Here is a 230,686-nt window from a genome sequence, read left to right as displayed (position 1 = left end):
ATAAGTTCAAAACCCCAGAACTCACATTGCTCTCAATAGCCAGTTCCGTGTTTTGTATGTTAATTTCTAACTGGTCCTGTTGTATTTTGGCGGTCTGCTTATTGATATTGTTGCGGAACTGATTGAAAATAGGCAACGATATATTGACTCCCACATTATAATTATTGGCCGGATCAAGGTCCGTACTCCCTACACCCCATTGATTAAAGTTTTGATTGTAATTGCCCTGCAGGGCCACTGTTGGAACTAAACGTCCGAACGAGTTCAACCGAAAATTGCGCTCAACCGCCTTTAAGTTATGGTCCAAGGATACCAATTCCGGGGAATTGTTTTTAGCCTCATCGATCAAAAAAGCAACAAATGGATCTTTCAACAAAGGGTTATCCAATATTTCTGAGAGCTGTGTATAATTGTACTCTGCGAAAACCCCTTTACCCAATTCGGCATCTTCTACTTCCAACTCAAAATCTATTGGGTTGTTCAACAATTGATTAATACTTATATAAGCCTGACCCAATTGGTTCACTGCTTCTATCATAGTTTGTGTATTCTGCGCCATTTGGCTTTGAAAACGCAACATGTCCGATTTACCGGATTGGCCAGCTTCATAATTCTGCTTGGCAATTTTTAGATTCTCCTTGGTCAATTGTAGATTCTGATTCTGAATCTTTACATTTACCTTGCTCACCAAAGCGTTGAAATACAAATTGGAGGCTTCCAATACGGCATCGAGCTGAGCTGCACTAAAATTAGCTTCCTGCGCTTTTTGAAGATTCTTTTGAACGGTAATATTCGCATTGGCGGCCTCCGAATAGATGGTTTGCGTCAATTGTATATTTCCATCCGTGGAGAATTCCGGGGAAAGTGGTGCAAAAGCCACACTTTCATCTACATTGGTAAATGATGCATTGGCGGTAATATCCGGATAATAATTGCTCCTTGCTGTTTTTACATCCTGCTGGCTCAGTTCTACGTCCTTTTGTTGGGATTGTAGGGATAGGTTTCGTTCAAAATTCTCATTGAGGATATCCAGTAACGAATATGTTTTTTGGGACAAGGGGTTTTGGAACTCCCCCACAAAATCGGTTTGTGCTATAAGGCTATATCGAATCGGTATTCCCAGTTTTTGCATCGTATTAAAGTTTGCGGTCAACCGCTGCTCAAAATCGATGAAGACGTTCTGCTCGGATAAAGGGTTTCCATTTACATAAGCCTCAATGGTCAAGGCAATGCGCCTAAAGAACTGATTTATATTATCATCGCTATTATTGGTGCCCATAAGGCCAAGTTCCACATCCCTGGGACCGGTTCCGGTAAATGAAGGAATACCCTTTTCTATCAATACGTCACTAAGCATTTTTATTTGCTCATCCAGAAGAAAAAATCCTCCAGCCAAATAAAGTGCATCCAGATTGTCCATTTTGGAAACAATATCTTCCACACTCGTAAAGGGAATAATGGTATAATCGGTTCCGCTTCCTTCTAAAATATCGCCAACGGTCTCATCCAAGGGCAATACAGAAGCTATTCCTGCCTCTATAGCGAAACCTACATGGGTAAAATCCGTTAATTCCTTTAGGGTTTTTAAATCTTCTTCAAAAGACTGAACGCCCATCAGATAAGTCAAATTTTCAATCCCTGAGGTATTGTTTTTCAAATTGATGGTTGTCATATCCGCATCAACGGAACCAAAAAGGATGGTAGGTTTGGCATGACTTGTCTGACCTTGAATTACAATATTGATTGCCGACCCAAAGGCAATGATGATATCTACCTCACTATTCAGTAAACTCTGGTAATTCTTACGGGCGAGTTCTACATCGTAATTGTGCACCAATTGGTATTCCATCGGAAAGACAATATCCGCATCCTCGCCTACAACGGCGCCCACTTCATTCTTTAATCGTTGCAATAATACTTCGGTCTCAGAAGTACTTACATCTACCAGCATTCCTATAGTATAGGTTTTCTTAGTCTGGGACCAGCAGCAAAAGCCGATCAAAAACAAAATAAAAACCAAATGTTTTCCCATAATCTCAATGCTTTAACCGTACAAAAGTAGGGTTGATATTATTTTAATTTCAGCTTCTTTATCAGTTTCTCCACCGTAAGCCCCTGTACAACGATTGAGAAAATGACCACAATATAGGTCACTACCAGGAAGAGATCTCGTTCCATGGCATCCGTTAAACCCAAGGCCAAGGCTATGGAAATGGCACCCCTAAGTCCTCCCCATGTCATGATCAAGTTGGTATTTGGTACAAAATCCAGTTTTTTTGCGAACAGTTGAACCGGTAAAATAAGGGATAGATAGCGACAGATCAACCCTATGGGGATAACCAAAAGTCCTGCTATGATATATTTCGTTTCCAAATCCAGTACCAGAATCTCCATCCCAATAAGGACAAACAATATGGTATTGAGCAAAATGTCGATAAGCTCCCAAAACTTGTCCACATATTCCTCCGTTAACTCGGACATGGCCGATTCCCTGGTCTTATCACCTCCAATGATCAGACCGGCCACTACCATGGCCAAAGGAGCGGAAACATGGAGATATTGTGCCAATACCGTCCCGGTCATAACGGCGGCCAGGGTAAGGATTACCTCAATATTGTAATCATCTATACTTCGCATAAGCCTGTAGGTAAGCCAACCGAACAAGGCACCTAGGAGGAGCCCACCAAAAACCTCAACAACAAACAGTTCCAGGACCTCATTTATGGAAAAACCGTTCCCCGAACCACTTGCCAGTCCAAAAATTGTCAAGAAAATAACTACGCCTACCCCATCATTGAATAAAGATTCCCCAACTATCTTGATTTCCAGTTTTTTAGGGGCTCCGGCTTTTTTTAAGATACCGAGTACCGCAATAGGGTCCGTTGGGGAAATCAACGCCCCAAACAACAGACAATAAATGAATTTCACCGGGAGGTCTATGGCCATGAGTACAAAATAGACCGATCCACCGATCAAAAAGGTAGATACCAATACCCCGAAGGTGGCGAAGGCCAATACGGGCCAACGTTGTTCCTTTAGTTTTTGTAAATCGGTATGCAAAGCTCCGGCGAACAGTAAGAAACTTAGCATAATATCAAGCAATACGGTCTTAAAGTCGATATGGGTTATGATAAAACGCTCGGCATTGAGCAGGGTATCATCTACATAGCTTAGCAAAAAAATGATGATGGTAAAGAAAATTGTAATAACGGTAAGCCCAATAGTGTTAGGCAATTTTACAAAGCGAACATTGATATAGCCAAAGAGGGCGGACATGAATACCAGGACGCTTGTAATCACAAAATAATCCATTCAAAAAAGGAATATTGGGTTGCGCGTAAAAATATGTTAAATTTATCAAAAGAAAGGTGCGTAAACGTAAAAAAAATAGGGCCTGCGAAGGTTAGCAAATGTTAACACCAATAGTTTTGAAATACTTTGTGCCTAATCAGGGGATTACCGACCTTGTTTCACCGGATTGATGAGCGGCCGGTAAAAATGGCCGCATACCATACCAAGCTAAAATACAATATGAAAAATAAGCTTAAAATTGAATAAAGTGCGTTTATGATCAGGATTAATCTAGTTGCATTCATTTTACTAATATCCTTTGCATCAATCGCCCAGCAAAAAATTGCACTGGAAAATAAGGTCACCGAAAGCATCCTAAATAGTAGTACAGGAATTGTTTTGGTCAAAACTTCCGAATCTGTTTTTGGAATAGGACCTGAAAAACGGGCGGTTATTTGGGAAAACAAGGCCATTGGAAAGTTGGATTTTGACCGATATACCGAAATTCCCTTTACCCCTTATGTGTTTTTTGAGGACAAACCCCTGATCAACTCCAAAATTCTGTCCAAAGCCTTGAATTTAAAAGGTACCTCTCGGGCCATCGTGGATGTAACCAATGGCAAAATCGTTTTCAATTCCCGCGAACAAGGCTTCCAAGCTGTTTTCAATACATTGCCATTGCTAGAGCAGGGAGCAGTTTTGGTAGATGGTAAAACCGAAGAGGGATTCGGGATCGGCCTGTTCGATTTCAAGACAGGGAAGAAAATATGGAAGACCCAAGTGGTCAGTGATTTTTTTACACGCACTAAAGGTGCGCTCTTAAACGAGGAGAAAGTCCTTTTAGATGCCAATCAGGATATTTTTTGGTTAAGGAATCGTCAGCTCCTAAAAATTGATTCCAAAACCGGCCAAATTACTTATGACAAAAAAGGTGTCACCAGTATTTTGCTTAATGAAAAAGGAAACCGGCTCTATATCTCCTCCAATAACATCAATAGCAAAAGGCTTAACCAGGAAACGGTAATTTACGCCCTAAATCCCATAAACATGGATAGCCTATGGTCGGGCCCACCTGTACGGATTGTTGGAAACGTCATAGAAAAGAACTTGGACGGGAATCAATTGGTCGTGATTACCTCCAAGGGATTTGACATCGTGAACACGCAAAACGGCAAGAAAAAATGGGATAAGTCGGACCCCTTGCCCCTGATCAAAAAAATCGTCCCGACTAAAAACGGTTATTTGGTGGTACAGGAAAACCTGTTGACGCGAGTCGATAATCTTGGCCGCAAGGCGTGGGACGAACCCATAAAAATAACATATACCGATACGGAAAATCCCGTACATATTTTTGATTATGATACCTCTGCGCTTTTTATCACACCCTCGCGTGCGAACAGAATCGAAATCGAATCCGGAAGAAAAATATGGGAAGAGGACCTCGCCCTATTCGATGCGGATTTTATCAATAGAAATTTAAAGCTGGAAATTCCCTTTCATCGCGTATGGTCCAATCCAAAAAACGGGCAGTTTCCGGTGTATAGTGAAAACAACTTCTATCTTTTTAACAACAAGGATAGGAAAGCGCCACAATCTCTACAGAGTTTTGATTTTGGAAGGGAATTTCCAAAACTAAAAATTAGGTCAAAAGCCTATTTCTTATATCTAGGCAATCAGTTTTACCTTTTCGATTTTTCGGGGAAACTCGTCTACAAAAAAGAATACCCTTCCGTGAAATCCGGTTCTTTTGTGCGTAGATCCTTTCGCGACTCCTTTTACTGGCTTAAAAGAGGTCTACAAATTACATCGGCCACATTGCTCTTTGCCCCTACCCAAGCGAATAGGGCATTTAGAAGTACCATTGTGTCCAATGATTTAGGTGTCTTGGGCAGGGGTGCCTCGGGTATTTATGGAACCTATCGTTCCTATACCCAAGGAATTGATGGCCTGACCGATTTTGACTTGGACTTGGATTCCAACTTGGAATACGTATTCAAAAGAATTCGGAAAAGCAGGAATAACAATGATGCCATGATCATCACGATTCCGGACAACGATGAAATACGGATAATCAACTTTCAAATCGATACCGGAAAAGAAGAGCTTATAAAGAAAATAGATGGAGGACGGGGTACTTTTATCATTGACGAAATCGAAAGGATGTTATACTTTTTTGAGGGTAAGGAAGTTTCGATTGAAAAACTATAGCTCATCGAAAGTTCCTAAAATCCCAGGTTTTGAATTTTCAAGGCAAAATGCAATAGCGGTACCCTTTAAATAGTTTCGGGCCTGTCTTTATTGGAATACTATTCTAGTTTCCTTTGCTCTTCAAGATCAATGGCATGGTATAGGGCGGTAAAGGCTGCCCCTATCCACATATAGGCAATAAAGGCACCTACAAAGAAACAAATGATACCTCCTATGAAAATGGGAATCGCCAAAAGGCCCATACCAAAAATCCTCCAGCCATGTCCCTTGGTCATTTCCCAGCTCTTTTCCACAGCGGCAATGGGTTCCATGTTTTTGTCCATGACCAAAAGCGATACAAAAGCAAGTCTACAAGCCAAAATAATCCCAGGTATTATAAAGAAAACAAACCCTATCCCTATAATTGCAAACTTCAACAAATGCGCCAAAATAATATTGAAGTAGTTGTTTTTAAATCCCTGGAACAAGACTTCAATTTCCATTTTCTCGTTCCGGATACCCTGTAAATACAGTAAATCACCTCCATAGTTGATAACGGGAAACAGTAGGAAGAAATAGGCCGTTGCAAAAATTTGTAACATAACCGTGATTGGTGTGATATCCGTCTCGGAATCATGGGCGACCGAAACGGGACTTTCAAACAAGGCTACAACCAAGGTCACTAAAAAGAAATATAAAAAATAGCGCCAAAGTTGTTGCCAAGCGTATCCATAACTTCCAAAAGTTGTTGCCTCGGGAACTCTTCCTTCATATACTCTTTCCATAATATAGGTACTTAAGTTTTGTATAAAAGTAAGGGGATTGCGGAACTATTACTTCCAACTTTGGTAGTGTTTTTGAAATCACTACTAAGGTATTTATCCATTTCAATGACATTTATATAATTTTAAAGGTAAAAGGAGGTTTTGTTGAGTTTCGTATATATTCTGGTATTCTTATTTTGCCTAGCTGTTGCTATGGCAAGTATTTGGATATCCCATCAATCTATCCAAACCTACAATACCAATTTCCACCGAAACTATTTCTATTACCTTATTACCTTTTATGCCTTCGCTTTTTACGGAATCTGGGCGCAAATTTTGATGCGGACACTGCTTTCCTTTATGGACACGGATATGGGTATAATCATAATGGTAGCCAATTTTTTACCGTTATTAGGCATACCTTTTTTATGTATATCATGGATAATGCTGGTGAGAATGGGATATTCCTTGGTTGAGATACCGATCAATAAGAGGGTGTCCTATTTTCATGCTATTTTTTTTGTGGGCCTTATACCATTGGCTTGGGGACTGTATATACTTTTTTTCCAAAACGATTGGCTAATGGGCAGACAATTGGCCCATGCGGAAATCGGATTGATACTGTTCGTGGAACTGGCATCTTTAACCCTACTATCGGGGGTTGTGCTACACTACTCCAAAAAATACAAAGCCGCAAAACGCAAAGTATTTAAGCTCTTCATCCTCTTAATGGCCCTGGCTTTTTTTATTCGAGGGGCCTTAGTACTATTTCTGTTTTCCGATATATGGTGGGTTGCACCTATTATACTGTTTTATTTTTTATCCAACTTCATTCCATTGTTGTACCTGAAGCTCAATTCCGATGTCGTTTTTATCCCGGTATACGCAGGAATCCCAAATACTGAAAAAAAGGAAATGCTCTTTAAGGAGTATCGAATAACCAAACGGGAAAGAGAAATCGTGGATGCAATTTGTGAAGGAAAGACCAACCAACAAATTGCCGATGAACTTTTTATAAGTCTTCAGACCGTTAAGGACCATACCCATAGGATCTATTCTAAAATCGGTATCAATAGCAGGATGAAACTGGTACAGTTGCTCAGTAAAAATACGTTTTAATCTGCGGTGTAATTTTGGAATTGATATTGAAGTATTACTTGAATTGCTTCCCTAAATGTAACCTAACAACAAGGTTCGTACTTTAATTACAAAATTATTTCCAAGGGTACTTGACTCTTACCTTACGTCATAGTCTACTTTTGCCCCAATGATTCATAAATAAGACCAAAAATGAAACGATACAGTGTCAGCGAACTTTCCAAACTTTCCGGTGTAACCATCAGAACATTACATCATTATGACAAGATCGGGCTCCTAAGGCCTGCGGACCGAAGCGAAGTTGGCTACCGATATTATGGAGAGGGCGAGTTACTGCGTCTACAGCAGATTCTGTTCTATAAGGAGCTTGGTTTTTCCTTAAAGGAAATCAAAACTGTTCTAAATGACCCGGACTTTGATTTGGTTACAGCGTTAGAGGGTCACAGGGAATTGTTGAAGAAAAGAAGGAGCCGTATCGCTACACTCCTAAATACCATTGATAACACAATAGCATATTTAATTAACGATAAAACAACTATGGAACCTAAAAGACTTTATGAAGGACTTCCCAAGGAAATGGGCACCACTGTACGACAAGAAGCTATCGAAAAATATGGCGAGGAGGCCATTATTAAATCGGAACAGGAACTATTGCAATTGGACAAGGCAGACTATGTGGCGCTTAAGGAGAAGTTGGAAAAGATAACCCTCAAACTCTTTAAATTAAGAAAAGAAGAGCCAAAAAGTACCGAAGTCCAATGGCTAATCAAGCACCATTATGATATTATCAGAAAATTTTGGGGCACAGAAGCATTGGAAGACAAGCAGGCCAGTACTTATTCTGGGCTAGGCCAAACGTACGTAGATGACGAGCGGTTTACGGTCATCGACGGCAAACCACAACCGGAATTTGCCCAGTTCCTACAATTGGCCATGACACATTTCGCCGAACGTTACTTGAAATAATCAATCAAAAACAATAGTCATGATCATATTTTTATCGAGGATTTTACTTGTCATTGTCTTGAACAATATTCTTTTGCTCCCCGAACCCTTTACAATGGAAAATAGCTCCAAAAACTCGGAAACAAAAGAATCCACAATTCCGAAGGGAAAGTGGCACTGTGGCACATACGCTTCCAAAGTTAAAGGTAGGCTATTTATCCATAAGGCGAAATCGAACATTGGTAAGCGGCCTTATTATAAAAAGAGTATATACCATAGAGGACAATAGGCCATTAGAAAGGCCCTTTTTACGGATATCCGATTGAGCCGGGCATTTTCAGATTTCCATGCGCATCTCGTACTGATCTATAGTATTCACCAATCCGATCGAATTTAACTGCTCAAGTTTATCCGTCAATCCCAGGTCAACATTGTTGATTTTAACAGTACTTGAAATCTGACGAATCCCGGAAAACAATCGGTTCCAGGCATCTTCATTTTCATTTAACACATCAAATTGTACCAGATAGCCTGTATCCGGATGTATTATAAAGAAGGACTCCGGAGATGTATTGGTCATGACCTGAAAAAACTTGTACTTGCTCCTGAGTATGGATTCCTTTTGATTGTCCCATGAATAAAAATCCTGATTGGGTAAATTCGCCCAATCCACTTTTCCCAAATCGACTTCTTTTAAAGCCACTACCTCCCTTTTTTCGGGATTGATCGTGCCCTTGAAACATGCATAGGTTCGGCAGGTTTTAAATCCGATGCCGGTATAGGCCCGAATGGCTCTTTCATTTTTGGTAATTACCTCCAACGCACAATGGGTTACTCCAATGCGCCGTAAGTCGTTCAGGGCATATTCATAAATGGATTGTACTATTTTTTTACCCCTATAATCTGGGATTACCCCGGTACCTGTATTAAAGGCCATGAGTTTTCCATCCCTATGGTCAATGGCGTGTATCACAAACCCGACCAATGTCTCTCCATCGAACATGCCATAGGAAAAGTTAAAATCGACCTTGGCCGTTTTCCAACGTTCCATGTAGTAGTTGCCATTGGTAGGAACGGTTACAAAATAGTTTTGGAAGGCGAGCAAAAAACTTTCCAATACAAGGTCAAAATCCGTATTTCCCAAGCTTTTAACTATCATACTGACTAAAGGCCTCCTTAGAAGGTATCCCTTTATAATAAGGCATAGCCCAAATAGAATTGAAACGCATTATTTCGAAGACTATTTATTTTGCCCACACCCAGATTATAACGCAATCCAAGGTTTAGATTATCCGTAACATTGAAGGATAGTTCAAAATTTCCGGAAAGGCTAAGGTTATCAATGGGTTCATTTTGGTTGAAAATAATTCCGTCAATGACCAAAAACCTGTTTTCGTTAGAAATCAATAAGCCTAACTGGGGGCCAATCAGGAAATCCAATTTCTTGAGCAATCTTGTCTTAAACAGCACAGGGAAAATTAAATATTGATCCCTTACCTTTTCGTTCAATTCCACCGTTCCGATCCGAGTACCACTTCCATCCCCAATTCCATAGGACTCCATATGTATGTTTTGTACGGAATACAGTACTTCCATTTTTAAACCAATACGACGATTAAATGTAAAATCCGTAAAAACCCCGAAATCCGGACCAAATTGGTAATTGAACTCCATACTCTCCAAATCCACCATCTTGGGCATGGTATAATTTGTACCGATTTTTAGTCCAAATGCAACTTTGAACTCCCTTTGGCCCATCAAAGCTTGGCAGCCTGGGATGAAAAATAGGAGTATTAGTATATATTTCTTCACTAGGTGATGTTTAATTGATCAAAGGATTGGGGACGAAGATACTAACATAGCATCGGAATAAAATGCCGGTTCATATTATTTTAAACGCTCCAGAGCTCCTTTTCGTTTGTAGATATTTTTATAGTCCCATTGGATTTCACGGGCCTTTGCCAGCCATCTTTTCATATCATCTTCAAGGATTTGGTCAACCGCGGTATATAAAATCGAGGCATCCTTGAATTTACCTGTGCCCTGTTTCAAGGCTTCTTCCCCAAAACTTGCCCCACTCCAGAACATCAAGCGAATTCCCGCCTTCAATTTGCTGTAGCCTACTATGGGATTACCCTCCAAAAACCAAACAGGATGCCTATGCCAAATTTTATGCTGCGCTTCGGGTAGGAATTCGTTGATCATCACGGCCAAAGTAACACATATTTCTCGTTCCCCGAACGCTTGATTCTCGTTAAATACCTTAATATCCTGATTCATTTCTTGCGTAATTTTAATTTAGGCGAAAAATTTTCCTCGCTTCTCCAGGGCATCAAATCCTAGGGCTAAGATAGTGGATTTCTGGTGCTCAAAAACGCCGTTTTGGCGACAAGATTCACGGTAAAACTTCTCCCTCTTATTTTGGGTTTTGACCTAAGTTCCAACCTAGTTAAAACCTTTGTAAACCTTTGATTTTTATAGATTTTATCCGATATGCTGATTTGTAGATTATTATCTCTTTTACTATTCTTGAAATCCGCAATTCTGGCCAGATTCGAAACTCGGATCAGCTCTGACCTTGAAATTCAAAAAACAGGTTTCCATTGTTTAAAAGTGCCTATTTTAAGGATAACTACAAACAAAAAAATTAATACGCCAGACAACATATCTGTCATATTTATCGTTGTAGCTATCGTCTAACACATAAAATCCCCCGAATTGTGAAAGCAAAAAATCAAAACAAAAAATATCGAATATTTACTATATTCTTATTTCTGGGTATATCGTTAACCGCTTTTGCCCAAACTGATCCTACGGTCACGGCCACGGCCCCATCCGCTAATGCTCTTAACGCGGATAGTACGACCGATATCAGCCTTACTTTTAGCGAAACTATGGATGCGGCCACCTTCACGGCGGACCATGTAAAAATGTCCGGCAGTTATGGTGAGCCCTTTGGCTTCCCTGCCCTTAGATCAAATACGAATACAGCGGTCTTTGACCCTGATCGGGATTTCTTCCCCGGAGAAATAATTACTGTCACCTTGACCGCGGATGTGGCAAGCAGTATGGGAGCTCCTCTGGCGAGCCCTTTCACCTACCGTTTTACCGCCGGTGTAAGTCCTAATAGCCCTGGAGAGTTCCCCAATGGGCGAAACATCATTGGCGAGACGGTACGTTCCACATCGTCAGGCGATGTAACCGCAGTCGATTTAGATGGCGACGGGGACTTGGATGTACTCTCCGCTTCTAGTGATGACAGCCGTATTGTTTGGCATGCGAACGACGGGAACGGGAACTTCGGTAGCCGTCAGGTAATCGGGGGGAATTCCCCGAAAAGTTTGATTACCGGCGATTTAGACAACGATGGGGACCTGGACATACTTTCAATGTCCGGTTTTGGAGGCGTTGTACACGCACACCTAAACAACGGGAGTGAGAACTTTACGTTATCCGCTGGCATTACAACAGAAGTTAAAGATATAGCATCCGGTGATATGGATGGCGATGGGGACCTGGACCTGCTCACGGCATCGGGCAACGAGATTTTTATATACCCATATGAGGGAATTTCATATATCAGTGCCCCCCCTGTTCCGGTTATTTTCCGGACCAAACGTACCATTACATCAGCAGTGGTCGGGGCCAGTGGAGTGGCCGTTGCCGATCTGGACGGCGATGGGGACCTGGACGTGCTCTCCTCTTCCGCCGACGACAATAAAATTGCCTGGTACCCCAATGATGGGTTCGGGAACTTCGGTGGCCAACAGATTGTTACCCAGGCGGCAACCGGGGCCCAGAATGTACTTACCGCCGATATGGATGGCGATGGGGACTTGGACGTAATCTCCACCGATGACACTAAAACCGCCTGGTACCCCAATGATGGAAATGGCAACTTCGGTAATCAAATACTTTTGACTGAAGATGATATTCGGGATGTGGCCGTCGCCGATCTGGACGGCGATAGGGACCTGGATGTGCTCTCGGCTTCAGGCGATGAAAACAGGATTGCATGGTATCAGAATGACGGAAATGGGAATTTTGGAAGTCAGCTCACCATTAACCTGGAAAGTATTAATTCCGCTATTGCCGTGGCCGCCGGTGATCTGGATGGTGATGGGGATTTGGATGTACTCTCTGCCCATTCCAGTAACAGCCGTATTGCCTGGCATGAAAATGCAGGGTCAACGCCCTTAGCAGCAAACTGTGCCCCCCCTTTCACCCTACAAATGGATTCTGATGGTTCGGCCAGTATCACCGTGGACGATATTGATGACGGTTCCTTGGGCTTTACTAGCATGGAAATTGATATCTCCGATTTTGATTGTTCCGACCTGGGCGAAAATACCGTGACACTTACGGTGACCAATGCCTCGGGCGACACAGAGACGTGTACGACCACCGTTACTATAGAGGACTCAATAGCCCCGGTTGCCGATAGGGCTACCCTGCCAGAAATAGTTAGCGGATGCGGGACATCGGTCATAGAAGTGCCCACCGCGACCGATAATTGTACAGGAATCGTTACCGCCTCCACGAACGATCCGTTAGAATACAGCGAACAGGGAACCTATACGATTACGTGGATTTATGACGACGGCAACGGAAATACAAGCACACAGGAACAGACCCTCATCGTGGATGATCCTGAGACCCCTGTGCCCGATATGGCCGTTCTTCCAGAAGTAAGGGGCGAATGTGGGGCAACGGTCACAGAGGTGCCTACCGCGGTGGACAACTGTTCGGGGACCGTTACGGCCACCACGGACGATCCGTTGAGCTATCCCGAGCAGGGGACCTATACCATCACCTGGACTTATGATGATGGTAACGGGAACACGAGCACACAGGAACAGACCATTATCGTGGAGAATTCCATCGCCTCCGCAACGCCGGATGTGGCTTCGCTCCCGGAGGTAAGAGGCGAATGCAGTGCGACCATCACCTCGGCACCCACCGCCACCGCTGATTGTGGAGGAACGATTATAGCCACTACCAACGATCCGTTGGAATATAGCGAACAGGGAACTTTTATCGTGACCTGGACCTACGATATCGGCAACGGAAATACAAGTACACAGACACAGAACGTTATCGTGGAGAACCCTGTCACCTCTGTGACACCGAATATGGATGTCCTACCGGAGGTAAGGGGTGAATGCAGTGTAACGGTTTCCCAGGTGCCCACCGCAACCTCTGACTGTGGGGGAACCGTTACCGCCACGACTAACGATCCCTTGACCTATGAGGAACAGGGGACCTATACCCTAATCTGGACCTACGACCTAGGCAATGGGAATACCAGTACACAACAGCAAACTGTCATCGTAGAGGACCTCGTCCCTCCCCTAGCGATTGCCCAAGATATTACCGTTGGGCTAGATGAAAACGGACAGGCAACTATCAATGCAGAGGACATCAACAATGGGAGTACGGATAATTGTGGTATTGAAGACCTCGCCTTGGATGTGAGCATTTTTGATTGTCCCGAACTGGGCGATACCACCGTGGAACTGACCGTCACCGATGTGAACGGTAATAGCGATACGGCTACCGCCACGGTCACCTTTACCGCCCCGGATAGCGACTCGGATGGCGTTGCCGATACCTGTAATCCCGCGCTAGCGCTGGTTCCCGTTCCCGCAATCTCCCCCAACGGGGACAATGCCAATGATACCTGGGTAATAGAGAACATCACCAGCCATCCGGAGGCGTTGATCAAGGTATTCAACAGGAACGGCCGGGAGGTATTCAGTACCCAAAATTACCAGAACGATTGGGGAGGCACCGAAGGAACCGGGAGTAACCTACTCCCAGTCGGGTCTTACTACTATATCATTCATCTACGACAACCCGTGAATCGGGACCTAACCGGATGGCTATACCTAAATTATTGATTTATTACGATTCCCCAATAATCCAAAAAAACAATCATGAAAAAAACATATATTTCAGTTATTCCATTCCTATTTTTGATAATGGGCGTCTTCTCGGTAAGTGCACAACAAGAACCCCTGTATACATTGTACAGGTACAACACCAACTTTTTTAACCCCGCAGCCTTCGGGCTTAACGACAGGATAGAGTTCAGATCCAACTTTAGGAACCAGTTCTCGGGTATAGAACAAGCACCAGAGACTTTGGGTCTCTACCTTGGGCTCCCACTTAACGAGCGTATCGGTATAGGGGCCACCCTTATCTCGGACAAGGTGTTCATAGAAAGCACCACCTCCGTGTTTGCCAGTTTCGCCTATGGGGTGCAGCTTGATCGGTGGACTTGGCTTCATTTTGGGGTACAGGCGGGAGGCACCTCTGTCAATATCGATTTTAACAGCCTAGATCAGGCCATGGACCCCGTATTTGCACAGAACGTGGACGACTTTAATCCAAACGTAGGTGCTGGGATATATCTGAAGGGCATGGATTATTATGTATCCCTTTCCTCCCCAAAGCTGCTGGCCTCGGATCGCATCGATGATGATAGCGGGGTACTTACAGTGGCCCGGAGCCGTCCACAGTTTTATCTGAGCGGGGGCTACCACTTTGCACTAAGCGATAATATCGTATTTACACCGTCCACCTTGTTGCGCTTTTCCAACGAGGAAACCATTGCCGACATAACGGCTGCCTTCAAAATCTTGGATACTTTGGAGGTGGGAGCCAACTACAGGATAGATAGGGCATTTGGAGGGCTGCTGTACCTAACCGTCCAAGAATGGTTGGAAGTAGGCTACGCCTATGAGACCAATTCCGGCGCCATAAACACCTCTGAGGAAGGGACACATGAGATTGGTTTTACCCTAAAATTTTAATTCGGATAAGGAACAGTGGTTGAAATCTGTTGGGTTAATAGTCTCAACTTTCCGTATCCGACATGAAAGCCCTAGACCGTGTAGGTGTCTAGGGCTCTTCTTTTTATTTAGGTCATTTTGCAAACTTGCCGCAGTATTACCATAGAAAATAGTCTTTATACAAATTATACAAAATTTCCTACAGTTTATATAAATTCAATTTACAAATTGACTGAATGATTTTAAATTACATCCAGATTATCCGTACGGAAAAAAGGAAGTATAACTTTAAATTTAAGTATTATGCCAGTAACATTTGTTAGAAAAACGGTCAATTTTGGAACGAGAAATCCTCGTGGCAACGAAAATCAAATCAACTTTTTTACAGAACATACGTTTGGTAGAAGAATTACTAAAGCTGAAACTGTACTCAACGGCTTTAGGCTAAGGTTCACGAATAGTGACCACCATCTAGAAACCCTGCAGATGGATACGGATGCCATTATCGATGATGTAAACCGTGGCACGGTTACGGCTAGAATTCAGGTAATGTTGGCGGATAAAAATGCGGATGACCCCTTTAACGGATGGGCCACGGTTATCATTTTTGTGGAGTATGAATAGTATTAAGGACCAAAGACATCGATTTTCGGTGTCCACCTGAATCAGCGCCTTGTGCCAAGCCCCAAACGCTATCGCCGTTTTGGGGCTTTTCAATCTGGCCAAATCCTTGGATTTCTTTTTCAAATCATGTATTGACGATTTTTTTCTGCAATGACTATTCAAGAGTCATAGCACGTATTGTGCAATGTTTACAATTGGTTAGAAAAATGTTTTAAAATCTATAAGGAGTCCATTTTTCCTATTCAATTAAATACTTTTGCTGAAAGGAAACGAAATCAAGGATTTCTTGAACAAATCAGCACTGACCTAATTATAGGTATACGATATAAAAAGTTATAGGCATACTATGGAAGATAACCACAAAGACTATACCCGCAGGCATTTCATAAGACAATCGACCCTTACTTCATTGGCGTTGATGGCATTGGTCCATTGTACAAATAGAAAAAAGAAGGATGAGGGAATTCAAAATAGTGAAACGGGCACATTGGATTTAAAAATCGACCCAAACGAATATCTTGATCTCCCAGATGGATTTTCGTATAGGATTATCTCAACATCTTGCGAAAAAATGTCCGACGGTCTGTTGGTACCTGGAAGGCCGGATGGAATGGGAGCGTTTCTTAATGAGGCGGGGAAAATCGTTATTATCCGAAACCACGAGAACAGCCCTACTCCACTGGAAAACAGTCCGTTTGGTGCAGCCAACGAATTGTTGTCCAATGTAAATCTAGACAAACTCTACGATTCCGGAGGAGGAACCAATCCGGGTCTGGGAGGTACAACGACCATGATTTATGACGAGGACTCGAAAGTGGTTGAGGACCAGTTCATGAGTTTGGCCGGCACCTACAGGAACTGTGCAGGCGGGGTATCGCCCTGGGGAAGTTGGATCACTTGCGAGGAAGACGTCACCAAAGCGAACGGAGACCAAATACGGAAAGACCACGGTTATGTATTTGAGGTACCTATGGCTTCCAAAGGAATGGTGACACCAACGCCTATTAAGGCAATGGGGCGTTTTAACCATGAGGCCGTGGCGGTCGATCCCTATTCTTATTGTATTTATCTTACCGAGGATAGGCACGATGGCCTTTTCTACCGATTTATCCCCAAGGAAAAGGAAAATCTCCTGGCGGGTGGCTTGTTACAGGCTTTGGCCGTACGTAACAAGAACAGTCTGGATACCAGAAATTGGGAAACTCCCACCTTACCCAAAAACGAGTCTATGGAAGTATTCTGGATAGATTTGGAAGATGTGGATTCACCGGAGGACGATTTGAGATATCAGGGATTTGATGCCGGAGCGGCCCGTTTTGCAAGAGGTGAGGGAATATGGATGGGAAATGGGGAACTCTTTTTTGCCTGCACCAATGGAGGACCCAAAAATTTTGGACAGGTCTTTAGGTACAGATTGTCTCCAAAAGAAGGAACAGAGGACGAGAAGAATGAGCCGGCCACTTTGGAACTTTATGCGGAGTCCAACGATAAGACTGTATTACACATGTGTGATAACCTTACTATTGCTCCTTGGGGAGACGTTCTTTTGTGCGAGGATAACGGTGAATTGAATCATATTAGGGGTATCGACAAAGATGGAAGTATCTACACTTTGGCTTGTAATAGGAGCTCAACATCGGAACTCACCGGGCTCGTCTTTTCACCTTCGGGAAAAACCCTATTTGTAAACGTACAGGAGAATGGTGAAACAGTAGCCATTACCGGCCCATGGGAAAGGTTTGGCGTGCCAAAAGTTTAGCCGCTCACTTTTAGAAAAAGAAGTCTCGTAGATGAGTAACGTACAAATTGCTTTTTTTTGATTTAGCTTTACCAAACGGAGGAAAGGGTACTTAAAAAATTTCTAGCTACTCTTGTTAAATTCTAAATCTGAAGAAAAAGTGGAAAAAATAAAAATAGGTATTATCAATGTATCGGATCGTGCCAGCCGAGGGGAGTACGAAGATTTACCGGGTCAGGAAGTCAAACGGCTACTGAAATTGTGGCTATCGAGTCCATGGGAAGCGGAGTATGCCGTAATTCCCGATGAACAGCACTTGCTTGAAAAGGAGATGATCACCATGGCCGATGATAAGGCTTGTTGTCTAATCGTAACAACAGGAGGCACGGGACCTGCTGTACGGGACGTAACCCCGGAAGCAACCGTTGCCGTCTGCGAAAAACTACTTCCTGGATTTGGGGAGCAGATGCGACAGGTGAGCCTGCAGTACGTCCCTACTGCCATTCTCTCCCGTCAAACCGCTGGAATCCGAGGGAATACATTGATTGTGAATCTACCGGGAAAACCCAAATCTATTCGAGAATGTCTGGAGGCCGTATTTCCGGCTATCCCCTACTGTATTGATCTTATTGAGGGGCCCTATATGGAAACCAATCAAAACACAATGAAGGTATTTCGACCAAAGCAAGGTTAGAGAAGTTAATAGTCAAGTAAGCCCCACTCCTGTGAGGCTTTCTTTGCGGACGAAGAGGGGGTTTCCTGCTCTGGTCTTTTAGGCCATCAATACCATCTTCCCTGTATCTCTTGAACCATTTCCCCAAAGTAGGTCTTGAGATTCCATATTTCAAGCAGACCCTGCCAGCATCTCCACAATCTTCAAAAAGCCTGACCCATTTTAATTGTTCCTTTTGCTCTAAATCCATTGAGCAATTTATTGAAACTATGTATGCGAATCACAAAGTTTTTAATTGAACCATACCCAACAAGCCATTTTGGTGCCATTTATGTAATTCCGAGCAAGATTCTAATCGGTTAAAAAGGCGGAGATGTGACCGGCCAACTCCTTAGAATGGGTCATCCATATTTCGTGCCCGGCATTTTCCAGATGATGGTGAACTGCATCCGGGAATGCCTCCAATAACTTTTTGTTTGTACAATGTTGCAACGGCATGGTCCTTCCTGAAGTGAAAACCATAATCGGCATTTTCAAATCCTTAACCGATTGGAAGGGAGGTGATTTGAATCCATTACTTGATGTCACCAAAGCTTTTATTTCTCTCAAATTAGCTTTCAGCATGTCTAAAACTTCCTGAGGTACTTGGTCTTGTATATCCTCCCCGGCAAAGAACTCAAACAATTCTTTCATTACCAATGTGGTGTCGTTGGTCTTAAAGGCCCGCCGGGTCTCGCTAATCAATTTTTTTTGAAAATCCTCATAATTGGTTTCGCATTCGGATGATGTTTTCAACCAATCAACCAGGGCAGGTTCCGATAAAATCAGACTTTTGGTGAGTTCGGGATAGGTCAAAGCAAAATCTATGGCAATCAACCCGCCATAACTATGTCCAACCAAGTGTACCGGTGTTCCTAATTTTTGAACTAAAACCCTTAAATCCTCTCTTTCGGTTTCAACATTAATGTCTCCTGCAATTTTGTTATTGTTTGGGAAGTTATACCTTCTGCTATATGTAACCACTTTGAACCTGTCACGGAGAAATTCCACTTGGGGCAAAAATACCCTGAAATCCTCTTGTGCCCCATGAATAAACAGTATGGTTTTTCCCTCCCCTTTAGAGTAATAGTGCATCAATCCGTTGTGAATATCGACCCGGTTTAATGTCTGAGCCTTTGAAAACGAACAATAAAGGCATAGCATTGTCAATAATAACGTTCTCATAATACTTCGGATTGACTCTCTTGAACAAGCTGAGGATGACTGTTAATCATCTACGCTACTTGTTTAATACAAATAATTTATCAATTTGTTTCTCTAGACAAAAGGTCCTAAAAAACAGCAAGTATTGAAATCATTTCGGAAATTCAGCATAATCTTTTAAAATGTTGGTTTTCTAGAACTACTTAGAAATGACCATAAGAGCCCTGCTCTATCGCATATTTTCAAATAGGTCTTTCTTATTTTCAGGAGCATAAGTTTCGGGCTTTGTTTTTACACTTATCTAAGCTAGTTGTCCTCTGCCCAGGGATCATAGGATCCAAAATTCCATACATGACCCTCCCTGTCCCTACAACTGTAGCCGCGTCCGCCATAGTCCTCATCCCGGATATCCATAACTATTTCAGCCCCCTCTGCTACGGCATTTTTATAGTGCAGGTCAATTTCTTCTACTACAATGTAAGGTGCCTGGGTATTCAGTCCATTGAGGTCCTCAGGGGTACCGAACATTTTACCGTATTCATCATCGTTTACAGATCCCAACATTATCATCGCATTTCCAAAACTCAATTGAGCATGAACAATGGTGTCGTTTTCCCCTGGTAATACGAAATGTTTTTTAAATCCGAAAGCTTTACATAACCATTCCATAGCTTCCAAGGCCTTTTTGTAACGCATTGTTGGAATAATAACAGATCCTACTTGTTCCATTTTATTTCAATTTATTTATTTTTTTCATTGTAAAAACTTCGGTTTTCACTACATCACCTTTACGCAATTTTAAAAGAATCTCCATCTCGTTTTCTGACTTACGTTTGAAAATCAAACCTTTTAATTCAATTATTTTCCCATTGTACCGGACCATTTCAAAAGTGACGAAATCTTCTTTAGTCTCCCAACCAATCAAATCAGGTCTAAAGTGTTTCAATCGTATACCTGTTTCATCCAATAACAAGAACTCATAAAATGTTATATTTCCCATTGAATCAAGATGGCGGTACATGCCCATCATGGTTCCATCCGGAGAAGGCAAGGACCAGCTTTCTTCCGAGGTACCGCCAAATCCATTTCCAGACCAGTTTCCTGCTAACCAGGCATATTCTGGCACATTACTTTTGTCCCCTATTCCTTGTGAGGAGGCTTGGCTAAGAAATAGAAATATAGAAATAATGATTTGCAGCAGTACCATTGCTTTAAAATTTTGCATGTTTCTGTATTGTTTAGTTTTTCTGATGTTCTGCAAATGTCAATAAGTATTGATTATTATCAACAATCGAGAATTCTACTGCACCATAGAAAGTTTCTTCAAGTTCTTTGTAAACTTTTACCTCATCTTTAATTTTTTCATAGAAACCTTGTATGTTATTTATTTTAATATACAAGAGCAGCGAGCTTCCTTTTTCTTTTCTTATTATAGGCAGCTGGTCCCCCAAACTTTCGAAAGTTTGAAACATGACTGTAACCTTTCCACATGTCATCAAAACAAATTCAGGTTTTTCCGTATTCGGGTTTTTCATCTGGATTTGGAAACCCATTTTTTCGTAGCATGATATGGTTTCTTGGATGTCATTGACAAAAATGTTGGGGGCTATGCTTTCCATATTGCACGAGGTTGATTTCAATTCACTGTTTTGTGAAAAACCTGAGAAGGTTACAAAATACTGGTGAAATTATATGGGTAAGTTTATTATTTATGTTCATTATTAGCCAAAAACCTTTGATGTGAACTCAATAAATTTAACTGCACCATTAACGATCAGGTATGGCATTACGCCTTGATATCCTTCTGGAATTTTATTATCTATTTTTTAAGTTTAACAATTAGAACAAAAATATTCTAACCGACTTTCAAAAAATTGGAAAAATCCGACATTATTGATTACGCCATTTTGTTACGTCAGAATTGCCGGAAAAATAATCTTTGGGAAGATGCCCGGAAAATTCTTTGAAATCATGGACAAAGTGTGACTGGTCATAATATCCGGCATCAAGGGCAATTACTGTTAGCGATTTTTCAACATCTTGGTATTTGGAAAGAACAGATTGGAAGCGAACTATTCTCGAAAATAATTTGGGAGTAAACCCTGAAAACTTAAGAAACTGCCGTTCAAACTGCCTTTCGGAAATGAAACAATCTTTTGCCAGTTGCCTGACTTTAGTCCGTCCCCTGTTTTCTATGATGGCATTGATACAACTGAAGACAGGTAATTGCTCTTTATGATAATGGGAAAGTTTAGTTTCAATGAAATCTTCGATAATTTTTTTCCTCCGGAAGTTGTCGGAAGCAGTAGCTATTTTTTCTTCTAATTCATCGCCTTCAGCTTTCAAAAGAATATTTAGGTGAGGCATGTAATTGCTGATTTCCTTTGTTGGGATTCCAAAGAGAAGCGGAATTGCCTGAGGGTAAAGACTGACTCCAAAAATACCAAACCCTTGGCTTATTTGAAATTTTCGTGTTATTCGTGTCTGTCCATGAATACCCGCCGTAAATGACTTTTCCTTTTTGCCACTGTCATGAAGTTCATCAAACTGTCCTCTAAAATGAAATAAAAGCTCGGGACAAACGTCTGCCATCGAATAATGCGTATACGGTTGGTCACTCTCAAGAGTCCAAAATGACTTTACAAAGGTTGTGAGTTGTCTAGAAGGTTTAAATGTTTGGAATTTCATGATTTTTTCAGCTTGCCTACAACTTGTCCATATGGATGTAAAATGCATTGATATGTCCCAAAATAGGAATAAAACCGATGATTGAAGTCCTTTTTATATTAAATATCAAAATCATCGAAGAGGTAAAGGAATCAAATTAATAAGAGTTCAGGTTAAATGGCTATGAAACCGCCTTCGTTGCAAGCCATTTTGGAAAATAACATAAATACCGATTTGTGCTAAAATGTGTTTTCACATTATCGAGCAGAGGAAGAGGGATTTTTTACCAATATCCCACACTATCCGCACCTGACAATAAAACTCAAATTGCGGTGCAATTTCTATCTTTTGTTTTTGTCCGCTTATGAAAATCCTTTCAACGCTACCAAAAACAAAAGCTCGATTTAACGAAAATCGAGCTTTGCCCTAAGCGGAGGAAGAGGGATTCGAACCCCCGGAGGTGTGACCCTCAACAGTTTTCAAGACTGCCGCATTCGACCACTCTGCCATTCCTCCAAAATCGATTTGAGCTTTTTCCGGCCCCAACCTGATTTAAACTAGTTATCTTTTTTCCAGCCTCTGCCAAAGTTTTGGTTTTAATCCACAAGGCAGGCCTGTCCGCCAAAGCTTTTGCGTAGGCGGGTGCAAATATAAAAACCTTTTTTCGTTCTTTAAAGGTTTGTTCCTTTATTATTTAAATCCCTATCCAGATTTTGACCTGTCATATAATCAGCCCGCACAATCAGAAAATCCAGAATTTTAGGCAACCAAAACAGGCTAGGTGTATCTCTAATTCAACTCATGCCCAAATCCGTCAAAAGCGGTTCATTTTTGTATCTTTAAATTTCCTGGGCATCCGAATTTTAATCAATAACCTAGAAATCGTGGAATTAATAGGCCACAAAGAAACGACCATTGCCGTACTGCCTTTTCGATTTTTGGGAGATATCCAAGACATGAGCCCCATTATTAATGGGCTCACCGAAGATCTTATTATCAATTTTTCGAAATTCATAGGTCTTTCGGTGATTTCCCAATATTCCACACAACTTATAGCAGATGCCACTGATATAGGGGCCATATCGCGTTTAGGGGCGGATTATATCATTACCGGTACTTTTAGGCCTTTGGGCGATGAATTCCGAATTGGTGTACAACTGATCAGAACACGGGATAATAAAGTGATTTTTGCTGGAAACCATGATGAGACCTTGGAGTCAATTTTAAGTACCCAGGATGCCATAACCCAACAAATGGTAAGTGTACTGCAACGACAGATAGACCATGACCTGCTTTCCTACTCGTACAAGAAATCTTCCGTCGATTTGGCCGCGTATGAAAATTGGCTTTTGGGAAAACATCTCCTGAAAAAAGGTACCGTTGAAAGCGATGATGCCGCCCGCAAGCACTTTGAGGCTGCGTTGCGCATAGACCCAGGTTTTGCCAGGGCCTACTCCGGAATTTCCTTATCCTATTTTAATGAATGGAGCTGCCAACTCTGGGATCGTTGGGAAGTAAGTCAGAAAGGAGCGCATGAATTTGCACTAAAGGCCATAGAACTGGATGAGAACGATTACATTTCACTTACCGTCCTAGGAAGGACTTATTTGTATTTGGGGGATTATGACAAATCCGAACTTTTTCTAAGGAAATCCCTTAGAATGAACCCCAACGATGCCGATAATCTGATCCAAATTGCTTTTTATTTGGTCTACTTGGGCCATACCAATGAGGGTGAACAATTATACCTTAGGGCCAAGACCTTGAATCCACTACATCCGGAGATATATTTCCCCTATGGCTCTTTTATTTATTTTGAATTGGGCGATTTTAAAAAGTCCGTAGCCTTAGGCGAAAAAGTAAAGGACGCTTCAGTTTGGACCGATTTTTCGGCCTATATGGCAGCCGCATATTATCACCTTGGCGAATGGGATAAAATGCACCACTATTGGCAAAAATATCTGGTGCTCTTTATCAAAAATATCAATAGTGGAAAACAGGCCACGGACAAGGAGGCCCTGGACTGGCAAATAACGGTTAATCCATATAAGGGAAAGTCTCATTTGGAACCGTTCTGGAGGTTTATGGACAAAAACACTTCCATTCCACGAGAGTCCCGATCCCCGGAACAAATTACTACTGGAAGTTTTGTACATAACGGAGAGCTGTGGAATCTTGAATATGCAAACCAGTCCATTATTCTTAAGGATGCCAAGGGACTTCACGATATCGCAAAGCTATTACAAGAGCCTGAAAGACAAATCCATTGCACCGAATTAATGGGTACCCTTTTGGATAGTACGGGTAGTACTACATTGGATAAGAAATCAATTGAGGCATATAAAGAAAGAATCCTCGAGCTACAATCGCAGATGGGAGAAGCGGAAGATGTCGGGAACAATGAGTCGTATATTGAAATCCGCGAGGAATATGAATCTCTATTGGCCCATTTTTCCAAAGCCATGGGTACAGGGGGAAAGGCACGAAAAATAGGATCTTCCCTAGAAAAGGCTAGGTCCGCCGTTACTTGGCGGATTCGCAGTACCATTAAAAAAATTGAAAAAGCCAATCCACAACTGGGGAAACATCTCTCAAATTCCATAAAGACAGGAACATTTTGTAGCTACGTCCCGGAATCTGCCCATAGTTGGTCCATTTAAGCCACTTACACTCAAAACTTACATTGTAAGGTAAAAACTTTTGCCTTATACCATGTAACCCTATTAAAAACAAACAAATGGAAACTATTTTAAAAAACATGCCCACCCCATGGGAAATCCTTATTGATCCCATTTCACTTATTGTGTTGGGTATGTACGGTGCATTAATGCTTTGGGAAGCTATTTTTCCGGCCAGAAAACTACCTCACATGAAGTATTGGAAGCTTAGGGGCCTAACCTCTTTTGCCATATTCTTCTACTTGTCCTCATACCTGCCTTTGATTTGGGACGCCTACTTGATCGAATACCAAGTTTTTGACCTGACCGCCCTTGGCACGGTTTGGGGCGCCTTCGTAGGTGTAATGATCTATGAATTTGGGCTTTATGTTTGGCATAGAGGTATGCACAAGAATTCCTTACTTTGGAAAATATTTCATCAAATGCACCACAGCGCAGAGCGAATGGATAGTTATGGCGCATTTTATTTTAGCCCAATGGATATGATCGGGTTTACCTTTTTGGGCAGTCTCTGCCTAGTGGTAATAGCCGGTTTTACCCCTGAGGCAACGACTTTGTTTATCTTGATTACTACTTTCTTGGGTATTTTTCAACATAGCAATATAAAGACCCCCACCTGGTTGGGGTATATTGTGCAAAGACCGGAAGCACATACCGTGCACCATGCCAAAGGGATACATGCTTATAACTATTCGGATATCCCCCTATTCGATATGCTCTTTGGCACCTTTAAAAATCCAAAGGACTATTCACATGAGACCGGGTTCTATCACGGTGCATCGGCAAAAGTTTGGGATATGGTACGATTTAAGGATGTCAATAAAACCCGTTAGACAACCTATGGGGCTGCTAGCAAGTAAAAAAATCCAGTTGCAAATAGCGCTTTGCATCTGGATTTTAACTTCTTCTTGTACTAAGGATAGCGCTATGACAACTCCAGAAATACCGGAACCTGGAGAGGATATTGTATTTCTTCCATTGGTAATCCATGTGGTCCATTCCGGCGAACCGCTAGGCACGGGTCCCAACCTTTCCTTGGAACGTATTGTTAGACAGATAGAAATACTTAACGAAGATTTCAGAAGAAAGGAAGGATCCAGGGGTCACAACAACGATCCAGACGGGGGAGATACAAAAATTGAATTTGTTTTGGCCAAACAGACCCCGGAAGGTAAACCTACAAACGGTGTAAATAGAATCGATACCACGCAAATCAAAACTCGCGAATTAGGATACAATCAAACCCATTATGCACAATACGCCTATTGGAACCCAAGCCAATATATCAACATTTGGACTACCCCATTACCCGAATCCACGGAATGTATGGTTTTAGGGAATGCCACAGGGCCAAAGACCGACCTTCCGGGAACTGAACATTTAGCGTTGCCCGGCCCTAACGATGCCGAGGGCATCTTGGTCAATTGGATTCATTTTGGGGAGTCTAATATCGATTGCCATGCCAGATATGGACGTACCTTGACCCATGAAATGGGTCACTACCTGGGACTATTGCACACCTGGGGCGCCAAGGATTGTGCTTTGAACGACTATTGTGATGATACCCCGGCAGTGGATCGGGAAGTCTTTGGTCGTGAAGCATTCAAAGGTTGTAATGGGGAAACCGTAATGATAGGAAACTATATGAACTATACGCACGATGACGTAATGAATATATTTACCCATGATCAAATTGCAAGAATGCACTATGTCCTTAAGAATCATACTGGTCGTAACGCCCTAACTCGGAGCATTGCACTAAAGAATCCATAAGAAAAGAAAAATACGTAATCATGTCCTATTCAAAATCGAATCATCAACAGAACAAACTATGGTAAATCATTTTCAGCTCAATGATACGATGTTCGAAATTAGTTTTGAAAAAGGGGAGCTACCTCCTACCCTTTTTACCCATGAGGCACATCTAAGGTTGGCGTGGATGTACATAAAAAAATATGGGGAGAAAGAAGCGGCAGAGAAAATCGGTTGTGAAATAGAACAATTTGACAAGTTGCATGGTGGTGGCGATACCTTTCATAAAACGATTACCATTGCCTCGATAAAAGTAGTTGGTCATTTTATAGGTAAATCAGAATCAAGGGATTTCAAATCTTTTATTCAGGAATTCCCCAAGCTAAAAACGGCATTCAAAGAACTTTTAAATCGCCATTACAGCATCAAAATTTTGACATCCCAAAAAGCCAAAGCCCAATTTTTGCAACCGGACCTTCTCCCCTTCCCATAAATGAACCCCTAAAAGGATTTTGTATAAATTGCATCCCATGCAGCATCCTTTGGTGAGCATATTGATTCCATTTAAAAACACGGCCTGCTTTCTTTCCGAATGCCTAGATTCAATTTTGAAGCAGCACTATACACAATGGGAGGTTTTGGCCGTAGACGACCATTCTACGGATGACAGTCGGCAAGTAGTAAATGCATATGTACAAAAGGATTCGCGGTTCAAGGTCCTTCAGAACAAGGGCAAAGGTATCATTGAAGCCTTGCGAACGGCCTATACCGAAAGTCATGGCGCATTGATAACCCGAATGGATTCCGATGATGTTATGTGCCCTAATAAACTTCAGGTATTTGTACAATCTCTGGTCAATAGCGGAAAAGGACACCTGGCGGTCGGACAGGTACGCTATTTTTCAGATAGAGGTATCAGCGATGGTTACGAACGTTATGAAAAATGGCTTAATGGCCTTACCTTAAAAGGCAGCAATTACTCCGAAATCTATAAGGAATGTGTAATACCCTCTCCCTGTTGGATGGTGTATCGCGAAGATTTGGATGCCTGTGGCGCCTTTGAACCGAACCGATATCCGGAGGATTATGATCTTACCTTCCGGTTTTATGAAAAAGGGCTGAAGTGTATTCCCTGTAATCAGGTTTTGCATTATTGGCGTGATTACGATAGCCGGACTTCCCGAACCAGTGAGCATTATGCCCAAAATTACTTTCTGGAAATCAAATTGCACTATTTTATAAAACTAGAGTATGATGCCGATCGCCCGTTGACCATATGGGGCGCAGGCCATAAAGGCAAGGAAATTGCCAAAGGTCTTTTAGGGCGAAAAGTCAATTTTTCTTGGCTTTGTGACAATCCCAAGAAAATAGGGAAAACGATCTACGGGCAGAAAATGTTACGTTATACGGCATTACAACATTTAAAAAACCCCCAAAGTATTGTTACGGTTGCCAATGAAGAAGCACAAAAAATGATCAGGGACTATTTTTTGGGTTTAGGTCAAAAAAGTGGGTCCGATTACTTCTTCTTCTGTTAGGAATTCCCTCAATCGAAAGAACGCATACGATTCTCCTAGTGGAGCAGTTTCATCATAGAAATACAGATTTAAATAAAACTTAAACTTTGATTTTTAAACCTTGGATTCATTATATTTGCCAAATCAAATTAAGGAATGCAGTTTAAGTTTCCAGAACTCCTTTGGGCCCTATTTTTACTACTGATTCCAATTTTCATCCACCTTCTTCAGCTACGCAGGTTTAAAAAAACACCTTTTACCAATGTAAAACTTTTGCGCCGGGTAGTAGCCAAATCCCGTAAAAGTAGGACGCTGAAAAAATGGTTGTTGCTCCTTACCCGACTATTGCTTTTCATTGCTTTGATTTTGGCCTTTGCACAACCCTTTTTCGCAAAAAAGACCGCATTCCTAAAAAAGGAAATCGTCATTTATTTGGACGATTCCTTTAGTATGCAGGCCAAAAAGGATGGAAATTCCCTATTGAACAATGCCGTACAAGAATTGATTAAATCGATCCCGGAAGAGTATAGCATTACACTTTTTACCAATGAAAAGGTCTTTGAGAACGCAACAATATCTGCCATCCAAAATGATTTATTGACCAGTACCTATTCGCCAAAACAGCTTCAGTTGGATGAAATTTTCCTAAAGGCCGGGGCTTTTTTCCAACCCGGTGGGGAAACCGTCCAGAACACCATTCTTATTTCGGATTTTCAACAAAGAATGGCATCGTCCAGTCTAGATTCCCTCGGCAATACCACAACATCCTGGATACAAACGTTGCCGGACAATGTAAAGAATGTATCCTTGGATTCGATATATGTGGCAAATGAGGGTTCCGAGAATCTGGAGCTAGTGGCAACACTTACCGCGGATAAGGAAACCAAGGATATTCCCGTTTCCTTCTTTAACAAAGGTGAGCTTGTGGCAAAAACAGCTGCGCTATTCGATGACAATGGCCAGGCCACAGTAAACTTTACCATAGGCAACAATGAGATTATAGAAGGAAAGTTGGAAATTGTGGATTCCGGTCTTATCTATGACAACCAGCTCTTCTTCAACATCGATAAAAAAGAAAAAATAAAAGTTCTGGCCATTGGTCCCGGGGACAGCCAGTTTTTGGAACGTATTTATACGGATGATGAGTTTGCTTTTACATCCGCTACTTTGAGGACCTTGGATTATAGTATTTTGGAAGCACAAAATTTGATCGTCCTCAATGAAATAACAGAAATCCCGTCTGCACTATCCACAGGTTTACGAGCGTTTACCGATAACGGCGGATGGTTGACCGTAATCCCGGCCCCTGACATGGACTTGGATTCCTACAACCTGTTGTCCATGGGTTACTTCTCTACCAATTATGGCCAGAAAATCAATTTGCCCCGGAACATTACCACAATTTCTTTTTCCCATCCATTATACCGAAATGTATTTGAAAAGGATGCCACCAATTTTCAATACCCAAAAGTAAGTTCATTCTATAAAATTAATACGTTAGGTCCACACATTCTGAGCTTTGAGGACAATACGCCATTTTTATTTGGCAGAGGCGGCGCTTTCTTCTTCGCCGCATCCATCGCTTCCGAAAACTCCAACTTTAGGAATTCTCCCCTAATTGTGCCCACACTCTATAATATGGGAAATAACAGCTTAAAACTGGCTGAACTCTATATGCGCATGGACGAGCAGATACAGGTAGATATCCCCTTGGTCCTACAAAAAGATGAAATCTTAAAAGTTTCCAAGAGCAACTACGAGTTTATACCCCTACAAAGATCATCCGCCAACAAAGTCTCCATATTGTTTCAAGAAAACCCCAAAACAGACGGAATCTATCGAATCCATAAAAATGGTGAGACTATAAAGCATATTAGTTTTAACTATGGAAGGGTGGAAAGTGAACTGAATTATCTAGATTTGAAAGCCTTCGGCAAAAGTTCCGATACCTATTCCGTACGTTCTTTTTTCGATACAATGGAAAAAGACAACAGCGTAACAGAGCTTTGGAAATGGTTTGTTATTTTAGCAATGCTATTTTTATTGGTTGAAGTACTCATCCAAAAATACTTTCCATGAACATACTTTTAAAGTCCGTCAAAATACTGGATCCCAACAATGTAGGTCTTCATTCAAAAAAGAGGGATATCCTTATAAAAAATGGCAAAATTGAAAAAATAGCGGTTAGAATAGATGCTGGGAAAGGAGCTACGGTCATAAATAAAAAAAACCTGCATGTTTCCCCCGGTTGGTTTGATGGTGGGGTGAATTTTGGGGAGCCCGGATTTGAGGAAAGGGAAACCATAGACCATGGGCTTTCCGTTGCCGCGAAAAGCGGTTTTACCGACGTGGTCTTACATACGGGTACCAACCCTGTTCCCGATAGTAGTTCCGATATTGTATTCTTAAAAAATGCCGGTAAGGGAAGGGCCACTAATTTACATCCATTAGGGTCTTTGACCGCAAAAAGCGAAGGACGAAACTTGGCCGAGCTCTACGATATGAAAAATGCCGGTGCCAAAGGGTTTTATGATTTTAAGAAGCCTTTGATCAATGGTAATCTTCTTAAGATCGCACTCCAGTATGTTCAGGGTTTTGACGGATTGGTTTATTCTTTTCCGCTGGACCTTGAAATTGCGGGAAAAGGAGTTGTAAACGAGGGTGAGATATCCACTAAATTGGGGCTTAAGGGAATTCCTTCCCTTGCCGAGGAACTTCAGATCGTTCGAGATCTTTTTATATTGGAATACACAGGGGGAAAATTACATATCCCGACCATATCCACCGCCAATGCCGTAAAACTCATATCAGATGCAAAAAGAAAGGGCTTGAATGTGAGTTGCAGTACTGCCATTCACAATCTTTGGTATACCGATGCTACATTGGGGGATTTTGATTCCAACTATAAGACCATCCCGCCACTTCGAACTTCTAAAGATGTTAAAGCGCTTGTCAAAGGGGTCAAGGACGGCATCATAGATTTTGTTATCACCGATCATATGCCAACAAACATAGAGCTGAAAAAAGTGGAATTTGATCATGCCGCTTATGGTACCATTGGTCTGGAAAGTGCTTTTGGAGCCTTAAACACCCTTTTTGGGGCCGAGGTCACGGTTGATATATTGACCCGTGGACGGAAGCATTATGCCTTGGAAAGTCATGAAATAAAAGAAGGGGCAATAGCTTCCATCTCTTTGTTCGATCCGGACGAAACTTACGTTTTTGGCAAGGAACATATCTATTCTACTTCCAAAAACAGTATTTTTTTGAACAGGGAATTAAAGGGCAAGGTATACGGAATTATCAACAATGGCCAATTGATTTTTTGATTACCTTTAATCGACTAAATCACCAACCTTAATTTTCAAAAAATGGGTCAGCAAACAAAAGAAGATGGAAGGACAATAGCCATAATTGCCTACATCACCATAATCGGATTGATTATCGCCTTTATTATGAACAATTCCAAAAATCATCCCTTTGCCAAGTTTCATATCGGGCAATCATTTCGAATTGCGGTTTTGGGAATTGCCAACTCTGCCCTCGGTGCTATATTACCTTCTTCATTGTCCATTGTGTCCACTATTATCGGATTGGGCGTATTGGTCCTTTGGATACTTGGACTCATCAACGCCATTAATTTAAAGGAGGAGCCCGTTCCCATTATTGGTAAAATAGGATAGCCCAATTTCTTTTCCTTGAATTGAATGTATCATTGAATCTTACTTATTACCACGAACATATTAAGAGGTGAAAGAAAAGAATGAAGGAAAGACCACGGCCATCGTGGCCTATTTGACCATGGTAGGTGCCTTGATCGCCATAACCATGAATATAGAACCCAAGAATAGCTTTGCAAGGTTTCATACAAGGCAAGCATTTGGTCTCCATTTGTGCTTTTTGGGTTTTGCCCTTTTCCTAAGTGTTTGGTTCAACCCTTATGCTTGGTATGGGCTCTATATCTCCTATCTTGCGCTCTGGTTTTACGGATTTTTGGGCGCCTTAAAAGGAGAGGAAAAAACGATACCGATCTTTGGTCTTTATTTTCAAAAATGGTTTACTTTTATTCCCTAGATGACTACCGCCCCCTTATCACTGGAACATCTCATTAGGCCCTCTTCTGTAACGGAGGGTAAGCCGCCAGTACTTTTTATGTTCCATGGCTATGGAAGCAACGAAGAAGATTTGTTTTCCTTTGCATCGGAACTTCCCCAAGAGTTCTGTGTTATCTCTGCCAGGGCTCCGTATACCCTACAACCTTTTGGTTTTGCCTGGTATGCCATTAATTTTGATGCCGAACAGGGTAAATGGAGCGATGACGACCAAGCTAGGGCTTCTCGTGAAAAAATCCTGTATTTCATTGAGGAAGCCTGTAAAACGTATCGTCTGGATACGGACAACGTAAGTTTATTGGGATTTAGTCAAGGTACCATCCTCAGTTATGCGGTAGCCCTATCCTATCCGGAACGAATAAAAAATGTGGTTGCACTCAGCGGATATATCAACGAAAGGATTTTGGCCGAGGCCTATGAAGAAAAGAAATTCGACCATTTGAAAATCTATGCCTCCCATGGGCAGGTGGATCAGGTAATTCCGCCGGAATGGGCCCAAAAAGTGCCTGATTTTTTAAAAAAACTTGGGGTGGAACATGTTTACGAGGAATTTCCGGTGGGGCACGGGGTGTCTCCCCAGAATTTTCATTCATTCCGGAAATGGGTGAATGATAAAATCTAAAAGGTGCTTGAGTATAGCAAGTGATTGGACAGCGTAAAGTCTACACCCAGATCATCCTTTAGTTCATATTCCAGTATTATTTCTCCCCAATGTTTCCCATCTGTAAACTCGGCCAAAATCCAACGGTGGTTCAAGACATTGATTTTGTTTATTTTAAAATCACCCTCCATTCCTTCATAGGGTATTAGTGGGTTATCGCCTTTTCTTTCATTGGTTTCCAATAATTTATCCGCAATATAGCGTTCAGGGTTTTCAAGATTTAAATGGTCATAGTACTCCAAGGCGTAATCGTTGTTCTCCAAAGAGAAATGCTGTACATCCAAAACTTTAATATTCAATTTTTGAACGGAATCTTGGAGCCGGGCCATTCCTGCATTTAGCCTTTCAATTTGGGCGTCCTTTGTTTTCTGCATATTTCCGCTGCTTACAAAAAGATATAGACCGATCAAAGCTGTAAAAACAAACAAATAGAGAAAGATTTTATTTTTCATCTTTGGAATTAAAGGTTTATGACCAGATTGTCATAGGCCAAAAGTACACCTTTTGGCAATTTTTTTTCCACATCTTCATGAAAACCCAATAAATGGCTAATATGGGTAAGGTAGGTTCTTGGGGCACCTACCTCTTCCGAAAAGGCGATTGCTTCCCTGAGGTTAAAATGGGAATGATGGGGTTCTTCCCTAAGGGCGTTGACCACTAAAACTTGGGAACCCTTTATTTTTTCCAGTTCTTCCTTTGCAATTGTCTTAACATCCGTTAAGTAGGTAAAATCATTTATACGATACCCCAATACGGGCAATCGATTGTGCTGGGCCTCAATGGGCATTACCCTAGTATCCCCAATTTTAAAGGGCTTATCCTTTTCAACAAGATTTACTTCGACGGCCGGAGCTCCGGGGTACCTATTGGCATCGGCAAAAATATAATCAAATCGTTGCCGCAAGGAAGAAATGACACGTTCATGGGCATAAATAGGGATATCTCCCTGTCGAAAGAAAAAAGGCCGTATATCATCTATTCCGGCCGTATGGTCAGCGTGCTCATGGGTAAAAAGAATACCGTCCAACCTGGAAACCTCATGGGCAAGCATCTGTTGCCTAAAATCAGGGCCGCAGTCTATGACAAAATTATAACCGTTCCAAGACAAAAGTACAGAGACACGCAATCTTTTGTCCTTGTAATCCTTACTGAGACACACAGGATGGTTACTCCCGATTACCGGGATTCCCTGTGATGTTCCCGTACCCAAAAATGTGATTCTCAACCCTTGGTCTATTTATTTCAAATTTATAACTTATTTATTTATTAGATTACCCATTCTTTTTAACTTTGTTTATAGCAAACCGCATGAAATGGCTTCAGTTCTAAAAAGGGACACCGCATTTGAAAATATTCCTTCCATAAAGGCAAAGACCCTAAGAATTAATTTGAATCCGGATATTTACGGAACCTTTGCCGAAATAGGTGCTGGCCAGGAGACGGCACGTCATTTCTTTCGATCCGGTGGTGCCTCGGGTACCATTGCTAAGGCAATGAGTGCTTATGACAAGGATTTTAGCGATGCCATTTATGGGGTTGAGGAAGATGGCAGGTATGTTACCCAAGCCAGACTCAAAAGGATGCTCTCGCATGAAATGCGGCTTATGGAAGAACGGATCAGTCGTGACACACATCCGGAACGTTTGTTTTTTTCATATGCCAACACCGTAGCAACGATAGATTTTTCAAAACGCTACAAAGGCCATGGCTGGGTGGGAATTCGATTTCAATTGGATGCACATCAAAAGGAATTTGACGAAATAATCCTGCATATACGATTTAAACAAAATGAGGCACGCTTACAACAAGAGACCTTAGGTATTGTTGGTGTGAACCTTATCTATGGTGCATTCTATAAGTATCACAAACCAAGGAAACTTCTAAAATACTTGTATGACCACATAGATAAGGATACCATTGAAATTGATATGGTAAACTTTTCGGGTCCCAATTTCAAGGATGTAGACAATAGATTGATGAGTTTGCAGCTCATTCGCAATGATATGACCGATGCCGTCATGTTCGGTCCGGATGGCAACAACCTTCTTCCCGCTACCATCCTTTACAAAAAGAACATTTTGGCATTGAGGGGAAGTTTTAGGCCCGTTACCAAGGTGAATATGGATATGTTCGAGAAATCTTATGATATTTTCGTCAGAGATCCGGCCGTGGATATTGATAAGGCCATTGTCATATTCGAGATTACACTTTCCAACCTTAAGGCGTCCGGGGAGATAGATGAACAGGATTTTATGGATCGGGCGGAATTACTTTGTTCCTTGGGACATACGGTAATGATATCCAAATTTCAGGAATATTATCGTTTGGTGGAGTATTTAAATAACTACACCAAGGAACATATCGGCTTAACGATGGGTGTAAATAACCTGGTGGATATTTTTGATGAAAAGTATTATAGGCATCTAAGCGGTGGTATTCTGGAAGCTTTTGGAAAGCTATTCTTTAAGGAACTACAGGTATATCTGTATCCTATGAAGAATGCGGAGACCGGCCAAATCATGACTAGCAACAACATTAAGGTACACCCCCGAATGAAAGAATTGTACAAATTCTTTAAGTACAATGGAAAAGTTATGGATATTATTGATTATGACCCGGAAATCATGCATATCTTCTCAAGGGACGTCCTTAAAAAGCTAATCAACAACGAAGATGGTTGGGAGGACATGCTTCCGGAAGGAATCGCCGAGACCATTAAGGAGAAAAATTTGTTTACCCGAAAAATGGTAATTCAAAAGGAAGAGGCCAAAACGTAACTCCAAAGCCATTTATATTACAAACCCTTTTCAGAAAAGGAATACGAATCTTTTTCTTTCTCCCAATCTTATGTCCATAAAGGGAACATAGGCGATTTTTTATACTGATAATGACTCATACCCGCTAGGATATGATCTAGCATTTTAATGGTTTGAACAATGTGGGGTCCTTTGTTGAGCATTACACATTCTGCCCTTTGGGACATGGCCGCGTCGGTAATTTCCGGTCTTGAGGGAATGCCTTTTTTTGCAAGATTCTCCAAAACCTGTGTGGCCCATATAACTGGGATATGGGAGGCCATACATAAGGAGAGGATTTCTTCCTGGATCATGGCCATATTTTCCCAACCACATTCCACGGCCAAATCGCCCCGTGCAATCATTACCCCAATAGGATAAACCTGCATAGCCGTCAAAAGTATTTCGGTGAGATTGTCGAAACCCGATTTGGTCTCTATTTTTAGAATTATACCCAATTGGTCTCCCTCAGGTAATTTACCAAGTTCCTCAATAAGTTCCTGAACGTCATCTTTTCGGTTTACAAAGGACAGATTTACCACATCGGCATGTTTGGCAATAAACGGGAGGTTATTTTTATCGATTTCAGTAAGCCCGCTGATCTTAAGATCGGTATCCGGAAAGTTTATGCCTTTATCCTCTCGCAAAATACTACCGGTTGTCTTGGCATAGGTAATTAAAATATCCATTGTTGATAATGAAAGACCGATTATTTCCCCTGTTATCTTACCATCATCAAATAAAACCCGCTCCCCTATCCTTACATGTTCAAAAACCGCATCCGAAGTACATGAAACCCTGGCCTTTTTGGTACTTTCCAATTTTTGCTCCCTGTTCCCTTTCTTCTCCAGTATAACGGTGTCCCCGCGCTTGAGTGCCAGAAAGCGGTCCGATGATGAGCGAACCTCCTTTATGGTTGCAGCATACATCTTAGCCTCCTTGTAAACTGAGACTTCCATACCTCTTTTTAGATAACAGGTCTTATGGGCATATACCTCCACCCCATTCTCAAAAATGGCACGGACAATAAATTTTCGATGCTTCCCTCTAGCATCAAAAAATTTGATAGTATCCCCGGTTTCAAGACGTTCTATCCAATCCTGGGGTAGTTGCAAACAATTTTGTGTGCTTTTGGGAACCGTCAAGAAATCCGATACCAAGGAAATCCGTAAAGGGCTTGAAACCTTGCCATTCCTGTCCTTTGAGGGTTTGTATTTCACTATATCGGATCCATTGTAAATAGTTCCTGTCCTAATTTTTGGACCTCCCAAATCCATACAAACCTTACTGGACTTCGAAGAATTTCGACTGGCAAGTCTTATGTTTTTGATAATCTTTTCCCAAACTTCAGGTACGTCGTGGGCACAGTTCACCCGGGCCATGTCCATTCCTGATTGTACCATTTCCTGGACCAAATCCATATTTTGAGCAGTTTCCGTAGGTTGGGTCACCATGATACGTACCGGTCTTTTCTTGGGTTTTTCCCCTAGGAGGGCGTCAGTATTCAAAGGCAACAACCCATTACCCTGTTCAATGCTGAGAAACGCATCTTTGACCGTAATTTTCCTAGGCTCCAAAAAGCTCTTTAGAACACTTTTGGTAACATTGAGGCTTGCCAATAAGTGGGCCTCTGATTTACCAAGCCTGGACAAACCCAATTGGGATAGTCCGTTTTGCAAATCCTTAATGTCAAACCTACGAAATGCCCTGTAATGCAAAAGATTAATAGCGCTCTTTTCAAATTTGGGGTGTACTTTGGAAAGCTGATCGGCATACTTTTTTTCCAATTGCTTTGTAGCCTCTATAATGCGTTCTAAAAGCGTAATCATTTCCGGTATTCCTTCCTTGTTCATCATTGGCAAACCAACTTGCTGAGGGTAAAAACTTATAATGGGAAAAGTAAAGGAAAAACCTAAACCAGAAAACTAAATAACATGTTTTTTTGGTTAATATTTCCGAGGTCTGAGCTTTGTGGTGCGGGCCATAAAAAAGCCCTTTTTAAGGGCTTTTCTGTTTGTGAAGATTAGCCGTCCAGCAGCTGGGCGGCATGATCCTTGGTCCTTACCTTGTCAATGACCCTGGAAACACTTCCTTCTTCGTTGATTACAAAAGTTTTACGATGTATACCATCAAACTCGCGCCCCATAAACTTTTTAGGACCCCAAACACCAAAGGTATTGATTACGGTATGATCCTCATCCGCTAACAAAGGGAAAGGGAAATCAAATTTTTTCTTGAAATTGGATTGTTTCTTTTGTGAATCCTCACTTACCCCCAAAAGCTCATAGCCTTGTGCCTGCAATTCCGCATAGTTATCCCGTAAATTACAGGCCTCGGCGGTGCAGCCCGGTGTATTGGCCCTTGGGTAGAAAAAAACAATCAATTTTTTTCCTTTGTAATCGGATAAATTAATAGTATTGCCATCTTGATCTTTAGCGTTGAATGCGGGTACCTTATCCCCTACTTGTAATGTGTTCATCGAAATAATTATGTATTTATGTTTAAATATTTTTAAACAAAGTTAAACAAAAAATGACGAAAACGGAAAAAGTAAATTTTGCCATAAACACACTGAACCGACTATATCCAACAATACCTGTTCCCTTGGAGCACAAAGATCCCTATACCTTATTGATTGCGGTTTTGTTGTCCGCTCAAAGTACGGATGTCCGGGTAAATCAAATTACCCCTTTGTTGTTCGAAAGGGCTGATAACCCTTATGACATGGTAAAATTAACCGTGGAGGAAATCCGCGGGGTTATAAAGCCCGTAGGGCTTTCACCCATGAAATCCAAGGGAATCCATGGACTCTCCAAAATTCTAATCGAAAAATATCGAGGACAGGTTCCAAGAGATATTGCGCTTTTGGAAGAACTTCCTTCAGTAGGGCATAAAACGGCAAGTGTAGTGGTATCCCAGGCTTTTGGAATACCTGCTTTTCCGGTAGACACACACATTCACAGACTTATGTATCGATGGGGGTTTTCCAATGGAAAAAATGTAGTGCAAACAGAAAAGGACGCTAAGAGGTTATTTCCCAAGGAATTGTGGAACAATTTGCACTTGCAGATAATTTGGTATGGTCGTGACTACTCCCCTGCTCGGGGTTGGGACCTAGAAAAAGACGTCATTACCAGAACAGTTGGACGAAAAAAGGTTTTGGACGAATACTATAAAACCAAAAAAGCCCGCAAATAGCAGGCCTTTATCTAGTTTAGAATGCTTTCGAACGTCAGTTCCTTGTGTTTTACTACGTGCAGGGCCTTGGAATAGTCAAGTAAAAACTTTACTGTACTGGCACAGGCCTTTACAATGCGATAGTCTTTTTCGTGTTTAGAGTAGATTTTTTCCATATTAGATGTATTGTTATCATAAATAACGCAACTAAAATGGAAATATTGTTTATGCAGTCTTAAGTCTATTGATTTGTTAAAACAATATTGTGCTTGTCTATAATTTTCCGGAGATTTATCAAGGCATAGCGCATTCTTCCCAACGCTGTATTGATGCTTACTCCCGTGTTTTCCGATATTTCCTTAAAACTCATATCCTTATATATTCGCATAACCAAAACTTCCTTTTGATCATCTGGCAATTCCTCGATAAGGTGCCTTAGATCCGAGGTGATTTGGTCCTGTATAATTTGCTTTTCGGCATTGAGTTTGCTGTCCCCTATTACGGAAAAAATGTTGAAATCATCACTTCCTTCGAACATGGGCATTCTTTTATTCTTCCTAAAGTGATCGATGATAAGGTTATGCGCTATACGCATTACCCAAGGTAGAAATTTGCCCTCCTCACTATAGGTGCCTTTTTTAAGGGTCTTGATTACTTTAATAAAAGTGTCCTGAAAAATATCCTCGGTGATATCCCGGTCCAATACTTTAGAATAAATAAAACTAGTAACCCTCTGGTTGTGGCGGTTAATCAATATCTCCAAAGACTTCTCGTCTCCACTGATGTAGTCTCTTACTAGTACTGAATCCTCTATTTGTACTTCCATGAAAGATTGTTTTTTGGTTAAGATTAGGGGCTTACGAGTAGTAAGCTTTTAGGTTGTTAGAATAGTTTTTGAGTATTGTTCAACTCTTGTTTTTTAATTATGACCTAAAACTAGATAAATCGGTCAGAGCTGAAAAAACTATGTTGTCAAACACTCTCTTTTTGATGTGAAATCGCACTTTTTTAGTTTTGGCCACAATAAAACCAAATATTCACAGTTGCGCTATAGAAACAGACTGGTGCTAACTATATACGTTTTCAAAGGGGACTCTAAATGAATTGGGCGGTTTAGGGAATAACACCAAAAGAAAAACCCCCAAGGCCAAAAATACCTTGGGGGTTTTTCATTGTTGTTTACTTTACTTAGTTCATATTACTTTCGAAAGACATTCCTTTCGCTTTTGTAATTTTTAACGATTTGGAATAATTCAGTAAAAATTCCACCGTTTCTGGTTTGGCTTTGACAAGTTTACACTTGTCGCGGTTTTTTGTGTAAAGTTTTTCCATATTATTTTTCCGTTTGTTTCAATTGAAGAACGAAACGGAAATAAATATAGTCAATACGCTCGACCTATGGCCTATTAATTCGTTAAAACAATGTTATTCTGGTCTATTAGCTTTCTAAGGTTGATAAGCGCATAGCGCATGCGGCCCAAAGCGGTATTAATACTTACCCCCGTATTTTCGGATATTTCCTTAAAACTCATATCCCTATAAATGCGCATCAGCAAAACTTCTTTCTGCTCATTGGGAAGTTCTTCGATAAGTAAGGTTAGATCACTATCTATCTGATCTTTGATAATCTGCCTTTCTATATTGAGCTTTTCATCTCCGATTACTGAGAAAATGTTAAAAGTATCCGCTCCTTCAAACATGGGCAACCTCCTGTTTTTTCTGAAGTGGTCTATGATGAGGTTATGTGATATGCGCATTACCCAAGGTAAAAATTTACCCTCTTCATTGTACGCACCTCTTTTCAAAGTTCTTATCACCTTCATAAAGGTATCCTGAAAAATATCCTCTGTTACTTCCCTATCGTTTACCTTGGAGTATATAAAACTACTGATGCGTTGGTTATAACGTTCAATTAACGTGGCCAGAGACCTTTCGTCTCCGTCTATGTATCTTTTAATGAGTAGGGAGTCTTCAACTTGATGTTCCATAACGACTACTTTTATTAGTTAAAATTAGCGACCTATATGGGGAAAAGGCCTTGTGGGTTTTTGCTCTAATTCTAAAAAAGTAGTGTTGTTACAATAGGCGTTTTAACATTTTGTTGAGTTCAAATATAGAAAAAATTAAGTGACTGAAAAAAAAATGTGCGGCCGCGCATACAATTTTTGATGCAACTTATACAATATTGTGGATTGCAAAATGCATATCTTATCTTTATAGCCCTAAAAATAAATATGGCGACTCTTTTAGATATCAACCCAAAGGAAAACATCATTATCAAAGGTGCCAAGTTGCACAATTTGAAGAATATAGACGTAGTAATCCCCAGAAATAAGTTGGTTGTAATTACAGGCCTTTCAGGTTCGGGAAAATCCAGTTTGGCTTTTGATACGCTATATGCTGAAGGGCAACGCAGATATGTGGAAAGCCTTTCCTCCTATGCGCGTCAGTTTTTAGGGAAATTGGACAAACCAAAAGTAGATTATATAAAGGGAATAGCTCCCGCCATTGCCATAGAACAAAAGGTGAACTCTACCAACCCCAGGTCAACCGTAGGTACTACTACCGAGATTTACGATTATCTAAAATTGCTCTATGCCCGCATCGGCAAGACCATATCCCCAATTTCGGGAAGACAGGTTAAAAAAGATACGGTTACGGATGTAATACAACATGTGAAAAGTTATGACGAAGGAGAAAAGCTATTGTTATTGGCTCCAGTAAAGATTAAACCTGAAAGAGATCCTATAAAATCCCTGCAACTTTTTTCCAAGCAAGGGTACGCCCGTATACAACATAAGGGAGAGGTTTTACGTATAGACAATGCGCCTAGCGATATTGGAAGGGAATTCCATTTGGTAGTGGATCGCATTATCACAAAAGATGATGAGGATTTCTACAATCGATTGGCCAATGCGGTGGATACGGCATTCTTTGAAGGAAAGGGCGAGTGTATCATCCAGGAGCTCCCTTCAGGAAAACAAGTGAAGTTCAGCAATTCCTTTGAATTGGATGGGATGCAGTTTCTGGAGCCTAATGTACACCTGTTCAGTTTTAATAACCCTTATGGAGCCTGTCCAAAATGTGAAGGGTACGGTGATGTTATAGGTATAGATGAGGATTTGGTGGTTCCCAACACTTCTTTGTCCGTTTATGAAAATGCAATCTTCCCTTGGCGTGGAGAGAGTATGGGATGGTATAGAGATCAATTGGTGAATACGGCCTATAAATTCGATTTTCCGATACATAAACCTTGGTTTCAGCTATCCGAAGTACAAAAACAATTGGTCTGGGACGGGAATGAATATTTTACGGGACTGAGCAAATTCTTTGAGCAACTTGAAGAGAAAAGCTATAAAATCCAGAACAGGGTAATGCTTTCGCGTTATCGGGGGAAGACCAAATGCAATAGCTGTAAAGGAAGACGATTGCGCAAGGAGACCGATTATGTAAAGGTGGATGGAAAATCAATCTCGGACCTGGTAGAATTGTCCATAGAAAAATTGGTGGTGTTCTTCAAGGAATTGGAATTGTCGGAACATGATCAAAAAATCGCTTCCCGCTTATTAAAGGAAATCAATACGCGCCTGGGTTTTCTGAAAAAGGTAGGTTTAAGTTACCTTACCCTTAACCGTAAATCAAATACCCTTTCCGGAGGTGAAAGCCAACGTATTAACCTGGCAACCTCGCTCGGGAGTAGTTTAGTAGGGTCCATGTATATTTTGGACGAACCAAGTATTGGCCTACATCCCAAGGACACGGAGAATTTAATCGAAGTACTAAAATCTCTGCGCGATTTGGGCAATACGGTAATCGTGGTAGAACATGATGAGGACATTATGAAGGCTGCGGACGAAGTAATCGACATCGGTCCGGAAGCAGGAACCCATGGCGGTGAAGTGGTTGCCTATGGCCCTCTAAATACAATACTAAAATCACAATCGCTTACCGCAAGCTATCTGAACGGTTCACAGGAAATAGCAATACCCAAGGAACGAAGGACCTCAAAGAACTTTATAGACATTACAGGAGCACGGGAAAATAACCTGAAAAACATTGATGTTTCCTTTCCCTTAAATATGCTCACCGTGGTTACCGGCGTCTCCGGGAGTGGCAAAAGCACCTTGGTTAAAAAACTGCTATACCCCATTGTTCTAAAAAAAGTGGGCGGTTATGGAGAAAAAGCAGGACAGCACACATCGGTTGATGGGAAGTACCAAAACATTAAACATGTAGAATTTGTTGACCAGAATCCCATTGGGCGCTCGTCTCGCTCAAACCCGGTCACCTACATTAAGGCCTACGACGATATACGTTCTCTTTTCGCTGTACAAAGATTGAGCAAGATTCGCGGATATCAGGCCAAGCACTTTTCCTTTAATGTCGATGGGGGTCGCTGCGAAAAATGTAAGGGCGAAGGAGAAATTACAGTAGAAATGCAGTTTATGGCCGACGTGCATTTGGAGTGTGATGCCTGCGGCGGCAAGCGGTTCAAAAAAGAAGTGTTGGAGGTAAAATTTAATGGCGCATCCATTAGCGATGTCCTTGATATGACCATAGACGATGCCATTGCTTTTTTTGAGCATGGAAAACAACAAAAAATTGTTGCCAAATTGAGGCCTTTGCAGGATGTAGGTCTAGGCTATGTAACCTTGGGGCAGTCCTCTTCCACGCTTTCCGGAGGAGAGGCACAACGAATTAAGCTTGCCTCTTTTTTGGTGAAAGGTACCACGAAGGACAAAGCTTTGTTCATTTTTGACGAGCCCACCACGGGCCTCCACTTCCATGATATTAAGAAACTCTTGAAATCTTTTGACGCCCTATTAGATCGTGGTCATTCCATAGTGGTCATCGAACACAATATTGAACTCATAAAATGTGCCGATTATATCATTGACCTTGGGCCCGAGGGTGGGGAAAACGGTGGGAACCTTATGGTCCAGGGAACACCAGAAAAGGTAATACAAAACCAAAAATCCCATACCGCCAGGTATTTACGGGAGAAATTATGACGTAGAGGCCACGGAAGTCTTTTGAATTGTCAAAGTTTACATTTTTAGTAGTACCTCTTCGGAAATGAATTGAACATCTCTCCCCATTGCATCAATGACTATTAACTCACAATTCCCCCTCTTAAAGGCTTAAGAATTCCTTTCATTAGTTCCGATTTCCAGCTCATAAAAAATTGCACTTACAGTGTTGGAAACCCAAACATGAAGTTAATAACTAAGTTTTATGAATTTGTTATGATTTGATTTAAGTAATTCAAAATCAAATAGTTATACTCTTTTGAAATATTTTGGCACGCTGTTTGATTCCTCATAATCGGAATGCAAATAGTTGCTTCCAGAACCTGCCTGTCGGGAGACGGGTTTAAAAATCGCTTATTATGAAACAGTTAGTACTCTTATTTACAGCCCTAGTCTTGGGAACCACGGGTACCCAAGCTGTAAGCACGGAAAATAGCACTGCAATCAGCAGCGCCTATCGATTCAATAACTCCTTCATCTTTGTAGAGGACGGTATTACATTTTCAGTGTATCCCGATGGCGAATTTGATTTTTATATAGACAACCGAGCCAATTTTGGCGCCAATGTCAACATTGGTCGTACCAATTTTACCTTCAACTCGGGATTCGATTATAATCCTTTTGTTCAGTATGATGATTATGGTGCGGTGATACAAGTTGAGAACGTACCCGTCTTTTATGACCACTTTGGGCGCGTGGCACAAATCGGTGGCATTTTTATAAACTACCGAAATGGGTTTGTATCCCGATTAGGCGGCATGAACGTTTTTTACAATAATGGCGTATATGCCTATCATACCGGTTTTATTAATGTATTTAACAGACGCTATATCTTTAGGCCCTTCCACAGGTTTTTTGTGCGGCCTGCATTAGGATTCTGTTTGGTGTACAATAGACCCTATCGAAGGTTTTACAACCCTATCCGATATACTTGGTACAGACCATACCGATACAATACGCGTAGGGCCTTTGCCAGAATTGGAAGGGAACACAGGTTCAACCGGGTCCGTAGGGAACGTGCCCGAATTTATAGAAATGACCGAAGGGTGGCCGTACGCCAGAATACAAGGAGAGCAGAAGCTATTCGTACGGACAGGGGTGTCGCCCGAAGGAACAACAACGTGGCGCGTACCAATCGTACTGTAACCCAAAGAGGTAATGTTTCCAGGAGCAATGCTCGGAGGACCGAAGCCGTTAGGACAGAAAGGAACGTTACTAGGAGGAATAATACCCTAGCACGTACCAATCAAAGAGGTAACATTACCCGTAATGACAGCCGAACGGTACGCAGGGATGCTGCCATACGTTCCAACAATACGCGGGGAACTGCAGTAGATCGATCTCGAAAAATAGAGAACCTTAACATCCGTAAAGCAGATGCACGGCCCGAAAGACAAAAAACGGTTACGCAGCGTTCTACTACGGTACGCAATCCCAAAAGGAGCGCAGTGACCAAAAGAACGGTAACGCGTAGTACCAAAACCTATAAAAGCCCACAAAGGGCAACAACTAATAGGTCGGTACGCAAAGCGGCGCCGACACGAAATAGAAGCAACAACGTTGCTTCGGGTGGGAACTCAAGAAAAACAGTAAGTAAAGCTACTTCCAGAAGTACAAGAAGTAATGGAGCTCGATCACAATCCAGAAGTTCCAGAAGATATTAAAAATAGTTTTTAGGTTGGTTAGTTGTTTAGCTCCGTAGTTGGATTCGTCCGCTACGGGGTTTTTTAATTTGGTCCATTGCAGAATCCCATGGAACCTTATTAAACAAAAAGTAGTGTGCCCCACCCATACCGAAATAAACCGTACTATCCAATATATGATTATAATTTCGGAGGAGTCTTTCCCAGAATTTTGGAAATCAAGTTAAAAACGTCTTCGGATAGTTTGAACCAATAGAGCCCTACCGTATAAATGGCCGTTATCAGTACACCCTTGAGTACAATGTTTATGATGGGATGAAAGGAAAACTGCACATAATAAAAGACCAAGCCCATGAAAAGCAAAAACACCAACACCTTAAGGGTTTCCCGGGTAAAAGGTAGCATATTGAATTTTAATCTTACATAAAAAAGTTTAATAGTGTTGTAGAGACAAATGGCCAAAAAAGTTCCAAATGCAGCTCCTTCGATACCATAGGTCGGGATGAGCCAAAGATTGAATACTATTATCGAAAGGGCAAGTAATACTCCCATAGCCAATAGCGAGCGATAGTATTCGGAGTTGTAAAGAATTGAATTGTTATTTCCCAAAACCGAATCGTAGACTTTGGCCAACCCAACAAAAAAGACAATTATAAAGCCATTTCGGTATTCTTCGGGAAGCAATAGGTACAAGTCGTTCAGGTTAAGTATAATTAGCAAAAACAATAATCCCGAAATGATAAATAACGTTAAAGAGCTTTTTTGATAAAGGCTTTTTAGTCCTGCTCTATCATTTTTTGTTAGCAATTCAGCGGTAATCGGATAGGTAATCTGATGCATAGATCGGGAAGGTACGATTATGGTCGTTGCAATATAGACGGCCACTCCATAATACGCCACATTTTCAATCTGAACAAATTGGTTGATCATAAACTTATCAATTTCCAGAATGATTATGGCCGCAGATCCACCTAATATAATAAGGGTACTGTAGTAAAGGATACTTTTGGTATTTGATGGAAAGTTAAAAGACAGTTTAGGCATCCGCAACCGATAGGCATACACCTTCATAAGAATTGCCCGAAGCATATAAAGTGCCACCAGCGCCTTCAAAAAAACAGGTACTGAAATGAATTCAAAATGGACCATGACTAAAAGCACCATAACGACAATCCGATTGAATACCTCTTTCATAAAATTGCCAAAAACCGATTTCATCTGTACTTTGGCCCAAGCATAGAATATTTCAAAATACGCCATCGCCATTCCAATCAAAAAGATATACCATACGTATTCCCGGACCATAGGATTTTCCCTTGATAAAAAACTACCAATGACATCATAGGCCAAGAAGGAAATGACGGCAAGAGGAAGTATCAGTAATAAGGGTAAAAGCAACATTAGGCTCAGGAAACCATCAGAGTTGCGGCGGTCTGCAAACGTACTGTAAAATTTAACCAGGGTATTGGGTACACCAAAGGCCAATAGAGGCATTAAGATGGCAGAGGTAGAGAGAATTACCGTTACTAGACCGTAGTATTCATCGGTTAAAAACCGGGTGTATAAGAAAAGAGTATTCATGGCAGCAATACCAAAACCTACATAGGTAATTACGGTGTTGCTCAATGACTGTCTTAATACTATACCCATTAGAGATATTCGGCCAGTTGTTTGGTCAAGGCCTTACGGCTGTATTTTTCAATACCTTTTGACGCTAAATTTAGTTCTCCTTTCCTATATAGGGCAAACCATTCTAAAAGTACATTTTTCAGTCGGGAATAATCTTGGTAAAGTAACACTTTGCCCGTATTTGTCCCAGAAATGATCGTGCTTGCATCCCAACCCTCGGGACCAATAGCCAAAATAGGACGCCTAGCCGCCATGTATTCAAATAATTTTCCTGGAATAATCCCTTTGGTCTCTTCGGAATCTATTTCTACCAAAAGTAAAATCTGCGTTTCTCTCTGTCTTTGAAGCGCTTGGTCATGGGGTACATAGCCCCTAAGATGAATATAAGGGGTCAGTTCATGCTCATGAAGGCTATCCAAAACATCCTCACTTACTACGCCTACGAATTCCAATTGCAACTCCTTTCTAAAAATTTCGTCTTCCCTCGCCATTTCCGATACTACCTTCCATAGATTCTCGGGGTTCCGACCCGTAAGCAAAGATCCAATATGGGAAATGGTAAATTTCCCATCCAAATTGGCACCTCCCGAATAGCTGGAATCAAAACCATTGGTTATCAACTCTATGGGCTTCTTTGTTTTGGCTTTAAACTCCTTCCGCGTAGTATCACTTGTGGTCAACAACAAATCGGCTGTATTAAGCACCGAACGTTCCAAAGCCCTATGCTTTCGTTGGGAAGATACTGTAAGTCTGAGCTTTTTATGATACCCAATGGAGGTCCAAGGATCTCTAAAATCGGTAATCCATTTCACCTGGTGCTTCCGCTTTAACCGCTGCCCGATTAAATGAACACTATGCGGAGGGCCTGTTGTTATGACCGACTTTATGTCTTCCTTTTCCAGTAATTGAGATAGGTAAAGCACCGAGGGTTTCACCCAATATTTCCTGGCATCCGGAATAAAAAAATTACCCCGGACCCATAACATAGCTTTTTCCAGAGCGGATTGATTTTTGGTTCTAATAATGCCCGAACTGATACGTTTGGTTTTTTTTGAGGAAAGGATTTCCGCAAAACGATAAGGTTCAAAAATAGGTTTTCTATGCACAATAACCCCTTCGGGAACTTCATCCAATAAGGAATTGTCCTTAATAGGATAGTGTGGGTTCTCGGGTGCAAAGACAATAGGGTCTATTCCAAAATCGGGTAGGTATTTTACAAATTTCAACCATCGTTGTACTCCAGGCCCACCAGCTGGCGGCCAATAGTAGGTGATGATAAGCACCTTTTTCATTGGGTGGTTATATTTTCCTTCTTTCGGGAGCTCCAAAAGGTAAATCCTAGTCCACCTAGAATTACCAATCCCAGGAGGATAGAACTTGCTAGGGTAATTTGACTTCCCACAGCAACTATTTCCGGTTCAAACTTGAACTCAATGGTATGCTCCCCTTCCGGAAGCATCAGCGCCCTTAAAACATAGTTAACCCTAAAATGCTTTTTGCGTTTTCCATCTACATAGGCATTCCAACCCCAGGGATAATACATTTCCGAAAAAACAGCGGCCCCTGACCTGGAGTTTTTGGATTTATAGGTTAAATGATTGGGCTCGTAATCCGTCAAAGTAATGGAAGCAGTTGAATCTACAATAAAATTAAAGCGGTTAACATTGGGGAATTTGGCAGAGTTGACAACAGCCCTTCTTTTTGTATCCAAGCTGTCCAAAGCTAGAATTTCAGCATTGGAATGCTCTACGGGCAACAATTTTTCAACAAACCATGCGTTGCCATGGGCATCAGGATTCAATACCGGGTAACTCCTACCCTCTTCATCTTGTTGAACAACATATTTAATGTTCAACATATTAAGAATCCCTATGTTTCCCTGAGCTATATGAAAGTAGAACAAATCCTCCATACCAGCAGGTTTGGCCGCATGATAACCGGATATGGTTTTATGAAAATAAGAGGTACGCGCACCCTCAAAACCCTGGGTTTGGTCAAATACCCGGAAATAGGTCGTATCCTTAAGAATTTCCATATCTGCCGGAGTTTCCTGAAATGGCCGCGTCATGCGCCTTTTGGCAACAAAATTTTCTGCGTTAACATATCTGAGGTTTACACCGACTAAATCGGATACCAAGAATAGCCCAAGTAGAATAACCATAATGTTTTGCTTGACTTTTTCTTTCAGAAATAGCCAAATGGTCAAAGCAGCCAAAAACACATAGATAAGGGAGCGCAAAAGGTCACTGGTGTATACAGCTTTTCTGTCGGACTGGATAAGATCTAACATTTCTTCCCCATAATATCGTTTTAAGGTGTCATCATGATAACCAGAAAAATCAAACATTCCCTTTACCAGAAACAACAGGATACCAAACCCGAAAACAATAAAAAATGAAGTCCTTAAGGCTTTTATCTTATCAGCCTTTGAAATTGTATCCTTAAAAATTGCCTGTAGGGCCAAAATTGCCAAAATCGGGGCACAGAGTTCCAAAATTACTTGAATGGAAGATACCGCCCGAAATTTGTCATAAAGCGGAAAATAGTCGATCATAAAATCGGTCAAAAAACTAAGGTTCTTTCCCCAAGAAAGGAATAAAGACAGTAAGGTAGCTCCCAAAAGCCACCATTTTGACTTTCCTTTAACCAAAATGAGACCTAGAACGAAAAGAAAAAAGACAATGGCCCCAATATAGGCAGGGCCTGAGGTACCTGGTTGATTGCCCCAATATAACGCTATTCCACTGGAGAAGGCAAGGGCCTGGCCACGTGGAATTCCCTGATCTATCAGAAAACCATAGGTCTTGGAATCTTCTCCTAGATTTTCTTGGGATGAGCCTCCGAAAAGGCGGGGTACAAATAAATTCATGGATTCCGAAATTCCATAACTCCAACGGGTAATATATTCCTTATCCAAGCCATCTAGATTCTCCTTAGGATTGCCTTGATAGTCCACGGTCAATTCAGATTTTCCGCGGGTGCTCCAATCGGCGTATTCCTTGGTAGCCATTAGACTGGTTGCATTGGCCGCAATACCTAAGACTACTGCCATGACCAAAATTCCGACGGAAACAAAAAAGTGTTTTACCTGCTTCTTTTTTATGGCATAAACAAGATATACGAGGCCCAATATCAGAATCAACAACATACCGTAGTATGTCATTTGATAATGGTTTGCCACAACCTCCAAGGCCATGGCAATAGCAGTAAGCACAAAGCCCCAAAGGTACTTTTTTCGAAAGGTCAATACGATTCCTCCCAAAAGTATAGGTAAGTATCCCATGGCATGGGCCTTGGCATTATGCCCCACTCCGAGAATAATGATTAAATAGGTAGAGAAACCAAAGGCCAAAGCTCCCAAAATAGCAAGACGATACTCTACTTTTAAACAAGATAGCAGTATATAAAATCCTATAAAGTATAGAAAAAGATAATCCGCCGGACGCGGCAAAAAGCGAATTAATCTATCCAGTTTCTTTACGTAATCGTGTGGATAGTACGCACCCAATTGATAGGTGGGCATCCCCCCAAAGGCACTGTTGGTCCAATAGGGCTCCTCCCCTGTTCGTTTTCTGAAATCATTCTGTTCCTTGGCCATACCCGTAAACTGAATGATATCCGATTGTTCTATGACCTTTCCTTGTAGAACCGGATGAAAATACGTCAAGGCAACTACAACAAAAAAAACGGTGACAAAAAAATGGGTAAAAAGAGCTTTAAGCGAGTTCTTCATTGGTCAATGCGAAAGTTGATCAAGGCAAGATAATCAATCAATTTCCTCAAAGTCAATATATTCCCCTACTTTTTTGGAGGAGTTGAATTTTTTGGAAGGTTTCTTGTCAATGATAACATCCCCAATAGATTCATCTTGCTGCCCGTTCTGTCTTGCAAACTCGTCAAACCTTTCCTTAAAATGGGCTTCTGTTTTCTTAGCGGCATAGCTAAAAAGCCTTGGAGCAAACATTCTGAAGAGCATCTTTACAAGATAGTAAATCAGCAGAAGTATTAAGATTGCTTTTAAAAACCCCATATTATTTTAATTGCGTTATATCAAAAGTACAATTCTAACGTTGTATTATCAGGGCAAAAGTGCTAAAATAATGATAAAACCATTAAACGATATGCCCATTTAGACCATTAATCAGCAGTTCAAAGATGAAGCAACTCGTTTATTTGATTGTATTTAGCTTTTCAATTTCTTCATTTTCGCAGTATACCGATGTCATAAACTCCAACAGGCCGGGACTTTCCGTAAGCGCCTATGCCGTAGGAAAAAATGTGGTTCAAGCTGAGATGGGTGTCTTTTTCGAACAACGGGACCATACCCTACTGAATACCCAATCCAATATCTGGGGAACCGACATTGCCTTACGATATGGACTTTTGTTCGAAGAATTGGAACTGCATTGGGAAGGTACCTTTCAAAACCAGAACATTACATTCGTAAACTTTGGAATCGAAGAATCACGCACCAATTTTGGCATGAATCGTTTAGGCCTCAAATTTTTGATCTATGATCGTTATAAGGCTCCGGAACGTAACAAGCCCAATTTGTACAGCTGGCGCGCCAACAATCTATTTCAGTTAAAAAATCTTATTCCCTCGGTTTCGGTTTATGCCGGTGCCAATTTTGTCCTAGGGGACAATCCATTCTTCGTGGGAGACCCCACAGTATCACCCCGTGTTATGGTAGCAACACAAAGCAGGCTTACCCCAAGGTTTGTATTGATTTCCAATATCGCCTACGATCGGATAGGTACCGACTTTCCGGAGTGGAGTTATTTGGTTTCGCTATCCCATGCTTTTAGAAACCCGAAATGGAGTGTTTTTGTAGAGAATCAAGGTATCGATAGCGACCGATATTCCGATATTCTTTTACGAAGTGGTGTGGCCCATTTGTTCAGCGAAAATTTACAGGCGGATATCAATCTTGGGGCCAGCTTTAAAAACAACCCTTCCCGAATATTTGTGACCATGGGAGCATCCTACCGGTTCGATTTTCATAAGGATACCTTTAAACCGATTGACGAACAAAAAGCTGGAGAAAATGGAGGTCCAATTCAAAAGAACTCCATGAAGAAAAAGGAACGTGAGGAAAGGAAGAAACTAAAAAGGCAGAAAAATGGACTCGGCGCAGAGGACGTTGATCTCGGACCTTCCAAAAAGCAACTGCGGAAATTAAGAAAGGAACAGAAAAGGAAAAAACAGGGATAGGGGTATTCTATGGTTTTATCCTTTTGGAAGTAGTTCTAATCCATCATTGACAATTTACAGGGCAAGGATTTTATTCCCTAGTTAAATATCCCTAATATTGACCCTACAAAAACAACCGTATGGTCACCCTCAAAGAGGTCTTATCCAAATCCGACCTTAAGAACTTTGTAAAGTTTCCCTTTTCCTTGTACAGGAATTCCCCCTATTGGGTGCCGCCTATCATCAAAGAAGAATTGGAAACTTTTGACAAGACCAAAAATCCCGCATTTGAAACTTCCGAGAGTTGGCTTTTTTTAGCTTATAAAAATGAGGAAATCGTAGGACGTGTGGCCGCCATTATTAACTGGATGGAGGTCAACGAAAAAAAAATCAAGAAAATCCGTTTCGGTTGGTTTGACTTTATCGATGATATAGAAGTTTCAGAGGCGCTGTTGAACAAAGTGAAGGAGATAGGCGCTGAAAAGGCATTGGAGCATATGGAAGGGCCTATGGGTTTTTCTAATTTGGACAAGGTTGGGGTGTTGACCGAAGGGTTTGACCATATTGGATCTATGGTCACATGGTACAATTATCCTTACTATAAAGAGCATTATGAAAATTTGGGGTTTGTTAAGGAGAAGGAATATATGGAAAACAAATTTCCCATCAGCAACGCAAATCCTGAAATTTTCACCAAATTGAACGAACTGGTAAAGCGTAGATATGGTCTTAAGGAAGTTAATTTCTCAAAAACAAAGGATATTCTTCCCATGATAGATCGGATGTTCGATCTGTTCAACGACACATATGCCAAGCTCTCTTCCTTTATACCAGTCACGGAGATTCAAAAATCTTATTTTAAAAAGAAATACATCGGTTTTGTGGATCCCGAGTACATTAAATTCATTGTGGACAAAAATAACAACCTCATCGCCTTTGCCATTGTTATGCCCATATTTTCGAAAGCGTTGCAAAAGGCTAAGGGTAAGTTAATACCTTTTGGAATATTTCATCTTTTAAACGCCAAAAGGAACAGTAAGGATGTATTGTTTTACCTGATAGGCATACATCCCGAATATCAAAATAAAGGGGTTACGGCCATTATTTTCAATGAATACTACAAAACCTTTATGGAAAAGGACATCGAGATGTGCTATCGCACCCCGGAGCTGGAGGAAAATATAGCCATTCGCCAAATGTGGAAACACTTTAACCCGACTATCTACAAGCGCAGAAGAACCTATCGCAAGAATTTATAATACAATCTTGAAGACAAACCCCCTTAACTATAATAAAGGTTTGGCAAGACCTACTGAAAAATCAAGTTTATTCCCCCATTGCTGCCGCCACGGCGGCGGATAATTTCTTATACACACCTTTCTGAAGTCGTTCCCGAATGGCGGAAAAAGCATCAAGGGTTTCCTCAATGTCCTCCATAGTGTGGGTAGCTGTCGGAATCATTCTTAATAAAATCAATCCTTTAGGTATTACAGGGTAAACCACTATAGAACAGAATATTCGATGATTTTCTCGAAGGTCTTTTACCAATGCCATCGCCTCAGGAATACTTCCGTTTAAATAAACCGGTGTTACACAGGTATTGGTGTTACCTATATCAAAACCCCTGTTCTTAAGTCCGTTTTGCAATGCATTTACATTTTCCCACAACTTGGCCTTAAGTTTAGGTTGGGTCCGTAACATTTCTAACCGCTTAAGAGCCCCCTTCACATAAATCATAGGTAGGGACTTGGCGAACATTTGGGACCGCAAATTGTATTTGAGATAGTCTATAATTTCCTTATCTGCCGCCAAAAACGCACCAATACCCGCCATAGACTTGGCAAAAGTGGCAAAATATACGTCAATATCGTCCTGAACCCCCTGCTCTTCCCCTGCACCTGCACCGGTAGCTCCCAAAGTTCCAAAGCCATGGGCATCATCCACCAACAACCTGAATTTAAATTTTTGCTTCAGGGCAACTATTTCCTTTAATTTACCTTGTTCTCCCCGCATACCAAAAACACCCTCGGAAATAACGAGAATGCCTCCTCCGGTCTGTTCGGCCATCTTGGTCGCCCTCTCCAAATTCTTTTCTAGGCTATCAACATCATTATGTTTAAACGTAAATCGTTTCCCCATATGCAGACGCACCCCATCAATGATACAGGCGTGTGAATCCACGTCATATACTATAATATCGTCTTTGGAGACCAAAGCATCGATCGCGGACATAATACCTTGGTAGCCAAAATTCAATAAATACGCAGATTCTTTATCTACAAAATCGGCCAGCTCCCGCTCCAACTGTTCATGGTAATCCGTGTGGCCGCTCATCATGCGAGCCCCCATTGGGTAGGCCGCACCATGTTCCATGGCCGCCTCACCATCAATCTTTTTAATCTCAGGTAAGTTCGCCAGACCTAGGTAATCATTAATACTCCAAGTAATGACTTCCTTTCCTTGAAACTTCATTCGGTTGGAGATAGGGCCTTCCAATTTAGGGAATACAAAATAGCCTTCAGCCTGTGAGGCCCATTTTCCCAGAGGGCCCTTATTTTCGATTATTCTATCAAATAAGTCTCTCATGTAGCTTGGGTTGATTTTAACTGCAAAAATATGGATTTTTACCTTGGATTCATAAATTTTTGACCTGTAAACAAAAAAGCAATACCGTATGGGCATTGCCTTTTAATTACCATTATTAGAACAATACGATTATTTTATAAATTGGATTTCCTGTGTTTCCTCAACCGTATTGCTATCAAAGAAGCCTTGATCTTCCATCCACTTATCCGAATATATCTTACTCATATAGCGTGATCCGTGATCTGGGAAAATCATCACTACATTACTGTTCTTATCAAAGATATCCTTTGTACTCAATTGTTTTATGGCCTGCATTACGGCGCCACTGGTATAACCTACGAACAGGCCTTCAGTCCTGGAAATCTCCCGTGCGGTATGTGCACTTTGTTCATCGGTAACCTTAATGAACTCATCAATGGCTTCAAAATCGGTAGCCGCGGGAATGAGGTTCTTTCCCAAACCTTCAATTCTATAGGGATAGATTTCCTTGGAATCAAATTCGCCCGTTTCATGATATTTTTTTAATACCGAACCATAGGCATCCACTCCTATAATTCGGATAGCGGGATTCTGTTCCTTTAAAAACCGGGCTGCGCCTGAAATTGTTCCCCCTGTACCACTACAGGCGACCAAGTGCGTTATTTTGCCATTAGTCTGTTTCCAAATTTCTGGTCCGGTAGTATTGTAATGGGCATCTATATTCAGTTCATTGAAATATTGATTTATATAGATGGAACCCTTGGTCTCCTCGTGTAATCTTTTGGCCACCTGGTAGTAAGATCTTGGATCATCCGCACTTACATGTGCCGGACAAACATAAACCTTGGCACCCATGGCCCGAAGCATATCGATCTTATCCTTTGAGGATTTGGAGGTTACCGCAAGAATACATTCATATCCTTTGATAATGCTTACCATAGCCAAACTAAAACCTGTATTTCCCGAAGTGGTTTCGATTATAGTGCTACCCTCGGAAAGAATTCCTCTTTTCTCCGCTTCCTCTATGATATAGGCAGCCACGCGATCTTTTGAAGAATGGCCAGGATTGAAAGCTTCGACCTTGGCATAGAAATTTCCCTTGAGATTGGAGGTTATTCTATCTAATTTTATAAGTGGGGTATTTCCTATGAGTTCCAGGACATTGTTGCAAGCATTAATCTCATGTTCCATAAAGGCGGTATAAATTTTTGAATCAAATGAACCATTGAAAAGTCCCTAAAATTCTTGGGCAAAATTACATTTTTTTTTGAATTATTAAATTTTCCCTTCCAAATCCAATAGAAAGGCATATTCCTTAGCGGTTTCCTTCAATGCCTCAAAGCGGCCCGAAGCCCCTCCGTGACCTGCTTCCATATTAATATTGAACAACAAAAGATTATCGTCCGTCTTGAGTTCACGAAGCTTCGCTACCCATTTGGCGGGTTCAAAGTATTGTACCTGAGAATCATGAAGTCCTGTTGTCACCAACATATTGGGATATGCCATTGCCTTAACATTATCATAGGGGGAATAGGATTTCATATAGTCGTAGTACTCCTTTTCATTCGGATTACCCCATTCATCGTACTCTCCGGTGGTAAGGGGTATGGAATCATCGAACATAGTGGTGATTACATCCACAAAAGGGACTTGCGCAATAATGCCATTATAGAGTTCCGGGGCCATATTGGCCACTGCCCCCATAAGTAGTCCTCCTGCCGATCCGCCCATTGCATACAAATGGTCGGGCGATGTATATCCCTTCTCAACCAAATAGCGGGAACAATCTATAAAATCCGTGAAGGTGTTCTTCTTCTTTAAGAGTTTGCCATCCTCGTACCAAGGCCGGCCCAAATACTCCCCTCCACGGATATGGGCCAGCGCAAATACAAAGCCACGATCTAATAAGCTTAAACGCACTGTTGAAAAATTGGGGTCCAGGGTAACGCCATAGGAACCGTAGGCATATTGCAAAATGGGAGTGTTCCGGCTTAATGGAGTGTCCTTATGGTACACAATGGACATTGGGATCCTTGCGCCGTCCTTGGCATCGGCCCATATTCGTTTTTCCAAATAATTCTCCTTCTTGAATAGGCCTCCAAGGACCTCCTGCTCCTTTTTGACTTCCTTTCCCTTGGTCTTCATGTCAAAATCAATTACTGAACTTGGAGTGGTCATGGAGTTATACCCATATCGCAAAGTATCCGTATCGAATTCTGGATTTCTACTAACGTAGGCCGTGTAGGTTTCACTATCAAAAGGAAGATAATACATATCCGAATTGTCCCATCGCGTAATTTTGATCCGATTTAGTCCATTTTCACGCTCAGAAAGCACATAGTAATCCTGGAATATCTCAATATCCTCCAAAAGGACGTCCTCCCTATGTGGAATGAACTCTTCCCATTTTTCTGAAGACGTGTCTTTTTCACTGGCCTTCATCAATTTAAAGTTAGTTGCCCTATCCTTATTGGTCAACACGTAAAAGGCATCTTCGTAATGGACTATTGAGTATTCCAATCCTCTTTCCCGTGGAGAAAAAATCTTGAATTCACCATCCGGTTCGTCGGCCCTGAGCGTTCTAAATTCCGAGGTTAACGTGCTATAGGATCCAATTACTATATATTTTTTGGATTTTGTCTTATATACATAGGTGCCAAAGGTCTCGTCCTGCTCACGAAAAACCTCTATATCCATAGAGGACGCCGTTCCTAATTTATGCTTCAGAATGCTATCGGCCCGCAAGGTAACGGTATCTTTCTTTACATAGAAAAGCGTTTGGTTATCATCTGCCCAAACGGATCCACCAGTGGTATTATCAATCTTATCACCGTATATTTCCCCGGTCTCCAAATTTTTGATTCTTAGGGTGTACTGTCTTCTAGAAACCGTATCCACCCCAAAGGCCGCCATTTTATTGTCCGGGCTAATGCTGATTCCTCCTATGTTGAAATAGTCCAGACCCTCGGCCATTTCATTGCCATTGAACATAATCTCTTCCTGGGCGTCCAAGGAACCTTTAAATCTACTATAAATAGGGTATTCCTTTCCTGTCTCATAGCGGGTGACGTACCAATAACCATTGCGCTTGTATGGCACCGAAGAATCATCTTCCTTAATCCGTGACTTCATTTCCTTGAACAACTTTTCTTGAAAATCCGCAGTATGTTGCGTTAATCCGGAATAGTACGCGTTTTCTTGTTCTAAATGGGCTATTACCTCCTTATTGTCCCTTTCGTTGAGCCAATAATAATCATCTACCCTAACTTCACCATGTGCCACCAATTCCTTAGGTATTTTTTTGGCTACTGGAGCTGTTATGTCCGTCATATTTTTATTTTGCTGTGTACAGGAAAAGGCAAAAGTAATATATCCCAAAAAAACTATTGAGCGTTCCGCTTTGCTAAACATGTAAATACAGTTATTTCGCACAATTTAGTAATTTTGAAGCTAACTAATTCTAATTACATTGATATGTTCGGAGATATGATGGGCATGATGGGAAAACTCAAGGAAACCCAAAGAAAAGTGGAGGAAACCAAAAAACGCCTGGATACGGTAACACTGGATGAAAAGACTTCGGATGGGTTGCTAGCCGTTACCATCACGGCTAACCGCAAAATTAAAGAGATTCGGGTTGATAGTACGCTATTGATGGACAGGGAAAAGTTGGAAGATTATCTTGTTACAACGTTGAATAAGGCTATTGAAAGCGCAACACAAGTCAATGAAACCGAACTGGCCGCCGTGGCTAAGGAAGGTATGCCCAATATTCCAGGAATGGATCGCTTCTTCAAATGACCTGATTCCGGCCAAATGCGAAACTGATAGAGAAACCTTGCTTTTTTTAAGTGATTCTTTTGTGGTCTTTCAAATACAAAAGATGTAACTTTAGGAAAAGCTAGAGAATGATTGCAATTGAGAAAAACAATGGCAAGGGATACCGATTCATAGTAAAGTCAGAAAGCGGGCAGACTCTTTTGAGCAGTGTCCCATTTTCAAATAGATCAGAGGTCCGGAAGTCCTTGAAAACACTTGGGAACGCCAGAAACAAGCCCATTGGTTTTGAAAGAAAAACGGACCATGAGGGCAAGTTTCTCTTTAACTTAAAGGACAATGCGGGAAGTCTTATCGGACATAGTTCGCTTTATACTTCCGAGGCCGGAATGGAAAACGGCATAAAAAATTTGAAAAATAGAATACACAAATTGTCCGATTTGGGCGAACTATAGCACTTCCAAAGTGGATAGGAAAACATTATGCATCTCGTCAGTATAATTCAGATGGGTTACAATCCTCAATTTTCCTTGGCCCATACCGATAATATACACATTTCTATCCTCCAATTTTCGAACAAACATTTCTGAGGACATTACCTCTTCATTGATTTCAAAAATGACGATATTGGTCTCTATGGGCTCAACTTTTTTAATATAGGGCAATCCTTGCAGGACTTCTCCGATTTCCCTGGCCTTGTCATGATCTTCCACTAGTCTTTGGAGATGATGATCTAGGGCGTAGCTACCGGCTGCCGCCAAATATCCGGCTTGTCGCATTCCTCCACCCAATATTTTGCGAATCCTAAGGGCCCTATCGATTTTTTCTTCGCTCCCGACAAGGACCGAGCCGACCGGGCAGCCCAAACCTTTGCTGAAGCATATGCTAATTGTATCAAAAAGGCCACCGTAATCTTCTGGGAGCTCTTCTTTTGCAACCAACGCATTCCATAGTCGTGCACCATCCAAGTGGTATCCTAAATTGTATTTCTCACACACTTTTTTTATTCGCTGTAATTCCCGGAAATCCCAACAGGCACCTCCTCCTTTATTAGTGGTATTTTCAATACAGACCAGGGAGGTAAATGGACTGTGATAGAAATCGGGAGGATTTACGGCTGCCTCTACTTGTGCAGCAGTCATCATTCCACGCATACCATCCACAAGCTTGCATGAGACCCCGCTATTGAAACTTGCTCCTCCCCCTTCATAGTTGTAGACATGGGCATATTTATCACAAATGAGTTGATCCCCAGGATTGGTATGCAGCTTTATGGCGGTTTGGTTGGTCATTGAGCCTGATGGGAAAAATAGGGCCGCCTCCTTGCCAAAAAGATTCGCTACTTTGGCTTCCAGGGCATTAACCGATGGGTCTTCCTTAAAGACATCGTCTCCGACCTCCGCGGTCATCATGGCTTCTAACATCCCAGGCGTGGGTTTAGTTACCGTATCACTGATAAGGTTTATTCTCAAAAGGATGTGCTTTTACAAAATTTTTGGTAAAACTCTCGTTCGAATATAAAACTTGTTTTCCAACTTTTTAGTGAAAACAGTCCATTCCTATAGGAGAGCCATCTGGTATTTTAGGAGCCGGATCCATTTTGAATTTGTCCGGGTGCTCATAGAAATTACGAATACGGCGTAACATTTCCAACGCATCGATCTGTTCCAGGGCCTTGCCAAAATTGGTCTCGTTTATACTTTTGATCTTATCATTGGCCAAAGCATTTACACCGGGGTGTACATTTTTGCTGGCGGCCAAATTCATCAAGTGATCCAGTACCTTAAAATTGATACTGTTTTGTACCTCGAACAAATAGGGATCTTTATGGACTCTTCCCAAGGTATTTACGATTACCATGTCCAATACCCTTTCAAGACCCAAGCTTTTCGGATCCAGCGCTTTTTGTTGTATCAAACGGGATGCCCGTTCCGGATGCAACAAAAAACCCAATGTCATATCGGCGGCGGTTTCGGCAGCGGATAACGGATCAAAAGAAATTCCGGTCTTTCCTTTAAGGGATTCCCTGGTTCGTGGATAGCCGAAAGCCCTCGGGGGAAACAAAGACAATTTTTCCTTGGGAACGGCGATTACGGATGCATTTAAGGTTTTTAACAAGACCACCAGGGCCTGTTGCTGTATAGCTGAATTTACCGTTTCAACTGCGGTTTGCCCATCGCCCTTTACCGCATAATTGTATTCCATTCCACCTACTACTTTGGCTACAGCTTCAGTTTGATAGCGATGAAAGAAATACAACGGAACAAATACGTCTTCCAAAACGGTATTTGGTTCGCCGGCACGGATATTATCCAGTGAAAAGTTGGAAATCGCCGTCTTCCTCACTTCAAGTACCCTATCCAATTCCTCGCTTACATTGGTTCCATTATCCCACAAATGCGCCAAGATATGGGAGCTCCCCGGCGGCCTCGCATCCTGGTCGGTAATGTAATGCAGGCCATCTTGGTTCGCTTTCTTCAAAATTTGGCCGAGTCCTTTTTTTTCATCGGTACCTTCCGGAAAATCCGTATAGGAGTAAGCAACCGTTACCTTGTCCCATTCCCCGATTCCCGTGGCGTAAGCATTCGAAAAATCAATTTCCTTTTTTTTGACCGAAAATTGGGGGTGAGGGTAATCCATTACTGAAGCCCTATCGTTGGTGCTAGCGGCAAAATTATGGGCAAACCCCAGCGTATGGCCAATTTCGTGTGCGGAAAGTTGTCGAATCCGGGCAAAGGCCAATTCCAACATAGGCTCATAGTTATCATCCCTTTCGGCAAAGGGTTTGTTCATCAAAGCCTGTGCTATTAAGAAATCCTGGCGGATACGCAAGCTGCCCAAACTTACGTGTCCTTTCATAATCTCCCCGGTACGCGGGTCTGTAATGCTACTTCCATAGCTCCACCCCCTAGTGGAACGATGTATCCATTGAATCACATTATAACGTACATCCAGAGGGTCTGCACCGTCAGGTAATATTTTCAATTGAAAGGCATCTTTATATCCAATGGCCTCAAATGCCTCGTTCCACCACATTCCACCTTCCAACAAGGCGGAACGGACCGGTTCCGGAGTACCATTGTCCAAATAATATATTATGGGCTCAACGGCCTCACTAACTTTTAAGGAAGGGTCTTTTTTACGTAACCGATGTCGGGTAATGAAACGTTTTAAGATAGGTTCCTGGATTGGAGTGGCATAATCGTAATAGGAAAAAGGATAGGAACCACAACGGGGATCAAATTCCCGTTTTTGATATCCATCATCCGGCAATTCAATAAAGGAATGGTGTTGGGCTACGGTAACCAGAGAGGGATTCGGAGTAACTGACCTGATCCAATCGCCTTCGGAATCTCCTTCAAAAGTCAACATAACATCAAACTCCACATTTTTTGGAAAGGCCTTGGTACGGTCCAAATCCACCGCGCTTCTAGACTTATCCAACTTATAGGCTCCTTGTTCACTTTTTTTTAATCGTTGCGAAACTCCATGTGCATCGCGCATCAAAAAATCGGTAAGGTCAATAATGTAACCGCCATCGATTTCTTTTTCAATTTCAGCACCATAAAGCACCGATTTTGCAAAGGCTTGTCCAACGGATTGCCTTTCCTGGGTATTATCCGTAAGAGCTCGAAACTTAAGGTTGGGCTGTATCAAAAAAAGCTTGTTCCCGGTCTTTTTAAAATAAGCCACCTGTTCATTGCCCAGTTGTCCGCGGTCCAGTCCAATATCATTGCTACCAATGCCACTACTAAGGGAGTACACGTAGAGGAATTCCTTTTCCAAAGCATCAACCTCCAAATACACTTTTCCATGGGTTTCGTCATAGTAAAAGTCAAAGAACCCATCGAATTTTTTATAGTTTGTGTTCGTTTCGTCAAATTGGGCAATTAGGGGATGAACAAAACATATTGAAATACAAATAAAGAAAAGATACTTCATAGGATTGGGGTACTGCGTTGGACATCTAAAAATATGGAAAAAACCTCAAATTCGGATGCTCCTTTGTCATTCTAGCCTAAAAATAAAAATGACAGAAATCGCGCTTTATTTTTAAGCGTATATCTAAAAAACAATACTATTATTAGGGATTTCACATGGTAAGATCCGTCGAAAACCGCTATATTAAGGGAAAAGAAAACAGCATGGACAACCTCGAAAACCAGATTTTCGCATCGTACCAAAGAAACCCTGATCTGTTCGATGAAATATTCGATGAAAATGGTGTTGTTAAGGATGTCTACAAAACCTTGTTCAATCTATATGGAGGACATTCCATTCAAGATTACGTCCGTTTGAACGAGAAGGCCAAATCTTCATTCTTTAACCAGGGGATTACATTTCAAGTATATGGAGAAAAGGATGCCAAAGAGAAGATTTTTCCTTTTGACCTTTTTCCACGCATTATAGATACAGCGGAGTGGGACATTATAGAAAGAGGGTCTATACAACGAAGCAGGGCACTCAATCTATTTCTATGGGATATTTATCATGATAAAAAAATACTTAAGCAAGGTATCGTGCCATTGGAACTTGTGAGCTCATCCGATAACTATCTTCATCAAATGATGAACGTAAATCCGCCAGGCGGAATTTACAACCATATTTCCGGTACGGATGTCATAAAACATACCGATGGCAACTATTATGTATTGGAGGATAACATCAGATGTCCGTCCGGGGTGAGTTATGTTATCTGCAATAGAACTGCGCTTAAAAGAGCCCTTTTTGGTGTTTTTAATCACTATCAGACCCATACGGTCACCAACTATGCCGAAAATCTCTTGGATCTTCTGGAAACGGTAAAGCCTAAGGGCATCGACATCCCAAATACAGTGGTTATTACGCCTGGCATGTACAATTCCGCTTTCTATGAACATTCCTATTTGGCCAAGACTATGGGCGTAGAGCTCGTAGAAGGTCGCGATCTTTTCGTGGAAAACGATTTTGTCTACATGAAGACCATTCAAGGTCCGGAACGGGTAGACGTAATTTATCGTCGCATAGATGACCTATTTATTGATCCGTTGGAATTTCGTCCAGATTCGGCCCTAGGGGTCCCCGGTTTGTTCGCGGCCTACAAGAAAGGAAACGTAACGTTGGCCAACGCTCCCGGTACAGGTGTTGCCGATGACAAAGCGGTATATACATATATGCCCGAAATCATAAAGTATTACCTGGATGAGGAGCCTATTATTAAAAATGTGCACACGTACCACTGTAGTCGACCCGATGAACTAAAATATGTTCTGGAACATATTTCCGAGCTGGTGATAAAACCTGTTGATGAAGCTGGTGGCTACGGTATATCCATAGGGAACAGATTATCAAAGGAAGAAGTTGAGGAGGTAAAAAAACAAGTGGCCCAAAACCCAAGAAAATATGTGGCCCAACCTATTATGTCCCTTTCGGTACATCCTACCTATATTGATGAAAACGAATCATTTGAACAAAGACATATCGATTTAAGGACCTTTACCGTATTGGGCAAGGATCGGGAGTTTGTGCTTAAGGGAGGGCTCACCAGAGTGGCCCTCAAAAAAGGGAACTTAATCGTCAACTCCTCACAAGGTGGCGGTTCCAAGGATACTTGGGTCCTAAAAGATTGAGGGGCGGATTCTATGCGATTGGGATTTAAAAAGTAGAGCTATGAATTCATTCTATTAAGATCAAGGTAGGGTTATAGCACTAAAATCAAACCTAAAAAAATAAAACAAAAACCATATGCTAGCACGAGTAGCCAACAACCTCTTCTGGATGGGACGATATATTGAACGTTCCGAACATATGGCCAGATACCTCAATGTCAATTATTTTTCTTCTCTTGATGCGCCTAACCAGTTGTCCCAATCCCGTCAATTCGTATTACGTTCCATGTTGTTTATGGTCGGGGATGCCGAAGAAGATGAAAGCGTTGAGCTAAATGAGGATGAAGTGCTACAGAAAATTGCCCTGGACCATGAATGTGGATATTCCATAATTAACAATGTGAAATATGCCCGGGAAAATGCCAATAGCGCCCGTGATCTCATTTCTACGGAACTTTACGAGGCCATTAACAAATTCTATCATTTTATCCTTAACTATCCCGTGGATGTATTTGTAAAAAGGGGACTTTATGATTTCACCATAAACGTTACCGAAATGACCGCTATTTTACGGGGAAAAATAAGGGGTACCCTACTCCACGATGAGGTCTATGCTATCATTATGATGGGTATAAATATGGAGCGTGCCAACCAAATCATACGGATAATCAACGCAAAATATAACGATGCCCTCAAAGCGCAGGGGAGCTACGGCGACAAGTTTAGCCATAGTTTTGAATGGAGTACGCTATTAAAATGCGCAGAGTCCTATGATATGATGCGCAGGTTCTATAAAAAGACCCCAACCAGTATCACTACTTTGGAATTTCTGATATTGAACCCCAATTGTCCCAGGTCCATAATGAACAGTCTTAATCAAGTTTATAAGCACATTAGGGTGTTGGACCCAAGTAAAAAGTATAATAAAAATTCTACGGCCTTTTTGGTAGGGCGGGTACGTTCGGAGTATGAGTACAAATACATCGAAGAGATAGAAAGCAATATCAAGAATTTTATCGACACGCTGTTAAAGGAATTGATACAGATCAGTAAAAAAATGGAAAAGGAGTTTTTTAATTATTGACGTTTTTTCTTTGTTATATTTACTGTTCTCAACTTCCAATATGTACCAAGAGTATTCTATTAAGTATAGTGCAAAAAATCGGTATGAAACCTTAGTAAACGATGCGTATTGGCAATTTCTGATCATTCCAGAGGATAATAAAAGTCAACAGCTGGTATCTTGGGAATTCGCAAATTCACTCAATGATATCCACCAAACCTCCATCAATGGATTTGGTTTTAAAACTATTCGGGTGCATCCCGGCCAAAAATTCAATGAGATTTCGTTTGAGGCTTCTTTCACCGTGATTAAAAAGGAAGTCAATCCTTTTGATTTTTCCTTGCCACAGGACTCCACGGCCGATTGTGCAAAGTTGGACGATCTAAACTTTCAAATAGATTTTGAACCCTTTCTTAGAAAGACGAGGTTCACCAGCCTTTCAGAGTCCTATACCAATATCTTCCCCTTTGATAGGGACAAGACCATTTTTGAAAATATTCAGTCGCTTAACAAATGGATTTCCAAATATCTTTCCTTTCAACCTGGGGTCACTGATGTAAATACGCCCTTGGACACAATAATTAAGGAAAAACAGGGTGTTTGCCAAGATTTTACGCATTTGTTTTGCGCGTTGGCCCGGAAAAACAAAGTCCCTGCCAGGTATGTTTCGGGCTACCTTCATCAGGGTCATGGGTATTTTGGCGATTCCCAAATGCATGCCTGGGCCGAGGCTTACATCCCAGATGTAGGTTGGTTGGGCTTTGACCCTACAAATAATCTTCTGGCTAATACCAATCACGTCAAAGTCTGCCATGGTAAGGATTATACCGACTGTTCGCCTTTAAAAGGTGTGGTTTATGCCCCTGGGGAAAATACCACCATCCATTCCGTAAAGGTACTGTCAGAACAGCAACAGTAAACGATTTATACTACTAAGTTGCTTGTACAAAACGGAATTGTAGAACTATTTTTCTTGCATGGAAAGAACTGGACGAAACGATTGATTTTTGGCCCACTTCAAAAAAAGAAACCTATTTTTGTTGGAAATTGAAACCCATGATTACAACAGATCAATCCAAAGATCTTATTGAGCGCCTTGGTGCGCTAAGGAGGTATCTTTGACATCGATGCCAAACGTATAGAAATAGAGAACGAGGAAGAAAAGACGCTTGCCCCAAATTTTTGGGACAATCCTCAAGAGGCACAGGCCCATATGAAATTCATCCAATCCAAGAAACAGTGGGTGGACGATTATACCGAAGCTGAAACGCTAGTAGGGGATTTGGAGGTGCTATTGGAATTTATGGAGGCCGGGGAAGTTACCGAGACGGAAGTAGATACCCAGCACCAAAAGGCCCTAAATGCCTTGGAGAACTTGGAGTTTAAGAACATGCTTTCGGAAGAGGGCGACGAACTTACCGCAGTGCTTCAGATTACAGCCGGTGCCGGTGGGACCGAAAGCTGTGATTGGGCTTCCATGCTCATGCGTATGTACATGATGTGGAGTGAAAAGAGCGGCTACAAAGTTAGGGAACTGAACTACCAGGAAGGCGATGTGGCCGGTATAAAGACGGTTACCTTGGAAATAGAGGGCGATTTCGCGTTTGGTTGGCTAAAAGGAGAAAATGGCGTACATCGCCTAGTGCGTATCTCCCCGTTTGATAGCAATGCCAAACGCCACACCTCTTTTGCTTCGGTCTATGTATATCCCTTGGTGGACGACAGTATTGAAATAGAGGTGAATCCGGCCGATATCGAAATAACTACAGCACGCTCCAGCGGGGCGGGTGGGCAGAATGTCAACAAGGTTGAGACCAAGGTACAACTGGTCCACAAACCTACCGGAATTCAAATTTCCTGTTCAGACTCCCGAAGCCAGCACGACAACCGTGCCACTGCCTTAAAAATGTTGAAATCACAGTTATACGAAATTGAATTGCGCAAAAAAATGCAGGCGAGGCAGGAAATCGAGTCCTCCAAAATGAAAATAGAATGGGGGTCTCAAATCCGTAATTACGTTATGCATCCCTACAAGCTGGTAAAGGATGTACGTACCGGAGAGGAAACCGGAAATGTGGATGCGGTGATGGATGGGGAGCTGGATGCCTTCCTTAAGGCCTATCTTATGATGATGGGGCAAAAGGAAGAATAGAAGTTTAACAAGTGGTTGCCGCAATTATTAAGCGATTCTCACGATATCTACGGCGACTTTAAGTTTGCTTTGGCCGCTGCCATACACTACGCCTTTTAAGGGAGGTACATCATAGTAGTCCCTACCCCACCCCACAACAATATGTTGGTCTTTAGGTATCTGGTTATTGGTGGGGTCAAAATCGACCCAACCAAAGCCCGGGATAAAAATGGAAAACCAAGCGTGGGAGGCGTCGGCACCAACCAGTTTTTCTTCTCCAGGAGGCGGCAGCGTTTCAATATAACCGCTTATGTATTTGGCAGGTAGGCCTACAGATCTAATGCAGGCGATCGCAATTTGGGCAAAGTCTTGACAAACTCCCTTTTTCTGCTCCATTACCTCATGGATTGGGGTAGAAATACTGGTGAATCCAGGAACGAAATCAAAATCTGTATAAATCCGCTGCATCAACTCAAAGGCAGCGTCGAATACGGAACGATTGCCTTGAAAGGATTTCTGGGCGTATTCGCTGATGCCGGCATCCATTTTTTTGACAAAGATAGATTCCAGGATATATTGTTTAGCTTCCAATATCTCCAACTCCATGGATTGTAATGCAATCAAGGCTTCGTTCATAGTAATGGACTTACAAGCTCCCGAGAAAAAGCTATCCTGAAATTGGGCATAATCCCTTTTTATGTGGCTTTTAGTGGTTACCTTGAGTGATTTGTGTTCGGTCTGTAGGGAGAAACGGGTAATGAAATTCCCGAAAAAATCGATTCGTTCCGTTATTTCAGAGGGTTCCGGAGAAATTATAATATGGTAATCCAACAATTCTTGTCCCATGGCCTTCCGAGGTCTGAGCGTTGCGATATTATGGCCATAGCTCACCGGAGCGTCATAAGTGTATTCGGTGGTATGCGTCACGTTAAAGTGCATGTTCAAATAGGGAAGAATTGGGTAAATAGTTGATTTTGTCTATCGGTATGGTTAAAATAGGAACTGGTTATTGATTGTGAGGTCTGGTATAGAAGTTCTGAAAGTTGTCCCAATAAGGTTTCCAAGGCTTCCCGCGTAAAGTCTTCCTCCGTTCCTGTCTTCGCCAACGAGGTCGCTTCTGCCAGTCGTAGTTTGGAAAAAGCCTCAAAAACAAACTTTTGATAACTGTTTAAATGATTGTCATGTTTTGATTGTGGCAAACGTGCTATGTCCTTTTGGAGCCGATTCAACATATAGGCCAAGGAACGGGGGTATTCCAAATCCAATACAACAAGGTTCAGCACATTTTCCAATTGAATGTAAGATCGATAACTGTATCGATAGATATTTAAGCTCTCATGACTGATTAGCAGATATTCCAGAAGATCATATTCGGTATGGGCATCATACTTAATGGTCAAAAGGGAACGACATTTGGTAATGGTCAACATGCTTTGTTCCAGTTGCAGACCGATAAAATAGAGCAACAATCCCTGTTGGATCATGATACTTTCCTCAATGAGGCCCATAAACGCGATCAAACGGGTTATCAGTTTGTTAAGAACCCTAAGAATCCGGGTCATTGAAGGTTGTTCTTCCTCTTGAAATGATTTCCACAATTGTTGGATATCCTCAAAGACCCGCCACATATCCGCGGACCACAGGTTTCGTATGGAGTAATACGAATTGCTGAACATACCAATGGTATGTGCCAAACTGCCGACCTTTTTTGGGTCCTTGATAACAGAGAGCATTTCCTGATACGGATTTTCCATGGCCTGTGGGCCTTTTTTGGCCTTCTTCGCAAATCCCGGGTAAGTACCTGTTAAATGGGTAACGGCCCTTAACAAGGTCCGGAGTTTCTCGGAATCTGGTGTTTCGTTTCGGTTTTGCACCATCGACAATTGCCGCATGACCATACGAATAAAGCGGGCATTGATCAAAGTACGTCCTACATAACGTCCCGCCCAATATAGGTTTTCCGCAGTTAAACTGGGAAGGTCATCCAAACCGGAAACGGCATTGGTAGACCTTTTTTGCCAAGATCTTACCTTATCCTCATTAACCGGTCCATCCTCCAGTATCCAAAAGTCCTTACTAGTACCCCCACGGTGATTGGAAACCCTTATGGTCTTACGATCCGGGGCTACCCTTACCAATCCTCCGGGCATGACCTGGTAATCGGACCCGGATGCGATGCAGAAAGCCCGGGTAACCAAATTCCTGGGTTCCAAGGCATCCTTAACAAGATTGGGGGCCGTTGAAAAACTAATCCGTTCTTGTGCAACGAACCTATAGGGCCGCTGGATAATTTTTTGTTTTAAGTTATCCAGCTCTCCGGAATCCAAAAATTCCCCAAAATGAATGCTCTCCCTATTCGTGCGATCTATTCTTTTAATGACCAACCTGGATAGGTTTTCCAGTACATATTTTTTTTCTTTCTCCTGCCCGCACCACCAAGATGCAATTTGGGGCAATATCAAATCCTGACCCAAAAAGTATTGGGCAATGCTGGGCATAAAAGGAAGTAATCCCGGATTTTCCATTACGCCACTACCCACAGGGTTAATGACGGAAACATTCTTTCTCCGGACCACATCTAACAATCCGGCCACGCCCAAATGGGAATCCTCACGCAATTCCAAGGGATCGGAAAATGCATCATCCACCCTTCGGAGTACCACATCTATTTGTTTTAGGCCATTTAGGGATTTCATCCAAAGGAAACCGTCACGTACTACCAAATCATTACCCTGGACCAGAGGATAACCTAAAAATGAAGACAGATAGGCATGTTCAAAATAGGTCTCGTTATGCGAACCAGGCGTTAAGATCACAATATGGGGGTTCTCTTTTTTAATGGGAGAAGCCTCCACCAACATTCGATTTAGGTCCTGAAAGAATCCGGATAAACGGGTTACATTCATTTTGGCGTACATTTCCGGCAGGATTCGGCTCGTTGTGGAGCGATTCTCCAAAGTATACCCCATTCCCGAGGGAGCTTCGGTACGGTCATTGACCACCCATAGTCGTCCGTCCGTTCCACGCGCCAAATCCGCGGCGTAAACGGATAGGTATTTCTCCATAGTATACTCAATTCCCGAGCACTGTCGCAAAAACCCTCTATGACCGTAAATGATTTCAGGCGGAACTATCCCATTTTTAATCAACATACGGTCTCCGTAAATGTCCTTTAAGATCAAATCCAATAGCTCCGCCCTTTGTTTAAGGCCTTTTTCAACGGTTTCCCATTCATCTTTATGCAACAAAAAGGGAACAATATTCAAATTCCAAGGACGGTTCATCCCTTTAGGATCGTTGTAGACATTATAAGTGACTCCGTTTTCGGAAAGTAGCCAATCTATATCCTTTTGGCGACCGATCAATCCATCGACTCCTAGCCTGTCGAAACTATCGAGAAGTTTTTGCCAATATGGCTTAAGATTACCTTGCTGGGTATACATTTCATCATACCCATGAAAAGTGGTATATCTATTTAACCCGCTTGTTTTTGTCGTCGGCATTCGATTTATGGTTATTTCTTTCGTAGATCGGTGACATGGGGAAACTCCGGGTTTATAGGAATCTCCTTATAAACAAAAGTATTCGAACCGTCCTTAGGTTCCACAGTTCTACTTGAAAAATTAGTTGAAGCTACCGTTTCTGTCGGTAGGATTTCCCCCTGGGTATGACCAAAGTCCCAAAAACGATTAATTCTTCTGGACTCGGCCTCATAGCTGTTCACAGGATAGGTATCATATGAGCGTCCTCCGGGATGTGCTACAAAGTAGGTACACCCACCGATGGATTTCTTGTTCCACATGTCCACAACATCAAATACCAAAGGTGTATCTACTCCAATAGTCGGATGCAAGGCGGACCAAGGTTCCCAAGCTTTGTAACGTACTCCGGCCACATATTCCCCCTTAACCCCGGTAGGGCTCAATTCTACCTTCACCCCGTTACACGTAATATGATATCGTTCTTCCGTAAAGTTGCTGACCTTGATTTGGACCCGTTCCAAGGAAGAATCCACATAGCGTGCCGTTCCCCTACCGGACATTTCCTCACCAAGTACGTTCCAGGGTTCAATGGCCATACGCAATTCCAATTGCATAGAATCGATGTCTACCATACCATAAAGTGGAAAACGGAACTCAAAAAAAGGATCAAACCAATCCAATTGGAACGGATATCCCGCCTCATTGAGTTGAGAAACTACATCTTTGATATCCTCCCTAACGTAATGCTCCAACAAAAACTTATCGTGAAGTTCGGTACCCCAGCGCACCAAGTTATGCTTATACGGTTTCTTCCAGAACCAGGAAACCAGGGTACGCACCAGCAACATCTGCATTAAACTCATTTGGGCATGTGGCGGCATATCAAATGCCCGTAATTCCAAAATGCCCAGTCGGCCCGATGAAGAATCCGGGGAATACAATTTATCAATGCAAAATTCGGCGCGATGCGTGTTTCCGGTAACATCGGTCAACAAATGGCGGAATAGGCGATCGGTCAACCAAAAGGGAACTTCCTTGTCCTCCGGGATTTGGGAAAAGGCGATTTCCAATTCGTACAAATTTTCAAGACGGGTTTCATCCACCCGGGGAGCCTGACTGGTCGGACCAATGAAGGCTCCTGAAAACAAGTAGGAAAGACCGGGATGATGCTGCCAGAAGGTCAGTAAACTACGTAGCAACTGTGGGTTGCGCAATAATGGACTATCTGCTGGGGTAACCCCACCCAGGGTTACATGGTTTCCACCACCAGTACCGGTGTGTTTACCGTCTAGCATGAATTTTTCCGTACCCAGCCGTGATTTTTTGGCTTCGTTGTACAATTTTAAGGTATTCTCGGTTAGCTCTTGCCAGTTCCTGGCCGGGTGTATATTTACCTCGATTACCCCGGGATCTGGAGTAACCTTGAGCATTTCCAAACGATTGTCCCGAGGAGGTTCGTACCCCTCCATGACCACAGCAACTTCCAGTTCTTGGGCCGCAGCCTCTATACTGGCCACCAAATCCACAAAGGCCTCGGCAGTATCCAAAGGGGGAAGGAAGAGAAACAAATTGTCCTCACGGACTTCGGCACAAATTGCGGTACGTACATAAGGTTGTTTTTTTAGAGCCTTTGGAGCCGAGGTCATCCTTTCCTGAAGTGCAGCACCATAAGGTTTTAAAGCAGGTTTGGGTTCAAAGAGTTCTGGTTGGGCCGTTGGTTCGGAGGGTATTTCGGGGGTTTTGGGCAAGGAGTCCAATGGCAACCGTAATCCAATTGGGGAATTACCAGGTGTCAATAACAGATGCCTACTTCGGAATTCCCAAGGGTTTGTTATCCATTGACCGTCTTTTTCGGCCAGCGGGAAAACACAACCTACCTCTTTTCCTAGGCCCTGTTCCAGTACCTCACCTAATTTTCTTCGAAGGGCGGAATCCTTTTTGTCGTATTCTTTGGGGTCAATATCCACGGGCAACTTACGTTCTTCCCACAAAAAATAGAAGGCGTCCTCATAGGCGGGCAAGATAGAGTCATCAGGACACTTGAGGTAGCGTGCCAAAGTTTGAAGAAAAGTACGGGCAATGCCCTTGGGCAATGTATAGGAATTCGTAAACGAAGACAGCCATTTGGAGTCCTTCCAAATAGGTTCCCCATCCTTGCGCCAATGAACCCCGATTTGCCATCGAGGCAACGGTTCTCCCGGGTACCATTTGCCTTGGGCATGGTGAAGCATCCCTCCTTTTCCGAACGCGTCAAGTAATCTTCTAGAAAGTGAACTGGCCAATTTTCGCTTATGTTCACCATCGGCTTCCGTATTCCATTCCTCGGACTCCATATCATCCACGGACACGAAGGTAGGTTCGCCACCCATGGTAAGACGCACATCATTCTGCTGTAGTTCTTCTTCCACAACAAATCCCAAGTTATAAATAGCGTTCCATTGGTCTTCGGTATATGGCTTGGTAACGCGAGGCGATTCAAAAATTCGGGTCACGGAATTATCGAATTCAAATAGGGTCTCACAAGGTTCGGTAAATCCAGAAACAGGAGCGGCACTCTCAAAAGAGGGGGTACAGGCCAGGGGTATGTGCCCCTCTCCAGCCAACAGGCCGGACGTTGCATCGAGCCCAATCCATCCCGCCCCCGGTAAATAGACTTCGGCCCAGGCATGAAGATCGGTAAAATCGTCTTCAGGTCCGGATGGGCCATCGAGTGATTTTTCGTCTGCCTTCATTTGTACCAAGTACCCTGAAACAAAACGTGCCGCCAAACCTAAATGGCGTAAAATCTGTACCATGAGCCAGGCGAAATCTCTACAGGAGCCCAAATGATCGGCCAAAGTCCGCTCACAGGTTTGCACTCCGGGTTCCATACGAATGGTATAGTTCAGGGCGTTGTACAGATTGCGATTCAACTCTGTAAGAAAATCGATAGTACGACGTGGGGTACGATCTATATTGCCCAACCACTGTTGCAGTAAGGGACCATTCTCATTGATTTCCAAATACGGCAGCAATTCTTTTTTCAAGGCCTCTGAATACGTAAAAGGAAAATCCTCTACCGTATCTTCCACAAAAAAGTCAAAGGGATTTATGGTCTTCATATCAGCAATAATCTCCACTTCTACAGAAAGTTCATCCGTCTTTTCGGGGAAAACGATACGAGCCAGATAATTTCCAAAGGGATCCTGCTGCCAGTTAAAAAAATGTTCCTCAGGTTTTATTCGAATGGAATAGGCCTCTATGGGTGTCCTGCTATGGGGGGCAGGCCTTAACCGAAAGATATGTGGGGACAACTTCACCCTACGGTCATAGGTATATTTTGTTTTATGTGATATTGCAACTTTTAGGGCCATACGTTAGAAATTCATCATATTCTAAGATAGGGGCTAATTTGAAGAAATATGTGCAATTGCGTGACAATTACCTAACTTTTTATCCATTATAAATTAACAGTATCGTTTTTTGGGAAATTCACAATGAATCGCAATCATTGCCAAATCAGAATTTCCAGAATGTATCTGTAATTTGCCAAGGTAGGTCTTCAATGGGGATACGATATTTGGTATCTTTGCCTATTTAAATGCAAAGAAAAAGAAGTTAAACGCTTTTAGGCCATAGTGGAATTGCTCCTTATTGGGTTCTTGTTAAAGTGATAAATTGCCGAAGACTAAGGGAATACCTCCTAAAAAGCGCCAATAGATGTAAAATGAAACGAACATGAATTTTTTTATTCACAAACTACACAAGTTGGAATGATTAAAATATATCATAACTCAAGATGTCGTAAATCCCGCGAAGGATTTGAGCTCTTGGAAAAATCCGGTAAGGAATTTGAAGTTGTCAAATATTTGGAAGACGTACCGACAAAGGAAGAACTTCGCCATATATTAAGTTGTCTTTCCATTTCCCCAGAAAACCTTGTCCGTAAGAACGAGGCCATTTGGAAAGAAAAGTTTCGGGGTAGGTTGCTATCCGATGAGGACATCTTGGATGCCATGATCCAATATCCGAAGCTAATAGAACGCCCCATTGTAATTAATGGCAATAAGGCGGTGGTAGGCAGACCGGCGGAGCGTATCCAAGAGGTTTTGTAGGTACTCTTTTAGTTTAAAAATCAGGAATTTGGTATATTTATTGATTATTGGCATCCTAAGGTTCTTACCAGGAACTAGGAAACCTTGGACGTTAAAGACCTCTAAAACGGAACATCATGAAAATCAAACCGCGCTTTCTAGTTGTTTTTTTTGTGTTTTTGCTCGCCGGGGCGGAACTGCAGGCACAATATGGATATGGAAGGAGAAATGGATATGGCTACGGTTATGGAAGGGGCAGAAGTGCTATTCCCCAAGCGGATATTACACCAAAGGAACCTGAGCCTAAGACAGCCGAAGAAATAGTGGATGGCGAAATGCCAAAAATAGCCGAAACATTAGAGCTTAACGAATTTGAAACTGCTGTTTTGAGTTCGGTTCTTAAAAAATATCTTCAGAAACGTATGGAATTGCGAATTTTGGAGCTTCCTCCGGATAAAATGCGGGAGGGGATGTCCAAAATAACAGAGGACCAGGATGAAGAACTCAAAGCCGGGTTGCCTCTTGAGAAATATGAAGCCTTTGTTGAGCTTCAGAAGGAGGGCCTCCAAAAGGCGAAAAAGAAACAAAAAAAGAAGAAGAGGAAGGAGAAAAAATCCAAGGAATAGTTTGAGTTGTTTACAAAAATAAAAGAAGCCTAGACGGCTTCTTTTTTTATGCTTCCCTTTTGGCCCTCTTGGCCTCTCTTTTTTCCTTGAAGAGTTCTATCAGGTTACCTGTCAACCAATATGGAATAACAAAGACCAGTAGAAAAATCATCAACCAGAATCCTATCGTCAAAATGGTCAAAAAAGCTAAGAATCCCAAATATTGGTCAAATTCGAACATATCTCATATTTTAACAATACAAAGATAGTCTGAAAATTAGGAATATTGCAAATTGAAAACAAAAAAATATAACTCATGATATTCCGCTTTTTTTAAAGGGTCCCAATGGAAATAAAACCATGAACACGTACCTTTGTGATAAACTAAATCACTATAGAAATGAGCTTTAGAATAGAAAAAGACACTATGGGCGAAGTAAAGGTGCCTTCTGACAAATATTGGGGGGCACAAACGGAGCGTTCAAGAAATAATTTTAAAATAGGACCTTCCGGATCAATGCCCCTGGACATTGTATACGGTTTTGCTTATTTAAAAAAAGCGGCGGCCTATGCCAATCATGAGTTGGATGTTCTTTCCGAGGGAAAAAGGAATCTGATAGCCCAAGTATGTGATGAAATTTTGGAAGGTCAACATAATAATCAATTCCCATTGGTCATTTGGCAGACCGGTTCGGGCACTCAGAGTAATATGAATGTGAACGAGGTAATTGCCAACCGGGCACATGAAATAGCCGGAAAGACCATAGGCGAAGGCGAAAAGACCATTCAGCCCAACGATGACGTCAACAAGTCACAATCTTCCAATGATACATTTCCTACAGGGATGCACATCGCAGCTTACAAGAAAGTAGTTGAGACGACAATTCCCGGAGTAATCCAACTTAGGAATACACTGCACAAAAAAGCGCAGGAATTTGACAAAGTGGTAAAAATTGGCCGTACCCATTTAATGGATGCTACACCATTGACCTTGGGACAGGAGTTTTCCGGCTACGTCTCTCAATTGGACCATGGTCTCAAGGCCTTAAAAAATACATTGGACCATTTAAGCGAATTGGCTCTAGGTGGCACGGCAGTAGGCACGGGGCTTAATACCCCAAAAGGATATGATGTTTTGGTAGCCAAGTATATCGCCGAATTTACAGGGCTCCCCTTTAAGACAGCAGAAAACAAGTTTGAAGCATTAGCTTCGCATGATGCCATTGTAGAAAGTCATGGGGCATTGAAACAGTTGGCGGTTTCTTTAAACAAAATTGCCAATGATATTCGTATGATGGCTTCAGGACCGCGATCGGGTATCGGAGAAATCATCATACCCGCCAATGAACCGGGCAGTTCTATCATGCCAGGAAAGGTGAATCCAACCCAGTGTGAAGCCTTGACCATGGTCTGTGCACAAGTTATGGGCAACGATGTGGCCATATCGATTGGTGGAACACAAGGACATTATGAACTGAACGTATTTAAGCCGGTAATGGCGGCCAATATACTCCAATCTGCACAATTATTGGGAGATGCATGTGTGAGTTTTGATGTGAATTGTGCTTCGGGAATCGAGCCGAATTACGAAACTATCCAAACTCTTTTGAACAACTCCCTAATGCTGGTCACAGCCCTGAATACCAAAATAGGGTACTACAAAGCTGCAGAAATTGCCAATACCGCACATAAAAATGGAACTACCCTTAGGGAAGAGGCCATTAATCTGGGGTATGTTACCGGTGATGAATATGACGAATGGGTAAAACCAGAGGATATGGTGGGCAGCCTTAAATAGCCTTTATACTTATTAGCCCAAGTTTAATCCGTAGTTTATAAAATGTTTGGGTTGAATAAGCATTTACAAAAAAAGGGTCGACTCTTGAGAATCGACCCCTTTTTGTAGTAATGGATAGTGTATATATTATTTAAGTGTAAACTTGGAAGTTCCCAACAATTTCAATCGGTCGTCATACACGTTCACCATGTAGTTTCCTCCTTGAAAATCGCCTGCAGGTTTGTTGATATAATCACAAACGTCCAAGGACTTATTTTCGTAGTAAAAATTAGTTCCTTTGCTGTAGGTAACCGAAGCTCCGGAATCATTGGTCTTGGAAAAGCTTTCTCCTAAAACATTCCCCTGAGGATCCAATACTTCCAAAAAGAACTCCCTATCACCGGCCTCGGCAATTACGTTGTCCGCAACAGTAAAGCAAATTTTGAATTTGTCAGTTCTTTTGGCTCTAGAAGTAGAAACCAATTTTCCGTTGTTGCGCTCTTTTACGGCATCAACATTGAATTTGGACAAGTTCAATGCAGAACCTTTCTCAACGGCATCGGCCAATTGGGTGTTCTGTACAACTAAGGAGTCATTGAAAATTGTTTGCTTCTCCAATTCGTTATAAGTGCTATCCCTTTGCATGGCGATAAGGGTATTGGAACGTGTCAATGAATCCACTTGTTTCATCAATTGTTCCCTTTCCGCCTTTAACACACTAACTTGTCTTCTGTACCTTGACAATGAGGCAATATCCCCCTTCATAGATTTTACAGAATCGATATACTTGGCAATATTGTCCCGTGCCTCTACCAATTCCTCATTCGTAGCATTGCTCTCCAAAATGGCCTTGTCGTATTCTGATTTTAGGCTATTGAGATCCTCGACCACAAGTGCCTTTTCTTCGGTAAGTACGGTCTCCGTTTTCTTTTTATCCTGATAAAGACTAACGGTGTAGATGATGGTACCTAGAAGTACCACACCTAGCAAACCTGCTAATACCTTCAATCCGTTGTTACTTTTTGTTTCAGTCATAATGTTAAAATTAAAATAAGCTTGTTTAACCTTTTAAAGTGTTTGTTCGTATCAGTCTATATACGGTTCTTTTTTCCTTTTAGATTTTTTGATCTAAAAAAATTAAAAATCCCATTTCGCCAATCCTCACATATAGTAACTTTATGGTCCACAAATTACAGCTTCGCATGTCCATTAAAATTCTGCCATTTGAACCTAAATATGCTGTCCATTTTAGGGACTTGAACCTAGCCTGGCTTAAAAAATATTTTCAAGTGGAGGCAAAGGATGTAGTGTTGCTTGAAAATTGCCAGGAATCTATTCTCGATGTTGGCGGATTTATCTTTTTAGCGGAACACAATGGTAAAATTGTAGGTTGTTTTTCCTTTATCCCTTATGAAGAGAAAGTTTTTGAATTGGGAAAAATGGCCGTCGACCCCGACCATCAAGGTTTAAAAATCGGTCAAGAGTTGTTATCCTTTGCCATAGAGTTTGCGAAAGAAAACCATTGGAAAAGTATCGTATTGTATTCAAGTACCAAATTGGATACCGCCCTTCATATCTATCGGAAGTATGGCTTTGTAGAGGTAGAATTGGAAAAAGAGATTCCCTATGAACGAAGCGATATAAAAATGGAATTAACCTTCAATGCAAAAAATTGACTTCATGAAAAAATTGTTTTTTGGGCTTTTGGGCTGTTGTTTTACTTTTTTGGGCTGTAAGGAAAAAGCAAAGCCTTCACCTCACATAGACTCGGATCCTTTCCAAGCCATGGAAAAACAAGCTCCACCTTCTCCACATGGCGAACAGGGTTCCGAAATTAAGATTATCCCTATTTCCCATGCCACGGCCGTATTGGAATGGAACAATATTACCATTTATGTAGATCCCGTAGGCGGTGCGAAAGTCTTTGAGGGGCAAAAAAAACCGGATCTAATTCTGATTACGGATATTCATGGTGACCATCTTAGTGTGGAAACCTTACAAGAGTTGGATACCAAAAAAGCTAAAATAATGGTACCCCAAGCCGTAGCCGATGAAATCCCTGAAGAATTTACGCCCCAAATCGATGTTTTGAACAATGGGAATTCCAAGGAACGCTACGAAATACATGTGGAAGCCGTTCCGATGTACAACTTACGGGAAGAGGCCAAAATATTTCATAAAAAGGGTCGAGGCAATGGCTATGTTTTGAATATGGGCGGCCAACGACTCTATTTTTCCGGGGACACGGAGGATATCCCGGAAATGCGAAGCCTCAAAAATATTGATAAAGCCTTTATTTGCATGAACATGCCCTACACCATGACCGTGGAAAGTGCTGCTGATGCCGTTTTGGAATTCCGGCCAAAACAGGTATACCCCTATCATTATAGGGGAAATCCGGATGTTAGTGATGTTATAAAATTCAAGAAACTTGTCAACAAAGGGAATCCAGATATAAAAGTGGTGCAATTGGATTGGTATCCAGACGACGATTTTTGAGTGAGGGCAAAAATCAATTACCGTATCAACTTTTTGTACTTTATACGCTTGGGCATAATATCCGCGCCCAAACGTTTCTTTTTGTTCTCCTCATAATCGGAAAAGGAACCCTCAAAGAAATATACCTGGGAATTACCTTCAAAGGCCAGTATATGTGTACAGATACGATCCAGGAACCATCGGTCATGCGAAATAATAGCTGCACAACCCGCAAAGTTCTCCAGACCTTCCTCCAAAGCCCGTAAGGTATTTACGTCCAAATCGTTCGTGGGCTCGTCCAACAACAGCACATTGCCCTCTTCTTTTAAGGTCATAGCCAAATGGAGCCTGTTGCGCTCCCCACCGGATAACATGTTTACCTTTTTATTTTGCTCACTGCCCGAAAAATTAAAACGGCTCAGATAGGCGCGTGAATTCACCTGTCGTCCGCCCATCATGACCAATTCCTGTTCATCGCTAAAGTTTTGCCAAATGGTCTTCTCCGGGTCAATATTGGAATGGCTTTGGTCTACATAGGCGATTTTTGCCGTATCCCCTACTACGAATTCCCCGCCATCCGGGGTTTCCTCGCCCATTATCATCCTAAAGATGGTAGTTTTTCCGGCACCGTTTGGTCCAATAATCCCAACTATACCCGCTTGTGGTAGATTAAAATTTAAATTTTCATACAATAATTTGTCGCCATAGGCCTTGCTTACTCCCTTGGCTTCAATAACGTTGGTGCCCAATCTTGGCCCATTGGGAATATATATTTCCAATTTCTCATCCAGTTGTTTCTGGTCCTGGCTCATTAGTTTATCGTAGTTCTTTAAGCGGGCCTTTTGTTTGGTCTGCCTGCCCTTGGCACCCTGGCGTACCCACTCCAACTCCCTTTCCAAGGTCTTTTGCCGTTTGGAAGCTTGTTTACTTTCCTGTGCCAATCGCTTTGCCTTTTGATCTAACCAACCGGAATAGTTACCTTTCCATGGAATGCCCTCACCCCTATCCAACTCCAAGATCCATCCGGCCACATTGTCCAGGAAATAACGGTCGTGGGTAACGGCAATTACGGTTCCCTTATATCGTGCCAAATGATGTTCCAACCAGTGTACCGATTCTGCGTCCAGATGATTGGTAGGCTCATCCAACAATAAAATTTCAGGTTCCTGAAGCAATAATCTGCACAAAGCTACCCTCCTTCGCTCCCCTCCAGAGAGCACCCCGATTTTTTTGTCGCCATCCGGAGTCCGCAATGCATCCATGGCAATCTCAAGTTTCGTGTCAAGTTCCCACGCATTGGAGGCATCTATCTTGTCTTGAAGATCAGCTTGCTTGTCCATCAGTTTCTGCATCTTGTCCGCATCTTCATATACTTCGGGCAAACCGAACATATCATTAATTTTGTTATACTCGTCCAAGATGGCAACAGTTTCGGCCACACCTTCCTTCACTATTTCAAGTACTGTTTTATCCTCATCCAATTGCGGTTCCTGCTCCAAGTAACCTACCTTATATCCAGGAGAAAAGACAACATCCCCTTGATAGTTTTTATCTACCCCCGCAATTATCTTTAACAAAGTAGATTTCCCGGACCCATTAAGGCCTAAAATCCCAATTTTGGCACCGTAGAAGAAACTGAGGTAAATGTCTTTAAGTACCGGGGTGTTCGCATTTTTATAGGTCTTGGTGACTCCGGCCATTGAGAAAATGACTTTCTTATCGTCGCTCATCTTTTATTCTTGTTTATATTGTGTATTAAGGAGATGGTTTTATTCGATTGGATTTTTACAGGAAATTTGGATGATAGGAATCAGATTTGTAAGCATGCCAGGAGTAGACCAGTGGTACTTGTATAGGCGCTTAAACTTTTAAACTCTTCCCTTTAAGGCGTTGAAGACCCATGCAATGGCAAAAAAACCGATACCTACCGATGCAAAACCCCATCCAGCAACATCATCATATCTAAAAGCTCCTAGGGCTATTAACGCGCATCCCACTACAATCATAATAAATGTGGCCCAGGCTAGCACCGTGTTTTTATTCATTCCCATTTGTTCTAGTTTGGTTTGTGGTAACGCCAAATATCGGAATTTTATGGGATTTTTTGGGATTTGCCCGGGTAACTTTATTCCTCGAAGGGAAAAAGAATCCCTGCAAGTCGTCGGACCTCATCCAATAGCCCGATCAAATCCAAACTATTTTGATGCGACCACAGTGCGCTTTCCAGCTTCCCAGATTTTAAGCAGGAGTGCACTTCTTTGATTTCATACGTATATCCCTTACCTTTTGTGGGCAGATTGAATTTATCCAGAGTACCGTCCTTTTCCATGGAATACCCTTGTGCCTCATGCCATCGAGGATGGATAAAAACTGAGCCTTTGCTCCCTGCTATTTCTGCCTTCATTTCAGAATTAGAGGTAAGTCCACTATACAATAAGGCCTGAGCCTTTTCATATTCAAAAATCATCGAGGTCTGAATTTCTACGCCGGTTTTGTAAAATTTGGAGGTCGCCTTTATGGCTTTAGGTTTCCCTAACATGGTGTAGGCCAAAAAAATGGGATATATCCCAATATCCAATAGTGAACCACCTGCCAAGTAAGGATTTAATACCCTTCCTTCTTCGGATCGATCCAATCCATAAAATGCAAAATCCGCATGGAGATAGCCAATATCCCCGAGTTCACCGGTATCGATCAATTGCTTCACTTTACGAATCGTCGGGTTAAACCTGCTCCAAAGGGCCTCCATCAAAAAAACCTGGTTTTGCAGAGCGGAAGCAATCATTTCCTTAACTTCCGTAAGGTTTACTCCCATAGGCTTTTCGCAAAGTACATGTTTGCCATGATCCATGGCGCTAATACTCCATTGGGCATGTAAATTATGGGGTGTGGCAACATAAATCGCGTCTACCTCAACACAATTGAACAATTCCTCATAACTTCCAAAAGCATGTTTCGCATTGTACTCCTTTGCAAATAGCTCTGCCTTGGTAATATCCCTGGAGGCAACGGCGGTCAAAACCCCGTCCGAAACCAATTTTAAGTCCTTTGCGAAACTGTGGGCAATCTTGCCTGGACCAATGATTCCCCAACGAATTGTATCTCCCATACTGGTATTTTATTTTGCCAAAGTTAATCAATAATACTCCTATCTTTATACCGGTAAAAGAAACTACTGAGAGTATGGATCTTAAGTTCACAAAAAATGAAGATCACAACAAATTATTGCTTTCCGAGCTTAAAAGGCGATTGGCACAAGTAAAGCTTGGAGGCGGGAAAAAGCGTTTGGAAAAACAACGCGCCCTTGGGAAAATGACCGCGCGCGAACGTATCGATTACCTATTGGACAAAGAGAAGGACAGCCTAGAAATTGGGGCTTTGGCCGGTGAAGATATGTATGGGGAACATGGTGGGTGCCCTTCCGGAGGTGTGATCGTAAAAATGGGATATGTATCCGGGAAACAGTGTTTGGTGGTCGCCAATGATGCCACCGTTAAGGCGGGTGCCTGGTTTCCGATTACCGGGAAAAAGAATTTAAGGGCGCAGGAAATAGCCATGGAGAATCGTCTGCCCATCATCTATTTGGTGGATAGTGCCGGCGTGTTTCTCCCCATGCAGGACGAAATCTTCCCTGACAAAGAACATTTTGGCAGAATTTTTAGGAACAACGCCCAAATGAGTAGTATGGGCATACCCCAAATTGCAGCAGTTATGGGCAGTTGTGTAGCTGGTGGTGCCTATCTGCCCATTATGAGCGATGAGGCTCTGATAGTTGACAAGACAGGAAGTATTTTTTTAGCAGGAAGCTATTTGGTGAAAGCGGCCATAGGAGAGGAAATAGACAATGAAACCTTGGGTGGCGCGACCACCCACTGCGAAATAAGTGGTGTGACCGATTACAAAGCCAAGGACGATTCGGATGCACTGGATACGATCAAAGGCATCATGGACAAAATTGGAGGTATCAATGAGACCGGATACAATCGTACCAAAACCTTTGAGCCAAAAAAAAATCCAGAAGATATATACGGTATTCTTCCAGATTCCCGTACCGACCAATATGATATGCTGGAAATTATTGAACGATTGGTGGATGATTCTGAATTTAAGCAATACAAGGAGGGATACGGAAAGACCATTTTAACCGGTTACGCAAGAATCGATGGTTGGGCCGTTGGAATCGTGGCCAATCAGCGCAAGGTGGTCAAAACAAAAAAAGGGGAAATGCAATTTGGTGGCGTCATCTATTCAGACTCCGCGGACAAGGCTACGCGTTTTATTGCCAATTGCAATCAGAAAAGGATTCCACTGGTTTTTTTACAGGACGTTACCGGGTTCATGGTAGGCAGCAAAAGTGAACATGGAGGTATCATTAAGGATGGAGCCAAAATGGTGAACGCCGTTGCAAATAGTGTGGTTCCCAAGTTTACTGTAATCATTGGAAATAGCTATGGTGCAGGAAATTATGCCATGTGTGGGAAGGCTTATGATCCAAGATTAATCGTCGCTTGGCCAAGTGCAGAACTAGCCGTTATGAGTGGTAATTCCGCGGCCAAGGTATTGTTACAAATTGAAAAAGCTTCCTTACAAAAAAAGGGTGAAGTAATTACCCAAGAAATGGAAAGGGAACTTTTTGACCGAATCAAGAAACGATATGACAATCAGGTATCACCCTACTATGCTGCCGCACGTTTATGGACTGATGCCATAATCGATCCCCTGGAAACGAGAAAATGGATTTCGATGGGCATCGAAGCGGCGAATCATGCTCCTATTCATAAGCCTTTTAACATGGGCGTATTACAGGTTTAAGAAATTATCACTCAACTGCTTGAATAACTGCATTGAGTACAGGCCTATCGCTGACTTTTTTCATTTCCTCTTTATGTCCTTTCTTGTTGAACACGAGAATATCACCTTTTTTGGCCCTTATGATATAACGCCCCTTTTCATCGGTGGTTGTTTGTTCCCTTGTCCTCAAATTAGAAATTTGTACTGAAGGTACCATTCTTCCATTCTTAAACACAAAGCCAGAAACAGTCCTTTGTCGTTTTAGCTTGCGCTGCTGCCTAGTTTCATATTTATCAGCAGCTTTACTATGCACCTTAAAGGAAGTTTCCAAATGATAGGCCATTGCCTTATTTGAAAATTCTTCCCATTTATCCTGACTTGAATATTTGCGGTAAGAGGCAGAGATATTTCTGGTGCCTGCCACAACCAAACCGAGTTCTGCCCGGCCATAAATCTGCAAAAGCTCCAAAGAGGCAATAAAATTATCGTCTACTTGGATATTGAAGTCCTTTAAATCAACTTGTAGGGATCGGGGGCCTTTGGGAATGGTACACAGAATATTCTTGCCAGATTTGTTCAAATTAGTACCTGGTAATCGCAGTTTGCCGTCGTCATCATAAAAATTAACGCGGACCAAAATACTATCGGATGGATTACTGATTATTTCAAATGTGATTCTTTTAAGTATCCTAGGTCCTTTTTTTACGAGAATCCTAGTGGCCAACTCTCCACCCAAAGCTATGTTGTCTTTCCAATACCCAAATATTTCATCACCTATATATGGGTAGCCCACATTGTCCTTAATAAAACGTCCATCCACATTGGTAACCACCACTTCGTTTAATTCCAAGGCCTCGGGCTCCATTTTTACCTTGGGATATTCCCTGTCTAGCGATTTAAGCCGGGCCAATGGAACCTCCAAGGTCCTATATCCCAGGCAGGAAAATAACACCGAATTTTCACCTTCCAAGTCGCGAGCGTCAATTTGTAGCCGAAAAATTCCATCCCCATTACTAACAGTACCTATGCTTTTTGCTACAATACCTATGTTGACATATGAGATGGGATTTCCTGTCTCCGCATCAATGACCTGACCTTCATATTCAGTTTGGGCTCCGCATGTCCAGGAAAAAGATAGTAACCATATGATGAAAAAATCGCACTTGGATACCATTTATCGAATTGAAAGTATTCCGTCTGCCTCAATCTTGAACAATTCTTGATTACGATTCTTGACCATTAATTTAAAAACCATGGATTCCTGACGTTGGGAGGGTTTTCCATAATCCTGATAAACGGTGGCCTTTAAGTAGGTAGGTGCAAGACTTTTATTGCCTAGATAGTTCACATTCACTTGCCAAGTTCCTTTGGGATCATAAATAAGATGTTCCTGACACGAAAAGCCATTCTGTTTTTCATCCCTTATAAGTGCCTCATTATCAAATGCCGTATGTTTAAAAGTAAAATATTGCTTTTGGCCATCGACGAACTGCAACTCAAATTCTGCCTCGCTGTCGTTCCACTCAAAAACTAGCCGTGTCCCGTTAAAATCATCCTCATCGGATGCGTAAAATACCTTTTCTTGGGAAAGTACTTCTCCCTCCTGTGTTATCAAATTATTGAAATCCCGATTTAGAATGTTGGAAAAGGTATCCGACTTGCTAAAAAACCCTTCACGCATCAAAAACTGATACCTGGCGTAAAGCAAAGCGGCCCGTTCAATTTTTCCACTGTTTCTATAAGCATTCGCCAAGTCGTGGTAAGATTGCCGGTAATGTGGGCGAAGGACAAATACTTTCTTATAAAGTTCCACGGAGGCCCCATAATCTCCTTCTTGATCCATTTGATAGGCCAGAGCCTTAAGGATGACGGGATTATCTGAATACTGGGTTTCAATAGTATTTGTAATTGTTTCCACCATAGCCTTATCCTTATGTTCTTTTTGAAAATAGGAGCGTGCATCCAAATGAAAATAGGGTGATCTACCATTTACACCCTCAAGTTGGACATAACTCTCCTTTGCCTCTTTCAAACTAGTAGTAGAGCGCAAAATCTGTAGGTACTCGGGCACCGCCAATTGGGTGCCACCAATCGCATCTCCCTCTTCAAAAAAATTGTCCCTTAGTTTCGCTTGGTCGTATGGGGTCTTTTTTCCGGGTTCCCTATTGAAATTAGCTGTTTTTGTATTTATGATAATCAAACCTCCCGCTGCTTGGCTACCATATTTGTTCAGTGCCCCAATGCCTTGTATAACGGCCATCCTTTCAATGTTTTGTACATCTAGAAAGGTAGGCACTTGTTGAAGTAAAACCCCATCCACTTCAAATAAAACAGGTGTTCTGGTATTAATGGAGGTAATGCCCCTACGAAAAAAAACCTGAATCTGGTTTAAATTTAGGCCTACGGTATTGGTAGGAGTTAAAATGTTGGGAACTTGTGCCCTTAAGAGGGTTAAGATATCAACGGTGGATGGATTAATATCATTTACACCTAACATTTGGACCCTAGATGGCATCAACTTGGTATCCAGAATACCGGAAAACGTTTTGATCAAGTTTTTGTCGGTATCGTAATCTTGGCGAAGTTCTTTCTGTGTCCGGTGATACTTTTTTTTGGTCACAACCACCTCATCCAATTCTTGCACCTCATCCCTTAAGGTTATGTTCAAAAAGGTCGTTACATCCTCCACTAAAATCTCAAGGGTTTTCTTGCCTACATAACTATAGACCAAGGTTTCACCCTCATGGGCACTGATTTCATATTTTCCAGATGCATCGGTCCTGGCCAGCCTATCCGTATTTTTAACGACTATGTTTACATTTTCCAGAGGTGTCTGTCCATCGGATACCACACCACTTATTGTTTTAAGGGTTTCTTGGGAATAGACTTGGGAAAAAAGCAAAAAAAGCAACGCCGGGAAAAAATGTTTCATGATGATTCAGATTTTAGTATTGTTTAATAAAGTTACTAAAAAGTGTAACAAAAATCACGCCAAATATTATTCGCCCATATGTTCCTTTATTCTTGGTACAAGGAGCAATTCGGTTTGCCTTCCGTTTACATATCTAAAGCCATCAGCACCATAGAACCCAGCCTCTTCCAACATGATTCGAATGTCCCGTTTCCATTCAGGAATGGTCACCGTGGTGTTAAGTTCGATGGCATAGACCGTATTGGGACGTAGTGGATAGCTCTCCCCATCGGCTTTCATAACGCCCCCTTGGGCATCCCACATACCTATAGTAGTACCAGCGGAATGGCCGTAAGTCCCCAAGGGGTGGGTATAAATGGCAGGACGCAGTCCGGCTTCCCGCCCGTCCTGCAAAGCCTTGGCCAAAATCTCATTTCCCGTACGGCCCGTAATCATGTTTCCCGTTAGGAAATCCTGAGCCTTGTTCCCTTCTTTTAGGGCGTCGCGTAAAAAATCAGGAGCTTCCTTTTCTCCAGGTTGGAGTACATAGGCCAATTCCTGGCAATCCGTATTTAGGCGTAGGTATGTAATACCAAAATCGCAATGCAACAAATCGCCAGGTAAAATGACTGTATCCTCGGGGCGATCGGAAAAGGAGTAAAGATGGTCCTTACCTTCCCCACTGGTCCTCTGTACGTCTACCGTGGGATGAAACCACGTCTTTAATCCTAAATCGGTCACCTTTTGTCGCATCCACCATACCACTTCTCGAGTGGTGGTAATTCCTGGGGTTATGACTTTTTCGGAAAACGCTTCGGCAATAACATCATGGGTAATGTCTACCAACTGATTATAAATAATCATTTCCCGTGCTGTCCGGGTTTCTATCCATCCAACGGCCAATTGCTCCGCAGAAATCACCTTTTTATGATATTTCTTGGGCAAGTTTTGCATGAACTCCTCATAATCCGTCTTATCCAGACCGTCGGCAATGTTGTGGTCCTTAGAAAAGTTTAGCCCAATTTTTTTGGGATTTCGCTCTTCGATCAATTGTATTAGGCGCTTCCATTGCTCTGGTTCCTTTTCCTTGTCCCAAACCGACAGGATGTTGTCCCCCACATTGTAGCGGGCCACCGCCAACTTATCAATGGTATTTTTTGCCTTATCCCGATAGAAAACCAAAATGGTCCTTCTTCGGGCATTTAGCCAGGTAGCCGGCAGCATAGTTCGCAATACAGGGTCTTCATTATATTCCCTTGAAATCAATATCCACATATCAATATCCGTTTCGTCCATCAATTGAGGCAAGAGATCGTTGAAACGATCGGCGAGAATTTCATCTATTACTTTAGCCCTTTCTATTTCTGGGAGGATTTGTTGGGATAATACTAGTAAGGGTAAAAGGAGACAAAAAAGAAATAGCTTGTTTTTCATAGGATATTTTTTTTTTAAAATAAGAATTAGAAAGCTTTCGCTACTGATTTAAAAGAATTTTTAATGTTTCGTGCCTGAGCATTTTTCCATTTGCCGTCGCTTCAAACTTTGGAAGGGCATATATGGCTTTGGGCACTTCATATTTTTCCAATGAAGAAAGTTCCGTTATTTTCTGAGATACGATTTCCTCATTGGTTTCCCCTTCGATTACTAATACCAGTTTGTGGCCCAATTTTTCATCGGGCAATCCTGTGATAAAGAATCGCTTTGTGATTACTTGGGCCAGTTTGGCCTCTATTTGTTCCGGAATTAACTTTACCCCACCGGAATTAATCACGTTATCATAACGTCCCAACCATTTAAACTCGGTTTTCGAAGTAAGTTGCACAAGGTCATTGGTGACCACCTTTTCATCACAAATTTCCGGTGCATCAATGACGAGGCAACCTCTTTTATCCTTAGAAACGGTGATGTTGGGCAAGGTCTTAAAATGGGATTCGGCCTTAACGGATCGATTGGCATGTATTTTCCTCACGGCCACATGGGTTATGGTTTCCGTCATTCCATAGGTTTCAAAAACACCAGTCGGTCCTTGCCCTACCTTTTTCTCCAATGCTCTTGATATGGGGGCACCTCCAACCAGTAAAGTCTTAATGCCATTAAGTTGTCCTAATGAATTTTCCAGTTGCAATGGGACCATCGCACAGAAATCGTAGGGCTGGAAAACCTGATCCAGTGGACGTGATGAGGGTTCCACATAATCGATTTCCAAACCCAGGACCATGGCGCGGACCAACATCATTTTTCCTGCAATATAATCACAGGGCAAACACAGCAACGCCGAACTTCCCGGTTTCAATCCAAAAAAATCCCCGGTCGCCAAGGCGGAATTCACCATTTGATTCTTTTTTAAATCGATTGGTTTCGGTTTTCCTGTGGAGCCCGAAGTCTTAACTTGCAAGATTGGTTTTTCATCAAGCCAATCCAGCAAAAAATCCCCAATAACTTCCTCAAAAGGTGCCCCTTCCTTTATTAAGCTATAGCCCATCTCCCTTAATTCATTAATAGAAGGATGGAAACCGTTAAATTTAAAGTTAGCGTGGATTTCTTTATACTGGGGCTTCATCATGATTGGAGGCAAAAAACTCTTCTTTGGATAGCACAGGACCAGCTAGCTGTTCCTTCCAGTTTTTCCATCGGTATTTTTTGGAAAAAATGTACAGCAATATCGGAAAGACAACAAATACAGGTAAAAAGGCATCGAAGCCCAAAGTAGGTTCGGCCACGTTTTTATAAATGGCATCTACCTGAAAAGCGGTACTGTCCATAGTGACTAAAAGTGCCGTTACCAGATTATTGGACGCGTGAAAACCCAAGGCCAATTCCAGACCTTCGTCCATAAGGGTCATTATTCCCAAGAAGAAACCGGTACCGATATAGTATACCATAATACCATAACCCAATTTACCTACCTCCGGATTCCCCAAATGCATCAATCCGAACAATACGGAAGTTACGAACAATGGCACCCATCGATTTTTGGCCATAATTCCAAGACCCTGCATCATATAACCCCGAAACAGATATTCTTCGAAACTGGTTTGAATGGGAATGAGTAAGAGGGCTATTATCACCAAATATAAAAATGGTTCCCATCTGAAATTGAGGATATAGTCCTCCGGGGCGATTACAATATCGATTCCGGTAATTACTATGGTGATGGTTGACCAGAGTGCAAAAGCAAAGAAAAACCGCTTCCAATCGATTTTTTTTCTGGAAGTGGTCAAGGAGGTCAGTGTTTGCCTATGAATGTATTTCACCCATAAAAATAATAGGACAAGACCCACAATGAAGGGAATTAACATCTCTATCAAAAACCGGTTGGCTCCTTTTCTGTTAATTTCCGCTTCCATAATAGCCTCAACATCCAAATCCAAAAGTACAATGGCCAAGTAGTTGAGTACCATCAACCCAATAAAACCTAAGGGAATTAAAAAATATTTCCAAATACCAATCTCTCCTTTATAGCCCTGTTCTATGTACATAGTTTACTGATTAAGTTGCTTTCCCAAGGTATGTCCTTTCTGTAACCCAATTGACCTTCCTCAACAATCAATGGACACTTAAAATTGTTGGTAAATAGACTACCTGTGCCCAATCCTTGAGGCATTGGGTTATTCAGCGTAAACGTCCATTGCGCAATGGCATTGAGACCTATATTGCTTTCCAGGGCACTGGTCACCCACCAACCAATATTATATTCGTTGGCAAGAGCTATCCACTCTTCGCTTCCTTTGATACCCCCGATCAAACTGGGCTTTAATATAAGATAATGCGGCCAAATGGCTTGTAATAAGCTTCTTTTTTCAGTGCTATCAAAAATTCCGATCAACTCCTCGTCCAAAGCAATAGGCAGAGGTGATTTTTTGCATAATTCTTTCATTTCCCGGTGTTGGCCTGGCTTGATAGGTTGTTCTATGGAATGTAATTCATAATCGGATAGGATTTGAAGTTTTTCCAGTGCACCCTTTGGCTCAAAGGCTCCATTGGCATCTACCCGAAGTTCAATATCTTCTTTGGAATACGTTTTACGGATGGATTCCAGCAGTTCAATCTCCTTGTCAAAATCAATAGCCCCTATTTTCAATTTTATACAGGTAAAGCCTTCACTCAATTTCTGTTGTATCTGTTCATGCATAAAACTGGCATCCCCCATCCAAATAAGGCCATTAATTGGTATTGTATTGGTACCACTTGTAAAAGGGGAAGCGAAAAGTTCAAAGGTGTTCTTGGATTCGAGGGAAACAAAGGCCTGTTCCAGACCGAATTGAATACTCGGATACTCCTTTAATTGCGCATAGAGCGTTTCGGCGCCTATTGAAATATGATTACAAGTCCAATGAAGTTTGTCCTCATAGTCTTCTACGTCGTCCACACTTAAACCACGTAATAGTCCGCATTCGCCTATCCCAAACTTTCCATTTTCCTCTAAGATAAGAAACCAGGTCTCCTTCTCGGTAAGTATGCCCCGGGATGTACCACTGGGACGTTTAAAATTAAGGGTATGTCTTTTATAACTGGCTCTCATCCGTTATGCCCAAATTTAGGCATATTTTTAAGGGCTTAGAGGGCAGAATCCATATAAAATTCAATAAAACAGGCATCATATCAAATGGTCAAGTCCTGTCCTATATCCAATAAATGAAGTGTTTTGCCTGCCTCCTTGAATTTTCTTTTGGCCTCATCATGATCAATTTCAATGTACCCAAAAGTATCAAAGTGATAGCCCAATATTTCAGTACACGCTAGGAAGTCTGAAGCAAGAATGGCATCGTCCACACCCATGGTGAAATTGTCGCCTATGGGCAATATGGCCAAATCCAACTTTGTTAGCATAGGGATCAACTTCATATCCATAGTCAATGCCGTATCCCCGGCAATATAAATCTCTTTGTTTTCGGCCGAGAGGATAAACCCACCAGGCTGACCCCCATAGGAGCCATCAGGGAAAGAAGAGGTATGGATGGCATTTACGTATTTTAGTCGTCCGAAATCAAAATCCCATTGGCCTCCATGGTTCATAGGATGCGCCTGGAGACCTTTGTTTTGATAATGGACGACTATTTCATAATTGCTTACAATGGTAGCTCCTGAAGTCTTGGCAATTTTTTCAACATCCAAAGTATGGTCTTGGTGAGCGTGCGTGACCAAAATATAATCGGGATCTAGGTCGTTGATATCCACTTTTCCAGATGCCTTTTCATTACCGGAGATAAAGGGGTCTACCAAAAGCTTTTTGTCCTGCAATGTTATGAGAAGGGAGGCATGCCCCAGAAAAGTAAGTTTCATTTTTGAAGAGTTTAGGTTACCCTCCAAATTTATTTAAAATTGAACCAAAAACGAACACCTTCGGCGGTTTTATCAATGTTCAATTTTGTCTGCAACTGATTAGCCAATCGATTCATTAACCGTATTCCCATAGAGGAATTGGCCCGCTCCTCGGTATCCTCCGGTAGGCCGACCCCATTGTCCGAATATTCAAAAAAGCCTTCTTTGTCACCCATTTTTCTAAGGTGGATATAAATTTTACCATTTTCTTCATCATATGGGAAGGCATATTTAAAAGAATTGGAGACCAGTTCATTCAAAATGAGTCCAAAGGGAATCGCCCTGTCAATATCCAATTCTACACCTTCCGCATCAATGGTGATATTGATATTGTGCCCGCCCTTTTTGTAGACAGACTGCACGCTATTGATTAAACTTTCGATATATCCTTGCATTTCAATGACCGAAAGATCATCGTTCTGATACAACTTCTGATGGATCAATGCCATAGCCTTTACCCTACTCTTGCCTTCTTCAAGAGCTTCAATGGCCGCTTTGCTCCTCGTGTTTTTAGTTTGAAGACTCAACAAGCTGGAAACCATCTGTAGGTTGTTTTTAACCCTATGATGGATTTCCTTTAGGAGGGAGTCCTTTTCCACTAAGGAATTTTCGATAATGTGTTTTTGTTCGGCTATCAACCGCTGGTTTTTTATACTTTTCAGGTAGGCATACACCAAACCGGCAAATCCCAATAAGGTGAAAATCAAGGAAATGAAAACCAGGTTTATACGCTCATCCTGCGCGATCATTTCACTGCGTTGCTCTTCCAAAGCCTGCTTTTGGGCGGCCATAATGGATCGCGTGTTAGCCTTTTCCTCGGCCATTACAGTAGCCAGTTGTTGCTTTCTCAATTCTGATTCATTAATGCTTATGGAATCGTTTATGCGAATGTTCTTTCGCAAATAAAACGAGGCATTTTTATAATCATCGGTCCTTTCGTAATAAAAGGACAATAATCTATTTTTTTTAATCTTGTTTTCGGTCTTCCTTGGCTGGATATCATCACTCAGAAAATCCGTAGCCTTTTCCAGGTCCCCCAACTGCAAATAACTTTCGGCAATGGCCAAGCGGTTTTCTATGATATCTGGAGAATACAGGCCCTTGCCGTATGCGTCCATTTCCAAAATGCTCTGCTCCAAAAAGGGAATGGCATCCTCATATTCTCCCAGTTGTAAATGGCATTTCCCAATATTTCCACGAATTTTGCTGCTTAATAGATTAGCTTCACGTACATCCGCATCCGATTTTATTTTAGTGACGTCATTTAAAAATACATCAATAAAACCCTTTGCCTTTTTATATGAATTGAGCGCTGTTGGCGTCGATTTGTCCAACCTCAAATAGGTTCCTACGTTATTATAGAATTCAGCTTGGGCAAAATAGTCCTTCTCGTCAACAGTTTTTTTAACATGCTCAAAGTAATCGTCCATTGCCTTGCGATGTAAGCCCAAATTGGAATAAATGTCATAAAAGGCAATGTTCTCGGTTATCCCCAATTCCTTCTTCTCCTTCCGAATTTCTATTTGTTCCGCATAAAGCTCCAATTTGGAATAATTCTCATCCATGAGATTTAGCAGAATGGTCCTGGTGTCCAAATCAAGAAATTCCTTTTTGGCATACAACTCCTTATTTATGGCAAGGCTCTTATCATAATCCCCAATATCATAATACACCTGGGATTGCATCAATTTGTATTGCTTTACCGCAGTGGTGTCTTCTTGCCTTTGGGCGTTATTGAGAAATACGTTTACCGTATCCAACCAGTCATAGGCAGAATTCTCCAAATAGCGATTTGGGGCATTGAAAAAGAATTCGAATCTTTCATTTAAAGTCTTCTTATTTTGAAATTTTCTAAAAAGACCTTCATCTGTTTCCGTTGAATCCTGTGCGACCACCGGACACATAATGAGAAAGCAATGGAAGAATATTATTGAAGTTTTGCCAAGCAGATTTTTCATATCATAGTAGGGGACAAAACCAGACATACGTCGTATAAGGTGGTCTTGTTAAATTTTTATTGTAAACCAAATCAAGGGTTTAACACGTTTTGATTATCTCAAAAACGTCTTTTTTACCATACTAATTGTCCTCAAATACCTTTTTTAACCACAAATTAAAGTAGACTTGATTAAAACTCGAATACTCAAGATTATAAATACAGGAAAACGCCATATAAGTATATATGGCTACCGTGCAATTACATCAAAAAACGAAATGATAAGTTTTGGGGTGTCTCATCGGACAGTTCAAAAATATTGTATGCAGGTCATCCTTTTGGAATATTGTTGTGTAACCCTTGTTTTTTGTTGTGAAAATCAAAATATTATGTGAAGGTCGTATTTCATCCGATTTTTTACACATTTGGTCGGAGTTGCAGAAAACCTATTCCGTTAAGAAAAAAGGGTGAACAAGGCCCACTTTTCACACAATAGGGTATCCGTTACTAAAAAGAGCCCCGTCATTACGATCAGGGCTCTTTTACGAGAACACTATATGAAAATGAAAAAACTATTTATTCAGTTTGCGATTGTTAATTAAAACACGTCTAAAATAAAATAGTTTAAGATTCGGACAAAAATAATGTTGCGAAGACCCAAAAAACCGTTGTGTCCAAGCCGCAAACCGCGATAAAAAAAAGACATGTGGTACATGTCTTTCAATTCTATACAAAATATTAATCCTTAGGAGTTCATTGCAGAAATGATAAACTCCTTAAAATCCTTGGATATAGGAATAAGGGTATTGTTGATCATAATGTCCTTAGAATTAATGGCATCTATATGATCCACGTTTACTATATAGGACTTATGGGCGCGGTAGAATTTGTTTTTCGGTAATTTCTCCAAATAGTCCTTTAGGGGAGATCTCACCAAAAACTTTTTATCCACTGTGTTTACTTCCAAATACACATTATCCGCCTTAATGAACTGTATATCCCCAAATTGTATCCTATAATACAAGTGTTGTTTCTTAACAAAAATGGAATCCTTTAAAACGGAATTGGACATTGGGGCCTCCATTGAACCACTATCCTCGCCTGCCGATTTTTCAGCGCCATAGGTAAAGTTGGAAAGCGCAATTTCTATGGAAGTATATAGATCCTGTTGTTCAAAAGGTTTCACCAAATATCCATTGGGTTTTACAGTCTTGGCATTTTCTACGGTAGCACGATCAGAATTGGAAGTGACAAAAATGAATGGAATGTTGTAGTTTTCCCTAATGTGTTTCCCCAAATCTATTCCTGTTTTGTCGGAAGCCAATATAATATCGATCAAGACCAAATCGACCTGCTGAGTCCTTAAAACCTCCTCCGCCTGCTCATATACTATTACGTTATCAACAATCTCATAACCAATCTCTTCTAGCATAGATTGCATATCGTCTGCAATAATAACATTGTCCTCTACGATAAGAATTTTAATAGGTTGTTCCAAAGTAGTTGTGGTTTAGATGGTTAGACTCAAAATTACAAAAAATTATTAAAACTAATATAGAATATAACGGCCATGGCAAAAGTGCTTAAGGCCAATTTCTTCAGTTCGGGATCTAGTAGAACCGGGGCTTTTATACCATGAACGCGGCGCATATGAACAAAAATCGGCACAAACATTACCATGGAGAGAAAGTGATACCAATTCTCAAAGTTCAGTAGAACAAACCAGAGCAATGTGACAAATCCTCCAAGCAAAAGCAAGGAATGGTAGATTTTACCACCCTTAAATCCCATTCGTACCACAAGCGTGTTTTTACCAGCCTGGGTATCGGATTCATAATCCCTTAGGTTATTTAGGTTAAGAACGCCAGTGCTCAAAAACCCTATCGTACAGGCCGGTAGCAGAGCTTGTGTGTATAAAATCTTTGTATTTAGGAACATTGATCCCAAAACAGCGACCAAACCAAAAAAAATAAAAACAAAAAGGTCACCCATTCCTTTGTACCCATAGGCTGAAGATCCTACGGTATATTTTATGGCGGCCCAAACGCTGGCAAGGCCCAACAATACAAATAATAAGAGGTAACCTATCCTTTCTGTTCCAAAGGCGAAATAAACGACGGCAAGAATCAAAAAAAAGTTGATAACACTGGATACTACGATTCCTCTTTTCAGTTCTTTCTTGGACAATAGTCCACTTTGCAAAGTTCGTCTGGGCCCGATTCTAGTCTCATTGTCCGTACCCTTAACCCCATCGCCATAATCATTTGCCAAATTTGATGTGATTTGAAATCCTATTGCTGCCAATAGTGCCGAAACAAATACAAGGGTATCTGCTATACCGTAAAAGTTAGCTAAGGCCGTTCCAACAATAATACCGGAAACGGATAGTGGAAGGGTCCTTAAACGTACGGCTTCCAACCAAATTTTAGTCTTCGGCAAAACTTTTTTAATAAGGATCTTCTATTTGGATTCGTTTGCCATCTTGGTACGAGGCAACGAAAGCATCCTGAAAACCTAGGTCAACCAGCTGCTTTCTAAATTTTTGGGCTTCTTCCAAAGTTTCAAAATTTCCAAGGGAATAGGAATAAAATGGATTGGTCTTAACGAACATAGTATTTGTTAGCGCCTTTGAAGCAAGCGTTACGTTATTATCCACAAAGGACTTCACCTGAACGGAGTATATTTTTTCCTTTTCCAAAAATTTCTTGGCCAAATAAAATTCATTCACCAAACTAAGCTCCTGGTTCTGTTGCTTAAGATTGTCAATTCGGGTTTTTATAGCATCCAAACTATCAATGGACACCAAAAGGTTCTCTTGTTGCTCAAAACCATTGGAACTGCTAAGGCCTGCCGTAAAGGAGGTAATGGCAAGTGTTCCAATAAGGAAAAGTCCGGTAACACCTGCAAGGACATTGCGTTGTATTTTGCTTTTTTTAAGCTCTTTATTCTTAAACTTTATTTGATCCAGAAGACGTTCGTTGATAATCTGGGCCTTATCGATATCCTTGTGCAATTCCAATAAATCGCTTTCTTCAATAAATGGCATGTAGCATGTAGTTTTAGGAGGTATATCTTATGTTAAAGTTAACCAAAATACTTTAATGGCAACAAGATGCTTATTCCCTTTGTTGCAAAAATATAACTTTTGATGGTATAGGAAAGGAAAACTGTGGTTAAATTGGTATAGTAAATTGATTTTCATTCCGTTAAAAGAAACGGTAATCTAAAATTTTTGCTCAAATGACCCGGATCCCATTTGCCTTTATTTCTATTTTTCGGGCCTTGTACAATGTCCCTATTCCTTTCTTGAACGTTTTTTTGCTCATTTGAAGTATTGCTTTGATCGCTTCGGGCTCGGATTTGTCATGAAGGGCCAAAAAACCATTGTTCCGGAGCAAGGTCTCGTAAATTTTGTTTGCAGCTGGTTCAAGAACATTTGCTCCCAGAGGTTGAAGCAATACATCAATCTTATTATCAGGTCTTACACGCTTAATGACACCCTTGGTATTGTCCCCTATCGCTACCTTTTTGAAAATTTCATTGGAATAAACCAGCCCCTTATGGCGGTTATTGATGATTACCTCCCAACCTAAATCCGTTCTTCGCGTAAAAATCAAGTCCACTACCTCCCTTTCCTTGACGGTTAAATCCTCGTTATCCAAAAATTTGTCCAATTTATTGGAAGCTACCAAACGGTTTGTTTTGGTATCCAGATGACAATACACCACATACCAATGCCCTTCTTTCATTTTTGATCTTTGCTCTCGAAACGGCACCAAAAGATGCTTTTCCAGACCCCAATCCATAAAAGCGCCAAACTCATTTACCTCGGCTACCTGTAACAACTGAAACTCGCCTTTTGTAATATAGGGCTGTAATGTTGTTGCAATAGGTCTTTCCTCATGATCCAGATAACAGAACACCTCAAGCTCTTTTCCTATTTCATACGTTCTGGGTACATATTTGTTGGGCAGCAGTACATCGTTACCTTCATCATCGCCCAGAAAAAGCCCAACTCCAGTCTCCCTTAATATTTGGAGACGATTATATTTTCCAAGTAAAAGCATTTTGCAAAAATAGTGTTTAAAAACTCTATAAAAAAAGCCGTTCACCAATTGGCGAACGGCTTTTGATACCTACAAAGCCTTCTACTAATTATAAGCCGAAGCTTTATCAAAGTGTTTACATAACATGTAATACACAACGGCCCTATATTTACTCTTTACGGAAGTGCCATAGTTATTTACTACGGTTTTAACGGCATCCATCAATTGAGGCCCATCTGCCAAACCTAACTTTTTTACCAAATAGTTGTTCTTAACGGTTTCCAATTCCTTATCGTCAGCCCCGGATACTTTTGAAGCGTCCAAATTGTAAATTGCAGGCCCAAGTCCAATGGTAACTTTAGTCAACAAGTCCATGTCCGGAGTTTCGCCAAATTTTTCCTTAATGTCTGCTGCATACTTCGCAATCAATTCGTCTCTTTTACTGCTCATAATAGTTAGTGTTCTATATGTTAATGGTTAATAAAATCCGAAGATAAAAAATCAAAATAACTGAGCAAAATTTTATTGTTCAATAATCTTGGCGTACAAATTTCCAATAATTTCGGTTTATCGGACTGTTTGTAAAAAGGCTTCAATTCTCTCTTCAATTCTATGGCGGATGCCACTTTGGTATGTTCAAATCCGTATAAATTACAGAGGTGTTCCGCTTCCAGATTTTGTACAGTTTCAAAATAGGTCTCAAAATTTGGTGTGTCCTCCTGACCAGGCAAAATCCTAAAAATACCGCCTCCACCATTATTGATTAACAGTATCCTAAAATCAGGTCGTACATAATCATTCCATAAAGCATTACTATCATAGAAAAAGCTCAAGTCCCCGGTAATCAACAATGTGGGTTCCTTACTAAATATGGAAGCGCCTATTGCTGTGGAGGTACTCCCGTCTATGCCGCTGGTGCCCCGATTGCAAAACATTTTTATGGAGGCATCCCAATTAAAAAGTTGGGCATAACGAACGGTAGAACTATTCGCTAAATGCAGTTGATAAGACCGGGGCACAGTTTTACTAATGTAATGAAAGGCCAAGAGATCTGAAAACCCAATCTGCTTTATATATTCGGTTCTTCTCAGCTTGAAGTTTTCCTTTATATTTAACCAATACCCACGATAATCTGTTTCTGCATTCCCTCCAGTATCTTGGGACAGGACAGTTTTCAGAAATCGGTTGGGATTCATTTTTACATGATGGGAAAGTGAAAAAAAAGTATCATACGCCTTTATTTCATCAATATGCCAATGCTGTTTGGCCCTGTATTGTCGAAGAAATGCCTTAATTTTTTTAGAGACGATCAATCCTCCGAAGGTAAGCAGGATTTCAGGCCGCAATTGTTCGAACAAATTGTTTTTTTGGTCCAGTTTCTCTACAGGGGCAATTATCGTATCAATACTTGAAAAGAAGTTAGGGTGATGAAGATTTGAGGTTGTTTCCGTAAAAACGACTACCGAAGGGTCGTTGGCCAATATATCCAAAAGCTTTTGGTCTATACTATTTGGGTGGCTTACTCCTACCAAAACCATCTTATGCCGGGCTGTTTTCCAAATTTCACTGAGGTTCCCTATATCCACACCTGGGAATCCATCGCTATCCTTGTTAAAAACTAAACCAGGCTTTACGGTATCTCGATCAACAAAATCATACAAAGGCTCCTCAAAGGGAGCGTTGATATGAACCGGTGCTCTCTGGGCATAGGCCAAATTTATCGCGGTATTCAAACCGTCATCGTTAAATAGCTGAATCTTTTGCTGGGTATTTTCAATAGTGCTTTCGGATATTGAGTACGGTGCATATTTTTTTATCTCCTCGGTGGCATGCGAAACGTCCTGTCTTAAATTAACGGAACACCCTATATGTCTTTGAAACACATCATCTTGACGTATCGTCTGCCCATCCCCGATATCTATTTTATAACTTGGCCTGTCAGCGGAAATAACAACAAGGGGGATGTTGCTGTAAAAAGCCTCGGCAACTGCAGGATAATAATTTAAAAGGGCGCTGCCCGAAGTGCAAACCAGGGCAACAGGTTTCTGTAGATACTGTGCAATCCCAAGGGCAAAAAAGGCGGCACAGCGCTCGTCCACAATGCTAAAACATTTGAAAAAAGGATCTTCAGAAAATCCGATGGTCAAGGGAGCATTTCGAGAGCCCGGAGAGATGACGACATTTTGGATACCTTTTGCCTTACAATGCAAAACAATGGATTGGGCCAAGGGAATAGTGGAATATCTCATGTGGGGCAAAAATACAACGGGGGCAATTCTAAACCAATCTAAAAAGTAAAAACTAAGGTGTTACATAAACTCGAGTAAAGTTCTACTTTTGGCCACGGTCTCCTCCCATTCCCTTTCGGGGTCCGAGTCCTGGGTTATGCCCCCACCAATATAGATCATCGCTTTGTTTCCTTTGATTTGTGCACAACGTAGATTTACATATAGGTTGGTTTCAGAATCAAAGTTCAATTCTCCTAAAAACCCAGTATAAAACTCCCTATCATAGTCTTCGTTATTATGAATAAAGTCAAGGGCCGGTTGTTTTGGAAAACCACAGATTGCCGGGGTCGGATGTAGGAACTTGATAATCGGCCCCAGGCCTTCTTCCAAAAAGACACCTGAAATTTTCGTCCGTAAATGCCACAGATTTCCCGCCCGTACAGATTCTATTTCGCCTTTTTGGATATTGGCAGCTTTGTCCTTGAGCACCTCCAATATATAATCCGTGACCAAATTTTGTTCTTCCAATTCCTTTTTTCCCCACAGAATTTGGTCCCGCCCCTTATAGGGTTGAGTGCCAGCCAGTGAAATTGTAGTAAACACCTTATTTTTAACCCGTAACAAAATCTCTGGAGTAGCGCCTATCCACAAGCCTGTTTTCGGATGAAACCATAAGTAGCAGAATGCGTTTGGGTAATTGGGCAAAAGGTTTTGGAACAATTCCAGTGGATTCTTGCCAAAATCAACTTCGATTTTACGGGACAATACAACCTTTTGAAAATCGCCTTCCTTAATGCATACGAGACTTCTTCGTACCAAATCAAGGTGAAGGCGTTTCTGTACGATATTTTCATGTACCTCTTTCCTTTTTATACGATTAGGAAAGAATTTTAAATCAAATTGGGTCTCATGTTTTTCATCAATCTGTAAAAGCAATGTCGGTTCCCATCCAAAGGCGGCCATTACAAAACCTGTTTCCGTAAAGTTCTGAACGGAATGTAGTTTTTTGTCACTTTGAAAAAGAGCCGTTATTTGTGGTTGTTTTGGTTTTTTGTAAACAACAAAAGGAAGCCGTTTCCTGAATTGGGCGGAAACCCTGTCCATGAATTCTAATGGCATATCAACTTTTTGGTAACGAAATGGTGGTCAATTTACAGGAAGAAATCAGATTTTCATTGACGTCCGTAATTTTGATCTCCCATAATTGGGTTGTACGGCCTTTATGGATCATAATGGCCTTGGCGAACACCTCACCATCGCTTACGCTTTTTACATGATTTGCGGATATTTCTATGCCACGGATAAAATATTTCTCGGCGTCCATAAAAATATAGGAAGCCATACTCCCAACACTTTCTGCCAAAGCCACTGACGCCCCTCCATGTAAAACACCATCTGGTTGATGGACCTTTGCATTGACCGGCATTTTGGCAACCAAATAATTCTCCCCCACATCAATATATTCAATCTCCAAATTTTCCATCATTGTGTTTTTGGAAGATTCGTTGCAAACCTTTAAAATTTTTTCCTTAAAATCGTTCATGAAACCTTTTTTTACAAAACTACATATTGCCTTGTGAACAAATGGCACTACTTGGAAATAGATTTTAAAATACCATGAAAGAAAAAAGAATTCGCTACCATACTATCGGTACTTATGAAACACTGAACCATTTGGACGGATTTACCAAAAATGTATGGATAGTACTTCATGGAATGGGATATCTAAGTCGATTTTTCCTAAAGCATTTTCAAGGACTACCCCCAAATGAAAACTATATCATTGCGCCCCAAGCTCCCTCGAAGTATTATTTGAACAATGAATATAGGCACGTCGGGGCCAGTTGGCTGACCAAGGAGCATACGGTCTTGGAAACACAAAATGTTTTGGCCTATTTAGATGCCCTATGGGACGCTGAAAAGGTCCCAGAAAACTGCAAACTGATCGTTTTGGGTTTTTCGCAGGGGGTTTCCATCGCGGCCCGATGGGTGGCACATAAAAAACTTCAAATCCATACTTTGGTACTTTACGCCGGTGGAATCCCAAATGAACTAAAACCCAAGGATTTTGACTTTTTGGCACCTGAGGTTGAAATCAAGGTTTTTATTGGCAATAAGGACGAATTCATCACCGAGAAAAGATTGAAAGAAGAGTCAAAAAAAATTGAGTCACTTTTTGAAGGGCGGGCCGAAGTGATTATTTTTGAAGGCGGTCATGAGCTCAAGAAAGAAATCATTAACAGCTTAGTAGAATAGCAGTGACTTTCACTTTGGAAAACCAACGGGTAAAACTAAGCCCATTACAAATAGAAGATTGCGAACATTTGCTTCCGATCGCCCGGCAAGAAAAACTGGTCCAATACTCCCCTTCCGATATTGCTACGCCAGCTGCACTAAAAAATTACATAAGAATTGCCTTGGAGCAACAACAACAAAAGACCAGTATTCCCTTTGTAATTATTGACAAAAAAACAATTTCCTTCGCCGGTTGCACGCGCTACATGAACATTGATTGGAATAACAAGGTCTTGCATATTGGATCTACCTGGATAGGAAAGGAATTTCAAGGGACCGGACTTAATACCCATGTAAAGTTCTTGATGTTGCAGCATGCATTTGAGGAAATGGGCTTTGAAAAGGTAGAATTCCGAATAGATGAAAGGAACCAGCGTTCAAGGAAGGCGGTGGAAAAACTCGGTGCAAAGCTGGAGGGAATATTGCGCGAAAATGTATACCTGTTGGATGGTTTTAAGCGAAATACCTGTTGCTATGGGATTTTACTTCATGAGTGGCAGGGGATCAAGTCCGAAAGGTTCGAGGGTTATTCCTCTTCCACCTCTTCTTGAAATTCATAATATTTTATCCTTCTGGTGGTATAGGCATTATCAGGGGTAATAATTTGCTTTACCCAATTGCCACTTTCCCGATCATCGTATTGGTAGATATATTCCTTGAAATTTTCAGAATTTCCTCTTTTTTCTACCAATTTGGAAAGCGTCCCATTGTCGTCATACGTATACAATGTGGTCCGATCTGGGGCAAATTGTTGGGTCTTTTCATCATATCCAAAATGGATTGTTGAAAGTAATCGGTTGGAAGTATCAAATATTTCCTCCGTAGCGGTGAGAGGATCCCCATTTAAGTATTTCTTGGTCAGTACAACCTTTTCGCTGTTCCCATTCTTATTTTTACGATCGGAGGTGCGAATGGATTTTTGTTCAACACCGTTCAACCTATAAGTTTTGGTTTGCTCGTCCTTGTAGGCTGTATATTCAATACTGGTCTCATCCGTACCATCATTATTGGTTCGAATAACTTTAACCAATCTGTCATCCACGTCATAAAAATATTGATACTGATCTAGAAATTCCTTCGCGTAAGAAACTATCTTCTCGGTAATCTTTTTGGTACCTGTTGTATCCAATTCATAAAAATGGGCAATCGACGTACTTGTATCAAAGGTATTCCCGCGATAATTCTCCAATCGCTTTTCCTTTAGAAAGCCCATATCGTATTGGTAATAGGTGATGTCATAGTCCGAGTCATTATACCGGGTAACCGATTTCATCAAAAGCCCATTCTCATCAAAATCATATTCTTCCTTGCCATAATCGGTGATGACCAAACATGATTTCACATCTCCGTTTAGATCAAAATCCTCCTTTGTAAATACCCTTATTTCCTGGCAAAGGGCATCTACCCAGACCAAGTTTAAAATCAAATAAAAAAACAGGACGTAGTTTTTTATCATAGTACTAATTTGGTGGTTTCCGTAGTGCCAAAGTTCAAAATACGTTCGTTTATCAAAAGTACTTTATTTAAAATCAATTTCCATACCAGAAATTACCACAAAATCGTATTGAACCCTATCTTTGATTATGGCTTAGTCCTATCCCCAAAAAACAAACCATGATTCGAACTTTGTTTCTCCTAATGCATCTGTTTTTCTTGGCGAGCTGCTTCCAAAATAAGACCGTTCCGGAATTTCCAGAATTTGAGATTGGAGTGGTGGCAGATTGCCAATATTGTAATTGTGCACCTGGCGGTATAAGAAATTACAAGCAGTCACCAAAACGTTTAAGGGAGGCGGTGGATACCTTAAATACATATTCTTTGGATTATACCATTCATCTTGGGGATTTTATAGATCGGGATTTTGAAAGTTTTGATAAGGTCGCTCCAATTTGGTCGACATTGAAGTCAGATAGATTCCATGTATTGGGCAACCATGATTTTAGTGTGGCCGATTCATTAAAACCCCTGGTTTTGGAAAAAATGGAATTGAAAGATCGCTATTATAGTATTCCAAGGAATACATGGCGATTTATTATCCTGGATGGGAATGACCTTAGTTTGCACGGTGCACTTTCCGAATCCAAAAGGCAACAGACCGATTCTCTTTTTAATCTATTGAGCGGGAAAAATTTGCCGCACCTGGAATCCTGGAATGGTGGATTAAGCAAGGACCAATTGAATTGGCTGGAAAACCAATTAAAATCGGCCACATTGAATGGGGAACGTGTTGGCCTGTTTTGCCATTTTCCGGCTTTGGGCATATCCAATTCCCATAATTTATGGAATTACCAACAATTACTGGGACTTATCCAAAAGTATGATTGTGTAAAATTCTATTTCAGCGGCCATAACCATGCCGGCGATTATATTGAAAAAGATGGTGTACACTACCTAACCTTCAAAGGAATGGTGGACACCCAAGATAGTACTTCCTTCGCAAGGGTAGCCTTTAAAAAGGATTCGATTTTTATCACAGGCTATGGCAGGGAGCCTTCAAGAAGGCTGAAAATAAAATAGGCGTTGCCGGTTTTCCATTTGAGAAAAATTGAGTTAAAAAAGGCACTTACAAATATGAAAGTGCCTTTTTAACAATTATCCCTATATATGGTGCTTATTTCACCTCTTCAAAATCTACGTCCTCAACATTATCCCCTTCCTTGGCATCTCCTCCACTGGCCGCTTCCTGTCCATTGGAAGATGTTTCACCGGCCTGCTGTGCCTCTGCCTGTGCTTTGTACATCTCTTCTGAAGCAACTTTCCAAGCTTCATTGATTTTCTCCAAAGCGGGAGTGATTACGGCCAAATCCTTACTTTCGTAAGCTTTCTTAAGCTCCTCCAAGGCATCTTCAATCGGCTTTTTCTTATCATCCGACAATTTGTCCCCGAATTCCTTTAATTGCTTTTCGGTCTGGAATATCATCCCATCGGCCTCATTGAGTTTATCGGCTGTTTCCTTGGCCTTTTTATCCGATTCGGCATTGGCTTCGGCCTCGGCCTTCATTTTTTCAATTTCTTCCTCGGTCAATCCGGAGGATGCCTCAATACGAATGTCCTGGGATTTATTCGTAGCCTTATCCGTAGCGGAAACCTTAATAATTCCATTGGCATCGATGTCAAAGGTAACCTCTATTTGAGGTGTTCCCCTGGGTGCCGGAGGAATTCCATCCAAATGAAAACGTCCTATCGTCTTGTTATCACCTGCCATAGGTCGTTCTCCTTGTAGCACATGAATCTCTACCGATGGCTGATTATCGGCTGCCGTGGAGAATATCTGTGATTTTTTGGTGGGAATGGTAGTGTTTGCATCGATCAACTTGGTCATTACACTTCCCATAGTCTCAATGCCCAGGGATAATGGCGTAACGTCCAATAGCAACACGTCCTTAACGTCTCCCGTCAACACCCCTCCTTGTATGGCCGCACCAATCGCAACTACTTCATCAGGGTTCACTCCTTTGGAAGGTTTCTTCCCAAAGAACTTTTCAACGGCCTCCTGTACGGCAGGGATTCGAGTAGATCCACCTACCAAGATAATTTCATCGATATCACTCTTTGAAAGTCCCGCAGCTTTCAAGGCGGTCTCACAAGGCTCTATGGTACGCTTGACCAAATCGTCGATCAATTGCTCAAATTTGGATCGAGATAGACTACGGACCAAGTGCTTGGGGCCAGAAGCCGTCGCCGTTACATAAGGCAGATTGATTTCCGTCTGTGAAGAAGATGACAACTCAATTTTTGCCTTTTCGGCGGCCTCCCGTAAACGTTGCAGGGCCATGGCGTCCTCACGCAAATCAATACCTTCATCTTTTTTGAACTCCTCGGCCAACCAGTCAATGATTTTCTGGTCTACATCGTCACCACCCAAATGGGTATCCCCATCCGTGGCCAATACCTCAAATACGCCATCGCCCAATTCCAAGATGGAAACGTCATGTGTACCTCCACCAAAGTCAAAGACCACTACCTTCTGATCGGTATGTTTTTTATCCAGCCCATAGGCCAAAGATGCCGCCGTTGGTTCATTTATAATACGTTCCACGGTTAGTCCGGCAATTTCACCAGCCTCCTTGGTCGCCTGGCGTTGTGCATCGTTAAAATAAGCCGGAACCGTAATAACAGCTCTAGAAACATCCTGTCCTAAATAATCCTCTGCTGTCTTTTTCATCTTTTGCAGCACCATTGCGGAAAGTTCCTGAGGGGTATATAATCGTCCATCTATATCCACACGGGGTGTGTCATTGTCTCCTTTAACAACTTTATACGGTACACGGTTCGCTTCTTTGTTGGACTCGGAATACTTGTTTCCCATAAACCGTTTAATCGAATAAACCGTTTTTCCTGGGTTGGTCACCGCCTGTCTTTTGGCAGGGTCACCAACCTTGATCTCGCCTCCCTCTACAAACGCAATGACCGAAGGGGTTGTCCTTTTGCCTTCCGCATTGGGAATGACCACCGGTTCGTTGCCTTCCATTACGGAAACACAGGAATTGGTAGTTCCCAAATCTATTCCTATTATCTTACTCATTCTTTATGTTTTAAATATTAGTCTTTTTTTACAGTCGCTTAGCAAGTGTCAAACAATATGCCAAGAGGAGGGAAACTGACAGGATGTCATTTTGGAAAGGGACCAGTCTTGAAAATTTAATTCAAAGCAGGGTTGGCAACCAAAATAAAAGTTATAAAATCAATCGCAGCCTTCCTTCCTGCGCGTATCGATAAGGTAAATTATTTTCCAACGACCCGTATCCTTAAAAAGTTGAAAGGAATTGACTCCGCAATGATGGAATTCATCATTGATCCAGAACTCATAGGGTGTCCAGGCGTGGGCCATGGCACCATCTATTTGTATGTTATATGATTTGATTTTCTCCTTAAACTTTGTCGTTTTCGGTATGCCCACAATTGATTTGAGAAAATCTTGAAACTTATCGCTTCGCACATACTCCCCTTCCTTTTTGTCCCTTGCAACGGTCTGTAGAACAATGGTATCGGAAACAGCCTTTTTAATAATCGTGGAGTCCTGATTGTGAAATCCCTCAAAAAAAGTTTCTATGGCCTCCTTTACGGCTAATTTGTCATTTTCCTGGGCAAGGGTTGTGGAAAGGAATAGGATAAAACAAATGTTCAGCATGAATCTCATTTCGGTCGATTTGGTCCAAAAATAAGGAAAGATCCCTCATGTTGATTCGCAATGTTCGGAATTCAAAAGATAGCCACGCGTTGTTTTAGCGCAAAAAGGAAATACGGACAATTTCCTTACATTTAACCCGCCTAAACAAAACTCGATGTCTACCGCAAAAAAAGAATACAAACGGGTAACGGTGAAGTCGCTCGTGGAAATGAAAAAAAATGGGGAAAAGATTTCCATGCTTACCGCATATGATTATTCCATGGCCAAAATTGTAGATGCCGCCAATGTAGATGTCATTTTGGTAGGCGATTCTGCCAGTAATGTCATGGCAGGTCATGAGACCACGCTACCCATAACTTTGGATCAAATGATCTATCATGCCACATCAGTGGTCCGGGCCGTTAAAAGGGCCTTGATTGTTGTGGATATTCCCTTTGGCAGTTATCAAAGTGATCCTAAAGAGGCTTTACGCTCCGCTATTCGAATCATGAAGGAGAGCGGGGCCCACGCCATTAAATTGGAAGGTGGCATTGAGATAAAGGAGTCTGTAAAACGCATCCTAAACGCAGGAATACCCGTTATGGGTCATTTGGGCCTTACGCCCCAGAGCATCTACAAATTTGGGACATATACCGTACGGGCCAAGGAAGAAGAAGAAGCCCAAAAACTTATGGAGGATGCGAAACTTCTCGAAAAATTGGGATGCTTTGGAATTGTACTGGAAAAAATACCGGCGGCCCTGACGAAGAAGGTTTCCGAGGGTCTTTCTATTCCCACTATTGGAATCGGGGCCGGCAAACATGCGGACGGCCAAGTGCTCGTTATCCATGATCTTTTGGGAATGACCCATGAGTTTAATCCTCGTTTCTTAAGGCGGTATATGAATCTTTATGAGGATATGGGCAATGCGATCTCCGGATATGTGGACGATGTGAAAAACAAGGATTTTCCTAGTGACGGCGAACAGTACTAAGGTTTCCAAACCGGTAATAAACATCGGTTTTTTTTATTGCTGAAAAATGTATTCTGCAGAAGACCATGTATAAAAACATAGGTATTTTGGTTTTGGTGTTACTCAATATCGGTTGCGATCAACTTTCCAAAGATATCGTCCGGAAAAATGTCGCGCCCATGGATTACATCCAGGTATTCCGGGAAAACCTTATCCTTACCAATGTAGAAAACACCGGTGCCATGTTGGGGTTTGGCCAAAGCCTACCTCCTATCCCTAAGCTTGTATTCCTTCAAATACTTCCCGTTTTGGTTTTGTTCATTTTGTTGTTTCGTGTGCGGCAAAAGTCCAATTTGAACAAATGGCCCACTATTGCATTTGCATTTGTCATAGGGGGTGGAATCGGCAATCTTATTGACCGTATCCTTCATGGTTCAGTAACCGATTTTTTTCAGATTAAAATTGGTTTCCTAAGAACTGGGATTTTTAATATGGCCGATGTTTCGGTAACCATTGGGGTTTTGCTTATTCTTTTTCTTACTCTAAGTAATAAAAAAATAACACTATAGTGTCCGAAAGAATTCTTTCCAATCCTCAAAACCTCCAAATACTTTACGAGGATAATCACATCATTGCAATCAACAAAAGACCGGGGGATATAGTTCAAGGGGATAAGACCCAAGACGTACCCTTAAGTGAAATCATAAAAAATTACATCAAAAAAAAGTATAACAAACCGGGTAATGTATATCTTGGGGTTGCCCATAGATTGGATAGGCCCACTTCCGGTATCGTGGTCTTCGCAAGAACTTCCAAGGCCCTGACCCGGCTGAACAAAATCTTTGCGGAAAAAAAGGCAAAAAAGACCTATTGGGCGGTTGTTAAGAATCCACCAAAAAAGAAAGAGGGAATTTTATCGCATTGGTTGAGACGAAACCCAAAACAGAATAAATCGTATGCCCATGAAGATGAGGTTAAGGATGGTAAAAAAGCGATTCTGGCATATAGCATTATCCGGGAACTTGATAATCACTATCTTCTGGAAATTGACTTGAAAACAGGGCGGCATCATCAAATCCGTGCCCAATTGGCGGCCATCCAAAGTCCCATAAAAGGAGATTTAAAATATGGTTTTAACCGCAGTAATCCCAACGGCAGCATACATCTCCATGCCAGACAGCTTTCTTTTATCCATCCGGTAAGTAAGGAAATGCTAGAATTCCTTGCCCCTCCCCCCTCGGATTCCATTTGGAACGCTTGTTAGTTTTTTATAAGCAGAACCCGGTAGTGTAAAGTAGTTTAGAAAGAGTTAAAACCGCACGTTCAAAATTAATATGGGACACCTATTTATAGGAGCGTATACTTTCAATAATTACCGAGGCCAAAATCATGATTCCTCCCAATATCGTGGTCCAAGTAGGAATTTCGGAAAGGAACAAAGCCCCAATGATAATTCCATAAACCGGTTGAATACAGCTAAGTATACTCACCGTGGTTATCGAAAAATGCTTGAAGGTATTGATGAACATGGTATGCCCTACCGCTGTTGTAATGACAATTAAGCCTACCAGTCCTTGCCATTGATCCTTTATCTCCAAAAGGTCGTACACAAAATATACAGGAAGCAATAAAATGGCAATAACAACCAATTGATAGGACATTAAAACCGATCCATTATACCTATCTACCTTGGTCTTTAAAATGAGGTTGCGTACGGCATAACAAAATGCAGAAAACACCCCAAAGGCAATGGCTATGGTTTGGCCATTGTCCAAACTAAAATCGGGGACCAGGAAATAGATTCCACAAAGCACTAAAAGGGCCAATACCAAATGAACGGCCTGAAACTTGATCTTCAGAAAAAAGGGCTCCAAAAAAGCGGTAATTACAGGATAGGTGAAGAGTGACAGCATTCCAATGGCCACATTGGAAAGCTGCAAGGCCTTAAAGTAAGAGAGCCAGTGGATACACATTAAGAATCCACTTAAAAGGATAAGAAAAACATCCTGTTGCCGCAGTCGAAAGGATATCCCGCGCCATTTGCAGTAGATCAGCAATAAGAGAAAAGCCAATGTGGCACGGAGACCAATAGTCAATGGAACAGGTAGGTCAATAAACTTTCCGAAAGGGCCCGAAGTGCCCAATAATAGCATCGAAATATTTATCTCCACAAAATTGCGGGTACTGATTGGAGTTTTTGTATCCAAATGCTAACGTGTAAGTTTCATTGCTTTTTCACGGATGATTTCGCCAACGGGCTTGTTCTCCAAATGACTTTCCAACCAGGAAATAATATCCAAATACAAAAAGGCCCTCTTTTCATAAGGATGCTCCTCATATTTTTTCAACTGTGCATGTAACTTTTGAAATTCACCTCTAAGTTCATGGGGGAAAATATTTCCCAGATTCCTCAAAAATTTAATCATCTCCTTTTGAACGGCATGCAGGTCGTTCATCTTCAATAAAAATTTATAGGTACTTTTTAATTGAACTTCCAAATGATAATCCATCCCAGCCTCGTAATGTGCCACCAGACTCAACACCCGGGCAAAGCACATCAAATCTTCCCTCATTTTTAAGCTCTTGTTATTAATAATTTTTTTCAAATATTGGATACACATTTTATTGTCACCAACACCGAAATAAAGACAGGCAATCTTATAATACAAAATCATGATATGGTGCGCATCTATCCGCTGGTTGTGTTTGGTAATACCATACTCGATTATCTTTACCAGATACAGTCCTTTTTCAAAAGTCCCTTCCAAAAAATGCAGATTCAATCTATTGGCATTGAGATATAAAAAGGTTAAGGAAGCTATATTGTCGTTTTTTGGAAAGTCATTGGTCTTCACTATCCGCTCCAACTTCTCAAGTGTTTCTTTAAATTGAGAGCTGTATTTTACATAGAACAAGGATTCTAACAAATAGTGATTTCCCTTTAAGAAAAATACGGGATTTAGGTTGATCATATCGGGCCGTTCGTAAAAAAGGTCAACCCATTTACTGGCATATTTATAAGAGGACAAAAAGTCCTGAACCAAAAAACTATACCATAGGTAGGCTTTGTACAACCATAACTTTTCCCGGAATCCCAAATCTTCCAAGGTGTACTTCGGAAGTTGTCGCTCAAAATAACGTTTTACCCTGGTATAGTCCTCATCGCTGCGTACATAGCCCAGCTTCAACATCAATCCATAGAGTTGTAGGGATAAATTGCTCAGTTTGCTGGTCATAACATTTTGTGCGGAAAGTTCCTTTGCCTGTATGGCCAGCTCATCCGCCCTATCTGGAATGCTTCTGGTGATATACTGGGTCTCGATAATTTTTTCCAACTCAACAATTTCATAGGCAATGTTCTTTTCTTCATTTTCTATGGCAGTGGCCTTGGCCTTGTCCAAAATCTTGAGGCTTTGTTTATATAGTCCCTTTTGATAAAGAATCGTAGCAAAATCCAGCTGTTCCCGAATTTGAACACGGACATTCTGGTTTACCGGATTCAATCGTAGACTCACCAAAATCTGTCGGTATAAATGTGCCTTTAAATTGGATAATTGTGCCTTTTTTACAATGCCGCTGGCCAAAATAACCTTCTCATCATACGCCTTAATTTTGTCCAAAAGATTAAAAAGTGCCAAAAATTTGGCATCCGTATTCACGCCCAGCCGGCCTACATAGAGCTTAAATTGTCTTTTCTCGGATTTTGAAAGGGATTTAACCAGTACGAACAATGCATCTTTATGCTCACTTGTCATCGTAAAAAATTGTATTTAAGTAATTGTTATTCAGATTTTTAAAAAACCGAAAAAGTGGATAAACGTTGTAAATGTCATTCTAAATTTTAGGTCGTTTGTCCTATTGGTCATATATTCGTATAGGCTAGTTAAAACTAAGTAAAGATAATGAGTAAAGATAAAGTACAAATTTTTGATACAACACTTCGAGATGGCGAACAGGTACCTGGCTGCAAGTTGGATACCGATCAGAAACTCGTTATAGCGGAACGCTTGGATCAACTTGGCGTGGATATTATCGAAGCGGGCTTTCCTATATCCAGCCCGGGCGACTTTAGCTCTGTTACTCAAATTGCCAAGGTAGTTAAAAATGCTACCGTATGTGGACTTACCAGAGCCGTAAAGAAAGATATTGAAGTTGCGGCAGAGGCCCTAAAACCAGCAAAGACACCCCGAATACACACGGGCATAGGGACTTCAGATTCCCACATAAGACATAAATTCAATTCAAATAGGGATGCCATTATAGAAAGGGCGGTCATGGCCGTGAGTTATGCCAAAAGCTTTGTTGATGATGTGGAGTTTTATGCCGAGGACGCAGGTAGAACGGAGAACGAGTTTTTGGCCAGGGTCTGTGAAGCGGTCATCAAGGCTGGTGCCACGGTATTGAATATCCCGGACACTACCGGTTATTGTTTACCAGAAGAGTACGGTGCAAAAATGAAATATCTTAAGGAAAATGTGAAGGGCATTCACAAAGCCGTGCTCTCCTGTCATTGCCACAACGACCTAGGGTTGGCAACGGCGAATTCCATAGCGGGTGTCATCAATGGGGCGCGGCAAATAGAATGCACCATAAACGGAATTGGCGAACGTGCCGGAAATACTTCCTTGGAGGAAGTCGTGATGATTCTGAGACAACATCCTTACCTTGGCTTGGACACCAATATCAACAGCCGCCTGCTCTACGATACCAGTCAGATGGTTTCCCAAAAAATGGGAATGATGGTACAACCCAACAAGGCCATTGTAGGCGCCAATGCCTTTGCCCACAGTTCCGGAATACACCAGGATGGGGTCATTAAAAATCGGGAAACCTATGAGATTATAGATCCGGAGGATGTCGGTGTTACGGAGTCCTCAATAGTCCTTACCGCCAGAAGTGGTAGGGCCGCTTTGGCGTACCGGGCGAAAAAAGTGGGCTACAATCTTACAAAGATTCAATTGGATGGTGTATACGAGGAATTTTTGAAATTTGCGGATCGAAAAAAAGAGATCCTGGACGATGATATTCATGAAATCATCGAAGCCAGTAATTTAAATATAGAAAGTCTTACCTAAATGCGATTGGAAATCGCCCTTTTGGGCGGGGATGGAATCGGTCCCGAAGTTTTGGCCCAAGCTGTGAAATGCCTTCATGCCGTCCATGAAACCTTTGGTCATGATTTCCATTTTACCAATGCCTTAATGGGTGCCGTGGCCATAGAAAAGACGGGGACACCTCTTCCAGAACGTACTTTGGAAATCTGTATGGCTTCGGATGCCATATTGTTCGGCGCCATTGGGACCCCTCAGTTCGATAACAATCCAAAAGCCAAGGTCCGGCCGGAGCAAGGTCTTCTTAATCTTAGAAAAGCTTTGGGTCTTTTTGCCAATATTAGGCCAGTAAAAGCTTTCCCTGCAATGCTCAGGCAGTCACCGTTGCGCAAGGAAATCGTAAAAGGTACTGATTTGGTTATCTACAGGGAACTAACAGGAGGTATCTATTTTGGGGAGAAGCAATTAAGCCAAGATGGTGCCTTTGCCTCGGATATCTGTGAGTATTCCGAGTCAGAAATCGGTCGTATCGCCCATATGGCCTTCAAAGCCGCCAAAAAGCGTAAAGGAAAATTAACTTTGGTGGATAAAGCCAATGTTTTGGAAACATCCCGGTTATGGAGAAGGGTGGTCACAGAAATTTCGGAAAGTTATCCCGAAATAGAAATGGAATGCATGTATATAGACAATGCGGCCGTGCAAATTATGCTGAATCCCAAACTGTTCGATGTAATCCTAACGGACAATATGTTCGGGGATGTCCTGTCCGATTTGGGAAGTGTAATCTTCGGTTCCGTTGGGCTGCTGCCATCGGCTTCCATTGGTGAGAACAATGCTATGTTCGAACCCATACATGGTTCCTATCCACAAGCAAAAGGCAAAAATATTGCAAACCCCGTTGCCTCGATTCTTAGTACGGCAATGCTTTTGCAACATTTTGGTTTATTCGAAGAATCCAATGCCGTGGTCGCAGCAATCCTCAAATCCTTCCAAAAAAATGTGGTTACCCCAGATATTATGGGAAGCAGTAAATACGGCACCGATTATGTGGGTGATTTTATTGCGGAAAACATTGTAGATCAAGATCAAGATTTCAATATCAATGACGAAAATATCGGTTTGGGAAAATCGACTATCATCTAATTTCCGCGGTAGATTTCCATTTTTTTCCATTTGTATTTTAAGAACCTTAAAAATTGATCTAGCCTATTAGGTCACCCGCACAAGCAATGAAGGGGACAATTCACTGGATTCTATGTTGAATGTCTTATTGCATTGTTTTATCTTTACGCGCTCTAAAACCGACTGATGAATATCTCTTACAACTGGTTAAAACAATTCCTCAAATTAGACTGGAAACCAAGACAGACCGCCGAACTTTTAACGGACCTTGGTCTTGAAGTGGAGGGGGTTACCAATTTTGAGTCTGTAAAAGGTAGTTTAAAAGGTGTTGTCGTTGGCCATGTACTTAGTTGTGAAAAGCATCCGAATGCGGACAGGCTTAAATTGACCACGGTTGATATAGGACTTGAACAACCATTGCAAATTGTTTGCGGAGCACCAAACGTGGCGAAAGATCAGAAAGTTCCGGTAGCCACTATAGGGACTACACTTTATACAAACGATGGAAATTCCTGGACTCTAAAAAAAGGGAAAATAAGGGGAGAGGAAAGTCAGGGCATGATATGTGCGGAAGATGAGTTAGGGCTTGGTGAGAGTCATGATGGTATTTTGGTACTTAGTGACAGCTTACAACCGGGAACTCCCTGTTCCGAAGTCTTTGATATCGAAAATGATACGGTCTTTGAAATAGGGCTTACCCCTAACCGAGCCGATGCCATGAGCCATTTTGGGGTGGCCAGGGATTTAAGGGCAGGCCTTACGGAAAGGGACATACAATTGGAGTTAATAACACCTCCTGTAAGCCATTTTAATGTGGACAACAGATCCCTTAAAATAGATATTATAGTAGAGAATTCGGAACTAGCTCCACGCTATTGTGGTATTACGTTAAACAATCTTATCGTACAGTCCTCCCCAACTTGGTTGCAAAATAGATTAAAGGCCATAGGCCTTAAGCCCATAAACAATATAGTAGATGCCACCAACTATGTCTTACATGAATTGGGACAACCACTTCATGCTTTTGATGCCAATCGCATCCACGGCAAAAAAGTAATCGTAAAGACCATGCCCCAAGGTACAAAGTTTATGACCTTGGATGGTGAGGAAAGGGAATTGCATGAAGAGGATTTGATGATATGCGACATGGAAAAGCCCATGTGCATAGCTGGAGTTTTTGGAGGGATTTATTCAGGTGTTACGGAGGATACCACATCGATTTTCCTGGAAAGCGCCTATTTTGATCCAGTCTCTATCCGGAAAACTGCAAAAAGACACGGCCTAAATACAGATGCCTCCTTCCGTTTTGAACGTGGAATCGATATCGAAAATGTGGAATATGCCCTAAAACGTGCAGCCATACTCATTAAGGAGATAGCTGGCGGGGATATTACATCGGACATCATAGACCTATATCCCAAGAAAAAAGAGGACTATCAAGTGTTTTTGGCTTTCGACAAAATCAACAACTTAATCGGGCAGGAAATTCCTAAAGACTCCATAAAATCCATTCTGGCTTCCCTTGAAATCAAGGTCAAAAATGTAACCGAATCCGGGTTAGGCGTAGTAATACCTTCCTATCGGGTTGATGTACAGCGAGAAGTGGATGTTATTGAGGAAATTTTGAGGGTGTATGGCTACAATAACATAGCCTTTGAAAAAAAGTTGAATGCCTCTATCGCCACTACCTCGAAATTTGAGGATTATAAAATCCAGAACACCATAGGCGATTTGTTGGTTTCCCAAGGTTTCTTTGAGATACTGACCAATAGCCTAACTTCTCCGGAATACGAAAGGACCCAAGAAACAGTTACCCTCTTGAACCCGCTGAGCTCGGATCTCTCCGTGCTAAGAAGGTCCATGGTCCATAGCGGATTGGAGGTAATATCCCATAATCTCAACAGAAAAAGACCAGATCTGAAACTTTTTGAATTTGGGAAGACCTATTTTAAAACTGGGGAATCACACGACGAGCGTAAACATTTGTCGTTATACCTAACGGGAAATAGGAATCCTGAAAATTGGGTGCGATCTACACAAAAAACGGATTTCTTTTACTTAAAGTCCATTGTGGAAAACATTTTGGCGCGCCTTGGCATTGGCGGACTGATTTCCAGCCCCTCAGAAAACAGTCATATTTCCGAAGGTGTTTCCTTAAAAAGACAGGAAAAAGAATTCGTGACGCTAGGAATCCTCAACAATTCTATTCTGAAGCCACTGGGTATAAAACAGGAAGTCCTCTATGCCGATTTCAATTGGGACAATGTCATTTCCTTGGCTAGAAAAGGAAAGATAAGTCATTACGAAGTACCCAAATATCCCGAGGTAAAGCGCGATTTTGCCTTATTGTTGGACGAGAAAATAACTTTTGACCAAGTGCATGACCTAGGACTAAAAACGGAAAAAAAACTGATCAAAAACATTACACTGTTTGATGTTTATACCGGTAAAAACTTACCCGATGGCAAAAAATCCTATGCCGTAAGCTTTACGTTACAAGATGAAAAAGGCACCCTGACGGATAAACAAATTGATAGGATTATGACCAAGTTACAACGTACTTATGAAACCGACCTAGGTGCAGAACTCCGTTGATAATCACATTTGTCGAGGGACCATAACACCGTCTATTTCGTGAATAACTCCGTTGCATTGGTACGAATCCGCATTTATAATTCTTGCTGAATTACCAAAGTCGTCCGTTAGGATAATATCAGTTTCACTCATCGTGGCCACAATCTCCTTACCTTGTACCGTAGTGAAAACAGCACGACCATTTCCCCTACACATAGCTCTAAGTATATGGGAAGCCGTAAATTTTCCTGCAACAATATGATAAGTAAGCAGGGCCGTTAAATCTTCCCTTTTCTCCGGGTCTAAAAGTAGGGCCACTTTTCCTATGGAGAATTCCTCAAAAGCTTTATCCGATGGCGCAAATACGGTGAAAGGACCATCGTAGCCCAAGGTGTCCTCTAAATCCGTTGCCTTTATTACGGTTGAAAGGGTCTTATGGTTTAGAGAGCTTTCAGTATTCTTTATTATGGATTCCTGAGGGTCCATCTTGGTAAATCTCGTTTCTGTGACTATTGAAGTATTTCCTTGGGCTAGGGATAAGAATGAAGAAAACAGGAAAAACAAGGGCATAGCAGGGGCCAAACATTTCATAGGTTCAAAATTTCGGGGCGTTAAAACAGGTATTGAAGAAACGTAAGGTTTCCTCTTCAATATATCAAAATCCTGAGGCTTTTCTGTTAATATGAACCTTTCTCGATATAAATTAACATAATATTAACAATATGCTTGTTCCGTGCGAAATTTTTGAATTGGGAAATGTTTAAATTTGATACAATTGCTAAAAGAAAAAGAATGTTATTAAAAAGAACCAACATCGAGGAACAGCTCGGCAAGACCCTAAAAAATGCCGCAGATTCCCAAAAAATTTTGGATGAAGTCTTTCACATCCTGGAAGAGGACAAACAAAGAACGGAACGGATATATGATAGTTTATCCGGTGGTAAAACTACTGTTATCAATCACTTCGATTTCGATTTGCTGGATACAAAGAAAATTTACCATTTATCCCAAATCAAGACGATTTGCATCGAATATCGCCTCCGCTTTTTGGATTCAAAGTATTTTAAAGGCGAGATTCCCGGTGAAGCGATTTCCAAAATCAAACAATTGGAAAAAGCGCATGGGATTGAAATCAAAGGTTTTAAGATCATTGCCCCTTCCAAGCTTTTTAAATTGGCGGACAAAAACGACCCCTTGCTTTTCGTGCCGATAGGCAACGACTACTTTTACCTGATTCACAAATGGGGTAATGATTTACACCCCTTTAGGAGGGCCCTTATGTGGCCGTTTAAGAACATTATAAACCTGACCCTCTTGGTCTTGGCGGCCAGCTATTTGGTAACCCTTTTGGTCCCTAATGGATTGTTTTCAAAATCCAGTTCCAATGCCGAATTTTGGATCATCTACTTTTTTATGTTCAAATCTATTGCTGCGGTGGTTATTTTTTATGGCTTTGCCTTGGGAAAAAACTTTAACACGGCCATTTGGAATAGCAAATACTTTAATGCCTAGTTCTATTTTGGTTTATGATACAAAAAGAAATGCCCCTTTGAAAGGGGCATTTCTTTTGCGATATCAAAAGATTTTATTCCACAAAAATCTGAAAAGGCACTCCCTCCAAGTCCAAATTGTCAATGAATTCCGGATCGGGTATAGGCTTAATTCTCAGAAGGCCGCCCTTACCGTCATCTGAGGATTTTTTATATCCTATCAAAATGAGCCCGTTCTCCTCGTCATAACTTACCATTGAAGTACGTTCAATTTCAAATTCAAAATCCCGTTGTTCCTGTGTGAGGAAATTTTCAAAAGCATAAAGTATCGCCAAATTTTCGTCAAAATCATAAACGGCCGGAATAAAAGGATACATGCTATTGGAACCTGATAGCATTTCGTAGTACATTTTACCACTAGCATCAAAATATTCGAAATCGGATTCCATAAAATTAGGGGCCGTATCTTCATTGTACTGGGTATATTCAAAAGACATGGAAGCACTATCCAAGGTGGTATGCAATTCATCATAGCTTACGATGACATCCATTTCCGGGGTTTTAAAAATACGGCGTACATCAAAGCCCAAATCCATTTCATGTATTAACAGATTTGTATTCATGTCCATTACAGAAAGGGCATATTCGTCCGTTATCTCCTCATCCAGGGTAAGTATGAACAACCGGTTATTGGTTACTAGCATCTGTACAGGCTTTTTATCTAGCTCAATATCCGTAAATTCAGATTCATCGGAATCCAGGTCCAGTATGCGTACAAAATAGGCCGTCTCCTTGGAAGTAATCTCCAATTGGTAGGCTACAAAAAAAGTATCTGCAGAACGCGCAATGGCATTCGCCGAAAGACTACAATCTCCAAGGTCTGTAAAAATTTCCATTTCCCCGGATTGATCCTCCTTAAAATCATAGATCATAATCCTTCCCTCGCAAGGGGTTTTCTTTTGATACAGGCCTAAAAGATGGCCGTCCGTATAGGTGAGTTCCGGAAATGTAACATCTGGAAAGGGACTATCGGCAGGGTTTACGGTAATCGCCTCGCTGTCCGCATTTAATAAGATGCTTTTAAGAGTCCCCTCTTTTTGAAGAAGTAGGGTATAATCTGCTTTTATCTCCGGTGAATCGGGTGGGTTCTCCCCATTCAAAGTTCCTCCGTCCTCTGTTTTGCTGCAGCCAATTACGACCCAGCATGCCCATAGCATACAAAAAATCTTGTAGGTCTTCATGATGTAGGATTTGGGGTCTACAAAACTACACCGGTACCGTGTACATCTTTTCTCGTTGTTCCCGTATAGTCTTGTCCGACATATATTCATCAAACGTTAAATATCTGTCAATGTTGCCTTTGGGGGTCAATTCTATGATTCTATTGGCAACTGTTTGGGCAAACTCATGGTCATGGGTAGTAAAAATGACGGTTCCCTTGAAATTTTTGAGTGAGTTATTGAAAGTGGTAATACTTTCAAGGTCCAAATGATTGGTAGGTTCGTCCAACAACAACACATTGGCCCGTAGCATCATCATCCTGCTGAGCATACACCTAACTTTTTCCCCACCGGACAATACGGTACTTTTTTTTAGGGCTTCTTCCCCACTAAATAGCATTTTTCCCAAAAATCCTCGAACAAACACTTCTTCTCGTTCTTCCTCGGTCTTAGCCCATTGCCGCAACCAATCTACTAGATTGATATCCTCGACAAAGTACTCTGAATTATCCACCGGCAAATAAGATTGTGTGGTAGTAATACCCCATTGAAATGTTCCGTGTTGCGCTTTTCTGTTTCCGTCCAAGATTTCATAAAAAGCCGTGCTAGCCCTGGAATCTTTTGAAATCAGTGCCACCTTGTCCTGTTTGGCCAAGTTGATATTGACTTTTTCAAAAAGGATTTCCCCATCCTCTGTAGAGGCCGCTAAGTCAGCAATGTTCAATATCTGGTCCCCCGCTTCACGTTCCCTTTCAAAAATAATGGCAGGATACCTTCGGCTAGAGGGCTTTATATCGTCTACCTTAAGTTTAGACAACATTTTCTTTCGGGAGGTAGCTTGTTTACTTTTAGCTACGTTGGCGCTAAACCGGGCAATGAATTCCTGCAATTCCTTTGCTTTTTCCTCTGCCTTTTTGTTCTGTTGCGCCCTTTGCCGTGCAGCTAACTGACTACTTTCGTACCAAAATGTATAATTGCCCGAATACAAATTTATTTTGCCAAAATCTATGTCTGCGATGTGGGTACATACAGCATCCAAAAAATGACGGTCATGGGATACTACGATTACAGTATTTTCATAATCCGCCAAAAAGTTTTCCAACCATTGAATAGTGTCGTAATCCAAATCGTTGGTAGGCTCATCCATTATCAGTACATCCGGGTTGCCAAAAAGCGCCTGGGCCAAGAGCACGCGTACCTTTAACTTGGAATCCATTTCGGCCATGGCCGTATAATGCAACGCCTCGGATATTCCAAGGTTGGACAACAAGGCGGCCGCATCGCTATCGGCGTTCCATCCATTCATTTCTTCGAATTGAACCTGTAGCTCCCCTATTTTATCTGCATTTTCATCCGTATAATTGGCATATAGGGCATCTATTTCCTGTTTTATGGCGAAAAGGGGCTTGTTGCCCATAACCACGGCTTCCAAAACGTTGAAATCGTCATAGGCATTATGGTCCTGTTCCAAAATGGACATACGTTTACCGGGCTCCAATTGTACATATCCCGATGTAGGCTCATTTTGACCGGAAAGTATTTTAAGGAATGTCGATTTTCCTGCTCCATTGGCCCCGATAATACCATAGCAATTACCCTGTGTAAAGGCTACGTTTACCTCATCGAACAAAACCCTTTTTCCAAACTGTACCGATAAATTTGATACGGATAACATAAGCTGTTTTTAAAAATTTTTTGCAAAAATAAATAAATTAATGGGTCTGGCACCAATCATCTTTTTAAACATGTCGTTTATCGATGACCTTAACGCAACTGTCTAATTTTTAACTCGCTATTAACAGCCTTGCGCATACCGGTTTCTTAATTTTGTTCGTTGCACAATAGATACTTTTATATGCCAAAACATTTACTTTATCTATTTCTTTTTGTGTTAGTGGGATGTGGCGTGACCGAAAAAAAATCGGACAATGTCTTTTTTGCGGGAGAAATTGTAAATCCCACAAGTGAATACATTGTGCTTTATAAGGGTGAGAGTCTCATAGATTCCGCCTTACTGGATGCGAACAACCGGTTTTATCTTGAATTGGATTCCCCAGAAAATGGTCTTTATCATTTTAAGCATAGTCCCGAATACCAGTATGTGTATTTGGAAAAGGGTGATAGTCTATTAATACGGCTCAATACCATGGACTTTGACGAGTCTCTCGTGTTTTCCGGTTCCGGGGATGAAATCAACAACTTCCTTTTGGAGCTTTTTTTGGCGCATGAGGCCGAAGAGCCCATGATTTACGCCATGTATCGACTGGAACCCCAGGAATTCCATCAAAAAATTGACTCCCTAAAACAATCCAAATTAGACCAACTTGGAATTTTAGTCGAGGAAGCGGATCTATCCGAAAAGGAAAGGGAAATTGCAGAAGCCAGCATAATCTACAACTACTATACCTATAAGGAAAAGTATCCTTTTAAGCACAAATCCTACACGGGCAATAGGGTGGTAGATAAATTGCCATCCGATTTCTATGCGTATAGGGAAACGGTCACTTTTGAAAATAATGACCTTACCTATCTAAGGCCCTATTACAACTTTATGATCAATCATATTGGCAATAGGTCCTTTATGAGTTGTTCCCAGAAATGTGGCATTAAAAACGATATGGTCCAAAACCACTTGCATTTCAATATGCATAAACTCAGTCTTATCGATAGCCTGGTGAAGGAAAAGGATTTAAGGGACAATTTGTTTCGCAACGTTGCATTTGACTATCTTCTACAAATCCATGATACGGAGGAAAATAATAAATCGTTCATCCAGGAATTTCATAGACTCTCCAGAAACAACAAGCATATTTCGGAAGTTGATGAGCTCTATGAGGGCATACTCAATATACAGCCGGATAAGGAGATACCGAACATCAATGTTTTAAACAGCGAAGGAGAACGTATTTCGCTTAAGGAAATTGCCAAGGATACCAAGACCGTCTTCTATTTTTGGTCCGGGACCGATAAAAGACATTTTGATAATATTACGCGGAGGGCGGACTATCTGTCCTCCAAAATGCCGGAATACAGGTTTGTTGGCATTAATCTAAAAACAGATGATGCCAAATGGAGGATTATGGTCGAAACCAGGAACTTGGACAAGACCAATCAATATAGGGCCGAAAATTTTGAGAAGGCCACAAAAGCCTTGGTCATCTATCCAATGAATAAGTGTATCATTACCGAAGATGCCAAAATTGTTGATGCCTTCTCCAATATGTATGCTTCTTCCCTGAAAAAAAGCCCTTGGAAACCGTGAATATTTCCAAAGGCCTTCTTTGTGTATCGTATCTGTAGGGTGACCTATCTTAGTTCCCTTTTTTATAATCCGCTAGAAATTTTTCAAGCCCTATATCCGTCAAGGGGTGTTTTAAGAGACCCTCTATTGAGGACAAAGGTCCAGTCATAACATCTGCCCCCAGTTTGGCACAATCTATCACATGCATAGTATGCCGCACGGATGCTGCCAAGATTTGGGTCTCAAAGCCATAATTGTCATAGATATGCCGGATTTCCGATATTAGGTTGAGCCCGTCCGTGGAAATATCGTCCAGCCTACCTATAAAAGGAGAAACGTAGGTGGCTCCCGCTTTTGCGGCCAGCAAGGCCTGTCCAGGGGAAAACACCAAGGTGCAGTTGGTACGTATGCCTTTATCCGAAAAATATTTTAATGCCTTTACCCCATCACGTATCATCGGAACTTTTACTACAATCTGCTCATGCAGTTCCGCAAGCTCCTCCCCTTCCTTTATGATACTGTCAAAATCCGTGGAAATAACCTCTGCGGAAACATCACCGTCCACAATGTTGCAAATATCCACATAGTGCTTTAGAATATTGTTCCTCCCGGTTATCCCTTCCTTTGCCATGAGGGACGGGTTTGTCGTTACACCATCCAAAACCCCCAACTCTTGGGCTTCCCGTATTTGGTCCAAGTTGGCCGTGTCTATAAAAAATTTCATTTGTGTTCTTGTTTATTCGTTATAAAAAACCTATTCAAAATGTTGTAATTACCAAAAGGCTAAAATTACAACTTATAATGATTAAGTAGAAGTTTCTCGTATACTTTATCCGGCAATAATTTCTTAAGGACCAGGGAGAATTTTTGCATAAAAGAACCAACACGATAATGTACCTTGGGGTTGTTGATTTTGATGATCCCCCATACTTTTTGGGCCACTTCCGCCGGGTCGCCTCCTTCTTCCACACCTTCGTTCATTAAGCTTAAGGTACGTCCATAGGCCTCCTTGTAAGGGGAATTCTCCAGTACTGGTGCGTGGTAGCGGCCAGAGGCAATATTGGTGGCATAATCCCCAGGGGCCAAATTGGTTATCCGTATCCCAAAACTCCTTGTCTCCATACGCATGGCTTCCATTACCAACTCCAAGGCCCCTTTAGTGGCGGAATAGACCCCTCTGTAGGGTAATCCCATATAACCGGCTATGGAGGTAATGTTTATAATGAGACCCGATTTTTGTTTTCGCATTTGGGGCAAGACGGCCTTGGCCATATGCAGGGGTCCGTTGAAATTGGTATCAAAGGCTTTTAAGATTTCTTCATGGGGAGTTTCTTCAACCGCACCTGTAATGCCTATTCCTGCATTGTTCACCAAAATATCCAACCGTCCCTCTTTTGCAATAAGTGCCCTTAATGCCATTTGAATGCTTTCCGCATCACGGACGTCCAACTCCAATAAATCAAAAGCCCTGAAATCCGGATGCTTTTCCGCATTTCTTGTAGTACCGTACACTTTAAGCCCCTTGGATGCCAAATAAGCTCCTATAGACTTTCCGATGCCGGAGGAACCCCCGGTAATCAAGACGACTTTTTGCTCCATAATGGTTGCAAATTAACAAATAAATATGGGTATTGAACAGGGAAAACAACGACCAAAATTCAGGGCATAGAAAAAGGCAAGCTACCTACATCGCACCGCTACGACCGTATACCCTTGCTGCGTTCCCACCCTGGGGGATTCTACAGGAGCTGGTCGTGTAGGACTTGCCTAACCGCAAATATACAACCTTTTAAACCTTTGCCAATTGTTTTAAGCTCTTAAATTATTGCCATAAATTAATCGGTATTCTAGGTTTGCTATTATTTTTGCCTGGACAAATGGAATTTTGACAATGGTGTACGGACTTGGAAAAATGTATCTTGCCCATACCATCACTGTCATCTACATTAAACTACAAAAAAGCAACGGAATGAAAGTTCTCAAGTTTATGACCATCAATAGTTTTTGGCTTCTTTTCCTGGCCTGTGGAAGTGGCAATACCAAGCCTTCCTCCCTGTTTGCCATAGAATTGGAGGGAAATAAATCCAAGTTTCAAAAAAACCAGACCGTCACCATTGCCTTAAGGAACAAAAAGGAAAAAACGATAAACCAGGTCACCTATTCTATAGATGGCAAAGAAATGCCCTTGACCAACAATACCATTACCTTGGATATCCCCACCTTGGGCAATAAGCTTTTAAAGGCCAATGTGGACTATGACGAAAGTTCCGTGGAGATTACGAAAAAGATAAAAGTCCTGGCATCCAATGCGCCCGAGATTTATACCTATGAGATTGTAAACGAATATCCCCATGATATCAATGCATATACCCAAGGTCTGGAATTTCACAACGACACACTTTATGAAAGTACGGGCCAAAAAGGTACATCCTGGCTACGAAAAGTAGATTTTGAAACTGGGGAAATTCTACATCAGATAGATTTGGATGACACCTATTTCGGGGAAGGCATTACAATTTTAAACGGAAAGATCTATCAACTTACCTGGCGCGCCGGAACCGGCTTTATTTACGACCTGAAGAGTCTTAAAAAGCTAGACAATTTCCAATACGGTAAAAGCAGGGAAGGCTGGGGACTGGCCAATGACGGAAAGAAAATATTCAAAAGTGACGGAACGGAAAAAATTTGGCTTCTAGACCCGGAAACCCTTACCGAGATTGGAAATATAGAAACGGTAACCAACAAATCCATCTTTAACATGGCCAACGAGTTGGAATATGTTGATGGAAAAATCTACGCAAACGTCTATCAGAAAGAGAGCATGATGATCATTGACGCGGAAAGTGGTGCCATTGAGGGTGTGGTAAATTTCGGTGGATTAAAGAAAAAGGTCACACAACATGAGAAGTTAAACGTCCTCAATGGTGTGGCCTACCATCCCACAAGGAAAACCTTCTTTGTAACAGGAAAGAACTGGGACAAACTTTTTGAAGTTAAAATCGTAAAGAAACAATGAGGTCCTTTGAAAAGACCATCACGGTGGCCCGAGAAGATTTGGACGACCTGAATCATGTGAACAACGTGCGCTTTGTTCAATGGATTCAGGATATTTCAAAGGAACATTGGCAAAAGGTAGCGACTCCTGAAATTCAAAAGGAGGTGGTCTGGGTGGTTATGAACCACAATATTACCTACAAGAATGCCGCAAAATTGGACGACATTGTTCGAATACGCACCTATATTGCCCAAAGCAAGGGAGCTACCTCGGTACGAATCGTTGAAATGTATAATGATGAAACAAATCTGCTTTTACTACGTTCCAATACAGAGTGGTGTTTATTAAATGGCAACACCCTTAGGCCCAAACGAATATCCCATGATATTGTTCAACTTTTTTCTAATTAGCGGGCTTTTCCATAAGTAAATGGAAAACAACAAGGCCATTGGAAACAAACCAAAGGATGCGTCCATACTTTTACCTCATAGCGTTACTTTCAACCATTGTGCTATGGACCTCATGTAGAAAGGACTTTGAATATGCCCCAAGTGCCGGTAATCTAGAGTTTTCCAGGGATACCGTTTTTTTGGATACCATTTTTTCGAATATTGGGAGTAGTACCTATTCCTTAAAAGTATATAACCCTACTCGGGACGATGTTCTGATTCCTTCCATTCGATTGGGACAAGGACAGGAAAGCGACTATCGTTTAAATGTGGACGGCATGGCCGGGAAGGAGTTTACGGATGTTTCCCTACTCGCACAAGATAGTCTTTTCATCTTCGTGGAGACCACATTCGATATTTCAAATACCAATGAAACCAGCTTCCTGTATACGGATGCCATTCTATTTGATTCAGGTAGCTTTTTACAGGAAGTGCAACTGGTCACTTTGGTCAAGGATGCCGTTTTTTTGTTTCCCGGCACTTTGTCCGATGGCACAACGGAAACCATCACCGTAGGGTTGGACGCTGATGGAAGGGAAATCAAGGTCGAAGGTTTTTATCTTTTGGATAACCAACTCAACTTCAGCGATGAGAAGCCCTATGTGATTTATGGGTACGCCGCAGTACCTGCTGATAGACAACTTATCATAGATTCAGGTGTCCGGGTCCATTTTCACAAGGACTCTGGTATTTATGTGGCAGATGGTGCCGCTATCCAAGTAAACGGTGCCCTAAGTGAGGATCCCACTTTATTGGAAAATGAAGTTATTTTTGAGGGAGATCGGCTGGAGCCCGAGTTTTCGGATACTCCAGGACAATGGGGTACTATTTGGCTAGGTCCCGGAAGCAACAACAACCTCATTGATTACTTAACCATCAAGAACGCAACGGTAGGTCTATTGGTAGAAGGCGACGGAGTTTTGCAATCCACAACCCTTACGCTAAACAACGCTCAGGTGCACAATAGTGCCAATATCAATCTTTGGGCCAAAAGTGCCTCCATTATCTCGGAAAACACGATCCTGGGCAACGCAGGAAGCACATCCCTGTATTGCAATCTCGGAGGCCGTTATACGTTTGCCCATGCCACCATTGCCAATTATTGGACCGAAGGATTTAGGGAAGGGGCCGCTTTACAAATCGATAATTTTTCCCAAGTACTATCGGCAGATCTTACTGAGGCCTCATTTATAAACTGTATTGTCGATGGCAATATGACGCTAGAACTTTTCCTCAACAGTAATGGCACCAATGCATTCAATTTTTCCTTTAAAAATTGTTTGGTGAAATTCAAGGATGACAACGGACAGTTTGCCCAAAATCCCTTGTACGATTTTGAAAACGCCGATATCTATGAAGAAGTACTGCTAAATCCGGATCCGGATTTTTTAAATACGGGCAGCAACGATTTTAGAATTGGGGAGTTGTCCGCAGCAAAGGACACGGGCGATTTAGAAGCGGCCCTTACCGTTCCATTTGACATAAGGGGGTCTAATCGTACCCTTGATCCGGATATTGGCGCCTATGAAAGTATTACCCCTGATTGATTTGTAGGGGCTCTCCGTCAATTGAAAGTCTTTTCTTTCAAAAAACTCATTTTCAACGAATTATATACAAAAACCTCATTTTTTATAAGGTTTTTCTACAATCGATTATGGGTAAGTATCACTAATTTGCATTAAATTATCTTGGCCCGTGGAGTATACCTATGCCATAATAGATTCTGATGCAACTTCCAATTTGCAGCTACAGCATTATTTGGATGAATATGGTGATTTTAGCTGTACCGCCATGGCCAGGAATGATGATGAAGGATTAAATGCCATCTTAAAGTTTTCCCCAGATGTGGTGTTCATTAATCTTAATGAAAAAGCCCGTTCTTTCTTTAGAATGGCCATGGAATTACACCAATATGTGGAACAGATTCCCATAATTATTGGTATTTCAAAAACCAAGGATTACGCGTATGAGGCTATTAAGAACAGTTTTTTTGACTATTGGCTTCTCCCCTATAACGAGTTTGACATCCGCAAATCGCTACTTCGACTCAAAAAACGAATGCCAAAAGAAGCGGAGCCCCAAACCATCTGCCTAAAATCCTATTCCGATTTCCACTATTTGAATACGGATGACATCCTTTACCTCCAGGCGGACAACAATGCTACGGAATTTGTCATGAAGGATGGTTCCGTAACCAGTGCCTTTAAGACCTTAAAGACCTTTGAAGGCCAATTGCCCCGAAATTTTGTACGGATCCATCAGAGCTATATAGTTAACACCGATTACATTTCTAGGATCAATTACGGTAAATCCATTTGTGCCCTGCGATCTGGGCAACAGCAACTCCCCTTTTCCAAGTCCTACAAACGGAATATTGACGGCTTAAAAAAGCTACTTTCAAAAAACACCGTTTCTGCATTAAACTGAAAAAATCCTCGCAGATTTCGGTTAAATACTCGCAAAAGCCTGCCGTTTACTAGCATTTAACGTTTCACAAGCCGCTTGCCTACCCGCTTTATTAGTTTAGCAACATAATAATTTATAACCATTTAAAATTTTAGAAGATGAAAAAGGCAGCAAGTATTTTAGCGATTGCGCTAATGGGAATGGGAATGGTTTCCTGTGAAAATGATAATGCGATGGAAGAGACACAGGCATTATACGAGACTTTAAACGAAGATGCTAGTGATTCGAACAGTACGAAAAGCGACCCAAGGGATTAAATTGTTGTATTTATAAAAATTCGCGCCTCAAATGGAAACGTTTGGGGCTTTTTTTTTACCTTGTATAGGGCAGGTTAAAATGCAGCCAAACATGATATGCAAGTATGTCTTACTACTGGGTGCGGTCTTCTTTATTTCCTTTATCAATCCGCGGGATTCTACTCCTGAGGAAAATCCGGCAGTTCTGTCAACCCAAGATAGTATCCTGACCTGGATTGAGGAAGGGCGAAACTCCACGTATACCAGGGAAAAACGGGCAGATTTCCTGAGAAAGGCCTATGGCGAAGCGAAAAGAGAGGTCAAAGACTCCCTTAAGACGAAATACTTTTCCCGACTTTCCCTAGCCTATCAACAATTACCGGATTCTATGCTATTTCGGGAAACCAATAGAAGAACCCTTCAATTGGCCCAAAAGACCAAAGATTCCGTGGTTCAGGCTGAGGCCAACTGGGATTTGGCTATATTTTACAGAAGTACCGCCATTCCCGACAGTTCCTATTACCATTTTGCTGAGGCCCATAAATTGTTCAAGGCCCTCAACAATGATTTTTTTGCAGCCCGGATGTTGTATAACATGGCGGTGGTACAGGCTGACGTAAAGGATTATACAGGCAGTGAGATTACGACGATACGGGCTATAGAGCTATTAAAACCTTTGGATAAATACCGGCAACTCTACAATTGCTATAATAATTTAGGAGTGATAACAAAAGATTTAAGGGAATACCAAAGGGCGATTAGTTATTTTGACATGGCCTTGGATTATCTATCAAAGCTTGACGAAGAAAACACGTTAAATTACGAAATACTGAACAATATTGGAACTGTTTATCAGGAACAGGATTTGCATGAAGAGGCCATCTCTTATTTTCAAAAAATAGTTGAATCCGATGATTTATTCGAAGAAGATAAAAGTCTTTATGCACTGGCACTAAACAATATGGCCTATAGCAAACTACAGCTTGCTGAATATAATGAATTACCATCTTTGTTTGAACGTGCTATTGGGATTCAAGATAGTCTTAGAAATATTGTAGGCCTTTCCTTAAGCTATTACAACATGGCCGAATATTATTTGTCTAAGGGTGATACCGTACAAGCCATGACTCAAGCCCAAAAGGCCAGAACTTATTCGGAACAGAGTAGCAACAATGAGCGCCTCTTGCAGACCCTACAACTCATGGCCCGTTTAGAACCTAAAAATGCATTGCAATATACCCAGCGCTATATGGTCTTAAACGATAGTCTGATCCAAGAGGAGCGCAAGGCCCGCAACAAATTTGCCCGTATCCGTTTTGAAACCGACGAGTTTATTGCGGAAAACGAAATTTTGACCCGGGAAAAACAATTATGGGCCGGGATAGCCGTTGGGCTTCTGCTTTTGGGATTGGCCATTTACATCATAGTAGATCAGCGCGCCAAGAACCAAAAACTGCGTTTCCAGCAGCAACAGCAGGCCAGTAACCAGGAAATATTCAATTTAATGCTTTCCCAGAAACAGAAAGTGGAGGAAGGCAAAAAAATGGAACAAAAACGTATTTCCGAAGAATTGCATGATGGTGTGCTGGGCAAAATGCTCGGGGCCCGCATGCTACTTACCGGGTTGAACAAAAAGGCGGACGAGGACGCCATTGCGCAACGGGCAAGGGCCATCTCGGCCTTACAGGAAGTTGAGGGCGAAGTCCGGTCAATTTCGCATGAATTAAGCCACGCCGCTTATCAAAAAATCCATAACTTTATACATTCCATTGAGGATTTGCTAAAGTCGTTACAGGAAAACACGAGTATAGCGCATAATTTTCGCTATGATGATGCGGTAGATTGGGATGGGCTTACGGGAGACATTAAAATCAATCTGTACCGTATGGTCCAGGAAACGCTTCAGAACAGCGTAAAGCATGCCCAATGCAAGAACGTTTCCGTGGATTTTGCAAAGCAAGGAGACGACCTACTGATTACCATTGCCGATGATGGCCAAGGTTTTAGTACCAAAAGAGGTAAAAAAGGTATTGGAATGCGCAATATAGCATCGCGTATAGAAAAATTGGGAGGGTCTTGGGATATTACCAGTGTGAAAGGAAAGGGCACTACGGTATTGTTCAGAATCCCTACAGAAGAGCCCAATACGTTTGAATCAAATAATGAACAGAGAGAACTGGAAGAGGTAAAAACTGCATAGGAATCATGAAGTACGTTCGCATTTTGGCCATAGATGATCACGAGATGACGCCTTTAGGCTATAAATATGTCCTCGAGGACAAGGATTTGGGCGGTTTTCAGGTAAAGATGGACGTAGCTTCCAATTATGAGATGGGAGAGGAAGGCATCCGGTCCTCCGCTAGGGGGCTTAAATACGATATCATTTTGCTGGACATTCGCCTGTTCCCCACGGAATCCCATGAACCACGGAGTGGTGAGGACCTCGGGATTTTAGCACGTGAACTGGTACCGGAAACCAAAATTGTGTTTATGTCCTCCTTTAGTGACAACTACAGAATCAATAGTATATTCGCCTCGGTGAATCCGGATGGCTATATGGTTAAATCGGAAATCGACGAAAAATCCTTGATTGCCATGGTACAGACGGTCATCACCAACCCGCCGTATTATTCGGCCAGTGCACTGTCCGCAATAAGGAGAAAAATGGCCAATGATGTCATTTTGGACGAGCAGGACAAAAAAATACTCTATTATCTTTCCATAGGAACACGTACCAAGGATATTGGCCAATTGATATCTGCAGCCAACACTACTGTTGAATCGAGAAAAAGGCAGCTAAAGACCTTATTTGGCGTAGAAAACGGAAACGACTTGTCCTTGGTGGAAGAAGCCAAAAAAAGGGGTTTCCTATAGCGCCCTAGTTTTATTAAATTCTTCTTTATTGCAAAATACTGGTTTTCAGTATTTTAAAGAGAAACCTGTTTGCATCTACAAAAACCTCTTTTTTTATAAGGTTTTTTTGTGGTCATAACCAATGGGTAAAAAGTAACTTTGATTGAATAAGCTTCTTTTTTCCGATTGCATATGTCGTTTCATCTGGACAATTTTAGGGATAACCCTCATTTCAAATTCAATAAGGATTTTCAAATCCGGGGACTGGAATCATTTAAGAATGATTTGGAAAAGCATTTTTTTTCAAAAGCCGGTGTATGCAATTATATTTCGGATAAAAATGAATCCCTATTGGCCATTGAATTGAATTGCAACCTCACCTTGGTAGAGCTGTTGTTCTATTTCAATCGGGGGGATTGGGGAAAGGAAGGGTTCCTTGCCAGCCATTTGCGGCATTTGGCCAAAACAAATGGCACAGTTGTAGACGTTGATGAACTTTCCATACTTCTTAAGGATACTTCCATTGTCATTAATAGGATCTACGACCAAAGCATAGCCCAGCAATTTGAAAATATCCTTACTGAAATAGCACATCACTATGTACATTTCACCAAGGGGCTGTCCGAGGTACCTTACGAGATTTTTGTTCCTGTATTTGAAGAGACCAATTTGGAAACCAACACTTCGTTTTTGAATATGGCCCATGGGAACAATTCCAAAAACGATTATTTCAAGTATTGGGGTGTTTATTATCTATCCCAGGACGACCCTTCCATCTATGACTTGGAAAGCTTATCCTTGATTTCGGGAGACCTATACATGCTGAATCATTAAAAAGGTTCTAGGAGGCATTGAACAATGCCCTTCCCTGCATCAATGCATGTACTTTTTCCTTAACCTTTTCTACTTTACCACCATCTTCAGGGTTCAGAATAACTTCGTCAATAAGCTCCACAATAGTGGCCATATCATTTTCCTTTAGGCCCCTGGTGGTAATGGCAGCTGTACCAAAACGTATTCCGGAAGTCACGAATGGAGACTTATCATCAAAAGGTACCATATTTTTATTTGCAGTGATGTCCGCCTGCACTAAGGCCTTTTCGGCATCCTTACCCGTAATATTTTTGTTGCGCAGATCAATGAGCATCATATGGTTGTCCGTTCCGCCGGAAATAATGTGATAGTCCTTGGCCACAAAAGCCTCTGCCATAGCAGCTGCATTTTTCTTCACTTGAAGCATATACTGCAAGAACGAGTCCGATATGGCCTCCCCAAAAGCAATGGCCTTGGCCGCTATGATATGTTCCAACGGTCCACCCTGATTGCCAGGAAATACGGCTAAATCCAAAAGTGCCGACATTTTCCTAAGATTTCCGTTTTTTAGTCGGATTCCAAAGGGGTTCTCAAAATCATGCCCCATAAGAATCAACCCGCCCCGGGGACCACGTAAGGTCTTGTGGGTGGTTGTGGTAACAATATGGCAATGTGGGATGGGGTCGTTCAAAATACCCTTGGCTATTAATCCGGCGGGATGCGCAATATCTGCTAATAAGAGGGCATTTACACTGTCTGCTATTTCCCTGAATCGCTTAAAATCCATGTCTCTGGAGTATGCGGAAGCCCCTGCGATGATCATCTTAGGTTTTTCACGGTCCGCTATTTCCTGTATATTATCATAATCCAATCTACCCGTTTCCTTATCCACCCCGTAAAACACGGGATTGTACAAACGACCGGAAAAATTTACCGGAGACCCATGGGTAAGATGTCCCCCATGCGAAAGGTCAAAGCCCAATATGGTGTCTCCCGGTTTCAGACAGGCATGATAGACCGAGGCGTTTGCCTGCGACCCGGAATGTGGTTGAACATTGGCATACTCCGCTCCGAAAAGTTCCTTGGCCCTGTCAATGGCCAATTGTTCAATTTGATCTACTATCTCGCAACCTCCGTAATAGCGTTTCCCAGGATAGCCTTCGGCATATTTATTGGTCAATACCGATCCTGCGGCCTCCATGACCTGCGGGCTGGTAAAGTTCTCCGACGCAATAAGCTCAATTCCATTGAGCTGGCGTTCCTTCTCGGCCTGAATTAGCTTAAAAACCTGATCGTCTCGTTGCATATTGACATCCTTTGTTAAATGAGGCGTAAAAATACAAATTGCACCCCGTTCAAGTGCATAAAATAATATATTTGATACAGAATTTATTAAATGTAAATTAACAATTGAACTATGCCTGCGAAAACGAATAACCCCAACAAAAAAACGTGGCTATCCGTACCCCTAAATTCGGATTTTCCCATCCAGAACATCCCTTTTGGCGTTTTTTTGACCAGGGACGATATCATTACCATAGGTACCCGTATAGGGGATTATGCCATTGATCTTGGAGCCCTACATCAATTGGGTTATTTTGAAGGCATTCCGTTGACGGATGATATTTTTCTACAGGACACCCTAAACGATTTTATCTCCGATGGAAAAAAAACCTGGCGCTCCGTGCGCAACCGGATCGGTGAGATTTTTGATTTGGGCAACGAAACGTTGCAGCATAATGAAGACCATCAAAAGATAGTTCTTTTTTCCATGGACGAGGTAGAAATGAAGCTGCCGGTCCAAATCGGTGATTATACGGACTTTTATTCCAGTAAGGAACATGCCACCAACGTAGGAAGTATGTTCCGTGATCCGGAAAACGCACTTCTACCCAATTGGCTACACCTTCCAGTAGCCTACCATGGAAGAAGCTCTACCATCGTGACCAGTGGCACACCCGTTCGAAGGCCTTTGGGGCAGACCTATCCCAAAGGGGCTGATTCTCCCGTTTTTGGACCTTCGAAATTAGTGGATTTTGAACTGGAAATGGCTTTTATTACTACCGATGCCAATGTTTTGGGAGAGCCCATTCCTATAGAGGAAGCTGAAGATTATATATTTGGTCTGGTTCTGTTCAACGACTGGAGTGCCCGTGACATTCAAAAATGGGAATACGTTCCTTTAGGCCCTTTCTTGGCCAAAAATTTTGCTTCTTCCATATCCCCATGGATCGTAACATTGGACGCATTGGAGCCCTTTAGGGTACAAAGTCCAAAACAAGTACCTGAACCCCTACCCTACTTGAGACAGCAGGGCAAACACAGTTTCGATATAACCTTGGAGGTGGATCTTACCCCGGACAAAGGGGTTCCTACCACAATTACAAGGTCCAACTTTAAGTATATGTATTGGACTATGGCACAACAGATGGCCCACCATACGGTTAATGGTTGCAAGGTAAATAGTGGCGACATGATGGGTAGCGGAACAATTTCCGGTCCTGGTCCGGATTCCTACGGTTCTTTATTGGAATTGGCCTGGCAGGGCACCAAACCCATAAAACTAAAAGACGGTTCCGAAAGAAAGTTTATCGAAGACAATGACATGGTGACCTTACGTGGTTATTGCGAAAAGGAAAACATCCGAATCGGTTTTGGAGAAGCATCTACCCGATTACTTCCGGCCTTGGAACAAAAAGAGAAATACTACTATTGAGATTGGGCTTTTGAACGAATCTATACGATAGTTCATCGTTTTACGTTAAAACTAAAAGTCGTTTTGGCACGGCTGTTGGATTTAACAAGAAAACGATAAAAACAAAGCCATGAAAAAATCTATACTATATTCTGCGATTTTAGTAGTGTTCGTAGCCTGTAGTGGGGTTAAGAAGACTCAAAAGGCCGTAAATTCCGGAAACTATTACAACGCCATAAACAACGCTATCCAGAATTTATCGCAAAACAAGACCAAGAAGAGCCATCAGCCCTTTGTCATATTGTTGGAAGAAGCTTTTCAAAAAAATGCGGAACGCGAATTGGCCCATATCGACTTTCTTAGGAAGGAAGGTAACCCGGCAAACTATGAGGCCATTTATAAAGGATATACCAACTTAAAGGATATTCAACAACGTATACGACCATTGTTGCCCTTGGTTATCCATGAAGAGAATAGGCAGGCCCGGTTCTCCTTTAAAAGCTACGATGACAAGATTATCGCGGCAAAGGATCAATTATCGGATTACCTGTACCATAATGCATCAACGCTCCTAACCAATGCCACCCAGAAACAGGATTACCGAAATGCCTATGACGATTTTAGCTATTTGTCCGAGATAAATCCGGGATACAAAGATCATAAGGAGAAAATGGAAGAAGCCTATGCCAAAGGGTTGGATTATGTAAAAGTGGACATGGTAAACCATACCGATCAGATCATCCCGGCCAAATTGGAAGAGGAACTGCTCAATTTCAATACATATGGCCTAAATAATCAATGGACGGAATACCACACCAATCATTTAGCCCAAATACGGTACGATTATACTATGGACGTGGCCCTTCGGGAAATCAATATATCCCCGGAACAGGTGAGCGAAAAACAAATCATTAAGGAAAAACAGATCAAGGATGGCCAGGAATATCTGCTGGACCGAAATGGAAATGTGGTAAAAGACAGTTTAGGAAATAAGATCAAAATTGATAAATTCCGGACGGTACGTTGCAATTTTTATCAATTTACCCAGTTCAAGACCGCCCAAGTGGTAGGTATGGTAAGCTTTACGAACCTACATACCAAACAACAGGTGAATTCCTATCCGCTTTCCAGTGAATTTGTCTTTGAACATGTTTATGCCAATTACGATGGAGACCGGAGAGCCCTGGAAAATGATTTGGTTGCTTTACTGGACCTGGCTGCAGTACCTTTCCCAACCAATGAACAGATGGTATATGACGCCGGGGAGGATTTGAAATCGAGATTAAAATTCATCCTTACGCAACAGCACTTCAATTAACAAAAAAGCCCGGCATTATGGCCGGGCTTTTTTTATGCAAACCTTTCCAAGTTCAATTCGTTTATGGCTCCATGAGAATCATGGGCTACCGTTACTCCATTCCGTATAACCAAAATTTGGGGCGATTGGTGCATTACTTGAAACTTATAACCCACTTCGTCCGATACTTGCCGGTACGCATGTAGATCCAGAAAATAGAAATCCATAGAATGTTCTGGAACATCCAAATTCCTCCCGAACATATTCAAGACCATGCGGCTTATGCCACATGTTGTGGAGTGCTTAAAAATCACTTGGGACCGCTTATGTGATTTTTCCTCAATTTGGCTCAATTGATCCAAGGAAACAAGGGGAATCCAGGGAATTGAATTTTCCTTGCCATTTGCCTCCTCTTGCCCACTTCCGAATAAGTCCTTTAAAAATCCCATAGAGTATACCGCTTTTAAGAATTAATATATTCAGGCCGTATTGCACAACTGCCTAAATGTCCTGTGTTTACTGGTTTTTACCGTCATTTTGTCCGACTAAGGTCGTTGGTAAGGTTATTGACCTAAGGTTATCAAAAATACATATAAACACAAAAATACGGCGATATATGAACTTTAATAATTTCACCATAAAATCCCAGGAAGCCCTACAAAGGGCCCAGCAATTGGCGCAGGCCATGGGCCATCAGCAGATAGAGAACGAACATATTTTTAAGGCCATTTCGGAAGTTGAGGAGAATGTATTACCCTTTATACTAAAGAAGCTCAATGTTAATGTTTCCCTGTTAGATCAAATTCTAGAAAAAGAACTGGAGAGCTTTCCCAAGGTTTCGGGGGGCGACATCATGCTTTCCCGTGAGGCAGGAAAAACAGTAAACGAGGCTAGCATTATTGCTCAAAAAATGGAGGACGAATTCGTCTCCTTGGAACATATGCTATTGGCCATTTTTAAATCCAAGAGCAAAATTTCGCAAATACTGAAAGATCAGGGCGTATCCGAAAAAGATTTAAAATCGGCCATCGAAGAATTGCGAAAGGGTGGAAAAGTCACCTCACAAAGTGCCGAGGACACCTATAATTCCCTCGACAAATACGCGCGGAACCTGAATCAATTGGCAGACAACGGAAAACTAGATCCCGTTATTGGCAGGGATGAGGAAATTAGACGCATCCTGCAGATATTATCGCGAAGGACAAAGAACAATCCCATGTTGGTAGGAGAACCAGGTACGGGGAAAACTGCTATTGCAGAAGGTCTCGCACACCGGATTATACAAGGGGATGTACCCGAAAATTTAAAGGATAAAGTAATCTATTCCCTGGATATGGGTGCTCTGATCGCCGGGGCAAAATATAAGGGCGAATTTGAGGAACGGTTGAAATCCGTTATTAAGGAAGTTACCACTTCCGATGGTAATATCGTACTCTTCATTGACGAAATCCATACCCTTGTCGGCGCCGGTGGTGGGCAAGGTGCCATGGATGCCGCCAACATCCTAAAACCGGCTTTGGCCAGAGGGGAACTGCGGGCCATAGGGGCCACTACCCTGGATGAATATCAAAAATATTTTGAAAAAGACAAAGCCCTGGAGCGCAGGTTTCAGAAGGTCATGGTATACGAACCCGATACGGAAAGTGCCATTTCCATTCTTCGCGGCATAAAGGAGAAATATGAAGCACACCATAAGGTACGCATTAAGGACGAAGCCGTTATCGCCGCAGTAGAACTGTCACAACGCTATATCACAAATCGATTTTTGCCGGACAAGGCCATTGACCTAATGGATGAATCCGCCTCCAAACTCCGTATGGAGATCAATTCCAAACCTGAGGAATTGGATGTGTTAGATCGAAAAATAATGCAATTGGAAATCGAGATTGAGGCCATTAAGCGTGAAAATGACAAGGCCAAGTTAAAATTGTTGAACATTGATCTGGCCAATCTGAAAGAGGAACGCAACGAAATCTTCGCCCAGTGGGAAAGCGAAAAAAGTGTTGTAGACAATATCCAAAAGACCAAAAAGGATATTGAGGATTACAAACTTGAGGCCGAACGCGCCGAGCGCAATGGCGACTACGGGAAGGTGGCGGAGTTGCGCTATGGAAAAATAAAGGAGGCCCAGGAAAGATTGGAAAAACTTCAAAACGAGCTTCAGGAGCAACAGCAATCGGATACCTTGATCAAAGAGGAAGTAACCCAAGAGGATATTGCCGAGGTCGTGGCCAAATGGACCGGGATTCCCGTAACCAAGATGCTACAGAGCGAAAGGGAGAAACTGTTGAAATTGGAAAAAGTACTACATAAACGGGTGGTGGGCCAAGAAGAGGCCATAGAGGCCGTTTCCGATGCCATCCGCAGAAGTAGGGCTGGACTTCAGGATGCCAAAAGGCCTATTGGTTCATTCCTGTTCCTAGGTACAACAGGAGTGGGAAAAACCGAGTTGGCCAAAACTTTGGCCGAATATTTATTCGATGATGAAAATGCCATGACCCGTATTGATATGAGCGAATATCAGGAACGGCACTCGGTAAGCCGATTGGTAGGTGCACCTCCAGGTTATGTTGGCTACGATGAAGGGGGACAGCTAACAGAGGCCGTTAGGCGCCGGCCCTACTCCGTAATATTGCTTGATGAAATAGAAAAAGCACATCCCGATACCTTTAACATACTGCTACAGGTTCTGGATGAAGGAAGATTAACGGACAATAAGGGACGTGTTGCGGATTTTAAAAATACGATCATTATTATGACCAGTAATATGGGAAGCCATATTATTCAGGAAAAATTCGAGGACAATCCAGATATCTATAGTGCTACCGAGGCGGCCCGTATAGAAGTGCTCGGACTGCTACGGAAGACCATCCGTCCGGAATTTTTGAACCGCATAGACGATATCATCATGTTCACTCCACTGAATATGGAAAACATCGTGGAAATCGTAAGGCTTCAATTGAACCACTTAAAGAGGATGATAGCCAAACAAAACATCACCATTGATGCCACGGACGAGGCCATTGCGTATCTAGCACAAAAGGGATACGACCCGCAATATGGTGCAAGACCTATAAAGCGGGTCATCCAGAAAGAAGTACTCAACAATCTGTCAAAGGAATTGTTAAGCGGAGGAATAAAAGCGGATAGTGTGGTTTTAATCGATTCATTTGACGATACCCTAGTCTTTAGAAACCAAGATCAATTGGTTGAGTAGGATTTAATATGCGCAAAAACTAAAGGCCGGCTTCGGGAAGACTTCCAAAAGCCGGCCTTTTTTATCAACATATATACCATACAGTATGTAGTTTTTTTATATTCGTATAAAATTGATTGCCATGACCACCAAAGCCGAAAGAACCACTGCCTACATTATAGAGACCGTTGCTCCCATATTTAACAAATTGGGATATGTAGGTACCAGTATGAGCGATCTTACCGAAGCTACCGGTCTTACAAAAGGAGCACTATACGGAAACTTTGAAAACAAGGAAGCTCTGGCTTTGGCCGCTTTTGAATACAATCGTGGTAAATTGCTTTCTTCCATAGGCGAATCTCTTGAGATAGAGGGCACCTCCTTAAAAAAAATTTTTAACCTTCTAAAATTCTATAAGAATTATGACATATACACTATGGATATGGGGGGGTGTCCAATTTTGAATGTTGGCGTGGATGCACAACACAATAATACTCTCTTGGCTGCAGCGGCAAAGGAAACCATAAAGGAAATTGAAGGAAAAATTGCGTTGGTCCTTGAAAATGGGATTAAAGGGAATCAATTAAATCTTCCAGTAACGCCCTTGCAATTCGCCAAACAATTGTTTACGATGTTACAAGGTGCCGTTGCGATGTCTACCATTACCAGGGACCGGAAATATTTGGTAAATACCGTGGCTTACTTGGAAGTTCTCATACAAAGGGAAATCAAAAAATAATTCCTTTACATTTATTTGCCCACTACCCTAAAAATCCAAGTTTTATCGGGATACTTCCCATTGAAATTGCTATCCCGGGCGTTTCTGGCCTCATTCATGGTATTATAGCGTTCCAAATACACATAGTTGTAGTTGTTCCTGGCCCTGACAAAAGATTTAGGTGCAAGTCCCTTGTTCTGCAAATCCTTCATAAAGGCCTCGTAGTACTTTTTGGTTCCAAATACATTGGTAATTAGATAATAGCCCGGTTCCAAATCGCCCTCTGCCCTGACTTCCTCATACTTTTCCCCGGCCCTTGGTCTAACCTGCTCTTCTTGCTGGGCCACTTCATTTTGTTCCAGTTGTTGGGCAGCCTCGGCCTCAGCCGTTTTTATTTTTTCCAGAGAATCTTTCTCTTTTTGTTGCCTAAGTTTTTGGACCGCTGCCAATGCCTCTGCCCTTCTGGCGTCATTTATTGAATCCAGTTTTCGCTGTTGCTCATCCCTAGCTTTGGCCAAGTCTTCTTCCTTCTTGGCTTGTTCAATGGCGGCCTTTTTACGTTCTTCTTCGAGTCTTGTTGCCTCTGCCAAGGCCTCTCTTTCCCTTTTGGCCGTATCTATGGAATCCCGTCTTTTTTGCTTGGCCAATTCTTTTTCCTGGGCTGCCAATTCCCTTGCTTCCTTCTTGGCCTGTTTTTGCCGGGCCCTTTCCGCGGCTTCCTCTTCCTTGGCAATTGCCTCCGCCTTCTTTATTTCTTCCTTGGCCTTCTCCTCGGTAATCAATTCCTCCTGCTTCGGCTCCTCTTCCTCTTCCAAGACACGTATTTTACGTCGTTCCTCGGGCTTTCCTATAAAATAGGAGGCCACAATCTCAAAAGAAGGGTCTTGAGAGCTTACCACCGAATTTGTTCCAAATTCCACTAAGGCCCCTACGGAAAATCTCTTGAAAAAAGTGCCTCCACCTCCAAGGGAAATTCCATAAAAATTGTTGTATCCCATTTGGGCCCAATAGGTGGTCTTGCTAAGAAGAACATTAAGCCCAACTTGGTTATCCAATTCAGGTATTGTACGTAAATACAGTAATGGTCTAAGAAAAGCCGTGGGGTCACTGCTAATACCTATTGGTATATCGTAGGAGACCATTCCCATATAGATCTTATCGGCCGGAACCGTGTTTCTGCCCTTGTCCGTAAAGTTATAATCCAGCAAGTTTTCCGAGGCGAGCCCGAAGGAAAAGTTCTCGACGGACAACCGGATTCCCGGGGCCAGTTGTAGGATAAAATCCGTTGAGGGTTGTAATACGGGCAAGGGTAAATCCGGATCTATCTGAAAACGATCATCGGCCAGTTCCTGTTGGAACCCAAAAAGGTTTAACCCAAAACCAAGACGTATTAGGGAATTCAACTTTATCTCTTGGGCATAATTTAGGATACCCCCAGTATTAAAAAAAATACCGGTATTATGTTGAAAAAAGGCAACGCTTGCCGCGGAGGATTCATTGATCTTTCGGGTATAATTTAAAAATAAGGTCGTGGGATCTGCGTCTATACTTTGCCATTGCCAACGTGTCCATAAAGAAACGGACTGCGGATTATTGCGGTCCAGGGAAAACGCGGGATTAAAAAAACTGGAATTATACTCGGTCAAATTATGTTGCCGAAAATCCACCGGAAGGGAAACCTCCTGTGAATGGGCGAAAAAAAAAGTTGCAATGATCAGAAAAGGGGTGCCTAATTTAGCCATACGCAAAAAAACAAAAAACTGGCTGGTTTACATACTATTTAGCCGTAATTTTAGTTAGAGTAAAAAGAAAATTCCCCATAAGGGAAAATACAAAATTTCAATCCTGGGGCCAAAATTACAAAAGTCAAAAAGGGGCAACAATTTCGAAATCAAGGTATTACTGAATTTTCTAGGTAAAAAACACAAAATAATCAAGCCCACTGATGAAACTGCTTAAAATAGTCTTGTCCCTAGTTGTACTCCTTTTTTTCCTAGGTTGCAAAGAAGATAAAACCGCATCCGAGGAATCCTATTCGGACTATGGCATATCTACTTTTTATTTTATCCGCCATGCGGAAAAAGATCGTTCAAATCCGGATAATGTAGATCCCGAACTCACCCAAAAAGGTCTGGGGCGCGCTATGCATTGGGCCGAGATACTGGATGATGTAACCTTGGATGCCATTTATACCACGGACTATGAAAGAGCAACAATGACGGCCGCACCTACCTCGGTAAAACAAGATATCGTAGTGGAGTACTATGTTCCCGAGGAAATCAATATTGAGCAATTTAAAGCGGATAATCTCAATAAAAAAGTCCTAATCGTAGGTCACAGCAATACTACACCACAATTTGTTAACCTTATGATAGGGGAAGATAAATATAGTCCTATGGACGATTACGACAATGGTAGTATGTACATTGTACAAATCATAAACGGCACCGTAACCGATATGCGTTTGCAGTTTAATTGTAATTGCCCGGAAGGACGGTAATTTTCCGCAATTCTATTTGGGATAACAGTTCCAGTTGGTCGGCCATAAATAGGTCATCCATTTTCTGAACCGCAATGGCTGGGTCAAGAGGCTTATAATTATTGTAGTCAACGAAACGTACGCCATTTACATAACGCTCATTATAAGCTTGTCTAAAACGCTTACCTCCCCCGTCCACATGAAACTCATAAGCTAAATAGTCCGGTTTTAAGGTGGTGGTATTGAACCAATACACATAGATATCGTCATAATCATCACCTCCTCCTTCTTTGTTAAAAGTTACCTGTATCTTGTGATAGTTTTCCCCTTTAATTCGTGATTCACCCAAATATTTCTTATTTACCGCAGGGTCATTGAGCCCATAAGGTAAATAGGCAAAGTAGTGAACGGAATTAACAGAATTACCGTATTTGTTGGACATTGAATCCGGCAGATAAACCAAACTATCGTTAACAAAACGTTGGAGCCCATTATATAGCTTAACATCCAAAACCGTATTGGAGTCTATTTGGGAAATTCGCTTTAAAACTTTCCGCCCGGCCTTACGCTCCATGACATAGGTTCTATCCCTAAATTCAAAGGAGATGGTACTTTTTGTGTATAACTCCCCTCCGCTTACAGCAATGCTTTCGTTAACAATTTCCTGAGCGGAAAACCCCTTTTTAGCCTTTTGACCACAAGCCAGAATTATACTCACACAAAACAAAACGATTACCCTATTCATAAGATGACTTTATGCTACTATGGTTCGTAAATATCCTTCAATCTTACAAAATAATAAGGAAGTATCTCCTTTTTACCGAATTGTAATACGGATTATTGTCCCTATTTTTGTTAGCCCATGCAACAGAACATCAACATAAAAAATAAAAGAGCGCGTTTTGAGTACGAGCTCTTGGATACCTATATCGCAGGTATTGTACTCTCGGGCACGGAGATAAAATCCATCCGTCAAAGCAAAGCCTCCATCTCCGAAAGTTTTTGTGAGTTTAATGACCGAGGCGAGCTTTTCGTCATCAATATGCAAATTGACGAATACTCACATGGATCCCATTTTAATCACCGCCCAAAAGCAGAGAGAAAGCTTTTATTAAACAAACGGGAACTAAAAAAATTGGAAAAAGAAGTGAAAACCTCTGGACTTACCATAATTCCCCTAAAACTTTTTCTAAACGATCGTGGACTCGCCAAACTACAGATTGCCTTGGCCAGGGGCAAAAAACTCTATGATAAAAGGGAAACCCTAAAGGACAGGGACAACAAGCGAAATCTGGATCGGATTAAAAAGAGCTTTAATCGTTGAACTTAGTTCTTGTCTTCCAACAAAGGCACAAAACGAAAGGAACCGTATTCTTTTTTTTCAAATTCCTTCTCGGATTTTCTCGTGTAAACGGTCATCACCTGCTCATCCACCCCTACCGGTATAACCAATCTACCGCCAATTTGCAATTGGGACATCAGCGCCTTCGGAACTTCCGGGGCACCAGCGGTTACAATAATACCATCAAACGGCGCTTCTTCCGAAAGACCTTTGTACCCATCTCCAAAAATGAACTTTTTAGGACGATATCCCATTTTTTTAAAGAAAATATTGGTCCTTTTAAAAAGGGTCAACTGACGTTCTATAGTAAAGACCTTCGTCTTTAAATGGAGGAGAACAGCGGTCTGATAACCACTGCCCGTGCCTATTTCCAGGATTTTTTGATTGGCCCTAATTTTCAACAATTCGGTTTGGAATGCCACGGTATAGGGTTGTGAGATAGTTTGTTCGGCGGCAATGGGAAAGGCCTTGTCTTGGTAAGCATGCCCTTCAAAACCACTGTCCATAAACAAATGTCTCGGGATGGTACGAATGGCATCCAATACTTTTTGGTCCTTAATACCCTTGGCGAGGAGAATATCCGCCAATTGGTTCCGCATTCCTCTATGCTTTAAGGTATCCTTCAATGGTTTGGTTTTATGAGACGAAGTTAGAACGGAAAATATCAAAATCCAAGTTCTCAATTCCAATTCTCTTTTCGAAATAAATATTCAGATGGACGCCGCACAAAGACCCTACAACAAATCGCTAAACTCACAAACTATCCTTACTTTTGAAAAAACTTAAAAGCATGCTCAAAGTTGGAGTTTTGGGAGCGGGACATCTAGGAAAAATACACCTACGCTTGCTCAATGAATCCCCGAAATACGAATTAATAGGCTTCTATGATCCCGATGTCATAAACGGAGAAAAAGTGGCTGCGGAATTCGGTTATTCCTATTTTGAAAACATAAATGCCCTTATGGACGCCGTAGATATGGTAGATATCGTCACCCCTACTCTTTCCCACTATGAATGTGCCAAAAAAGCAATGGAAAAAGGCAAACACGTGTTTATCGAAAAACCGATTACCAACACTTTAGAGGAGGCCCAAGAACTGATGGCATTGGAAGAAAAGTTCAATGTAAAGGGGCAGGTAGGGCATGTAGAACGGTTTAATCCCGCTTTCTCCGCGGTTAAGGATAAAATAAAGAATCCAATGTTCATTGAAACGCACCGGCTGGCCGAATTTAATCCTAGAGGCACCGATGTGCCGGTAGTGCTTGATCTAATGATTCATGATATCGATGCCATTCTTAGCGTGGTGGACTCAAAAGTGAAACAGATAAATGCCAGCGGCGTATCCGTAATAAGTCGTTCTCCGGATATTGCCAACGCGCGTATTGAATTTGAAAACGGATGTGTGGCCAACCTAACAGCTAGCCGGATTTCGTTGAAAAACATGAGAAAATCACGTTTTTTCCAAAAGGATGCCTACATTTCTGTTGATTTTTTGGAGAAAAAGGTCGAGGTGGTCAAAATGAAGGATGCTCTAGATGCCCCTGGACAATTTGATATGGTACTACAAAATGCCGAAGGGGAAAAAAAGCAAATTTATTTTGAAAACCCCGAAATCCAAGCTAACAATGCCATTTTGGATGAGTTGGAGACTTTTGCCGAAGCCATACATGCGGATACCGTTCCCGTAGTTACCTTGCAGCAAGGAACCGAGGCACTACAGGTGGCGCTACAGGTGATCGATTGCTTTTAGGAATGTTTATCCCCAAGGGAGTAGAAATGAAAATCGGATGCCGCGAAATTGTAACAAATCTTTAAACATATACTACAAGTATGAGTAAGATAGCAGTCATAGGCTCTGGAACCATGGGAAATGGGATCGCCCATGTATTTGCCCAAAATGGAAACAAGGTAAATCTTGTGGATATTTCCAATGATGCCCTGGAGAAAGGTATGGCGACTATATCCAAAAATCTGGACCGCATGGTTGCCAAGGCAAAAATAAATGAAAACATAAAAAAGGCTACCCTAAATAACATCAGTACCCACACATCTCTCATTAATGGAATAACGGATGTTGAGATGGTAATCGAAGCCGCCACCGAGAATTTGGAAGTTAAACTCAATATTTTTAAGGATCTTGACGAAAACTGCAGTCCAAATACCATTTTGGCAACTAATACCTCCTCCATATCCATTACCCAAATCGCTGCGGTGACCGGTAGGCCGGATAAGGTCATTGGAATGCATTTTATGAACCCCGTACCCATTATACCGTTAATTGAAATAATCCGAGGTTACAACACCTCTGATTCTACTACAAATACGGTTATGGAGCTTTCGAAAAGATTGGGAAAAAACCCCGTGGAGGTAAACGACTATCCAGGATTCGTCGCCAACCGTATCTTAATGCCTATGATCAACGAAGCCATAGAGACCTTATACAATGGAGTGGCCGGGGTAAGGGAAATCGATACGGTAATGAAGTTGGGAATGGCGCATCCCATGGGTCCTTTGGAGTTGGCCGATTTTATCGGATTGGATGTTTGTTTATCAATTTTGCATGTTATGTACGATGGGTTTAAAAATCCAAAATATGCGCCCTCTCCCCTATTGATCAATATGGTCACCGCTGGAAAACTGGGTATAAAATCAGGGGAAGGATTCTATGATTATTCCGAATCGCGAAAAGCGGAAAAAGTCTCTTCCCAATTCAAATAAATTTTATATGGCAATAGTAAAACCCTTTAAGGCCATACGACCGACCAAGGATAAGGCCCCATTTGTGGCTTCTAGATCATATCAGGAATATTCGAAAAAAGAGCTGGAGGCCGTATTGAGCTTCAATCCGTTTTCATTTTTACACATTATCAACCCCGGGTACAAATTTGATAAAAGGGTTTCTGGTCCCAAGCGTTTTCAATTAGTATATAACAGATATTTGGAGTTTCTGGAGGATAATGTTTTTTTAAAGGATGCCAAGGATAGTTTTTATCTGTACGAGGTAACAAAAGATAATTTTCAGTGCTGTGGACTATTCTGTGCGACAAGTGTTGAGGATTACCACAACAATGTCATAAAGAAACACGAGGATACCATCCGTCACCGGGAAGAATTGTTCGCCCATTATTTGGATACCGTGAAATTCAATGCGGAACCCGTTTTGATAACCTATAAGGACGACGAAACCATTTCGGAAATCATAAAAGGGGAAAGACAGACCGAACCAGAATACCACTTCACAACAACCGACAAGGTTACCCATAGGTTATGGGTCGTTTCCGAAACAAAAACAGTGAAGAGACTGGAAGATACTTTTACCAAATTAAAGGCCCTTTATATAGCTGATGGACATCATAGAAGTGCCTCTTCCAATCTTTTAGCCAAGACCTCCAAGGAAAATGATCCGAACCATACCGGAAAGGAACCCTATAACTATTTTATGAGCTATCTTATTCCAGAGTCCGAAATCAGGATTTATGAATTTAATCGTATGGTCAAAGATTTGAACGGGTTGACAAAAAAAGAATTTCTTATTCGGTTGGATGGGTCGTTTAGAATTGAAAACAAGGGAAATACGTTATACAAACCCACAAAAAAACATCATTTTAGTATGTATTTGGACGGAGAGTTTTACTCCTTATACCTTAGGAAAAAGGTATATCGTTTTACGGATGCCCTTAGTAAATTAGATACGCAAATTCTTTTCAAGACAGTTCTGGGTCCCATTTTGAATATTAGGGATCTGAGAAATGATAAACGAATTCGATATGGTTATGGAAAACACAATATTATCCATATGAAAGATGAAGTAGATCAAGGTAATTTTGCCGTAGGTTTCAGTCTAGTTCCCATAACCATGGATCAAATCAAGGCCATTGCCAATGCTGGCCTTACTATGCCGCCAAAAAGCACTTATATAGAGCCCAAACTACGAAGTGGGCTAACTATTTACGAGTTATAACTTAAAACTTTTCTCTACAAGATGTCCATAGCCGAGAATCTAGAAAAAATAAAGTATACGCTGCCAGGTGATGTGGCCCTCGTTGCCGTCTCCAAGACCAAGTCCGTTTCCGAAATCAAGGAAGCTTATGATGCGGGGCATATGGTTTTTGGGGAAAACAAAATTCAAGAGATGGTCCAAAAATGGGAAGAAATGCCCAAGGACATCCAGTGGCATATGATTGGGCACGTACAGCGCAACAAAGTAAAATATATGGCAAAGTTTGTCTCTTTGGTCCATGGCGTGGATAGTATTAAGTTGCTCCAGGAAATAGACAAAAGAGCCGAACAAAATAACAGGGTGATAGACTGTCTTTTACAAATCCATATTGCTGAGGAGTCCTCCAAATTTGGATTGAACGCCCGTGAACTAAACGAACTCATCCATTCAAGTACATTTCAGAAAATGAAAAATATTGCTATTAAAGGACTGATGGGCATGGCCACTTTTACAGATGACAAGAATCAGATAAGAAGGGAGTTCAGGTTTTTGAAAACACTCTTTGATACTACTCAAAAGGCACTTCCCCATATTTCCGTCCTTTCCATGGGCATGAGTGGGGATTATAAGATAGCCATTGAGGAGGGTAGTTCCATGGTACGTATAGGAAGTAGTATCTTTGGGGCAAGAAACGTAAACTGAGGAATTTACAAGGTTTACATTTCTTTGTAGGCTCTGAAAAACAGCATAGTGCATGTACGCAGTTTTAGATATTGAAACAACAGGTGGGAAATACAACGAGGAAGGCATTACTGAGATTGCCATACATAAGTTTGATGGTCACCAAGTAGTAGACAAGTTCATTAGCTTGGTCAACCCGGAAAGGGAAATACAACCTTTTGTCATAAACCTCACGGGCATCAATAACAAAATGCTTCGAACTGCACCAAAATTTCATGAGGTGGCCAAACGCATTGTTGAAATTACGCAGGATAGTGTATTGGTAGCCCACAATGCCCAGTTTGACTACAGAATACTTAGGACCGAATTTAGAAGATTGGGTTATAATTTTGAACGCAAGACCCTATGTACCGTGGATTTGGCAAAAAGACTCATACCCGATGCCGAATCGCATAGTTTGGGCAAACTGGTTCGTTCTTTGGGAATCCCAGTAAGCGACAGACATAGGGCCAACGGAGATGCATTGGCCACATTAAAACTCTTTAAAGTATTACTTTCCAAGGATATGGATAAATCCATACTCTCCCACGTTATGCGTTCGGAAACGGAGGGGGAGCTTTCCCCAAGACAATTGGATATTGTTGAGCAGATGCCTTCGGAAACCGGAATATACTATATGTACAATAAGGAGGGGGAGCTGATATTTCTGGGTAAATCCAACAACATCAAAAAAAAGGTAAATCAGCACTTTATCAAAAACGGCGACAGGGCGAGACGTATCCAAAAAGAAACCAAAAAGGTAATCTTCGAAAAGACCGGGAGCGAATTGGTCGCCCTATTAAAGGAGAACGAAGAGTTGACGCGAAATAAGCCCAAGTATGCGCACAGCAATAGAAAAAAGTTGTTTTCCCATGCAGTGTATCAGGCTGTTGATGAAAGGGGCTATGTTACCTTAAAAGCGGCATCGCATACTTTTTCCAAGGGGGTAGTGACTACTTTTAATAGTCTTCAAGGGGCTCAAGGATTTATTCGTCAAATCACTATTGAAAACGAACTATGTCTTGAGCTTAACGGACTTCCAGATGCTAAAAGTAAGTACCTGGATTCCGAATATGGCGGTAGTAAGGAAATCTGTAGGGATAGTGAAACGGTCTTGGATTATAACAGAAGAGTCTCGGAGGCAATTACCAGGTTTTCATTGGCCAACAAAAATGTCGTTATTGTGGATAAGGGAAGGGAAACCGGGGAATATAGCGCTATTCTTATAAAAAATGGAACCTTTCAAGGTTTTGGTTTTTATGACTTAAACCATCAAATCAATAATATTCATATCTTAGAATCCATTATAACACCTATGAAGGGTGATGCGAACACCACCCATATCATAGAATCGTATCTCAGAAAAAAACGAGTTATAAGGATTTTGGACCTAAATTCTTGATGTTTGGAAAGCCAAAATACGGATAGGAACTGGAGGTATAAGCTTCATGCGATCATCTACGGAACACATACCCGTGCCGGTAAGTTATTTGACATAATACTACTGGTAGTCATTGTCTATAGTATTGTAGTGGTAATGTTGGAAAGTGTTCCTCGTTTTGATGTTAAGTACCATAAATTTTTGGATGTCTCGGAATGGGTGGTCACCATACTTTTCTCCATTGAGTATATTTTACGTATTGTATGCATAAAAAGGCCTGCCAAATACATTTTTAGTTTTTTTGGTATTGTTGACCTGCTTTCTACTATTCCAAAATATCTGTCCTTTTTTGTCATAGGCTCACAATATATAACGGCTTTTAGGGCCCTCCGTTTGCTCAGGGTCTTCCGAATATTGAAGTTGGTACGATTTGTAGGGGAGTCCAATAATCTTGTCAGGGCCTTAAAGGCAAGCCGTACCAAAATATTCATTTTTGTTTTTTTTGTTCTTGTCATCTCCATTCTATTGGGCACGACCATGTATTTGATAGAAGGACCCCAGCACGGTTTTAATAGTATTCCGCACAGCGTTTACTGGACCATAGTGACCTTGACAACGGTAGGATACGGCGATATATCCCCTGAAACGGGTCTAGGACAGGTTATTGCCACGTTGATTATGATAATTGGTTATGGCATTATTGCAGTACCCACGGGTATTGTTTCGGCTGAATATGCATCCTCGAAAAAAAACCTTAAGAATGTGGACGAGGGCAGATGTTGTCAGAATTGTGGCTCGGAAATCATGAGGAGCGATGCCCGTTACTGCCGGGTATGCGGCTATAAACTAACGGACGATTAATGTTCGGCAAGTTTCTAATCAGTGTTGTTGGACCAACAGCCATAGGAAAGACCAAAATGGCCATTGCCCTAGCCCAACATTTTGATACTGAAATCATTTCAGCGGATTCTAGGCAGTTATATAAGGAAATGAAAATAGGAACGGCAGTACCTACCTTGGAAGAGTTGAATACGGCACCACATCATTTTATACAGTATAAAAGTATTTTCGATACCTATTCGGTCGGGGACTTTGAACAGGATGCCTCCTCTCTTTTAAAGCGACTTTTTACCAAAAAAAGTGTAGTAATTATGGCAGGAGGAAGCGGATTATATGTAGATGCCGTAGTCCAGGGACTGGACAAATTTCCAGAGGTAGCTCCGGAAATTAGACGAGATTTAAACAACAGAATGAAAGTTGAGGGTATTCAAGTTCTTCAAAGGCAATTAAAGCGATTGGACCCTCTGTATTTTTCCAAAGTAGATCTTGAGAATCCTCATCGCCTTATACGTGCTTTGGAAATCTGTATCGGAACGGGGAGACCTTATTCTTCCTTTTTAAAGGGGAAAAAACAAAAAAGATTCTTTTCCACCATTCAGGTGGGACTCCAAGCGGATAGGAAAATAATTTATGACCGTATTAATAAAAGAGTGGATCTTATGATGGAAGCAGGCTTTTTGGAAGAAGCGAAGTCATTATTTCCACATAGAAAAAAAAATGCATTGCAAACTGTTGGCTACAAGGAGCTCTTCAACTACCTAGAGGGTATTTGGGAATTGGATTTTGCCATAAGCGAAATAAAAAAAAACACAAGAAGGTTCGCCAAAAGACAATTAACCTGGTTCCGAAAAGATAAGTCCATTCTTTGGTTTCCTTATGATTGTGATGTGCATGAAATCATCGAATCCTTAAAGCCAAAAATGACGATAGGTGATGAATGAAACTACTGTTTTCCTTATCATGGGAGTATCTGGCTCCGGTAAATCGACAGTAGGCAAACTGCTGGCTACCGAACTTAATGTGCCCTTTTTTGATGGAGACGACTACCACCCTGAAGAAAATGTAACAAAAATGGCCGCCGGAAATCCGCTTAATGATGCCGATAGAATAGGGTGGCTTAAATGCATCAATATTTTGATAAAAGAAAACTTGGAATCAGGAGCCATCATCGCATGCTCTGCGCTAAAAAAAAGTTACCGTTCCATACTCACCGAAGGTGTGCTTCAAAAAATTCGGTTTATATATCTAAAAGGCAGTTTTGAGGAAGTTCGGGATAGAATGCAAAAAAGGAAAGGACACTTTATGCCCACGACTTTATTGAAGTCCCAATTTGATACGCTGGAACCTCCTCAAAAAGCCATTTCCGTAACCATACAACAAAGCCCTGCGTCTATTGTTTTGGAAATTCTTGAACATATCAACGAAAATTAAGCGGGCCCACATTAATGTGGGCCCGCTTAATTGATCATAGTATTTCGGAACTGATTTAACTTTCAGTCTTTACGACCAACCTAAATCCTTCCCCATGAATATTCAATATTTCCACGGTGTCATCCAGTTTCAGGTATTTTCTCAATTTAGCGATATACACATCCATACTCCGGGAGGTGAAGTAGTTATCATCCCTCCAAATCTTTGTCAAGGCCAACTCCCTCGGCATTAAATCATTTTCATGCAAAGCCAAAAGGCGTAATAATTCATTTTCTTTCGGAGAAAGTTTTATGGCCTCTTCATCCTTATATTTCAAAAACCTCAGTTTTGAATTCAAATGAAAATTACCTATTTGAAATTCAAATTTCTTACTGTCCGCTAATGAATTGGAAGCTTTTCTTTGAAGTATTGCTTTAAGCTTCATCAAAAGGACTTCGGAATCAAATGGTTTGTTCAGATAATCATCCGCGCCGGCCTTGTACCCCTTAAGAACATCTTCCTTCATGGTCTTCGCGGTAAGAAAGACTATAGGGACATTCTCGTTCTTTTCGCGTATTTCCTTTGCTAGCGTGAATCCATCCTTATAAGGCATCATTACATCCAAAATGCAAACATCATAATTGTCCTTTTTGAATTTCTCGAATCCCTCCATCCCATTTTTGGCCAAGGTTACATCAAAATCGTTCATGGACAGATAGTCCTTTAGAACAATCCCAAAGTTAGGATCATCCTCGACCAAGAGTATTTTCTTATTTATTGTTTCCATAAGTTGTTAAATTAAAGGTAGCTTTATGTAGAAAATGCTTCCTATTCCTTTTTCACTTTCCGCATAAACCTCACCTTGATGATCTTCAATTATTTTTTTTACATAGGCCAGACCTAAGCCATGTCCTTTTATATTGTGTATATCTCCTGTATGTTCCCTATAAAATTTTTCAAAAACTTTTTTTAATACCGCCTTGCTCATTCCTGCACCCTGATCCTGAATTTTTATAATAATGAAGTTCTTGGCAACTTCCGTATACACATCAATTTTGGGTGCTTCGGGCGAATATTTTATAGCGTTGTCCAAAACATTGACCACGACATTGGTAAAATGTACGTCATTTGCGAGTACCTCCGTCCTATCGGCATCCAAATGGGTCTTTATATATCCTCCACGATCTGCTACGATAAGCTTCACATGTGCAATGGCCCTTTGAACAATGTCGTGCACATCGACCCGGTCCTTACTGATATCCAATTGATTTTTTTCCAGTTTGGAGATACGAAGTACATTTTCCACCTGGGCATGCATGCGTTTATTCTCGTCCCGTATCATTTGCAAGTAACGTTGCACTTTTTCCTTGTCCTCGAAGGCTTTAGGATTTTTAATGGCCTCCACAGCCAAGTTTATCGTAGCGATGGGCGTCTTAAACTCATGGGTCATGTTGTTGATGAAATCTGACTTTATTTCGGAAATCTGTTTCTGTCGAATGAGTTGATAAATTGCACTTGAATAGGCCACAACAATAACCAGGGTGAACAGCAGCGATAAGATTGCCAACCCTAAAACAGATTGTATCAAAAATCGTTTTTTCTTCGGAAAGGATATCAAAAGGGAAAAATTGGAATTACCTTCACTATCCTTGAACATGGGACCTTTATAATATGCGCCTTCCTCAAACTTGAATTTTCTAGAACGTACTTTGGTGGGTAGCCCCTTGCTATACACCCCGTACTCAAAGTCAATTGCCATTCCGCGGTTTCTTAACTCACGGTCCAGAAGCAATTCTATCTCTTGTTTGGAAACCCTTTTATGAATAGGGACTTGCTTTGCATACTCACTAAAAACATCTTCAAATTGGGCTTTTTCAATAGAGGACAGCCCTCCTATTTTCTCTAATTTTTGAATAGGATTAAGTTTATACTGTTTACCGTCCAAACCGAAGTCCTCCTTAAAAATGGTCTTGGTTCGTTTGCTGGTATAGCTTTTAATTGTAGTGGTATCGTCGCCGTTACCATTGTCAAAGAACGTGGATGCTATATTATAGTCTTCCTCCAAGATACCATGGGAATAAAACAGTATCTCGTTGGAATTTATATCACGGTCTATAAAAAAAATATTTCTTAGATGAGACCCTTGGAGCTCCCCAATGCTATCTTTTTGGTTAAGGTATCTGTCAAAATAATCCTTGGTTTCCCTTTCGGTTATTTTATCGGTTACCCTGTTCAGTATTTCGCCAATGGTGTTGGAGAATTGTTCTTCCCTGTCCTCTACCGATCTCTTTATCCAAAATACCTGGACGAAGATTATCCCAATTAGAGAAAGGCTCATTAGGATGACCAAAAGAACAAACAATCTCTTATTCATCTTCAGGTAAAATTAAATATTTAACAACTAGTATTTTGTACGTTTAACCTAACCTTAACAAAAATGTTAAAGCGGCAAACTGTCAACAATTATCAAGGAGAGAGCTATGTATGCCTTCAACTTTTAAGCGTGTTTTAGCTAGATCTTTATTGTTCACCACAAAATCGGCAAGTGGGATTTTTTTCGAATCGGGCCACTGGTTGCCCATACGTTCCAAAATTTTTTCTCGTTGTGAACCATCTCTCTTCAAAATTCTATTCAAGCGTACTTCTTTTGGTGCCGTGACCAAAATAATTTTGTCATAAAAATCTTGATTCTTGTTTTCAAATATGATGGCCGCCTCTTGGATAACATAAGGGTATGTCTGTCTCCCCGCCCAAGACTTAAAACTCTTTCTTACCAAGGGATGGACAATGCCATTGAGTTTTTTCAGCATTCCTTTATCTTTAAAAACCATTTCGGCGATATAGGAACGATTGAGCTTTTTACCGGAGTATGCCCTGGTTCCCAAAAGTTCGATTATCTTCTTTCGCGCCGTTTTGGACGAAACCATCAACTTTTTGGCCCGTTCATCCGAATTGTATACAGGCACCCCCATTTCCTTGAACATATGGGCTATGGTACTTTTACCACTGCCCATACCGCCGGTTAGTCCAACGATCTTCATTCCCGTTTTAATATAAATTCCACCTCGGTCTCCAAAAGATCGGCACTGTAGATGCTTTCGGGTTTCCTAGTTATTTTCAAAACAAGTGTATTTGCATTGTCCTCATTTGCCGTACCGTAATCCGCGATAACCCTAAAGTCGGGATTTTCTAAATCTCTCAGTTCCTTGATCTTGGCTTTGCACAAAATGGAGACACTATCCGGAAAAGTCCTGATTTGGGTACCTTCCGGAAGGTTTATCACCTCTATGGGGACTTGAATCATTTTTTCCGAAAATCGAGCGACCTTACCCTTTATGGAAACAGACTCGGAAGAAAATGTAGTGTTTTTTAATTGCTGTGGTCTTATAATCATAGCTTTTCTTGTAAAGTCGGCCGTGAGGTCCTGCAAATCCAATCTTGCACTCCTAACACTTTGGATGGTATCGATTTCTTCCTTGGGTCCTTTTACGGTTATTTTTTCCGGTCGAACTTCAAGGTTGCCGTCCAACAAATAATTCTGTTCGAGATTCAGGGTTATTTGAGGCCTTACAGGAACCTCCTTGGATTCAAGCTTAAGAAAATCAAAGAAAAGGGTATCCCTATCCATCTCCAAAAGGGTCATTGAGCCAGAGAGCTGTCTTTCAATTTGTCCACGATACACTTCCTGTGGGATGTAGGATTTGGACGCGGTTGTGGCAACCCGGGACAAGTCGATCTTCACAGATTTATTCTTAAAGTTAAATCCAAGGAATTGAAACCCTACCGCCCTTAGTTTTACGTTCACCGTATTCCTTGAAGCCTTATCCAACAAAACGCTATCCGGCACGTTCACATATTCCAGGTTAAACACGGCATTATGTACATAATCCTCCGACAGATTGCTGACAAACCAAGCCAATCCCGAGCAAAGCAAAAACAATAGGAATATTTTCACCTTACGTTTCTTTAGACTCCGCTTTATCTTGTCTATCACCTTATTAGTCCGGTTTAAAGAACAGTTTTGGGAAAAGCTCCCAAGGCTGCCGTTTGCTAAAATTAACCCAAATGGTCGACTTTAGAAAACCATAGCCATAACCAAAAAACTGTACACAGACTGCGAATAGGGAAAGAAGGGCCACTGAAAAGTTTTTGGTTCTCAATAAAGCGTCCAAAAAAAGCAGCAGGAAGTAAATTCCATAACACAAGACGGGAAGCAGCGATCCCATTACCGCCGCAAGCAAGGACAGTAACAAACCCAAGCAAAAAAAAGTAGGGAACCAATAGGTGATTTTTGCAGTCCTCGGATGCCATTTATTTAAAATGGGGCGTACCATTCCAAACTTGTTCACCTGAATATAGAATTTCTTCCAATCAATTCTACGTTTATGGTAGACATAAGCTTCCGATATCAATTTAGTCCGGTACCCTTTATCCCAAATGCGGATGGTAAGATCGGGGTCCTCCCCTGGATGAATATTGCCAAATCCTCCCACATCCTCAAAGGCCTTTTTGGAAATTCCCATATTAAAACTTCTAGGTTGAAATTTCCCCAAACTTCTTTTGTTGCCGCGAATCCCTCCTGTGCTCAAAATAGAGGTCATTGCATAGTTGATCGCCTTTTGCGCCAAGCTAAACGATTCATGGGCAGCGTCCGGTCCACCAAAACAATGTACATATTCTTGCTGGAGCGATTTTTCAACTTCCTCCAAATACTGGGGCGGTAGAATGATATCGGAGTCCAGAATAATAAAATAATCTCCCTTTGCCCTTTGCATCCCATAATTACGGGAATCACCAGGTCCGGAATTCGCTTTTTTAAAATAGGAAATAGTAAGTCGGTCATTGAACTCCTGCACCATATTTTCGGAATCCAATGTGGAACCATCCTCTACGATTACAACCTCGTAAGACTTGGTATAGGTCTGTAACACCATACTCTCCAATAACTCCCTTATTTCATCCGGGCGATTATAAACAGGGATTACAAAGGAAAATGAGAGGTTCATATACGGGTACTAAAAAAACAAAAGCCATGCACTAAGTGCATGGCTTTTGAACAAATTATTCTTTTTATTTTGAAAATGCATCAACAACTTCTTGACTCACACCGGTATTGGAAAATCCTCCATCATGAAAAAGGTTCTGCATGGTCACCTTCCTGGTAAGATCGGAAAATAAGGATACGGTATAATCCGCACAGTCATCGGCGGTTGCATTGCCCAAAGGAGACATTTTTTCGGCATAGCTAATAAATCCGTCAAATCCCTTAATGCCCTGTCCCGCAGTAGTTGCCGTAGGTGATTGGGAAATGGTATTTACCCTTACCTTTTTGTCTTTTCCGAAAAAATAACCAAAACTACGGGCTACGGATTCTAAATAGGCCTTGTTATCGGCCATATCGTTATAATCGGGAAAGCTTCTTTGTGCGGCAATATAGGTCAAGGCTACAACGCTGCCCCATTCGTTCATCGCGTCGGCCTTATAGAGGCTTTGCATTACTTTGTGAAAGGAAAGTGCTGAAACATCCCATCCCTTTGCGGTAAAGTCATAATTCTCGTCCATATATTGCCTCCCCTTCCGAACATTTACGGACATCCCGATGGAATGAAGCACAAAATCCAATTTACCGTCCAAAATTTCCATGGATTTTGACACCAAATTGTTCAAATCCTCCTCGTTGGTAGCATCGGCGGGCACAATTTCCGAGCCTGTACTTTCGGCCAAGTCCCTGATTTGACCCATTCGCATGGCAATCGGTGCATTCGTCAATACAAAGACACCTCCTTCCTCATGAACCCGTTCTGCGGTTTTCCATGCTATGGAGTTGGCATCCAATGCCCCAAAAATGATTCCTTTTTTGCCTTTCAGTAAGTTGTAAGCCATAAATACCGTTTCTTAGGTTGATGCGCAAAGATATTAAAATTAACTACGGCTTTTAGTTATGAAAACACGGAAAAAATCAAATTTCAATCTGCAGTTTTGCAATCAATGCTTTCCATTTTTAATTCAATAATTGCCGCGCATGGGCCATTGCCGAATCCGTAAGATCCTTGCCCCCCAGCATTTCGGCAAGTTCCACTACCCTCTCGTCCGAATCCAACTTTTTCATTTGGGTACGGGTATTTCCGTCCTCCTCTGTTTTATACACCTTGAAGTGATGGTCCCCTTTTGAGGCCACTTGTGGTAAATGTGTAATGGAAAAGACTTGCATGGTCTTGCTCATACCTTGCATGATATCTCCCATCCGGTTGGAAATTTCACCTGAGACCCCAGTATCTATTTCATCGAACATTATGGTAGGCAAATTTTCATATTGGGCCAAAATAGACTTTATGGCCAACATAATGCGCGAAAGCTCCCCGCCGGAAGCCACTTTTTTCAACTCCCCAAATTCCGTTCCCTTGTTGGCCGAAAAAAGGAAAACCAAATCATTCTTGCCGTTGGCCTTGAAGTTTTGGGAATCCCGTATTTCTAATTTAAAACTTGCACTTGGCATACCCAAAGAAGCTAAACTCTGCTCTAGTTGTTTTTTTAATTTCGGTAGTACTGCCGATCTGCGTTTTCCTAAAGTAGCCGCAATTTTTTCCAGCCTCTCCTTTTGGGCGGCCAATTGCTCTTCCTTCTCGGCTATAGTCGCATCTAGGTTTTCGGTCACCGCAACTTTTTCCTCCAATTCAGTTTTTGTAGCCATTAGTTCTGACACGTCAAGGGCCCCATGCTTTTTCTGTAAATCATATAGTAATTGGAGTTTGGAATTGGTTTCTTCCAATAATTTGGGATTTACTTCCACCTGCTCCAAACTGGATTCCAACTCGAAACCAAGATCTTCTACCTCTATGTAGACGGACTTTACCCGCTCATCCAATTTACCATACTGATTTCCAAAACCTGATAACCTATTGGAGACCTGCTTTAATTCCAACAACAGATTAAGAACTCCCATCTGCTCATCGTTAAGCAATTGATGTCCCTTTGAAAGTTGCTCCAAAATAGTTTCCACATTGCTCAACTGTTCATACTGCTCTTGAAGCCTTTCTTGAATTCCCGGTTCCAAAGGAGCAGCTTTTAGTTCTTGCAGTAGAAAATTGTTATAATCGTGTTCTTTAATGGCATTCTTTTGAAGTTCAATGAGTTGTTTTAGTTCTCCTGAAGTGTATTGATAGTCGTCCAAATTATTGGAATACTCCAAGACAATTTTCTTATTGTCCGCAAGTGCATCGATTACCTTTAGTTGGAAATCATTTTCCGTAAGTTGCAAGGTCTGGTGTTGGGAATGCACATCGATCAGACGGTTTCCCAACTGGGAAAGCGCACCTAAAGTTACGGGTGTATCATTAACAAAAGCTCTTGATTTGCCACTAGGCAGTATCTCACGTCTTATAATTGTCTTGGGTTCATAATCCAAATCATTTGCCTCAAAAAGCTCTGTCAGATTATATTTTCCAATTTCGAACTCCGCCTCTACAATACACTTTTTTTCCTTATTGCGAAGAGAGGACAAGTCTGCACGCTTACCCAGAACTAAGGACAAGCCGCCCAACAAAATGGATTTGCCCGCTCCGGTCTCCCCGGTTATGCAGCTAAAACCATGGGTAAAGGAAACGTTGATGTCGTCTATAAGGGCGTAGTTGTTTATAAGAAGGTTGTTCAGCAATGCACCATACGATTAGTACCGCAAAGATAATCGATATTCCAATCAAAAATTGAGAGGCTTAGTATTTTATATCATTCCAAGTACTGGAATATAGGGGAGCGATACGATTAAGTGTTTCCTTTAACCTAACGATATCCACTTTGGGGCCGTCACTAAAGATATTTTGAATCTCCTCGGATTTGGCATCGAAAAAAGTCTGGATCAAAAATGCATTGGGCCGGCGCTTAATCATGGTCTCGAACAAGTTCATGGTTCCGGCTATTACCTGCTTGCCCGTACTGTTATTATCCCCAAAAATATCAAGACCCTTTCTGTGGTAGTTATACATGGCCACCCGATATTCCCTGAAAGTATTGGACAGTAGATTGTCCACAAGCTCAAAGCGACTGCGGTTACTGGATTGACTCCAGCCTGCCGAATTACTCCCTTGGGCCTGGGTCACAATACCTTGTGCAGTTCTGTAGTGTTCGGTACCCCCCTCAAGTGAGAATGTATCCGCATCCAACCCCAAGATGATGTACACGTAGTACGAGATCACACTCACCAAATTAGACTCGTACACGTTCTGATTAAAGAAGAGCGGTTGAAATTCGATATATTCAAAATTAAATTGATCGTCCTTGTAGTTGAATATCGGGGTTTCATAGGAGGTATTGAATACCGGGCGGGAGGACTGAATTTGGATATTGGCCTGAAATCGGTTGTTCTCAAAGTTGGTGACCGTAATGAACATTTGGGCATTGACCCTTTCGTTTTCCTGATACACCCTGTTGGTCCACTTGTTCTTATTGATGAAGTCTGTTAGGGAGCGTTCCAAGGTGGCAAATATCTGCTGATTGGTTTGCGAAACCTGATCCGAATTTACCGTAACCGTACAGTTCATTTCCTGTGCCGGTACGCCTGAAAAAAATACGGCACAAAACAGCAATGTTAAAAGATTACGCATGGATTCTATCGATAATTTCCTTGAGAATGTCATAGGCCACTGCTGACTTCTCCTTTACATCAAACGCGGTTAAGTTTAAATTCTTGTCTATAAAAGTAATTTTATTGGTCAATTTCCCAAAACCGGCCCCGGAATCGTTTAGGGAGTTCAATACGATGGCATCCAAGTTCTTCTTTTTCAATTTTTTCTTTGCATTCTCGATCTCATTTTCGGTTTCCAACGCAAACCCCACTAAATATTGATGTTGTTTTTGTTCACCCAGGGACCATAAAATGTCCTTGTTCTTGACCAATTCCAGGATAAGGTCGTTTTCTTGCTTTTTGATCTTTTGATCGGCCACTGTCTTTGGTCTATAGTCGGACACGGCAGCAGCACAAATGGCAATGTCCATTTCCGGAAAATAGTCGTGCGCCAAATGGTACATCTCTTCTGCCGAGATTACTCTGTGAAGATCTACCGCCGCGTGGTCCAGAGACAAATGTGAAGGTCCCGATACCAAGATTACCTGGGCACCTAAATCCGCAGCAGCCTTTGCAATTTCATATCCCATAAGGCCAGAGGAATGATTCCCGATAAAGCGTACGGGATCAAGGGCTTCATAGGTGGGTCCCGCCGTAACCAATATCTTTTTGTTATGCAATGGCGATCGTGGGGACAAGTGTTCTTGGATAAAAGCAAGAATGTCTGTGGGCTCCGCCATTCGGCCTTCTCCATGCAATCCGCTGGCCAACTCACCGGAAGTGGCCGGTATAATTATATTACCAAAAGACTGCAATTTCTTGAAAGACGCCTTTGTGGAAGGGTGTTGATACATGTCCAAATCCATGGCAGGTGCAAAAAAAACGGGGCATTTTGCAGAAAGATATATGGCCAACAACAAGTTATCGCAGATACCGTTGGCCATTTTAGAAAGTGTGTTGGCAGTTGCCGGGGCAATCAACATGAGATCGGCCCAAAGTCCAAGTTCTACATGATTGTTCCAGTCCGTAGTATGGTTTTCTTCTTTAACAAATGAAGTCAGTACCGGATTCTTGGAAAGGGTGGCTAACGTAAGGGGTGTAACAAAAGAGCTGGCACTTTCTGTCAAAACAACTTTGACATTGGCACCAGCTTTGATCAGTAAACGGACAAGAAACGTTGTCTTGTAGGCTGCAATCCCTCCTGTAATTCCCAAGAGGATGTTTTTGCCGCCGAACATGGCACTAAACGTCTTTCTCCGTATTCCTGTGATATATCTTATCCTGCAGCCATTCTTCTATGGCCAAGGCATGGGGTTTTGGCAATTTCTCATAGAATTTGGATACCTCTATCTGTTCCTTGTTCTCAAAAACCTCTTCCAAACTGTCACTATAGGTGGCAAACTCCTCCAGTTTTTCCAGAAGTTCCTTTTTAATTTCAGAATTTATCTGCACCGCTCTTTTGGCGGTTATGGAAATAGCCTCGTAAATATTATCGGTTTTTGCATCAAACTCGTTCTTGTTGATAGTAATGGTAGAGACTGGCGCCTTTGAATTCTTCAGATCGTTCATATTCATGTGGAATAATGTTATTTAGCTTCCTTATTATCATTTAAAACAATAGTACTGTTGGCGAGTTCCTTTTCTATGGTTTCCAAAAGGTTGTCCGCTTCTTCCGCATATTTGGTTTCCGGATATTGTTTTTTCAACACGTTGTACGCCGCTTTTGCCGTTTGCAATCTTTCCGGTTTTAAAGCCTCAAAACTATTCAAGGCCAAATTGGTCGTAGCCTCCACCTTAACATAAAGAGCTTCTTCACGATATATGGAACCAGGAAAGTCAGAAACAAAATTGTCCAAAGAGGCTATGGCCGATTTCAACATATCGTAATTGAATTCACCCAACTTATTATACTGCTTTGCAATCTCAAACGCTTTCTTTTCCTTTTTTGTAGTAAGTTCCTGGGCCATGTCATTAGCTTCCGGAAAAAATTCAGAATCCGGATAGGTATTTATGAAAGTTTGCAATTTTGCAAGGGCCTTATCGGTATCCGTTTGGTCCAAGGTATACTCCGGAGATAGTTCATAATAGCTTTTGGCACCCAAGAACGAGGCCTCGGGCACTTTATCACTTTTGGGATAAGACTTAATAAATCGTTCAAACTGGTAGCCCGCCATGTTAAAATCCTCCCGTTGAAAATAAGTATTCGCCAAAAAGAACATTACCCGTTCCCCTTGTGGTTTTCCCACATATTTGGGGGCAATTTGTTCAAACAAACGATTAGCGCGCTTATAATCTTCCTCTTCATAATACTTCTGGGCCAGATCATACTTGGGCTTCACTTCTTCATTTTTAAGTACCTTCTGATACTCACTACAAGATTGGAGGGCAAATGCCATACCCGCCATTATTGCTGCGTAGGAAAGTAGAGCTTTTTTCGAAAACATTTTGCAAAATTAGGGATTCTTGATGGATATAAAAAACAAATTCTCTAATGCTAAAGTAGCGTCTTGTTTTTGGTTCCCTAGTTTTTTAGCTAAGATTTAACGTTCTGAAGCCAAATGATTTAGGCATGGACCTCGCTAAAAGGTAGCACAAAATCCTTGAGAATTTGCTTTAATTGCGGTGTTGCCTCCACCAGCGGTAAGCGTACCGTTGAACCACATAGGCCCAAAATTTCAAAAACCGCCTTGATGCCCGCAGGATTGCCTTCTTGGAAGATGAGGGACATCCCTTCCTGTAGCTTGTAATGTAATGCATAGGCCTCGTCCGACCTGTTTTCAAGGCCCAAGCGGATCATAGTCGAAAATTCCCTGGGAACGGCCTGCCCCAAAACCGAAATCACCCCGGATCCACCGGCCAATACAGTTGGTAATGCAGTAATATCATCTCCGGAGATTACCATAAAATCCTCGGGTTTGTTCTGTATTAGGTCCATTACTTGGATCATATCCCCCGAGGCCTCCTTGATTCCCACAACGTTTTCAAAATCATTGGCCAATCGAAGCACCGTACTCGGCAACATGTTACTACCTGTCCTGCTTGGTACATTGTACAGAATAATGGGCTTGTCGGTAACTTCGGAAATGGACTTAAAATGCTGGTAAATACCTTCTTGTGTAGGTTTGTTATAATAGGGTGAGACGGAAAGTATAGCCTCAAAATGCTTTGATTCAAATGCCTTAACCTCATCAACGATACGATAGGTACTATTTCCGCCGATGCCCAAAACCAAGGGAAGCCTTCCCGCATTGGCAGCGATAACCGCTTCCATGACCAGTTTTTTCTCGGCCTTGTTCAAAGTAACGGATTCGCCAGTGGTACCTAGCACCACCAGATAATCCACTCCACCATTGACGCAATAGTCGACAATGCGTCCAAGGGCTTTGATATCTATAGATAAATCCTTGTTAAACGGGGTTACCAAAGCAACGCCAGTACCTCTTATAGTATCCATCATCAAATCTCGTTAAGTACGCCCAGATACTTTTTTAATTCCATTTTAAAAGTCTTGAAATCCTTTAGGGGTAGGTTTAATATGATATCGTTAAAATTTTGGTCAACAGTTTTGAATCCTACCCTAACCCGAGCCTTGGCTTTAATGCTCATCAACTGGATAAGCAAGTTCTCCTCATCAAAATAATTGACCAATAAATCATATTCCCTACTCAAAAATTCAAGGGCATAACTGTTTTCAATATTTCCGTTCCAACCTAAATCCTTATCAGAGAATACCGGTGTGGAATACGGGGAATTTTTATCGTAATAACTTTTGTACCCAATAATTTTTACCGCATTGGGACGTAATTTATACTCCTCTACAAACTCAAAAAAAACCTCGGCCTTGTCAAATCTATCCAAATCCACAATACAGCCCACCGAGGTTATACCACTGCTCCGATTTACTGTCGGCGCAGGTTTGCCCATTTCTTCCTTTAAAAATTTAACGGCGGATTTATGCTTGAATTTATCTTTTATTCCCTTAAACATTTATTTTTACATTTTGTAGGCATTCGAGTCCTTTGATTTTCAAAAAACGGGGTTCCACAAATGTAAAGAATATCCGCGCATATCCATTTGCTAAGATAAAAAGGTTTAGGGTTTTAAAAATGAAACATTTTGTTGTATTTATAACAATTGGTTGTTTGTTAGCTTGCCATCAAAATCCGCCCGTACTGTCACAAATTAAAGCGTCCCAGCTACAAATTGATGATTCCTTACCTTCATACGATTCTGTGGAAACTTTTCTTCACCCCTATAGCCGGCGACTGAACCAGGTATTGGACAGTGCCTTGGCCTATGCCCCAAAAAAAATCTCGAAAGGGGATGGAGAATACAATACCACAGCCGGAAATCTCTTAGCGGATATTATGATGTCCGAAACCCGACCTATTTTTAAATCCCGTACCGGAAAGGACATTGATTTCGTTTTGTTCAACCACGGGGGTATCCGGTCTATCCTTTCCAAGGGTAAGGTATCGGCTCGGAATGCCTATGAAGTTATGCCTTTTGAAAATACGGTTACGGTGGTAGCACTCCAAGGAACCTCGGTTCGGGATTTGGTTTCCTATTTGGTGCGAGCGAAACGGGCACACCCCATTTCCGGAATGCAGGTTGTCCTAAATCGGGACGGAAGTCTTAAGTCGGCCTCCATTCAGGGAAAACCTATTGATGGTACACGCATCTATTATATCGCAACATCAAGCTATCTGGTTTCCGGAGGGGACAATATGATATTCTTCAGAGAGGCCATTGAGGTCTTTGAAACCGATTACAAAATTCGCAATATGCTGATCGATTATTTTGGAAAAGTGGACACCTTAAATCCAAAAATCGATAACCGGTTTGTACGTCTAAAATGAAAACTCAAGTTCAAGTGCAAGTGCAAGTGCAACTAATTTCATTTTTGATCAATAGAAAAGCCATATTTTGAAATTTATGTTTATATAAAACTCAATAATGTCCGTTAAAAAATTTGACTTAGAAAATAGGCTGGTTGAATTTGCAGCACATGTCGCTTTGTTCTGTAAAAAGTTGCCAAAAGATATGGTAGGTCAATATTACGGTAATCAATTATTGCGATCTGGTGGTAGTGCAGCCCTTAATTTTGGTGAGGCACAAGGGACCAACAGCAACAAGGATTACATCAATAAAGCTTCCATTAGTTTAAAAGAACTTAAAGAATCAAGGGTTAGTCTTAAAGTATTGCACAAATTAGGATGTGCGGATCAATCTCAGATACCGATTCTCTTGGATGAAGCCGAACAATTAATTAAAATAATGGCAACTATTATAAAAAATAAGAAATAGCATTTTTTCAATTAGGGTTAGTTCCTAGCCGAAAACATATTTGAATTTACATTTAAGTATGAACTTGTATTTGAACTTGATACTTGAATTTCAAAAATGAACCGACGAAACTTCATAACAAAAACTACTGCATCCTCCGCGCTTTTGGGGTTGGGTGGGCTTTCCATGGGTTCATGTTCCTCACGGCAAAGGCATATTACCATTCTTCATACCAATGACGTACATAGCCATATTGAACCGTTTCCGAAAAGTCACTCGGACTATCCCGACCTGGGCGGGGTGGCTCGAAGAGCAGCTTTGGTGCGACGTATTCGTGAAGAAAATCCGAACACCTTGTTATTCGACGCCGGTGATATTTTTCAAGGCACACCTTATTTCAATTTTTACGGTGGTGAGCTGGAATTTAAGCTCATGAGCTTGTTGAGATATGATGCCGCTACCATAGGGAATCACGATTTCGACAATGGCATCGAAGGTTTGTTCACACAACTCCCCAATGCCCGTTTTCAGCTGCTTTCGAGTAACTATGATTTCAGCAATACCCTTATGGATGGTCTTGTAAAACCCTTTTCTGTGTATGCGGTAGATGGGATAAACGTGGGGGTATATGGCCTAGGGATCAAATTGGAGGGCTTGGTCAACCAAAAACATTACAAGGAGACCCTATATCTAGATCCCTACGAGACAGCGTTGGATAGTGAACGTATCCTAAAAGAGGACGAGCATTGTGATCTCATTGTCTGCCTATCCCATTTGGGATATAAGTATAAAAACGAAAACCGACCCAGTGATGTGAAACTGGCCGCCTCCACCCGACATACGGATTTAGTCATTGGGGGCCATACCCATACATTTTTGGAAAAACCGACCGTGGTGAAAAATCGTAGTGACAAGGAAGTGTTGGTAAACCAAGTAGGTTGTTTTGGCATAAATTTGGGCCGAGTCGATTTCTATTGGGATGCCGCTAGGAACAAAAATGGAAATGGAGTTACGTTAACCATTTAAATCATATACCGCATGCCCAACACCATACCAACTGTGAAAGAAGCCACTTTTAATCCAAAGATCAAAACCTATGTCTTGCTTACGGTCGCTTTTTTCTTGACCATTTCAGTAGTCGGGATTCCTTTACTCTTACCTTGGTTTTTAGGTTTAGGGCAGGTGATGTCCAATCGCTATTACCAAAATCTCAAATGTTTTTTGACACAAAAACATTTGGAGTTCAAAAAAGGGGTGTTGTTCAAGGTGGAAAAAACTATCCCTTTGGAAAACATACAAGATCTTACTTTTATTGAAAATCCCTTGTTGAAATACCTCGATCTACGGATCTTAAAAATAGAAACAGCGGGGAATAGCAATCCCAAGGGCAGCGACATGAAATTAATCGGAATTGTTGATTCATCGAGTTTTAAGAAGCAGGTACTGCACCAAAGGCAACTGCTAGTGAATGAAAACAAGGGTACTGTTCATCGAGAAGGAGAGGACACCCAAAAAGAAACCCTTAAAGTACTTAAGGAAATTCGAGAAATTTTAAATGATATACGAAAAGACAGCACACTATGATTACGTTTCACAGAACAGACTCTTCCCATGCTAATTTCATTCAACTCGTGGCTCTATTGGATGCGGATCTGGCGATTCGTGATGGAGAAGATCATGCCTTTTATCACCAATTCAACGGAATCACGGACATTGGTCATGCCATAGTTGCATTCCGCGAAAAAGTCCCAGTGGGTTGTGGGGGCATTAAGGAGTTTAAGGATGGGATTATGGAGGTAAAACGCATGTATGTGATCCCGGAAGCTAGAGGAGCGGGAATAGGCAGTGCCGTATTACAGGAGTTGGAACAATGGGCGGCCGAATTGGGCTACACCCATTGTATTTTGGAAACCGGAAAACGGCAACCTGAGGCTATTGCACTGTATAAAAAGAATGGATATGCTGTAATTCCCAATTATGAACCTTACCAAAACATGGAAAATAGTGTCTGTTTTCAAAAAGATGTATCTTTCCGCCAAAACCAATACCCATGAAAAAAATAGGCCTTTTTGTAATTACCCTTATCTGTTCCCTTTCCCTACATGCCCAGGCTCGAGAGTACTATCAACTTAAAATCTACACGTTTGATACAGAGACCCAGCAGCAGACCACGGACGATTATCTGAAAAATGCCTTCTTGCCGAGCCTGAAACGTTTGGGAATTGAAAATGTCGGTGTCTTTAAGCCCCATCCTCAGGATGATGGTACTATTCCCAAACAGACTTACGTGCTAATTCCTTTTAAATCGATTGTGGAATTTGGATTACTGGACGATACCTTGGCAAAGGACAAGACCCATCAAGAGGCCGGGAAAACCTACTGGGAAGCGGCCCACGATAAGGCGCCCTACAAACGCATAGAATCCATTTTTATGAAGGCCTTTATAGATATGCCCAAAATGGAACCTTCAAAATTGGAGGGTCCCCGCAAGGACCGTATCTATGAACTGCGCAGTTATGAGGCAGCTACGGAAAATCTATATCGAAAAAAAGTGGATATGTTCAATGCGGGCGGGGAAGTAAAACTTTTTGACCAGTTGGATTTCAATGCCGTATTTTATGCCGAAGTACTTTCTGGGGGCCATATGCCCAATTTGATGTATATGACGACCCATTTAAATCGGGAAATCCGGGATGCCAATTGGAAGGCTTTTGTGGAATCCCCTGAATGGGAAAAGTTAAAGGTGATGCCTAAATATCAAAATACCGTTTCCCGTAATGATACCCGATTGTTGTACCCTACGGAGTATTCGGATTATTAGTCACCCCTTCCGTCACGCCGACGCCGTGAGACCTTACCCCGCTAGGGGAAGGAACACATGCATAATCAAACTGTAACTTAAGGAAAGAGGAATCACTCCTGTTGTAATATAAACTCAACAATCCCCTTAAACTCCTCCTCCAGACTTACCTGAGGAAAAGGTTTTCCGGCCCTGCGGTACCAGTACCCGGCATTCCATTCATCCCCTTCTTTGCGATGGAGATAACCATGGATCCAACTACCCATATCGGTATGCATTTCTTGGGCGATATCGTGGGAAGCCCCCCAATCGCCTTTGGCATCATGCCATAAAGCCTTTAAGCTTTCCGGCCAATCACCGTGGACTTCTCGATTCGATAACGAACTCTCAAATTCGATATAATCTTTAGGAATTCCCATAATCAAGGTCTTAAATGATAGGACTTAGGTTGTACAAAGGCACGGATACCTTGTGCCGATAACGTAGCCCCCAGTCCCGAATGCTTACGGCCTGACCACGGCACGTTGGGACTTACCCGATCACAACAATTCCAATATGCTGTGCCTACGTCAAGTTGCTCCAGGACGCGCAATGCCCTTTTTTGATCACTCGAAAAAACCGCGGCCGTTAACCCATAGTCGGTGTCCTGCATTAAATCCAAAGCTTCGCTGTCCGAACCCACCTTTTGAATCCCGATAACGGGCCCGAAAGATTCTTCCTGCATCACTTTCATGGAAGCGTCGCAATTGACCAGGACCGTGGGCTCAAAATAATAGCCCTCCCGATCCATTTTTTGCCCTCCGGTTTTGAGAATGGCTCCCTTGCTCAAGGCATCAGCGATTTGATCTTTAAGAACTTCCAATTGTTGCAACCGGGTCAAGGGACCTATATAGGTCTTCAAATCTGTGGGGTCCCCAACGGTATAAGAACTTACTTCCGCCGTCAAAGCCTCAACAAAATCATCGTGGATAGTATCGGAAACATAAATCCGTTCCACCGCACAACAACTTTGACCATTATTATAAAAGGCACCTTCGGCCGCATTTAGGGCCGCTTGATGTACATTGATTATATCGTCCATGACATACAAGGGATCTTTACCTCCCAGTTCCAATTGTACTGGAACCAACTTATGGGCAACGGTCCGGGCAATATGAAGTCCTGTCTTATAGGAACCGGTAAAAAAGTAGCCTTCAATACTTTCCTCCAAAAGTCGCTGGCCCAAATCTCCACCTCCAATAACGCATCGAAATACATTTTCGGGGACCCCAGCCTGCCATAGGTTTTTTTCAAATTGTTTCCCCGTTAAGGAAGCAAATTCCGAAGGTTTATACAAAACGGAATTGCCAGCGATCAAGGCATACAAAAAGACATTATACCCCACATTATAAGGGAAATTCCATGCCGATATATTTGCTATTACCCCCAAAGGTTCATATACTATTTTTTCGTGCGTGCTTCCTGAATCGACCAAAGTTTCTGAGGTTAGCCATTTTTCCGCGTTCTGTTGCAAATGGTCGATCCTGTTTTGTGCTCCCTGGATTTCATTTAGGGATTGTCGTAGGGGCTTACCGGTTTCCGAAGTCAAGATATGGGCAAGTTCATCAGAATTCCGTTGTATCAATTCCCCGAAGCGAACAATACAAGCCAACCTTTCGGCCACGGGCTTTAGGGACCAAGCTTTTTGCCCTTCCTGTAAGGACTCTATTATTCGGGACAAATCCTTGGCGTCGGTTGGCTGCAGTTCAGCAATAACAGCTTCGGTAGTAGGGTTTATTACCTTCATTGTTCGTCTTTTACATGTTCTAAAAATGCATCGTACAGCAAATGGGCATCTATCAATTCTCCATTAAGGGTATGAAAAAATTCAGGATGCCATTGTACTGCCATGACCTTGCCATCAGGCTCTTTTGTATATCCGAAAGCTTCGATAATTCCGTCGGGTGCGGTCGCATATACCTCCAAATGGTCTCCTAAGTCCTTAACGGCCTGATGATGCACGGTGTTCACATAAGAATCTTTTGTATTCCCATAGCGTTGGGCTAAAAAAGTATCTTTTATCCATACTATGGGATGCTTTATGGTATCATACAATTGGGCGGAACGGTGTTCCATGGCCTTTGGATTTTGGGTTACTGTATCTTGATATAGGGTTCCTCCAAAATAAACATTCATCAATTGCAACCCCCTACAAACACCCAGGACCGGTCTGGAATTTTGGATGGCATAGTCCAATATTTTTAATTCATACTGATCCCTATAGGCATCACCCTTCCATTTGCCCAAAGGTTTTTCCCCGTAGGTTTCGGGGGCAAGGTCGTTCCCACCCTGAAACACAAATCCATCCATTTCGGATAGGATGTCATACAATAATTCCTCTTCCACATCGGGAATAAGAATAGGCAGGACCCCTTTTTTCGTAACATAACAGGCCATATCGTTCTCGATATAGGTCAAGGTTTTAGGGCCAAATACGAGTCTTTCTTTATCGGGATACAAAAAACAGGCGGAAATTCCTATTTTAATCATAAAGCTTCCGTGTAAAGTGATTTGAAATCTTTTTTTGTTACAGGTTTTGGATTATTGGGATGACAAAAGTCCGCTTCGGCCAAGTCGGATAGTTGGGGAATGTGTTCCTGTGAGACACCGATATCGGAAAGTTTGATCGGCAGCTTCAGTGCATCGTTCATTTCAAAAAGGTGCTCCACTACCCTATTGCCCTGCTTATTTCCCAGTCCAAAGGCTTCCGCCATTTTATCAAATCGGTCCTCACACCCCTCATAATTAAACTGCATACCATATGGCAGGTTAACCGCATTGGCCAAACCGTGATGCGTATCCAAAAGACTGGAAAGCGGATGTGCCAGGCTGTGTACCACCCCTAGACCTTTTTGAAAAGCTACGGCTCCCATCAAGGAGGCCAACAGCATTTTGGACCTAGATGCTACATCGGGGTTATGTGTTGCTACTTCCAAAGAGTCCGCAATCAATCGTATGCCTTCCAGGGCAATGCCATCGCACATGGGATGAAAATTTTTGGCCAAGTACGCTTCCATATTATGGGTCAAAGCATCCATGCCCGTGGCCGCCGTTACAAATGGAGGTAATTCCATAGTCAACAAGGGATCTGCAAAAACTATTTTCGCCATTAATTTGGGGCTAAAGAGAATTCTTTTCTTTTTAGACTCATCCTCAGATATTATGGCGCTGCGCCCAACTTCGCTTCCGGTTCCGGCCGTGGTGGGAATGGTTACAAAATGGGGGACTTTCTCTGTCACATATTTATCCCCACCGATCAAATCGTCATAGTCGAACAAATCCCGTTTATGGTGAATGCGAAGCGCAAGGGCCCTGGCCACGTCCAATGCCACACCACCACCTATCCCTACAATACAATCCCGGTCCGTGGCATCATAGGCCTCTCCGCCTTTAAGCACATCGGATTTTACGGGGTTCTTGTGCATCTCGTTGAATACGAATACGCTTAGCCCTTTTTGTACCAGATTTTGTTGTACGGCTTTAAAAAAAGGCAGTTGGGAAACCGTGCCATCCGTTACCAGTAAGGGTCTTGAAAGGGCATGACTTTTTAAATAATCTGCCAACTCTTTGCTGGCACCCGGACCAAATCGTATTGGGGCTGGAAAATTAAAGCCGTAAACTTGATGCACATCCATATTTAGATAATTTCAAAATAGCGTTTGGTCTCCCAGTCGGTCACCTCTGCCGAAAACTGTTGCCACTCCCATTCCCGGGTTTTTGTAAAATGGTCTACAAAAGCATCACCAAATAGCTCCTTTGCGATTTGGGATCTTTTCATCTTTTGTGAAGCTTCCCATAGATTGGTAGGCAATAGACCCTTTTTAACAGCATACCCATTGGCTTTGGTTTCCGGAGTACCCAAATGCAACTGATGCTTGATGCCATACAATCCGCTGGAGAGACAAGCGGCCATGGCCAAATAAGGATTTACATCGGACCCCACTACGCGATGTTCAATACGGGTCGATTTCCTCTTGGTGGCCAAGACCCGAAGGGAGCAGGTTCTATTGTCGTGCCCCCAGGTTTGATTGATTGGGGCCCAAGCGCCAATGACCAATCGTTTGAAACTATTGATAGTCGGTGCGAACATGGGTAGTATTTCCGGTAGGCATTTTAATTGCCCGGCTAAAAAATGTTTCATCAAGGGGCTCATTCCATCCGTTGCCTTTTCGTCATAAAACAAGTTTTCTTTCCCTGTCGAATCCCAAAGACTTTGATGGATATGCCCCCCACATCCGGGAAGGGCACTTGTCTGTTTTGCCATAAAACTTGGGATAATTCCATGTCGATATCCTATTTCCTTTACTGCACTCTTAAAAAGGACGGCTCGATCCGCGGCCTCTAAAATTCCACTATACTGAATAGCGGCCTCCGTGACCCCGGGTCCCGTCTCGGTATGCAGGCCCTCCAAAGGCACTCCAAAACCTTCAAGCAAATGGAACAAGTCGTCAAAATACGCCTGGTTTTCGGACATTCTCAAAATGGAATAACCAAACATCCCAGGAGTTAAAGGTTGGATATCCTGGTAGGTCTTTTCATGGAGAGAATCTGAGGTTTCGCGGTAATTGAACCACTCAAATTCCTGTGAGAACATAGGTCTAAAGTCCCTATTTTGGGCCTGGTCTATGACTTTTCGTAGCAGACTCCTTGGGCACACTGCCAAATCCTCGGCCTTATCATTTTTAAAATCCACCAAGAAAAAAGGCGTATCCTTTTCCCAGGGGATGGTACGGAAAGTGTTTAAATCCACCCTGGCGTCAAAATCGCCATAACCGGTATGCCAACCCGTCACTTTGATATCATTAGTGTAGTCCTTATCCTCCATATCCCATCCAAATACCACAGAGCAAAAACCGAATCCATCATCCATAGCCGACAAAAACTTGTCCCGATGCATGTATTTACCCCGCAAAACCCCGTCAATATCCACTAGGGCTACCTTTACCTTGGTATGCTTTCCTTCCTGTATTGCGTTGATAATCTGGTCTTTGTCCATAAGAAGTGATTCTGAAGGTTTTAACGTGCCATTTCGCTCGGCACGATAGTATAAAAATATCACTTTACGCCAAAAAATCGAACGTTACAAGAAGCTCATTCCATTTTTTTATTGAGAAAGAGTAGAAAAAAAATATAGGATAGCCCCACAATACCAAAAAATATAGCCGCCAAGATTGGATTGTAATACGCCATGGCCAAAAGGGCAACCACCGAAATTACCAAAGCGGTCAAAGGAAAAAACGGAAACATGGGCACTTTAAAGGGACGTTCCATGGCCGGCTCCTTTTTGCGCAATGCGAAAAAAGAACACATGGATACCACATACAGTCCCAAGGCGCCAAAACAGGCAATGGTAATGATTTCTCCCGTAGCCCCCGTAAATAAGGCTATAATACCAATGACTGTATTAAAGACCAAGGCATTTGCAGGTGTCCTGAAACGTGATTGTACCTTTCCCAAAGACTTTGGCGCATAGCCTCTTCGACCAAATTCAAATGTAGCCCGGCCCCCGGCCAGGATAATCCCATGAAAAGAGGCAATTAGGCCCAAAAGACCAATACCGATCAAGAGTTTATATAGAAAATGCCCATTGTCCATAATTTGGGAAAGGGCTAAGGGCAAGGGTGAATCCGAGGGTATGCTACTACCCTCTGGATAGACTACGGCTTCCCAACCAGCTACGCCGACCGCGGAAACAAAGGTCAGCACACAAAGAAAAACCAAGGTAGCAATGGCCGATCCAAAGCCAATCAAGATACTACGTTGGGGATTAATTGCTTCCTCCGCTACATTGGCCACTCCTTCTATGGCCAGAAAGAACCAAATGGCAAAAGGTATGGCGGCTAATATCCCCTCATATCCGTTTGGGAGAGGGTTCATCCTAAGATTGGCCATCTCAAATTCCGGAAGGGTAACCCCGGCAAATATCAAGAGTTCCAAAACCGCCAAAATTGTCACTACCAATTCAAAGGAGGCGGCAAGCTTTACCCCAACAACGTTGATGATGGTAAAGATCAGGTAGGCTCCTATGGCAAAAACCATGATATCGATCGTGGGATATACTAGATTGAGATACGCTCCGATGGCGGCCGCTATGGCCGGGGGAGCAAAGATAAATTCGATATTCTGTGCGATACCTGCAATAAACCCCAAATGCTTCCCAAGTCCACGATGGGCATATTCAAAAGCTCCTCCGGCCTTAGGAATGGCGCAGGCCATTTCGGTGTAGCTAAAGGTAAAGGTGACATACATGAGGATGATAAAGGCCGTGGCAATAGCCAGGCCATAGGTACCTCCCTCCGCAAGGCCAAGGTTCCATCCGAAATACATTCCTGAAATAACGTAGCCCACTCCAAGTCCCCAGAGCATGAGGGGAGTCAATGCTCTTTTCAATTGGACTTTGGTCATGTGTCTGCTTTTTTGGGTGGTTTACTGTATTGACGAGAGTTGCCGTCGCAGCAAAAGTAATGGAAAATGGGTAATAGCCTAGTGGGTCAGAGTCAGGAGATTATCTCAAACTTATCAAACCATCTCCAAAAACTCAGCTTCCGAGATAATGGGTACGCCCAAACCTTCGGCCTTGGTCCGTTTACTGGGTCCCATATTGGCCCCGGCCACCAAGTAGCTGGTCTTGGAGGACACCGAAGAGGCTACTTTGCCCCCATTGTCCTCGATAAGTTTTTTCAACTCATTACGGCTTAGGGTCTCAAAGACCCCGGAGACCACAAAGGTCTGCCCTTTTAAGGTATCTGTTTGGTTTTCCAACTGGGCCTCGGACAAGGAAAATTGGAGCCCATAGCTTTTGAGTCGATCTACAATTTGTCGGTTTTCATCCTTGGCAAAGAATTCCACCACACTTTGAGCGATCCGTTCCCCGATTTCATCTACGGCTACCAGTTCCTCTTCCGTGGCAGTCATCAAAGCGTCAATATGTTTATAAGCCCTAGCCAGTTTTTTGGCCACGGTCTCCCCTACATACCGTATCCCCAAACCGAACAGCACCCGTTCAAAAGGAATCTGTTTGGAGGCGGTTACCCCGTTTACCAGATTCTCGGCGGATTTCTCGGCCATCCGTTCCAAGGGCATTACCTGTTCCTTGGTCAAGGTGTAGAGATCGGCATAATTGGCGATTAGGCCTTCCTTGAACAAGAGCTCTACCGTCTCGCTTCCCAATCCTTCGATATCCATAGCCTTCCGAGAGATAAAATGCTGAATGCGACCGGTAATCTGGGGTGGGCAACCTGTATCGTTGGGGCAAAAATGCTGGGCCTCGCCTTCCTTGCGTACCAATAGTGTACCACATTCCGGACATACCGCAATATATTGGGTCGGCCGGGAATCTGCCGGACGTTTCGTAAAATCCACTCCCATGATCTTGGGAATAATCTCACCTCCTTTTTCCACAAAAACGGTATCCCCTTCACGGACGTCCAACTTGGCGATTTGATCGGCATTATGTAGGGAGGCCCGTTTTACCGTGGTACCGGCTAACAGAACCGGTTCCAAATTAGCCACGGGCGTAATGGCCCCCGTACGGCCTACCTGATAGGTGATTTCGTTCAATACTGTGGAGACCTGTTCGGCCTTGAATTTATAAGCGAGGGCCCATCGCGGGGATTTGGCCGTGTAGCCCAACTCATCCTGATGTCTAAGGTTATTTACTTTTACCACTACCCCGTCGGTCTCGTACGGTAGTTCGTGCCGGTGGACTTCCCAATATTCTACGAATTTTAGGACTTCGTCAGTGGTATTGCACAACTTTGCAATGGTAGGTACTTTGAAGCCCCATTCCCGGGCCTTTGCCAACATTTCAAATTGGTTGGTAATCTGCAGATCCTTGCCAACAATACTATACAACAGGCACTCCAAGGGCCTTTGGGCCACAAGGGCACTGTCCTGGAGCTTTAAACTACCGGCTGCCGTATTCCGAGGGTTCATATAAGGTTCCTCTCCATTTTCCACCCGTTCCGCATTCATTTTGGCAAAGCCCTCAAAAGGCAACACGATTTCTCCCCGAATATCGAATTTGGGCGGATAATCGCCCTTTAGTTGCAAGGGCACGGAACGAATGGTCTTTACATTGGTGGTCACATCGTCACCCTGAAAACCATCGCCCCGAGTAACCGCACGGACCAATTGGCCTTCCTCATAGGTAAGGCTAATGGAGGCACCATCGTATTTGAGTTCACAGGTAAACTGTACGTCCACATTGCCCAAAATACGTTGGATGCGCTTTTCCCAGTCCATCAAATCCTCCTTGGAATAGGAGTTGTCCAGAGAATACATACGTTCCTCATGGGTGACGGTTTCAAAATTCTTGGTCACCATTCCCCCTACTCGTAGGGTGGGCGAGGTAGGGTCGTGGAACTCTGGATGTTGTTCCTCCAAGGCCTGTAATTCCTTGAGCTTCATATCGAACTCATAATCCGATATTACCGGTTTATCCAGCACATAATAGTTGTAATTGTGTTGGCGGAGTTCTTCGCGGAGGGAGGTTATTTTTTGTTCGATACTCATATATTTTCCTGTTCAAAGGTATTTGATTTGCCCTTTGACTGTACTTAGGGTGACAGATTAACTGCTGTTTAAAGGTTTAGGTCCAGTTAGCAGGACACATATTATACTGTCCATTGTAAACTCTTACTTCATAATTTTAACCCTTTACTTCTTTTTCCTTTTGTCTTTCTTCTTACATCTCACGTCTCACTTCTCATGTTTTTCCACCTCCCCTTAAGCATTCGGTCGTTCCCAAATAAATCCTTTCGGAGTTCAATATCCGTAAAATTTTGGTCTTCCAAAAGTTGCCGGGTCTCTTGGGCCAAATACTGGTTCACCTCAAGATATAGACTCCCTCTTTTTTTTAAGTTGTTTTTTGAAAATTGAATGATAGCGCTATAAAATAACAGCGGGTCGTTATCCGGCACGAACAAAGCCTCCTTAGGCTCATAATCCGTTACATTGGCCCTCATTTCCTTTTTCTCTGTTTCCCGCACATAGGGCGGATTGGAAACTACAATATCGAAAGATATATCAAGGGTATCCAAATTTCGGATATCAGCATTTAAAAAGGTGATTTCAACTTCGTTTTGTTCCGCGTTGCCTTGGGCCACTTCCAAGGCCTGCTCGGAAACATCCAAGGCATATACCTGGGCATCGGGACAGTTTTTTGCCAAAGTCAGGGCTATACAACCGCTACCGGTACCGATATCCAGAATTGTAATGCTTTCTCTGCGGTCAGCGTGACAGTCGTTCAATATCCAACGGACCAGTTCCTCGGTTTCCGGTCTTGGGATCAATACATTTGGATTGACTGTTAGTTCCAAATCCATAAAATGGGTCTTCCCCATGATGTACTGTACCGGTCTTAGCAACCGTAACTCACTCAACGCCTGGAATAGCGGTTGTTCCTCTTTCTTAGAGAGGACAAAATCCGGTTGTAGTGCCAACACAAAACGTTCTAACCCCAAAAAGTGTTCTATGAGCAAGTAAAAAAAACTACTTACCTCTTCCTTAGGGTAGAGCGTATTCAATTCTTTGTGAAAAATGTTCTTGATATCTCTTAACAGCATTTGCCTAATTCTGAGTTGGCGCCATCCATTTGTAGTCACGAGATTGCCCAATGCAATTTCCTATTGAATACTTTTCAGCATCCAGACCGGGCAGGAATAATGGCCAGTATCGCCCATGGGGGCATCTATATATTCAAATCCCACTCTTTGATAGAGCTTTTGGGCTTCCGTCATGTAAGGCATGGTCTCCAGATAGCAGTGCTCAAAACCAAAATCCTTGGCCCGTTCCAAACATACCTCCATCAGCCTGGCACCTAATCCCCTTCCCCTGGCCTCTCCCACTAAATACATTTTTTGTAGTTCGCACACATTTCCATCGTAATTATCCAATTGGGCGATTCCGGCACATCCGATAATACGACCTTGATCCTCAACTACGACATAAGTAGCCCTTGGTCGGTCATAGGTTTCGTACATACGGTCCAAAGCGGCATCGGCATATGCCGTTCCCACCTTGGGTACCCCCATCTCAACTAGGATCTTTCGAACAACACGGGCCACTTCGGCATTATCCCCTTTTTGGATTTCCCTAATGATTACGGTTTCCATATTTTTTGGATCGGTCTGTTTTAAAGTCCTATTTTTGCGAAGTGAAGATACAGCAAAAGGATATATCCCAAAAGACAAATATGGCTACCCATGAACCCTTTATGCGACGCTGTATTCAATTGGCGAAAAACGGCTTGGGCACCGCAGCCCCCAACCCTTCGGTAGGCTGTGTTATTGTACATGAAGACAACATAATCGGGGAAGGTTTTACGAGTCCTTATGGGGGTCCGCATGCCGAGGTCAATGCCATTGGAGCAGTAAAAGACAAATCGCTTTTACGGGAAGCTACGCTTTACGTTACTTTGGAGCCATGCTCCCATTTTGGGAAGACCCCACCTTGTGCCGATCTAATTATCAAACATACCATCCCCAAGGCTGTCATTGGGATTTTGGACCCTCACGATAAGGTATCCGGCAGGGGTGTTCAGCGATTGCGAGATGCCGGTTGCGAGGTTATTTTGGGTGTGCTAAAGGATGCCTGCAGGGAACATCACAAACGTTTCCTCACCTTCCAAGAAAGGGCAAGACCCTACATTATACTAAAATGGGCCCAGACTCTGGATGGCTATATTGCCCCGGATAAATCGGTCAGAAACGAAGACCCCGAACCATATTGGATTACCAATTGGCACTCCAGGCAACGTGTTCATCAATGGCGTAGTGAGGAACAGGCCATTTTGGTAGGCACCCAGACTGTTTTAGAGGACAACCCGAGATTGGATGTACGGCATTGGCATGGGACCTCCCCATTACGTGTGGTCTTGGACCAAAATCTAAAAATCAAAAGAGATTTTCACGTCCTGGACGGAAGTATTCCTACCCTTGTCCTGACCTCGATTAGAGACAGTTCACTATATGCAGAAGGAATAACCTACGAAGTCCTTGATTTTTCTGCCAATCTGGTGGAACAAATTTGTAGTATCTTGCATAAACATCAGATTTTAAGCGTTTTAATAGAAGGAGGCGCACAAACACTTCAAACTTTTATCAACTACAATCTTTGGGACGAGGCCCGGGTATTTACAGGAAGCCAAACCTTTGCAAATGGGGTTGCAGCTCCTAATTTTTCAGGTAACCTTATACAAACTGAATCCATCCATACCGACACTTTACACACCTATCAAAATGATTAAGAACATTATTTTAGACTTTGGAGATGTTTTCATCAACCTGGATAAAGAGGTTATTTTCCGGGAAATGTCCAAATGGGGCGGCAATGGTATTACCCAGGAGCTAATAGCCCTTAACGAAAGTTACGAAGTAGGCGGAATAGATTCCGAAGAATTTATCGGACAACTGCAGATAGCCTATCCAAAGGCCTCGGCAATTCAGATAAAAGCCATTTGGAATGCCATGTTACTCGATTTTCCAGATGAACGATTAGAGTTTATCGAAGCGCTGGCACAGGAAAATCGATATCGACTTTTTCTTTTAAGCAATACCAATGCCCTACATATTCCTTATGTGGAGCAGATTATGGGTACCCAAAAATACTTACGATTTAAGAATTCTTTTGAGCAGTTCTACCTTTCACACGAAATACATTTAAGAAAACCCAATGCCGAGATTTTTAAATTCGTTCTGGAGGAAAACGGTTTATCGGCAAACGAAACCTTTTTTGTGGACGATACCCTAGAGAATACCGAAGCTGCCGAAAGATTAGGTATTAGAACCTGGAATTTACAAGTAGGCAAAGAGGACATACTCCAATTAAAAAGCAAGTTAAGGGATGTTCTACCTAGCACTTAGCATACTTTTTTCCAGTCTTATTTTTGTTATTTTCAAGCTTTTCTCCGTTCATAAGGTACATACCCTTTATGCCATTATTATAAATTACATGGTCGCTTTTGCGGTAGGGTTGTTTTTTTACAAAGGTCGGATTGCCCTTAATAATGTTCCGCAAAAGCCCTGGTTCTGGGGCACTTTAGTATTGGGATGCCTTTTTATCGTAGTATTCAATCTTATGGCGGCAACGGCCCAACGTGTCGGGGTGTCGGTTGCATCAGTAGCCACAAAAATGTCTCTGGTGGTTCCCGTAGTCTTTGGGGTGCTTATTTACAAGGAGCATCTAAGTCCATTGCAAGTAGCAGGAATTCTACTTGCCCTTGCAGCCGTTTATTTTGCATCGGTAAAAGGAAAATCAGTGACTTTGGGAAAAGCTTCCCTTTGGTTGCCAGTATTGGTATTTTTGGGTTCCGGCATTATAGATACTAGTCTTAAATATGTGCAGGAAACCCATATTGAGGCCGATGAATTCCCGCTATTCTCCGCTACGGTCTTTGGTGCCGCGGCATCGGTAGGTCTATTACTTTTAGTCTCAAAGAGTTTTAGGGAACCTTTGAAATTTAAGGTTAAGGACATCCTGAGCGGCATTGCATTGGGCATACCTAATTATTTCTCCATTTATTATCTGTTACACGCCTTAAAACACCCTAGTCTAAGCAGTGCGGCCGTATTTACAATCAATAATGTGGCCATCGTGATGTTCTCCACACTTTTAGGCATTGTCCTCTTTAAGGAGCATATAAGCCCAAAGAATTGGGGCGGAATTGCGCTAGCCATAATCAGCATCATTTTAGTGGCCTTATTTTAATGGAAAGGAAACCCAATAGCTACAAAACCTTGGCCCGACCCTCCGAAGTGGTCATCTTTACAGACAAAAAGAGCAGGTTCTACGGTTATGCTTTTCCGGTAGATACAGTAGAAAGCATAAAACCGCTTCTCGAAGAATTGAGGAAAAAATATCCCAAGGCCAATCACGTTTGTTACGCATGGCAATTAGGAGCAGATGAAATCCAATATCGTGCGAATGATGATGGAGAACCCAGAAATTCGGCAGGCTCACCCATACATGGTCAAATACAGTCTTTTGAAATTACCAATGTAATCGTAGCCGTAGTACGTTTTTTTGGAGGGACCAAATTGGGCGTAGGTGGACTCATCAATGCCTATAGAAGCACGGCTCGAATGGCATTGGAAGCTTCATCCATAGTGGAAAAAAGAATAAAGATACGTTTAAAGCTCACCTTTGATTATGTTTCCTTAAACAAAGTAATGCACGCCATTAAACGGCAAAAATTGGAAATTATATCCCAAAACTTGGAGTTGGATTGTAGCATAACCCTCCTATCTGATAAAAAGGATTTGGAAAATACCCAAAGAACCTTAATTGGTATACAAGGTCTGAAGATAGAAATCTTGACCTAGAGGCTATCTATCTTTTTCAAAAGATAATCAGGGCATCTTCTGGGGCGTTTGGTATCTCTATCCATAAAGGCTAAAACCGTATTCGCAGTGGCCAAAATTTCATTGGAATTTCGGTAAATGACATAGTCAAATTCGATGCGTGCCATAGGCGGTTTTTTGAGTATGGTTTTGACCGTGACCAAGTCGTCATAAACCGCCGATTTTTTGAAGTTGATCTGCAGGGAAATTACGGGTAGCAATATTCCTGTTTCCTCCATGAATTTGTAGGAAATTCCGAGGGCCCTGAGCCACTCAATCCTTCCCATCTCCAAATATTGCGGGTAATTCCCGTGATATACAATTCCCATTTGATCGGTTTCACCGTAACGAATTCGAAAAGAAATTTCGTTAAAATCCATATTTTTTCAACTAAAAAGTATATATTTAAAAGCTTTGTACGAATAGCCCGGAACATGCGAAAAAAAAAGGGTAAATTCAATAGGGATTGATTTTTTTTTTAGGATTATTGTTCACATATTTGTCCCACTCAGAAAGTATGGTTCGCTCCGACCAATTTTCAACTAACTGACAAAGTCACTAACCAACAAAATTAGACAAACTTAAAAATGAGTGTTACTGCAAATTCCGTATGGAACAATTGTTTGGCCTTTATCGAAGATAATATCCAACCGCAGGCATTCAAAACTTGGTTCGAACCGATAAAACCGGTCAAATTAACTGACAATGCACTGAGCATTCAGGTCCCCAGCAAATTTTTCTACGAATGGCTGGAGGAGCACTACGTAAAATTGTTGAAAGTTGCCCTCACCAAGGAATTGGGGGAAACGGCCAAATTGGTCTACATTATACGCATGGAAAACACCTATGGCAACCGCGAACCCTTTACCGAAAAGATACCCAGCTCCAACAGAAGTCACGTAAGCGCCCAGGAAATGGATGTTCCGATTAAATCCAAAAACCCTGAACTGAGAAACCCGTTTGTCATTCCAGGAATACGGAACATAAAAATTGAATCGCAACTAAATCCCAACTACAATTTCGACAATTTTTTGGAAGGGGACTCCAATCGTTTGGCGCGCTCAGCGGGTATGGCCGTAGCTAACAAGCCAGGAGGTACTTCTTTCAATCCACTTTTGGTGTTTGGGGGCGTAGGTCTGGGGAAAACACATTTAGCGCATGCCATCGGGGTGGAGATAAAGGATAAATATCCAGAACGCACAGTGCTCTACATCTCTGCTGAAAAATTTACGCAACAATACATTGAATCCGTAAAAAAGAATACACGGAACGACTTTATACATTTCTATCAATTGATCGATGTTCTCATTATAGATGATGTGCAGTTCCTATCCGGAAAATCGGGTACTCAAGATGTGTTCTTTCATATTTTTAACCATTTGCACCAAAATGGAAAGCAGGTAGTCCTTACCTCGGATAAGGCTCCTGTGGACATGCAGGATATCGAACAGCGTTTATTGTCCCGTTTTAAGTGGGGACTCTCTGCTGAATTGCAGAATCCGGATTATGAGACACGGATATCCATCCTTAAGAATAAGTTATACCGAGATGGGGTGGAAATGCCCGATGATATCGTGGATTATGTAGCCAAGCATATAAAAACTAATATCAGGGAACTGGAAGGGGCTATAATATCGTTGATTGCCCAGTCTTCCTTTAACAAAAAGGAAGTGACCTTGGAACTGGCCCAACAGGTGGTGGAAAAATTTGTAAAGAACACCAAACGTGAAGTTTCCATTGACTACATCCAAAAAGTGGTGTCCGATTACTTCGAGATGGATGTGGCCACTCTTCAATCCAAAACCCGAAAAAGACATATTGTCCAGGCGAGGCAATTGGCCATGTTCTTTGCGAAAAAATTCACCAAGGCTTCCTTGGCCAGCATTGGTTCCCAAATAGGGAAACGTGATCATGCTACGGTATTGCATGCCTGCAAGACCGTTGACAACCTTGCGGAAACGGACAAACAATTCCGTAAGTATATCGATGACCTAACCAAAAAGCTTTCCTGACAATTTATGACCACCAGGGTATTAATGGTATGCCTAGGAAATATCTGTAGGTCGCCATTGGCCGAGGGCATTTTACAAAGCAAAGTGGATCCAAAAAAAGTTGTAGTTGATTCCGCAGGTACGGGAAGTTATCATTTGGGTAATAAACCGGACGAACGTAGTATTGCCGTAAGCCGAAAATATGGAATAGACATTACCCGCCAAAGATGTAGACAATTCTCCCCCAAGGATTTCGATGATTTTGACCTAATTTATACCATGGACCATAGTAATTACAGCAATGTAATCGCGTTGGCGCGAAATGAAGACCACATCAGAAAGGTAAAAATGTTGTTGGATGAAGTGGAGTCCGGAATTCGGGAAGTTCCCGACCCCTACTATGGCTCTGGGGACGGTTTCGAAAAGGTGTTTCACCTTATCGATAAGGCCTGTTCCGAAATCGCCCGAAAATTAGAAAACCAATCTTAGTTACCAATGGCCAAGGCCGAAGGCAAATTGTATCTTATTCCATCCACCCTTGGGGATATTGCTCCCCTTGAGGTATTACCTATTTCCATAAAACAAGTTATAGAGGAAATTAATCATTATGTGGTGGAAAACGAAAAATCCGCCAGGCGCTTTATCAAAAAATTAAGCCCTAGAAAGTCCCAATCTAATTTAAGGATACAGGTTTTGAACAAGTACACGGATTCCCAAGAGATTCCTGGTTTTCTCATACCCTGCCTCGAAGGTCTTGATATAGGGGTTCTCTCCGAGGCGGGCTGTCCAGGAATAGCGGATCCAGGGGCCGAGGTGGTGAGAATTGCCCACGACAAAAATATCCAGGTTATTCCGCTGATCGGTCCATCTTCCATACTATTGGCCATGATGGCCAGCGGCTTCAACGGTCAGAATTTTGCCTTTAACGGTTACCTGCCTATAGATGCACCTGAACGGAAAAAAGAGATAAAACGATTGGAGCGGTTATCCATGGAAAAGGGACAGTCCCAAATTTTCATTGAAACCCCTTATCGAAACGACAAATTGTTGAGCGAACTTTTAAGGTCCCTATCCATAAATACCAGGCTTTGCATTGCTGCCGATATCACCCTCCCTACCGAGTTTATCCTTACACGGCCCGTTCGGGATTGGAAAAAGAACAGGGTTGAGTTGCACAAAAGACCCACCATATTCATCATACAGGGATAAAAAATAAATCCGGTCGTTTCCGACCGGACCTATCCATTTTCATATATAACTAATATTTTAAATCTTCGGGTTCCGTTTCGAGGTAACGTAAGAAACGTCATAACCTGAGAATTTCCGAATGTAGTCGGCTATATTCGTACCATATTCATCCGCAACATCCATCTTTCCATAAGACCTAAGATACTTTTTCACATTACCCGGTCCGGCCAAATGTGCCGCCGCCAACATTCCAGATTCGGTAATCTCCACACCTCGGATTCGTTTCCCTACAAATCGTTTGATGTCTCGCCTTAGAATCCATTTGTTCCTAGCCATATTGGTGTAGAACACTTTTTCCTGTAAGATGGGGTCGTTCAGAAAACTTGTTGCGCTGTATACCCCCATAAGTTGTAGGGTTCCAATACCAAATTGATATTTTCCCAAATATCCCAAGGTATTGGTCGTAAAGTAGTTTCCTTGTGACTCCTTGAAGGCCAGGGCCTCCTTAAAGCCAATGTAGGAACTCCCCAAAAAGGGAGGTGCAACCATAGTAGCGCTTATCGCAGTTTTGTTTTTGGGGTACAAAACTTCAGTAGGTTCTTTTACTTTAAGGGTCTCAGGAACCTTTACCATCTTGGCTTTGTTCCCAAAACTCGTTAAAATAAAAAGTAAGATCAAGGGACAAAAAAAGATTATACCTCTTTTCATACCATGATTTTCTTAAGACTTACAACTATATAGTTTGCTTAAATTTCACGGTACAAAGATAAATCCCATTTCACGGTTGTTTTCCAAGACTTTGTTAAAAATATCCAATTTTAGTTAACATGTCCTAAAAATTGGATTAGTGGCCTATCTCCTAATTTTCTGGGCGTTAATCCAACGGATGTATTGCACCTTATTCCGGTTATGTTGTGCCAAAGTCTCGGCAAATTTATGATAACCAAAATTCTCTACATTGGCCACAAAATAGTAGTAATTGTGCTTTTCCGGGTTCAGAACGGCATCAATGGCAGAAATGTCGGGCATAGCAATAGGCCCTGGAGGTAATCCAGCATACATGTATGTATTGTAAGGAGAATCCAACTCTAAATCCTTGTATAGTACGCGCTTTATCACCATGTCAAAGTCATTTGCGTGCTTTTTCAAAGCAAAAATCACGGTAGGGTCGGCCTGCAAGCGCATATTCTTACGTAGTCTGTTTAAATACAATCCCGCTACCTTTGGCCTTTCATCGATTTTAGCGGATTCCTTGTGTACAATAGAGGCCAAAGTTACCACTTCCTCTGGGGAAAGCCCCAATTCCTTGGCCTTACTCAACCGTTCCGCATTCCAAAACCGATTGTATTCCTTTAGCATCCGCTCACGGAATCCTTCAGCGGAGGTATTCCAAAAAAACTCGTAACTGTTCGGAATATACATTCCCAAGCTGGAGTCTTCATTAAAATTATTGGGTTTTAGAAATGCATCATCCTTAAAGGCCTGTACCAGGGATACGCTATCCGCTTCAATTTGGAAAGCCACCCTACCGGCCAAATTTTCCAAGGTTTCCTGGTTATTAAAAGAAACCTTTACCGGAATATTGGCGCTGCGTAGGGAATTGATTATTTCGTTGTTGTTCATCCCCTTTGTAATAGCGTATTTACCTCCCTTGATTTTGGAGGCATATCCTTTTCTTTTGGCAATCTGTTCAAAGGAATCCAAATCCTCCAATAAAGGATCTAAAAGTTCCCTTACTTCTGCAAAAGAGGCATCGGATTTGATGTAGATAAAGGCCTCATTGTTGGCAAAGGAAGTATTTGGAGAAAAAATGGCGTTGTATACTTTGTATGCAAATAGCCCTCCAACAACGAGTCCAATCAATACAATGGCCAGTAAGATTCTTTTGATATACATTACGTATTTATCTTTTGAAGCAAAGCTTCGTCCATATAACGTCCATTACAATAAATCCAGTCTTTTTTAATTCCAACTTGTTGGAATCCCATTTTGCTAAATAGGTGCAGACTTCTTTCGTTATCCGTAGTTACATTGGCATATAACTGCCTTACATCCAATACTGAAAAAGCATAATCGCACAAAAGCTCCAAGGTCTCAGAACCTACTCCTTTATTTTGCTCATCGGCAACCACGATAATCCCAATACCGGCTCTCCTATTCTTAGGGTCAAAGTCAAACAAATCTACAAAGCCAATAACAACATCATTTGTGGTGCAGATGCACAAACGCAATTGTTTAACATCATAAATGTCGCGATGGGCATTTTCCAAATACCGTTTTAAAACGTGCTTGGAATATGGAATCAAAGTACCACTAATCTCCCACACCTCGGGATTATTCTCCAAGCGGTATAAGAATTCCAAATCCTCTGGTTCCAAGGTCCGCAAATAGATATGTTTACCCCTGAGCATCAAAATTTAATTTCACCTTTATACACTAATTTGGCCGGACCAACAAGATGAACATCGGTATATTTCCCATCTTCGACATTGAAGGTCACTTTTAGTTCTCCTCCCTGGGTCTGTATTTTTGCCTCCTGTTGTTGCAATTTCCCAATATTATGCATAGCCAGGGCCACGGCCGTAACTCCTGTGCCACATGACAGCGTTTCATCTTCCACGCCCCTTTCATAGGTCCTTACGGTAAAAGATCCATTTTCAGACGGTTGTACAAAATTAATGTTACTTCCAGACTTGCCATATAGTCCATAACGCAATCTTGCCCCTTCTTTGACTACCTTAAAATTGGAGAGTCCTTGAATTAATTGGACATGGTGGGGAGAGCCCGTATCCAAAAAGATAGCATTGGGCTTCTGCCGTATATCCGATACATCCTGCATCTTTAAACTCACAATATCCCCGGTAACACTTGCCTCATGAGCACCATCCGCAGCTCTAAAAACCATTTTATCTTCAATGAGGCCCAAATGTTTTGCAAAGGTTACAAAGCACCTTCCGCCATTGCCGCATAAGCTACCTTCATTTCCGTCTGCGTTGTAATAAACCATACCAAAACCGGAATCCGGATCTTCTTCCAACAGAATAAGTCCGTCCGCACCGATTCCGAATCTCCTATCACATAAGGAGGATACCAGATTGGAATCCTTTTTAGGGAAAATCCTCTGGCGATTGTCAATCATTACAAAGTCGTTCCCTGTCCCTTGATATTTATAAAAAGTAAGTTTCATAACACCGTTTGCGGTACAAAGATAGGACTTTATTTAAGCTAATTTTGGGAGTTAAAAAGTCGTTAAACGAATACAGATCTGCCTGGAATTCTGTTAATTTTATGCCGTATTTTAAAATTTTTAGAAAAACTACATATGAAAAAAATAGGAAGTTCTTTATTGGTTGCCATTTTTGCAGGAGTCATTACGCTCGGCACTTATAAGCTATTTTTTGAAAAGACCAACTATGAAGTGGTCTCAGAAACCAATGAAACACCAGTACTTGCTACAAGTTATACGCCAACATCGGCCAAAGGTTCAGGTATCAATGAAGTGGATTTCACTGTTGCCGCCGAAAATACGGTCAATGCCGTGGTGCACGTAAAAAATGTTACCCTAAGCCGGGGGCCGAGCAATCTTTTCGATTTCTTCTACGGTTCCGGAGGCACCCAAAAAGCACAGGTAGGTTCCGGATCAGGAGTCATTATAACACCAGATGGTTATATTGTAACCAATAATCATGTGATAGATAAGGCCAATCAACTCCAAGTGACCTTAAACAACAACCAGACCTACGAAGCTGAACTCATTGGGGCCGACCCCAATTCCGATATTGCCCTGCTAAAAATAGATGCAGACCGATCTCTGCCCTATTTGGCATTTGGAGACTCCAACGATACTAAGATTGGAGAATGGGTGCTAGCCGTGGGCAATCCGTTTAATCTAACCTCCACGGTTACAGCAGGAATTGTTAGTGCAAAGGCAAGGGCATTGGGAAAAGCCGACCAATCCTTTATTCAGACGGATGCGGCGGTAAATCCGGGAAATAGTGGCGGAGCATTGGTAAATACCAATGGCGACCTAATTGGCATTAATACAGCCATAACCTCCCAAACCGGCTCTTATGTGGGCTATGCCTTTGCGGTACCAAGTAATATCGCCAAAAAGGTCGTTGAGGATATTATGGAATATGGCAATGTACAGAAAGGTCTATTAGGAATTACCCCAATACGTTTAAATACTCCTTATGCCGCTGAGAAAGGCATTAAAAATATCGATGGGGTCTATATAGATGGTATCGAGAAAGGAATGGGAGCTGACGAAGCAGGTCTACAACGTGGGGATGTGATAAAACAAATCGATAATATTCGGGTGCGTAAGTTGCCAGATCTCACGGGCTACGTTTCTACCAAGAGACCTGGGGATACCGTCGAAGTCACCTTTGAACGTGATGGGGAATCGTTACAGGCAGAGGTCTTGCTAAAGGAAAGACAGACTTTGATTGTTCCTGTAATGGGATTTGAGGTAAAGAACCTTACCGATCAGGATAAAAAACGCTTTAGGACCAAAAAAGGGGTGAAAATTGTGGGAGTTCCTGAAACCTACCGCGGCTATGGATTGAATGGCAAGGTATTACTTGCCGTAGACGGTGAGGAAATCAATAGTATACAAGAAGCACGAATCCTATTTGGTGCCATTAGCAGATATGGCAAGACAAGCATCACCATGCTTAATGAGGATGGGGAAAGGGAACGACTCATCTTTCAATAAAAAAATATCTATTGAAAAACGCCCTTCATTAGGGCGTTTTTTTGTTTTCCATGTAAAACAACAAAAGAAGTGGTATGTTCGGATACGATAAGAGTTTTAGCCTCCACTGTTTATGACAGCAACGCCACCATGGTATCCGAAAAGGGAAAAAACATTGCGCCAAAATATCCGGTATCATCGTGAGTTGGGCTATGCACACCGAATCGTACGACTGTCCAAACACATTTCCAAAACAAAAAGGTATACCTAGTTATTAATCAAAATCGGATAGAATTGATAACATCCCAACGGATAAGGAAAATTCTACACAAACCCTACCTAATCATCGAATTTTTTTCTTAATTGATAATATTAGGTTACTTTAGTCCCACTCTAAATCATTAATTTAACATTACTTAAGAATTACTTAAAAATGAAAAGTTTTAAGATACTGTTCACCATTGTGGTCCTATTTGCATTTCACCTACAATTTGTGCAAGGCCAAGGCGCTCAACCGGAACTGTCCCTGGACAGCGGTCCGATAAACGATCAATTCGAGTTTGTATATAAAAAATCAGGTAATTATCGTGCAGATGGTAAACGTTATGAGGTAGTACGGGTCATATCCTTGGACAAACTGCGTAAAAATGTTCTGGACACATTGGACTCCTTCAACAAAAGGGCCAATGAATTAAGAGCCACCATATCTGGCCATGAGACTACCATTGCCTCCTTGAACAAAAAATTGGAGGAAACTACCAACAACCTTACCAGCGTTTCGCAGGAAAAGGATAGTATGTCTTTATTGGGCATTCAAGTTTCCAAAGGGACCTATAATTTCATTTTGTGGACTATAATTACAGGACTTTTGGTGTTGCTTTTGCTCTTTATCTATAGATTCCGAAAAAGCAATATCCTTACCCAGGAGGCCAAACAAAATCTTTCTGAGTTGGAAACGGAATACGAAGATCATAGAAGGAGGGCTTTGGAGCGGGAGCAACGAATCAGTAGGCAGTTACAGGACGAGATAAACAAGTATAAAAAGTCCAAATAAGGTTGTTCTTATATCTACAATTTCAATCTTGGGGCTTATTTGAAAAATCCAATGGTTTCTATTCTTAAGGCCCAAAAGGGCCATATTCCCTTAATTGTCCCTTTATTTGATGCGTACAGGGTGTTCTATGGCCGGAACTCGAATCCTGAAGCGGCCCGGAAATTTCTTGAGGAGCGATTTGATCGCAACGAATCGATACTGTTTCTCGCTTTGCACAATGAGAAACCAGTTGGTTTTACCCAATTGTATACTACATTTTCCTCTACTTCCCTGCAACCAATATTTATTCTCAACGACTTGTTTGTAGATAAGGCATATAGAAAAATGGGAATAGGTGAAGCTCTTTTGGAAAAGGCAAAGGAATATTGCGTGAAACTGGGCTATAAAGGACTGGCCTTGGAGACTGAAACTGATAATCCCGCCCAAAAACTCTATGAACGGTTAGGTTGGAAAAAGGATTCGCGCTGGTTTCATTACTTTTGGATTCCAGAATAAATCCATAAACCTTTTCCCGATGCGTATCGACATCATTACCGTCCTACCGGAATTACTTCGTAGCCCTTTTGAGGCATCCATTTTAAAAAGGGCCATTGGGAAAGGATTGGTAGAAGTCCATTTTCATGATTTGAGGGACTATACGGACCATAGCTATAAGCAAGTGGATGACTACCAGTTTGGCGGGGGCGCTGGAATGGTACTTATGATCGAACCTATTGACCGCTGTATCTCGTCCCTTAAATCAGAACGCCTCTATGATGAGGTTATTTATATGACACCTGATGGCGAAACATTGAATCAGAAAACAGCCAATGGACTGTCCCTACTAAAAAATATCATTATACTGTGCGGTCATTATAAGGGCGTTGATCAAAGGGTAAGGGACTCCATGATTACCAAGGAGATTTCCATAGGGGACTATGTATTATCCGGCGGTGAGTTAGGGGCTGCAGTTTTATGCGATACCATCATCCGATTGATTCCCGGTGTACTTAACGATGAAACTTCGGCACTAACGGATACCTTTCAAGACAATCTTCTCGCCCCACCGGTATATACAAGACCTTCAGAGTATAAGGGAATGAAGGTTCCCGATGTTCTTTTAAGTGGTAACTTTCCGGAAATTGAACGTTGGCGGGAAGAAGAGGCCCTTAAAAGGACGGAAAACCTTAGACCAGATCTCTTGCAATAACCTTAAATTTAAGTTGCCGGAACAATATCAAAAATTATAAGGAATAGCTTGTAGTTTCTAATTTATAAACTATTTTTGCACTCTGTTAAATCAACCTCTGACGAAAATCGTGAATGTTGGTTTAAGAAATACGATAAATATCAGACCATGGAGTCACTACTAAAATTTGTTGAAGACGAGTTTATTCCCAAAAATGAATTTCCAGATTTTTCTGCAGGAGATACCATTACGGTTTACTACGAAATTAAGGAAGGTGAAAAGACACGTACCCAGTTCTTTAGGGGCGTCGTAATACAGAGAAGGGGCTCCGGCGCCACCGAGACATTCACTATTCGTAAAATGTCTGGTACTGTAGGGGTTGAGCGAATATTTCCAATTAACATGCCGGCCCTACAAAAAATTGAAATCAATAAAAAGGGCAAGGTACGTAGAGCACGAATCTTTTACTTTAGAGGCCTTACCGGGAAAAAAGCAAGAATAAAGGAAGTTCGATCATAGGATTTCACAAGAATATTAGAATAACCCTATCCCTATTACGATGTGATAGGGTTTTTTGTTTATGAACAATTGTTAATAATAATAGTTCATATTATGTTGATTTTTAATTTCTTACAATTTTTTGCCATTACGGATATTTATGGTATATTTAAGAGTGATTTAAAGGAAATATTTGGAGAAATATGATTTTAAATCGCTGTAAAGTTCACGTTCTTTATATTGTTGTTTAACCTGTTGAGATTTTGAGTTGCAGTGCAAATTGCTTCCAGTTTTTCACGTAGGCGAGCATAATAGCCTAGGACTGTCGTTCTTGGCATCTTTTATGTGGATGTTCTTTACATTGGATACAACGCTTCGGTGGTGTTTCTAGGATAAGTACATTAAGACAACAAAAAGAGGCATCAAGTAGTTGCTTGGTTTAATAATTAAGGACAAAAGATGTTTCAAACGTATGAACGGTGATGCAAATGCAGTCGATGGCTGCGGTTCCGTTGTAAATACAGAACACACAGTTTGCTAGCTGTTTCTAGAAAGCCATATCAATGTATCCGTACAATGATATGGCTTTTGTTCTTTTCAATTCAACGGATTTATTGCACTAGAGTTTAACTGAATACCTCGGTTCTAATGGTCAACGGATAAATCAAATTATGCAGTCCGCTAGGCATCTATAAAATTGTATATTTGCTCCGCTTAATACAAACCGAGAGTTTAGATGCCAAAAATTTTATATACCCAAACCGATGAGGCTCCCGCCTTGGCGACCCAATCCTTTCTTCCCATAGTAAAAGCATTTATTAAATCGTCCGGAATAACTATTGAGACCAAGGATATTTCATTGGCAGGAAGAATTATAGCCAGGTTTCCGGATTTTCTGACCCCGGATTTACGACTTCCCAATAACCTTGAAGAACTTGGAAAGTGGGCCAAAAGTCCAGAAGCCAACATCATTAAACTACCCAATATAAGTGCATCTATCCCCCAATTAAAGGAGGCCATTGAAGAACTTCAAGCTCAGGGATATGCTTTACCAAATTATCCGGATGAACCCAAAACTGAAAAAGAAAAGGAAATTAAATCCCGCTATGACAGTATAAAGGGAAGTGCGGTAAACCCGGTCTTGCGTGAAGGAAATTCCGACCGTAGGGCTCCAAGAGCGGTGAAAAATTTTGCCAAAAAGAATCCCCACTCCATGGGAAATTGGAGTCCCGATTCCAAGACCCATGTGGCTACCATGGGGCATGGAGATTTCAAATCCAATGAAAAGTCATTGACCTTGGCCCATGCCACCGATGTTACCATAGAATTGTTGAAAAATGATGGTACATCTGTTATCCTAAAGGATAAAATATCACTCTTGGAAAAGGAAATCATTGATGCCACCGTCATGAGCAAAAAAGCCTTGATCGGTTTTTTAGAGGAGCAAGTAAGGGATGCCAAAGAACAAGGTGTGTTGTTCTCCCTACATATGAAGGCGACAATGATGAAGGTCTCCGACCCTATAATATTCGGTTATGCCGTAAAGGCCTTCTTTTCAGAAGTCTTTGAAAAGCATGGGGATATCTTAGAAACCGTTGGCGTGAGTGCCAATGATGGACTGGAAAATCTTTTGAACAAAGTAAGGGGACTTCCCCAAGATACAAGAACAGAAATTGAATCAGATATTGAAAGGTCCATTACCGAAGGACCGGATTTAGCAATGGTCAATTCAGACAAGGGAATTACCAATCTCCATGTGCCCAGCGATGTCATCATTGATGCCTCGATGCCCGCAATGATTCGTAATTCAGGTCAAATGTGGGATTCCAAGGGGCAATCAAAAGATACAAAAGCCGTAATACCGGACAGTAGTTACGCAGGAATTTATGAGGCCACCATAGAATTTTGCAAAAGGCATGGTGCCTTTGATCCCAGAACCATGGGTACCGTTCCAAATGTTGGACTTATGGCCCAGAAAGCTGAGGAATACGGGTCCCATGATAAGACATTTGAAATTCCATCCGATGGTGTGGTAAAAGTAATCGATCTAAATTCGGATGAAACATTAATTCAACATGCCGTCGAGAAAGGGGATATCTGGCGTATGTGCCAAGTAAAGGACGCGCCTATACAAGATTGGGTGAAATTAGCGGTATCACGTGCAAGGGCCACTCAAACCCCCACCGTATTTTGGTTGGATAAAGATCGCGCCCATGATGCCGAATTGATCAAGAAAGTTAACGAATATCTTCCCCTTCAGGATACCAAAGGGCTGGATATTAGAATTCTATCTCCCGTGGAGGCTACAAAGTTTACGTTGCAACGTTTAAAGGAAGGTAAGGATACTATTTCCGTATCTGGCAATGTATTGCGGGATTATCTTACCGACCTTTTTCCAATTCTAGAGGTGGGCACCAGTGCCAAAATGTTGTCCATAGTACCTTTAATGAATGGAGGAGGTCTTTTCGAAACAGGAGCCGGTGGATCTGCCCCTAAACATGTTGAGCAATTCCTGGAAGAGGGACACCTACGATGGGACTCCTTGGGAGAATTCCTGGCCCTTGGGGTTTCCCTCGATTTCTATGGAGAAAAGAACGGTAACAAAAAAGCCTGTGTTCTGGCGGATGCCCTGGACAAGGCTACTGAAGTATTTCTACAAAATAATAAGGCACCCTCCCGAAAAGTAAATGAACGGGATACACGGGGAAGTCACTTTAAACTAGCCATGTATTGGGCCAGGGCTTTGGCCGATCAAGACAAAGACCAGGAGCTAAAATCTGCCTTTACTACCGTTGCACAAGAGATGGAGGAGAACGAATCCAAAATCAAAAATGAATTGATAGCGGCCCAAGGAAGTCCTCAGGATATTGGTGGTTACTACAAACCTGACAATGAAAAAGTTTCCAATGTCATGCGACCAAGTGTTACCTTGAATAAAATTCTTTCGAGAATTTAGGGAATAGCTGAGGATTTTTACTGGAATCACTAAAACCGAACATTTTTCATTTAAAGAAATGTTAACGTTTTTACGATCGATTTTTTTCTCTTTACTTTTAGAAAAAATTGCTTGAATGAATCAACTTTCGAGGACGTTTTTAATCGTTCTTCTTTGTTTTTCCTCTTTTTCGTATTCGCAACAAAAATTTACGTTAAGCGGCACTATCTCGGAAGCATCCAGCAATGAGACCCTCATAGGGGTTACCATAGTGGTCCCCGAATTGGGAACAGGTGTTACTACAAACGAGTATGGTTTCTATTCCATCACTCTTCCCGAAGGCGAATATGATATTCTTGTCACCTATTTGGGTTTTCAGGATATCGTCACAAAAATTTCATTATCCGAAAATCAAAGGTTCAATTTCCAAATGACGGAGGAAGCTGAGCAACTGGAAGAGGTAATCGTGACGGAAAATGCGGAAAAACTGGACATAAAAAAACCGCAGATGAGCGTAAATGCCCTGTCTGTTGGAACTATAAAAAAAATACCCGTGATTCTTGGAGAGGCTGATGTGATCAAATCCATACTTCTGCTTCCGGGAGTTACCAATGCGGGTGAAGGCGCATCCGGATATAATGTCCGGGGCGGTGCAGTAGATCAAAATCTGATATTATTGGACGAGGCCATCATTTTTAACTCATCCCATCTTTTTGGGTTTTTCTCCGTGTTTAATCCAGATGCCATTAAGGATATTAAATTATACAAGGGAGGGATTCCTGCAAGATATGGTGGTAGGCTATCTTCTGTACTGGATATTTTTCAGAAGGAGGGTAACAGTAAGGAACTTAAAATAAACGGGGGGATAGGAGCCGTTGCCAGCCGTCTACTTGTGGAGGCTCCCATAATTAAGGACAGGGCGGCATTTCTCATTGGTGGACGGGCTTCCTATGCGCATCTGTTCTTGCCTCTATTTGATATTGATAATACGGCCTATTTCTTTGACCTGAACACTAAAATCAATTTTAAGCTTAATGAAAGAAATAATTTATACCTATCTGGATATTTTGGTAGGGATGTTTTCGGAATCAGCGATAATTTTGTAAATACCTATGGTAATTCAGTGGGTAATTTAAGGTGGAACCATCTGTTTTCGGATAAACTCTTCTCCAACCTCTCCCTTATTTATTCGGATTATTATTATGGCCTAAAGCTCGATTTTGTCGGTTTCAACTGGAATTCGGGTATTCAGAATTTCAACGTTAAATACGATTTAAAACACTATATCAGTGATAAATTACGGATCAATTACGGAGTCAACAATATCTACTATAGCTTTAATCCGGGAAAAATTGAACCTAGTAACAGTAATTCTGGGATCGTAGAGGACCAATTGACGGAGAAGTACGCCAATGAATTTGCAGCTTACGTAGATTTTGAACACCAGGTAACCGAAAACCTTAGCCTAGGCTATGGGTTTCGCTTCAGCAATTTTATTCGCCTAGGACAGGATGAACTACTTGTGTATGAGGATAATAATCCTGTGATTTTCAATCCTCTTTCGTTGATCTATCAAGAAGCCATCCCAATTGATGTCGTTAACCTTGGTAGAGGGGGTAGCTTGGCTACTTTCAATAATTTTGAACCGCGTTTTTCATTGGCCTATACCCTAAGCGGAAATAGCTCCATAAAGGCAAGTTATACGCGCCTGGCACAGTATCTTCATCTTCTGTCCAACACCAGCTCCCCTACTCCGTTGGATGTTTGGACCCCTAGTGGGCCGTTCGTTGAACCACAGTTGCTAGATCAATACGCCCTTGGTTTTTTTAGGAATATAAAGGGAGGGGAATATGCACTTGAAGTGGAGGCATTTTATAAGGATATCCAAAATCGCATAGACTATATTGACGGTGCCAACCTTATTGCCAACGATGCCATAGAACAGGTAATTTTAAACGGTACGGCAAGGGCGTATGGTCTTGAGTTCCTGTTGCGAAAGAATGAAGGCGATTTTCAGGGTTGGCTGGCCTACACCCTTTCCAAATCGGAACAACGCACCCCCGGGAGGACCCCAGAAGAAACGGGTATAAACAACGGGGAATGGTATAGGACTCCATTTGACAAGACACATGACCTTTCCTTTTTCGGAAGTTATAAATTGAACGAAAAGTGGAGCTTCAACACCAATTTTGTCTTTCAAACCGGCCAACCGACCAACTATCCCATTGGACAATTTGAATTCCAAGGGCTCACCGTGCCCTTTTATGGTCCTAGAAATGCGGAACGCCTGCCTTCCTATAATCGATTGGATCTTTCGGCTACCCTTACCCCTCGTAAAAACAGGAACAGAAAGGTAAAAGGTGAATGGGTCTTTAGCATTTACAACGTATATAATAGAAGAAATGCGGCATCCATAAATTTCCAAAGGAATGTGGATACCGGAGTCAATGAAGCCATACGCACCTCCATATTTGGTGTGGTACCTGCTGTGACCTATAATTTTAAATTTTAAGGACGATGAAAAAGATTGGTTTTCTTGGATTGGTCTTCCTGATATTTATTGGATGTGAGGATGTCGTTGAAGTAGATCTACCGGAAGTGGATTCGCGTCTTTTTATTGATGCTTTTATACGAATAGACGAGAGTGACCCAACCACCCGGGTTCGTGTAAATGCCGGGCTTACCAGTTCATTTTTTGATGATATCCCGCCTGCGGATTTGCAGAACATTACCATTGTAAACCTGGATCAGCTGGATGGGACGGGTATCCCGAGTTTTATAACACTCAACCAAACAAGTCCCGGAATATATGAAGGACAAGAGGACACATCGTTTTTTACTTCGGGGCGTTTGTTGCTCTCCATAACCCATGAGGACCAAAACTATGCCGCTCTAACGAACTATGTTCCTGCCGTTCCCATAGAACAATTGTCCCAAGGGGACGAGACACTGTTTAGCGGCGATGAGACCGAGATAATAATTTCCTTTATAGACGCCCCTGACCGACAGGATTTTTATCTTTTTGACCTTGATTTTGATGAATACTTGGTTTCTGAGGACCTCTTTTACGAGGGTCAACGATTCGAGTTCTCGTATTTTTACGATGATGGACTGGATGAAGGGGAGGAACTGCAAATAAGTCTAATGGGCGTAGATATCGGGTTTTATAACTACATGAACCAGCTCATCGTACAAAGTGGTGGCGACCAAGGCCCTTTTCAGACGCCTACCGCTACGGTTCGGGGCAACATAATTAATGTTACAGGCGTAGACATCAATGATATCGATTTTGAGAATATTGATTCCTTGGAAGAAGTAGAAGGCATAGATCCTGAAAATGTCAGGGAAGGGTTTCCCCTAGGCTATTTTGCCGTAAGCCAATCTTTTAGCTCATCTTTAATCATAGAGTAACTACGGTTTTGTACGCTATTCCGATTTTCTTAGGTATCGGCCAAGTTTCCAAAAAAAGTAGAAACGGCTTTTTCCGTTAGTAAGGCGGCATTTTCCATATTATAGTGCAGAGGCTTGGTATCGTCCTTTATTTCCAAGATTGCAGCAATATTCAGTGAGCCTAATTTTTCGGCAGTTACCTCTGACTGTCCGCAGACCACTAGCACGGGTACCTCGTTGTTCCTTCCTAAATCCACAACTCCCTTAATCAGTTTACCATGTAAAGTCTGGTCATCGAATTTTCCCTCGCCCGTAATGATATAGTCTATACTTTCTTTTTTGAGCAGTTCTTTGACCCTCGTAAGATTCAACACGAAATCGACGCCCGATATGAATTCGGCATTTAGAAAAGCCTGTAACCCATAAGCTGTTCCACCTGCAGCTCCCGCACCCGGATTCTGGGCTAGATGCTTATGCAATGCGTCCTGCACTATGATATCCAAATTACGTAAGCCCTGGTCCAGCATAGCGATCTCCGAACCATTGGCTCCTTTTTGTCTTCCATAAATATGGGCGGCCCCTGTTTCTCCAAAGAGCGGATTGTCCACGTCATTTACGGCATAAAAGGAAATGGCTTCCAGGTTTTGAAAAGCTTCCTCTCTTTTAATAGTTCTTATTTTTGATAAGTTTTCCCCATTAGGGTCTAAATCCTTCCCGGAACCGTCCAAAAACCGATAGCCCAATGCCCGGGCTATTCCAGTGCCCCCGTCGTTGGTAGCGCTACCACCCAAACCAACATGAATGGAAGTTGCACCCTTTGAAATGGCATCCGAGATTTGAAGCCCTGTACCGTAGGTGGAAGTAATCATGGCATTGCGTTCTTTGACCCCCAAAAGCTCCAGACCGGAGGATTTGGCCAATTCAATATAGGCCACGCCCTCTGAGCGGTTTAAAAGATATTCCGCCTTTATCGGCCTACCTAAGGGGTTAACAGTATCCATGGTGATCAATTCGCAATCCAAGTTTTCGGATACGGCATTCAGAAAGCCATCACCGCCATCCGACGCCAAAACGGAGAACAAATTTGTATCTGGAATTGTTGCTCGGATACCATTTGAAATTGCGGTAATCACCTCCTTGGCCGTAAGGGAGCCCTTAAATTTATCGGGAATAATAAGTATATTCATAACAAAGCCTTATCTACCTAAATATAGGCCATATTCCTTACATTTGGTTATTGCTATTGATTATCGACAATGGAAACGGATAAAAAAATGCTGGTCAAGGGAGTGAAATTCCTTTTATATACTGTTGCCTTAATGTTTACCGCTCCTGTAGTGCTGTTTCAGGCATTTAAAAATCAAGAACACCCTTGGTATTGGCCCGTTTTGATTACAGGCCTTATCCTTGCCATAACCGCCATTTCAATGGGATTCTACAGTATTAAATTAATAGTGGATTCCTTGTTCAACAAAAAGGTTCAGGATAAGCAGTAGTCCAGAAACTTAAAAGTTCAAAAAACTAATCTTTCTTTTGTGCATCCCTTGTTTTATTCCATTTGTTATTAAGTGCTGCATAATCATAATCCAAGACCGATTCTTGCCGCTCCAACCGGTAAGAAGCAAAAGCACGTTGTAAAATGTCCTCTATAAGATAATCCTCATGTACCAGGTCTGGGTGAAATTCTTCCTTTATGCTGATTTTGAACAGTTTAGCCGTGGTTTGATACCAAAAAGCGCGCCAACCACTCCGAAGCTGTTTTACTAGGTTAAAAGCGGTCGTACCGGTTTGGCGATAAATAAGTTTCACCAGTATTTGCCCCTCTGTACGTGTTAGCTTCTTCAGTTCTTCGGAAAATTCCCCTTCGATGTATTTTTGTACCTTTTTTGTATACTTTTTTCGCTTCCTTTTTCTTTTAATTTTTGAAAGACTATCATTGAGTTCAACAAGCCGTTCCGCCGCCAATTTGGCATAGGGATATACCTTAAGTGTTTTGCGCCTCAATATATAGTATCGGAGTTTTTCCTTGTAGGAACCGAATTCGAGCTTACTGAATACGTAGACTTCATCCAGGGCTATGGAATTCTGCAATAACGAATCGCCCTCGATGATGATTAATTTTTCGGCAACCGAGTCAAGTACCTTCTCCTTTACTTGTGTGTTGCCACAAATGAAAACCAAGGAAAATAGGACCAATAGGTATCTTTCTCTCATATACTCAGTTCGGTGATTGCCTTTCCAAAATTAACGATAAATAATGGCCCATATTATTAATTAAAAGTGAATATTGCTAAGTTTGCATTCAAACAAAGACTACATGAGCGAAAAAAAAATATTGACCAAAAAGTCCCTTGATTTTTTTGAGAAATACCTCAATAATGCCGCTCCCACAGGATATGAATGGGAAGGACAAAAACTATGGATGGATTATCTAAAACCCTACGTGGATACGTTCATTACGGACACGTATGGATCGGCGGTGGGGGTCATTAATCCTGATGCGAAATACAAAGTAGTCATTGAAGGGCATTCCGATGAGATTTCATGGTACGTAAACTACATTACGGATGATGGCCTTCTGTATGTTATTCGGAATGGGGGAAGCGACCACCAAATCGCCCCATCTAAATGGGTAAACATCCATACCAAAAAAGGGGTTGTCAAAGGTATTTTTGGATGGCCCGCCATCCACACCCGGGACAGGAGCAAGGAACAACCTCCCAAACTGGATAATATTTTTATAGATATCGGGGCCAAGGACAAAGAAGAGGTAGAAAAAATGGGGGTTCATGTAGGTTGCGTGATTACCTATCCCGATGAGTTCCATATTCTGAACAAGGATAAATTCGTTTGCCGTGCCATAGACAATAGGGCCGGTGGATTTATGGTGGCGGAAGTAGCCCGTTTACTTCACGAAAACAAGAAAAAGTTACCCTTCGGGCTTTATATCACAAACTCGGTTCAGGAGGAAATAGGGCTCCGTGGCGCTGAAATGATCACCCAGACCATACAGCCCAATGTGGCCATTATTACGGACGTGTGTCATGACACCACCACCCCAATGATAGATAAAAAAAAGGAGGGGCATACCGAAATCGGGGCCGGACCTGTAATTTCCTATGCGCCCGCAGTACAGAACAAGCTTCGGGAACGAATTATCGAAACTGCTGAAAAGAAAAATATTCCTTTTCAGCGCTTGGCGGCTTCACGATCAACGGGAACGGATACAGACGCCTTCGCTTATAGTAACGGAGGTGTGGCATCCGCTTTGATCTCATTACCTCTTCGGTATATGCATACTACCGTGGAAACTGTTCACCGTGATGACATAGAGAATGTTATCCGATTGATCTATGAAACCGTTTTGAATATTGAAAGCGGAGAGACATTTAGTTATTTCGAATAAATAGATTTCAACGCTTCCCTTGGAAACCCTATTTGTGACATATCATGGATGAGCTCATTGATATTCTGGATGATATGGGCAACCCAACGGGAAAGACCGCGATGAAGTCCGTAGCACATGCCAAGGGATGGTTTCATCCTACCATTCACGTTTGGTTATACACCAAAGATGGAAGGATACTGATACAACAACGGGGCAAGGACAAGGATACCCATCCCCTACTCTGGGATGTTTCCGTTGCAGGGCATATTGGTGCTGGAGAAGTTATTGAGGCCTCGGCAATACGCGAAGTGGAAGAGGAAATAGGGCTTTCCATCTCGGAAAGGGATCTGGAAAAAATTGGGGTCTTTAGTTCTATTCATAAACATCGTGAGGATTTGATCGATTGCGAGTTCCATCATACCTTTTTATGTGAGTTGAAGCTTCCATTGGAAAACCTAAAAAAACAGGAAAGTGAGGTTGAACGCTTGGATTTGATCCCACTAATTCAGTTTTCCGAAGAGACTTGGGGTTTGGCCAACATAGGGAAATACGTTCCCCACGAAATTTCGTATTACGAGCATATTGTGCAGGAAATACGAAAAAGACTATAAGGAGGCAGTAAAATCTTTTATGGAATCGAGGTAAAAAGTCTTTTGTCCCCCACTGGCCATATCCTTGACCACAAAAGTATGTTCCGTTAGTTCTTCCTCACCTATAAGGATTACATAGGGTACATTTCGATTGTTGGCGTATTTAAACTGCTTGTTAATCTTCGCATTGGTCGGATACAAATCAGCTTTGATTCCCGACTCCCGAAGTGCGCTGATCAACTTCAAGGAAGCCAAGGCTTCCTTTTCCCCAAAATTAAGACAGAGTACTTGTGTCGACTGTTCCAAGGTTTGGGGAAAAAGATTCAACTCTTCCAATACCAGATAAATGCGATCCAAGCCAAAGGAAATACCCACGCCACTCACATCCTTTAAGCCAAATATTCCAGTTAAATCATCATATCTTCCACCACCGCCTATGGAACCCATTTTTACGCCCTCCGGTGCTCCTACTTCCAAAATGGTGCCGGTGTAATAATTGAGTCCACGTGCCAAGGTAACATCCAAGGAAAGCTGTGCGGATTTTAGGCCGATTTCCTTTACTGTATCCATTATAAATTCCAGCTCCGAAATACCCTCCAGACCCTGTTCGGAATCTTGCAGCAAATTCTTAAGTACACTTAACCTTTCTTCGCCGCTTCCGGTAAGTGAAAACAGGGGAGCAGCCTTTGCAACGGATGATTCTGAAATACCTTTGTCAAGCATTTCTTGTTTTACGCCTTCCTCCCCAATTTTATCCAACTTATCCAGGGCCACGGTGAAATCCACCAATAGCTGTTTTGCCCCAATGATCTCTGCGATACCCGCCAAGATCTTTCTATTGTTCAATTTCATAGGGACACCTCTCAATTTTAGGTCGGTGAAAACGGCATCATACAGTTGTATCAATTCCACTTCCTGTAAAAGGGAATTTGCCCCGACCACATCGGCATCGCACTGGTAAAACTCACGGAATCGTCCTTTTTGAGGTCGGTCCGCTCGCCATACGGGTTGTATTTGATAGCGCTTAAAAGGAAAGGCGATTTCATTCTGGTGCATTACCACGTAGCGTGCAAAAGGAACGGTCAAGTCATAACGGAGGGCCTTCTCAGATATTTTTGGAACCAATAAATTTGCATTCTTGGAACTATAGGTAATATCATCGACCTTACTTAGAAAATCTCCGGAATTCAGAATCTTAAAAATAAGTCGGTCGCCTTCATCCCCATATTTCCCCATAAGGGTCTCGGAGTTTTCAAAGGATGGGGTCTCTATAGGTTGAAAACCAAAAACCTGAAAATGCTTTTTAATCGTATCAAAAATGTAGTTGCGCTTATTGACCTCGGTAGGTGAGAAATCCCTGGTTCCCTTGGGAATGCTTGGTTTTTGTGCCATTGTAACTTATTATTCGGCCCTTCCTTCGACATAGCCAAGGAAACCGCACTTTGAAATCTGGACAAATATAATTCTTTACGGTCTGTTGTCAAGCTTTCGGGGTTGTCAAGGAGCTTGTATTACTTTTTCAAACCATTGGTATAGCTCACCTTTGGTAATAACCGCGCCCTGTTTTATCAGATTAAATTTATCCAAGTTCTTATCTTCAGAATAGGCCTTGGAAGCTGTGAGGTACTCCACATAATCGGATTGCCAGTTCTTCTTAAACCAATTAAACCCCACTTTCGTAGTCAAGTCCGCCTCTGGGTTCCTAACTTTTACGGAAATCAATTTCATTTCCTTTTCCGAACAAAGGAACAAGTGCATATGCTGTGCTGAAATGTTTTCCAAGTACGTCACCTTGGTCAGTACACCCTCCCAAACAAGGTCGCTAAAAACGTCCAACTCTTCTTCGGCCACTTGGGGTTTCTCTTCTTTCATGGTTTTCCATTCGTCCGATGTAATGGACTGGGTTGCTAGAAAATTGATGAACTCCTTATGCAACTCTTCCAATTGTTGCTTGGTAAGTCTTGTATATTTCATGGGGCAAAATTAAAAAGGCCATGCATTTTGCATAGCCTTTTTTTATCAATTTTTATGTTTTAGAAGATATAGCGCAGTCCAAACTGTGCCTGCCAACGGGACAAAAGACTTGAATCAAAACCAAAGGTTTCGGTCAAGGTGGGGTTGAATGTGTAGGTCGGAACGTTGTTGGCATCCACGGAAACGGACAGTGGGTTCAGGTTATTAGGTTGCTGCACCACACCCCAATCCGAGTTCAACAAGTTCCCAAAATTGAGAATGTCGATACTAAACTGAATGGTATGGACCCGATTCCCTGCCACATTAAAGTTAAAATCCTGAAGGATTTTAACGTCCCATCTGCTCCTCCAAGGTGCCAAGGCACCGTACCTGTCAAAGTATTCCCCTCTATTATCGCTTAGGTAATCGTCTTGTTGAATGTAGGCCTCAAAAGCCTCTGCTTGACCTGGCCCTGAAAACTGCATCTGCTGTACCTCTGCCGCTGTCGGGATATAGAGCAAATCATTATTCTGAAAAGAGCTATCGTTATTGATGTTTCCTGCGTAGGTATAATTAAACCTACCGCCCTGGGCATATTCAAAAAAGGTAGATACGGTAGTAGCCCACTTATCCTTTCCATAACGAAACTGTTTGGATCCGACACCGATAAACCTGTGGGTATCACCATATCTGGAAAATGAAAGTACATCATCATTGGCATTGCCGGATATGGGGTTAAAATCAAAGGCATCCCCAGTTATCTCCGCTTCAATGGAATTTACGTCCTTGGCGTTCAAATAATTATAGGCCAAGCTAGCAAACAAACCGTTGTTCCATGTTTTCTGTGCTTTTATAGTAGCATTCCAGATTCTTCCTTTATCCGAATTCGTAAAGACGTAGGCATTGTTACCTTTATCGGAATCCGCATACACCGGGCGATTGTCCCCTGGAGCATCCAAGGTAAGAGAAGGGTTTCTAAGTCCCCAGTTCTGCACATGGGCCCCGTTGATATCCTTGGTGTAGGATATATCCGCCGATAAAATGATCCCATTTTCTAGGCGATGGTCCCCACCAACGTTGGTACGCCATACCTGTGGCCATTTAAAATCGGGGTCTACGATTTGATAAAAGAAGAAATCCAATCCCTGCACTTGGTTGCCTAACCAAACAAAAGGAAATCGTCCCGTAAATATTCCGCTACCTCCACGAATTTGCGTAGTCTGATTTCCATTGACATCCCAATTGAATCCAACTCTTGGAGAAATCAAGAAGTCATTGTTTGGCAAAGTCTCCGAATCCAAGGTGGTCTCCTGATCAGTTTGCGGATTAAAATATACAATAGTAGGGTCAAACGTAAAGGGCTTTCTAGCAATGTTCTCACGAATCTTATCCTCGGTATCAAAATACAAGGGTTTGTCAAAACGTACCCCGTAGGTCAACTTAAAGTCTGAAGTAACGTTCCATTCATCCTGTATATATAGGGCGAACTGGCCCACATTGGTCTCGGCCAATGCCCATCCTCCGTCATTACCCACTCCAGCGGCATTGCTATTGGTAAAAATGGTTTGAGCGTTAGCCAAGGCTGCTGCCAATGTTCCATCATTGACATCGGTTAAAAAAGCGGCCAAATCCGGGTAGGCGGCAAAAGCACCGACTTCCTGATTAAAATCACCATCCTCATCAAAACCATAGGCCCCTAGGTTAAACGAATTATCAAATTGGAATTTTTCAAAGGAAAAACCCGCGGTCAATGTATGGTTGCCCAAAAAATAGTTGAAATTGTTCGTAATCTGAAAAACTTTCTGATCTAGCCTATTATTAATGGAAAAAGGTTCATGACCCGCGATAATATAGTTGCTTCCTGCCCCATCCTGTATGGTAATTGCAGGTGCAGGACTGGACAAAGGATCCCTAAAGTCATCAAAATGTGTATAACCTACCTGTAATTTGTTGGTCGCTTTGTCTCCAAAAGTTGAGTTTAATTCCAATTGTACGGATTGAATATTGTTATTTATTTCATATCCGGAATTCTCAAATTGAAGAGTCTGAAAGCTTGGTCCCCTTATGCCCAGCGCTGTTGGATGCGCCGGTTTCTCTTTGGATGCATCCAAAAAATTATAGATTATGGCCAAACGATTTTTATCATTGATGTTCCAGTCAAGTTTCAAAATGCCTTTGGTAGATTCGGCGCCATATGTAAATCCTTGATATCTGCCTGTATCATACCCTAATCCGGAAAGGCCCGATTGAACCGCCAGTAAATCGGTTTCAAGCACACGAGACTCGTTTATAGCACCCGAACCTGTATTGGGCACCCATCCATTAGAACCTAGATCATCACGTTCGTCCCTTTCAAAATTGGCAAAAAAGAACAGCTTATTTTTTACAATGGGACCGCCAATACTGAATCCATATTGATTTTGCTTAAGGTCGGGTTTTACCACATCCTCGCCCTTTATTTTTCCCCCGGTCAAATCCTCATTCCTAAAGAACCCATAAACGGTACCGTGAAATTCATTGGTGCCGCTTTTTGTAACCGCATTCACCGTGGCACCGGTAAATCCAGATTGGGTAACATCATAAGGCGCCAAGGAAACCTGAATCTGATCTATGGCATCCAAGGAAATAGGTTGGGCATCGGTTTGTCCACCTGGTGTCGGAGCATCTAGACCAAAGGGGTTGTTGAAAATTGCTCCATCCAGGGAAAAGTTGTTGAACTGGTCGTTTCTACCTCCAAATGAATTCCCAGTGGACGATGGTTCAAGCCGGGTAAAATCTTGGGCCGATCTGGAGATAGTGGGAAGCTTGGTCAATTCCCTTCTACCTACAGAGGTTTCCGCGCCGGTACGGTCACTTCCAAAGGTACTACCACGATCGGAGATAACGATTACTTCATCCAAAGCCTGGCTTTCGGAAACCAGTTTTACATCAATGGTAAAGGTTTTCCCTAAGGTAAGGTAAACATCATTTTGCACCTGATCGGCAAAGCCGACATAGGAAACCGTAACGTCATAAGGACCGCCGACACGCAGGTTCAGCATCTTAAAAAGTCCATCCTCGTTGGTAATAGCGCCATACTTGGTACCTGTTGGCGTGTGGACAGCTACAATGTTTGCTCCCAATAGAGCTTGGTCTTGGTCATCAACCACAGTTCCACTAATATTGGAGGTGGTTACTTGGGCTGCTATGGAACCTACCATAAAAAACAGCACCGTAGTTAGGAATACAGTTTTGAACATCGCTAGAGATTGAGTTAGTGGTGCAAAAGTAAGGCAAAAAAAAAGAGCTATGCACGCACAGCTCTTTAAAATTTTTAATTCTTATTAAGACTATTTTTGCTCAGCGATAACCTCAAAGGGGAAATCCAAAACTACCTCGCGATGTAATCTAATTTGTGCATTGTAGGGTCCTGTACGTTTTACAGTACCTCCCTGAATGGCAATATATTTTTTGTCTATTTCATGTCCTTCCTTTTGAAGGGCCGCCGCTAGATCAATGGTAGTAACCGAACCAAAAAGTTTATCACCAGCACCTGTTTTGGCCGGTATTTTAAGTTCTAGTCCTTTCAAAGCCTCAGCCGTCTTATTGGCAGCATCCACGATAGATTTTTCTTTATGGGCCCTTTGTCTTAAAGTTTCTTCCAAAACCTTTTTGGCCGAAGGCGTCGCCATGGTAGCCAAACCTTTGGGGATAAGGTAGTTTCTACCGTAGCCGTTTTTTACACTTACCAAATCGTCTTTGAAACCCAAGTGTTCCACATCTTGTTTTAATATAACTTCCATCTTCGGTTCCTTTTATTTTAACAAATCGCCTACGTAGGGCATTAAAGCCAAATGACGGGCGCGTTTTACGGCTTGTGCCACTTTTCGTTGATATTTCAAAGAAGTACCCGTAAGTCTTCTCGGGAGTAACTTTCCCTGCTCGTTCACCAATTTCATCAAAAAATCGGCATCCTTATAATCAATATATTTAATACCGGATTTTTTGAACCTACAATATTTTTTCTTGGTATTGGTCTCAATATTCAGGGGGGTCAAATACCTAATTTCCCCATCTTTTTTTCCTTTTGCCTGTTGTTGTAATGTTGCCATGTTCTTTACGCTTTAGTCTTTAACCTTGTCCTTCTTTTTTCCGCCCATTCAATGGCATGTTTATCCAATCTCACGGTAAGAAAACGCATTATGCGTTCGTCCCTTCTAAACTCCTGCTCATATGGGCCTATAACTTCGCCCGGAGCGGTAAATTCGAACAAATGGTAAAAACCACTTTTCTTGTGCTGTATGGCATAAGCCAATTTTTTAAGTCCCCAGTTTTCCTTGGAGACCATTTTGGCGCCATTCTTAATTAAGAAATCCTCAAATTTCTTAACTGTTTCCTCTATCTGAGTATCAGATAGAACGGGATTTAAAATGAAAACAGTTTCGTAATGGTTCATAATGATTTTAAATTTTTAGGAGCGCAAAAATAAGAATATTTGACACACTTCACAAGAAAATGAAAAAATCTTCGTTATAGACTAACAATCGTTAAAATTGAACTTAACCAAATCTTAAACTATGGTCATTGCCAATTACACAGGATTCCGTACAATGTTTACAACTTTTATTGCAGTTGAACGGGTTTTTTCAGTAATTTGTCGATGATTTAACCCCACAAATCAACCTTTATGAAATTAAGAAGCATTATTGTTGACGATTCGTCGATGCAGCGAATGGCAGTCGCCAAGCTAGTCAACAACCACCCAAATCTTGCAATGGTTGCCGAGTATAGCAATGCGATAGAGGCTAAGAATGGCATTAAAAATAACGAAATCGACTTAATTTTCCTCGATGTTGAAATGCCTATCATCAATGGTTTTGACCTACTCGAATCCCTTGAGAACAGTCCACAAGTAATTTTGATTACCGGCAAGCCCGATTACGCCCTTAAAGCTTTTGACTACGACGTTACGGATTATTTGCACAAGCCTATTACCATGGCGCGTTTTGATGCCTCCGTTCGACGGGCTGTATCCAAGTATGAGCAGATGCACAGGGTAAATGAAGACGAGGAACATATTTTTGTGAAGAGTAACCTTAAGAAAAGAAAAGTTGTCCTTAATGATATTAAATGGATAGAAGCATTGGGAGATTACATTAAATTGGTAACTGATGAGGCCAATATTGTAATTTTATCTACAATGAAATCCTTTGAAAAGCAATTGCCACAGGAAAAATTTCTTCGAATCCATAAATCCTATATCGTAAATCTGGAAAAAGTAGAAAAATTCAACAGTAAAAATGTTGAAGTAAGTGGACGATCTATTCCTTTGAGCCGAAACAAGAAGACGGAATTGGCAGAAGCGTTGAGCAATGTCTAGTACTTTTACTTTGCTATAAAATAGAACAATGGCCGCTTCCTAGAAAGCGGCCATTTTTTTGAGCACCAGTAGAACCAAAAAGGTATCCAAGGCTTTATTTGATGAAAACGGGACTGCACAACCAGAGCAGTCCATAGCAACTCAAATATGGTCTACGTTATAGATTACACGAACCCCCCGGTACTGCGAAATAGCATTGAACGATTTTTCTATTCTTTTAATACCTTCCTTGGTCTGTGAAAGCGTCCATTGTCTATTTATTTTTAGCAATACATTTTTTAGATATTGATTGCGTATACGGGCTATTGGCGGATATTCCGGACCCAAAACGTTTTCGCCAAATACATTTCTAAGGGACCTGGCAAACCATTCGGCAGCCTCATTGAGGACATTGAAATTTTTATGCTTAAAGGTGATTTTGATTATCCTATTTATAGGCGGGTATTTGTATTGTTCCCGTTCATAGATTTGTTCAGAGTACATACCCCCATAGTCATTGGTAGATACTTGCTTTAATATTTGATGATAGGGATTGTAGCTCTGAATAATGACCTTACCTCTTTTTTTGGTACGCCCTGCCCTACCGGCTACCTGGGTCATCAACTGAAAGGCTCTTTCATGTGCCCTGTAATCGGGAAAATTAAGTAGTGAATCCGCATTCATGATTCCCACCAAGTTCACGTTTCGAAAATCCAATCCCTTGGTCAGCATTTGGGTACCTACAAGAATATCGATTTCCTGTTGTTCAAATGCCGTGATTATTTTTTCGTAACCGTGTTTTCCTCTTGTTGTATCCAAATCCATACGGGCCGTTCTGGTACTGGGAAATAATTTCTGAAGCTCTTCCTGTATTTGTTCGGTTCCAAAGCCTTTGGTATCCAAAGTTGGACTGCCGCAGGCTTGACATGTTTCCTGCAACGCCATATGATACCCGCAATAATGACAGCGCAATTGCTTCCTATATTGATGATAGGTTAAACTAACATCACAATTGGGACATTGTGGCGAATGTCCACATGTGGTACATTCCACAATTGGCGCATACCCCCTTCTATTTTGGAAGATAATAATCTGCTCCTTGGCATCCAGGGTTTCGGTAATCTCCTCCAAAAGGCGTTCCGAAAAATGTCCTTTCATTTTTCGTTTGCGTGTCTGTTCCTTTAAATCCACTAATTCAATATCGGGCATAAGGACATTACCAAAACGTCTATTGATAGTAGTATAGCCAAATTTACCGGTCTGTACATTGTAGAAACTTTCAACGCTAGGGGTAGCGGAACCTAATAGGACATGGGCCCCATGAAGGTTTCCCAATACTATGGCGGCATCCCTGGCATGATATCTTGGTGCCGGGTCAAACTGTTTAAAGGAGTTTTCATGTTCCTCATCCACGATAATCAGGCCCAAGTCCGAATAGGGCAGAAATAATGCAGACCGTGCACCAATTATAATTTGGGCCTTTGTTTCCGAGTGCAATACATTGTTCCAAACCTCTACCCGTTCATGTAAACTATATTTGGAATGATAAACGGATACTTTTTCGCCAAAGTAATCCCTCAGCCTAGCTATAAGCTGAGTGGTGAGTGCAATTTCAGGCAAAAGATATAAAGCCTGTTTTCCCGAATCCACATACTTTTCCAACAATTTTATATAAATTTCCGTCTTGCCGGACGATGTAACACCATGCAACAGGGTAACTTTCTGTTCTGCAAAACTTTTAAAAATGTCATCTAAAGCACTTTTTTGATTTGGATTCAATGACTTCACTTCCGAACCCCCATCACCCCCTTCGTAGACCACGCGATCAGTCCGTACAAAATACTCTTCCAAGACCCCTTTATCTATGAGTGACTTTATGACCGCTTTGGAGCTATTGCCGCCCTTTTCCAAATCGGTAATCTTTATGGGGCCCTTTTTCCCGGACTGAAGCTGAAAGAGTGCAAGTACCGCCTGACTCTGTTTTGGGGCACGGGCAAGGGATACCAATAGGTCTTCTAGTTTTTCCTCAGAACTATACGCGTCACCAAGTTTTACATAACGGACCAATTTAGGCTTGTACCGCTCATACACTTCTTCCCTTAGGCGGATAATATTTTTTTTCAACAATCGGTTTAAGATGGGGAGTACATTTTTTCGATCCACAATCGCGGATATCTCATTGGCTTTTATGAAAGATTGGTATTGTAGCGCCTCATACACCAAAAACTCATCATCCTTAAGGTCATTTTCATTTACATTGACCTCCTGGTTTTTTAAAACCAATGTCTCGCTCTCCAACAAAAATGCACTGGGCACTGCCGTCCTAAAGACCTCGCCCAAGGTGCACATATAGTATTCGGCGATCCATTTCCAATGTTGCAACTGTAGCGGGTTTACTACAGGCTGTTGGTCTAGAATTTCGTGGATTTCCTTGGCTTCATATACTTCGGGCGGCCTAGTGTGAATCTCATATACCAAAGCGGAGTATATCTTGGATTTTCCAAAAGGTACGGTTACACGGATTCCAGGGCTCAGCAATTCGGCTTCGGCCTTGGAAATACTGTAGGTGAAAAGTCTTTCTAAGGGAATCGGTAAAACAACGTTGATGAAGTATTGCATAGTACCATCGCCTTCTATCCCTCTACCCTAATCCAGGTTTGCGTCCGGTAAAAGAATGCCAAATATCCACGTACTTTTAGTTCGTTTTGGTTTTTGGGGTTCAACCAAATCTTGCACTTAAAGGTCATGCCTTGCTCAGGATCGAACAAGGTCTTGCCCTTCCACTCTCCATCCGAATTCTTTTCAAGGCTATCTATAATCTTCATTCCAACTATGGGTTTATTCTTTCGGTCTCCATCACACTTGATACACCGTGCGTTCTCCTTACCTTTCTCCAAAATCTTGACAATTTTCCCATGCATCAATCCGTCCATCTCATAAATACTTACGATTGCCTTGGGGTTACCCGTCCTATCATCAATAGTCTTCCATTGTCCAAAAACGCTTTGCGAGCTTACCGTATAAGTAAGGAACAAGCAAACACCGAAAACAAAAAATCTTTTAGCCATCTTTCTTTTTGTAGTTTTTTCTTAGGGAATTCAAGGACGCGTTCAGTTCAAAACCAAGTAGCAATATATTTGAATTTAACCATATATAGACCATTAAAATCAACAATCCGCCCAAAGCCCCATATAATTCATTGTATCGGGCAAACTTTTCTACATAGACCCCGAACAAATATGAGGTTAAAATAAACAACAGGGTCGTCATAAGTGCCCCAGAAGAGAAAAATCGAGCTTTTTTTCCCTCCGTGGTACCAAAATAATACAGAATGGCTACGGTTAAATAGGACAAAATGATGAAGAACAAAAACTTGGCGATCTGAACCCCGATGATATCGTCTTCCCCTAACACGTAACCTCCGGTCCTTGCCGCAAATTCGCTGAGATAGCCCAAAACGTATACCTCAAAGTAGACAAAAGCCACAAAACCGACTATAATAAGGACGGACAATATTAAACCCACCATCAAAGCGTACCCATACTGCCTGATGAAATTGCGGGTAAGGTCTACATGATACGAGTTTTCAAATCCTCCAAAAATGGCATTAACTCCATTGGCCATTAGAAAGATAGAAATCAAAAAAGCGGAGGACAGTAGACCGCCCCTTTTTTGATCTTTAATCTGCTGATAGATCTCCCCAAAGTATTCCCCGGTGGCCGTGGGAAGAAACGATTCCAAAAAGGATAAGAACTCACTGTCAAAATCTGCATTGCCCAAGCTAAGATAGGAAACCAAAAACGGTACAAGGGTTACCATAAAAATCAGAAGGGGAAACAAGGCCATGAATAGGCTAAAGGCTATGGCACTGGCCCTGGTAGAGAGTGCACCCTGAAATATCCCCACAATATACATTTCTATCAAATCGTACAGGGAAAGCCCTTCAAAAGCCGGGAGCTTTATACGTTTCAAGAGAACTGCCAGTTTGTTGATTATTGGAATCTTTTCAATCCTTTTCTCAATTTCCAATGACATCTATACCGCTTTTAGGCTTAAATCCATGTTATGGACGGAATGCGTAAGGGCACCGGAAGAAATATAGTCGACACCACATTCCGCATATTTACGAAGCGTGCTCTCATTTATTCCTCCCGATGATTCCGTCAGGCAAGTATCGCCAATAATTGAAACGGCCTTTCGGGTATCTTCGTAGTTAAAATTATCCAGTAGGATGCGATAGACACCTCCGGATTCCAAAATTTGATTTACTTCCCTTAAATTCCTTGCTTCTACGATTATCTTTAAATCCCTATCGGTTTCCCTTAAATAGTTTTGGGTCTTTTGAATAGCCTCTGGAATACCTCCGGCAAAATCTATGTGGTTGTCCTTTAGCATGATCATATCATATAACGCAAATCTGTGATTTTCTCCTCCTCCTATCTTTACGGCCCATTTTTCCAGGGCACGAATACCAGGAGTAGTCTTTCGCGTATCCAAAATTTTTGCCTTGGTACCTTTCAACAAGTGCACATAGGATTGTGTTTTTGTAGCTATGGCGCTCATACGTTGCATTGCATTAAGCACCAGACGCTCGGCCTTTAAGATGCTCCGCGAACTTCCTGAAACATAAAATGCAATATCCCCGTATTTCACCGACGACCCATCCTCCAATAAAACCTCCACTTCCATCTCCGCATCCACGAAGGTAAAAACCTGTTTGGCAAAATCTACACCGGCCAAAACACCTGTGTCCTTGATCAAAAGTTTGGCCTTGCCTGTTGCCGAATCCGGAATACAGGCCAGCGAACTGTGATCACCATCACCAACGTCTTCACGAATAGCATTGTGAATGATAATCCCCAACTCTTTTTGAAACTGTTCTTCTGAAATCATTAAAGAAAATTTGGTCCGATAAAATTAGTGAAATGTTTTTTGGGTACCCGATTTAAATTCCAAACGGATAATCGAATTTTAGGGTATACTTTTCATTTGTTCCCATTACATTTGCGTGGTGAAAGTTAAACTACTTGTTGTTGGGAAGACAGACGGCAAATCACTGATTCAACTAATTTCAAATTATGAAAATAGATTGAAACACTATGTGAAATTCGAATTGGAGTTTATTACCGACCTAAAGAACGTACAAAATCTATCGGAATCACAACAAAAGGAAAAAGAAGGCCAAGCAATCATAAAAAAATTAAGCCCCTCGGATGTCTTGGTTTTATTGGATGAAAGAGGAAAAACCTATACCTCGGTCGAATTCTCCGACTTCTTGCAAAAGAAAATGAATTCGGGAATTAAACAATTGATTTTTACCGTTGGTGGGCCCTATGGTTTTAGTGAGGCGGTCTATCAGAGAGCCGAAGGAATGATTAGCCTTTCCAAAATGACATTTTCGCATCAAATGGTGCGCCTATTCTTCATTGAGCAAGTGTACCGCGCTTTTACCATTTTAAGGAACGAGCCCTATCATCATAGGTAAGGGTCTCCGTTTAATATAGCACCCTAAATTTAATGGTATGCTCTACCTTTTTTAGGGCCTTCATTACGTCTTTATTGTATTCCTTGTCCAAATCGGTGATTACGTAGCCCACCTCACTATCCGTAGAAAGGTATTGTCCTACGATATTCATCTCATACTTGGCCAGGACCTCATTGATGTGGGCCATAATACCTGGGATATTTTTATGTATGTGAAGAAAGCGATGGGCATTGTTCTGCTTTGGCAGACGAATGTTGGGGAAGTTAACAGCATCTACCGTATTACCGGAGTTGATATAATCCATAATCTTATTGGGCACGAAATCGGCGATATCCCGTTGGGCCTCCTCTGTGCTGCCCCCAACATGAGGTGTTAGGATTACGTTTGCGAGTCCTTGTAATTCTGTTTTGAATTCACCATTACTTCTAGGTTCCTCAGGATATACGTCTACTGCGGCACCTGATAATTTTCCACTTTTAAGCGCCTCCGTAAGGGCTGTAATATCAATGACAAATCCCCGTGATAGGTTAATGAGCATGGCACCATCCCGCATCTGGTTAATTTCGCGCTCGCCAATAAAGTTTTTGTTTGCTTGGTTGTCATCAATGTGTACGGTAACCACATCGGAAACGTTCAAAAGGTCCTCCAACGTATCACACTTTACCGCATTGCCCAAGGCAAGCTTATCCTCTATATCGTAATAGTACACCCGCATACCGATTGCCTCGGCCAAAACGGATAATTGTTTACCAATATTCCCGTACCCTACAATACCTAAGTTTTTCCCGCGGACCTCCCTGGAGTTTACTGCGGTCTTGTTCCATTGGCCTTTATGTATCTCCGTACTACGTGGAAACACATTTCGCATCAGCATAATAATTTCACCAATGGCCAATTCCACGACTGAGCGTGTATTACTATAGGGTGCATTAAAGACGACCACTCCTTTTTTCTTGGCATAGTCCAGCTCTATCTGTTTTGTCCCGATGCAGAAGGCCCCAATGACCAACAATTTATTGGCCGCATCCAAAACCCGCTTCGTCACTTGTGTCTTGGAGCGAATTCCCAATACATGGACACCTTTAATTTTTTCGATCAACTCTTCTTCAGTAAGACTATGCTTTACCAGCTCCACGGAAAAACCATCTTCGGAAAGGTTGTCAAAAGCGGCCGGATGAACATTTTCCAGCAATAGAATTTTAATACGGTTTTTAGGATAGGAAATGTTCCTGGGCAAATCGTTCACGAATAAAAACTCATCCAAGTTGGGTGCAATATGGTCGGCATTGTTCGCGGCCTTTTCACGATGCACATTCTCCGTATAAGCAAAGAATTTATGGGCAATTCCAGCTTCCCGCATTACATAATCGCTATATCCGTCCCCGATGACCTGAACCTCCCCGTCCAAATCCAACCCCTTTAGACACTCTATTTTTCCGTTATGGGAGGATAGCACATTGGTCTCATCAAAACCTATGATGTTTCCGGATTTGTCAAACTTAAAGGTATTGGCATATACGCGGTCGGATGGAATATTGTATTCCGCTACAATAGGATCTATAAACTCTTTGAAACCACAGGAAATAACATAAATATCATCTGAAAACTTCTCAAAAAACTCCTTGTTCGACGCTATGGATTTAGAGATTTTTTGGCGAAGTTCTACTACCAAACCGTCCAGGTCTTTCTTTTTTGCGTTTAGCAATTTAATCCGACGTTCCAAAGACTCCGTAAAGGAAATATCCCCGTCTATTCCCAAATTAGTGATTTCCTGAATCTTGTTGACGATTTCTTCTCGATCTGATCTTCCCTGCAAAGTCATTTCGGCTAGAACATCCAAGGCCTCTACCCTGGTTAAGGTACTATCAAAATCGAAAACGTATTTTCGGCCCATTCGAAAATTTTTAAATAAATCAAAGCGCAAAAATAAAGATTAATTTTATCCCATTGTGAAGAAGCGGGAAATAAAACATATTGTCCTTTTATGTTATTTCCCCATGCGATAGGACACTAATGTCTGATACTGTAAAAAAATTGGAATGTTTGTTTATATTTTCAAAAAGCCGATACCATCTCCGGTGCATCCATTCTCAATTTTTATTTTGTATAATGGCCTTAATGAATTCCAACTCTTCTTGGGAATACGGCGTGCCATCTTCTCGTAAAATATCGTGATGCCATATCTTCGGTTCTGTCGTAAAAGTGGAATCCCAACTTTTCCACGGGTAAATGGTATTGCTCTTTCCCGAGACAAAGCCCCAATTGATGGCGGCTATCTTATTTTTCTTTAAAATGGGCATTACATTTTCAAAAGTATTTCCGGTTCCCCTTGCTACATATTCTGTACACAAAAGTGGCCTATCATAGTTCTTCAATGCATCTACTTTTCTTTGCACATTATCCATATCGCCATCATACGCATGAAAGGATACCACATCCGAATTCTCGATCATGTAACGGTCCAAGGCAGGCAAGCTATCCAGATTACCCCAATGATCTATATTTCCTCTCCATATTCCCGTGGTTAAAGGTTGTTTTGGATTTACCTCCCTTGCCCATTGAAATACCCTCCTTAAAAGTGCCAGCGAATAGTCATGTTTGTTCTTCAGTTCCAATTTTGCCCTTCCTGGTTGCCCGGCCACATTATCCGGCTCATTATATACATCCCATACCAAGACCCTGTCATCTGTCGCAAAATGCCTTGTTACTCCTTTTATATAGCCTTCCAGTTCCTTATGTCTTGTTGTATCGCCCAATATCTCGGCCCCGGGTGCCTGTACCCAACCAGAATTGTGCACATGGGGAACCGGTTCCGGCTGTTTGCCCAATTTGGGAATAGGATGCCAAACATCGTCCAGAAGAACAAACATGGTCTTGATGCCATAGGAGTCGGCTATTTTCAAGTAACCATCAAGTCGTTTTAAAAAACCTATGGAATCTTGTTCCCATAGTAAATTGTGAAGATATACCCTATGGAGGTTCATGCCTAAATCTGCCGACCATTTCAGTTCGCGATCAATAGTTTCCGGATCAAAAGTATCTTCTTGCCAGAATTCCAATTGGTTTATGGAAGTGCTTGGGTTAAAATTGGCCCCAACCAACCAGGGTTGTTGATCGTACCATTCCCAAGCTTTTTCCTTGGACCAGCGCTGGGCCATTTCCTGTGGGGTTGGCTCTGGTTTTGTTTCCTTCTTCTCGGCACAGGAAAAAATAAAAATGGCCAGCACGGCAAATAGTACTCTCTTCATCATTCTAAAATTTTGTGTAAATAATTCCGGTTAATATGGCAATACCAAAACTTAGCAGGGTACCTATTAAGATATATTCGGTAAGCTTTCGGCTATTGCTATCCTTTAAGTCGTTAAAACGAAAAACAGATTTTGCGGTTATCAAAAGACCTATGACCTCCCATCGACCTAAAATAATAAATGCTAGCACAAACAATCGCTCTATTATCCCGATATATTTACCCGCACTTGGAAGGGATTTGTGATCCTGTTCAATCCTATCCGACATTCCTTCCAGCAATTTCCCCATGACAATGGAGGCCGGATAGCTCACAAAAACCATGGCAGTGAGTAAGGCCCAGTCAATCTTTTCGAATAAGAAAATGGTTTGTCCAATCAAATTTCCGGAATAGGCACATATATAAAGGACCAGAATGTGAAGCACCTGATCAATGAAAAAGGGAATGCTCTTCAATTTGAAAAGGGGATTGGTATATAATTTGGCCAAATCAATAAAATAATGGGAAATAGCAATGACCAATACAAGTTTCCAGTATTGAAAATTCCACAACACCAACATTGTTATGACAAAATGAATCAATACATGGAAATAAAGGTACTTGGAAGTCACTTTGTTTGCCTCCTTATGAATTACCCACCTATTGGGCTGCAATAAAAAATCACCTATTAAATGGGCCAATACCAATTTTATAAAAAGAATCATGAGCGTAACTCCTTTATGGTTTGGCTATAATATTCCAAAAGTTCATACACCAAATCCAATCTGGCCCTTTTTTGACGTTGGCTTACCGCAGATTGTTGAATATTAAGTCTCTTGGCGATCTCTTGTTGCGAAGTTTGTGGGTTTCGCAAGGCCAAAACCACGATTTCCGCCGAAACGGTACTCCAATCATCCATGAAATCCAAAGCCAATTTTAGCATTAGATTCAGTGTACTATCGTAAAATTCATGGCCGGTAGCAATGGTTAAATTCGTTTTATCCGCTTTGAGCGATTCAAAGGTCCTGCCCGAACGTTGATATGCCGGACCGTTGGATTCACTAACGCGATTACTGGCAAACGTTTCCGTGCCCAAACCTATGCCCATACGCACATCCAGGCTTTTGATGGACTTGATCAATGCCTTAATGTGTATAGAGGTTTCCAGCGCCAGTTCTTCAGGGACCCTTAACTGAAACTCATCTCCTCTGTAGATTTCCCAATCATAGGGAGACTTGCCCAACCCTAGTAGGTAATCTTTTAGAACATCCATCCATTTAGAGGTTGCATGCTTTTCCGAATTTATGATATCTCCAGTGATTATTGCGATCATATTTGTATAAGCTAAAAAGCTAATATTTACAAATATAAGCAAATTTGCTAATATTCAAAATTATAAGCAGTATTACTTATAAATACCCATTATAAGCCATATCGGTTATATCAGAACCATCGCCGCACATCAATACAATACCGGCTATACGCCTTACCAAAGATTTTTAGCAATGCCTGCTCCTCCGGTATAATTTGAAATCGATTCATATAGGCCACAAATCCCGCGGCGACCAAAATATTGAAAGCATTGCCCAAAAGTAGGCCCAAAGCCAAAAGCAACAACAACATGGCCAAGTACATCGGATTTCTAGAATACTTATAGAGTCCCGTCACTATTAAGGCCGAAGCCTTTTCAGGATTGGAGGGATCTACCGTGGTCTTTGCACGATAAAATTGGAACAAAGCCAAAACAGTAATGACAATGGCCATACCTAACAAAAAACTTATCAAGTATTCGCGTCCAAAAAAATCAAAATAGCCAAAAGTCAAATACTTGGCTACAAAATACATCAACAGTCCAAAAGACAAAAAGATAAGAACAGGAGGCACTTTCAACTTCATGGCATACATTTCACAGATGGCTAAAATTAGTATTTTTGGACTTATGCGAATAGTATTTGCCACACATAATCCAAATAAAATAAAAGAAGTACTTCATGCATTACCCAAACATATTGAAATTTTGTCCCTTGCAGACATAGACTGTACCGAGGAAATTCCAGAAACAGGACAAACCCTTGAGGAAAATGCCCTCCTAAAGGCTCAATATGTTTTTGATAATTATGGATATCCATGTTTTGCCGACGATACCGGACTTATTGTCGATGCCCTAGACGGAGCGCCCGGAGTGTACTCTGCCCGATATGCCGGAGCGCATAAAAATGCCGATGAAAACATGGCCAAGCTTCTTTCGGAAATGAAGAAAAAACCAAACCGTTCGGCAAGATTCAAAACCGTTATTGCCTTATTCCTGAATGGAGAGCAAAAACTATTCACCGGAAAAGTAGAAGGTGAAATTATACATGAAAAGAAAGGCGAGCAAGGTTTTGGTTATGACCCAATCTTTAAACCAGCAAATTTTGACCAAACCTTTGCCGAGCTGCCCTTATCGGTAAAAAACCAAATTGGACATAGAGGAAAAGCCGTCGGGAAATTAGTGGATTATTTAAAAAAGATAAGCCATACTATCCCATAACAGGTGTTAAGATATTATAAAGCGTTTACCACATCTGGAACAATACCACCCTCAATCTATGATATTTCAACCCTTTGAGTATTCCACAGCCCGCTATATGTTAATAAATAACCGTATCTTTGCCGCTTAATTGAAGCCGCCGGTATGGCAGGTGTTGCGCTGAGTCCAATGGGTTATATACGATAATCGCTCTATGCAACACACATATTTGCGATTAAGTAAAACACATTATGACAAAATTTGAAGCATTAGGGCTGCAAGAGTCCCTTTTGAATGCAGTTTCCGATATGGGTTTCGAGACTCCTTCGGAAGTCCAGGAAAAAGCAATCCCTATTTTATTGGAAGGAGAGACCGATTTGGTTGCCTTGGCCCAAACCGGAACAGGAAAGACAGCCGCGTTCGGTTTTCCCTTAATACAAAAAATCCACAAGGAAAGTAGAACCACCCAGGGACTCATCCTGTCCCCTACCCGAGAACTCTGTCTGCAGATAACCAACGAAATGCAATTGTATTCCAAATACGAAAAAAGTATTCACACGGTTGCAATTTATGGTGGGGCGAGCATTACCGACCAGGCTAGGCAAATAAAACGTGGAGCCCAGATAATCGTGGCAACACCAGGTAGAATGAAAGACATGATAGGCAGGGGCCTAGTGGATATTTCTAAAATTGATTATTGTGTCCTAGATGAGGCCGATGAAATGCTCAATATGGGCTTTTATGAAGATATAAAGGATATTCTTTCCAACACACCTAAGGAAAAATCTACGTGGTTGTTTTCTGCGACGATGCCTAAGGAAGTGGCCCAAATTGCCAAAAAATTCATGCATTACCCCCAAGAAATAACCGTTGGCACCAAAAATTCGGGAGTGGATACCGTGCAGCATGAATACTATGTGGTGGGTGGAAGGGACCGTTACCCTGCCTTGAAACGACTGGCCGATGCCAACCCGGATATATTTTCCGTTGTTTTTTGTAGAACCAAAAGGGATACTCAAAAAGTCGCCGAAAAATTGATTGAAGACGGTTATAATGCCGGGGCATTACATGGAGATCTTAGCCAAAATCAAAGGGATTTGGTAATGAATGCCTTCCGGAAGAAACAAATCCAGATGTTGGTCGCTACGGATGTTGCCGCCAGGGGTATTGATGTAGATGATGTTACGCACGTTATCAATTACCAGCTTCCGGATGAAATCGAAACTTACACCCATCGCAGTGGGCGAACAGGAAGAGCGGGAAAATCCGGTGTTTCCATGGTCATTATTACGCGAAGTGAAATGCGTAAAATAAATGCCATTGAGAAAAAGATAAAACAACAGTTTATTTCCAAAAAAATTCCGACAGGAATGGAAATCTGTGAAATACAGCTGTATCATTTGGCCAGTAAGATTAAAAATACGGAAATCAACAAGGACGTGGAAAACTATCTCCCTGCTATATATGACGTCCTACAAGGTATTGATCGAGAAGAGCTCATTAAGAAAATGGTCTCCGTAGAGTTTACACGCTTTTCCAATTACTACAACAAGGCCAAGGATTTAAACTCGTCCGAATTTGGTGAAAAAAGAAAAAAGGGCAAAGATCAAAATGGCGCCTTTTCTACAAATGGGTCGATTCGATATTTTATCAATATCGGTGAGCGGGATGGATATGATTGGATGTCCTTAAAAGACTTTTTGCGAGGCACCGTTGGCCTGGACAAAGAAGATGTTTACAAGGTCGATGTAAAGGAGAGTTTTTCCTTTTTCAATACGGATTCCGACGTTTCCGAAAAAGTGTTGTCCACTTTCACCGATCTAAAGGTCGACGGGCGGTTTGTCAACGTAGAAGTATCCAACAATCCTGGAGGTGGCCGTGGAAATAGAGGTTCCAAGGATAAAGGCCGTAGAAAAGACAGGGGGAGGGGAAAAAAAAGAGATCGTGCGCAGGGTCAAGCAACTTATTCGGGAAAAAGAAGAAGCAAAAAGAGAAAAAGCGATTTCTTTTAGTTAATTGTATATTAAAAAATACGCCTCGGCGTATTTTTTTGTTTTGTTTCGTAGCTTTATTTTGGAATTTAAAAGTTAATGTGGAAATATAAAATACTCATCTTTTTTGTCTTTCTAAGCTTCATTGGGGTTTCCCAAGAAGGGGGGGAACCATTGGAGGGGGATCAAATATCGGCGACGGTCATTAATGCACAGACCAATGTTCCTATGGAAAGTGTCCATGTGGTTAACCTTAATCAGGTTCTGGGAACCATAACCAATGAAAATGGTGAATTTTCCATAACTGCCGCTGTTAATGACACCCTTTATTTTTCATTTTTAGGCTTCAAATCCCAGAAAATTAGGGTTACAAATGATATGTTCAAGTTCAAGGACACAAAAATTGCACTTACGGAACTGGCCTATGCGTTGGAGGAGGTTATTGTAAGACCTTACCAGCTTACAGGATATTTGGACATCGACGTTAAAAACCTTCCTATAAATAATGCCTATCAATATAGCATTTCGGGTCTTTCCGTGAGCTATGAGGCAGGAAATAAGAACCCCAGCGCTGTGACTAAAGTACTGGGTGCCATATTGAATCCCGCCGATCTACTTCGTAACCTCTTCGGTAAAAAGCCAAATCAGATGCGAAAATTACGGAAGATGAAAGAAGACGATGAAATACGAAATCTCTTGGCCTCAAAGTTCGATAGAGAGACTTTAAGGGAATTTCTGCAATTGGAAAAGGTAGATATTGAGGATATCCTTAATAGCTGTAATTATTCCAAGTCTTTCATAAGAACCGCCAACGATCTTCAAATATTGGACGCCATTAGCAGCTGTTATGAAGAATTCAAGGTCTTGAACCGAACAAAATAATTTTTTTGATTTCCCCACTGCATTTTATAGCTTTAGACAAAATAGAATGCCCATGAGAAAACTACTTATTGCTAGTATCGTGCTCCCCATTTTTTTAGCCTGTAAAAACGACAAAAAAGAATCCGCTCAACAGACCATGGTTATAAGAGATTCCATGCCCGAGCCCAGCAAAGAAAAACCCTTTGTATGGGAAGGCGCCAACATCTATTTTTTATTGACCGATCGTTTCAACAACGGAAATCCCAAAAACGATATAAACTTTGAAAGAACGGATTCTACCGGTACATTGCGAGGTTTTATGGGTGGGGATCTTGAAGGAATAACAAAAAAAATAGAGGAAGATTATTTCTCTGATCTTGGCATAAATGCCATTTGGTTCACTCCCGTGGTTGAGCAAATTCATGGCGCTACGGATGAGAGTACCGGTAACACCTACGGGTATCATGGATATTGGGCGAAGGATTGGACCGCCCTAGACCCAAATTTTGGGACAAAAAAAGACTTGGAAAATTTGGTCAAGACCGCCCATAAAAAGGGAATACGAATTCTGATGGATGTTGTTTTGAACCATACAGGGCCTGTTACTCCTAAAGATCCTGTTTGGCCCGAGGACTGGGTACGCATAGATCCTACCTGTGAATTTACCACATACGAAAATACGACCGCCTGCACATTGGTGGACAACCTACCGGACATACGGACGGAATCGGATGAACCTGTGGAGCTACCCGATGCACTTCTTGCAAAATGGAAAGAGGAAGGGAGGTTGAGCCAGGAATTGGATGAATTACAGTTGTTCTTTGAACGAACGGGATATCCAAGGGCCCCAAGATTTTATATTATAAAATGGCTTACGGATTATATACACGATTTAGGAATTGATGGATATAGGGTAGATACGGTAAAACATGTAAACGAAAATGCTTGGGCCGATCTTTACAAAGAGGCCGCGCATGCCTTTGAAACTTGGAAGAAGAAACATCCAAACGATGTTTTGGACGATAAACCCTTTTACATGGTAGGCGAAGTCTACAATTATGGCATCTCTGGAGGCAGGGAGTTCGACTTCGGGGATAGGAAAGTAGACTTTTATGACCATGGCTTTAAAAGTCTTATCAATTTTGAGTTAAAGAAGGACGCCATTAAGGATTATGAAACTATTTTTAAGAAGTACAGTGGTCTATTGCATACCAAACTCAAGGATAAGAGCGTGGTGAATTATCTCACTTCCCATGATGATGGAGAGCCGTATGATATGGAAAGAAAAAATCCAATAAAGGCGGCCAACATACTTTTGCTTACCCCTGGTGCTTCTCAAATATATTACGGGGACGAAACCGCAAGAAGCCTTATTATTGATGGAACCATGGGGGATGCCACTTTACGTTCATTTATGAATTGGGAAGAGTTGGACAGCTTGTCCACGACCCAGAATATTTTGACACATTGGCAAAAGTTAGGGAAATTTAGAAGGGATCATCCAGCCGTAGGCGCAGGAAAGCATAAAAGGTTGGGCAAAAAACCATATGTTTTCAGTAGAACCTTCATTGATGGGGATTTCAAGGATAAAGTAGTAATAGGATTGGACTTGCCAAAAGGAAAAAAATCGCTTTGGGTCAAAGGTTTTTTCGGAGATGGTACCAAACTTTATGATGTATATTCGGATACAGAAGTAATGGTACAGAACGGAAAAGTTATTTTGGAAAACGACCATGATATTGCCCTGTTGGAACTTCCAAAAAACTAACGTATCCTATGCTTTTTTGATACAAGGGGCAGAAGCCGATTGTTTCATGCTTTATGTTCAGCTCCTGGAATGAAGGGCCATCCTGTTGTTTTCGGTATCTTGTATTAGAGCCATAAAACCATGTCCCTCCCCGATTTCGGTTTTCTTTTTTAGAATCATACCACCGGCCTCTTCCACCCTAGCCAGTTCTATATTGACGTCTTTGCTCGAAAAATAGAGTAAAGGTCCATGTGTTGGGCTGGTGTTATACATTTCATGCTGTACCAATGAGCCTGATGCCCCAGATTTGTTTGGTGCATCTGGAAACCATCCCATTATGAGACCATCCAAATCATGAACGGAAATCTTGATGTCAAAAACAGTTTCATAAAATTTCCTGGCCCGCTCCATATCGGTAACGGGTATTTCAAACCATCCTACCATGTTGTAGTCCACACCCCTCATTTTTCGAGATTTGACTTAAGCGTTGCAAGACCTTCCTCAAAATCCTTCCCTACCATTTTGTCCATACTCATAAACAGCATCATGATACTCATAGGAAATTTGGTTTTTCCCGAAAAGCCCCAAGTAACTTTGGTTTTTCCGTCCCCATCCTTGACCTCCATATAACAATCCGAAGTAGATTTCCAAGGCTTCAAAAAACGCAATTCGGACTCTACCCGTTCGCCTTCCACAATTTTGGTGATTTCTTGTTCTCCCTCTCCTACTTCTTTGTTACCGTTCCAATAACTCATTGCGCCTACTTCCCCATCCGTTCCTGTGAATTTCTTCTCCATATTGGGGTCCTTCTTTGCCCAAGGAGACCATTCATCCATCTTTTTCAATGATTTTAGGTATTCAAAAACTTCCTCTTTTGGCTTTGAGATTTTTATAGACCTGGAAACATCATAGGTCTTCGGCGCTAGCAACGCCAATACCAAAAGTAAAACAATTATTCCCGCAAGAATGTAAAGTACAATAGTCATTTGCCTAGTTATTAGTTAGTTATTGGAACAATGTAAGAAAAAAAATCAATTCTAACCATGGTATCTTTTTAATATTTCATCTATGCTTTTAATAGATTTTTTCGTCCAGTCCAACCGTTTCTCCAATTTTTCGTTTTCAGACAACTGCCAGGAAAGCTTTGACTTTCTCAGCTTTTCGGTAAGGACTTGAAGGAGTATGGCGGCAGATACCGAAACATTCAAACTTTCGGTGAATCCAACCATGGGTATCCTTAAAAATCCATCTGCAGCCTGCATAACGTCATTGCTTATTCCCTCCTTTTCAGTGCCAAAGAATAGCGCTGTCCTAGTTTCTATTTGAAAATTCCCCAATGAACAGGAGTCCATATGGGGCGTTGTGGCAATAATTCGGTATCCGCTTTCTTTTAACCTTGCCAAACAATCTTTGGAATTCCCATAGCGATGTACGTCTACCCATTGTTGTGCCCCCATGGCAATATTCTTGTCCAATCGCTTTCCAAATCGATTCTCGATGACGTGGGCCTCCTGTATCCCAAAAACCTCGCAACTGCGAATAATGGCACTGGTATTATGAAATTGAAATACATCCTCAATGCCCACAGTAAGGTATTTTGTACGCTTTTCCAAGACCTCCAAAAACCGTTCTTTGCGCTCAGGGCTAATGAAGCCTTCCAAGTATTTCAAAAGTTCCAGATTTGTCATATGTCGAATATAATAAAAACCTTATTTTTAGAAAGATGAAGAAAAAAGTAGTAGTTCTCACCGGTGCAGGAGTAAGTGCAGAAAGCGGTATAAAAACATTCCGCGATGCCAACGGTTTATGGGAGGGACATGACGTTATGGAGGTAGCATCCCCACAAGGTTTTGCCAGTAATCCTGAATTGGTGCTGGACTTCTACAACCAGAGACGCAGACAACTATTGGAGGTAGCTCCCAATGCGGCCCATAGGGCCCTAGTGGATTTAGAGGCACACTTTAGCACGACCATTGTTACCCAGAACATCGATAATCTGCATGAAAGGGCAGGAAGCAGCCATGTAGTACATTTGCACGGCGAATTGCTTAAAGTACGAAGTACAGGAAACCCAAACCTAATTCTGGATTGGAAAGAGGATTTGAATTTAGGTGATGTATGTGAGAATGGCCATCAATTACGTCCACATATCGTTTGGTTTGGAGAGCAGGTCCCTATGATAGAAACGGCCATAGAAATCACTGGCCAAGCCGATGCATTGCTTATTATCGGAACCTCCATGCAAGTTTACCCGGCAGCGGGATTATTGCAATATGCACCTGGTGGAGTGCCCATTTACTTTATCGACCCGAGGCCCAACCTGGAATCTAACGATTATAGTAATCTTACTGTTTTAGCGGAAAGGGCTTCGGTTGGGGTACCTATTGCGGTATCTCGTTTAATTGATACAATGACCTAGTCTTTTTGGCCCAAGCGATCAGGGCTTCGCACTGTTCTTTGGTCAATCTTGCATTTTCATGGGTCCATGTGTATTCCTTCAGGGGCATTTCAGCATTCTCGATCATTTCTATGACCTCATCCAGTTTGTGATCCTTCTTTTTAACGGAATAACTATCCCATTCGGAAAAATTCAAATGCTTTTTGCCATCCTCCACATGATAGGCCAACCAAAAGGAAACAGGGGCAACATTATTGTACCAAGGATATTCCGTATGGTTACTATGGCAATCATAGCAGGACTCTTGTAATACGATTTCCAACTCGGAACCAGGATTGGTTTCGCTGAGAAAGATACCGGTGTGATGTCCTTGTGCCAGGTTCTTTTCCGGCCTATAGAACTGCA

215 protein-coding genes, 1 tRNA gene and 1 other RNA gene (2 of these 217 running past the window's edge) are annotated in these 230,686 nt (G+C 41.8%); 100 read left to right on the top strand and 117 right to left on the bottom strand.

Annotated features, from left to right (window positions below; translation table 11 throughout):
* Together Q0993_RS20220 and Q0993_RS20215 are read right to left on the bottom strand one after the other, a co-directional pair.
* On the bottom strand, nt 1–2,032 hold the 5' portion of the coding sequence (locus Q0993_RS20220) for a TolC family protein (protein WP_299536744.1). Its footprint begins 296 nt before the window's first position; the window shows 2,032 of its 2,328 coding nt (coding positions 1–2,032); its start codon is at nt 2,030–2,032; its stop codon lies off the left edge, out of view.
* A gap of 38 nt (nt 2,033–2,070) precedes the next feature.
* Nucleotides 2,071–3,312 carry a sodium:proton antiporter gene (locus tag Q0993_RS20215; RefSeq protein ID WP_299536742.1) on the bottom strand — a complete coding sequence of 414 codons (1,242 nt, stop codon included), beginning with the start codon at nt 3,310–3,312 and terminating at the stop codon, nt 2,071–2,073.
* Nucleotides 3,313–3,567: 255 nt separating this feature from the next.
* Here Q0993_RS20215 and Q0993_RS20210 point away from each other — a divergent pair, with 255 nt between their 5' ends.
* The gene (locus tag Q0993_RS20210) at nt 3,568–5,499 is read left to right on the top strand and encodes a PQQ-binding-like beta-propeller repeat protein (protein WP_299536740.1); all 1,932 of its coding nucleotides are present in this window, start codon (nt 3,568–3,570) and stop codon (nt 5,497–5,499) included.
* 98 nt (nt 5,500–5,597) lie between these two features.
* Here the strand turns inward: Q0993_RS20210 and Q0993_RS20205 are convergent, their stop codons facing one another.
* Complete coding sequence (locus Q0993_RS20205) at nt 5,598–6,263, bottom strand: hypothetical protein (protein ID WP_299536737.1); 666 nt, start codon at nt 6,261–6,263, stop codon at nt 5,598–5,600.
* 192 nt (nt 6,264–6,455) lie between these two features.
* Between Q0993_RS20205 and Q0993_RS20200 the strand changes: the two genes are divergently transcribed.
* Both Q0993_RS20200 and Q0993_RS20195 read left to right on the top strand, forming a co-directional pair.
* On the top strand, nt 6,456–7,361 hold the full coding sequence (locus Q0993_RS20200; protein ID WP_299536734.1) for a LuxR C-terminal-related transcriptional regulator: 906 nt from the start codon (nt 6,456–6,458) through the stop codon (nt 7,359–7,361).
* A gap of 171 nt (nt 7,362–7,532) precedes the next feature.
* Entirely contained in the window at nt 7,533–8,306 is a 774-nt protein-coding gene (locus Q0993_RS20195; RefSeq protein WP_299536731.1) for a MerR family transcriptional regulator, read from the top strand.
* A 316-nt stretch (nt 8,307–8,622) separates the two neighbouring features.
* Here Q0993_RS20195 and Q0993_RS20190 read toward each other — a convergent pair whose 3' ends face one another.
* The 3 genes from Q0993_RS20190 to Q0993_RS20180 form a co-directional block, all read right to left on the bottom strand.
* Nucleotides 8,623–9,444 carry a GNAT family N-acetyltransferase gene (locus Q0993_RS20190; protein WP_299536729.1) on the bottom strand — a complete coding sequence of 274 codons (822 nt, stop codon included), beginning with the start codon at nt 9,442–9,444 and terminating at the stop codon, nt 8,623–8,625.
* A gap of 32 nt (nt 9,445–9,476) precedes the next feature.
* Nucleotides 9,477–10,097 (bottom strand): porin family protein, encoded by a 621-nt coding sequence (locus Q0993_RS20185; RefSeq protein WP_299536727.1) that lies wholly within the window; start codon nt 10,095–10,097, stop codon nt 9,477–9,479.
* 75 nt (nt 10,098–10,172) lie between these two features.
* The gene (locus Q0993_RS20180; RefSeq protein ID WP_299536725.1) at nt 10,173–10,565 is read right to left on the bottom strand and encodes a DUF1801 domain-containing protein; all 393 of its coding nucleotides are present in this window, start codon (nt 10,563–10,565) and stop codon (nt 10,173–10,175) included.
* A gap of 440 nt (nt 10,566–11,005) precedes the next feature.
* Between Q0993_RS20180 and Q0993_RS20175 the strand changes: the two genes are divergently transcribed.
* The 5 genes from Q0993_RS20175 to mog all read left to right on the top strand — a co-directional run bounded on the left by Q0993_RS20175 (nt 11,006) and on the right by mog (nt 18,135).
* Nucleotides 11,006–14,185 carry an FG-GAP-like repeat-containing protein gene (locus tag Q0993_RS20175; protein WP_299536723.1) on the top strand — a complete coding sequence of 1,060 codons (3,180 nt, stop codon included), beginning with the start codon at nt 11,006–11,008 and terminating at the stop codon, nt 14,183–14,185.
* A gap of 36 nt (nt 14,186–14,221) precedes the next feature.
* Nucleotides 14,222–15,100, top strand: a complete 879-nt coding sequence (locus tag Q0993_RS20170; RefSeq protein ID WP_299536720.1) for a PorP/SprF family type IX secretion system membrane protein — start codon at nt 14,222–14,224, stop codon at nt 15,098–15,100.
* A gap of 282 nt (nt 15,101–15,382) precedes the next feature.
* Entirely contained in the window at nt 15,383–15,703 is a 321-nt protein-coding gene (locus tag Q0993_RS20165) for a hypothetical protein (protein ID WP_299536717.1), read from the top strand.
* 346 nt (nt 15,704–16,049) lie between these two features.
* Complete coding sequence (locus Q0993_RS20160) at nt 16,050–17,462, top strand: alkaline phosphatase PhoX (RefSeq protein ID WP_299536714.1); 1,413 nt, start codon at nt 16,050–16,052, stop codon at nt 17,460–17,462.
* Between the two features lie 139 nt (nt 17,463–17,601).
* Entirely contained in the window at nt 17,602–18,135 is a 534-nt protein-coding gene (gene mog, locus Q0993_RS20155) for a molybdopterin adenylyltransferase (protein WP_299536711.1), read from the top strand.
* Here mog and Q0993_RS21945 read toward each other — a convergent pair.
* The 7 genes from Q0993_RS21945 to Q0993_RS20125 all read right to left on the bottom strand — a co-directional run bounded on the left by Q0993_RS21945 (nt 18,068) and on the right by Q0993_RS20125 (nt 22,500).
* Nucleotides 18,068–18,364, bottom strand: coding sequence for a helix-turn-helix domain-containing protein (locus Q0993_RS21945; protein ID WP_367279655.1), 297 nt, complete (start codon nt 18,362–18,364; stop codon nt 18,068–18,070). The two genes, mog and Q0993_RS21945, sit on opposite strands and share 68 nt — an antisense overlap.
* A 101-nt stretch (nt 18,365–18,465) precedes the next feature.
* Nucleotides 18,466–19,338, bottom strand: a complete 873-nt coding sequence (locus Q0993_RS20150) for an alpha/beta hydrolase (RefSeq protein WP_299536708.1) — start codon at nt 19,336–19,338, stop codon at nt 18,466–18,468.
* Nucleotides 19,339–19,623: 285 nt separating this feature from the next.
* Nucleotides 19,624–20,046, bottom strand: a complete 423-nt coding sequence (locus tag Q0993_RS20145) for a VOC family protein (protein ID WP_299536706.1) — start codon at nt 20,044–20,046, stop codon at nt 19,624–19,626.
* A gap of 1 nt (nt 20,047) precedes the next feature.
* Complete coding sequence (locus Q0993_RS20140; RefSeq protein ID WP_299536704.1) at nt 20,048–20,542, bottom strand: DUF6265 family protein; 495 nt, start codon at nt 20,540–20,542, stop codon at nt 20,048–20,050.
* A 13-nt stretch (nt 20,543–20,555) separates the two neighbouring features.
* Nucleotides 20,556–20,936, bottom strand: a complete 381-nt coding sequence (locus tag Q0993_RS20135; RefSeq protein WP_299536702.1) for a VOC family protein — start codon at nt 20,934–20,936, stop codon at nt 20,556–20,558.
* A gap of 271 nt (nt 20,937–21,207) precedes the next feature.
* Nucleotides 21,208–22,005: a helix-turn-helix domain-containing protein gene (locus Q0993_RS20130; RefSeq protein ID WP_299536700.1), complete on the bottom strand. Its 798-nt coding sequence runs from the start codon at nt 22,003–22,005 to the stop codon at nt 21,208–21,210.
* 410 nt (nt 22,006–22,415) lie between these two features.
* Nucleotides 22,416–22,500, bottom strand: a tRNA-Ser gene (locus tag Q0993_RS20125).
* A 368-nt stretch (nt 22,501–22,868) separates the two neighbouring features.
* On the opposite strand from Q0993_RS20125, the gene Q0993_RS20120 reads away from it, so the two are divergent.
* The 10 genes from Q0993_RS20120 to Q0993_RS20075 all read left to right on the top strand — a co-directional run bounded on the left by Q0993_RS20120 (nt 22,869) and on the right by Q0993_RS20075 (nt 32,665).
* A complete protein-coding gene (locus tag Q0993_RS20120; protein ID WP_299536697.1) occupies nt 22,869–24,644 on the top strand; it encodes a hypothetical protein in 1,776 nt (591 codons plus the stop codon).
* A 77-nt stretch (nt 24,645–24,721) separates the two neighbouring features.
* Nucleotides 24,722–25,495 (top strand): sterol desaturase family protein, encoded by a 774-nt coding sequence (locus Q0993_RS20115; protein WP_299536695.1) that lies wholly within the window; start codon nt 24,722–24,724, stop codon nt 25,493–25,495.
* 94 nt (nt 25,496–25,589) lie between these two features.
* Nucleotides 25,590–26,435 (top strand): M43 family zinc metalloprotease, encoded by an 846-nt coding sequence (locus tag Q0993_RS20110; protein ID WP_299536692.1) that lies wholly within the window; start codon nt 25,590–25,592, stop codon nt 26,433–26,435.
* Nucleotides 26,436–26,493: 58 nt separating this feature from the next.
* Nucleotides 26,494–26,907 carry a hypothetical protein gene (locus Q0993_RS20105; RefSeq protein WP_299536690.1) on the top strand — a complete coding sequence of 138 codons (414 nt, stop codon included), beginning with the start codon at nt 26,494–26,496 and terminating at the stop codon, nt 26,905–26,907.
* A gap of 37 nt (nt 26,908–26,944) precedes the next feature.
* Complete coding sequence (locus Q0993_RS20100) at nt 26,945–27,952, top strand: glycosyltransferase family 2 protein (RefSeq protein WP_299536687.1); 1,008 nt, start codon at nt 26,945–26,947, stop codon at nt 27,950–27,952.
* 135 nt (nt 27,953–28,087) lie between these two features.
* Nucleotides 28,088–30,010 carry a BatA domain-containing protein gene (locus tag Q0993_RS20095; protein WP_299536685.1) on the top strand — a complete coding sequence of 641 codons (1,923 nt, stop codon included), beginning with the start codon at nt 28,088–28,090 and terminating at the stop codon, nt 30,008–30,010.
* Nucleotides 30,007–31,260, top strand: a complete 1,254-nt coding sequence (locus Q0993_RS20090; protein WP_299536683.1) for a dihydroorotase family protein — start codon at nt 30,007–30,009, stop codon at nt 31,258–31,260. The genes Q0993_RS20095 and Q0993_RS20090 overlap by 4 nt, the downstream gene beginning before the upstream one ends.
* Nucleotides 31,261–31,302: 42 nt before the next feature.
* Nucleotides 31,303–31,614 carry a hypothetical protein gene (locus Q0993_RS20085; protein ID WP_299536681.1) on the top strand — a complete coding sequence of 104 codons (312 nt, stop codon included), beginning with the start codon at nt 31,303–31,305 and terminating at the stop codon, nt 31,612–31,614.
* 67 nt (nt 31,615–31,681) lie between these two features.
* Nucleotides 31,682–32,005: a hypothetical protein gene (locus tag Q0993_RS20080; protein ID WP_299536679.1), complete on the top strand. Its 324-nt coding sequence runs from the start codon at nt 31,682–31,684 to the stop codon at nt 32,003–32,005.
* Nucleotides 32,006–32,665 (top strand): alpha/beta hydrolase-fold protein, encoded by a 660-nt coding sequence (locus Q0993_RS20075; RefSeq protein ID WP_299536677.1) that lies wholly within the window; start codon nt 32,006–32,008, stop codon nt 32,663–32,665.
* On the opposite strand, the gene Q0993_RS20070 is transcribed toward Q0993_RS20075, so the two are convergent.
* Both Q0993_RS20070 and Q0993_RS20065 read right to left on the bottom strand, forming a co-directional pair.
* On the bottom strand, nt 32,662–33,156 hold the full coding sequence (locus Q0993_RS20070; RefSeq protein WP_299536673.1) for a hydrolase: 495 nt from the start codon (nt 33,154–33,156) through the stop codon (nt 32,662–32,664). The two genes, Q0993_RS20075 and Q0993_RS20070, sit on opposite strands and share 4 nt — an antisense overlap.
* An 8-nt stretch (nt 33,157–33,164) precedes the next feature.
* Nucleotides 33,165–33,929: an MBL fold metallo-hydrolase gene (locus Q0993_RS20065; RefSeq protein ID WP_299536671.1), complete on the bottom strand. Its 765-nt coding sequence runs from the start codon at nt 33,927–33,929 to the stop codon at nt 33,165–33,167.
* Nucleotides 33,930–34,017: 88 nt separating this feature from the next.
* On the opposite strand from Q0993_RS20065, the gene Q0993_RS20060 reads away from it, so the two are divergent.
* Nucleotides 34,018–35,481: a TonB-dependent receptor gene (locus Q0993_RS20060; protein WP_299536669.1), complete on the top strand. Its 1,464-nt coding sequence runs from the start codon at nt 34,018–34,020 to the stop codon at nt 35,479–35,481.
* A gap of 68 nt (nt 35,482–35,549) precedes the next feature.
* On the opposite strand, the gene Q0993_RS20055 is transcribed toward Q0993_RS20060, so the two are convergent.
* Together Q0993_RS20055 and bcp are read right to left on the bottom strand one after the other, a co-directional pair.
* A complete protein-coding gene (locus Q0993_RS20055) occupies nt 35,550–37,355 on the bottom strand; it encodes a pyruvate kinase (RefSeq protein WP_299536666.1) in 1,806 nt (601 codons plus the stop codon).
* A 167-nt stretch (nt 37,356–37,522) separates the two neighbouring features.
* The gene (gene bcp / locus Q0993_RS20050) at nt 37,523–37,978 is read right to left on the bottom strand and encodes a thioredoxin-dependent thiol peroxidase (RefSeq protein WP_299536664.1); all 456 of its coding nucleotides are present in this window, start codon (nt 37,976–37,978) and stop codon (nt 37,523–37,525) included.
* A 53-nt stretch (nt 37,979–38,031) separates the two neighbouring features.
* On the opposite strand from bcp, the gene nth reads away from it, so the two are divergent.
* The gene (gene nth / locus Q0993_RS20045) at nt 38,032–38,697 is read left to right on the top strand and encodes an endonuclease III (protein WP_299536662.1); all 666 of its coding nucleotides are present in this window, start codon (nt 38,032–38,034) and stop codon (nt 38,695–38,697) included.
* 11 nt (nt 38,698–38,708) lie between these two features.
* Here nth and Q0993_RS20040 read toward each other — a convergent pair whose 3' ends face one another.
* From Q0993_RS20040 to Q0993_RS20030, 3 genes are all read right to left on the bottom strand, one after another.
* Nucleotides 38,709–38,852: a hypothetical protein gene (locus tag Q0993_RS20040; protein ID WP_299536659.1), complete on the bottom strand. Its 144-nt coding sequence runs from the start codon at nt 38,850–38,852 to the stop codon at nt 38,709–38,711.
* Between the two features lie 65 nt (nt 38,853–38,917).
* On the bottom strand, nt 38,918–39,502 hold the full coding sequence (locus Q0993_RS20035; protein WP_299536657.1) for a sigma-70 family RNA polymerase sigma factor: 585 nt from the start codon (nt 39,500–39,502) through the stop codon (nt 38,918–38,920).
* Nucleotides 39,503–40,082: 580 nt separating this feature from the next.
* Nucleotides 40,083–40,664, bottom strand: coding sequence for a sigma-70 family RNA polymerase sigma factor (locus Q0993_RS20030; protein WP_299536655.1), 582 nt, complete (start codon nt 40,662–40,664; stop codon nt 40,083–40,085).
* A gap of 246 nt (nt 40,665–40,910) precedes the next feature.
* On the opposite strand from Q0993_RS20030, the gene uvrA reads away from it, so the two are divergent.
* Both uvrA and Q0993_RS20020 read left to right on the top strand, forming a co-directional pair.
* Complete coding sequence (gene uvrA, locus Q0993_RS20025; RefSeq protein WP_299536653.1) at nt 40,911–43,688, top strand: excinuclease ABC subunit UvrA; 2,778 nt, start codon at nt 40,911–40,913, stop codon at nt 43,686–43,688.
* A 377-nt stretch (nt 43,689–44,065) separates the two neighbouring features.
* Nucleotides 44,066–45,370 (top strand): hypothetical protein, encoded by a 1,305-nt coding sequence (locus Q0993_RS20020; protein ID WP_299536650.1) that lies wholly within the window; start codon nt 44,066–44,068, stop codon nt 45,368–45,370.
* 159 nt (nt 45,371–45,529) lie between these two features.
* Here the strand turns inward: Q0993_RS20020 and Q0993_RS20015 are convergent, their stop codons facing one another.
* The 4 genes from Q0993_RS20015 to Q0993_RS20000 are packed head-to-tail and all read right to left on the bottom strand — an operon-like array spanning nt 45,530 to nt 51,008.
* Complete coding sequence (locus Q0993_RS20015; RefSeq protein WP_299536647.1) at nt 45,530–46,999, bottom strand: oligosaccharide flippase family protein; 1,470 nt, start codon at nt 46,997–46,999, stop codon at nt 45,530–45,532.
* Nucleotides 46,999–48,270 (bottom strand): glycosyltransferase family 4 protein, encoded by a 1,272-nt coding sequence (locus Q0993_RS20010; RefSeq protein WP_299536644.1) that lies wholly within the window; start codon nt 48,268–48,270, stop codon nt 46,999–47,001. Before Q0993_RS20010 ends, Q0993_RS20015 begins: the two co-directional genes overlap by 1 nt.
* Entirely contained in the window at nt 48,267–50,711 is a 2,445-nt protein-coding gene (locus Q0993_RS20005) for a YfhO family protein (protein WP_299536643.1), read from the bottom strand. Before Q0993_RS20005 ends, Q0993_RS20010 begins: the two co-directional genes overlap by 4 nt.
* 33 nt (nt 50,712–50,744) lie before the next feature.
* The gene (locus tag Q0993_RS20000) at nt 50,745–51,008 is read right to left on the bottom strand and encodes a DUF4834 family protein (protein ID WP_299536642.1); all 264 of its coding nucleotides are present in this window, start codon (nt 51,006–51,008) and stop codon (nt 50,745–50,747) included.
* Between the two features lie 125 nt (nt 51,009–51,133).
* Here Q0993_RS20000 and Q0993_RS19995 point away from each other — a divergent pair, with 125 nt between their 5' ends.
* Together Q0993_RS19995 and Q0993_RS19990 are read left to right on the top strand one after the other, a co-directional pair.
* Nucleotides 51,134–52,192, top strand: a complete 1,059-nt coding sequence (locus tag Q0993_RS19995; RefSeq protein WP_299536640.1) for a transporter — start codon at nt 51,134–51,136, stop codon at nt 52,190–52,192.
* Nucleotides 52,193–52,311: 119 nt separating this feature from the next.
* Nucleotides 52,312–53,430 carry a GTP cyclohydrolase gene (locus Q0993_RS19990; protein WP_299536639.1) on the top strand — a complete coding sequence of 373 codons (1,119 nt, stop codon included), beginning with the start codon at nt 52,312–52,314 and terminating at the stop codon, nt 53,428–53,430.
* A gap of 67 nt (nt 53,431–53,497) precedes the next feature.
* Here the strand turns inward: Q0993_RS19990 and Q0993_RS19985 are convergent, their stop codons facing one another.
* From Q0993_RS19985 to Q0993_RS19975, 3 genes are all read right to left on the bottom strand, one after another.
* Nucleotides 53,498–54,757: an aminotransferase class I/II-fold pyridoxal phosphate-dependent enzyme gene (locus tag Q0993_RS19985; RefSeq protein WP_299536636.1), complete on the bottom strand. Its 1,260-nt coding sequence runs from the start codon at nt 54,755–54,757 to the stop codon at nt 53,498–53,500.
* A 129-nt stretch (nt 54,758–54,886) separates the two neighbouring features.
* On the bottom strand, nt 54,887–55,927 hold the full coding sequence (locus Q0993_RS19980) for a PLP-dependent cysteine synthase family protein (RefSeq protein WP_299536634.1): 1,041 nt from the start codon (nt 55,925–55,927) through the stop codon (nt 54,887–54,889).
* 84 nt (nt 55,928–56,011) lie between these two features.
* Nucleotides 56,012–58,066 carry a S9 family peptidase gene (locus tag Q0993_RS19975; protein ID WP_299536632.1) on the bottom strand — a complete coding sequence of 685 codons (2,055 nt, stop codon included), beginning with the start codon at nt 58,064–58,066 and terminating at the stop codon, nt 56,012–56,014.
* A gap of 144 nt (nt 58,067–58,210) precedes the next feature.
* Between Q0993_RS19975 and Q0993_RS19970 the strand changes: the two genes are divergently transcribed.
* Nucleotides 58,211–58,537: a YbaB/EbfC family nucleoid-associated protein gene (locus Q0993_RS19970; protein ID WP_299536630.1), complete on the top strand. Its 327-nt coding sequence runs from the start codon at nt 58,211–58,213 to the stop codon at nt 58,535–58,537.
* A 107-nt stretch (nt 58,538–58,644) separates the two neighbouring features.
* A complete protein-coding gene (locus Q0993_RS19965) occupies nt 58,645–58,968 on the top strand; it encodes a YegP family protein (RefSeq protein ID WP_299536628.1) in 324 nt (107 codons plus the stop codon).
* Here Q0993_RS19965 and Q0993_RS19960 read toward each other — a convergent pair.
* Entirely contained in the window at nt 58,963–59,985 is a 1,023-nt protein-coding gene (locus tag Q0993_RS19960) for a low specificity L-threonine aldolase (protein WP_299536626.1), read from the bottom strand. The two genes, Q0993_RS19965 and Q0993_RS19960, sit on opposite strands and share 6 nt — an antisense overlap.
* Nucleotides 59,986–60,052: 67 nt before the next feature.
* Nucleotides 60,053–62,455: a zinc-dependent metalloprotease gene (locus Q0993_RS19955; protein ID WP_299536623.1), complete on the bottom strand. Its 2,403-nt coding sequence runs from the start codon at nt 62,453–62,455 to the stop codon at nt 60,053–60,055.
* A gap of 203 nt (nt 62,456–62,658) precedes the next feature.
* Between Q0993_RS19955 and Q0993_RS19950 the strand changes: the two genes are divergently transcribed.
* From Q0993_RS19950 to prfB, 4 genes are all read left to right on the top strand, one after another.
* Nucleotides 62,659–64,122 carry a circularly permuted type 2 ATP-grasp protein gene (locus tag Q0993_RS19950; RefSeq protein ID WP_299536620.1) on the top strand — a complete coding sequence of 488 codons (1,464 nt, stop codon included), beginning with the start codon at nt 62,659–62,661 and terminating at the stop codon, nt 64,120–64,122.
* 115 nt (nt 64,123–64,237) lie between these two features.
* Nucleotides 64,238–65,185 (top strand): alpha-E domain-containing protein, encoded by a 948-nt coding sequence (locus Q0993_RS19945; RefSeq protein ID WP_299536618.1) that lies wholly within the window; start codon nt 64,238–64,240, stop codon nt 65,183–65,185.
* A 40-nt stretch (nt 65,186–65,225) separates the two neighbouring features.
* Nucleotides 65,226–66,083 carry a transglutaminase family protein gene (locus tag Q0993_RS19940; RefSeq protein WP_299536616.1) on the top strand — a complete coding sequence of 286 codons (858 nt, stop codon included), beginning with the start codon at nt 65,226–65,228 and terminating at the stop codon, nt 66,081–66,083.
* Nucleotides 66,084–66,220: 137 nt separating this feature from the next.
* A protein-coding gene (gene prfB, locus Q0993_RS19935) for a peptide chain release factor 2 (RefSeq protein WP_299536614.1) occupies nt 66,221–67,316 on the top strand; the annotation gives its coding sequence in 2 pieces (ribosomal slippage) (nt 66,221–66,283 and nt 66,285–67,316; 1,095 coding nt in all).
* A gap of 27 nt (nt 67,317–67,343) precedes the next feature.
* On the opposite strand, the gene Q0993_RS19930 is transcribed toward prfB, so the two are convergent.
* Genes Q0993_RS19930 through Q0993_RS19920 form a run of 3 tightly spaced genes read right to left on the bottom strand, consistent with a single transcriptional unit; the run spans nt 67,344 to nt 74,130 of the window.
* On the bottom strand, nt 67,344–68,234 hold the full coding sequence (locus Q0993_RS19930) for a transglutaminase family protein (RefSeq protein ID WP_299536611.1): 891 nt from the start codon (nt 68,232–68,234) through the stop codon (nt 67,344–67,346).
* Nucleotides 68,235–68,236: 2 nt separating this feature from the next.
* Nucleotides 68,237–70,798: a circularly permuted type 2 ATP-grasp protein gene (locus Q0993_RS19925; protein WP_299536609.1), complete on the bottom strand. Its 2,562-nt coding sequence runs from the start codon at nt 70,796–70,798 to the stop codon at nt 68,237–68,239.
* Between the two features lie 11 nt (nt 70,799–70,809).
* A complete protein-coding gene (locus tag Q0993_RS19920) occupies nt 70,810–74,130 on the bottom strand; it encodes a DUF2126 domain-containing protein (RefSeq protein WP_299536605.1) in 3,321 nt (1,106 codons plus the stop codon).
* A gap of 399 nt (nt 74,131–74,529) precedes the next feature.
* Between Q0993_RS19920 and arsC the strand changes: the two genes are divergently transcribed.
* Both arsC and Q0993_RS19910 read left to right on the top strand, forming a co-directional pair.
* Entirely contained in the window at nt 74,530–74,871 is a 342-nt protein-coding gene (gene arsC, locus Q0993_RS19915; RefSeq protein WP_299536602.1) for an arsenate reductase (glutaredoxin), read from the top strand.
* 116 nt (nt 74,872–74,987) lie between these two features.
* Nucleotides 74,988–75,476: a hypothetical protein gene (locus tag Q0993_RS19910; protein ID WP_299536600.1), complete on the top strand. Its 489-nt coding sequence runs from the start codon at nt 74,988–74,990 to the stop codon at nt 75,474–75,476.
* Nucleotides 75,477–75,522: 46 nt separating this feature from the next.
* Here the strand turns inward: Q0993_RS19910 and Q0993_RS19905 are convergent, their stop codons facing one another.
* Nucleotides 75,523–75,696: a hypothetical protein gene (locus Q0993_RS19905; protein ID WP_299536598.1), complete on the bottom strand. Its 174-nt coding sequence runs from the start codon at nt 75,694–75,696 to the stop codon at nt 75,523–75,525.
* 159 nt (nt 75,697–75,855) lie between these two features.
* Here Q0993_RS19905 and fumC point away from each other — a divergent pair, with 159 nt between their 5' ends.
* Nucleotides 75,856–77,253, top strand: a complete 1,398-nt coding sequence (gene fumC, locus Q0993_RS19900) for a class II fumarate hydratase (RefSeq protein WP_299536596.1) — start codon at nt 75,856–75,858, stop codon at nt 77,251–77,253.
* A gap of 126 nt (nt 77,254–77,379) precedes the next feature.
* Here fumC and Q0993_RS19895 read toward each other — a convergent pair whose 3' ends face one another.
* A complete protein-coding gene (locus Q0993_RS19895) occupies nt 77,380–78,267 on the bottom strand; it encodes a hypothetical protein (RefSeq protein WP_299536593.1) in 888 nt (295 codons plus the stop codon).
* A gap of 167 nt (nt 78,268–78,434) precedes the next feature.
* Here Q0993_RS19895 and Q0993_RS19890 point away from each other — a divergent pair, with 167 nt between their 5' ends.
* Nucleotides 78,435–78,908: a GNAT family N-acetyltransferase gene (locus tag Q0993_RS19890; protein WP_299536591.1), complete on the top strand. Its 474-nt coding sequence runs from the start codon at nt 78,435–78,437 to the stop codon at nt 78,906–78,908.
* 4 nt (nt 78,909–78,912) lie between these two features.
* Nucleotides 78,913–79,731, top strand: a complete 819-nt coding sequence (locus Q0993_RS19885; protein WP_299536588.1) for an MBL fold metallo-hydrolase — start codon at nt 78,913–78,915, stop codon at nt 79,729–79,731.
* Nucleotides 79,732–79,748: 17 nt separating this feature from the next.
* Here Q0993_RS19885 and ettA read toward each other — a convergent pair whose 3' ends face one another.
* The 3 genes from ettA to Q0993_RS19870 all read right to left on the bottom strand — a co-directional run bounded on the left by ettA (nt 79,749) and on the right by Q0993_RS19870 (nt 82,819).
* Nucleotides 79,749–81,440, bottom strand: a complete 1,692-nt coding sequence (ettA, locus tag Q0993_RS19880) for an energy-dependent translational throttle protein EttA (protein WP_299536586.1) — start codon at nt 81,438–81,440, stop codon at nt 79,749–79,751.
* A 138-nt stretch (nt 81,441–81,578) separates the two neighbouring features.
* Nucleotides 81,579–81,761: a CAL67264 family membrane protein gene (locus tag Q0993_RS19875; protein ID WP_299536584.1), complete on the bottom strand. Its 183-nt coding sequence runs from the start codon at nt 81,759–81,761 to the stop codon at nt 81,579–81,581.
* Between the two features lie 74 nt (nt 81,762–81,835).
* Entirely contained in the window at nt 81,836–82,819 is a 984-nt protein-coding gene (locus Q0993_RS19870) for a Gfo/Idh/MocA family oxidoreductase (protein WP_299536582.1), read from the bottom strand.
* A gap of 74 nt (nt 82,820–82,893) precedes the next feature.
* On the opposite strand from Q0993_RS19870, the gene Q0993_RS19865 reads away from it, so the two are divergent.
* On the top strand, nt 82,894–84,522 hold the full coding sequence (locus Q0993_RS19865; RefSeq protein ID WP_299536580.1) for an acyl-CoA carboxylase subunit beta: 1,629 nt from the start codon (nt 82,894–82,896) through the stop codon (nt 84,520–84,522).
* Nucleotides 84,523–84,529: 7 nt separating this feature from the next.
* On the opposite strand, the gene Q0993_RS19860 is transcribed toward Q0993_RS19865, so the two are convergent.
* The 16 genes from Q0993_RS19860 to Q0993_RS19785 all read right to left on the bottom strand — a co-directional run bounded on the left by Q0993_RS19860 (nt 84,530) and on the right by Q0993_RS19785 (nt 102,487).
* Nucleotides 84,530–85,675, bottom strand: a complete 1,146-nt coding sequence (locus Q0993_RS19860) for a carboxypeptidase-like regulatory domain-containing protein (protein WP_299536578.1) — start codon at nt 85,673–85,675, stop codon at nt 84,530–84,532.
* Nucleotides 85,676–87,433, bottom strand: a complete 1,758-nt coding sequence (locus Q0993_RS19855) for a carboxypeptidase-like regulatory domain-containing protein (RefSeq protein ID WP_299536576.1) — start codon at nt 87,431–87,433, stop codon at nt 85,676–85,678.
* A 66-nt stretch (nt 87,434–87,499) separates the two neighbouring features.
* Nucleotides 87,500–88,846, bottom strand: a complete 1,347-nt coding sequence (locus tag Q0993_RS19850) for a M24 family metallopeptidase (RefSeq protein WP_299536573.1) — start codon at nt 88,844–88,846, stop codon at nt 87,500–87,502.
* 40 nt (nt 88,847–88,886) lie between these two features.
* Nucleotides 88,887–89,975: an AMP-binding protein gene (locus tag Q0993_RS19845; protein WP_367279652.1), complete on the bottom strand. Its 1,089-nt coding sequence runs from the start codon at nt 89,973–89,975 to the stop codon at nt 88,887–88,889.
* Nucleotides 89,956–90,891: a CPBP family intramembrane glutamic endopeptidase gene (locus tag Q0993_RS19840; RefSeq protein ID WP_299536571.1), complete on the bottom strand. Its 936-nt coding sequence runs from the start codon at nt 90,889–90,891 to the stop codon at nt 89,956–89,958. Before Q0993_RS19840 ends, Q0993_RS19845 begins: the two co-directional genes overlap by 20 nt.
* The gene (locus Q0993_RS19835; protein ID WP_299536569.1) at nt 90,882–91,934 is read right to left on the bottom strand and encodes an o-succinylbenzoate synthase; all 1,053 of its coding nucleotides are present in this window, start codon (nt 91,932–91,934) and stop codon (nt 90,882–90,884) included. The genes Q0993_RS19840 and Q0993_RS19835 overlap by 10 nt, the downstream gene beginning before the upstream one ends.
* Nucleotides 91,935–92,014: 80 nt before the next feature.
* Nucleotides 92,015–92,695, bottom strand: coding sequence for a metal-dependent hydrolase (locus Q0993_RS19830; protein ID WP_299536567.1), 681 nt, complete (start codon nt 92,693–92,695; stop codon nt 92,015–92,017).
* Between the two features lie 29 nt (nt 92,696–92,724).
* The gene (locus Q0993_RS19825) at nt 92,725–94,638 is read right to left on the bottom strand and encodes a histidine kinase dimerization/phosphoacceptor domain -containing protein (RefSeq protein WP_299536564.1); all 1,914 of its coding nucleotides are present in this window, start codon (nt 94,636–94,638) and stop codon (nt 92,725–92,727) included.
* A 777-nt stretch (nt 94,639–95,415) separates the two neighbouring features.
* Nucleotides 95,416–96,168 carry a response regulator gene (locus Q0993_RS19820; protein WP_299536561.1) on the bottom strand — a complete coding sequence of 251 codons (753 nt, stop codon included), beginning with the start codon at nt 96,166–96,168 and terminating at the stop codon, nt 95,416–95,418.
* A gap of 32 nt (nt 96,169–96,200) precedes the next feature.
* A complete protein-coding gene (menA, locus tag Q0993_RS19815) occupies nt 96,201–97,109 on the bottom strand; it encodes a 1,4-dihydroxy-2-naphthoate octaprenyltransferase (protein ID WP_299536559.1) in 909 nt (302 codons plus the stop codon).
* Nucleotides 97,110–97,116: 7 nt separating this feature from the next.
* Entirely contained in the window at nt 97,117–97,716 is a 600-nt protein-coding gene (locus tag Q0993_RS19810) for an SPOR domain-containing protein (RefSeq protein WP_299536557.1), read from the bottom strand.
* A gap of 190 nt (nt 97,717–97,906) precedes the next feature.
* On the bottom strand, nt 97,907–98,737 hold the full coding sequence (locus Q0993_RS19805) for a S1-like domain-containing RNA-binding protein (RefSeq protein ID WP_299536555.1): 831 nt from the start codon (nt 98,735–98,737) through the stop codon (nt 97,907–97,909).
* An 84-nt stretch (nt 98,738–98,821) separates the two neighbouring features.
* A complete protein-coding gene (locus Q0993_RS19800) occupies nt 98,822–99,166 on the bottom strand; it encodes a DUF2853 family protein (protein ID WP_299536552.1) in 345 nt (114 codons plus the stop codon).
* A gap of 20 nt (nt 99,167–99,186) precedes the next feature.
* Nucleotides 99,187–100,965, bottom strand: a complete 1,779-nt coding sequence (menD, locus tag Q0993_RS19795; RefSeq protein WP_299536549.1) for a 2-succinyl-5-enolpyruvyl-6-hydroxy-3-cyclohexene-1-carboxylic-acid synthase — start codon at nt 100,963–100,965, stop codon at nt 99,187–99,189.
* Nucleotides 100,966–101,025: 60 nt separating this feature from the next.
* Complete coding sequence (locus Q0993_RS19790; RefSeq protein ID WP_299536547.1) at nt 101,026–102,063, bottom strand: chorismate-binding protein; 1,038 nt, start codon at nt 102,061–102,063, stop codon at nt 101,026–101,028.
* Nucleotide 102,064: 1 nt separating this feature from the next.
* Nucleotides 102,065–102,487 (bottom strand): hotdog fold thioesterase, encoded by a 423-nt coding sequence (locus tag Q0993_RS19785; RefSeq protein WP_299536544.1) that lies wholly within the window; start codon nt 102,485–102,487, stop codon nt 102,065–102,067.
* A 74-nt stretch (nt 102,488–102,561) separates the two neighbouring features.
* Between Q0993_RS19785 and Q0993_RS19780 the strand changes: the two genes are divergently transcribed.
* Both Q0993_RS19780 and Q0993_RS19775 read left to right on the top strand, forming a co-directional pair.
* Nucleotides 102,562–103,200, top strand: a complete 639-nt coding sequence (locus Q0993_RS19780) for an alpha/beta hydrolase (RefSeq protein ID WP_299536540.1) — start codon at nt 102,562–102,564, stop codon at nt 103,198–103,200.
* Between the two features lie 2 nt (nt 103,201–103,202).
* The gene (locus tag Q0993_RS19775; protein WP_299536537.1) at nt 103,203–103,790 is read left to right on the top strand and encodes a GNAT family N-acetyltransferase; all 588 of its coding nucleotides are present in this window, start codon (nt 103,203–103,205) and stop codon (nt 103,788–103,790) included.
* Here the strand turns inward: Q0993_RS19775 and Q0993_RS19770 are convergent.
* Entirely contained in the window at nt 103,766–104,695 is a 930-nt protein-coding gene (locus tag Q0993_RS19770) for a hypothetical protein (protein ID WP_299536535.1), read from the bottom strand. The genes Q0993_RS19775 and Q0993_RS19770 overlap by 25 nt on opposite strands.
* 158 nt (nt 104,696–104,853) lie before the next feature.
* Here Q0993_RS19770 and Q0993_RS19765 point away from each other — a divergent pair, with 158 nt between their 5' ends.
* Nucleotides 104,854–105,756 (top strand): metallophosphoesterase, encoded by a 903-nt coding sequence (locus tag Q0993_RS19765; protein ID WP_299536533.1) that lies wholly within the window; start codon nt 104,854–104,856, stop codon nt 105,754–105,756.
* A gap of 94 nt (nt 105,757–105,850) precedes the next feature.
* On the opposite strand, the gene dnaK is transcribed toward Q0993_RS19765, so the two are convergent.
* Together dnaK and Q0993_RS19755 are read right to left on the bottom strand one after the other, a co-directional pair.
* Complete coding sequence (gene dnaK, locus Q0993_RS19760; RefSeq protein WP_299536530.1) at nt 105,851–107,764, bottom strand: molecular chaperone DnaK; 1,914 nt, start codon at nt 107,762–107,764, stop codon at nt 105,851–105,853.
* Between the two features lie 159 nt (nt 107,765–107,923).
* Nucleotides 107,924–108,379 carry a nuclear transport factor 2 family protein gene (locus Q0993_RS19755; RefSeq protein WP_299536528.1) on the bottom strand — a complete coding sequence of 152 codons (456 nt, stop codon included), beginning with the start codon at nt 108,377–108,379 and terminating at the stop codon, nt 107,924–107,926.
* A gap of 145 nt (nt 108,380–108,524) precedes the next feature.
* Here Q0993_RS19755 and panB point away from each other — a divergent pair, with 145 nt between their 5' ends.
* The 3 genes from panB (at nt 108,525) to Q0993_RS19740 (ending at nt 110,586) form a co-directional block, all read left to right on the top strand.
* Nucleotides 108,525–109,343 carry a 3-methyl-2-oxobutanoate hydroxymethyltransferase gene (gene panB, locus Q0993_RS19750; RefSeq protein WP_299536526.1) on the top strand — a complete coding sequence of 273 codons (819 nt, stop codon included), beginning with the start codon at nt 108,525–108,527 and terminating at the stop codon, nt 109,341–109,343.
* Nucleotides 109,344–109,408: 65 nt separating this feature from the next.
* On the top strand, nt 109,409–109,891 hold the full coding sequence (lspA, locus tag Q0993_RS19745; RefSeq protein WP_299536524.1) for a signal peptidase II: 483 nt from the start codon (nt 109,409–109,411) through the stop codon (nt 109,889–109,891).
* Complete coding sequence (locus Q0993_RS19740; protein ID WP_299536522.1) at nt 109,891–110,586, top strand: RluA family pseudouridine synthase; 696 nt, start codon at nt 109,891–109,893, stop codon at nt 110,584–110,586. Before lspA ends, Q0993_RS19740 begins: the two co-directional genes overlap by 1 nt.
* A gap of 79 nt (nt 110,587–110,665) precedes the next feature.
* Here Q0993_RS19740 and Q0993_RS19735 read toward each other — a convergent pair whose 3' ends face one another.
* Both Q0993_RS19735 and Q0993_RS19730 read right to left on the bottom strand, forming a co-directional pair.
* Nucleotides 110,666–111,529: a DMT family transporter gene (locus Q0993_RS19735; protein WP_299536520.1), complete on the bottom strand. Its 864-nt coding sequence runs from the start codon at nt 111,527–111,529 to the stop codon at nt 110,666–110,668.
* 3 nt (nt 111,530–111,532) lie between these two features.
* Nucleotides 111,533–113,077 carry a hypothetical protein gene (locus tag Q0993_RS19730; protein WP_299536518.1) on the bottom strand — a complete coding sequence of 515 codons (1,545 nt, stop codon included), beginning with the start codon at nt 113,075–113,077 and terminating at the stop codon, nt 111,533–111,535.
* Nucleotides 113,078–113,224: 147 nt separating this feature from the next.
* Here Q0993_RS19730 and Q0993_RS19725 point away from each other — a divergent pair, with 147 nt between their 5' ends.
* The 3 genes from Q0993_RS19725 (at nt 113,225) to pheT (ending at nt 118,090) form a co-directional block, all read left to right on the top strand.
* The gene (locus Q0993_RS19725) at nt 113,225–114,397 is read left to right on the top strand and encodes a 2-isopropylmalate synthase (RefSeq protein ID WP_299536516.1); all 1,173 of its coding nucleotides are present in this window, start codon (nt 113,225–113,227) and stop codon (nt 114,395–114,397) included.
* Nucleotides 114,398–115,516 carry a 3-isopropylmalate dehydrogenase gene (gene leuB / locus Q0993_RS19720; RefSeq protein WP_299536514.1) on the top strand — a complete coding sequence of 373 codons (1,119 nt, stop codon included), beginning with the start codon at nt 114,398–114,400 and terminating at the stop codon, nt 115,514–115,516. It abuts the gene before it with no gap.
* A 165-nt stretch (nt 115,517–115,681) separates the two neighbouring features.
* Nucleotides 115,682–118,090, top strand: a complete 2,409-nt coding sequence (pheT, locus tag Q0993_RS19715; protein ID WP_299536512.1) for a phenylalanine--tRNA ligase subunit beta — start codon at nt 115,682–115,684, stop codon at nt 118,088–118,090.
* A gap of 3 nt (nt 118,091–118,093) precedes the next feature.
* On the opposite strand, the gene Q0993_RS19710 is transcribed toward pheT, so the two are convergent.
* A complete protein-coding gene (locus tag Q0993_RS19710; protein WP_299536510.1) occupies nt 118,094–118,660 on the bottom strand; it encodes a fasciclin domain-containing protein in 567 nt (188 codons plus the stop codon).
* 201 nt (nt 118,661–118,861) lie between these two features.
* Between Q0993_RS19710 and Q0993_RS19705 the strand changes: the two genes are divergently transcribed.
* Nucleotides 118,862–119,581: a hypothetical protein gene (locus Q0993_RS19705; protein WP_299536508.1), complete on the top strand. Its 720-nt coding sequence runs from the start codon at nt 118,862–118,864 to the stop codon at nt 119,579–119,581.
* Nucleotides 119,582–119,654: 73 nt separating this feature from the next.
* Here the strand turns inward: Q0993_RS19705 and Q0993_RS19700 are convergent, their stop codons facing one another.
* Entirely contained in the window at nt 119,655–120,800 is a 1,146-nt protein-coding gene (locus Q0993_RS19700) for a hypothetical protein (protein WP_299536506.1), read from the bottom strand.
* A 25-nt stretch (nt 120,801–120,825) separates the two neighbouring features.
* Nucleotides 120,826–122,454 carry an ABC-F family ATP-binding cassette domain-containing protein gene (locus tag Q0993_RS19695; protein WP_299536504.1) on the bottom strand — a complete coding sequence of 543 codons (1,629 nt, stop codon included), beginning with the start codon at nt 122,452–122,454 and terminating at the stop codon, nt 120,826–120,828.
* A gap of 180 nt (nt 122,455–122,634) precedes the next feature.
* Here Q0993_RS19695 and Q0993_RS19690 point away from each other — a divergent pair, with 180 nt between their 5' ends.
* Nucleotides 122,635–124,041 (top strand): transaldolase, encoded by a 1,407-nt coding sequence (locus Q0993_RS19690; RefSeq protein ID WP_299536502.1) that lies wholly within the window; start codon nt 122,635–122,637, stop codon nt 124,039–124,041.
* 49 nt (nt 124,042–124,090) lie between these two features.
* Here Q0993_RS19690 and fsa read toward each other — a convergent pair whose 3' ends face one another.
* The 3 genes from fsa to ffs form a co-directional block, all read right to left on the bottom strand.
* Nucleotides 124,091–124,744 carry a fructose-6-phosphate aldolase gene (fsa, locus tag Q0993_RS19685; RefSeq protein ID WP_299536500.1) on the bottom strand — a complete coding sequence of 218 codons (654 nt, stop codon included), beginning with the start codon at nt 124,742–124,744 and terminating at the stop codon, nt 124,091–124,093.
* 65 nt (nt 124,745–124,809) lie between these two features.
* Nucleotides 124,810–125,619, bottom strand: a complete 810-nt coding sequence (locus tag Q0993_RS19680; protein WP_299536498.1) for an SDR family oxidoreductase — start codon at nt 125,617–125,619, stop codon at nt 124,810–124,812.
* A gap of 71 nt (nt 125,620–125,690) precedes the next feature.
* An RNA gene (ffs, locus tag Q0993_RS19675) (signal recognition particle sRNA small type) lies at nt 125,691–125,789 on the bottom strand.
* A 200-nt stretch (nt 125,790–125,989) separates the two neighbouring features.
* Here ffs and Q0993_RS19670 point away from each other — a divergent pair.
* The 8 genes from Q0993_RS19670 (at nt 125,990) to Q0993_RS19635 (ending at nt 133,853) form a co-directional block, all read left to right on the top strand.
* Entirely contained in the window at nt 125,990–127,036 is a 1,047-nt protein-coding gene (locus Q0993_RS19670) for a glutaminyl-peptide cyclotransferase (protein ID WP_299536496.1), read from the top strand.
* A complete protein-coding gene (locus tag Q0993_RS19665; RefSeq protein ID WP_299536494.1) occupies nt 127,033–127,425 on the top strand; it encodes an acyl-ACP thioesterase domain-containing protein in 393 nt (130 codons plus the stop codon). The genes Q0993_RS19670 and Q0993_RS19665 overlap by 4 nt, the downstream gene beginning before the upstream one ends.
* A 56-nt stretch (nt 127,426–127,481) precedes the next feature.
* On the top strand, nt 127,482–129,011 hold the full coding sequence (locus Q0993_RS19660) for a hypothetical protein (RefSeq protein WP_299536492.1): 1,530 nt from the start codon (nt 127,482–127,484) through the stop codon (nt 129,009–129,011).
* 148 nt (nt 129,012–129,159) lie between these two features.
* On the top strand, nt 129,160–129,891 hold the full coding sequence (locus Q0993_RS19655) for a LytTR family DNA-binding domain-containing protein (protein ID WP_299536490.1): 732 nt from the start codon (nt 129,160–129,162) through the stop codon (nt 129,889–129,891).
* 137 nt (nt 129,892–130,028) lie between these two features.
* On the top strand, nt 130,029–130,187 hold the full coding sequence (locus Q0993_RS19650; RefSeq protein WP_299536488.1) for a hypothetical protein: 159 nt from the start codon (nt 130,029–130,031) through the stop codon (nt 130,185–130,187).
* Nucleotides 130,188–130,278: 91 nt separating this feature from the next.
* Nucleotides 130,279–132,366, top strand: coding sequence for an ATP-binding protein (locus Q0993_RS19645; RefSeq protein ID WP_299536486.1), 2,088 nt, complete (start codon nt 130,279–130,281; stop codon nt 132,364–132,366).
* A 5-nt stretch (nt 132,367–132,371) separates the two neighbouring features.
* The gene (locus Q0993_RS19640) at nt 132,372–133,040 is read left to right on the top strand and encodes a histidine kinase (RefSeq protein ID WP_299536484.1); all 669 of its coding nucleotides are present in this window, start codon (nt 132,372–132,374) and stop codon (nt 133,038–133,040) included.
* A gap of 171 nt (nt 133,041–133,211) precedes the next feature.
* Entirely contained in the window at nt 133,212–133,853 is a 642-nt protein-coding gene (locus Q0993_RS19635) for a hypothetical protein (RefSeq protein ID WP_299536481.1), read from the top strand.
* Nucleotides 133,854–133,860: 7 nt separating this feature from the next.
* Here Q0993_RS19635 and glyA read toward each other — a convergent pair whose 3' ends face one another.
* Nucleotides 133,861–135,138, bottom strand: coding sequence for a serine hydroxymethyltransferase (glyA, locus tag Q0993_RS19630; protein ID WP_299536478.1), 1,278 nt, complete (start codon nt 135,136–135,138; stop codon nt 133,861–133,863).
* Between the two features lie 111 nt (nt 135,139–135,249).
* Here glyA and fahA point away from each other — a divergent pair, with 111 nt between their 5' ends.
* Entirely contained in the window at nt 135,250–136,548 is a 1,299-nt protein-coding gene (gene fahA / locus Q0993_RS19625) for a fumarylacetoacetase (protein WP_299536475.1), read from the top strand.
* Nucleotides 136,549–136,657: 109 nt separating this feature from the next.
* A complete protein-coding gene (locus Q0993_RS19620) occupies nt 136,658–137,845 on the top strand; it encodes a hypothetical protein (protein ID WP_299536473.1) in 1,188 nt (395 codons plus the stop codon).
* 32 nt (nt 137,846–137,877) lie between these two features.
* Here Q0993_RS19620 and ytxJ read toward each other — a convergent pair whose 3' ends face one another.
* Nucleotides 137,878–138,273 carry a bacillithiol system redox-active protein YtxJ gene (ytxJ, locus tag Q0993_RS19615; RefSeq protein ID WP_299536471.1) on the bottom strand — a complete coding sequence of 132 codons (396 nt, stop codon included), beginning with the start codon at nt 138,271–138,273 and terminating at the stop codon, nt 137,878–137,880.
* A gap of 167 nt (nt 138,274–138,440) precedes the next feature.
* Here ytxJ and clpB point away from each other — a divergent pair, with 167 nt between their 5' ends.
* Both clpB and Q0993_RS19605 read left to right on the top strand, forming a co-directional pair.
* Complete coding sequence (gene clpB / locus Q0993_RS19610; RefSeq protein WP_299536469.1) at nt 138,441–141,041, top strand: ATP-dependent chaperone ClpB; 2,601 nt, start codon at nt 138,441–138,443, stop codon at nt 141,039–141,041.
* Nucleotides 141,042–141,162: 121 nt separating this feature from the next.
* Nucleotides 141,163–141,759 (top strand): TetR/AcrR family transcriptional regulator, encoded by a 597-nt coding sequence (locus Q0993_RS19605; protein ID WP_299536467.1) that lies wholly within the window; start codon nt 141,163–141,165, stop codon nt 141,757–141,759.
* 11 nt (nt 141,760–141,770) lie between these two features.
* Here Q0993_RS19605 and Q0993_RS19600 read toward each other — a convergent pair whose 3' ends face one another.
* Nucleotides 141,771–143,480 carry a PorP/SprF family type IX secretion system membrane protein gene (locus Q0993_RS19600; protein ID WP_299536465.1) on the bottom strand — a complete coding sequence of 570 codons (1,710 nt, stop codon included), beginning with the start codon at nt 143,478–143,480 and terminating at the stop codon, nt 141,771–141,773.
* A 203-nt stretch (nt 143,481–143,683) separates the two neighbouring features.
* On the opposite strand from Q0993_RS19600, the gene Q0993_RS19595 reads away from it, so the two are divergent.
* Nucleotides 143,684–144,238, top strand: coding sequence for a histidine phosphatase family protein (locus Q0993_RS19595; protein ID WP_299536463.1), 555 nt, complete (start codon nt 143,684–143,686; stop codon nt 144,236–144,238).
* Here the strand turns inward: Q0993_RS19595 and Q0993_RS19590 are convergent.
* Nucleotides 144,210–144,962, bottom strand: coding sequence for a DUF6503 family protein (locus tag Q0993_RS19590; protein WP_299536461.1), 753 nt, complete (start codon nt 144,960–144,962; stop codon nt 144,210–144,212). The two genes, Q0993_RS19595 and Q0993_RS19590, sit on opposite strands and share 29 nt — an antisense overlap.
* 117 nt (nt 144,963–145,079) lie before the next feature.
* Between Q0993_RS19590 and smpB the strand changes: the two genes are divergently transcribed.
* Complete coding sequence (gene smpB / locus Q0993_RS19585; protein ID WP_299536458.1) at nt 145,080–145,541, top strand: SsrA-binding protein SmpB; 462 nt, start codon at nt 145,080–145,082, stop codon at nt 145,539–145,541.
* 2 nt (nt 145,542–145,543) lie between these two features.
* On the opposite strand, the gene Q0993_RS19580 is transcribed toward smpB, so the two are convergent.
* Nucleotides 145,544–146,185 (bottom strand): protein-L-isoaspartate(D-aspartate) O-methyltransferase, encoded by a 642-nt coding sequence (locus tag Q0993_RS19580; RefSeq protein ID WP_299536455.1) that lies wholly within the window; start codon nt 146,183–146,185, stop codon nt 145,544–145,546.
* 164 nt (nt 146,186–146,349) lie between these two features.
* Here Q0993_RS19580 and Q0993_RS19575 point away from each other — a divergent pair, with 164 nt between their 5' ends.
* The 8 genes from Q0993_RS19575 (at nt 146,350) to Q0993_RS19540 (ending at nt 153,871) form a co-directional block, all read left to right on the top strand.
* Nucleotides 146,350–147,309: a Gfo/Idh/MocA family oxidoreductase gene (locus tag Q0993_RS19575; protein ID WP_299536453.1), complete on the top strand. Its 960-nt coding sequence runs from the start codon at nt 146,350–146,352 to the stop codon at nt 147,307–147,309.
* 80 nt (nt 147,310–147,389) lie between these two features.
* The gene (locus Q0993_RS19570) at nt 147,390–148,277 is read left to right on the top strand and encodes a 3-hydroxyacyl-CoA dehydrogenase family protein (RefSeq protein ID WP_299536450.1); all 888 of its coding nucleotides are present in this window, start codon (nt 147,390–147,392) and stop codon (nt 148,275–148,277) included.
* Between the two features lie 7 nt (nt 148,278–148,284).
* Complete coding sequence (locus Q0993_RS19565; RefSeq protein ID WP_299536448.1) at nt 148,285–149,520, top strand: DUF1015 domain-containing protein; 1,236 nt, start codon at nt 148,285–148,287, stop codon at nt 149,518–149,520.
* A gap of 21 nt (nt 149,521–149,541) precedes the next feature.
* Nucleotides 149,542–150,201 (top strand): YggS family pyridoxal phosphate-dependent enzyme, encoded by a 660-nt coding sequence (locus Q0993_RS19560; protein ID WP_299536446.1) that lies wholly within the window; start codon nt 149,542–149,544, stop codon nt 150,199–150,201.
* A 52-nt stretch (nt 150,202–150,253) separates the two neighbouring features.
* Entirely contained in the window at nt 150,254–151,621 is a 1,368-nt protein-coding gene (locus Q0993_RS19555) for an exonuclease domain-containing protein (protein WP_299536444.1), read from the top strand.
* 3 nt (nt 151,622–151,624) lie between these two features.
* Nucleotides 151,625–152,461 carry an ion transporter gene (locus Q0993_RS19550; RefSeq protein ID WP_299536442.1) on the top strand — a complete coding sequence of 279 codons (837 nt, stop codon included), beginning with the start codon at nt 151,625–151,627 and terminating at the stop codon, nt 152,459–152,461.
* The gene (gene miaA, locus Q0993_RS19545) at nt 152,461–153,381 is read left to right on the top strand and encodes a tRNA (adenosine(37)-N6)-dimethylallyltransferase MiaA (RefSeq protein ID WP_299536440.1); all 921 of its coding nucleotides are present in this window, start codon (nt 152,461–152,463) and stop codon (nt 153,379–153,381) included. Before Q0993_RS19550 ends, miaA begins: the two co-directional genes overlap by 1 nt.
* The gene (locus Q0993_RS19540) at nt 153,374–153,871 is read left to right on the top strand and encodes a gluconokinase (protein WP_299536438.1); all 498 of its coding nucleotides are present in this window, start codon (nt 153,374–153,376) and stop codon (nt 153,869–153,871) included. Before miaA ends, Q0993_RS19540 begins: the two co-directional genes overlap by 8 nt.
* Before the next feature lie 55 nt (nt 153,872–153,926).
* Here the strand turns inward: Q0993_RS19540 and Q0993_RS19535 are convergent, their stop codons facing one another.
* The 13 genes from Q0993_RS19535 to Q0993_RS19475 all read right to left on the bottom strand — a co-directional run bounded on the left by Q0993_RS19535 (nt 153,927) and on the right by Q0993_RS19475 (nt 166,397).
* Entirely contained in the window at nt 153,927–154,637 is a 711-nt protein-coding gene (locus Q0993_RS19535; protein WP_299536435.1) for a response regulator transcription factor, read from the bottom strand.
* Between the two features lie 6 nt (nt 154,638–154,643).
* The gene (locus Q0993_RS19530; RefSeq protein WP_299536433.1) at nt 154,644–156,224 is read right to left on the bottom strand and encodes a sensor histidine kinase KdpD; all 1,581 of its coding nucleotides are present in this window, start codon (nt 156,222–156,224) and stop codon (nt 154,644–154,646) included.
* Nucleotides 156,225–156,306: 82 nt separating this feature from the next.
* Entirely contained in the window at nt 156,307–156,891 is a 585-nt protein-coding gene (gene coaE / locus Q0993_RS19525) for a dephospho-CoA kinase (RefSeq protein WP_299536431.1), read from the bottom strand.
* A complete protein-coding gene (locus Q0993_RS19520) occupies nt 156,888–157,805 on the bottom strand; it encodes a YbbR-like domain-containing protein (protein WP_299536428.1) in 918 nt (305 codons plus the stop codon). Before Q0993_RS19520 ends, coaE begins: the two co-directional genes overlap by 4 nt.
* 43 nt (nt 157,806–157,848) lie before the next feature.
* On the bottom strand, nt 157,849–158,856 hold the full coding sequence (locus Q0993_RS19515) for a glycosyltransferase (RefSeq protein ID WP_299536426.1): 1,008 nt from the start codon (nt 158,854–158,856) through the stop codon (nt 157,849–157,851).
* A gap of 64 nt (nt 158,857–158,920) precedes the next feature.
* A complete protein-coding gene (locus tag Q0993_RS19510) occupies nt 158,921–159,733 on the bottom strand; it encodes an SDR family oxidoreductase (protein ID WP_299536424.1) in 813 nt (270 codons plus the stop codon).
* Between the two features lie 118 nt (nt 159,734–159,851).
* Nucleotides 159,852–161,504, bottom strand: coding sequence for a DNA repair protein RecN (gene recN, locus Q0993_RS19505; protein ID WP_299536421.1), 1,653 nt, complete (start codon nt 161,502–161,504; stop codon nt 159,852–159,854).
* 58 nt (nt 161,505–161,562) lie between these two features.
* Nucleotides 161,563–162,450 (bottom strand): DUF4835 family protein, encoded by an 888-nt coding sequence (locus Q0993_RS19500; RefSeq protein ID WP_299536418.1) that lies wholly within the window; start codon nt 162,448–162,450, stop codon nt 161,563–161,565.
* Nucleotides 162,443–163,648, bottom strand: a complete 1,206-nt coding sequence (gene coaBC / locus Q0993_RS19495) for a bifunctional phosphopantothenoylcysteine decarboxylase/phosphopantothenate--cysteine ligase CoaBC (RefSeq protein ID WP_299536415.1) — start codon at nt 163,646–163,648, stop codon at nt 162,443–162,445. The genes Q0993_RS19500 and coaBC overlap by 8 nt, the downstream gene beginning before the upstream one ends.
* Before the next feature lie 4 nt (nt 163,649–163,652).
* On the bottom strand, nt 163,653–163,985 hold the full coding sequence (locus tag Q0993_RS19490) for a DNA-directed RNA polymerase subunit omega (protein ID WP_299536413.1): 333 nt from the start codon (nt 163,983–163,985) through the stop codon (nt 163,653–163,655).
* An 11-nt stretch (nt 163,986–163,996) separates the two neighbouring features.
* Nucleotides 163,997–164,854 carry an outer membrane protein assembly factor BamD gene (locus Q0993_RS19485; protein WP_299536411.1) on the bottom strand — a complete coding sequence of 286 codons (858 nt, stop codon included), beginning with the start codon at nt 164,852–164,854 and terminating at the stop codon, nt 163,997–163,999.
* A 119-nt stretch (nt 164,855–164,973) separates the two neighbouring features.
* Complete coding sequence (gene dapA, locus Q0993_RS19480) at nt 164,974–165,864, bottom strand: 4-hydroxy-tetrahydrodipicolinate synthase (RefSeq protein WP_299537385.1); 891 nt, start codon at nt 165,862–165,864, stop codon at nt 164,974–164,976.
* Between the two features lie 2 nt (nt 165,865–165,866).
* On the bottom strand, nt 165,867–166,397 hold the full coding sequence (locus Q0993_RS19475; RefSeq protein ID WP_299536409.1) for a hypothetical protein: 531 nt from the start codon (nt 166,395–166,397) through the stop codon (nt 165,867–165,869).
* Nucleotides 166,398–166,516: 119 nt separating this feature from the next.
* On the opposite strand from Q0993_RS19475, the gene Q0993_RS19470 reads away from it, so the two are divergent.
* The 6 genes from Q0993_RS19470 (at nt 166,517) to Q0993_RS19445 (ending at nt 170,517) form a co-directional block, all read left to right on the top strand.
* Nucleotides 166,517–167,269: a 5'-nucleotidase C-terminal domain-containing protein gene (locus Q0993_RS19470; protein ID WP_299536407.1), complete on the top strand. Its 753-nt coding sequence runs from the start codon at nt 166,517–166,519 to the stop codon at nt 167,267–167,269.
* A gap of 97 nt (nt 167,270–167,366) precedes the next feature.
* The gene (locus tag Q0993_RS19465; RefSeq protein ID WP_299536405.1) at nt 167,367–167,717 is read left to right on the top strand and encodes a four helix bundle protein; all 351 of its coding nucleotides are present in this window, start codon (nt 167,367–167,369) and stop codon (nt 167,715–167,717) included.
* A 96-nt stretch (nt 167,718–167,813) separates the two neighbouring features.
* The gene (locus Q0993_RS19460; RefSeq protein ID WP_299536403.1) at nt 167,814–168,722 is read left to right on the top strand and encodes a metallophosphatase; all 909 of its coding nucleotides are present in this window, start codon (nt 167,814–167,816) and stop codon (nt 168,720–168,722) included.
* A gap of 12 nt (nt 168,723–168,734) precedes the next feature.
* The gene (locus Q0993_RS19455) at nt 168,735–169,280 is read left to right on the top strand and encodes a PH domain-containing protein (protein WP_299536401.1); all 546 of its coding nucleotides are present in this window, start codon (nt 168,735–168,737) and stop codon (nt 169,278–169,280) included.
* Nucleotides 169,277–169,750: a GNAT family N-acetyltransferase gene (locus Q0993_RS19450; RefSeq protein ID WP_299536398.1), complete on the top strand. Its 474-nt coding sequence runs from the start codon at nt 169,277–169,279 to the stop codon at nt 169,748–169,750. The genes Q0993_RS19455 and Q0993_RS19450 overlap by 4 nt, the downstream gene beginning before the upstream one ends.
* Nucleotides 169,747–170,517: an NIPSNAP family protein gene (locus tag Q0993_RS19445; RefSeq protein ID WP_299536395.1), complete on the top strand. Its 771-nt coding sequence runs from the start codon at nt 169,747–169,749 to the stop codon at nt 170,515–170,517. The genes Q0993_RS19450 and Q0993_RS19445 overlap by 4 nt, the downstream gene beginning before the upstream one ends.
* 92 nt (nt 170,518–170,609) lie before the next feature.
* Here Q0993_RS19445 and Q0993_RS19440 read toward each other — a convergent pair whose 3' ends face one another.
* From Q0993_RS19440 to Q0993_RS19400, 9 genes are all read right to left on the bottom strand, one after another.
* On the bottom strand, nt 170,610–170,915 hold the full coding sequence (locus Q0993_RS19440) for a hypothetical protein (protein WP_299536393.1): 306 nt from the start codon (nt 170,913–170,915) through the stop codon (nt 170,610–170,612).
* A 2-nt stretch (nt 170,916–170,917) separates the two neighbouring features.
* Nucleotides 170,918–172,282, bottom strand: coding sequence for an aldehyde dehydrogenase family protein (locus tag Q0993_RS19435; RefSeq protein WP_299536391.1), 1,365 nt, complete (start codon nt 172,280–172,282; stop codon nt 170,918–170,920).
* Nucleotides 172,279–173,025, bottom strand: coding sequence for a gamma-glutamyl-gamma-aminobutyrate hydrolase family protein (locus tag Q0993_RS19430; RefSeq protein WP_299536389.1), 747 nt, complete (start codon nt 173,023–173,025; stop codon nt 172,279–172,281). Before Q0993_RS19430 ends, Q0993_RS19435 begins: the two co-directional genes overlap by 4 nt.
* Nucleotides 173,022–174,170: an iron-containing alcohol dehydrogenase gene (locus Q0993_RS19425; protein ID WP_299536387.1), complete on the bottom strand. Its 1,149-nt coding sequence runs from the start codon at nt 174,168–174,170 to the stop codon at nt 173,022–173,024. Before Q0993_RS19425 ends, Q0993_RS19430 begins: the two co-directional genes overlap by 4 nt.
* A 2-nt stretch (nt 174,171–174,172) precedes the next feature.
* Nucleotides 174,173–175,531: a glutamine synthetase family protein gene (locus Q0993_RS19420; RefSeq protein ID WP_299536386.1), complete on the bottom strand. Its 1,359-nt coding sequence runs from the start codon at nt 175,529–175,531 to the stop codon at nt 174,173–174,175.
* A 95-nt stretch (nt 175,532–175,626) separates the two neighbouring features.
* A complete protein-coding gene (gene eat / locus Q0993_RS19415; RefSeq protein WP_299536384.1) occupies nt 175,627–176,940 on the bottom strand; it encodes an ethanolamine permease in 1,314 nt (437 codons plus the stop codon).
* A 114-nt stretch (nt 176,941–177,054) separates the two neighbouring features.
* Entirely contained in the window at nt 177,055–179,049 is a 1,995-nt protein-coding gene (gene ligA, locus Q0993_RS19410; RefSeq protein WP_299536383.1) for an NAD-dependent DNA ligase LigA, read from the bottom strand.
* Between the two features lie 179 nt (nt 179,050–179,228).
* Nucleotides 179,229–180,101, bottom strand: coding sequence for a peptide chain release factor N(5)-glutamine methyltransferase (prmC, locus tag Q0993_RS19405; protein WP_299536381.1), 873 nt, complete (start codon nt 180,099–180,101; stop codon nt 179,229–179,231).
* A 60-nt stretch (nt 180,102–180,161) separates the two neighbouring features.
* Complete coding sequence (locus tag Q0993_RS19400; protein WP_299536379.1) at nt 180,162–180,650, bottom strand: GNAT family N-acetyltransferase; 489 nt, start codon at nt 180,648–180,650, stop codon at nt 180,162–180,164.
* Nucleotides 180,651–180,691: 41 nt separating this feature from the next.
* Here Q0993_RS19400 and ribD point away from each other — a divergent pair, with 41 nt between their 5' ends.
* Genes ribD through Q0993_RS19380 form a run of 4 tightly spaced genes read left to right on the top strand, consistent with a single transcriptional unit; the run spans nt 180,692 to nt 183,857 of the window.
* Nucleotides 180,692–181,783, top strand: a complete 1,092-nt coding sequence (gene ribD / locus Q0993_RS19395; RefSeq protein ID WP_367279650.1) for a bifunctional diaminohydroxyphosphoribosylaminopyrimidine deaminase/5-amino-6-(5-phosphoribosylamino)uracil reductase RibD — start codon at nt 180,692–180,694, stop codon at nt 181,781–181,783.
* The gene (locus tag Q0993_RS19390; protein WP_299536377.1) at nt 181,776–182,399 is read left to right on the top strand and encodes an HAD family phosphatase; all 624 of its coding nucleotides are present in this window, start codon (nt 181,776–181,778) and stop codon (nt 182,397–182,399) included. Before ribD ends, Q0993_RS19390 begins: the two co-directional genes overlap by 8 nt.
* Nucleotides 182,380–183,243 carry an EamA family transporter gene (locus Q0993_RS19385; RefSeq protein WP_299536376.1) on the top strand — a complete coding sequence of 288 codons (864 nt, stop codon included), beginning with the start codon at nt 182,380–182,382 and terminating at the stop codon, nt 183,241–183,243. The genes Q0993_RS19390 and Q0993_RS19385 overlap by 20 nt, the downstream gene beginning before the upstream one ends.
* Entirely contained in the window at nt 183,243–183,857 is a 615-nt protein-coding gene (locus Q0993_RS19380) for a YigZ family protein (RefSeq protein ID WP_299536374.1), read from the top strand. The genes Q0993_RS19385 and Q0993_RS19380 overlap by 1 nt, the downstream gene beginning before the upstream one ends.
* Here Q0993_RS19380 and Q0993_RS19375 read toward each other — a convergent pair.
* Nucleotides 183,854–184,255, bottom strand: a complete 402-nt coding sequence (locus tag Q0993_RS19375; protein ID WP_299536372.1) for a thioesterase family protein — start codon at nt 184,253–184,255, stop codon at nt 183,854–183,856. The genes Q0993_RS19380 and Q0993_RS19375 overlap by 4 nt on opposite strands.
* Nucleotides 184,256–184,462: 207 nt before the next feature.
* Here Q0993_RS19375 and dnaA point away from each other — a divergent pair, with 207 nt between their 5' ends.
* The 3 genes from dnaA to Q0993_RS19360 are packed head-to-tail and all read left to right on the top strand — an operon-like array spanning nt 184,463 to nt 187,075.
* Entirely contained in the window at nt 184,463–185,887 is a 1,425-nt protein-coding gene (gene dnaA, locus Q0993_RS19370; protein ID WP_299536369.1) for a chromosomal replication initiator protein DnaA, read from the top strand.
* Nucleotides 185,888–185,893: 6 nt separating this feature from the next.
* Nucleotides 185,894–186,355 (top strand): low molecular weight protein-tyrosine-phosphatase, encoded by a 462-nt coding sequence (locus Q0993_RS19365; RefSeq protein ID WP_299536366.1) that lies wholly within the window; start codon nt 185,894–185,896, stop codon nt 186,353–186,355.
* 6 nt (nt 186,356–186,361) lie between these two features.
* Nucleotides 186,362–187,075, top strand: a complete 714-nt coding sequence (locus Q0993_RS19360; protein ID WP_299536364.1) for an SAM-dependent methyltransferase — start codon at nt 186,362–186,364, stop codon at nt 187,073–187,075.
* Nucleotides 187,076–187,132: 57 nt separating this feature from the next.
* Here Q0993_RS19360 and Q0993_RS19355 read toward each other — a convergent pair whose 3' ends face one another.
* The 4 genes from Q0993_RS19355 to dapF all read right to left on the bottom strand — a co-directional run bounded on the left by Q0993_RS19355 (nt 187,133) and on the right by dapF (nt 190,241).
* Entirely contained in the window at nt 187,133–187,762 is a 630-nt protein-coding gene (locus Q0993_RS19355; RefSeq protein ID WP_299536361.1) for a hypothetical protein, read from the bottom strand.
* A gap of 144 nt (nt 187,763–187,906) precedes the next feature.
* On the bottom strand, nt 187,907–188,950 hold the full coding sequence (mltG, locus tag Q0993_RS19350; RefSeq protein ID WP_299536359.1) for an endolytic transglycosylase MltG: 1,044 nt from the start codon (nt 188,948–188,950) through the stop codon (nt 187,907–187,909).
* Nucleotides 188,950–189,465, bottom strand: coding sequence for a GNAT family N-acetyltransferase (locus Q0993_RS19345; protein ID WP_367279649.1), 516 nt, complete (start codon nt 189,463–189,465; stop codon nt 188,950–188,952). Before Q0993_RS19345 ends, mltG begins: the two co-directional genes overlap by 1 nt.
* Nucleotides 189,465–190,241, bottom strand: a complete 777-nt coding sequence (gene dapF / locus Q0993_RS19340) for a diaminopimelate epimerase (protein ID WP_299536357.1) — start codon at nt 190,239–190,241, stop codon at nt 189,465–189,467. Before dapF ends, Q0993_RS19345 begins: the two co-directional genes overlap by 1 nt.
* Nucleotides 190,242–190,376: 135 nt before the next feature.
* Here dapF and Q0993_RS19335 point away from each other — a divergent pair, with 135 nt between their 5' ends.
* From Q0993_RS19335 to Q0993_RS19300, 8 genes are all read left to right on the top strand, one after another.
* The gene (locus Q0993_RS19335; protein ID WP_299536355.1) at nt 190,377–191,771 is read left to right on the top strand and encodes a trypsin-like peptidase domain-containing protein; all 1,395 of its coding nucleotides are present in this window, start codon (nt 190,377–190,379) and stop codon (nt 191,769–191,771) included.
* A 412-nt stretch (nt 191,772–192,183) separates the two neighbouring features.
* Nucleotides 192,184–192,804 carry a tRNA (guanine-N1)-methyltransferase gene (locus tag Q0993_RS19330; RefSeq protein ID WP_299536352.1) on the top strand — a complete coding sequence of 207 codons (621 nt, stop codon included), beginning with the start codon at nt 192,184–192,186 and terminating at the stop codon, nt 192,802–192,804.
* 39 nt (nt 192,805–192,843) lie between these two features.
* Nucleotides 192,844–193,299, top strand: coding sequence for a GNAT family N-acetyltransferase (locus Q0993_RS19325; protein ID WP_299536350.1), 456 nt, complete (start codon nt 192,844–192,846; stop codon nt 193,297–193,299).
* A gap of 19 nt (nt 193,300–193,318) precedes the next feature.
* Nucleotides 193,319–193,993: a tRNA (guanosine(37)-N1)-methyltransferase TrmD gene (gene trmD, locus Q0993_RS19320; protein ID WP_299536348.1), complete on the top strand. Its 675-nt coding sequence runs from the start codon at nt 193,319–193,321 to the stop codon at nt 193,991–193,993.
* 147 nt (nt 193,994–194,140) lie between these two features.
* A complete protein-coding gene (gene rplS, locus Q0993_RS19315) occupies nt 194,141–194,491 on the top strand; it encodes a 50S ribosomal protein L19 (RefSeq protein ID WP_299536346.1) in 351 nt (116 codons plus the stop codon).
* Nucleotides 194,492–195,206: 715 nt separating this feature from the next.
* Nucleotides 195,207–197,426, top strand: coding sequence for an NADP-dependent isocitrate dehydrogenase (locus Q0993_RS19310; protein WP_299536345.1), 2,220 nt, complete (start codon nt 195,207–195,209; stop codon nt 197,424–197,426).
* Nucleotides 197,427–197,541: 115 nt separating this feature from the next.
* The gene (locus Q0993_RS19305; RefSeq protein ID WP_299536342.1) at nt 197,542–199,917 is read left to right on the top strand and encodes a TonB-dependent receptor; all 2,376 of its coding nucleotides are present in this window, start codon (nt 197,542–197,544) and stop codon (nt 199,915–199,917) included.
* 5 nt (nt 199,918–199,922) lie between these two features.
* Entirely contained in the window at nt 199,923–200,816 is an 894-nt protein-coding gene (locus Q0993_RS19300) for a DUF4249 family protein (protein WP_299536339.1), read from the top strand.
* Between the two features lie 29 nt (nt 200,817–200,845).
* Here the strand turns inward: Q0993_RS19300 and Q0993_RS19295 are convergent, their stop codons facing one another.
* The gene (locus tag Q0993_RS19295) at nt 200,846–201,982 is read right to left on the bottom strand and encodes a glycerate kinase (RefSeq protein ID WP_299536337.1); all 1,137 of its coding nucleotides are present in this window, start codon (nt 201,980–201,982) and stop codon (nt 200,846–200,848) included.
* Between the two features lie 69 nt (nt 201,983–202,051).
* Here Q0993_RS19295 and Q0993_RS19290 point away from each other — a divergent pair, with 69 nt between their 5' ends.
* Entirely contained in the window at nt 202,052–202,291 is a 240-nt protein-coding gene (locus Q0993_RS19290) for a DUF6095 family protein (RefSeq protein ID WP_299536334.1), read from the top strand.
* Nucleotides 202,292–202,316: 25 nt separating this feature from the next.
* Here Q0993_RS19290 and Q0993_RS19285 read toward each other — a convergent pair whose 3' ends face one another.
* Entirely contained in the window at nt 202,317–203,009 is a 693-nt protein-coding gene (locus tag Q0993_RS19285) for a DUF4294 domain-containing protein (protein ID WP_299536331.1), read from the bottom strand.
* Nucleotides 203,010–203,112: 103 nt separating this feature from the next.
* Between Q0993_RS19285 and Q0993_RS19280 the strand changes: the two genes are divergently transcribed.
* Nucleotides 203,113–204,201: a M42 family metallopeptidase gene (locus tag Q0993_RS19280; RefSeq protein WP_299536329.1), complete on the top strand. Its 1,089-nt coding sequence runs from the start codon at nt 203,113–203,115 to the stop codon at nt 204,199–204,201.
* Between the two features lie 44 nt (nt 204,202–204,245).
* On the top strand, nt 204,246–204,794 hold the full coding sequence (locus Q0993_RS19275; RefSeq protein ID WP_299536327.1) for an NUDIX domain-containing protein: 549 nt from the start codon (nt 204,246–204,248) through the stop codon (nt 204,792–204,794).
* Here the strand turns inward: Q0993_RS19275 and hisS are convergent.
* From hisS to rpsF, 6 genes are all read right to left on the bottom strand, one after another.
* Nucleotides 204,789–206,165 (bottom strand): histidine--tRNA ligase, encoded by a 1,377-nt coding sequence (hisS, locus tag Q0993_RS19270; protein WP_299536323.1) that lies wholly within the window; start codon nt 206,163–206,165, stop codon nt 204,789–204,791. The genes Q0993_RS19275 and hisS overlap by 6 nt on opposite strands.
* Nucleotides 206,166–206,270: 105 nt before the next feature.
* Nucleotides 206,271–206,747 carry a DUF6495 family protein gene (locus Q0993_RS19265; protein WP_299536319.1) on the bottom strand — a complete coding sequence of 159 codons (477 nt, stop codon included), beginning with the start codon at nt 206,745–206,747 and terminating at the stop codon, nt 206,271–206,273.
* A gap of 59 nt (nt 206,748–206,806) precedes the next feature.
* A complete protein-coding gene (locus Q0993_RS19260; protein ID WP_299536316.1) occupies nt 206,807–209,965 on the bottom strand; it encodes a carboxypeptidase regulatory-like domain-containing protein in 3,159 nt (1,052 codons plus the stop codon).
* A 90-nt stretch (nt 209,966–210,055) separates the two neighbouring features.
* Nucleotides 210,056–210,508, bottom strand: a complete 453-nt coding sequence (gene rplI, locus Q0993_RS19255) for a 50S ribosomal protein L9 (RefSeq protein WP_299536314.1) — start codon at nt 210,506–210,508, stop codon at nt 210,056–210,058.
* 12 nt (nt 210,509–210,520) lie between these two features.
* Nucleotides 210,521–210,817, bottom strand: a complete 297-nt coding sequence (gene rpsR / locus Q0993_RS19250) for a 30S ribosomal protein S18 (RefSeq protein ID WP_013991412.1) — start codon at nt 210,815–210,817, stop codon at nt 210,521–210,523.
* A gap of 5 nt (nt 210,818–210,822) precedes the next feature.
* Nucleotides 210,823–211,161, bottom strand: coding sequence for a 30S ribosomal protein S6 (rpsF, locus tag Q0993_RS19245; protein WP_299536307.1), 339 nt, complete (start codon nt 211,159–211,161; stop codon nt 210,823–210,825).
* A gap of 231 nt (nt 211,162–211,392) precedes the next feature.
* Here rpsF and Q0993_RS19240 point away from each other — a divergent pair, with 231 nt between their 5' ends.
* Nucleotides 211,393–212,085: a LytTR family DNA-binding domain-containing protein gene (locus Q0993_RS19240; RefSeq protein ID WP_299536304.1), complete on the top strand. Its 693-nt coding sequence runs from the start codon at nt 211,393–211,395 to the stop codon at nt 212,083–212,085.
* Between the two features lie 141 nt (nt 212,086–212,226).
* On the opposite strand, the gene priA is transcribed toward Q0993_RS19240, so the two are convergent.
* Genes priA through nadC form a run of 4 tightly spaced genes read right to left on the bottom strand, consistent with a single transcriptional unit; the run spans nt 212,227 to nt 216,957 of the window.
* Complete coding sequence (gene priA / locus Q0993_RS19235) at nt 212,227–214,683, bottom strand: primosomal protein N' (RefSeq protein WP_299536301.1); 2,457 nt, start codon at nt 214,681–214,683, stop codon at nt 212,227–212,229.
* Between the two features lie 14 nt (nt 214,684–214,697).
* Nucleotides 214,698–215,132, bottom strand: coding sequence for a DUF2147 domain-containing protein (locus tag Q0993_RS19230; RefSeq protein WP_299536272.1), 435 nt, complete (start codon nt 215,130–215,132; stop codon nt 214,698–214,700).
* Complete coding sequence (locus tag Q0993_RS19225; protein WP_299536269.1) at nt 215,125–216,099, bottom strand: YihY/virulence factor BrkB family protein; 975 nt, start codon at nt 216,097–216,099, stop codon at nt 215,125–215,127. The genes Q0993_RS19230 and Q0993_RS19225 overlap by 8 nt, the downstream gene beginning before the upstream one ends.
* Nucleotides 216,100–216,957: a carboxylating nicotinate-nucleotide diphosphorylase gene (nadC, locus tag Q0993_RS19220; protein ID WP_299536267.1), complete on the bottom strand. Its 858-nt coding sequence runs from the start codon at nt 216,955–216,957 to the stop codon at nt 216,100–216,102.
* Nucleotides 216,958–217,075: 118 nt separating this feature from the next.
* Between nadC and rlmH the strand changes: the two genes are divergently transcribed.
* Nucleotides 217,076–217,549, top strand: coding sequence for a 23S rRNA (pseudouridine(1915)-N(3))-methyltransferase RlmH (gene rlmH / locus Q0993_RS19215; protein ID WP_299536265.1), 474 nt, complete (start codon nt 217,076–217,078; stop codon nt 217,547–217,549).
* 10 nt (nt 217,550–217,559) lie between these two features.
* Here the strand turns inward: rlmH and serA are convergent, their stop codons facing one another.
* The 5 genes from serA to Q0993_RS19190 all read right to left on the bottom strand — a co-directional run bounded on the left by serA (nt 217,560) and on the right by Q0993_RS19190 (nt 222,671).
* Entirely contained in the window at nt 217,560–219,443 is a 1,884-nt protein-coding gene (gene serA, locus Q0993_RS19210) for a phosphoglycerate dehydrogenase (protein ID WP_299536262.1), read from the bottom strand.
* 196 nt (nt 219,444–219,639) lie between these two features.
* Nucleotides 219,640–220,800, bottom strand: a complete 1,161-nt coding sequence (locus Q0993_RS19205) for a cellulase family glycosylhydrolase (RefSeq protein WP_299536260.1) — start codon at nt 220,798–220,800, stop codon at nt 219,640–219,642.
* 1 nt (nt 220,801) lies between these two features.
* The gene (locus tag Q0993_RS19200) at nt 220,802–221,500 is read right to left on the bottom strand and encodes a DUF3307 domain-containing protein (RefSeq protein WP_299536258.1); all 699 of its coding nucleotides are present in this window, start codon (nt 221,498–221,500) and stop codon (nt 220,802–220,804) included.
* Nucleotides 221,497–222,108 (bottom strand): SatD family protein, encoded by a 612-nt coding sequence (locus tag Q0993_RS19195; RefSeq protein WP_299536256.1) that lies wholly within the window; start codon nt 222,106–222,108, stop codon nt 221,497–221,499. Before Q0993_RS19195 ends, Q0993_RS19200 begins: the two co-directional genes overlap by 4 nt.
* A 110-nt stretch (nt 222,109–222,218) precedes the next feature.
* Entirely contained in the window at nt 222,219–222,671 is a 453-nt protein-coding gene (locus Q0993_RS19190; RefSeq protein ID WP_299536254.1) for an isoprenylcysteine carboxylmethyltransferase family protein, read from the bottom strand.
* Nucleotides 222,672–222,714: 43 nt separating this feature from the next.
* On the opposite strand from Q0993_RS19190, the gene Q0993_RS19185 reads away from it, so the two are divergent.
* The 4 genes from Q0993_RS19185 to Q0993_RS19170 all read left to right on the top strand — a co-directional run bounded on the left by Q0993_RS19185 (nt 222,715) and on the right by Q0993_RS19170 (nt 227,904).
* Entirely contained in the window at nt 222,715–223,305 is a 591-nt protein-coding gene (locus Q0993_RS19185) for a non-canonical purine NTP diphosphatase (protein WP_299537382.1), read from the top strand.
* A 230-nt stretch (nt 223,306–223,535) separates the two neighbouring features.
* Entirely contained in the window at nt 223,536–225,296 is a 1,761-nt protein-coding gene (locus tag Q0993_RS19180; RefSeq protein ID WP_299536252.1) for a DEAD/DEAH box helicase, read from the top strand.
* A gap of 78 nt (nt 225,297–225,374) precedes the next feature.
* Nucleotides 225,375–226,157, top strand: a complete 783-nt coding sequence (locus tag Q0993_RS19175; protein WP_299536250.1) for a carboxypeptidase-like regulatory domain-containing protein — start codon at nt 225,375–225,377, stop codon at nt 226,155–226,157.
* Between the two features lie 52 nt (nt 226,158–226,209).
* Nucleotides 226,210–227,904, top strand: coding sequence for an alpha-amylase family glycosyl hydrolase (locus Q0993_RS19170; protein WP_299536248.1), 1,695 nt, complete (start codon nt 226,210–226,212; stop codon nt 227,902–227,904).
* 57 nt (nt 227,905–227,961) lie between these two features.
* On the opposite strand, the gene Q0993_RS19165 is transcribed toward Q0993_RS19170, so the two are convergent.
* From Q0993_RS19165 to Q0993_RS19155, 3 genes are read right to left on the bottom strand one after another with little or no spacing between them, the layout of a single operon-like run.
* Nucleotides 227,962–228,348, bottom strand: a complete 387-nt coding sequence (locus Q0993_RS19165) for a VOC family protein (protein ID WP_367279648.1) — start codon at nt 228,346–228,348, stop codon at nt 227,962–227,964.
* Nucleotides 228,345–228,869, bottom strand: coding sequence for an SRPBCC family protein (locus Q0993_RS19160; protein ID WP_299536246.1), 525 nt, complete (start codon nt 228,867–228,869; stop codon nt 228,345–228,347). The genes Q0993_RS19165 and Q0993_RS19160 overlap by 4 nt, the downstream gene beginning before the upstream one ends.
* A 51-nt stretch (nt 228,870–228,920) precedes the next feature.
* Complete coding sequence (locus Q0993_RS19155) at nt 228,921–229,571, bottom strand: RNA methyltransferase (RefSeq protein ID WP_299536245.1); 651 nt, start codon at nt 229,569–229,571, stop codon at nt 228,921–228,923.
* Nucleotides 229,572–229,606: 35 nt separating this feature from the next.
* Here Q0993_RS19155 and Q0993_RS19150 point away from each other — a divergent pair, with 35 nt between their 5' ends.
* On the top strand, nt 229,607–230,302 hold the full coding sequence (locus tag Q0993_RS19150) for an NAD-dependent deacylase (RefSeq protein WP_299536244.1): 696 nt from the start codon (nt 229,607–229,609) through the stop codon (nt 230,300–230,302).
* Here Q0993_RS19150 and Q0993_RS19145 read toward each other — a convergent pair.
* Nucleotides 230,265–230,686: the 3' portion of a heme-binding domain-containing protein gene (locus Q0993_RS19145; protein WP_299536243.1), read on the bottom strand. It continues 52 nt past the right edge of the window; the window shows 422 of its 474 coding nt (coding positions 53–474); the start codon falls outside the window, past its right edge; the stop codon is at nt 230,265–230,267. The two genes, Q0993_RS19150 and Q0993_RS19145, sit on opposite strands and share 38 nt — an antisense overlap.

The organism is Ulvibacterium sp., assembly GCF_028285715.1.
Lineage (GTDB): Bacteria > Bacteroidota > Bacteroidia > Flavobacteriales > Flavobacteriaceae > Ulvibacterium.
Note: the sequence above shows the minus strand (reverse complement) of the source record. Positions and strands in the feature narration are given on the sequence as shown.

Bases quoted from the DNA above. Each gene is read 5' to 3' on its own strand.
- Q0993_RS20200 (WP_299536734.1), top strand. From the start codon at position 6,456: ATGGCAAGTATTTGGATATCCCATCAATCTATCCAAACCTACAATACC.
- Q0993_RS19380 (WP_299536374.1), top strand. From the start codon at position 183,243: ATGGAAAGGAAACCCAATAGCTACAAAACCTTGGCCCGACCCTCCGAA.
- Q0993_RS19640 (WP_299536484.1), top strand. From the start codon at position 132,372: ATGAAGTACGTTCGCATTTTGGCCATAGATGATCACGAGATGACGCCT.
- Q0993_RS19420 (WP_299536386.1), bottom strand. From the start codon at position 175,531: ATGGACAAAGACCAGATTATCAACGCAATACAGGAAGGAAAGCATACC.
- Q0993_RS19260 (WP_299536316.1), bottom strand. From the start codon at position 209,965: ATGTTCAAAACTGTATTCCTAACTACGGTGCTGTTTTTTATGGTAGGT.
- Q0993_RS19360 (WP_299536364.1), top strand. From the start codon at position 186,362: ATGGCCAAGGCCGAAGGCAAATTGTATCTTATTCCATCCACCCTTGGG.
- dapA (WP_299537385.1), bottom strand. From the start codon at position 165,864: ATGGATACTATAAGAGGTACTGGCGTTGCTTTGGTAACCCCGTTTAAC.
- dnaA (WP_299536369.1), top strand. From the start codon at position 184,463: ATGAGTGTTACTGCAAATTCCGTATGGAACAATTGTTTGGCCTTTATC.
- Q0993_RS21945 (WP_367279655.1), bottom strand. From the start codon at position 18,364: ATGGATTTAGAGCAAAAGGAACAATTAAAATGGGTCAGGCTTTTTGAA.
- Q0993_RS19280 (WP_299536329.1), top strand. From the start codon at position 203,113: ATGAGCGAAAAAAAAATATTGACCAAAAAGTCCCTTGATTTTTTTGAG.
- Q0993_RS19970 (WP_299536630.1), top strand. From the start codon at position 58,211: ATGTTCGGAGATATGATGGGCATGATGGGAAAACTCAAGGAAACCCAA.
- Q0993_RS19955 (WP_299536623.1), bottom strand. From the start codon at position 62,455: ATGAAGTATCTTTTCTTTATTTGTATTTCAATATGTTTTGTTCATCCC.
- Q0993_RS19225 (WP_299536269.1), bottom strand. From the start codon at position 216,099: ATGTCATTGGAAATTGAGAAAAGGATTGAAAAGATTCCAATAATCAAC.
- Q0993_RS19385 (WP_299536376.1), top strand. From the start codon at position 182,380: ATGTTCTACCTAGCACTTAGCATACTTTTTTCCAGTCTTATTTTTGTT.
- Q0993_RS19450 (WP_299536398.1), top strand. From the start codon at position 169,277: ATGATTACGTTTCACAGAACAGACTCTTCCCATGCTAATTTCATTCAA.
- Q0993_RS20010 (WP_299536644.1), bottom strand. From the start codon at position 48,270: ATGAAAAAGGTGCTTATCATCACCTACTATTGGCCGCCAGCTGGTGGG.
- prmC (WP_299536381.1), bottom strand. From the start codon at position 180,101: ATGCTGTTAAGAGATATCAAGAACATTTTTCACAAAGAATTGAATACG.
- Q0993_RS19310 (WP_299536345.1), top strand. From the start codon at position 195,207: ATGCCAAAAATTTTATATACCCAAACCGATGAGGCTCCCGCCTTGGCG.
- panB (WP_299536526.1), top strand. From the start codon at position 108,525: ATGTCTACCGCAAAAAAAGAATACAAACGGGTAACGGTGAAGTCGCTC.
- Q0993_RS20160 (WP_299536714.1), top strand. From the start codon at position 16,050: ATGGAAGATAACCACAAAGACTATACCCGCAGGCATTTCATAAGACAA.
- Q0993_RS19295 (WP_299536337.1), bottom strand. From the start codon at position 201,982: ATGAATATACTTATTATTCCCGATAAATTTAAGGGCTCCCTTACGGCC.
- Q0993_RS20035 (WP_299536657.1), bottom strand. From the start codon at position 39,502: ATGGAAGTACAAATAGAGGATTCAGTACTAGTAAGAGACTACATCAGT.
- Q0993_RS19860 (WP_299536578.1), bottom strand. From the start codon at position 85,675: ATGGTATCCAAGTGCGATTTTTTCATCATATGGTTACTATCTTTTTCC.
- Q0993_RS20040 (WP_299536659.1), bottom strand. From the start codon at position 38,852: ATGGAAAAAATCTACTCTAAACACGAAAAAGACTATCGCATTGTAAAG.
- arsC (WP_299536602.1), top strand. From the start codon at position 74,530: ATGATTAAAATATATCATAACTCAAGATGTCGTAAATCCCGCGAAGGA.
- ettA (WP_299536586.1), bottom strand. From the start codon at position 81,440: ATGAGCGACGATAAGAAAGTCATTTTCTCAATGGCCGGAGTCACCAAG.
- Q0993_RS19965 (WP_299536628.1), top strand. From the start codon at position 58,645: ATGATTGCAATTGAGAAAAACAATGGCAAGGGATACCGATTCATAGTA.
- Q0993_RS20000 (WP_299536642.1), bottom strand. From the start codon at position 51,008: ATGGGGTTTTTAAAAGCAATCTTAATACTTCTGCTGATTTACTATCTT.
- rplS (WP_299536346.1), top strand. From the start codon at position 194,141: ATGGAGTCACTACTAAAATTTGTTGAAGACGAGTTTATTCCCAAAAAT.
- rpsF (WP_299536307.1), bottom strand. From the start codon at position 211,161: ATGAACCATTACGAAACTGTTTTCATTTTAAATCCCGTTCTATCTGAT.
- Q0993_RS20145 (WP_299536706.1), bottom strand. From the start codon at position 20,046: ATGGAACAAGTAGGATCTGTTATTATTCCAACAATGCGTTACAAAAAG.
- Q0993_RS20130 (WP_299536700.1), bottom strand. From the start codon at position 22,005: ATGAAATTCCAAACATTTAAACCTTCTAGACAACTCACAACCTTTGTA.
- Q0993_RS20210 (WP_299536740.1), top strand. From the start codon at position 3,568: ATGATCAGGATTAATCTAGTTGCATTCATTTTACTAATATCCTTTGCA.
- Q0993_RS19810 (WP_299536557.1), bottom strand. From the start codon at position 97,716: ATGCCATTTATTGAAGAAAGCGATTTATTGGAATTGCACAAGGATATC.
- Q0993_RS19875 (WP_299536584.1), bottom strand. From the start codon at position 81,761: ATGGGAATGAATAAAAACACGGTGCTAGCCTGGGCCACATTTATTATG.
- Q0993_RS20190 (WP_299536729.1), bottom strand. From the start codon at position 9,444: ATGATAGTTAAAAGCTTGGGAAATACGGATTTTGACCTTGTATTGGAA.
- Q0993_RS19500 (WP_299536418.1), bottom strand. From the start codon at position 162,450: ATGCGTAATCTTTTAACATTGCTGTTTTGTGCCGTATTTTTTTCAGGC.
- Q0993_RS19460 (WP_299536403.1), top strand. From the start codon at position 167,814: ATGAACCGACGAAACTTCATAACAAAAACTACTGCATCCTCCGCGCTT.
- glyA (WP_299536478.1), bottom strand. From the start codon at position 135,138: ATGCAACGAGACGATCAGGTTTTTAAGCTAATTCAGGCCGAGAAGGAA.
- pheT (WP_299536512.1), top strand. From the start codon at position 115,682: ATGAATATCTCTTACAACTGGTTAAAACAATTCCTCAAATTAGACTGG.
- Q0993_RS19470 (WP_299536407.1), top strand. From the start codon at position 166,517: ATGAAACATTTTGTTGTATTTATAACAATTGGTTGTTTGTTAGCTTGC.
- Q0993_RS19805 (WP_299536555.1), bottom strand. From the start codon at position 98,737: ATGCTTTTACTTGGAAAATATAATCGTCTCCAAATATTAAGGGAGACT.
- Q0993_RS20180 (WP_299536725.1), bottom strand. From the start codon at position 10,565: ATGAATCAGGATATTAAGGTATTTAACGAGAATCAAGCGTTCGGGGAA.
- Q0993_RS19980 (WP_299536634.1), bottom strand. From the start codon at position 55,927: ATGGAACATGAGATTAATGCTTGCAACAATGTCCTGGAACTCATAGGA.
- Q0993_RS19365 (WP_299536366.1), top strand. From the start codon at position 185,894: ATGACCACCAGGGTATTAATGGTATGCCTAGGAAATATCTGTAGGTCG.
- Q0993_RS19455 (WP_299536401.1), top strand. From the start codon at position 168,735: ATGCCCAACACCATACCAACTGTGAAAGAAGCCACTTTTAATCCAAAG.
- miaA (WP_299536440.1), top strand. From the start codon at position 152,461: ATGTTCGGCAAGTTTCTAATCAGTGTTGTTGGACCAACAGCCATAGGA.
- Q0993_RS19635 (WP_299536481.1), top strand. From the start codon at position 133,212: ATGTCGTTTCATCTGGACAATTTTAGGGATAACCCTCATTTCAAATTC.
- rplI (WP_299536314.1), bottom strand. From the start codon at position 210,508: ATGGAAGTTATATTAAAACAAGATGTGGAACACTTGGGTTTCAAAGAC.
- ytxJ (WP_299536471.1), bottom strand. From the start codon at position 138,273: ATGGGATTTTTAAAGGACTTATTCGGAAGTGGGCAAGAGGAGGCAAAT.
- Q0993_RS20165 (WP_299536717.1), top strand. From the start codon at position 15,383: ATGCCAGTAACATTTGTTAGAAAAACGGTCAATTTTGGAACGAGAAAT.
- Q0993_RS19435 (WP_299536391.1), bottom strand. From the start codon at position 172,282: ATGAAGGTAATAAACCCTACTACCGAAGCTGTTATTGCTGAACTGCAG.
- Q0993_RS19985 (WP_299536636.1), bottom strand. From the start codon at position 54,757: ATGAGAGACTTATTTGATAGAATAATCGAAAATAAGGGCCCTCTGGGA.
- Q0993_RS19620 (WP_299536473.1), top strand. From the start codon at position 136,658: ATGAAAAAATCTATACTATATTCTGCGATTTTAGTAGTGTTCGTAGCC.
- Q0993_RS19170 (WP_299536248.1), top strand. From the start codon at position 226,210: ATGAGAAAACTACTTATTGCTAGTATCGTGCTCCCCATTTTTTTAGCC.
- bcp (WP_299536664.1), bottom strand. From the start codon at position 37,978: ATGAACACATTACAAGTAGGGGATAAGGTACCCGCATTCAACGCTAAA.
- fumC (WP_299536596.1), top strand. From the start codon at position 75,856: ATGAGCTTTAGAATAGAAAAAGACACTATGGGCGAAGTAAAGGTGCCT.
- coaE (WP_299536431.1), bottom strand. From the start codon at position 156,891: ATGAAGATCGTTGGACTAACCGGCGGTATGGGCAGTGGTAAAAGTACC.
- Q0993_RS19475 (WP_299536409.1), bottom strand. From the start codon at position 166,397: ATGTTTAAGGGAATAAAAGATAAATTCAAGCATAAATCCGCCGTTAAA.
- Q0993_RS19535 (WP_299536435.1), bottom strand. From the start codon at position 154,637: ATGGAAACAATAAATAAGAAAATACTCTTGGTCGAGGATGATCCTAAC.
- Q0993_RS19710 (WP_299536510.1), bottom strand. From the start codon at position 118,660: ATGAAATGTTTGGCCCCTGCTATGCCCTTGTTTTTCCTGTTTTCTTCA.
- leuB (WP_299536514.1), top strand. From the start codon at position 114,398: ATGCGATTGGAAATCGCCCTTTTGGGCGGGGATGGAATCGGTCCCGAA.
- smpB (WP_299536458.1), top strand. From the start codon at position 145,080: ATGCAACAGAACATCAACATAAAAAATAAAAGAGCGCGTTTTGAGTAC.
- hisS (WP_299536323.1), bottom strand. From the start codon at position 206,165: ATGGCACAAAAACCAAGCATTCCCAAGGGAACCAGGGATTTCTCACCT.
- Q0993_RS19555 (WP_299536444.1), top strand. From the start codon at position 150,254: ATGTACGCAGTTTTAGATATTGAAACAACAGGTGGGAAATACAACGAG.
- Q0993_RS20060 (WP_299536669.1), top strand. From the start codon at position 34,018: ATGGCTTCAGTTCTAAAAAGGGACACCGCATTTGAAAATATTCCTTCC.
- Q0993_RS20105 (WP_299536690.1), top strand. From the start codon at position 26,494: ATGGTAAATCATTTTCAGCTCAATGATACGATGTTCGAAATTAGTTTT.
- Q0993_RS19780 (WP_299536540.1), top strand. From the start codon at position 102,562: ATGAAAGAAAAAAGAATTCGCTACCATACTATCGGTACTTATGAAACA.
- Q0993_RS19200 (WP_299536258.1), bottom strand. From the start codon at position 221,500: ATGATTCTTTTTATAAAATTGGTATTGGCCCATTTAATAGGTGATTTT.
- fahA (WP_299536475.1), top strand. From the start codon at position 135,250: ATGCCTGCGAAAACGAATAACCCCAACAAAAAAACGTGGCTATCCGTA.
- Q0993_RS19175 (WP_299536250.1), top strand. From the start codon at position 225,375: ATGTGGAAATATAAAATACTCATCTTTTTTGTCTTTCTAAGCTTCATT.
- Q0993_RS19950 (WP_299536620.1), top strand. From the start codon at position 62,659: ATGGACAACCTCGAAAACCAGATTTTCGCATCGTACCAAAGAAACCCT.
- Q0993_RS19925 (WP_299536609.1), bottom strand. From the start codon at position 70,798: ATGCCGACGACAAAAACAAGCGGGTTAAATAGATATACCACTTTTCAT.
- dnaK (WP_299536530.1), bottom strand. From the start codon at position 107,764: ATGAGTAAGATAATAGGAATAGATTTGGGAACTACCAATTCCTGTGTT.
- Q0993_RS19990 (WP_299536639.1), top strand. From the start codon at position 52,312: ATGGTCACCCTCAAAGAGGTCTTATCCAAATCCGACCTTAAGAACTTT.
- mltG (WP_299536359.1), bottom strand. From the start codon at position 188,950: ATGTATATCAAAAGAATCTTACTGGCCATTGTATTGATTGGACTCGTT.
- Q0993_RS19185 (WP_299537382.1), top strand. From the start codon at position 222,715: ATGCGAATAGTATTTGCCACACATAATCCAAATAAAATAAAAGAAGTA.
- Q0993_RS19190 (WP_299536254.1), bottom strand. From the start codon at position 222,671: ATGAAGTTGAAAGTGCCTCCTGTTCTTATCTTTTTGTCTTTTGGACTG.
- Q0993_RS20135 (WP_299536702.1), bottom strand. From the start codon at position 20,936: ATGGAAAGCATAGCCCCCAACATTTTTGTCAATGACATCCAAGAAACC.
- Q0993_RS19600 (WP_299536465.1), bottom strand. From the start codon at position 143,480: ATGGCTAAATTAGGCACCCCTTTTCTGATCATTGCAACTTTTTTTTTC.
- Q0993_RS20075 (WP_299536677.1), top strand. From the start codon at position 32,006: ATGACTACCGCCCCCTTATCACTGGAACATCTCATTAGGCCCTCTTCT.
- Q0993_RS19835 (WP_299536569.1), bottom strand. From the start codon at position 91,934: ATGAGAGCCAGTTATAAAAGACATACCCTTAATTTTAAACGTCCCAGT.
- dapF (WP_299536357.1), bottom strand. From the start codon at position 190,241: ATGAAACTTACTTTTTATAAATATCAAGGGACAGGGAACGACTTTGTA.
- Q0993_RS19885 (WP_299536588.1), top strand. From the start codon at position 78,913: ATGAAAAAATTGTTTTTTGGGCTTTTGGGCTGTTGTTTTACTTTTTTG.
- Q0993_RS19695 (WP_299536504.1), bottom strand. From the start codon at position 122,454: ATGTTATCCGTATCAAATTTATCGGTACAGTTTGGAAAAAGGGTTTTG.
- Q0993_RS19605 (WP_299536467.1), top strand. From the start codon at position 141,163: ATGACCACCAAAGCCGAAAGAACCACTGCCTACATTATAGAGACCGTT.
- Q0993_RS19445 (WP_299536395.1), top strand. From the start codon at position 169,747: ATGAAAAAAATAGGCCTTTTTGTAATTACCCTTATCTGTTCCCTTTCC.
- Q0993_RS20140 (WP_299536704.1), bottom strand. From the start codon at position 20,542: ATGCAAAATTTTAAAGCAATGGTACTGCTGCAAATCATTATTTCTATA.
- Q0993_RS19650 (WP_299536488.1), top strand. From the start codon at position 130,029: ATGAAAAAGGCAGCAAGTATTTTAGCGATTGCGCTAATGGGAATGGGA.
- Q0993_RS19705 (WP_299536508.1), top strand. From the start codon at position 118,862: ATGTTATTAAAAAGAACCAACATCGAGGAACAGCTCGGCAAGACCCTA.
- Q0993_RS20205 (WP_299536737.1), bottom strand. From the start codon at position 6,263: ATGGAAAGAGTATATGAAGGAAGAGTTCCCGAGGCAACAACTTTTGGA.
- Q0993_RS19565 (WP_299536448.1), top strand. From the start codon at position 148,285: ATGGCAATAGTAAAACCCTTTAAGGCCATACGACCGACCAAGGATAAG.
- Q0993_RS19785 (WP_299536544.1), bottom strand. From the start codon at position 102,487: ATGAACGATTTTAAGGAAAAAATTTTAAAGGTTTGCAACGAATCTTCC.
- Q0993_RS19920 (WP_299536605.1), bottom strand. From the start codon at position 74,130: ATGGCCCTAAAAGTTGCAATATCACATAAAACAAAATATACCTATGAC.
- Q0993_RS19905 (WP_299536598.1), bottom strand. From the start codon at position 75,696: ATGTTCGAATTTGACCAATATTTGGGATTCTTAGCTTTTTTGACCATT.
- Q0993_RS19180 (WP_299536252.1), top strand. From the start codon at position 223,536: ATGACAAAATTTGAAGCATTAGGGCTGCAAGAGTCCCTTTTGAATGCA.
- Q0993_RS19910 (WP_299536600.1), top strand. From the start codon at position 74,988: ATGAAAATCAAACCGCGCTTTCTAGTTGTTTTTTTTGTGTTTTTGCTC.
- Q0993_RS19275 (WP_299536327.1), top strand. From the start codon at position 204,246: ATGGATGAGCTCATTGATATTCTGGATGATATGGGCAACCCAACGGGA.
- fsa (WP_299536500.1), bottom strand. From the start codon at position 124,744: ATGAAATTTTTTATAGACACGGCCAACTTGGACCAAATACGGGAAGCC.
- Q0993_RS20100 (WP_299536687.1), top strand. From the start codon at position 26,945: ATGCAGCATCCTTTGGTGAGCATATTGATTCCATTTAAAAACACGGCC.
- Q0993_RS20110 (WP_299536692.1), top strand. From the start codon at position 25,590: ATGACAACTCCAGAAATACCGGAACCTGGAGAGGATATTGTATTTCTT.
- Q0993_RS20170 (WP_299536720.1), top strand. From the start codon at position 14,222: ATGAAAAAAACATATATTTCAGTTATTCCATTCCTATTTTTGATAATG.
- Q0993_RS19300 (WP_299536339.1), top strand. From the start codon at position 199,923: ATGAAAAAGATTGGTTTTCTTGGATTGGTCTTCCTGATATTTATTGGA.
- Q0993_RS19770 (WP_299536535.1), bottom strand. From the start codon at position 104,695: ATGATAAAAAACTACGTCCTGTTTTTTTATTTGATTTTAAACTTGGTC.
- Q0993_RS19865 (WP_299536580.1), top strand. From the start codon at position 82,894: ATGGATCTTAAGTTCACAAAAAATGAAGATCACAACAAATTATTGCTT.
- serA (WP_299536262.1), bottom strand. From the start codon at position 219,443: ATGGGCCGAAAATACGTTTTCGATTTTGATAGTACCTTAACCAGGGTA.
- Q0993_RS19355 (WP_299536361.1), bottom strand. From the start codon at position 187,762: ATGAAAAGAGGTATAATCTTTTTTTGTCCCTTGATCTTACTTTTTATT.
- Q0993_RS20005 (WP_299536643.1), bottom strand. From the start codon at position 50,711: ATGAAGAACTCGCTTAAAGCTCTTTTTACCCATTTTTTTGTCACCGTT.
- Q0993_RS19800 (WP_299536552.1), bottom strand. From the start codon at position 99,166: ATGAGCAGTAAAAGAGACGAATTGATTGCGAAGTATGCAGCAGACATT.
- Q0993_RS19680 (WP_299536498.1), bottom strand. From the start codon at position 125,619: ATGGAGCAAAAAGTCGTCTTGATTACCGGGGGTTCCTCCGGCATCGGA.
- Q0993_RS19830 (WP_299536567.1), bottom strand. From the start codon at position 92,695: ATGAAACTTACTTTTCTGGGGCATGCCTCCCTTCTCATAACATTGCAG.
- Q0993_RS19345 (WP_367279649.1), bottom strand. From the start codon at position 189,465: ATGCTCAGGGGTAAACATATCTATTTGCGGACCTTGGAACCAGAGGAT.
- Q0993_RS19665 (WP_299536494.1), top strand. From the start codon at position 127,033: ATGAGGTCCTTTGAAAAGACCATCACGGTGGCCCGAGAAGATTTGGAC.
- Q0993_RS19975 (WP_299536632.1), bottom strand. From the start codon at position 58,066: ATGACGGACATAACAGCTCCAGTAGCCAAAAAAATACCTAAGGAATTG.
- Q0993_RS19265 (WP_299536319.1), bottom strand. From the start codon at position 206,747: ATGAAATATACAAGACTTACCAAGCAACAATTGGAAGAGTTGCATAAG.
- Q0993_RS19285 (WP_299536331.1), bottom strand. From the start codon at position 203,009: ATGAGAGAAAGATACCTATTGGTCCTATTTTCCTTGGTTTTCATTTGT.
- Q0993_RS19560 (WP_299536446.1), top strand. From the start codon at position 149,542: ATGTCCATAGCCGAGAATCTAGAAAAAATAAAGTATACGCTGCCAGGT.
- Q0993_RS20020 (WP_299536650.1), top strand. From the start codon at position 44,066: ATGAAACAGTTAGTACTCTTATTTACAGCCCTAGTCTTGGGAACCACG.
- Q0993_RS19595 (WP_299536463.1), top strand. From the start codon at position 143,684: ATGAAACTGCTTAAAATAGTCTTGTCCCTAGTTGTACTCCTTTTTTTC.
- Q0993_RS19840 (WP_299536571.1), bottom strand. From the start codon at position 90,891: ATGTACATAGAACAGGGCTATAAAGGAGAGATTGGTATTTGGAAATAT.
- Q0993_RS19890 (WP_299536591.1), top strand. From the start codon at position 78,435: ATGTCCATTAAAATTCTGCCATTTGAACCTAAATATGCTGTCCATTTT.
- Q0993_RS19825 (WP_299536564.1), bottom strand. From the start codon at position 94,638: ATGTGTCCGGTGGTCGCACAGGATTCAACGGAAACAGATGAAGGTCTT.
- Q0993_RS20195 (WP_299536731.1), top strand. From the start codon at position 7,533: ATGAAACGATACAGTGTCAGCGAACTTTCCAAACTTTCCGGTGTAACC.
- Q0993_RS20090 (WP_299536683.1), top strand. From the start codon at position 30,007: ATGAACATACTTTTAAAGTCCGTCAAAATACTGGATCCCAACAATGTA.
- Q0993_RS19390 (WP_299536377.1), top strand. From the start codon at position 181,776: ATGATTAAGAACATTATTTTAGACTTTGGAGATGTTTTCATCAACCTG.
- coaBC (WP_299536415.1), bottom strand. From the start codon at position 163,648: ATGTTCGGCGGCAAAAACATCCTCTTGGGAATTACAGGAGGGATTGCA.
- Q0993_RS19375 (WP_299536372.1), bottom strand. From the start codon at position 184,255: ATGGATTTTAACGAAATTTCTTTTCGAATTCGTTACGGTGAAACCGAT.
- Q0993_RS19230 (WP_299536272.1), bottom strand. From the start codon at position 215,132: ATGGCTAAAAGATTTTTTGTTTTCGGTGTTTGCTTGTTCCTTACTTAT.
- Q0993_RS19645 (WP_299536486.1), top strand. From the start codon at position 130,279: ATGATATGCAAGTATGTCTTACTACTGGGTGCGGTCTTCTTTATTTCC.
- Q0993_RS19510 (WP_299536424.1), bottom strand. From the start codon at position 159,733: ATGGCTTACAACTTACTGAAAGGCAAAAAAGGAATCATTTTTGGGGCA.
- Q0993_RS19530 (WP_299536433.1), bottom strand. From the start codon at position 156,224: ATGAATAAGAGATTGTTTGTTCTTTTGGTCATCCTAATGAGCCTTTCT.
- Q0993_RS19425 (WP_299536387.1), bottom strand. From the start codon at position 174,170: ATGGATGTGCATCAAGTTTACGGCTTTAATTTTCCAGCCCCAATACGA.
- Q0993_RS19725 (WP_299536516.1), top strand. From the start codon at position 113,225: ATGAGTAAAGATAAAGTACAAATTTTTGATACAACACTTCGAGATGGC.
- Q0993_RS19155 (WP_299536245.1), bottom strand. From the start codon at position 229,571: ATGACAAATCTGGAACTTTTGAAATACTTGGAAGGCTTCATTAGCCCT.
- Q0993_RS19240 (WP_299536304.1), top strand. From the start codon at position 211,393: ATGAAATTAAGAAGCATTATTGTTGACGATTCGTCGATGCAGCGAATG.
- Q0993_RS19160 (WP_299536246.1), bottom strand. From the start codon at position 228,869: ATGACTATTGTACTTTACATTCTTGCGGGAATAATTGTTTTACTTTTG.
- Q0993_RS19700 (WP_299536506.1), bottom strand. From the start codon at position 120,800: ATGAAGACCTACAAGATTTTTTGTATGCTATGGGCATGCTGGGTCGTA.
- Q0993_RS20055 (WP_299536666.1), bottom strand. From the start codon at position 37,355: ATGATGAACAAGGAAGGAATACCGGAAATGATTACGCTTTTAGAACGC.
- Q0993_RS19895 (WP_299536593.1), bottom strand. From the start codon at position 78,267: ATGACTGAAACAAAAAGTAACAACGGATTGAAGGTATTAGCAGGTTTG.
- nadC (WP_299536267.1), bottom strand. From the start codon at position 216,957: ATGATTTCAGAAGAACAGTTTCAAAAAGAGTTGGGGATTATCATTCAC.
- Q0993_RS19485 (WP_299536411.1), bottom strand. From the start codon at position 164,854: ATGTTTTCGAAAAAAGCTCTACTTTCCTACGCAGCAATAATGGCGGGT.
- Q0993_RS19690 (WP_299536502.1), top strand. From the start codon at position 122,635: ATGCCAAAACATTTACTTTATCTATTTCTTTTTGTGTTAGTGGGATGT.
- uvrA (WP_299536653.1), top strand. From the start codon at position 40,911: ATGGCGACTCTTTTAGATATCAACCCAAAGGAAAACATCATTATCAAA.
- Q0993_RS20085 (WP_299536681.1), top strand. From the start codon at position 31,303: ATGGGTCAGCAAACAAAAGAAGATGGAAGGACAATAGCCATAATTGCC.
- Q0993_RS19440 (WP_299536393.1), bottom strand. From the start codon at position 170,915: ATGGGAATTCCTAAAGATTATATCGAATTTGAGAGTTCGTTATCGAAT.
- eat (WP_299536384.1), bottom strand. From the start codon at position 176,940: ATGACCAAAGTCCAATTGAAAAGAGCATTGACTCCCCTCATGCTCTGG.
- Q0993_RS19660 (WP_299536492.1), top strand. From the start codon at position 127,482: ATGCGTCCATACTTTTACCTCATAGCGTTACTTTCAACCATTGTGCTA.
- Q0993_RS19335 (WP_299536355.1), top strand. From the start codon at position 190,377: ATGAAAAAAATAGGAAGTTCTTTATTGGTTGCCATTTTTGCAGGAGTC.
- Q0993_RS19330 (WP_299536352.1), top strand. From the start codon at position 192,184: ATGAAAAGTTTTAAGATACTGTTCACCATTGTGGTCCTATTTGCATTT.
- Q0993_RS19490 (WP_299536413.1), bottom strand. From the start codon at position 163,985: ATGAATATGAACGATCTGAAGAATTCAAAGGCGCCAGTCTCTACCATT.
- Q0993_RS20115 (WP_299536695.1), top strand. From the start codon at position 24,722: ATGGAAACTATTTTAAAAAACATGCCCACCCCATGGGAAATCCTTATT.
- Q0993_RS19205 (WP_299536260.1), bottom strand. From the start codon at position 220,800: ATGATGAAGAGAGTACTATTTGCCGTGCTGGCCATTTTTATTTTTTCC.
- Q0993_RS19945 (WP_299536618.1), top strand. From the start codon at position 64,238: ATGCTAGCACGAGTAGCCAACAACCTCTTCTGGATGGGACGATATATT.
- Q0993_RS19940 (WP_299536616.1), top strand. From the start codon at position 65,226: ATGTACCAAGAGTATTCTATTAAGTATAGTGCAAAAAATCGGTATGAA.
- Q0993_RS20030 (WP_299536655.1), bottom strand. From the start codon at position 40,664: ATGGAACATCAAGTTGAAGACTCCCTACTCATTAAAAGATACATAGAC.
- Q0993_RS19870 (WP_299536582.1), bottom strand. From the start codon at position 82,819: ATGGGAGATACAATTCGTTGGGGAATCATTGGTCCAGGCAAGATTGCC.
- Q0993_RS19575 (WP_299536453.1), top strand. From the start codon at position 146,350: ATGCTCAAAGTTGGAGTTTTGGGAGCGGGACATCTAGGAAAAATACAC.
- Q0993_RS19790 (WP_299536547.1), bottom strand. From the start codon at position 102,063: ATGCCATTAGAATTCATGGACAGGGTTTCCGCCCAATTCAGGAAACGG.
- lspA (WP_299536524.1), top strand. From the start codon at position 109,409: ATGTATAAAAACATAGGTATTTTGGTTTTGGTGTTACTCAATATCGGT.
- Q0993_RS19465 (WP_299536405.1), top strand. From the start codon at position 167,367: ATGTCCGTTAAAAAATTTGACTTAGAAAATAGGCTGGTTGAATTTGCA.
- Q0993_RS20215 (WP_299536742.1), bottom strand. From the start codon at position 3,312: ATGGATTATTTTGTGATTACAAGCGTCCTGGTATTCATGTCCGCCCTC.
- Q0993_RS19165 (WP_367279648.1), bottom strand. From the start codon at position 228,348: ATGAGGGGTGTGGACTACAACATGGTAGGATGGTTTGAAATACCCGTT.
- Q0993_RS19195 (WP_299536256.1), bottom strand. From the start codon at position 222,108: ATGATCGCAATAATCACTGGAGATATCATAAATTCGGAAAAGCATGCA.
- trmD (WP_299536348.1), top strand. From the start codon at position 193,319: ATGCGTATCGACATCATTACCGTCCTACCGGAATTACTTCGTAGCCCT.
- Q0993_RS19730 (WP_299536518.1), bottom strand. From the start codon at position 113,077: ATGACAAGTGAGCATAAAGATGCATTGTTCGTACTGGTTAAATCCCTT.
- Q0993_RS20095 (WP_299536685.1), top strand. From the start codon at position 28,088: ATGCAGTTTAAGTTTCCAGAACTCCTTTGGGCCCTATTTTTACTACTG.
- menD (WP_299536549.1), bottom strand. From the start codon at position 100,965: ATGAGATATTCCACTATTCCCTTGGCCCAATCCATTGTTTTGCATTGT.
- nth (WP_299536662.1), top strand. From the start codon at position 38,032: ATGACGAAAACGGAAAAAGTAAATTTTGCCATAAACACACTGAACCGA.
- Q0993_RS19430 (WP_299536389.1), bottom strand. From the start codon at position 173,025: ATGATTAAAATAGGAATTTCCGCCTGTTTTTTGTATCCCGATAAAGAA.
- Q0993_RS19290 (WP_299536334.1), top strand. From the start codon at position 202,052: ATGGAAACGGATAAAAAAATGCTGGTCAAGGGAGTGAAATTCCTTTTA.
- Q0993_RS19540 (WP_299536438.1), top strand. From the start codon at position 153,374: ATGAATGAAACTACTGTTTTCCTTATCATGGGAGTATCTGGCTCCGGT.
- Q0993_RS19765 (WP_299536533.1), top strand. From the start codon at position 104,854: ATGATTCGAACTTTGTTTCTCCTAATGCATCTGTTTTTCTTGGCGAGC.
- ligA (WP_299536383.1), bottom strand. From the start codon at position 179,049: ATGAGTATCGAACAAAAAATAACCTCCCTCCGCGAAGAACTCCGCCAA.
- priA (WP_299536301.1), bottom strand. From the start codon at position 214,683: ATGCAATACTTCATCAACGTTGTTTTACCGATTCCCTTAGAAAGACTT.
- Q0993_RS19855 (WP_299536576.1), bottom strand. From the start codon at position 87,433: ATGAAACATTTTTTCCCGGCGTTGCTTTTTTTGCTTTTTTCCCAAGTC.
- Q0993_RS19930 (WP_299536611.1), bottom strand. From the start codon at position 68,234: ATGCACTTTAACGTGACGCATACCACCGAATACACTTATGACGCTCCG.
- Q0993_RS19755 (WP_299536528.1), bottom strand. From the start codon at position 108,379: ATGAGATTCATGCTGAACATTTGTTTTATCCTATTCCTTTCCACAACC.
- rpsR (WP_013991412.1), bottom strand. From the start codon at position 210,817: ATGGCAACATTACAACAACAGGCAAAAGGAAAAAAAGATGGGGAAATT.
- Q0993_RS19515 (WP_299536426.1), bottom strand. From the start codon at position 158,856: ATGAACCTCTCATTTTCCTTTGTAATCCCTGTTTATAATCGCCCGGAT.
- Q0993_RS20070 (WP_299536673.1), bottom strand. From the start codon at position 33,156: ATGAAAAATAAAATCTTTCTCTATTTGTTTGTTTTTACAGCTTTGATC.
- Q0993_RS19150 (WP_299536244.1), top strand. From the start codon at position 229,607: ATGAAGAAAAAAGTAGTAGTTCTCACCGGTGCAGGAGTAAGTGCAGAA.
- Q0993_RS19670 (WP_299536496.1), top strand. From the start codon at position 125,990: ATGAAAGTTCTCAAGTTTATGACCATCAATAGTTTTTGGCTTCTTTTC.
- Q0993_RS20150 (WP_299536708.1), bottom strand. From the start codon at position 19,338: ATGAGAACGTTATTATTGACAATGCTATGCCTTTATTGTTCGTTTTCA.
- Q0993_RS19995 (WP_299536640.1), top strand. From the start codon at position 51,134: ATGAAGCAACTCGTTTATTTGATTGTATTTAGCTTTTCAATTTCTTCA.
- clpB (WP_299536469.1), top strand. From the start codon at position 138,441: ATGAACTTTAATAATTTCACCATAAAATCCCAGGAAGCCCTACAAAGG.
- Q0993_RS19305 (WP_299536342.1), top strand. From the start codon at position 197,542: ATGAATCAACTTTCGAGGACGTTTTTAATCGTTCTTCTTTGTTTTTCC.
- Q0993_RS19590 (WP_299536461.1), bottom strand. From the start codon at position 144,962: ATGAATAGGGTAATCGTTTTGTTTTGTGTGAGTATAATTCTGGCTTGT.
- Q0993_RS19570 (WP_299536450.1), top strand. From the start codon at position 147,390: ATGAGTAAGATAGCAGTCATAGGCTCTGGAACCATGGGAAATGGGATC.
- Q0993_RS19400 (WP_299536379.1), bottom strand. From the start codon at position 180,650: ATGGAAACCGTAATCATTAGGGAAATCCAAAAAGGGGATAATGCCGAA.
- Q0993_RS19850 (WP_299536573.1), bottom strand. From the start codon at position 88,846: ATGAAAAACAAGCTATTTCTTTTTTGTCTCCTTTTACCCTTACTAGTA.
- Q0993_RS19845 (WP_367279652.1), bottom strand. From the start codon at position 89,975: ATGATGAAGCCCCAGTATAAAGAAATCCACGCTAACTTTAAATTTAAC.
- Q0993_RS20015 (WP_299536647.1), bottom strand. From the start codon at position 46,999: ATGGGTATAGTATTAAGACAGTCATTGAGCAACACCGTAATTACCTAT.